The organism is Kitasatospora paranensis (genome assembly GCF_039544005.1).
Classification (GTDB): Bacteria; Actinomycetota; Actinomycetes; order Streptomycetales; family Streptomycetaceae; genus Kitasatospora; species Kitasatospora paranensis.
The window spans coordinates 2,545,927-2,775,942 of record NZ_BAABKV010000001.1 but is presented as its reverse complement, the minus strand read 5'-3'; the positions used below and the strand labels follow the sequence as shown (position 1 = coordinate 2,775,942).

Sequence of the window (230,016 nt, the reverse complement as noted above, 5' to 3'; positions counted from 1 at the left end):
TGGCAGGCATGGACGGACGTGACGTGGAACGAGCCCTCGCCGAAGCCCTGAAGGTCCTCGTCACCCGCGAGGACGAGGACTGGTCGGTGCGTGCCGGACGGCTGACCTGGACGTGCCGCGAGACGGCGGTGCACGTCGCCCACGACCTGGCCGCCTACGCCGGCCAGCTCGCCGCCCGCCCCCGCGACGGCTACCTCCCCTACGACCTCGCCGTCCGTCCCGAGGCGCCGGTCGGCGAGGTGCTGGAGGTCGTCCGGGCCTGCGGCGGCCTGCTCGCCGCCACCCTGGACGCCGCCGGGCCCGAGGCCCGGGCCTGGCACTGGGGGCCCACCGACCCGTCCGGCTTCGCCGCCATGGGCGTCGCCGAGATCCTGCTGCACACCTGGGACATCACCCGCGGCCTCGGCGGCGGCTGGCACCTGCCCGGACCGCCCAGCGCGGCCGTGCTGGCCCGGCTCTTCCCGGAGGCCCCCGGCGGGGACCCGGCCGCCGTCCTGCTCTGGTGCACCGGCCGGGGCGAACTCGCCGGCCGGCCGGTGCGCACCTCCTGGGTCTGGAAGGCCGCCGTCGACTGACCTCGGGGCGGCGGGGCCCGCGGTCAGCCGCGGCGCCACCGGTTGGTGATCGGCAGCCGGCGGTCGCGCCCGAAGCCCTTGCCCGAGATCTTGGGGCCCGGCGGGTACTGGCGGCGCTTGTACTCGGCGGTGTCCACCAGCCGGACGATCCGGTCGACGACCTCCGGCGGGAACCCGGCGGCGACGATCGCGTCCCGGCCCTGGTCGCCCTCCACGTACAGGTCCAGGACGGTGTCCAGCAGGTCGTAGTCGGGCAGCGAGTCGGTGTCGACCTGGTCCGGCCGCAGCTCCGCCGACGGCGGCTTGCTGATCGTGTTCTCCGGGATCGGCGGCGCCTCGCCGCGCTCCGCGGCGGCCTCGTTGCGCCACCGCGCCAGCCGGAAGATCAGCGACTTGTAGACGTCCTTGATCGGCCCGTACGCGCCCACCGAGTCGCCATACAGCGTCGAGTAGCCGACCGCCAGCTCGCTCTTGTTGCCCGGCGCGAGCACGATGTGGCCCTCCTGGTTGGAGATCGCCATCAGCAGGGTGCCGCGCAGCCGGGACTGCAGGTTCTCCTCGGCCAGGCCGGTCAGCCCCAGCGAGCCCATGTACGCGTCGAACATCGGGGCGATCGACACCGTGCGGAAGTTCAGGCCGGTGCGGCGGGCCAGCTCCGCCGCGTCGTCCTTCGAGTGGTCCGAGGAATACCGGCTGGGCATCGACACGCAGTGCACGTTCTCCGCGCCCAGCGCGTCCACCGCGATGGCGGCCACCAGCGCCGAGTCGATGCCGCCGGACAGCCCGATCAGCACCGAGGCGAAGCCGTTCTTGCGGACGTACGCGCGGGTGCCCGCGACCAGGGCGGCGTAGATCTCCGCCTCGTCGTCGAGCCGGGGCGCCTCCTCCTCCCGGGCCCGCTCGGCCGGCGGCGGCAGCGGCGCGCCGCCCAGCTCCGTCCGGACGAGGTGCAGGCCGTCACTGAAGATCAGCCCGTCGGTGTGCTCGCCGGACGCCGCGGGCAGCTCCAGGTCGACCAGCAGCAGCTCCTCCTCGAACTGCGGAGCCCGGGCCAGCACCTCGCCCTCCGCCGACACCACCAGCGAGTCGCCGTCGAAGACCAGCTCGTCCTGCCCGCCCACCATGTTCACGTACGCCAGCGCGCAGCCCGCCTCGGCCGCCCGGCGGCGCACCAGCTCCAGCCGCACGTCGTCCTTGTTCCGCTCGTACGGCGAACCGTTGATCACCAGCAGCAGGCCGGCCCCGGCCTCGCCGGCGGCGGTGGCCCGGCCGCCGTCCTGCCAGATGTCCTCGCAGATCGCCAGGGCCACGTCCACGCCGTGCAGGGTGACCACGGCGAGCTGGTCGCCCGGTACGAAGTAGCGGTACTCGTCGAAGACGCCGTAGTTCGGCAGGTAGTGCTTGGCGAAACGGGTGGCCACCGCGCCGCGGTGCAGCACCGCGGCACAGTTCTGCGGGGAGCCGGCGGGCCGGTGCAGCCGCGGGTGGTCGGCGGCGGAGCGCCCGAGGTAGCCGACCACGACCGGCAGCTCGCCCAGCCCCTCGTCCGCCAGCCGGGCGGCGAGCGCGACCAGTGCGGCGCGGGAGGCCTCGACGAAGGAGGCCCGCAGCGCGAGGTCCTCGACGGGGTAGCCGGTGAGGACCATTTCCGGGAAGGCGACGAGCTGGGCGCCGGCCTCCGCGGCCTGCCTGGTCCAGCGCACCACCTCATCGCTGTTGCGGGCGAGGTCACCGACCCAGGGGTCGATCTGACTCAGGGCGAGACGGAGATTCGGCATGCCCCGAGTGTAATCGTCTAACTGACGCTATGTCGCGGTCGGGGACGCCCGGCACGGAATCCGGGTGTCGGCAAGCGGGCGATGATCCGCCATGATGGGACCAGCCGCCGTTCGGGTCGCCCCGCGCGTGCAACGCGTAACACGAACGTAAAGAGCAGAGGTGAGACTGTCCCCATGGGCAAGCAGCAGGAGTTCGTGCTTCGCACGCTCGAGGAGCGTGACATTCGTTTTGTCCGGCTGTGGTTCACCGACGTGCTCGGGTTCCTGAAGTCGGTCGCGGTCGCACCCGCCGAGCTGGAACAGGCCTTCGAGGAGGGCATCGGCTTCGACGGCTCCGCCATCGAGGGCTTCGCCCGGGTCTACGAGTCCGACATGATCGCCAAGCCGGACCCGACCACCTTCCAGATACTGCCCTGGCGCTCCGAGACCCCCGGCACCGCCCGGATGTTCTGCGACATCCTGATGCCGGACGGCTCGCCGTCGTTCGCGGACCCGCGGTACGTGCTGAAGCGCACCCTGGAGAAGGCCTCCGAGCTGGGCTTCACCTTCTACACCCACCCCGAGATCGAGTTCTTCCTGCTGAAGAACCTCCCGGGCGACGGCACCCCGCCCATCCCCGCCGACCAGTCCGGGTACTTCGACCACACCCCGCGCGGCGTCGGCCACGACTTCCGCCGCCAGGCCATCACCATGCTGGAGTCGATGGGCATCTCGGTGGAGTTCTCCCACCACGAGGGCGCCCCCGGCCAGCAGGAGATCGACCTGCGCTACGCCGACGCGCTCTCCACCGCCGACAACATCATGACCTTCCGCCTGGTCATGAAGGAGGTCGCGCTGGAGCAGGGCGTGCACGCCAGCTTCATGCCCAAGCCGTTCTCCGGCTTCCCCGGCTCCGGCATGCACACCCACCTCTCCCTCTTCGAGGGCGACCGCAACGCCTTCCACGAGTCCGGCGCGGAGTACCAGCTCTCCAAGGTCGGCCGCTCCTTCATCGCGGGCCTGCTGCGGCACGCCGCCGAGACCGCCGCGGTCACCAACCAGTGGGTCAACTCCTACAAGCGCATCTGGGGCGGCTCCCAGCGCACCGCCGGCGCCGGTGGTGAGGCCCCCTCGTACATCTGCTGGGGCCACAACAACCGCTCCGCGCTGATCCGCGTCCCGATGTACAAGCCCGGCAAGCAGGGCTCCACCCGCGTCGAGGTCCGCTCGCTGGACACCGGCTGCAACCCCTACCTCGCCTACGCGGTCACCCTCGCGGCCGGCCTCAAGGGCATCGAGGAGGGCTACGAGCTCCCGCCCGGCGCCGACGACGACGTGTGGGCCCTCTCCGACGCCGAGCGGCGCGCCCTCGGCATCCAGCCCATGCCGCAGAACCTGGGCGAGGCCATCGACCTGATGCAGCGCAGCGAGCTCGTCGCCGAGACCCTCGGTGAGCACGTCTTCGACTTCTTCCTGCGCAACAAGCGCCAGGAGTGGGAGGAGTACCGCTCCGAGGTCACGCCGTTCGAGCTGCGGAAGAACCTCCAGGTGCTGTAGCCGCAGGTCAGGGTAGAACTGAAACACAGGAAGCCCCTCGGGTCGACGGAGTGCATCCGTCGGCCCGAGGGGCTTTTCAGGGCTTTGTCCATCCTGGGCCGCCTGTGGGCCGTCTCGGGGCCGGTCGGGGTCGGTCAGGCCCGGTTGTGGTCGCCGGTCGAGCCGTCGGTGAGCTCGCGCAGGATGTCCACGTGGCCCGCGTGCCGCGCCGTCTCCGTCGTCATGTGGACGAGGACCCAGCGCAGCGACACCGCGTTGCCGCTGTAGGACGTGCCGAGTTCGTCGAGGCCGAGTTCGCCGATCACGGCGTCGGCGGCGGCGCGGGCCCGGCCGTAGAACGCCAGGATGTCCGCGGTCGACTCGTCCGGCTCCACCCGCATGTCCGAGGACTCGTCGACGGCCATGTCGAACGGCAGGGGCCCGGTCTCGCGACCGAACGTCTCGCAGAACCAGCCGAGTTCGGCACCGCCCAGGTGCTTGACCAGGCCCAGCAGGTTCGTCCCCGACGGCGTGATCGGCCGCCGCAGCTGCTCGTCGTCCAGGCCTTCGAGCTTCCACAGCACCGCGTCACGGTGCCGGTCGAGTGCGGCGTGCAGACTGTCCTTCTCGCCACCGGTGAATGGCACATGCTTTCCCATGCGCGGACGGTAGCAGCCGCTGCCGACATCCCCTCCGGCGTATCGTGGCGCCGTCGCCGGCACGGGGTGACGCGGGTTCAGGAGCGCTGCCAGACCGTCACGTGTCCGCGTGTCCGCGGGAAGTGGAACGGGACGCTGCTGTAGGCGGTGTCGCGGAAGGCGAAGGTGCGCACCAGCCGGTATCCGTTCGGGGCGAGCAGGGCGGTCAGCCGCCGGCTCTGTTCCGGGGAACGGGTGGAGTCGAGGACGATCCGGTCGAAGCGGCGGTCCGCGATGGCCTGGCGGAAGGCGGCCTCGCCGGTGAGTCGCCGCCCGGTGGTGGTGGTGTAGGGCAGGGCCGCGGAGGTGCTGAGGATCTCGGCGCGGGCCGCGTCCGGGTACAGGTAGTAGCGGGGGAGCGCCGCCGTCTCGGCGAGGATCCGCTGCCCGGTGCCGCTGCCGGTCCCTCCGGTGTCGGCGGCGGGCCGGAGGTAGGCCATCACGGGCCGGCTGTCCGGCCAGCGGGCGAAGAGCTGCTGGGAGACCCAGGCGGCGCTGGTCGCGGCGAGGGCGAGGGTGGCGACGGCGAGCACGGCAGACCTGGCCCGGCCGTGCGAGAGCCGGGCCAGCAGCCAGCCGGCCATCGGCGCGGCCAGCACGAGGCCGAGGCCGCAGTCGGCCGCCAGCGACGCCGCGCTCCGCAGCCACAGCGCCGTCAGCGGGGCGATCAGGGCGCCGGCGCAGAGGACGGCGCCGAGTGCGGTGCGGACGGGCTTCGAGCGACGGTGGACCGGGTCGTCGGTGAGGGCGTGCAGGACGGCGCCGGCGGCGGCCAGCAGCAGGACGACGCCCGCGCAGTCGACGGACCAGGCGGTGATCTGTGCGGTCGTCTGGCCGCCGCCGGCGTCCCCGGCCGCTCCGAGGATGCCCTTCAGGATGCCGTTCCCGGTGTACCAGGCCGTCAGGAACAGGACGCCGAGGGCGGGTGCGGCCACCCACAGCAGGAAGAGCGCGGCCCGCCGCAGTGCCTCGCGCCGTCCGGAGTCGGCCGCCGTGAGCACGGCTTCGACGGCGATCACCGGCAGGACGAAGGCCCAGGTGGCGTACTTGAGCGCGACGGCGAAGAAGGCGAGGACCGGTGCCCGGGTCGCGGCGCCGCCGTCGCCGTCCGGCCCGCCCGCCGGGCCCGGGGCGCCGTCGCCCGGTTGCACCGCGCAGCACAGCGCCGCGGCGATCAGCGCCGCGGAAGCCGCGTCGAAGGTCGCGAGGTTGCCGGTGAACAGGACCGGCGCGGAGAGTCCGAAGACCGCGGCGGCGAAGAATCCGGCCCGCTCGTCGAAGAGCCGGCGGGCGGTGGCGCCGACGAGCCAGGTGGCGGTCAGCATGCAGAGCAGGCTCAGCGCCCGGACGGCGGCCAGCCCGCCGAGGCCGTCGATCCCCGCGGCGATCACCGGGTAGAGGTAGGGCAGGCCGCCGAAGTAGGTGTCGTAGTTGTCGTCCAGCGGCCGGTGGTCGAGGAAGTCGTCCAGCAGGCGGTGGCCGCCGTACAGGTAGGTCGCCTCGTCGGGCCGGGCCGAGTTGCTGAGTGCGAGAGTGAGGACGGCCTGCAGGAGGAGGACGCCCAGGAGAGGTGCGCGGGAGCGCAGGACCGTCATTGTGTGCCGCCCGTGTTCGCGTGCCGGCCCAGCGCCGAATCCCCGTCAAGATAACGGGTCGGCCGGGCCGGTGGATTCCGCCGCCACACCGGCGTTCGTGTGCAGTCGGGCGGGGTTGGCCTGGCCGGGTGAACTCGGCGGGGCGCGGACGGCAGACCGCCGGAAAGGTCAGATCTGCATCTAATCTCAGAATTGTTCGAATGCTTTCCGCAGCACGCACCGCACCAGTCCACGGCCATGCGATCGGGGCGCCATGAAGGTCCTTTCCGAGCCGGCCCGCTCCGGCGGAGCACCGGTCGACGCGGAACCGGTGATCCTCGCCCTGCTGCCCGCCCACAACGAGGCCCAGCGCATCGGCGCCGCCCTGGCCGCCCTCCGGCAGCAGTCGCCGGCCCCCACCCGCACCGTCGTGGTCTGCGACAACTGCACGGACGACACCGCGGAGATCGCCGCCGGGTACGGCGCCGAGGTGATGGAGACGGTCGACAACCGCGACAAGAAGGCCGGCGCCCTCAACCAGGCCCTGGCACGGTTCGAACCCGAGCTGGCCGACACCGACCTGGTGCTCGTCCAGGACGCGGACACCACGCTCAACCCGGGCTTCCTGCGCGCCGCGGTGGCCGCCTCGACCGAGGCCGTCGGCGGCGTCGGCGGGATCTTCTACGGGGAGGACGGCGGCGGCCTGCTCGGCGAACTCCAGCGCATCGAGTTCCACCGGTACGCCACCGCGATCGCCCGCAAGCGCCACCGCGCCGAGGTCCTCACCGGCACCGCGACCCTCTTCAGGGCCGGGGTGCTGCGCGAGATCCGCCGGGCCCGCCGGTCGGGCCGGATCGGCGGCGGGGACGCCTACTACTCGACGCTGTCGCTGACCGAGGACGACGAGATCACCAAGGCCGTCCGGACGCTCGGCTACCGCACCGTCTCACCGCCCGGCTGCGAGGTGGTGACCGAGGTGATGCCGACCGTGCCGCGGCTGTGGCAGCAGCGGCTGCGCTGGCAGCGCGGCGCCCTGGAGAACCTGCGCGACTACGGCTGGAACCGGGTGACCGCGCCGTACATCCTGCGCCAGGGCCTGATGGGCGTCTCGGTGCTCTTCATGTTCCTGTACCTCGGCTACATGCTCCTCACCACGCTGTACTTCGGATGGCCCCGCCTCTCCGCCTTCTGGGCGTGCATCGGCGCGGTGTTCATCGTGGAGAAGGTCGTCGCCGCCAGAAAGGCCGGCTGGCGCGCCCACCTCCTCATCCTGACGTTGGTCGTGGAACTCGTCTACGACGTCATTCAGCACTGCATCTACGTCCAAGCACTCTGGAGATTCCTGTGGAGAAGGGAACAGCGGTGGTGCGCGACATAGCGGGCGCACCGCCGTGCGAGGGAAATCCTGTTCACCCCATCCCGCCCAAGGGCGGAATCGAGGAGGAAGAAATGTACGGAAAACTGCCCGGCTGGGGCGCGGCCGGCGCCGGTGGGACACTGGCGGCCACCGGCGTCAACTCGATGGGGCTGCTCGTGGCGGCGTTCACGCTCTCCATGGCGGGCCTCGCCCTGATGCGGCTGCTCCCGCGCCGCTGAGCCTGCCCGCGGCCTCCCGCGGCCGTGCCGTGGTCGTCAGCCCTCCCGGCCGTCGACCACGGCCGGCGCGGGCAGTCCGGGCAGTGCCGACGTCAGGACGACCAGCCGGTCGGCCTCCATGGTCGCCGGCCGGCCGTCCTGCGGCGGCGCATGGAAGTTCCCGTCGTCGACGGCCAGGTTGAGTATCGGGTACGCGGCGAAGTCCGGGCCCACCCCGAGCCGGTCGGCGTACGGGCACACCAGATGGTTCAGGTCGGTGCCCACGTACCAGGACACGCTGCCGGCGCCGAACAGCGCGCCGACCCACAGCCAGCGGCCCGCGCCGATCTCCGGCCCCGAGTACAGGTGCCCGGAGCCGGGCGGGAGCACGTGGTTCGCGAACTCGATGGTGTGCGGGTAGTCGGCGTGCCACTCGAACACGTCCATCTCGTTGTGCCCGTCGCGCCAGGTCCACAGGCCGGGCCAGGTCCCGGTGTTCGCCTGCGGCAGCCGGACGTGGGCCAGCAGCATCCCGCCGGTGCGGACCTGCGCGCCGGCCCCGCCGGAGTCGCAGGAGTCGCCGGTGGTCAGCAGGCCGGTGTCCCACAGACCGTCGGAGCGGGGCGAGGCGGTGATGGTCAGGTGCCCGGAGGCCGTACCGAGCGCCGTCGTCGTCAGGTGGTCCAGTTTGTAGTGCCCGGGGTTGCTCGTGCACTGCGCGTACGCCGCACTCTGCCAGGCCCAGGTCTTCCCGGGCCCGAGGTCGAGCCGGCGGAAGGTGTCGTCCAGCGCGGTGGTCGAGCTGCGCCCGGCCGCGTGGTCGGCCGCGCCGGCCGGGGTCGCGACGGCCAGCGGGCACAGCAGGGCCGCGGACGCCAGGACATGAAGGAACATCGAGGTCTCCGATCGCGGCGGTGTCCGACCGCCAGTCCCACGATCGGGCCGACCTCCGGGTGCGACATCCGGACGGGGCCGTGCGGGCCATCACCCCGTCCGGCCCGTAGGCTCGATACGTCTGATGTTCGGGTGCACGCATGCCGTACCGGAGGGGCGATGTCGGTGGAGGAACGGTCCGGTGGGCGCACCAGCCGCCTGGAGATCCGGCTGGTGCGGCGCGGCTTCTCGGATCCGGACGCAGCCGTCCGGCGGCTCGCCGAACCCGCCCTGCACGGGCTGGCCGGCGACCCGGTGCTGCTCGACGCGCTCGGCGGCACCGCCGACCCCGACCTCGCCCTGCTCGGCCTGACCCGGCTGCTGGAGGCCCTCGACGAGGCCGAGCGGCACACCCTGCGCGACACCCTCACTACCTCCAAGCCGCTGCGCGACCGGCTGCTCGGCGTCCTCGGCGCCTCGGCCGCGCTCGGTGACCACCTCGCCCGCCATCCGGCGGACTGGCACGCGCTGGTCACCTTCGAGGTCCGCGACATGCACCCGGACGCCGCCGAGTTCCAGGCCGCCCTGACCGAACGCGTCCGCGCGTCGGCGCCGCCCGCCCGCGCCGACGCCCTGCGCGCCGCCTACCGCCGCTGCCTGCTCGCCATCGCCGCCCGCGACCTCACCGGCACCGCCGACCTGCCGCAGACCTCCGCCGAACTCGCCGACCTGGCCGGTGCCACCCTCCAGACCGCCCTCGACATCGCCGCCGACGAGGACCCGGACGCCGCCGCGGCCTGCCGGCTCGCCGTGATCGGCATGGGCAAGTGCGGCGGCCGGGAGCTCAACTACGTCTCCGACGTCGACGTGATCTTCGTCGCCGAACCGCAGGAGGGCGTCGACGAGCACCGGGCCGTCCAGGCCGCCACCCGGCTCGCCGCGCGGCTGATGCGGCTGTGCTCCGACACCACCGGCGAGGGCGTCATCTGGCCGGTTGACGCCAACCTGCGCCCCGAGGGCCGCAACGGCCCGCTGGTGCGCACCCTCGCCAGCCACCTCGCCTACTACCAGCGCTGGGCCAAGACCTGGGAGTTCCAGGCCCTGCTGAAGGCCCGGCCGGTGGCCGGCGACGGCGACCTCGGCGTCCAGTACGTCGCCGCCATCGCCCCACTGGTCTGGCAGGCCGCGGCCCGCGACAACTTCGTCACCGACGTGCAGCAGATGCGCCGCCGGGTGGTCGACACCATCCCCGCCACCGAGGTCGACCGGCAGCTCAAACTCGGCCCCGGCGGGCTGCGCGACGTGGAGTTCGCCGTCCAGCTGCTGCAGCTGGTGCACGGCCGCACCGACCCCGCGCTGCGCAGCGGCAACACCCTGCAGGCGCTCGGCGCGCTCAGCGCGGGCGGCTACGTCGGCCGCGCGGACGCCGCCTCGCTGGACACCGCCTACCGCTTCCTGCGCTCGCTGGAACACCGCATCCAGCTGCACCGGCTGCGCCGCACCCACCTCGTCCCCACCGGCCAGGCCGACCTGCGCCGGCTCGCCCGCTCGCTCTCCGCACAGATCAACGACGACACCCGGGCCGACCCGGTCGCCGCCCTGGAACGCGAGTGGCGGCGGCACGCCGTGGAGGTCCGCCGGCTCCACGAGCGGCTCTTCTACCGCCCGCTGCTGGACGCCGTCGCCGATCTCCCGGTCGGCACGGCCGGCCTCGCCAGCAGCGGCCTGACCCCCGAGGGCGCCAAAGCCCGACTGGTCGCCCTCGGCTACGTCGACCCGGCCGCCGCCCTGCGGCACCTCTCCGCGCTGGCCTCCGGCGTCAGCCGCAAGGCCGCCATCCAGCGCACCCTGCTGCCGGTGCTGCTCGGCTGGTTCGCCGACTCCGCGGACCCGGACGCCGGCCTGCTCAACTTCCGCCAGGTCTCCGACGCCCTCGGCCGCACCCCCTGGTACCTGCGGCTGCTGCGCGACGAGGGTGCCGCGGCCGAGCAGCTGGCCCGGGTCCTCTCGGCCGGCCGGCTCGCCCCCGACCTGCTGCTGCGGGCACCCGAGGCGGTGGCCATGCTCGGCGACCCGCAGGGGCTCGCCCCGCGCGGCCGCGCCGTCCTCGAACAGGAGATCCTCGCCGCGGTCGGCCGGGCCGGCGACGCCCACGCGGGGGTGGCCGCCGCCCGCGCCGTCCGCCGCCGGGAACTGTTCCGCACCGCCGCCGCGGACGTGCTGGGCCGGTTCGGCGACGACCCCGCCGAGGCCGTGGACACCGCGGGCGAGGCGCTCACCGCGCTCAACGCGGCCACCCTCCAGGGCGCGCTGCGCGCCTGCGTCGCCGGCTGGGAGGCCCGCAACGGCGAGCTGCCGACCCGGATCGCCGTCATCGCCATGGGCCGCTTCGGCGGCCACGAGATGGGCTACGGCTCCGACGCGGACGTCCTGCTCGTCCACGAACCGCTGCTGGAGTCGCTCGACGAGGACGCCGCCCGGGCCGCCCACGCGGTCTGCCACGATCTGCGGACCCTGCTCGCCGCGCCCGGCACCGAACCGCCGCTGCTGGTCGACGCCGACCTGCGCCCCGAGGGCCGCAACGGCCCGCTCGTGCGCACCCTCGCCTCCTACGCGGCCTACTACCGCCGCTGGTCGCACGTCTGGGAGAGCCAGGCACTGCTGCGGGCCGAGCCGGTGGCGGGCGACGCCGAGCTGGGGGAGCGGTTCCGGGCGCTGATCGATCCACTGCGCTACCCGGGCAGCGGGGTGCCCGAGCGGGACCTGATGGAGATCCGCCGGATCAAGGCCAGGATCGAGTCCGAGCGGCTGCCGCGCGGCGCCGACCCGACCACCCACACCAAGATCGGCCGGGGCGGGCTCGCCGACGTCGAGTGGGTCGTCCAACTGCTCCAGCTCCAGCACGGCCACGCCCTGCCGGCGCTGCGCACCACCCGGACGCGGCGGGCGCTCGCCGAGGCCGCCGCCGCGGGCCTCGTCGCGGAGGAGGACGCCGGGGTGCTGGACGCGGCCTGGGTGCTGGCCTCCCGGGTCCGCAGCGCGGTGATGCTCGTCCGCGGGCGGCCCGGCGACACCTTCCCCGGGGACGCCCGGGAGCTCTCCGGGGTGGCCCGCTACCTCGGCTACGGGGCCGGGCACAGCGGTGAGCTGGTCGACGACTACCGGCGGACCACCCGGCGGGCCAGGGCGGTGGTGGAGCGGCTGTTCTACGGACCGTGAACGCGGTGGCCCCCGGGCCCGTCGGGCAGGCCCGGGAAGGCGCGGTCCAGGCGCTAGCGGCGGCCGGCGCTCACCGGGGTCGTCCACTGGACGGGCACCGTCACCGGGGCCGAGGGGGCGCCGCCGGGGTATCTCGGCAGCTGGTAGACCCAGACGTGGTAGATCAGCCGGGCGGCCGCGAAGCCCACCGCGAGGCAGACCATGCCGCCCACCGCGTCCATCCAGAAGTGGTTCGCGGTGGAGATGATCACGGTGAGGGTGGCCACCGGGTAGAGCAGGCCGAGCACCCGCACCCACGTCCGGCGGGCCAGGAAGAAGATCGTCAGGCCGCACCAGAGCGACCAGCCGATGTGCATCGAGGGCATGGCCGCGTACTGGTTGGAGACGTGCGCGGCCGGTCCGGAGGCCATCGAGCCCCAGGTGCCGTGCACCGCCACGGTGTCGATGAAGCCGCGGCCCATCAGCCGGGGCGGGGCCAGCGGGAAGCAGTAGAAGCCCACCAGGGCGATCGCCGTGGTGACGAACAGGACCGTGCGGGCGGCCGCGTACCGGCCGGGATGGCGGCGGTAGAGCCAGATCAGGACGCCGATCGTCACGATGAAGTGCAGCGTCGCGTAGTAGTAGTTCATCCCGACGATCAACCACTCGGCACGGTCGACGGTGTGGTTGACCGCCCGCTCTATGCCCACGCCGAGCGCCCGCTCGAAGCGCCACACCCAGTCGGCGTGGCGCATCGCCACCGAGGCCTGCTCCGGGACGGCGTTGCGGACGATCGAGTAGATCCAGTAGCTGATGCCGATCAGTGCCAGCTCGAAGAGCAGCTTCGGGCGGGCCGGGCGGCTGCGCTGTCGGCGGATGCGGCTGCGGACCGCGGCCGAGCGTGTCCGGGCGGCGACGGTGGCCCCGTCCGGCCTCTGGCCGCTGTCGGCCGGCCCGGCCTGGACGGAACCCGTACGCGTCGCCTCAGCGGCGCGCTCGGCGCCGACTGCCTGCATCTCGGTCGGTTCCCCCATGGACGAGAAGTCTGCCAGACGTCCCGTGACCGCCCGATCATCCTGTGGTCGGGGATTCTTCACCGGCTGTCCCCCTGAAGTCGGAGGGGAGTGGGCCTGGGGGGACGCATGTACTCCATTGTTGCGTGTGCGCATCACCGGGGTCGACCCGGGGTGGCGGGAGAACGTCGATTCCGTGCCGCGGCCCCGCCGCTTCGTATGCGCCTTCCCCGATCCCGCCCCTCCCCTCACGAGACGGAGGAGCGGCGGAGGGCCGGAGCGCCCGGAGGCGCGTGGGGCGAGTGCGGAGAAAGGCTGCCCGCCGGGCTGTCAGGTCGGATCAGCTCCGGTCCCGACGGGCGACCGTCCCCGGTGCGGGCCCGTCGGTCGACGGTGCCCCCACGCCGTGCCCGGCATCCCGCCGGTCGTCGGGCACGGAACGACTCTGCGGGTTCTACAACGGTTCGGTCAAGAGGTTGGTTGCAACAATTTCCGCATCTTGCTGAAACATCTTGCAGCGCGCTAGCGTCCGCCCCACCTCACCTCAATGACGACGAGCCGCACCAAGGGAGCCCGCTGTGGCCGAAGTTCAGCCCCGTCGACGGAGCACCACCCCCTACCGCAGACCCCGCCGCGCGGCCGTGATGCTCGCCGCGTCACTGATCTCCGCCACGCTGGGCTCCGCGCCGCTGGCCGCCTCCGCCGCGCAGGCCCCCGCACCGCCCTCCGACGCCGCTCTCGCCGCCACCGCCGGCCGGCACGACCTCACCAAGGAGCAGTTCTACTTCGTCCTGCCCGACCGGTTCGCCAACGGAAGCACCGGCAACGACACCGGCGGCATCACCGGCGGCCGGATGGACAACGGCTTCGACCCGAGCGACAAGGGCTTTTACCACGGTGGCGACCTCCAGGGCCTGATCGACAAGCTCGACTACATCCAGGACCTCGGGACCACGGCCATCTGGATGGCCCCGATCTTCAAGAACAAGCCCGTGCAGGGCACCGGCGCCGACGCCTCGGCCGGCTACCACGGCTACTGGATCACCGACTTCACCCAGGTCGACCCGCACTTCGGCACCAACGCGCAGCTCAAGGAGCTGATCCGCAAGGCGCACGCCAAGGGCATCAAGGTCTTCTTCGACGTCATCACCAACCACACCGCCGACGTCATCGACTACAGCCAGCAGAAGTACGACTACCGTTCCGAGGGCGCCTACCCGACGCTGGACGCCGACGGCCACCCCGTCGACGAGACCGCCGTCGCGGACGCGGGCACCGTCTGGCCGAAGATCACCTCCGACTCGTTCCCGTACAGCCCGGTGCTGCGCACCCCCGCCGATGCGAACGCCAAGACCCCGTCCTGGCTCAACGACCCGTCGCTGTACCACAACCGTGGCAACTCGACCTTCGTCGGCGAGTCCGCGACCGAGGGCGACTTCTCCGGCCTGGACGACCTGGACACCCAGAACCCCAAGGTCGTCGAGGGTTTCAAGAAGGTCTACGAGCAGTGGGTCCGCGAGACCGGCGTCGACGGCTTCCGGATCGACACCGTCAAGCACGTGAACATGGCCTTCTGGCAGCAGTGGGCCCCCGCGCTCAAGCAGTACGCGGCCCAGCAGGGCAACAAGAACTTCTTCATGTTCGGCGAGGTCTACTCGGCCGACACCACGATCACCTCGCCGTACGTCACCAAGGGCAAGCTCCAGGCGACCCTCGACTTCCCGTTCCAGGACGCGGCGCGCCGCTACGTCTCGCAGAACGGCTCCGCCAAGGCGCTCTCCGACGTCTACGGCCAGGACTACCGCTACACCAGCGCCACCACCGACGCCTACGAGCTGCCGACCTTCCTCGGCAACCACGACATGGGCCGCTTCGGCAGCTTCCTGCAGAGCGACAACCCGGGCGCCGGCCAGGACGTGCTGCTGGCCAAGGACCGGCTCGCCAACGAGCTGCAGTTCCTCACCCGCGGCCAGCCGGTCGTGTACTACGGCGACGAGCAGGGCTTCACCGGCGCGGGCGGCGACAAGGACGCCCGCCAGGACATGTTCGCCTCGAAGACGCCCTCGTACAACACCGACACCGTGATCGGCGGCAGCACCGGCTCCGCCGACCGCTACGGCGAGGGCGGCGCGCTGTACCGCGACGTCTCCGGCCTGGCGCAGCTGCGCAAGGCCAACCCGGCGCTGGCCGACGGCGCCCAGATCGAGCGCTACGCGGCGGACGGCCCCGGCGTCTACGCCTTCTCCCGGATCGACGCCAAGCAGCAGGTCGAGTACCTGGTCGCGGTGAACAACTCCACCGAGGCGAAGACCGTCGCGCTGGACACCTACTCCGCCGGCACGGGCTTCAAGCAGCTCTACCCGTCGGCCGGCGGCAAGGCCGTCACCGGTGCCGACAAGAAGCTCACCGTCACCGTGCCGCCGCTGTCCTCGGTGGTCTGGAAGGCGGACGGCCGGCTCGCGAAGCCCGCCGCGGCCCCGCAGCTCACCCTGCAGACCCCCGCTGAGGGTTCCACCGGCACCGTCACGGTCGGCGCGGAGGTGCCCGGCGGCGGCTTCGACCGGGTCAGCTTCGCCGCGCAGGTCGGCAACGGCCCGTGGCAGGTGCTCGGCACCGCCGACAACGGCACGTACAAGGTCACCCAGGACCTGTCCGCGGTCGCCCCCGGCACCGTCGTCCGCTACAAGGCGGTCGTGCAGGACTCGGCCGGCCGGCTGGCCTCCACCACCGGCTCGTTCACCACCGGCGCGCCCGTCCCGCAGCAGGCGCCGAGCGCCACCTCCCGCCCGTACGCGATCGTGCACTACCAGCGCAAGGACGGGAACTACGACGGCTGGAACCTCTACGCCTGGGGCGACCTCGCCGACGGCGAGTCCACCACCTGGCCGGCCGGCCACGGCTTCACCGGCCGCGACGCCTACGGCGCCTTCGCCTACGTCAAGCTGAAGTCGGGCGCCTCCGACGTCGGCTTCGTGGTGGAGAACAACGGCACCAAGGACGTCGACGCCGACCGCCACATCGACCTGTCGGCGACCGGCGAGGTGTGGATCAAGGAGGGCGACGCCACCGTCCGCACCAGCGACCCCGACCCGGTGGTGCCGGTCAAGGACAACACCGCGGTCATCCACTACCACCGCGCCGACGGCAACTACGACGGCTGGGGCCTGCACGACTGGACGGGCGCCGCCACCCCCACCGACTGGGGCAACCCGCTGCAGCCCGTCCGCAAGGACGCGTACGGCGCGGTCTTCGAGGTGCCGCTCGCCGAGGGCGCCACCAGCCTCAGCTACATCATCCACAACGGCAACGACAAGGACCTCCCGCAGGACCAGTCGCTCAACTTCGCCACCAGCGGCCGGGAGATCTGGGTCGTCGGCGGCCAGGAGGGCTACCTGCTGCCGCAGGCGGCCGGCACCTCCTCGCAGCTCGACCTCACCTCCGCGCGCGCCCAGTGGATCGACGCGCGGACGGTGGTCGTCCCGGCGACCTACGGCGCCGCCGACACCGCGCTGAACGGCGGCACCAGCGCCCAGTTGATCTACGACCCCGCGGGCGGCATCACCGTCGACAAGGGGGTGCTGAGCAAGCCCGGCCAGTGGATCCGGCTCAACCCCGGCACGCTGACCGACGCGCAGAAGGTCAAGTACCCCAACCTGGCCGGCTACCGCGCCTTCACCGTCGACACCCGCGACGCGGGCCGGATCACCCAGGCCCTGCGCAGCCAGGTGGTCTTCACCGAGCACCTGCCGAACGGTGCGGCGCTCGCCGCCACCGGCGTGCAGACCCCCGGCGTCCTCGACGACCTGTACGCGGGGAAGGCCGCCAAGGCCCAGCTCGGCCCGGTCTACAGCGGCCGCAAGGAGGACGGCTGGTTCGGCGACGACCACCGCAGGGTCACCCTGTCGCTGTGGGCGCCGACCGCCACCGAGGTGTCCGTCCAGCTCTTCGACAAGGCCACCGGCGGCACCCCGAAGACCGTGCCGCTCAAGCGCGACGACGCCACCGGCGTCTGGTCGCTCACCGGCAGCCACGACGACCTGGACGGCAAGTACTACCTGTACCAGGTGAAGGTCTGGGCGCCCAGCGTCCAGCAGACGGTCGTCAACACCGTCACCGACCCGTACTCGGTCGCGCTGTCCACCGACTCCAAGCGCAGCCTGGTCGCCGACCTGTCGGCCCAGGAGACCAAGCCCAAGGGCTGGGACCAGCACAGCAACCCGGCGGCGATCCCGGCCACGAAGCAGCAGATCCAGGAGCTGCACGTCCGGGACTTCTCCAGCGCCGACACCACGGTGCCGGCCGACGAGCGCGGCACCTACCTGGCGTTCACCCGGTCGAAGTCGGCCGGCATGCAGCACCTGAAGGCCCTCGCCAAGGCCGGCGTCACCACCGTCCACCTGCTGCCGACGTTCGACATCGCGACCATCCGGGAGAACCGGGCCGACCAGAAGCTGCCCGCCTGCGACCTGACGGCGCTGGCCGCCGACAGCGACAAGCAGCAGGAGTGCGTGGCCGCCGTCCAGGCCGACGACGCCTACAACTGGGGCTACGACCCGCTGCACTACACCGTCCCCGAGGGCTCCTACGCCACCGACCCCAACGGCACCGCGCGCACCGTGCAGTTCCGCGAGATGGTGCAGGCGATGCACGACGCGGGCCTGCGGGTGGTGCTCGACGTGGTCTACAACCACACCGCGGCCGCCGGGCAGGACGACCACTCGGTGCTCGACAAGGTCGTCCCCGGCTACTACCAGCGGCTCAGCGACACCGGCAAGGTCACCACGGACAGCTGCTGCGCGGACACCGCGCCCGAGCACGCCATGATGAACAAGCTGGTCGTCGACTCGGTCGTCACCTGGGCCCGGCAGTACCGGGTGGACGGCTTCCGGTTCGACCTGATGGGCATCGACCCCAAGTCGACCATGCTGGACGTGCAGTCCGCGCTGCGCGGCCTGACGAAGCAGAAGGACGGCATCGACGGGAAGAACATCTTCCTGTACGGCGAGGGCTGGAACTTCGGTGTCGTCGCCAACGACGCCCGGTTCGTCCAGGCGACCCAGACCAACATGGCCGGCACCGGCATCGCCACCTTCAACGACCGCATCCGGGACGCCGCCCGCGGCGGCAACTTCATGCTCTCCTCGGCGCCCCAGCAGGGCTTCGCGTCCGGCCTCTACACCGACCCCAACGGCTCGGCGGACAACGGCACCCAGGCGGAGCAGAAGGCCCGGCTGCTGCACGAGATGGACCAGCTCAAGGTCGGCCTGACGGGCAACCTGGCCGGCTACGCGTTCACCGACAGCGCCGGCAAGGCCGTCACCGGCAAGGCCGTCGACTACAACGGCTCGCCCACCGGCTACGCCGCCCAGCCGGGCGAGGCGGTCGAGTACGTCGACGCCCACGACAACGCCGACCTGTTCGACGCGCTCGCCTACAAGCTCCCGGCCGGCACCTCTCCCGCCGACCGGGCCCGGATGCAGGCGCTCGGGCTGTCGCTCACCGCGCTCAGCCAGGGCCCCGGCTTCGCCGTGGCCGGCAGCGACCTGCTGCGCTCCAAGTCGCTGGACTCCAACGCCTTCGACTCCGGCGACTGGTTCAACTCCATCCACTGGGACTGCACCCAGGGCAACGGCTGGGGCCACGGCCTGCCGATGGCGGCCGACAACCAGTCGATGTGGCCGGCGGCCAAGGCGCTGCTGGACAACCCGAAGCTCACCGTGGGCTGCAACGACATCGACGCGGCGAGCTCGATGTACCAGCAGTTCCTCCGGATCCGGCAGTCCTCGCCGCTGTTCGCGCTGGCCAGCGCCGCCGACGTGCAGAAGCGGCTGTCCTTCCCGCTCTCCGGGACGGCCGCCGAGACCCCCGGCGTGATCGTCATGCACCTCGACGGCACCGGCCTGCCGGGCGCCGAGAAGGGCATCACGGTGGTCTTCAACGCCACGCCGACCGTGCAGAAGCAGGCGGTGGCCGGCCTGGCCGGCACCCGCCAGGCACTGCACCGGGTGCAGGCGCAGGGCGCCGACGCGGTGGTGCGCACCTCCGCGTTCGACACCGCCTCCGGCACCTTCACGGTGCCGGCCCGCACCGTGGCGGTGTTCGTCCAGGGCTGACGAAACGTCCGTAGGAAGAAGGGGTTCCGCGTCCGCGCGGGGCCCCTTCGGCGTTGGCCGGAAACCGCCACCGTACGGCCTGATGGCATGTCATTCCGTTGGGCCGGAAAGAAGTTCGCACACTCACCCGTGCGGGTCCGGGGCCGGTCGGGGCGGTCCGGGCCGTACGCGCGGCGCGGGCCGGCCGCGGCGAGGGTGCGCCGTGTCGATCTAGGCGACTTACCGTCAGCTTGGTGAAGCCATTGGCGTTTGTTGGCCATCTGGTGGCATGCATCTGTCATTGGGCGGTCGTTTGCGCCACGATTCCCTCCGGCTGCAGGCGGGGGTCCCCAACTCCCGGTGCGGCTGAACCAGAGAGGCTCAGCGCCACCGGCAGACCCCTGCACTGCTCCTGATCACCCCGCACCTGATTGCACCGCACCCGTGCCGCGCACCGGCGGCCGGGCCCCCGCTGCGCCGCAACCCCGCGGCCCAGGTTCTCTCCACCGTCCGTGACCCCGCGGTCGGTCGGAAAAGGAGTCCGCATGTCCCGCACCCCTGCCCGGGTGAGCATGGCCGCGCTCGCGGCCACCACCGCTCTGCTGGTCACCGGTTTCCCCGTGGTGGCGAACGCCACCCCCAGCGCCCCGTCGACCGGCGCCGCGGCCTCGCAGGCCGTCGCCGGCCGTGCCCAGCTGATCGCCGACGCCGGCCAGAAGAGCACCGCCCTCGCGCAGTCGCTCGGCCTCGACAGCCAGGAGAAGCTGGTCGTCAAGGACGTCGTCCAGGACGCCAACGGCACCAAGCACTACCGCTACGAGCGCACCTACGCGGGCCTGCCCGTGCTCGGTGGCGACCTGGTGGTGCACCAGACCGCGGGCGGCGTGACCAAGGGTGTGGACCGCGCGAGCACCGCCTCGCTGAACGGACTGGGCACCGCCCCGGCGCTCGCCGCGCCCAAGGCGCAGGCCGCCGCGCTGGCCGCGCAGTCCGGCGCCGCCCTGGAGACCGCCCCGCGGCTGGTCGTCTGGGCCGCCGACAACCACCCCCGGCTCGCCTGGGAGACCGTCGTCTCCGGCATGGAGTCGGACGGCACCCCGAGCAAGATGCACGTGGTGACCGACGCCAAGACCGGTGCCGTCATCCAGAAGTTCGAGGGTGTCGAGACCGGCACGGGCAAGGGCGTCTTCGTCGGCAACGTCACCATCGGCACCTCGCTGTCGGGTTCGACGTACCAGATGAAGGACACCACCCGCGGCGGGATGTACACCACCAACCTGAACAACGGGACGTCCGGCAACGGCACCCTGTTCACCAAGTCCACCGACAGCTGGGGCGACGGCACCGTCTCCAACAAGGAGTCGGCGGCGGTCGACGCCCACTACGGCGTCGCGGCCACCTGGGACTTCTACAAGAACACCTTCGGCCGCAACGGCATCCGCAACGACGGTGTCGGCGCCTACAGCCGCGTGCACTACGGCAGCAACTACGTGAACGCGTTCTGGGACGACACCTGCTTCTGCATGACCTACGGCGACGGCTCGGGCAACACCCACCCGCTGACCGAACTCGACGTCGCGGGCCACGAGATGAGCCACGGTGTCACCTCCAACACCGCCGGCCTGAACTACTCGGGCGAGTCCGGCGGCCTCAACGAGGCCACCTCGGACATCATGGGCACGATGGTGGAGTTCTACGCCAACATCCCGTCCGACAACCCGGACTACCTGATCGGCGAGCTCATCAACATCAACGGGGACGGCACGCCGCTCCGTTACATGGACAAGCCCTCCAAGGACGGCAGCTCCGCCGACTCCTGGTACTCCGGCGTCGGCAACCTGGACGTCCACTACTCGTCCGGCGTCGCCAACCACTTCTTCTACCTGCTCTCCGAGGGCAGCGGCGCCAAGGTCGTCAACGGCGTCAGCTACAACTCGCCCACGGTGAACAGCATCGCGGTCAGCGGCATCGGCCGGGACAAGGCCGCGCAGATCTGGTACCGCGCGCTGAGCGTCTACATGACCTCCACCACCAACTACGCCTCGGCGCGCACCGCCACCCTCAGCGCGGCGACCGATCTGTACGGCGCGAGCAGCGCCGAGTACAACGCGGTCGCCACCGCCTGGGCCGCGGTCAACGTCGGCTCGCTGCCGGCCGGCGGCGTCACCGTCACCAACCCGGGCAACCAGACCACCGCGCTGAACGGGACGGCGAACCTGCAGATCGCGGCGACCGGCGGCACCGCGCCGCTGACGTTCACGGCCACCGGCCTGCCGACCGGCCTGTCGATCAGCTCCAGCGGCAAGATCACCGGCACTGCGACCACGGCCGGCACGTACAACGTGACCGTCACCGCCAAGGACGCCGCCGGCAAGACCGGCGCGACCAGCTTCACCTGGACGGTCAGCTCCGGCGGCGGCGGCACCTGCACCCCGGCGCAGCTGCTCGGCAACGCGGGCTTCGAGACCGGCACCGCCGCGCCGTGGACGACCACCAGCGGCGTGGTGGACAACAGCTCCTCCGAGGCCGCGCACGCGGGCTCCTGGAAGGCCTGGCTGAACGGCTACGGCTCCACGCACACGGACAGCGCCTCGCAGACGGTGACCATCCCGGCCGGCTGCAAGGCGACCCTGAGCTACTGGCTGCACATCGACACCGCCGAGACCGGCTCGACCGCGTACGACAAGCTCACCGTGACCGTCAACGGCACCTCGGTGGCCTCGTACTCGAACGTCAACGCCGCGACCGGCTACGCGCAGAAGACGGTCGACCTGTCCGCCTACGCGGGCCAGTCGGTCACCCTGAAGTTCAACGGCGTCGAGGACTCCTCGCTCCAGACGAGCTTCGTGATCGACGACACCGCCATCCAGACCAGCTGACACCACACACTCGGCACCACCGGCATGGAGGAGGGGCCCGGCATCCGCCGGGCCCCTCCGGCGTGTCCGGGCCGGCCGGTGTGAGGTCTCAGTAACTGAGACGAAACATGAAACACGGGCGAAACACGCCCGTCCGCAACAGGTAACCGGCCCGGGCAAAACTTCCCCGACCGGCGCGTCCCCACCCAGCTGCGCGCCGCACGGGAAGGTTCCGCATGCTCCTCGCTGACTCCACGGCCGGGCTCGACACCGGCGACACCGCCTGGCTGCTGGCCAGCACCGCGCTCGTGCTGCTGATGACGCCCGGGCTCGCACTGTTCTACGGCGGGATGGTCCGCACCAAGAGCGTGCTCAACATGATCATGATGAGCTTCGTCTCGATCGCCGTGGTCACCGTGGTGTGGCTGGTGGCCGGCTACTCGCTGGCGTTCGGCCCGGATGCCGGCGGCTGGGGGCTGATCGGCGGCCTCGACCACCTGGGGATGGCCGGAATCAGCCCCACCAGTCTCACCGGCCACGTGCCGACGCTGCTGTTCGCGACCTTCCAGCTGACCTTCGCGATCATCACCGCCGCGCTGATCAGCGGCGCGGTCGCGGACCGCACCCGGTTCGGCGCCTGGGTGACGTTCATCGCGGTCTGGACCCTGCTGGTCTACGTGCCCGTCGCGCACTGGGTGTTCTCGCCGGGCGGCTGGGTGCTGGCGAAGCTCGGCGCCCTCGACTACGCCGGCGGCACCGTGGTGGAGGTCAACTGCGGGGCGAGCGGCCTGGCGCTCGCCCTGGTGCTCGGCCCGCGGATCGGCTTCCGCAAGGAGGCCATGCGGCCGCACAACCTGCCGCTCGTCCTGCTGGGCGCCGGGCTGCTCTGGTTCGGCTGGTTCGGCTTCAACGCCGGCTCGGCGCTGGGCGCCAACGGCACCGCCGCGGCCGTCCTGCTGAACACCCAGGCGGCCGGCTGCACCGGCCTGCTGGGCTGGCTCCTGGTGGAGAAGCGCCGGGACGGCCACGCCACCACGCTCGGCGCCGCCTCCGGCGCGGTGGCGGGCCTGGTCGCCATCACGCCGTCCTGCGGCAGTGTCTCGCTGCTCGGCGCCCTGGTGATCGGCCTGGCCGCGGGCGTGGTCTGCTCGTACGCGGTGAGCTGGAAGTTCCGGTTCGGCTTCGACGACTCGCTGGACGTGGTGGGCGTCCACTTCGTGGCCGGGGTGATCGGCACCGTGCTGATCGGGGTCTTCGCCACCGCCGTGATGACTGGCGGCCCCGAAGGGCTGCTGAGCGGCGGCGGCCTCGCGCTGGCCGGCAAGCAGCTCGTCGCCGTCCTCGCGGTCGGCGGCTACGCCTTCGGGGCGACCTACGGGATCGGCCTCGTGATCGACCGGCTGATGGGATTCCGGGCGTCGGCCGAGCACGAACTGACCGGCCTCGACCTCGCCGTGCACGCCGAGACCGCGTACGATCACGGCGTCCTGGGCCACGGCACGACGGCCCACGCCACCGTGCTCGCGCACCCGTCCGACAAGGCCGCCACCGCATGAAGCTGATCACCGCCGTCGTCAAGCCGTTCAAGCTGGACGAGGTCAAGACCGCGCTCCAGGAGCGCGGGGTGCACGGGCTCACGGTCACCGAGGCCAGCGGCTACGGACGCCAGCACGGGCACACCGAGGTCTACCGCGGTGCCGAGTACCGGATCGACCTGGTGCCCAAGGTCCGCATCGAGGTCGTCGTCGAGGACGAGGTCGCGGACGAGGTCATGGACACCATCGTGACCGCCGCCCGCACCGGCAAGATCGGCGACGGCAAGGTCTGGTCCGTGCCGGTCGACGGCATCGTCCGCGTCCGGACCGGCGAGCGCGGGCCGGACGCGGTCTGACCCGCCCGGCCCGGCGCTCAGCGCTGGGCCGCGGACGCCCGCTCGGCGCCGTCCTGGGCGATGCGCACCGCGACCCGGGTGTCCCACAGGGGCGAGCGGACGACGTGCTGCCAGAGGTCCGCCGTCCCGGGCGCCCCCGGCCGGGACGCGGTGAACGTCATGCCGGCCCCTTCGCCGCTCATGATGCCGTTGTAGAGCAGCAGTTCGAGGGTGATGCCGTCCGGCCGCTGCAGTACGTAGCGCTCGCCGCCGCTCTGCATCGGCACGACGGCGATCCGGTACCCCTCGGGCGTACGGCTGCAGCGCTCGCGCGGCAGGCCGCCGAAGTTCTCCGTGCTGGGGCAGTTGCCGCCGGTGGGGACGGTGCCGCGCACCATCGAGATGTCGACGCTGCTCGGCAGGTGGTCGCCGAGGTCCACGTCGACCCGGGCCATCAGCAGGCCGCCGTCCTGGGCGGTGCCAGAGCCCGAGTACGCGCTGAACCGGGCCGAGGGGGCAGCAGCGTGGCGAAGATGCCGAGCAGGCCGGCCGGGGTGGTGGCGACCCTGCCGTTCACCGGCGGGTCGGTGGGGCCGAGGACGGACGGGGCCGCGGCGCTCGGCCGGTCGGTCGCGGGTGGCTCGCCGCGCCGCGCGGTGTCGGGGCCGAACGCGGCCACCCCGCCGGTGAGCAGGGCCACGGCGGCGACCGCTCCGACGGCCCGGGTGATCCGCCGGCGGCGGCGCAGCCTGCGGCCGCGGTGCGCGGCCTCGGCGACGATGGTCTGAACGGGAACGTGGATCTGGTCGGCGCCCGCGCCGAGCAGCCTGCTGAGGTCGTCTTCGATGTCCATGGTGCGCACTCCGGGAGCTGGGGAGGGTCGGGGAGGAGTCAGAGCCGGAAGAGGAGTTCGCGGTCCTCGCCGAGGATTTCCCGCAGCCGGGCCAGGGAGCGGGTGTTGAGGCTCTTCACCGCGCCGGCGGAGATGCCCATCATGTCGGCGACCGCCTCGATGCTGTGGTCCTCCAGGTAGCGCAGGACCACCACTGCCCGGTTGCGGGGCGGGAGTTGGCCGAGCGCGGAAGTGAGTGTGAGCCGCAGGTCGCTGCCGTGGCCGTCCTGCTGCGGAGTGTCCGGCAGGTCGGCGAGCACGACCTCCGAGGAGCGGCGCAGCCGCTTCTGCGAGAGGTAGGTGCGCAGCAGCACGGTGCGGGCGTAGGCGTCGAGGCCGGACTCGTCCTCGCGGCGGCGCAGCCGTGGCCAGACGGCGAACATCTTCGCGAGTGTGGTCTGGACGAGGTCCTGTGCCCGGTGCCAGTCCCCGCACATGAGGTAGGCGACCTGGAAGAGCCTGCGCGTGCGGCTGCTCGCGAACTCCTCGAAGTCGAGAGCCTTCTGCATGCCGTCGTTCCCCCGTGTGTACGTGGTCGGTGTGGTGGCGTCCCCTCTTAGACGCGGCGGGCCGCAGGTGAGGTATCACGGGAGTCCGGGGATGTTACCGGCGAGTCCGATTCGTTGCGCCCTTCGCTCTTGACGCTCCGTTCACGCCCGCCGTAAGTTCGGCGCGTTGAAAGTTTCCTGCAAGTTTCAGTGGTCTTGCAGAAACCGGCACGATGGTCCGGCGTCGACGGCGTATCGCGGTCGCGCCCCACTCCTGCACCGCCGCCCGCACCCCCAGCATGCGGGCGACCGGCTCCCCCACCCTGCAGCCCCCAGGAGACACCGTGGTCACCACCGTATCCGCAGGCCGTCGCGGCCGCGTGATCGGCGCTCTCACCGCATCCGCCGCACTGGCCCTCTCGATCGGCGCCGGGCTCACGCTCGCGCCGACCGCCGAGGCCACCCCGCCGAGCAGCAAGGACGTCACCGCCACCCTCTTCGAGTGGAAGTTCGACTCGGTCGCCAAGGCGTGCACCGACACGCTCGGCCCCAAGGGGTACGGCTTCGTCGAGGTCTCGCCGCCCCAGGAGCACATCCAGGGCGCCCAGTGGTGGACCTCCTACCAGCCCGTCAGCTACAAGATCGCCGGCCGGCTCGGCGACCGCACGTCCTTCCAGAACATGGTCGCCACCTGCCACGCGGCGGGCGTCAAGGTGATCGCCGACTCGGTGATCAACCACATGACCGCCGGCTCCGGGACGGGCACCGGCGGGACGAACTACACCAAGTACAACTACCCCGGCTACTACCAGGACCAGGACTTCCACTCCTGCCGCACGGCGATCAGCAACTACGGCGACCGCACCAACGTGCAGACCTGCGAGCTGGTCAACCTGGCCGACCTGGACACCGGTTCGACGTACGTCCAGCAGACCATCGCCAACTACCTCAGCGACCTGCTGACGCTCGGGGTGGACGGCTTCCGGATCGACGCGGCCAAGCACATCGCCGCCTCGGACCTCGCCGGCATCAAGGCGAAGATGAGCAACCCCAACGCCTACTGGGTGCAGGAGGTCATCTACGGTGCGGGCGAGGCCGTCCAGCCCTCCGAGTACACCGGCACGGGCGACGTCGACGAGTTCCGCTCCGGCACCTGGCTGAAGAGCGCCTTCAACGGCGGCAAGATCTCCGACCTCTCCACCTGGGGCAGCGGCCTGCTCGCCAGCGGCCAGGCCCGCACGTTCGTCGACAACTGGGACACCGAGCGCAACGGCTCGACCCTGAACTACAAGTACGGCAACAGCTACACGCTGGCCAACGTCTTCATGCTGGCCTTCCCGTACGGCTCGCCGAACGTGTACTCCGGCTACGCCTTCTCCAACAACGACGACGGCCCGCCGAACGGCGGCACCGTCAACGCCTGCTACAGCGACGGCTGGAACTGCACCCACGCCTGGCGGCAGGTCGCCAACATGGTCGGCTTCCGCAACGCCGTCTCCGGCACCGGCATGACCAACTGGTGGTCCAACGGCAACAACGCGATCGGCTTCGGCCGCGGCAACAAGGGCTACGTCGCGATCAACCACGAGAGCGGCTCGATCACCCAGACCTTCCAGACCTCGCTGCCCGCCGGCACCTACTGCGACGTCCAGCACGGCGACCCGACCACCGGCGGCGGCTGCTCCGGCACCACCTACACCGTCGGTTCGAACGGCACCTTCACCGCGACGATCGCGGCCGGCGACGCCGTCGCCCTCTACGTCGGCGCGGGCGGCAACGCCACCGCCACGGCCACCCCGAGCAGCACCCCCAGCAGCACCCCGACCGGCAGCACCGGCTCGGCGACCGTCTTCTACTCGACGGACAAGAACTGGTCGGCGTACTACCTGCACTACGCGCCCACCGGCGGCACCTGGACCACCGCGCCCGGGGTCGTCATGGACGCCGCCTGCACCGGCTGGGTGAAGAAGACCGTCGACCTCGGCACCGCCGCGGGGCTCGCCGCCACCTTCAACAACGGCTCCGGCACCTGGGACAACAACAACAGCGCCAACTACGCGCTGGGCAGCGGCAACGTCACCGTCAAGGACGGCGTGATCGGCAGCGGCGACCCGTGCGCCGGCGCCACGGCATCGGCATCCCCCTCGCCGACCGCCACGGCGACCTCCACCACCACCGGCGCCTCGTTCGCGGTCAACGCCACCACCGTGACCGGCCAGAACATCTACGTGGTCGGCAACAACGCGACGCTCGGCAACTGGGACACCTCGCAGGCGCTGCTGCTCTCCTCGGCGGCCTACCCGGTGTGGAAGCTGAACGTGACGCTGGGCGCCGGCACCGCGTTCGAGTACAAGTACATCCGCAAGGACGCGAGCGGGGCGGTCACCTGGGAGTCCGGGGCGAACCGGACGGCCACCGTCCCGGCGAGCGGTCTGGTCACCCTGAGCGACACCTGGCGGCCCTGACCCCGCCCGCCGGGGGAGGACACGGGTGACCGGTCCAAACCCCTCGATCGGGTGGTGAAGCTCCGCGGGACCGGTCGTGCCGTCACCCCGATGGCACGATCGGTCGCGTGAGCAACGCCCCCACCGTTCTCGACATCGAGCTCCGCGGCGGCCGTTGGGACGGACACCTGAAGCGTGTCCGTCCCGGCGCGCCGCCGCCCGCGCTCCGGATGATCCTCCGCGCCGACCTGCCCGCCACCGAGGCGGGCGAGTACTGGCCCACGACCAGCGTGTACCGGTTCGACCCCGACGGGCCGGTGCCGCGGTACCGGCACTCGCACGACGAGTGAGAGCGGGCCGCCGCCGCACCGGCAGGGGTGCGGCGGCGGCCCGTCGCCGGTCAGTGGCCGAAGTCGAACCAGTTGAGGTTGAGGAAGTCGGCCGGCTGCCCGCTGCTGAACGTCAGGTAGACGTCGTGGGTGCCGGTCACCGCGCTGATGTTGGCCGGTACGGTCCGCCAGTTCTGCCAGCCCCCGGTGTCGCCGACGGCGAACGAGCCGATCGGGGCGTTGCTCCGGCTGTCCAGGCGGACTTCGACGAGGCCGCTCACCGAGCCGCCCGCGCCGCCGGCCACCCGGGCGAGGAACTGCGTGGCGGGCGTGGAGCCGAAGTTCACCCCGCGGTAGAGCGCCCAGTCGCCGTTGCCGATCCAGCCGACGTCCTGGCCGCCCTCGGAGCAGGTCTCGGTGGCGGTGCCCGACTGGCTGTCGGAGGACTCGGCCTGGATCGCGCTGTAGGCGTCGCGGTTCCCGGGCGGCGGGGTGGTGCCACCGGTCGGGGTGGGCGTCGGGGTCGGCGTGGGCGTGGGCGTCGGAGTGGGCGTCGGGGTCGGCGTGCTGCCGCCGCCGGACTGCAGGACACTCACGTAGTCGACCAGCATGGGCACGCCCGAGACCGTCCCGCTGTCCGGTCCGCCGCCGAACGCGCCGGGGAAGCCACCGCCCATCGCCACGTTGAGAATGACGAAGAAGCCGTGGTTGGTGGCCGCGCTCCAGGTGGCGGCGTCCATCTGGCCGGAGTTCACGCTGTGGAACTGCACGCCGTCCAGGTACCAGCGCAGCTGCTCCGGACTGGTGGAGCGGTCCCACTCCACCGCGTAGGTATGGAAGCCGCTCTGGCAGCTGGGCGTGCAGGCGCTCTGGCCACCGATGCCGGTGGTCTCGTTGCAGGGGCCGCCGGAGGCGGTGCCGCAGTGGAGGGTGCCCCAGACGTTGTTCAGGCCCTGGACGTTCTCCATGACGTCGATCTCGCCGATGCCCGGCCAGTTCCAGTAGTTGCCGCGGAAGGGCGCACCGAGGGCCCAGAACGCCGGCCAGTAGCCCTTGGCGGCGGCGCCGGTCACGTTCGGCATCTGCAGCCGCGACTCGATCCTCAGTTTGCCCCCGGCCGGCGGCTGGAAGTCGGTGCGGTTGGTCTCGATCCGGCCGGAGGTCCAGTTGCCCGCAGCGTCCCGGAGCGGGGTGATCTTCAGGTTGCCGTTGCCGTCGAGCGCGACGTTGGAGGTGCTGGAGGTCATCGTCTCGACCTCGCCGGTGCCGAAGTTCGCCGCTCCTCCCGGGTAGGAAGTGCCGGTCGTGTAGAGCCAGTTGGCGGTGTTGACGCCGGATCCGGCCGGGCCGTTGAAGTCGTCGGTGAACACCTGTGTCCAGCCGGCCGGCGGCGTGGGTGCGCTGGCCTGGGCGCTGAGCTGGCCGGTGAGCCCGGCGGCGAGCAGGCCGGACAGTCCGACGGCGGAGAGCAGAACGCGCAGGCGTGGCCTTCGGTGCCGCATGGGGGTACCTCTCGGTGGGTGGGGGCGTACCAGAAATGAGAGCGCTCTCGGAAGTAGGTACCCAACTGCCGGGCCACTGTCAACAACTGAAGGCAAGTTGGCTGGTGAACCCTAAGGGAGCTTCAAGGCTCGGTGTCGGGCATTGACAGTTCGTCGTCCCGGCGGCCACTCTCCATTCGAGAGCGCTCTCACAGGGGCGCCCCGGCCGGGCGAGGGCTCCCTCGGACCCGCGCGGCCGGGCGCGCCCCGTTCCGTCAGCCGCGGCCGATGTACGGCATCGCCGTCGCCATCACTGTGGCGAACTGCACGTTCGCCTCCAGCGGCAGCTGTGCCATGTGCCGCACCGTCCGTGCCACGTCGGCCACGTCCATGGTCGGCTCGGCGGCGATCCGCCCGTCCGCCTGCCGCACACCGGTGCCCATCGCCGCCGTCATGTCGGTGGCGGCGTTGCCGACGTCGATCTGCCCGCAGGCGATCCGGTACGGGCGGCCGTCCAGCGACAGCGCCTTCGTCAACCCGGTCACGGCGTGCTTGGTCGCGGTGTACGCGACGGAGTGCGGACGCGGCACGTGGGCCGAGATCGACCCGTTGTTGATGATCCGGCCGCCCTGCGGCTCCTGGGCCTTCATCAGCCGGAACGCGGCCTGCGCGCAGAGGAACGCGCCGGTGAGGTTGAGGTCGACCACCGCCCGCCAGTCCGCCACCGACAGGTCCTCGACCGGGGTGGGCGCGCCGAACGTGCCGGCGTTGTTGAACAGCAGGTCGAGCCGGCCGAAGCGCTCCGCCGTCTCCGCGAACAGCGCGTCCACCGCCGCCGGGTCGGTGACGTCGGTCGGCACCACCACCGGCCGACCCGCGGCCCCCTCCGCCCGGGCGGCCGCCTCCGCCGTCGCCCGCAGCGGGTCGGCCCGCCGCCCGGCGAGCACCAGCTGCATCCCGGCCGCCGCGAGCTCCACCGCGACGGCGCGCCCGATCCCGCTGCCGGCCCCGGTGACGACGGCGATCTGCTGCGGCATGGCGCGCTCCTCGATGCGGTGGCCGGACGCTTCCCCCGATGATCGCCGAGCGCCCCGGGGCTGTCACCGGTAGGACCGTCCAACACGCCCGCCCGCCGCGCGGACACCACTCGGCACAAGCTCCGGACCCCGCCGGACGGCGGGGTGCACCCCCGCCATTCGGCTGCTTGCCCGCCCTGTCGCAACCGGTTTCCGCAGGTCCGCGTCATACGATCTCGGACGGCTCCGCATCCGGGGCCACCCGTCCGGCGCCCGTCCGGACGTCCCGGCGTCGGAGAGTCCCCGTGTCCTCGCAGCAGCCCCACCGCACCCGTGCCGCCCGCACCCGCGCCCGTCTGGCCGGTACGGCCGGGGCACTCGCGCTGGCCACGGCGCTCACCGGGTGCGGATCCGCCGCGGCACCGGCCGGCTCGCACGACGCGGCCGGCGCCACCGGCTCCGCCCCGGCGCAGGCGCCGAGCCCCGCGCCGTCCGCGAAGCCCGGCCGCGTCCTGCTGCCGACCGGCCCGGCCGCGACCCTGACCCGCGTCCGCGACACCGGGGCCGGCCCGATCATGCTGACCACCCTGAAGGGCGCCAAGTCGGGGGTCAGCGGCAAGGTCTGGGTCTGGCTGCCGCCGCAGTACCACGACCCCAAGTACGCCACCTACGGGTTCCCGGTGCTCACCCTGTACGCGGGCGGCCAGAGCGCCGGCTACAACACCTGGACGGACAACCAGCTGCCGATCCAGAAGATCGACGCCGACCTCGCCCAGCAGGGCAAGGCGCACCCGTTCATCCTCGTCATGCCCGTGCAGAACCTCGACTCCCGGGAGTCGCAGGCCCTCGAATGCTCCGACATCCCCGGCCAGCCGAAGATCGGCACCTGGATGTCCCAGGACGTCCCGGACTTCGTCCGCGCCAACTTCCGCACCCTCAAGGGGCGTGACGGCTGGGGCCTGATGGGCGCCTCGACCGGCGCGTTCTGCAGCGCGAAGCTCGCCCTGCAACACCCCGACGTCTTCAAGGCCGCCGTCCCGATCGACGGCTACTTCAACCCCGACTCGCCGCTCTGGAAGGGCCACGAGGCCGAGCGGCTGGCCAACAGCCCCGGCGAACTGGTCGCCCAGGGCAAGGCCGACGTGCGGATGCTCGCCACCGCGGGCGGCTCCAACGGCTTCGAGACCGGCCTGGTCAAGGCCTGGGTGAAGAAGGCCGCGCCGCCGCTCACCGTCGACTACTACGAGCAGCCCGGCGGCAAGCACCTCACCGCCGACTTCAAGAAGATGATCCCGACCACCCTGGAGTGGCTGACCCGGAACCTCGCCGGGCCGTCCGGCGACTGACGCGCCGTCGTACCGCCCGCACCCCGCCGCCGCACCGCCGGCCCGCCGCGAATCGGCGAGTCGGCCGGACAGCGCTGCCCGGGAAGCGGGATACTCCAATCCGCCGGCGGTTGCGCCGCCCGGCGCGTGCCGTCTTCCGCTGCAGCGCCCCCGGGCCGCCGGGCACCCCGGCGTGCGGGGGCACCCCGATCACCCTCCGATCACCGTCCTGACCTGCGCGTCAATCGGTCATTGATTCGACTCTGATGGGCTGGCACCACTCTGGAGCCCTGGCCGAGCACCGTCGCGGTGCCGGAGACGATCCAGCCCCAGTCAGCCGCGAAGAGAGCGTCATGCCCTGCCACCTGCTCCCCGTCGACTCGCCACAGATTCCTGCCCAGCCGTACGCGGAGCAGCGGATGCCCGAGGCCCAGCCGATCCCGTTCGCCGCCCTGCACCTCGTCCACGCCGCCATGCGCCGCGACCTGGCCCGGCTGCCCAACGCCCTGCGCCTGCTCCAGCCCGAGGACGAGGCCGGCGCCCGCGCGCTCCAGGGCCACTGGGACTTCATGACCGCCATGCTCACCTGCCACCACGAGCAGCAGGACACCCGGCTGTGGCCGATGCTGCGCCGCTTCGCGCCGGAGCTGCGCCTGCTGCTCAACTGGCTGGAGGCCGACCACCACAACCTCGACCACTCCTTCACCCGGGTGACCACGCTCGTCCGGATCGCCACCCGTGACCCCGCCAGCGCCTGGCCGGTCGCGTACGCGGTGGAGGAGCTCGCGGCCCGGGTGGAGACCCACCTGCGGATCGAGGAGCGGCAGCTGCTGCCGCGGATGGCGGGCGTCTTCCCGGCCGGATCCCGGATCGGCACCCTGCCCGAACTGCTCGACCTGCTGCGCGCCGCGGACGGCCCCGCCTCCTCCGACGCCCTGGTCTGGCTGCTCGACGGCGTCGACGAGGCCCACGTCGAGCTCCTGCTGGCGGACTGCGACGACACCGTGGCCCGGCACTGGCCGCACTGGCGGGACACCTACGCCCGCTGCTCGGCCCAGCTGTGGGGGCCGGGCCGCAGCTGAGCCGGACGGCCGGGCCCCGGCCGGGCCCGCGGGCCGTCCGGGTGTCGCCCTGCTAAGGTCCGCCGGATGACCTCGATGTTCGAACCGGCCCTGCTCGCGCGGCTCATGACGGCCGACCGGATCCTCGTCGCCGGGGCCGGGGGCGGGTTCGACGTCTACGCCGGCCTGCCGATCGCGCTCGCGCTGCGGGCGGCCGGCAAGGAGGTGCACCTGGCCAACCTGTCGTTCAGCAACCTGTACGGGCTCGATCTCGACGTGTGGCTCGCGCCGGACGTCGCCGAGATCCGTCCCGACACCCGCGGTGCGAAGGAGTACTTCCCCGAGCGCACCCTCGCCCGCTGGCTGCGGCTGCACGGCATGCCGGACACGGTGTGGGCGTTCAACCCGGTCGGCGTGGAACTGCTGCGGGACGCGTACCGGGCGCTGACCGGCCACCTCGGGGTGGACGCGGTGCTGCTGGTGGACGGCGGCACCGACATCCTGCTGCGCGGGGACGAGGCCGGGCTCGGCACCCCGGAGGAGGACATGGCGTCGCTCGCGGCGGTGGCCGGCCTGTCGCACATCCCCGAACGGCTCGTCGCCAGCCTCGGGTTCGGCATCGACGCGTACCACGGCGTCAACCACGCCCACGTGCTGGAGAACCTCGCCGCGATCGACCGGGCGGGCGGCTACCTCGGTGCGTTCTCGCTGCCGCGCGACAGCAGGGAGGGCGTGCTCTACCTGGACGCGGTCGAGCACGCGCGGGCCGCCTTCCCCGCCTACCCGAGCATCGTGCACGGCTCGGTCGCGGCCGCCCTGCGCGGCGAGTTCGGCGACGTCCGCTTCACCGATCGCACAGGCGCCTTGTTCGTCAACCCGTTGATGACACTCTACTTCGGTGTGACGGTCGAAGCACTGGCCGCCCGGAACCTCTACCTCGACCGGCTCGAACGGACCGTTCTGATGCGGCAGATCAGTTCGATCATCGAGGAGTTCCGGGATGCGCTCCCCGCACAGCGCCCACCTCGGGTTTTTCCGCACTGAGCGGCCGCGCGCCGGATCGACCCCCGGTGGGAGCCCCCGCACGGGGCGCGCACGGCCCGTCGTGCGCCGGGCGTGTGCGCCGCCGTGCGGGCGCGCAACCGTCGACCGGTCCTCCGCGGACGCTCCGCCGTCGGTGTGTTCCCCGCCGCCGGGGGCAGGCTCCGCGCGATCATGACCGTCGGCCCGGACGCGCCTCGTCCGGGGCTCCAAGACGGCCGAGGAAAGGTGGCACGGCAGTGCCTCAACCCTTCGAGCTGCCGGACTTCTACGTCCCGCATCCGGCGACGCTCAACCCGCACCTGGACCACGCCCGCGTCCACACCAAACAGTGGGCCCGAGGCATGGGGATGGTGGAGGGATCGGGCGTCTGGGACGAGCACGACCTCGACTCCCACGACTACGCCCTGCTGTGCGCCTACACCCACCCCGACTGCTCGGCCGAGGAGTTGGCGCTGGTCACCGACTGGTACGTGTGGGTGTTCTTCTTCGACGACCACTTCCTGGAGCTGTTCAAGCGCACCCAGGACCGCAAGGGCGGCAAGGCCTACCTCGACCGGCTGCCGGCCTTCATGCCGCTGGACCTCTCCGAGGGCACGCCCGAGCCCACCAACCCGGTCGAGGCGGGCCTCGCCGATCTGTGGCTGCGCACCGTGCCGAGCATGTCGCAGGCCTGGCGCGAGCGGTTCCGGGAAAGTACCGAGCACCTGCTCAACGAGTCGATGTGGGAGCTCTCCAACATCAACGCGGGCCGGATCTCCAACCCGGTCGAGTACATCGAGATGCGCCGCAAGGTCGGCGGCGCCCCTGGTCGGCCGGCCTGGTCGAGCACGCCGTCGGCGCCGAGGTGCCCGCGGTGATCGCCGCCTCCCGGCCGATGCGGGTGCTGCGCGACGCCTTCTCCGACGGCGTCCACCTGCGCAACGACCTGTTCTCCTACCAGCGTGAGGTCGAGGACGAGGGCGAACTCTCCAACGGCGTTCTCGTCCTGGAGACCTTCCTCGGCTGCTCCACCCAGGAGGCGGCCGAGCGCGTCAACGACCTCCTCACCTCCCGGCTGCACCAGTTCGAGAACACCGTCTTCGCCGAACTCCCCGGCCTGTTCGCCGAGCACGGCCTCGACCCGGCCGCCTGCGCCGGGGTGATGGCCTACGTCAAGGGCCTGCAGGACTGGCAGTCCGGCGGCCACGAGTGGCACATGCGCTCCAGCCGCTACATGAACGGCGGCGGTGCGGCCGCCGAGCGCATCCCCGACCTGCCCGGGCCGACCGGCGTGGGAACCGGCGCGGCCGACGTGCTCAAGGCGCTGCGCGGCCTGGTCGGGCCGGGCCGCGCCCGCAGTCTCGGCCACGTCCCGTTCCGCGCCGTCGGCCCCTCGGTCCTGCCGGAGTTCGAACTCCCGTACCGCACCCGGCTCAACCCGCACCTCGACACGGCCCGGCGCAACCTCCTCGGGTGGGCCGACCGGGTGCGGATGATGGACGCCGTGCCCGGGGTCTGGAACGCGGAGAAGCTGGCCGACTACGACCTCGCGCTGTGCGCCGCCGGCATCCACCCGGACGGTACGCCGGAGGAACTCGACCTCGCCGCCGCGTGGTTGGCCTGGGGTACCTACGGCGACGACTACTACCCCGTCGTCCACGGCGCCACCCGCGACCTGGCCGGCGCCAAGGGCTGCAACGACCGGCTGCTGGAGTTCATGCCGCTGGACGGGGCGGCCACCGCCGTCCCGCTGACCGGTCTGGAACGCGGCCTCGCGGACCTCTGGGAGCGCACCACCGCGACGATGGACGACATCGGGCGGCGACGCTTTCGCGCGTCCGTCGAGAAGATGCTCGAAAGCTGGCTCTGGGAGCTGCTCAACCAGGCCCAGAACCGCATCCCCGACCCGGTCGACTACCTGGAGATGCGGCGGTTCACCTTCGGCTCGGACCTCACCATGGGCCTGAGCCGGATCGGCCACGGCCGGCGCGTCCCCGACGAGGTCCACCGCAGCGGCCCGGTGCAGGCCCTGGAGAACTCCGCGTCGGACTACGCGATGCTGATGAACGACGTCTTCTCGTACCAGAAGGAGGTCGAGTACGAGGGCGAGGTGCACAACCTCGTCCTGGTGGTGCAGAGCTTCTTCGACTGCGACCACCCGACCGCGCTCGGCATCGTGCACGACCTGATGAACTCCCGGCTCAGCCAGTTCCAGCACGTCGCGGCGAACGAACTTCCCCTGCTCTACGACGACTTCGAGCTGGACGCGGAGGCCAGGGCGACCCTCGACGGCTACGTCGTCGAACTGCAGGACTGGATGGCGGGCATCCTGACCTGGCACCGGGGCTGCAGGCGCTACGCGGAGCCCGACCTCGTCCGGCACCACCGGCCGGCGCTGCCGCAGCCGCCGGCCGGCAGTGCCGTGCCGGTGCCGGGGGCCGTCCCGCTCCCGGCTGCCGCGACGCGCGTCGAGGCACCGCCGTCCCGCCCGGCCGCGCCGCCCGTCCCGCTCGGCCCGACCGGCCTCGGCACCTCAGGCGTCCGGCCGCCCGTCCCCGTCCTGCGGTAGCGCGGTGCCCGGTGCCGCCGCGATGTCCAGCACCCCGGCGGCACCGGCCCGCAGCCGGACGAACCCCTCGCCCGGCACGGCCGTCAGGTCGGCGGTGAACGCCCCGGGCCGCAGGACGAGATCGCCGACTCCTCCGCGTCGTCGACGGCCAGGCCCCAGGGCGCGCCCGAGCCGTCCGCCGGCGGGCAGGCCAGGTGCACCACGGCCCGCGCCGGGCGCGGCGGGAAGTCCCGCATCCCCGCGGTCGACCAGGACACCAGCCGCAGCCGCACGCCGCCGCCGGGGACGGGCACGGGAGGCAACGCGTCACCCGGCGGCAGCAGAGCGCGCAGGGGCGCGGTGTCACCGATCGCGTAGGCGTCCGCCAGCATCCGCCGGACCGCCGCCGGGTCACCCCGGCGCACCCACTGCCCGGGCAGCGCCGCGAGCGCGGCCCGGCCGCGGCCGGCCGCGGCCGACAGGTCGCTGCCCGCGCCGGCCAGCATCGGGGCCAGCCCCACGACCTCGGCGCGGTCCACGCAGTGAGCGGACCGGCCTCTCCGCAGGACCAGCATGGTCTGGTAGAGCAGTCCGCCGATCTGCCGGCCGACCGGCCCCTGCAGGGCCGACGGGTGCCGGGGTGCCCCGTCCCGCTCGTGCGGGACCTGCCCCAGCGCGGCGTCCGCGGCCCGGCCGGCCGGTGACCGGTGCCATCGGCCGTCGTCGATCCACAGCTCGGCCCCGCGCCCGGTGATCGCGCCCGCGGCCCCGAGCCCGACCTCGACCAGGTCCCTGTCCGCCCCGAGCCCGACCTTGATCCCGGCGCCGAACACCGCGGCCCGGCTGTCGACCGCGGCCGCGGTCACCTCGTCGAACGAGAGGACGAGGCGGGCCTCCTCGGCGGCCGGTTCCCCGGGGTCGAACCGACGCCGCGCCGTCAGCCGCAGGACACCGCCCAGGCGGGTGCCGACGCGTTCCAGTCGCAGCTGCTCCACGGTGCACACCGACAGGTCGTAGTCGGCCACCGCGGCCGGCGTCGCCGGCACCGGGACGGGCTGCACGCGTCCGGCGAAGTCCCGCCAGTGGCCGCCGCGATCCTCCTCCGGCGGCAGCAGCCCGTCCAGGTCGAAGCCTGCCGCGGCCGCCTCCTCGACCGCCCACGCCCGTCTGCCGGGGCGCAGGTGCAGACCCCACCGCAGGCCGGCCCGGGCATGGAACTCCCGGGTGAGCCGGGTGCGGGCGGTGGCCGCCGTGGCCAGCGCGAACGACGCGTTGTTCCAGAAGTCGGCCAGGTCGCCGATCCGCTCGCGATCGTAGCTCCGGGCGTCGCGGGCCGCCTCGGCGATCTGCTCGACCGTGCGGTCCAGCAGGTGGCAGTACGCACGGAAGGCCGACCCCCGCGGCCGGGTCACGCGGCCACCGCCGGGCGTCGGTCGGGACGGGCGCCGGTCGGCGGCTCGGGCTGCGTCATACCGCCAGTCTGTCAGCGCCCGCTGCCAGACTGGGCGGTATGACGACCTGGCAGGATTTCGAGCACGAGGCCCCCGATCTCGCGCCGCTGGTGCGCGCCCGGTTCGAGGCCAACAAGCACCATGTGCTGGGCACCCTTCGGCGTGACGGAGCGCCCCGGGTCAGCGGCACGGAGGTGCAGTTCATCGGCGCGGACCTCACGATCGGCTCGATGTGGGGGGCCGTGAAGGCACGGGATCTCCAGCGGGACGGGCGCTTCGCGCTGCACAGCAACCCCGCGGACGAGACGATGGCGGCCGGCGACGCCAAGGTGTCCGGCACCGCCGTCGAGATCAGCGACCCGGTCGACCTGGCCGCCTACGAGTCGGACCTGCCGCAGCCGGCGCCGCCCGGGCCGTTCCACGCCTTCCGGCTGGAGCCCGCCGAGGTGGTGCTCACCACCGTCGAGGGGGACGAGCTGCTGATCCGCTCCTGGCGGCCCGGCGAGGACGTCCGCGAGGTCCGCCGCTCCTGAGCGGTCCGGCTCAGGAGGGCAGGACGGACCGCAGGGCCTCGGGGGTGCGGGCCACCACGGCGTGCCCGTCCTCGGCGGTGATGATCGGGCGCTGGATCAGGATCGGCCGCTCGGCCAGCGCGGCGATCCAGCGTGCCCGGTCGGCCTGCTCGCGCGGCCACTCCCGCATGCCGAGCTCCTTGGCGGCCGGCTCGTCGAGCCGGGTGATGTGCCACGGGTCCAGGTCGAGCCGGCCGAGCACGGCCTCCAGTTCGGCGACGGTCGGCGGCTCGTCGAGGTAGCGGCGGACGGTGTACTCGACCCCGGCCGCGTCGAGTTCACCGACGGCCGTCCGGCACTTGCTGCAGGCCGGGTTGATCCAGATCTCCATCCCGTCACCCTATCGGGCGGTCCTCGGACGCCGGGGAACTCCGTCCCGGGCCCGGCGGTTGTCAGGGCAGGACCAGGTCAGGACCAGGGTGGGGGCACGGGTGGACGGCGAGGCCATCATCGAGCAGCTGATGACGCCGGCGGGGCGGGCGGATCCGTACGCCCTGTACGAGCTGGCGCGCGGGCTGGGCCCGGTCGCGTCCTGCGGGCCCGACCTGGTGCTGGTCACCGGCCATCGCGAGGCCGACCAGGTGCTCCGCACGCCCGCCTTCCGGGTGGCCGACACCGAGCTGCGCGAGCAGTGGGAGCCGGAGTTCGCCGACCACCCCGCCAAGGTGCTGCTCTCCCGCTCGATCCTGGAGAGCAACGCGCCGCACCACGGCCGGATGCGCTCGCTGATCGCCTCGGTCTTCACCGCGCGCCGGGTCGCCGCGCTGGAGCCGGCCGTCACGGCCGCCGTGCACGCCCTGCTGGACGAGACGGCCGCGCAGGGCGCCGACGGCTCGCCGGTCGACGTCATGGACACCTTTGCCTTCCGGCTGCCGGTCGGGGTGATCTGCGAACTCCTCGGCGTGCCGGCCGAGGACAGGTACCGCTTCCGCGGCCTCGCCTCCGACCTGACGGCCGCCCTGGAGCTGGTCGCCGACGACAACGAGCTCGCCGCGGCCGACGCGGCCGCCGACGAGCTGTCCGGCTACTTCACCGAGCTCGCCGCCCGGCGCCGCGCCCACCCGCAGGACGACCTGGTCAGCGCGCTGGTCCAGGTCGCGGCGGCGGAGCCCGGCCGGCTCTCCGGCCACGAGCTGCTGGCCAACCTGGTGCTGCTGCTCGTGGCGGGCTTCGAGACCACCACCAACCTGCTCGGCAACGCCCTGGCGCTGCTCTTCGAGCATCCGGGGGCCGCCGCGGCGCTGCGGGCCGGCACCTTCGACCCGCAGGGCCTGACCGACGAGGTGCTGCGGTTCGACTCGCCCGTGCAGCTGACCTCGCGGATCGCCCTGGCCGACGGCCTGGAGGCCGGCGGCGTCCCCGTCCCGCGCGGCACCGGCGTCTTCCTGCTGATCGGCGCCGCCAACCGCGACCCCCGCCGCTACACGCACCCCGACCGGTTCGACCCGACGCGCCGCGACAGCCATCCGCTCAGCTTCGGCGGCGGCCCGCACTACTGCCTGGGTGCCCAGCTGGCCCGGCTGGAGGCCGCGGTGGCGCTGCCCGCGCTGCTGGCCCGCTTCCCCGGGCTGGCCCCGGCCGGCGCCCCCGAGCGCCGCGACCGCCTGGTCCTGCGCGGCTACGGCACCCTGCCGGTCACCCTCGGCTGACGGTCCCGGTCGCCCGCCCCGGCCGACGGCCCGGGACGCTGCGGCGGCCGGTCCGGCCCCCGCGCGCGATCGTCCGGGCTCGGCGACGATGGACGGGATGTCCACCCGCGCACCCGTCCCGCCCACCCCCGCCCGGAGGAGCATCCGGCGACGGCAGCAGATCGCCGAGGCCACCCGCCCTCCGCGCTGGGTGCTGCTGCTGCCGGTGCTGCTCATCGTCGTCGAGCTGTTCTTCGACGTGACCTGGCCGCACACCACGGCCGCGGGCTTCCTGCTCAGCGTGCTGCCGGTGGTCGTCGCCTTCGGCTTCGGCCCGGTCGCCGTCGCCCTCTCCACCGTGCTGGCGATCGGCCTCCAGCTCCTGCTCGCCGCCGGGGTCGGCCACCTCACCGAGCAGCACCACGTCTGGGCGTACGTCTCCACCGGCCTGGCCGGAGTCATGGGGACGGCGCTGTCCTGGCAGCGGGGGCGGCAGGCCCGCGACCTCGTCCGGGTACGCAGCATCGCGGACGAACTCCAGCACGCGGTGCTGCGCCCGGTGCCGGTCCGGGCGGGCGGCCTGCGGACCGCCGGCCGCTACCGGGCGGCGCAGGCCGACATGGGCATCGGCGGCGACCTGTACGAGGTCTGCGAGACCCGCTTCGGCACCCGGATCCTGCTGGGGGACGTCCGGGGCAAGGGGCTGGACGCCGTCCGGACGGTCGCGGACGTGCTCGGCGCCTTCCGGGTCACCGCGCACGAGACCGCGGACCTCGGCGAACTCGCCTCGCAGCTCGACCGGCACGTGCTGCGCGACGCGACGGACGGCGGCGACGACGAGCTGTTCGTCACCGCGGTGCTCGTCCAGCACTGCGCCCCGGGCACCCGCGTCGACCTGGTCAACCGCGGCCACCTGACGCCGCTGCTGCTCGGGCCGGACGGGGTGCGGCCGGTGCGCGGGCCGGCGTACCTGCCGCTGGGGCTGGGCCACCTCGCCGACGGCGGCCACCGGCCGACCGGCGTGGACCTGCCGCACGGCCACACCCTGCTGCTGCACACCGACGGCGTCAGCGAGGCACGGGACTCCTCCGGTGCCTTCTACCCGCTGAAGGCGCGCCTGGCCGCCCTCGGCAGCACCGACCCGGCGGTGGTGGTCGACTTCCTCGACCGCGACGTCCGGCTGCACTCCGGCCGGCTCGCGGACGACCTCGCCGTGCTCGCCCTCACCCCCGCGCCGCCCGGCACGAGCGCCTGACTCGCGCACCCCCGCCGTCCGGCGCGCCCCACCGTCCGGCGCGCCTCGGCGGCCGTCGGTGCCCAGGGCCGCGTCGGGCAACTTTCGCCCGTCGAGGAGCGGTCCGAGGCGCCCGGCTGGGCGTGCCGGCGGAGCGTCCTCGCACTGGACGTACTCGGACGCGCCGCCGGTGCGTCCAGTCGGGGTGCATCGGCCGCGACAGGGCGAAGGTTGCCCGACGCGGTACTAGGGTCGGGAACGTCCGGCCGCCGGCGGGGCGGCCGCGAGGAGAGGACCGGTCCGTGTTCGGAAGCAGCAAGGCGTTCAGCGGGTTCGCCGTCGACGACATCGACCGGGCCAGGGGCTTCTACGGCGAGACGCTCGGACTGGACGTCACCGCGGACGAGGGCATGCTGCGCCTGCACCTCGGCAGCGGCGCCGATGTCCTCGTCTACCCGAAGGACAACCACGTCCCGGCGACCTTCACCGTGCTGAACTTCCCGGTCGAGGACATCGAGCAGGCCGTGGACGAGCTCGTCCGGCGCGGCATCGACATCCAGCGCTACCCGGGCTTCGACGCCGACGAGAAGGGCATCGTCCGGGGGCCCGGCCCGCTGGTCGCCTGGTTCACCGACCCCGCGGGCAACGTGCTGTCCGTCGTGCAGATCGGCTGACCGGCAGACCCGACGGGATCGGCGGCGGGTACGGGGCTCCACCCCGGAGGTACTCCCCGGTGGGCCCCTGCGCCGGGGAGAATCGGGGCATGCCGGAACCCGCCCTGATCCCGCCGATCCCGCCGCGCCTCCCGGAGCGCGTCACCTGCCGGCGCTGCGGCCGCCCGCTCCACGATCCGGTGTCACGGATGCTGCGGCTGGGGCGCGAGTGCCGCGGCCCCGAGGAGCCCGTCCGGGTCCTCGCGGGCGAGCAGGACGTGCTGCCGGGCCTCCCCGGGAGCGGTACGGCACCGGCCGTCCCGCCGGGCCGCGGGCGGGAACCGGACGGCACCGTGCCGGACCGGTCCCCGTGACCGGACCGCAGGCCGCCGCCCCGTGCGCCCCGCCCACCCCGCACGCCGTCGTCCGGCCCACCCCGCACCGATCCCCGAGCGAAGGCAGCCCGCCGATGACCGACGACCTCCGTACCCGGCTGGACAGCCTCGCCACCGAGGCGCACCGCCCCGAACTGGCCGGGCTCGACCGGCTGCCGACCGCCGAGATCGCCGCCCTGATGAACGCCGAGGACGCCGGTGTCCCGGCCGCGGTCGCCCGCCGGCTGCCGGAGATCACCGCGGCCGTCGACGCGATCACCGAGCAGCTCGCCAAGGGCGGCCGGCTGGTCTACGCGGGGGCCGGCACCGCCGGCCGGCTCGGGGTGCTGGACGCGGCCGAGTGCCCGCCCACCTTCGGCACCGACCCCGGGCAGGTGGTCGCGCTCATCGCGGGCGGCTCCGATGCCGTGCTGAACGCCGTCGAGGGCGCCGAGGACAGCCGCCGGGCCGCAGTCGCCGACCTGACCGCCATCGGGCTGTCCGCCGACGACGCGGTGGTGGGCATCGCCGCCTCGGGCCGCACCCCGTACGCGGTGGCCGCCGTCGAGCACGCCCGCGCGCTGGGCGCCCTCACGGTGGGGCTGGCCTGCACCGCGGACTCCGAACTCGGCGCCGCCGCCGAGCACGCGATCGAGGTGGTGGTCGGCCCCGAACTGCTCACCGGCTCCACCCGGCTGAAGGCGGGCACCGCCCAGAAGCTGGTGCTCAACATGCTCTCCACGATCACGATGGTCCGGCTCGGCCGGACCTACGGGAACCTCATGGTCGACCTGCGGGCCACCAACGAGAAGCTCCGGGCCCGTTGCCACCGGATCGTCACCCTCGCCACCGGCGCCGACCGGGAGGCGGTCGACCGCGCGCTGGCGGCCGCCGGCGGCGAGGTGAAGCCCGCGATCCTCGCGCTGCTCACCGGCCTCGCCCCCGAGCCGGCCGCCCGCCTCCTCGCGGAGCACGGCGGCCGGCTGCGCGACGCGGTGGACGCGGCGCCGGGCACGAACCGCACGCCCTGAGCCCGCCGGGGGCCGGCGTCAGGACCCGCCCAGCGTGCTCGGGCCGCCCTTCAGTGTGATCGTCAGACCGGTTGGCAGGGTCCGTACGGAGGTGGCCGTCAGGCCGAGCGGGTAGGGCCGCTGCGGTCCGGGCAGGGCCCCCAGGCCGCCGCCCAGGCCGCCCGGCCCGCCGAGCGCGTCGGCGGCGACGGGGCGGCCGAGCACGGTCAGGCTCGCCACGGTGAGCGTGACCCGGCCGCCGGTGACCGCCGGACGCAGGGTCAGCAGGCCGACCCCGCCCGGGCCGAGCGCGACGGTGACCGTCCCCGCGGCCGGGTCGGTGTCGACCGAGGCGACCGGCATCGACGGGTGGGTGGCCCGGACGACGGCCTCGACCGCCGCACCGATCGACCCCGTCGGCACGGTGACCTCGGCCCGGGTGCCGGCGACGCTGCCGCGGCCGGGCCCGCCGAGGCGGACATCGTCCAGGTGCGCGCGGAACGAGACGTCCGGCAGCGGCCCGAGGCCCGCGTGGTCGCTGCCGACGTCGAGCCGCGGGATGTGCCGCGTCATCAGGTCCCAGAGCACCGAACCGCCCGCCCCGCCGACCGTGACATCGCCGCCGAGGGCCGGGGCGGCCCCGGCGATGCGGTCACGGAGCAGGTCACGGGCGGTGAGTTCGCCCGCACCGGCCGCGCACAGCACGGCCAGGGCGACGCCCGCGGCGGTGGCGACGCGGTGCCGTCGCACCGCGGCGCGGACCCGGGAGAGCCGCCGCGTCACCGCCGGTCACCCCCGGCCGGGGCGGCCGCGCCCGGCCCGTCGGCCCGCCCGGCGCCGGGGCGGGCGTCCGGCACCCCGTCCGGCGCGCCGCGGCCGGGCGGCTGCGGCACACGGCTGCCCGGCCCCTCCGGATCGAGGTGCGGCAGCACGGCGTCCAGCCACCGCGGGAGCCACCAGTTGGCACGGCCGAACAGGTACATGGTGGCGGGCACCAGCAGCAGCCGGACGACCGTGGCGTCGATGACCACGCTGACGCCCAGGCCCAGGGCCAGCATCTTGACCACCACGTCCGGGGAGAGCAGGAAGGCCAGGAACACGCTCGTCATGATCATCGCCGCGCAGGTGATGACCCGCGCCGTGGCGGCGAGCCCGCCGGCCACGGCCAGGTGGTTGTCCCCGCGGTGCAGCCAGATCTCCCGGATCCGGGAGAGCAGGAACACCTCGTAGTCCATGGAGAGTCCGAAGACGATGGCGAACATCATCATCGGCACGTACGACTCGACCGGGACCCTCTCGCCGACGCCCAGCAGCGGGCCGCCCCAGCCCCACTGGAAGACCGCCACCACGACGCCGTACGCGGCGCCGATGGAGAACAGGTTCAGCACGGCGGCCTTGACCGCCACCAGCAGGCTGCGGAACACCGTGAGCAGCAGCAGGAACGCGGCCGCGACGACGACGCCGACGACCACCGGCAGGCGGTCGGCGAGCCGGTCGGTGAAGGTCAGCCCGGCGGCGGTGGCGCCGGTGACGTAGCCGGTGGCGCCCGTCCCCGCGAGCGCCCGCTGCAGGGTGTCGCGCTGCAGGGTGTGGAACAGCTCGGCGGTGGACCTCTCCTGCGGGCCGCCGGCCGGCGTCACCGTGGCGACCAGCAGGTCCTGGTCCGGGCTCGGGGCCGGGGCGGTCACCGAGGCCACGTCGGGCACCGCCGCCAGGTCCCGCCGGAGGGAGTCCGCGAGCCCGGCCCGCAGCCGCTGGTCGGCGACCTGCCGGCTGTCGAGCTGGACGACCACCGTCAGCGGGCCGTTGGCGCCGGGGCCGAATCCCGCGCGGACCAGGTCGTAGGCGCGGCGGTCGGTGGCCGTGGCGGGCTGCGCCCCCGCGTCGACGTGCCCGAGCCGCAGGCCGGCCAACGGCACGGACAGGACGCCGAGCAGCAGCAGGCCGCCGATCAGGAACAGCCACGGACGGCGGCCGACCGTGCCGGCCCAGCGGTGCCACAGGTCGCCGTCGCCGGTGGGCTCGGCGACCGGGGTGCGGACCCGGAGCCGGTCGATGCGCCGGCCCAGCAGGCCGAGCAGCGCGGGGGTGAGCGTCAGCGAGGCGGCCGCGGCCACCAGGACGGTCAGCCCGGCGGCCACGCCGAGCGTGCCGATGAACGCGACACCGGAGGCGTACAGCCCGGCCAGCGCCATCGCGACGGTGGCGGCGGCGACCAGCACCGCCCGGCCGCTCGTGGCGACCGTCCGGCCGGCCGCCTCGGCCGGGTCCGCTCCCTCGCGCAGCAGCGCCCGGTGCCGGGTGGTGAGGAACAGCGCGTAGTCGACGCCGACGCCCAGGCCCATCATCGCGGCGAGGTCGGCGCGGCCCGGGCGAAGTCGACGTGAGCGGCGAGCAGGCCGAGGCCGCCGAGTCCCACGGCCAGGCCGAGCACCGCGGTCAGCAGCGGCAGCCCGGCGGCCGCGACGCTGCCGAAGCCGACGAGCAGCACCAGGACGGCGACGCCGACGCCGATCGCCTCCGAGGCGCGGTCGGCCGCCTTCGGCGCCGCGAGCTGCCCGAGCGGATCGCCGTACTCCACGGTGAGGCGGTCCTCGCGCAGCGGCCGGACGGCGGCGTCGACCCCGGTGAGGTAGGAGGACCCGAAGCCGGCCGGGCCGGCGTCGAAGCGGACGGTGATCAGGGCGGTGCCGCCGTCCGCGGACACCGCACCGGGGGTGGCCAGCGGGTCGGCCACCGCGAGGACGTGCGGCAGCCGGCCGAGCGCGGTGACCGCCGACGCGATCGCGGCCCGGTGGTCCGTCAGCGCCCCATCGTCGGAGCGGATCACGACCGGCGCGGTGATCCCGCCGACGCCGGCGCTGCCGTGCGCCTTGAGCAGGTCGGTGCCGGTCTGGGTGCCGGTGCCGGGCAGCGAGAAGCTGTCCGCGTAGGTGCCGCCCCACCGCGCGTCGGCCACGCCGACGGCGACCAGCAGGAGGACCCAGGCGGCGACGGTGCGCCAGGCGTGCCGGGCGCACCAGCGGCCCGTCCGGTGCAGCAGTCCGGGGCGTTCGCCCGATTCGGATTTCATGGCCCCACCCTGGGCGAGGCCTGTAAGGGCCAGGTTGGCGCAGTGTTCGGGGAGTGTACGGACGCCCGGCCCGCGCCCCGGGCACCGCGTCGGACCTGGTTAGCATCGGCCGTGCGCCGACGCGCGGCGCACCCGGCGTACGGCGCGGCGGCGCGGGAGGAGAGGCGGCCATGACGGAATCCAGGGGTCTCGTGCTGGTCGTCGAGGACGAGGCCCACATCGCCGACGTCCAGCGGCTCTACCTGGCCCGTGAGGGCTTCGGCGTGCACGTGGAGACGGACGGGCTCGCCGGGCTGGCCGCGGCCCGGCGGATGCATCCGGTGGCGATCGTGCTGGACATCGGCCTGCCGGGCCTGGACGGCATCGCGTTCTGCCGGGCGCTGCGCGACGCCGGTGACTGGACGCCGGTCCTGCTGGTGACCGCGCGCGGCGAGGAGGCCGACCGGATCCTCGGCCTGGAGCTGGGGGCCGACGACTACCTGACCAAACCGTTCTCGCCGCGGGAGCTGGTGGCCCGGGTCAGGACGGTGCTGCGCCGGTCCGCCGGCCCGCCCGGTGCGCCGGCGGCCGCGGTGGGCCGGATCGGCGTCGACCCGGTCAGCCGCACCGTGCGGCGGGACGGCGTGCCGGTGGAGCTCACCGCCACCGAGTTCAACCTGATCGCGCACCTGCTGCGCCACCCCGGGCAGGTCTTCACCCGCGAGCAGCTGCTCGCCCAGGTGTGGGGCTACCCGCGGTACCGCGACACCCGGATGGTCGACGTCTTCGTCTCCCAGTTGCGCGCCAAACTCGGGGACGCCAGCCCGATCCGTACCGTCCGCGGGGTCGGCTACAGCGCCGCGGACACCGACGCATGACCGAGCGGCACCCGGCGGCAGAGGGGCGTCCGGTCTCCGAGGGGCGCCCGGCTCCGCACCGCCGCGGGTCGCTGGCCCGCAACATCGTGCTGCTGACCACGGCCGTGGCGGCGCTCGCGGTGGCGCTGACCGGGCTGATCGCCTGGCAGACCGCCGCGCACGGCACCGAGCAGCGCGAGCGCGACCGGCTGGGGCGGCAGGCCACGCTGCTCAGCCGGATGCCCGACCTGTCGCAGCCGCTCTTCGACGGCGCCCAGGCGCTGGGCGGCCCGAACGGCGAGCGGCTGGCCGTCCTCGGCGCGGACGGCGCGATCGCCGGGGCCGCGACCCCGGCCGTCGACCTGGCGTCCAGGGCCGACCTGCTGGCCGGGCGGCCGGTCGACACCCGGGGCGTGCTGGGCGGCGAGGAGGTGCTGCTGGTGGGGCGGCCGGGACCGCGCGGCGGCGCCGTGGTGCTCACCGAGCCGTACGCGGTCGTCGCGCGGGACACCGACCGGATCCGCCGCAACACGCTGCTGCCGCTGGTCGTGGGCATGGTGGGCGCGGCCCTGGCCGGGGGCTGCTGGCCCGCCGGATCGCCCGCCCGCTGGTCGCGGCGGCGCGGGTCGCGCACCGGCTCGCCGACGGCGAACGCGGCGTACGGGCCGGGGTGGACGGGCCGCGCGAGGCCGCGGAGATCGGCCATGCGCTCAACGTCCTGGACGGCTCGCTGGTGCACAGCGAGAACCGCCAGCGCGAGTTCCTGCTGTCGGTCTCGCACGAGCTGCGCACGCCGCTGACGGCGTTGCGCGGTTACGCCGAGGCGCTCGCGGACGGCATGATCGAGCCCGAACGGCTCCCCGAGGTCGGGCGGATCCTGGCCGGCGAGACCCAGCGGCTGGACCGCTTCCTCGGCGACCTGCTGGACCTGGCGCGGCTGGAGGCCGACGACTTCCGGCTGGAGACCGCCGCCACCGACCTCACCGCCCTGGTCGCCGAGGCGGCCGCGTTCTGGGCCGAGCCCGCGGCCCGCCACGGCGTCGGGCTGCGGTGCGAGCCGCCGCGGCCGTCCGGGGCGCCGCAGGAGCCGGAGCAGGAGCCGGAGGCGGTGGTCGTGGCCACGGACGCCTTCCGGGTCAGGCAGCTGATCGACGGGCTGGTGCAGAACGCGCTGCGGGTCACGCCCGCCGGGCGGCCGGTGGTGCTGGCCGTCCGTCCGGCCGACGGCGGCGGAGCCCGGCTGGAGGTCCGCGACGGCGGCCCCGGCCTCACCGACGACGACGTCCGGGTCGCCTTCGACAGCGGTGCGCTGCACGAGCGCTACCGGTCCGTCCGCCCGGTCGGCAGCGGCCTGGGCCTGGCCATCGCCCACCGCCTGGCCGGCCTGCTCGGCGGCTCGGTCGCGGTGCGGGGCCACGGCCCGGAGGGCGGCGCCGCGTTCACCGTCACCCTGCCGCCCGCGCCCCCGCCCCGCTGAGGACGGCCCCGCAGCCGGTGTGTTCCTCCTGGGCGGCGGCGGTTCAGGCGTTCGCGGGGGAGACGGGTTCGATCTCGCCGGGGCGCCAGGACTTGTCGAAGCAGGCGGGCAGCGGGTTGTAGAAGCGCAGGAGGGCGAACCAGTTGCGGCCGGGCAGGGTCTGCACCCAGTTGCCCTCGGGCACGCCGTCCGGGCGGGAGGGGGCGAAGCACAGGCTGGTGGAGCCGTCCTTGTCGGGGACGGCCGCCGGGGTCGGGCAGGACTGCGAACCGGCGCGGGGGAAGCGCTGGTCGGTGGCGAGCATGGAGCGCGTCCGGGTGTCGTACAGGGTGATCGACCAGAATTTCTCGGCGGGGATGTCCGGCGGCAGCACCAGCCGGTAGGTCCGGTCGCCGTCCAGCGGGGCTCCGGTGGCGTCCAGGGTGGTCCCGACGTACTGCGAGCCGATCCGGGGAGGTTCATGCACATCGCCGGGGTGATGCCGGTGGCCAGGTAGAAGAAGGCGGCCCGGGCGTTGAGGTGCTTGGCACCGCGGTCGGGGAACGGCTGGAGGCCGTCGCGGGTGACCAGCGGCGGCGCCGCCTGGAAGTCGAAGCCGCCGCTGAAGAGCGGCGAGGTCCAGCGGGAGCCGCTGCCCGGGTAGAAGTCGAAGCCCTCGGCGGCGCGCGGGCGCATCGCCACCGTGCGCACATAGGCGTTGGCGGTCGCGGCGGCGTCCGCCAGGACCTCCTGCCGGGCGGCGTCCGGCTCGAAGGGGCGGCCGTGGACGATGCCGACGGCCGCGATCGGTGCGGCCACCTCGGGATCGAGGGCACCGGCGCTCTCGGCCTGAAGGGCCTCGTCGAGCAGGGTGAAGAAGGAGGCGTCCACCGGCGCGACGGTGTTGATCACCAGGCCGCTGCCCTCGACGAACCGGGGCGGGCGCGGCCCGGTGGGCTCGGCGAGCGCGGCCCGGCCGAGCAGGAAGGAGGCGACGGAGGTGCCGTGGCCGCCGGGGGTGCAGGGCGTGATCCTCAGCTGTTCGCGGATCCGGCGGGCGGCCGGGGCCGGGTCGCCGTCCTCCAGGAAGCAACGGCCCAGCAGCCACACCCGGCTCGTGCGGACCCGGTGCACGGACACGCCGCCCTCGGGCAGCGGGCCCTCGTACCCGGGGCCGGCGAACAGGTACCGGCCGCCCTGGCCGCGGTCCGGTCCGGGGACGTCGACCACCAGCGGCCCGGCGGAGAGGTCGAGGAAGGTGAAGAAGTAGACGGTGTCCGCGTTGGCGGTCAGGAAAAGCGACCGGCTGTCCATCAGCTCGGAGAAGAGCGGGACGTCCCCGTCGGCCACCCCGGCCGCCAGCATCGCCCTGCGCATCGCCCACAGCGACACCGCCGGCAGCCCGGCCCGGTAGGCCTCGATGCCGTGCATCCGGTCCAGCTGCGCGTACACCGCCGCCGCGGTCTCCTCGGTCGGCAGCCCGTCGGCGAACTCGAAGGTGCCGGCGGTGGTCTTCACGGTGTCGGGGGTGACGAGGGAGGCGGGCGCGGACTCGATCTCGGGCACGCGGTCCCCTTGTGCTGCAGGCCGGTGGTGATCCGACCCTGGGCCGACGCCGCCGGGGGTGCATGTCGTCGCCCGGACACGCCTCCGCAGGCCGGCAGTTCGCCGGCCTGCGGAGGCAGCAGCCTTTCGACCTGCGTCCCCGCAGGCCGGAGGGGTCCTACAGGTCGAAGTACAGCTCGAACTCGTGCGGGTGCGGCCGCAGCGAGATCGGGGCGATCTCGTTGGTGCGCTTGAAGTCGATCCAGGTCTCGATCAGGTCGGGGGTGAACACGCCGCCGGCGAGCAGGTACTCGTGGTCGGCCTCCAGCGCCTCCAGCACGGCCGGCAGCGAGGACGGCACCTGCGGCACCGCGGAGTGCTCGTCGGGCGCGAGCTCGTACAGGTCCTTGTCGACCGGCTCCAGCGGCTCGATCTTGTTCTTGATGCCGTCCAGGCCGGCCATCAGCATGGCCGAGAAGGCCAGGTACGGGTTGGAGGACGGGTCGGGCGCGCGGAACTCGATGCGCTTGGCCTTGGCGTTGGAGCCGGTGATCGGGATGCGGATCGCGGCCGAGCGGTTGCGCTGCGAGTAGACCAGGTTGACCGGTGCCTCGAAGCCGGGGACGAGGCGGTGGTACGAGTTCACCGACGGGTTGGTGAAGGCGAGCAGCGAGGGTGCGTGCCGCAGCAGGCCGCCGATGTAGTAGCGGGCGGTGTCGGACAGACCCGCGTAGCCCTGCTCGTCGTAGAAGAGCGGCGAGCCGCTCGTCCACAGCGACTGGTGCACGTGCATGCCGGAGCCGTTGTCGCCGAAGATCGGCTTGGGCATGAAGGTCGCGGTCTTGCCGTTCCGCCAGGCGACGTTCTTGATGATGTACTTGAACAGCATCAGGTCGTCGGCGGCGTGCAGCAGGGTGTTGAACTTGTAGTTGATCTCCGCCTGGCCGGCCGTGCCGACCTCGTGGTGCTGGCGCTCCACCTGGAGGCCGCCGGCGGCGAGCTCCAGCGACATCTCGGCGCGCAGGTCGGCGAAGTGGTCGACCGGCGGGACGGGGAAGTAGCCGCCCTTGTACTTGACCTTGTAGCCGCGGTTGCCGCCCTCCTCCACCCGGCCGGTGTTCCAGGCGCCCGCGATCGAGTCGATGTGGTAGTACGAGGCGTTCGCGCTGGTCTCGTAGCGGACCTCGTCGAACACGTAGAACTCGGCCTCGGGGCCGAAGTACGCGGTGTCGGCGATGCCGGACGAGGCGAGGTAGGCCTCGGCCTTCCGGGCGACGTTGCGCGGGTCGCGGCTGTAGGCCTCACCCGTGATCGGGTCCTGGATGAAGAAGTTGATGTTCAGGTGCTTCTCGGTGCGGAACGGGTCGAGCCGCGCGGTCGCCAGGTCCGGGACGAGCGCCATGTCGGACTCGTGGATGGCCTGGAAGCCGCGGATCGACGAGCCGTCGAACATCAGCGTCTCGGACGGATCGAAGGTCGATGCGGGCACGGCGAAGTGCTGCAGGACGCCCGGCAGGTCGCAGAACCGGACATCGACGAACTTGATGTCGTTGTCGGCGATGTACTGCTTGACCTCGTCGGCGTTGGTGAACATCGATCCTCCTCAGCGAGCGGGTATCGGCCTCACGGTAGGAGCCGCCCGTTTCCGATTGGTGACTCGTTCGTTTCCTGCATGTTAACCGGGCGCGCCGACGGGGGCGGCAAACACGTACGGTTTCGGGCAAATCGCCCCGCCCTGGCCGGGGGTGGGCGGCGAGTGGTCTGGACCACTTGTCCCTCTCGTGGCGACACGGTTCACCCCGTCGGGGGAGGCCGCCGAAGATCGCCCGGAACGCCCGGATACTGTGGATTTCGTGGATACCAGAGAAGCGTTGGGATCGTGGATCGACGGCCCGAAGGCGGCCGCCGAGAAGATGGGTGCCGACTTCGGCCACCGCGGCGAGCGCCTCGGCCTCCCGAAGGAGGGCTCCGGTTCCCTCGCGGGCCCGGGCCGCCGGCTGGGCGCCCTGTTCGTCGACGGCTGGCTGTGCAGCCTCGTCGCGTACGGCCTGCTCTCCCACGGCGACCGGGCCGGGGCCAACCTGTGGACCACCCCGCTCTTCTACGTGGTCACCGTGCTGCTGCTCGCCACCGCCGGCACGACCGTCGGCAAGCGGCTGTTCGGCCTGCGGATCGTCCGCCTGGACGGCCGCCGCGCCACCATCCCCCAGGTGCTGCTCCGCACCCTGCTGCTGTGCCTGGTCGTCCCCGCCGCCGTCTGGGACCGCGACGGCCGCGGCCTGCACGACAAGGCGGTCGGCACGGTCGAGATCCGCATCTGACCCGCCCCGGGCCCGGACGTCGAACGGCCCCGCCGCGAGAGGATCGCGGCGGGGCCGTGGTGTGTCGTGAGGGAAGGCCGCCCGGGGGCGGGGTCAGCGGACCTGGCCGCCCTTGGGCATCCGGGCACCCTTGGGCATCGGGCCCTTGGGGATCGGCGCCTTCGAGAGCAGGTCGCCCAGCGCCCGCAGCCGGTCGTTGGTCTCGGTGACCTGGGCGGGCGTGATCGAGCGCGGCAGGCGCATCAGGTGCACCTGGAGCTTCTTCAGCGGGACCTCGCCCTGGCCGTCGCCGACCATGATGTCGTGCACCGGGACGTCGCCGACCACGCGCGCCATCTTCTTCTTCTCGGCCGCCAGCAGCGGGCGCACCCGGTTCGGGTTGCCCTCGCCGATCAGGGCGATGCCCGGCCGGCCCACGGCGCGGTAGACCGCGTCCTGGTTGCGGGTGACCGCCACCGGCGTCGGGTTGGCGTTCCAGCCGCGCCGGATGTTGTTCAGCACCGCCGCGACCGCGCCCGGCTGGCCCTCCATCTGCCCGAAGGCGGCCCGCTCGGCCCGGCGTCCGAAGACCACGGCCATCGCCAGGAAGCCCACGACGAAGCCGAGGATCCCCAGGTAGATGGGGTGGCCGATCGCAAAGCCGATGGCGAGGAACACGCCGAAGGTGATGAGGCCGACGCCTGCGATGATCAGGCCGATCTTGGTGTCGACCTTCTTGGTCATGGTGTATGCCAGACGGATCTGCTTCAGCCGTCCGGGGTTCTCGGATGTTTCCCTCGCCATGACGCTCATGGTACGTGGCGGGGGGCGGTATATCCAAGGGCGGTGGCCCCGACACCGCCGGTGCGGCCGCTCAGGCGTGCCGGCGGCCGACCACCGCAGGGTCCGGGGCCCCGCCGTGAGCCCCGTCACCGCTGCCGTCGAGCTCGCGCTCGGCCGCGTGCCGGCGGTTCTCGCAGACCGCCGCCCAGGCGTTCCTGCGGGCCTGCCGCTGGCCGCCGGCCAGCAGCACGCTCTCGGCGTACCGCAGCGCACCGCCCACCGACCGCATCCGGGTCGGGACCAGGCCGCGCGGTACTCCGCTCACTGCCCCCATGCTCAACAGCTCCCCTCATGACCGGGTGGACGCCGACTCCGTCAGCATCCCCCGGTGGTGTTACCGATCGGTGACCTGCCCGTCAAAGTCGCATGAAAGCCGCGCAACGGCAAGGCGGAACGCCGGAAGGCGGCGGTCCGGGACCGCCGCCTTCCTCCGCACTGCCGAACGGCCTCAGACCGCCGTGCGCTCCCGGTGCTCCAGCGCCTGCCGGTACAGCCGGCCGGCCCGGTACGACGAGCGGACCAGCGGCCCGGACATCACACCGGCGAAGCCGAGCTCCTCGGCCTCCTGCTGCAGCTCCACGAACTCGTGCGGCTTCACCCAGCGCTCGACCGGGTGGTGGCGCAGCGACGGCCGCAGGTACTGGGTGATGGTGATCAGCTCGCAGCCGGCGCCCACCAGGTCGGCCAGCGCCTGGCTGACCTCCTCGCGGGTCTCGCCCATGCCCAGGATCAGGTTCGACTTGGTGACCAGGCCGGCCGCACGGGCCTGGGTGATGACGTCCAGCGACCGCTCGTAGCGGAACGCCGGGCGGATCCGCTTGAAGATCCGCGGCACCGTCTCGACGTTGTGCGCCAGCACCTCGGGGCGCGAGGAGAAGACCTCGGCGAGCTGCTCGGGCACCGCGTTGAAGTCCGGGATCAGCAGCTCGACGCCCGTCCGCCCGGCCTGGCGGTCGGCGGTCAGCGCGTGCACCTGGCGCACCGTCTCGGCGTACAGCCAGGCGCCGCCGTCCGGCAGGTCGTCACGGGCGACACCGGTGATGGTGGCGTAGTTCAGGTCCATGGTCACGATGGACTCGGCGACCCGGCGCGGCTCGTCGCGGTCGAACTCGGCGGGCTTGCCGGTGTCGATCTGACAGAAGTCGCAGCGGCGGGTGCACTGGTCGCCGCCGATGAGGAACGTCGCCTCACGGTCCTCCCAGCACTCGAAGATGTTCGGGCAGCCGGCCTCCTGGCAGACCGTGTGCAGCCCTTCCTTCTTCACCAGCGACTGGAGCGCGTTGTACTCGGGCCCCATCTTCGCCCGGGTCTTGATCCACTCGGGCTTCCGCTCGATGGGGGTCTCGCTGTTGCGGACCTCCAGGCGGAGCAGCTTCCTGCCGTCGGGCGCGACAGCGGACACGGGCACTCCTAGAACTAGACGGGGTACCCCCAGGGTACGCCTGTGCTTTCCGGGTCTTCGCCGGACCTCCGCCCGGCATTCGCAGGGCAACAGAGGTACCGGCCGGTAGATTCCCGCCTCAGCGGGCCAACGCGGGCTCCGGGAGCTCCGCGAGGACGTCCGCCAGGTGCCGCCGGACGACCGGCAGCGCCTCACCGACCGGGAACGGCCGGCCCAGCTCCGAGGCGAGCGAACCCACCCCGGCGTCGCGGATCCCGCACGGCACGATCCGGTCGAACCAGGTCATGTCCGGGTCGCAGTTCAGCGCGAAGCCGTGCATCGTCACACCGCGCGCCACCCGCACCCCGATCGCCGCCAGCTTGCGGTCGTCGCCGCGCTGCCCGGCGTTGGACGCGGCGTACTCGGGGCCCGCCAGCCGGGGGTCGATGCCCAGCGGCAGACCCATCCGCAGCGTCAGCTTGCCGATCTCCAGCACCTCGGCCGGGTCCACCACGGCGTCCGGGATCTCCTCGCCGAGCACCCACACCCCGCTGCGGCCCTCGACCCGCGAGGTGGCCACCCCGAGCTCGGCACAGGCGCGGATCAGGGCCTCCTCCAGCCGTCGCACGTACGCCACCACGTCGATCGGGTCGGGCAGCTTCACGATCGGGTAGCCCACCAGCTGGCCGGGGCCGTGCCAGGTGATCTCCCCGCCGCGGTTCACCTGCACCACGGGGGTGCCGTCCAGCGGGTAGTCCTCCGGGTTGGTCCGCTTGCCCGCCGTGTACACCGGCGGGTGCTCCAGCAGCAGCACGGTGTCCGGGATCTCGTCCGCCACCCGCAGCGCGTGCAGGCGCTGCTGCTCCTCCCACGCCGCCTCGTAGGACACCGCCGCCTCGCCGATGCCCATCGTCACGAACCGTACGTCCTCGCTCACCGCTGCTCCTTGCCAGGCGTTCGAGACCAACCTCGCCACTGTACGCCCTGCGGTTGCGCCGTTCGGGTGGCCCGGTCAGCCGTCCGCGAGCAGCTGCAGCCGCAGCGCCAGCTGGAGCTCCAGCGAGCGCTCCGGACCGCTCCAGTCGCGGCCGAGCAGCACCTCGATCCGGTCCAGGCGTTGGACGACGGTGTTCACGTGGACGTGCAGGTCGTCCTTGGCCCGGGTCAGGCTGCCGCCGCAGTCGAAGTACGCGCGCAGTGTCCGCACCAGCTCGGTGCCGCGCCGGGCGTCGTACTCGACCAGCGGGCCGAGCGCCGCCGTGACGAAGCCCTCCACGTCGTGCCCGTCGCCCAGCAGCACGCCGAGGAAGCCGAGACCGGCCGACGAGGCGCCGTCGCCGTCCCGGCCCAGCACCCGCAGGGCGCGGACGCAGCGCAGCCCCTCGGCGTGCGCGGCGGCCAGCGCGGCCGGACCGGCGGCCGGCCGCCCGGTGCCGACCGTGACCGGGCAGCCGACCAGCCGGGCGAGCCGGTCGGCGGCCTCGGCGGCCGCCCGGTCGGGGTCGGTGCCGTCGTCGGGCAGCAGCACCACCACGGCCTCGCCGTGCTCGGCGCTGATGCCCCGGGTGCCGAACAGGTAGCGGGCGGCGGCGCCGGCCAGCCGGGCCCGGCCCTCGGGCTCGCTCGCGGCCACCAGCACCAGGTGCGGCCGGGCCAGGTCCACGCCGAGCCGGCGGCCGCGGGCGGCGAGCCCGGCCGGGTCCCGGTCGGGGGCGGTGAGCAGGTCGGCGAGCAGCTCGCCGCGGACCCGGTTCTCCGTCTCGGCGACCGAGCGGCGCAGCAGCAGGAGCAGGGCGGTGACCACACCGGCCCGTTCGAAGATCCGGCGGTCCGGGTCGTCCAGGTCGGGGCGGCCGCGCAGCACCAGGCCGCCGAGCGGGTCCTGCCCGGCGAGGACGGCGCAGACCCAGTCGCGGCCGTGCCGGACGGCCCGGCCCTCGGTGCGGGAGGCGGCGAGCGCCTCGGCGAGGTCCCCGACGTCGCCGGGCCGGCCCGACAGCGGGTGGCCCTCGGTGTCGTACACGGCGACCTCGCCGTCCAGCAGGGTGGCCACCTCGGCCGCCACCGCCCCGACCTCGGCGCCGCGCAGCACCAGGTCGGTGAGCCGGTCGTGGGCCTGCTCGGCGCGCTGCACGGCCGCCGAGTGCGCCTGGATGACGTGGTTGGCGGCCGCCAGGTCGGCCAGCGCGGCGCGGGTGTCGGCCAGTGCCTTGGCGGTGTCCAGGGCGATCGCGGCGTGCGCCGCCAGCGTGCAGAGCAGGGCCACCTCGTCGGGGGAGAACGCCCGCGGCGAGCGGTCGGCGGCGAACAGCACGCCGATGACCCGGCCGCCCAGCAGCAGCGGCACGCCGATGATGGCGACCAGCCCCTCGTCGAGCACGCCGGCGTCGATGGTGCCGGTGTGGTGGAACCGCTCGTCGGTGCGGTAGTCCGGGGTGGCGTAGGGGCGGGCGGTCTGCGCGACCAGGCCGCCGAGCCCGTCGCCGAGGCTGAGCCGCAGGGTCTGGAACAGCTGCGACACCGAGCCGTCGGTGACCCGCATGTAGGTGTCGCCGGCGTCTTCGTCCGGGAGGGTCAGGTAGGCGGTGTCGGTGCCGAGCAGCATCCGGCCGCGGCGCACGATGGCCTGCAGCACGGCGTCCAGGTCGCGGGAGGCGGCGAGGTCGCCCGCGGTGTCGAACAGGGCCGTCAGCTCGGTCTCCCGGCGGCGGTGCTGACGCATCGTGCGGTGCACCCGCAGCGCCTGCCAGGTGGCCGCGTCGATCTCGGCGAGCACCTGCGGGGGCGCACCGAGCCGCCGGGCGTCGGCGAGCACGTCGGCGAAGTCCTCGGTGGCCGCGCCGGAGGCGAGCAGGTCGAGCAGCCGCCGCAGTGCCGGGGCCGAGCTGTCGTGGGGGTCGTTCATGGTGCGGGCCATCGTGCCATTCCTGCGGGACGGGCGGAACAACGGCGGGGCGCGGGGCCGGGGAACGGCGCGGGCCCCGTGCCCGCGCCGCGCGCCCGGCCCCGCGCCCCGCGGGGGCGGTTCAGCCCACCGGCACGGCCGCCGGGGCCGGCTCGGCCTCGGCGAGGTCGCTGCCGCGGGTCTCCCGGGCGCAGAGCACCGCCACGATCGTGATCGCGGCCGCGATCGCGACGTACACCGCGATCGGGGTGGCGCTGCCGTAGTCCTTGAGCAGGGCGGTGGCGATCAGCGGGGCCGGGGCGCCCGCCGCCACCGAGGAGAACTGGGCGCCGATGGACGCGCCGGAGTACCGCATCCGGGTGGCGAACAGCTCCGAGAAGAAGGCGGCCTGCGGCGCGTACATCGCGCTGTGGAAGATCAGCCCCACGGTGATCGCGGCGACCATGGTGCCGAACGACCGGCTGTCGACCATGCCGAAGAAGACGAACGCCCAGATGCCGACGCCCACCGCGCCGACCAGGTAGACGGGCTTGCGGCCGACCCGGTCGGAGAGCGCGCCGAACACCGGGATGAGCGCGAACTGGACGGCGGAGGCGATCAGGACGGCGTTCAGCGCGGTCTGCTTGGGCAGGTGGACGTGGCCCACCGCGTACGCCAGCACGAAGGTGGTCATCACGTAGTACGAGATGTTCTCCGCCATCCGGGCGCCCATGGCGATCAGCACGTCCCGCCAGTGGTGGCGCAGCACCGCGATCAGCGGCGGCTGCTCGACGCTCCGGCGGGCCTCGGCCGCGGCCAGCGCCTGCCGGAACAGCGGCGACTCGTCCACCGACAGCCGGATCCACAGACCGACCATCACCAGCAGCGCGGAGAGCAGGAACGGCACCCGCCAGCCCCACGCCAGGAAGGCGCTGTCGGACTGCACGCCGGTCATCAGCGACAGGACGCCGGCCGCCAGCAGGTTGCCCGCCGGGGCGCCGCCCTGCGGCCAGGACGCCCAGAAGCCGCGCCGCCGGCTGTCGCCGTGCTCGGAGACCAGCAGCACCGCGCCGCCCCACTCGCCGCCGAGCGCGAAGCCCTGCACCAGCCGCAGCGCGGTCAGCAGCACCGGTGCGGCCACGCCGACCTGGCGGTACGTCGGCAGACAGCCGATCAGGGCGGTCGCGCCGCCCATCAGCAGCAGGCTCAGCACCAGCAGCCGCTTGCGGCCGATCCGGTCGCCGAAGTGGCCGAAGACCAGCGCGCCCAGCGGGCGGGCGGCGAAGCCGATCGCGTAGGTCAGGAAGGAGAGCAGCGTGCCGGTCAGCGGGTCGGTGTTCGGGAAGAACACCTTGCCGAAGACGAGGGCCGCGGCGGTGCCGTAGAGGAAGTAGTCGTACCACTCGATCGTGGTGCCGATGAGGCTGGCACCGACGACCTTCCAGAGCTTCGAGCCTGATCTCGCGTCGTCGGGAGAGTGGGCCATGGGGTCACCTGTTCTCGGGGGTCGGGAGGCGGTCCGGGGGAGGGCGGTCCGGGGGAGGGCGGGGCGGGCGAAGGGCAGGGGCGGGGGTCAGTGCGCGGTCCAGCCGCCGTCCACGGGGAGGCTGGCACCGGTGATGCAGGACGCGGACGGCGAGCAGAGCCAGAGCGCGAGCTGGGCGACCTCGTCCGGCTCGATCAGCCGCTTCACGGCGGTGCGGTCGAGCATGATCTGCTCGACCACCTCGTCCTCGCGGATGCCGTGCGCCAGTGCCTGGGCGGCGATCTGCTTCTCCACCAGGGCGGTGCGGACGTAGCCGGGGTTGATGCAGTTGCTGGTCACGCCGTACGGCGCGCCCTCCAGGGCGGCGGTCTTGCTGAGCCCCTCCAGCGCGTGCTTGGCGGTCACGTACGCGGACTTGAAGGCGCTGGCGCGCAGGCCGTGCACCGAGGAGATGTTGACGATCCGTCCCCACTCCCGCTCGTACATGTGCGGCAGGGTGCGGCGGATGATCCGGAACGGTGCCTCGACCATCACCCGCTGGATCTGGGTGAACCGCTCGGTCGGGAACTCGTGCAGCGGCGCGACGTGCTGCAGGCCGGCGTTGTTGACCACGATGTCGGCGTCGTCCGGCAGGTCCTCCACCGCCCGTGGGTCGGAGAGGTCGGCGACGGCGGCGACGCCGCCGATCCGCGCGGCGAGCTCCTCGGCCGGGCCGGCGGCCAGGTCGACGACGTAGACCCGGGCGCCGGCGGCGGCGAAGGCCTCCGCACAGGCCCGTCCGATCCCGGAGGCCGCGCCGGTGACCAGTGCCGTCCGGCCGGCGAGCGGTCCCGCCGGGGCCGCGGCTGAAGTGGTGTCCATGGCCGAGAACGGTAGGAAGCGCGGGCCCGCGCTCCTATGTGTCCGGCTGCCACAGACCCGCACCCGGACGTGTGTTCCACCGCCATGGGGGCGATCGGGCGCCCGCGCCCGCACCAGTCAAACACCGGCGGCGCCGGCTTCCTCAGAACGAGGGCGCTTGCGTCACCCGTTCGGAGGATTGCCCGTCCGATTAGGCCCATAGCGCCCGAATGCTCGCTACATTCACGCCGATTCCCGACAGGGGGTGCCGCCCCGAACACCGGGGGACCGGTGCGGCGCCCGAGAGGTGTTGACTGATATGCCCCAACGGCCTGCAACCGACAGCCCTGCGTACGGACCGCTCGACGCGCTCGACCCGCACGACGTGCAGGCCGCGGTGCCTCCGCACGCGCCCGACGACCACCAGGCGGACGCCGCGTCGGGCGCCCACCGCACCCAGAACCCGCACCTGGCCTCCCTCATCGAGGAGTCCGGCTTCTCGCACGCCGGTCTCGCCAGACGCGTCGACCAGCTCGGCCTGGAACACGGCCTCGACCTCCGCTACGACAAGACCTCCGTGACCCGCTGGCTCCGCGGCCAGCAGCCCCGCGGAGCCACCCCGGCGCTGATCGCCGAGGTGTTCACCCGGCGCCTCGGCCGCCGGCTCACCGCCCAGGACGTCGGCCTCGACGCCTGCGCCCCGGTGTACGCCGGACTGGAGTTCGCCGAGACCCCGCAGGAGGCCGTCGACATCGTCGCCTCCATGTGGCGCAAGGACAACGGCCCCTACGCCGAGCTCCGCAAGATCGCCTTCACCCCGGCCGGGCTGGTCGTCCCCAGTCGGGACTGGCTGATCGGCCGCACCGACGAACGGGTCGCCCGGGACGCCACCACCCTGCCGCCCGAGGAGCTCGGCGCCGTCCGGCCCGGCCTCACCGTCGGCCGGCCCACCGGGCCGAGGGTCCCGCAGCAGGCGCGCCGCCCGCTGCCCTCCGGCCCCGAGGGCCCGGAGACGGCCGCCGGGGGCCGCGAGTCGCGGCCCGCCGTCCGGGTCGGCCGCGGCGACATCGCCGCCATCCGCGCCGTCGGCGACCTGTTCCGCGCCCTGGACCAGGCCTACGGCGGCGGCCACGCCCGCCAGGCACTGGTGCGCTACCTGGAGAGCGAGGCGGAGCCGATGCTCCGCGGCCGCTACGGCGAGCAGATCGGCCGCGCCCTGTTCGGTGCCGTCTCCGACCTCACCCGGCTCGCCGGGTGGACGTCCTTCGACATCGCCGCGCACGGCCTGGCCCAGCGGTACTTCGTCCAGTCGCTGCGCCTGTCCCAGGCGGCGGGCGACCGGGTCCTCGGCGGATTCATCCTCACCACCATGAGCCAGCAGGCCGTCCACCTCGGCCACGGCCGGGAGGCCATCCAGCTGGCCCGGGTCGCCCAGCAGGGCGTCGGCACCGCCGCGGCCCCGATCGTCCAGGCGCTGATGCACGGCGCGGAGGCCCGCGGCCACGCCCTGCTCGGCGACGTCCGGGCGTGCACCGCCGCCCTGGTGCGCTGCGAACGGGCGCTGGCCGCCGCCCGGCCCGGCGACGAGACCCCGTCCTGGGCGCGCTACTTCGACGAGGCGCAGCTCGCCGACGAGTTCGCCCACTCCTACCGGGATCTCCAGCAGTGGCGGCCGGCCGCGCAGCACGCGGAGAAGTCGCTGCGGCTGCGCGCCCCGGCGTACGCGCGCAGCCGGATCCTGTGCCGGCTGGTGCTGGCCACCGCCCGGCTCGGGATGGGCGAGCTGGAGGAGTCCTGCACGATGGCGACCGAGTCGCTGCGGGCGGCGGGCGAGATGCGCTCCGCCCGCACCGTCGAGTACCTGCGCGACTTCCACCGCCGCCTCGCGCCGTACCGGGCCACCCCGCGGTGCGCGCGTTCGAGGAGGCGGCCCGGCAGGCGGGGGTGATCTGAGCGGGGGTGGTGAGTCCGAGCGGGCGGGGCACCCGGGCCGGCCGGCCCGGGTGCCTCCGGGCCGGGCCGGCCCCTCCCGGCGCCGGACGAGCCCTAGGCCGCCACGTCCGCCGAGCGGCTCGCGGTGTCCAGCCCGAGGTCGCGCAGCACCGCCTGCGCGGCCCTGCGACCGGACACCAGCGCGCCCTGCACGCTGCTGGTGTCCCGGTGGTCCCCGCAGACGTACAGCCCGGCGAGCAGCCGGACCGACCGCCGCAGATGGTGCGGGGCGGGCATCGCCGGTATCGCGTCCGGGAGGTGCCGCACACTCAGGAACTCCCACCCCTCGGTGGGCGTCCCGTAGAGCTCGGCAAGCCGGCGGCGCACCGCCGGCTCGAACCCGGCCGGCCCGCCCGCCCCGAACCCGCGGCGGCCGAGCACCGTGGTGGCGATCAGCGCCCGGCCGGCCGGCGCGTACGAGGGGTGCACGTCGCTCAGCACCAAGGTGTGCGCGACCCCCGAGGCGTCGGCGTCCAGCAGCAGGGACGGCTCACCGAGCGGCGAACGGTCGGCCGCGTGGTAATAGGTGGTCACCGGGTGGAAGCTCGGCACCCGCAGGCCCGGCAGCAGCACGGCCGCGGACCGGGCGTCGCACGCCAGCACCACGGCCGACGCCGCGATCCGGCCGTGCCGGGCGGTCTCCACGCCGTCCGTCGCCACCGCGGTCACCTCCACGCCCAGCCGGACGGTGCCCGCCGGCAGCCCGTCGGCGAGCTGCGCCGGAAGTGCCCCGGTGCCGTGCGCGGGCAGGCAGAGGCGCCCGCGCGCGTACGAGCGCAGCACCAGGTCGGCGACCCGGCTGCTGGTGGTGAGCGAGGGGTCGCCGAGCAGTGCGCCGAGCAGCGGCTTCAGGAAGCCGTCCACGGTGCGTGGGCCGAGGCCGCGGTCGGCCAGCGCCCGGGCGGCGCTGGTCTCCGGCCTGGCGAGCAGCCGGGGGCGGGGGTGGCCGCGAGCCGGCCGAGGGTGGCGGCCAGCCGGGCCTTGTCGAGCGGGCTGCCGAGCGGGCCGCGGGTCGCGGCCTGCCGGGCGGGCGTCTGCTGGGGGTCGCCCACCCGGTAGCGGCGGCCGGCGCTGTGCACCAGGACCCCGGGGGACAGCGGCCGCAGGTCCAGCCGGTCGAGGTCGAGGCGGCGGCCCGGCTCGGGGTGGTCGGTGTTGAGCAGGTGGACGCCCTGGTCGAGCCGGAAGCCGTCCAGTTCGTGGGTGGCCGTGCGGCCGCCGAGGTGCGCCTGGGCCTCCAGGACCTGGACGGTGAGGCCCTGCCCGGTCAGCGCGCGGGCGGCGGCCAGGCCCGACAGGCCGGCGCCGACCACGACGACGTCCGGGTCCGACGGGTGGCGGGTACGGCGGGTGAAGTCGTAAGCGGGCACGCGAGTGCTCCCTCCCTGACGGCGGCCTCCGGGGCCCGCGCGCGTGGCCGGGCCCGTGGAGCTCCGGCCGAGGCGGGCAGCGGGGTGCCGGGATACGGTCCGACCTTGTGATGCCCAGTCAGTACGTCGATCAGACCGATCGATGGCACCGAATCGAGGTGTGGCCGGTATCCGGCAAGGCGGGGCACCGATTCGGTCACGCGGGGTGACGAGAGTCGGGCGGGGCGGCGGCGCCGGGCGCGCACGGTCACCGGCGGCGCGCGACGCGCCCTCTGCCTGCCACCGTGCGCCCCCTGTTCGCGCCGTCCGCCGGCTGTCGGAGCGCCACCACTGCCCCTCCTGCAGCTGCCTTCTGACGGTTCGTCAGCCGGCCAGGGCCGCATGCACCGCCGCGTCCACGTCCGGGTGCCGGAACCGGAAGCCCGCCGCCAGCAGCCGGTCCGGGACCACCCGGTGGCTGCCCACCACCTCGATCGCCATGTCGCCCAGCACCGCCTTCAGCACCGGCTCCGGGACGGCGAACACGGTCGGCCGTCCGAGCACGCGGCCGAAGGCGGCCGTCAGCTCCGCGTTCGTCACCGGCCGGGGCCCGGTCAGGTTTACCGGCCCGGACATCTCCTTCCGGTCGATCAGGAAGCGCAGCGCGGCGACCTCGTCCGCCAGCGAGATGATGCTCCAGAACTGCTCGCCCGAGCCCAGCCGGCCGCCCAGGCCCAGCCGGAACAACGGCACCATGCGGCCCGCCGCCCCGCCCGCCGCGGACAGCACCAGCCCCGTCCGCGGGTGCACCACCCGGATGCCGGCGTCCGCCGCGGGGCGGGCGGCCTCCTCCCACTCCACGCAGACCCGGGCCAGGAAGTCGTCCCCGGCCGGGGCGTCCTCGTCGATCACCCGGTCGCCGGTCTGCCCGTAGTAGCCGACCGCTGACGCGCTCACCAGCACCCGCGGCGGCTGCTTCAGCCGGGCCAGCGCACCCGCCACCGTCTCGGTGCCCAGCACCCGGCTGTCCCGGATCTCCTGCCGGTAGGACGCGGTCCACCGGCGGTCGGCGACCCCGGCGCCGGCCAGGTGGACGACCGCGTCCACGCCCTCCAGTCCGGCCGAGTCCACCTGCATCAGGTGCGGATTCCAGCCGATCCCGATGGTGCCGTCCGGCTGCACGCCCGTCCGGCTGCGCCGCCTCACCAGCCGCCGTACCTCGTGCCCGTCGGCGAGCAGCGAACGGACGAGGGCAGAACCGATCAGACCCGTGGAACCTGTCACCGCAATACGCATACCGGCATCCTCGCATCCGCCCCCTCGCCGACGGCCGCTCTTGATCCGGTGTCGACGGTCGTCGCTGCTGTGTTCTCGCCCGCTCGCCGACGGCCGCTCTTGATCCGGTGTCGACGGTCGTCGCTGCTGTGTTCTCGCCCGCTCGCCTCCGGGCGCTCGAACCCGGCGCCGACCGTCGTTGCTCCGTCGCTCCTGCGTCGCTCCCTCGCGCCTCCCTTTCGACACCGGCGCGCCCTTCGGCTCGGGGCGGGAGCTTCCTGTGGCGGGTTCACCACCAGGGGCGCGGGGAACTGCGCGCGGCGGAAGGGCAGCTGCCCTGCCCCTCCCGCCCGCCCGGTCCCCGCTCCGCCCGGTCGTCCCAGGCCTTCGGCTCAGGGGGTGTGTTCTCGCCCGCTCGCCTGCGGGTGGGTGTGCGGGTGCGGCCTAGGATGGCGGGCATGCCTTCCGACGAACCGACCATCCGTGCGGCGTGCGCCGGGGACGGCCAGGTGCTCGCCGATCTCGACCGGGCGGCCTGGTCGCCGGTCAGTGATGTCGCGCCCCGCCGGGCCGAGGACGACCACGACTTCTTCGGCGGGCGGAGCCCGGCCGACGGCTACCTCGTGGCCGAACTCGCCGGACGGGTCGTCGGTTACGTCCGGCACGCGGCACCGACACCGCTTGCCGGCAACCGGCACGTGCGGCAGATCCAGGGCCTCGCGGTCGCGGCGGAGGCCCGCGGCCGCGGCGTCGGCCGGGCCCTGGTGGAGGCGGCCTGCGCGGCCGCCCACGGGACCGGCGCCCGCCGGGTCACCCTCCGCGTGCTGGGCGGCAACACCGCCGCCCGCCGCCTCTACGAGCGGTGCGGCTTCCGGACGGAGGGCGTGCTGCCGGAGGAGTTCCTGATCGACGGTGCGTATGTGGACGACGTCCTGATGGGGCGCTGGGTGTCGGCCGGCTGACGCCGCGTCGGCACCGGTGTGCGCCGGGCACGTCCAAGTCGTGACCCCGACGCCCCTGCCCGGCACGGCCGGGGACCGGTACGGTACGGCGCGTGAGCACATCCACTCCTCCCGGGTGGTACCCGGTCACCGGTCCGGACGGCACCGCGCAGGAGCGGTGGTGGGACGGCAGCGCCTGGACGGCCGAGGTCCGCCCGGCCGCGGGGGCCGCAGGAATCGCCGAGGCCCCCACCCAGGCCTGGACGGCCCCGGCGGCCCCCGCGCCGGCGGCCCACCCCGGCTACGGATACCCGCAGCAGCCCGCCGCCGGGTACGGCTACCCGCCCCAGGCCCCGGCGTACGCCTACCCCTCCGCCGTGCCGGCCTCGAAGAACCGCAACGGCGTGATCATCGGCATCGCGGCGGGTGTGCTGGTGGTGGCCGCGGTGGTCGGCGCGGTGTTCGTGCTCGGCAGCGGGAAGAAGGACCCGGCGGTGATCGGCCCGCTGCCGAGCATCTCCGTCCCCTCGTTCGACCTGCCCAGCGCGGACCCGAGCACGCCGCTCCCGGCGCCCAGCGACGACACCGCCACGCCTGCCGCGGCCGGCGCCCTGCCCGACCTGCTGCACGGCTGGCGCGTGCCGCGGCCCGCCGCCTGGACGCTGCACACCGGCAGCTCCGCGACTTCCCTCTACGAGACCACCGGCCCGTACGACTGCGGGATGACCTCGCAGTGCATCCGCGGGCAGTTCTCCATCGAGGCGGTCTCCGTCCCCGGTACGGACGCGGCCACGGTCGCCCGCGCGGCCATGGCGAACTACGCGCCGCGGATCTTCGGCGAGCTCGACGGCCACGAGGAGCTGACCTCCGGCCCGATCGCGGTGGCGGGTGCCACCGGATACGCCGTCCGCTGGTACGCCACGCCGAAGCAGGGTGCCAAGGGCTACATCCTGATGATCGCCGTGCCGGACGCGCAGGGCAGCGGGTTCGTGCTCCTGCACGGCGGTGTGGACGACGACCCGAAGGCGCCCCGGCCGACCGTGCTCGACCAGATCGCCGGCGGGATCCGCTCCACCTCGGGCAGCGGCACCTGACGGTGCCCGGGGCGGGCGAAAGCCGCGGTGGCCGGCCGGCTCAGGGCCGGCCGGCCACCCGCTCCTCGACGCAGGCCAGCTCCACGGCCGTCAGTTCGGCGATCAGCAGCCGGTAGAGCCGCTCCACCAGGTCGGCCGGCAGGCCGTGGCCGTCGGCCAGGGCCCGGACCTTGGCGACCACCTGCTCGACCCGGTCCGGGGCCTTCACCGACGCCTCGTCCGTCTTGTACCGCGACACCTCGCGCACCACCGCGACCCGCTCGGCCAGGACGGCCACCAACTGCTCGTCCAGAGCGTCGATCCGCTGCCGCAGGTCGGTGATGCGAGGGTCCACAGTGGTCATGCGCGGCGCTCCCGGAGGTGACGACAGGTCAGACCGGGAGCCCCCGGCGGGAGATCCGCTCGTTGCGGTCGTACGACGGCAACGGGTCGTCCGGGCATTCTCCCCTACTGCGCCGCAGCAGCAGGCACATGTCCAGCATCCGGTGCACCATCCGCTCCAGCGCGTCCACGCCCTCCGGGTCGTTCAGACCCGGGTCCGGCGCCGTGTTGCGCAGCAGTGCCGGGAAGCCGCTGCCGACCAGGATCATCCGGTTCAGCAGCAGGTTGTCCACCAGCTGGTTGTGGACCGACGCCTCGCTGTAGCGGCGGCCGGTGACGATCACCCCACCGACCTTGTTGGCCAGCGGCCGCTCGAAGCGCAGGTAGCCCACGCCGGCCCGCTCGATGAAGATCTGCATCAGGTGGGCCAGCCCGAAGCCGTGCACCGGGGTGGCGTAGATCAGGCCGTCGGCCGCCGCCATCCGCGCCACGATCGACGGCATGTCGTCGCGCAGTTCGCAGGTGACCGGTCGGCTGTTGCAGTCCCCGCACGGGCTGCACGGGCTGATCCGGTGGTCCCGCAGGTGCAGCACCTCGAAACGGGCGCCGCGCTCGCGCAGCAGCCGGCCCGCGTACCCGAGCGCGAGATCGGTGTTGCCGCCCTCCCGTTCGGACCCGCAGATCGCGAGGATGCTCACTGGTCTTTCGTCCATGGTGCGCTGACTCCCGGTCGGATCGGTCGGTCGGGGGCGGGTCAGTCGGCGGAGACGCCGGCGGGAGCCGGTGCCGCCGCCGGTGCGGGCGCCGGCGCGGCCGGGGCCGGAAGCCGGGTGGCGACCAGGGCGACCAGCAGCGAGAGGCCGATGATCGCGCCGCCGAACAGGCCCAGCCGGTCCAGGCCCTGGTCGGCGCCGTCCGCGGACCGCAGCACCTGCTGGCCGAGCCAGCCGCCGAGGGCGATCCCGGCGAACGTGGCCGCGGAGTTCAGCGAGATCAGCAGCGGCCCGGACTGCGGGGCGATGCCGAACAGCCGGTGCTGCTGCGGCGGCTGGGTGGCCATCCCGGCGAATCCCCAGACCGCCAGGGCGACGGCCGCCGTGGCCAGGTGGCCCCGGGTCAGCGGCAGCGTCGCCACGGCCGCGCCCAGCAGCAGCACGGAGACGAGCAGCACCGGCGACGGGCTCCACCGGTCGACCGCGCGGCCGGCCAGTGTCGTCCCCGCCACCGCGGTGACGCCGAAGGCGAGCAGCAGCAGTGCCAGCGTGCTGCCGTTGCCGCCGGTGGCCGGGGCGAGCACGGCGCCGATGTAGGTGAGCGCGAGGTAGCCGCCGGTCATGAACAGCAGGGTGGTGGCCACCGTGGCCGCAACCCGCGGGTCGCGGGCCGGGGCGAGCCGGGCGGCCAGGCCGGGGAGGCCGGCAGCCGCAGCGACGGCAGGCCGAAGGCCACCGCGGCGGCGCACAGCACGCCGAGGCCGGCCAGCAGCCAGAAGGTCGCGCGCCAGTTCAGGTCGGCGGCCAGCCAGGTGCCGAAGGGCACCCCGGCGACGGTCGCCGCGGACAGGCCCCCGAGCACCACCGCCATGGCGCGGGCCCGGCGTTCGGGGGCGGAGAGCGCCGCGGCGCCGGCGGAGGCCGCCGGGATGTACAGGGCGGCGCTCGCCGCGGTGACCACGCGGGCCGCGAGCAGCAGGCCGAGCCCGGGTGCCAGCGCGGAGAGCGCGTTGCCGAGGGCGAAGCCGAGCAGCGAGACCAGCAGGATCGTCCGGCGGTCTATGCGGCCGGTGAGGGCGCCCAGCACCGGGGCCATCACCGCGTAGGTCAGCGCGAAGGCGGTGCTGATCCAGCCCGCCTCGTCGATTCCGACCGACAGCGAGCGGGCGACCTCGGGCAGCACTCCGGCCACCACGAAGGTGTCGGTGCCGATGGCGAACGCGCCGACGGCCAGTACGGGCAGGAAGGGCAGGCCCCGGGGGCGGTGGCGGTCATCGGGCGGCTCCGGTCAGGGTGCGGGCGGGGAGAGGGTGCCGGCGACCACGCGGCCGCCGAGCAGGGTGGCCTCGATGCCGCCCGGGCGGGACAGCACGGTGATCGACTCGGCCGGGTCCTCGGCGGTGACCACCAGGTCGGCCAGCCGGCCGGGCTGCACCGTGCCGGCCTCGTCGCCGCGGCCGGCCAGCGCCGCGCCGTTCGCGGTCGCCCAGCGCAGCACCTCGCGGGCCGGGATGCCGGCCATGGTCACGTACGTCTCGAGCTCCTCGGCGTAACTGCCGTGCGGAGTCCAGGCGAAGCCGAAGTCGTCGCCGGCCACCACCGGGATGCCCATCTCGACCATCAGTGGCAGGATCCGCAGGGTGTTCTCCACCTCGGCGGTGAACTCCAGCGACTCCAGGTAGTCGGTGGTCTTCCCGTGCTGCTCGCCGGTGGTGAGCAGCCGGTGCGGCTGGTGCAGGCTCGGCACGACGAAGATGCCGCGCTCGGCGATCGCCTCCAGGGCGGCGTCGTCCGCGTAGCTGGCGTGGTCGATCACGTCCACGCCGGCGGCGATCGCGTTGCGGATGCCCTGCAGGCCGCGGGAGTGCGCCCGGATCCGGGCGCCGTGCTCGTGCGCGGTGCGTGCGGCGACGACCAGTTCCTCGGCGGTGAAAAGGAGTTCGTGCGAACGGCCGTTGGGGAAGGTGTCGTCGCCGGAGGAGAAGACCTTGACGATCTCGGCGCCCTCGGCGATCTCCCCGGCGACGTACTCGGCCATCTCCTCCGGGGTGTCGGCGAGCCGCATCAGGTCGGTCGGGATGCGCTTCTTCACCTCGCCGTTGCGCCGCTCCGGCGGGCCGGACACCATCAGGTCCCGGCTGCACGGGGTGATCCGCGGGCCGAGCAGCCGGCCGGAGTCCACCGCGCGGCGCAGCGCCATGTCGATGCCGGAGACCGATCCGGCGCCGACGAACGCGGTGTAGCCGCAGCCCAGCAGCGCGGTGGTGTTGGCGGCGGCCCGCAGGGTCAGCTCCGGGACGGAGTACTTGAAGAGCATCTCCCGGGCGTCGTGCACGTCCAGGTAGGCGATGTGGGTGTGGCCGAGTGTCATGCCCGGCATGACGGTGCGGCCGGTCAGGTCGACGGTCTCGATGCCGGGGGTGTCGACCGGGGCCTCGCCGGCCGGCAGGACGGCCTCGATCCGGTCGCCGTCGAGCAGGACGCTCCGGGCGGGCACGGTGGCCCGGCCGAGGCCCTCCTGCACGCCGACGTTGTGCAGCAGCAGTCTGGGTGCCATGGCGGTGTTCACTCCAAAGGTGCGGAAGGGGCGAGGGGCTGGGTGCGGGGGCCGAAGACCGTCCAGAGGATCTCCGCGCCCGGCCGGGCGGCGATCCAGCGCAGGTGGTGCGCCCGCACGCCGGGGCCGTTGGTGACCGCGAGGTCGCTGCCGCCGGCGGCGAGGATCTCGGCGGCCTGCTGGGTGGACTCGGCGTCGACCCAGGTGATCGGGCGTTCGCGCAGGTCGTCCGGCACCACCTCGTCGTAGATCCGGCGGACCTCCCACATCGCCGACACCCGCAGCTCCGGCTTGTCGCCGAACCCGTCGGTGCGGGAGGCGATCCCGTAGTCGGGGGTGGCCCGCGGGAAGAAGCCGAGCAGTTCGAGCTCGCGGTGCCAGTGGAAGCTGGTCAGCCCGGAGTAGGCGCTGGGGACGAGGACGATGTCGACCTCGCCCTGCAGCAGGGCGTTCAGCACCTCGTCGAAGGCGGGGTAGAGCCGCACCGCGATCGGGTAGCGCTCGGCCAGGAAGTCGGCGGCCAGGTGGCTGGAGGTGCCGCTCGGGCCGAGCGTGCCGAGCACGGTGCCGGGTCTGGCCGCCCAGCGCTCGGTCAGGTCCGTCCATCGGGTCGCGAACTCGTCCACCAGCCGGTCGACCAGATCCGTCACGGCGGGCCGGGCGTCAGTCGGTGAAGCCACGGTTCGCCGCCATCTTCTGGGCCACCCGGGTCTCGTGGTCGGGCTCGGTGCGGCGGTCGACGATCCGGGCGGCCTTCCAGCTGACGAAGGCGCCGGTGCTGACGATCGGGTCGAGGCCGTCGCTGAGCTCGACCGTGACGGGGACGCCGAGCGCCCCGGTGGCGCGGGCGGCGATCGCCGCGGTGTCGACGCTCTCGCCGCGCAGCAGTTCCAGCCGGACGGTGAGCCGGTCGCGGCCGGCCTCGTCGGCCTCGATGACCACCTGGTAGCCGGCCGAGCCGGTCACGCCGCCGAGCACGGCCGTCTCGATCTGCCCGGCGGTGAAACGCTGTTCGCCGAGGCTGATCCGGTCGAGGGTGCGGCCGACGATCCGGACGAGGTCGCCGGGCATGTCGCAGTCGCAGTCCGACTCCTCCACCACGACGGTGTCGCCCGTCCGGTAGCGCACCAGCGGCTTCACCCCGTCGACCAGCATGGTGACGGTCAGTTCGCCGGTGCCGCGGGGCCCGTGCGAGGTGCCGTCGTCCGGATCGACCACCTCGAAGAGGTAATTGGTCTGCGAGAGGTGCATCCGCTTGTTGCGGCAGGCGGTGGCGATGACGAACGCCTCCTGCGAGCCGTACAGGATGTTGTAGACGTCCGCGCCCCAGACCGACTCCAGGTTGGCGGCCAGCGCCGGGGTGCACATCTCGCCGGTGACGAAGAGCAGCTTGACGCCGAAGTCGTTCTTGAGGTCGTAGCCGTAGTGCTCGGCGGCCTTGGCCAGGGTGAGGGCCACGCCGGGGTGCAGCAGATCACCTCCAGGCCGAGGTCCTTCATCAGCTGGAGCGCCTTGGGGAAGCCGATCACCGGGGAGTACGGCCAGATCTTGGCGTTCATCGAGCCGGTGTTGCGGGCCACGTCGCCCAGGGTGTCGCCGAAGGAGTGCACCTCGGTCGGGCCCATCAGGCCGATCCGCGGCCTGCGGTCGCCGAAGTGGTGCCGGAAGATCGACGCCCAGCTCTCGGTGACGTGCGCGTTGCTCGCCAGGACCTCGCGGCCGTCGCGCGGGCAGGGGGTGGCGCGGCCGGTGGTGCCGGTGGTCTCGTAGAAGAACACCGCCTCGTGCAGCGGCCGGCTGAGCACGTCGAGCATCTCGCGCCGCAGGTCGTCCTTGGTGGTGAAGGGCAGGTCGGTGAGGTCGTCCGGCCCGACCGCGGCCAGGTCGACCCCGGCCAGGTGCTTGCCGTAGAACGGTGATCCGGCGACCACCTGGTCCAGCACCCGGGCGAGCTGGGCGGTGCGCCACCCGGTCAGCGCCTCGTCGCTCAACTCACGTGCGTAGAAGGCTCGGTGGAGTGGGAGGTAGTCGGCGGCGAACTCCGCCGCGGGGCCCTCGCTGGGCAGCCACATGTGCGGTGTGTCCTCTCTGGGTGTTCGGTGGGTGGACATGGCGGCTCGGGGCCCGGTGTCGGCGGGCCCGGATCGCGGCCGGGGTCAGGCCGCGGCGCGTACGGCGGCGCCGTCCAGGAAGGCCGCGAAGAGCCGCTCACCGCCCTGGGTGGTGACGCTCTCGGGATGGAACTGCACTCCCTCGATCGGGAGTTCGTGATGCCGCAGGCCCATCGCCTGGTGGTCGTCGAGGGAGCGCGCGGTCAGCCGGAGGTCGGCGGGCAGCGGCTCCTCGACGACCAGCGAGTGGTAGCGGGTGACGGTCAGCGGGCCGGGCGGGGCCGAGGCGAAGACGCCGGCGCCGTCGTGGTCGACCGCGCTGGTCTTGCCGTGCATGGGGCGGGGGCCACCGACACCCGGCCGCCGAACGCCAGCGCGATCGCCTGGTGGCCGAGGCAGACGCCGAGCATCGGCACCCGCTCCGCGGCGAAGGCGTGCACGAGTTCGACGTGGCCGCTGTCGGCCGGGTGCCCCGGGCCGGGGCCCAGCACCACGACGTCCGGCGCCAGGCCGACCAGCTGCGCCGGCGTCCGGGTGTGCGAGCGGACGACGGTCGTCCGGGCGCCGAGAGCCCGCAGGTACTGGTCGATGATGTGGCTGAAGCTGTCGTAGGCGTCCACCAGCAGGACGTTCATGCGGTCGACTCCTCACCGGTCAGCGCCCAGTAGGCGGCGCTCAGCTTGGTGTTGGTCTCCTGCCACTCCTCGCGAGGGTCGGAGTCGGCGACCACCCCGGCCGAGGCCTGGATGGAGTAGACGCCCCGGTGGTGCACGGCGGTGCGGATGCAGAGCGCGAACACCGCGAAGCCCCGGACGTCGACCAGGCCGACCGCGCCCGCGTACAGGCCGCGCGGCTCGCGCTCGATCTCCTCGATCAGCTCCATCGCCCGGATCTTGGGCGCGCCGGTCATCGTCCCGGCCGGGAAGGTCGCCTTCACCACGTCCCAGACGTCGACGCCGGCCTCCGTCCGCCCGGAGACGGTGGACACCAGGTGGTGGACGTAGCCGAACGGCTCCGCCCGCATCATCGAGTCGACGCCCAGCGTGCCGGGGCGGCAGACCCGCCCGACGTCGTTGCGGCAGAGGTCGACCAGCATCACGTGCTCGGCGCGCTGCTTGGCGCTGCCGCTCAGCGAGGCCGCCCGGGAGGCGTCGGCCTCCTCGCCGTCCGGCCCCGCGGCCACCGTGCCGGCGATCGGCCGCATGGTCAGCACCCCGTCGTCCAGCCGGACGTACAGCTCGGGGCTGGCCCCGACCACCGTCCGGCCGGCCCACGGCAGCAGGTACATGTACGGCGCCGGGCTGCGGTGCCGCAGGCGCCGGTACGCGTCGAGCGGGGCGAGTGCCGTCCGTACGTCGATCCGGTGGCCGATCTGGATCTGGTAGACGTCGCCGATCCCGATGTGGCGCAGACAGCGCTCGGTGCGCGCCAGGAACTCCCGTTCCGTGACGCTGTCGTGGACGGCGTCCGGGGCCGGCGCCGGCGGCGGCTCGTGGCCGGCCGGGGGCCCGCGGGAGGCAGCGGTGCCGGTTCGGGGAGCAGCGGCCCGGTGGCGGTCAGCAGCCGGGCGGTGCCGGTGGCCAGGTCGTACCAGGCGGTGTGCTGGAAGAGGGTGAGCGTCTGCCGCGGGGTGTCGTCGGCGCGTTCGGGCGACGGCAGGTCCTCGATGTCCCAGGCGGCCCGGTAGCCGAGGGTGGTCAGGAAGCCGAAGGCGAAGGCGGCGGGACGGTCGGTGCGGACGGTGAAGACCGCCTGCGCGGCCCGGATCGCGTCGAACACCCGGCCGGGGCCGGCGAGCCGGCGCTCCGGTCCGAGCACCGCGTCCAGTGCGGCGCCCAGTGCGTCGCCGACCGGCCCTCGGCGTCGAGCTCCACCCGGTCCTCGTGGAAGCGCAGTTCGGCGAGCCGACCCCAGCCGACGACGGCGCAGCGCAGGTCGTCGGCCGGTCCGGCCAGGCTCTCGAAGAGGTAGCAGTCCTCGGTGACGGTACGGACGTCCTGGTAGAGCGTCAGCGGATCGCGGTGGAGCAGCGGCTCCGAAGTGACGCTGACGGTCAGGGTGTCCGTGGCCGACGAGGTGGTGAGTGTGGTCATCAATCCCCCGGTAGGGCCTGGACCGCGGGCGGGCGGGCGGCGCCGGCCGCTCCGCTCCGTCGGTCTCTGGGATCACTCCACCATCTCGGCCGGTCGCGGACCCAAACCACTTCGCACCGGTGTGCACGGACCAGTTCGGGCCTGCGGAAAGGTGCGTGTGCCGTACGAACTCGGGGGTGCGGCGCCGTGGCGCCGCACCCCGAGCCGTGCCGGAACGGTCAACCGCGCCCGGTGACCAGGGCGGCGGCGCGGACGAGCGAGTCGGCCACCGACTGCGGGTCGATGCCCGGGACGACGCAGCCGAGCAGCAGGACCCGGCGGCTGGCCGCGGTGACGGACTGGTGCACGCCGTCGCGGTGGGCGAACAGCGAGAGCACCCGGGCGTCGTCGGCGAGCACGAGGCGGCCCGCGTCGAGCTCGGCGGAGTGGTCCGCACCCAGGGCGAGGAAGGACTCGCCGCCGCGGCTCACCGTCAGCCGCACCGCGCCGGTCACCTTGTCGGCGTCGAAGACGCCGAGCGCGGCCAGGTCGGTGACGGCCGCCGCGTTGACCGCGTCGACCACCGGGTTGATCCGGGGCCAGGCGCCGGCCGGCTTGCCGCGCAGCCCGCGGTCGATCAGTGCCTGGATCGACGGCGGCTGGCGGTCGGGGTCGGTGCCGATCAGCTTGGACAGCTGCCGGTAGGCGGCCACCCGCGGGTGGTTGCGGATCTCCGCCCGGGAGTGACCCTGCCAGAGGGCGTGCTGGGCCAGCCAGAGCTCCTCGGCGGCCTCCGCGAGGCCCTCGTCCCGGACGTCCGCGACGGTGCCGAGCACCTCGACGCCGGGGAAGGCGTCCGCGGCGGCGGCGTCCACGGTGATGGGGGCCGGGGTCGCGGCGGTGGTGGTGTCCGTCATGCGTGCTCCTTGAAGACGACCCGGTCGCCCGCCCGCAGGTCGAGGTCCTCCGCGCTGAGCAGCCGGTCGGTGTGGATCAGGACGTTGTAGTGGTTCGGCGCATGGCATTCGTCGAAGCCGGCCACCACACCCACCAGCCTCTCACCCAGCCACAGTTGATCGCCCTTTCCGAGCACCGTGGCGTCGCGGAACTCGGCGAATCCGAGGAATCCGACGGCGTCGACCCGGCCGCCCGCCGCGGCGGGCCGGTCGGTGGTGGTGACCAGCTCGTGCACGTCGCCGGCCCGTACGCAGCGGGTGTCCCACGGGGACAGTTCCATCCCGCGGTCCGTCCGGCGGTGGAAGAGCAGCTTGACCAGGGCGGCCTCGACCGGCCGCTTGGCGGGCATCCGCAGCCGCCGCTCCTTGCGCCGGCCGATCCGGTAGGCCTCCTCGACCAGGTCGACCACCACCGGGCCGTCGTCGACCCGCTCCGGCCCGGCCTCGACCGCGGCGCGGAAGTCCGCCATGATGCCCCGGTACTCGTGGTCCAGCGAGGACTTGAAGCCCTCGTAGCCGGCCAGCATGTCAGCGTCCAGCGTGCTGCCGTCCCGGAGGTGGACGGTGATGTCCTTGGTCTCGCCGGTGGGCAGTGCCCAGTCCAGCTCGACCGCGACCGGGATGCCGTCCTCGGTGCGCAGTTCGAGTTCGGCGTAGAACTCCACGCCGCCGCGGACGTCGCCGAGGGTGGCGTCGGTGAGGGTCAGCTCGCCGAGCACCTGGCGCAGCGCGTCCAGGGCGTTGGGCCCGTTGTCGATGACGCAGCCGCCGCCGCACCGGTCGCGGTCCAGGTACCAGTGGTCGTCGCCGGTGTGCTCCTCGATCCGCTCGTGGTAGCGGGCGACCACCCGGACGATCTCGCTCCGGTCGGGCAACTCCGCCGCCAGGCGCTGCACATGGCTGTTGTAGCGGCGGTGGAAGGCGGTGAAGAGCGTGCTGCCGGTGCGCTGCGAGACGGCCGCGAGCTCGCGGGCGTCGGCGCCGGCCACGGTGAGCGGCTTCTCGCAGCAGACGTGCACGCCCGCGGTGAGGGCGGCCGTCACCACCGGTGCGTGCAGGTGGTTGGGCAGGGTGACGACGACGCCGTCGACCAGCCCGGAGGCGAGCAGCTCGCGGTGGTCGGTGAAACGGGCCACCCCCTCCGGCAGGGCGTCCAGCTTCGCCCGGTCGAGGTCGCAGGCCGCGGTCAGCTTCAGCCGGTCGTCCTGCTCGATCGCCCGCAGGAAGTACGGGGCGATCACCCCGAGGCCGATCACACCGATCCTCATCGCGCTGCCTCCGCGGCCTGCAGCTCGGCGGGGAGCGGGAGTTCGAGGCGCTCGGCCATGGCGGCGAGCTGGGCCGCGACGTGGCCGGGCAGGGCCACGCCCGCGCTGCGGGACTCGGCGGCGCGGACGGCCTCCGGCGCACCCGGGTAGGTGACCCGGCCGCCGGGGACGGCCGGCGGGCAGGCGCTCACGGTGTCCAGCAGCTCGCGGGCGCCGCGGCCGAAGGACTCGGCGGCGCCGAACGCGGCCGGGTCGATGGCTATCACGGTGTGGCCGATGTCGGTGTCCGGCCGCTCGTCGCCGTTCACCAGCAGGTCCGGGGTGGGCCCCCAGGAGGCTCCGGCCAGCGGCCCGCAGAGCAGGTCGACCAGGATCGCCAGGCCGTAGCCCTTGGCGCCGCCGGTGGCGGCAGAGCCGCCCAGCCAGGTGACGTCCGCCTTGCCCTCGAAGTACGCGTCGGGGTCGGTGACCGGGCTGCCGTCCGGGGTGGTCAGCCAGCCCTCGGGCACCTGCCGGCCCTCGCGCTGGGCGGCCCGGATCTTGCCGGTGGCGACCGTGGTGGCGCTCATGTCGAGGACGAACGGGGCGCCGCCGGGGCCGGCGCGGCCACCGCGAGCGGGTTCGTGCCGAGCATCCGGGTCAGCCCGCCGAGCGGCGGGGCGACGCCCTGGGCGCCGCAGTTGGTCATTGCGATGGCGATCAGGCCGGCCTCGGTGGCGCGGTGCGCGTAGTAGCCCGCGCTCCCGAAGTGGCTGCTGTTGCGGACGGCGACCATGGCGATGCCGGTCTGCCGGGCCTTGGCGACCGCGAGGTCGGTGGCGAGGAGGTCGTGACCAGGCCGAGCCCGCCGTCGCCGTCGAGGACGGCGGAGGACGCGCTCTCGTGGACGGTGCGGGGCTGCGCGGCCGGGTTGATCCGGCCGTCGAGCAGGCGCGGGGAGTAGATGCCGGCGAGCGCGTTGCTGCCGTGCGTGGTGAAGCCGTGCTCGTCGGCGTACACCACCACCTCGGCGGCGGTGGCGGCGTCCTGCTCGCCGAGGCCGGAGCGGTGCAGCGCCTCGCGGGCGAATGCGCGCAGGGTCTCCAGCGGGATCCGGACGGTCATCGGTCTGCCTCCAGTGCTGCCGTGTGGGTGCCGAAGCGCACCACGAGTTCCTTGATCTGCCGCGCGTAGCGGGCCAGAAGGTCGAGTTCGACGAACTCGCCGGGGGTGTGGGCGCCGTGCGTGTCGAGTCCGCCGGGCCCGCAGACCGCGACGTACCGGTCGGGGCCGCCGGCCCAGATCGCGTCGCAGGTGAACGCCGAGCCGTCGGCCCGGCCGTCGTGCCGGGGGAGGCCGGCGGCGGCCAGCAGCCCCTCCATCGCCGCGTCCCGGTTGTCGAGCACGGGCAGGCCGCGCTTGAGCCAGTCGAGGCGGACGACCTCGTCCCAGTCGGCGACCAGCCGGGCGGTCAGCGGGTTGCCCGCGTGAGCCACCGCGAACTCCTCCCGGGCCCGCGGCAGCAGGGCGGTGAGTTCGCGTTCGGCCGCGGCGGCCTGCCGCGCGTCCTGGTAGGCGATGTTCATCCGGAGCTCGCCGGTGCCGTAGACCCGGTTGTGGGAGGTGCCGGTGTGCAGGCCCGCGACGCAGAGCTTGGCGCCGAGGGTGTGCACGACGGGCCCGAGCCGGCGCGCCAGGAAGTCCGCCAGGAAGCCGAGCGCGACGGTGGCGTTGTGGCCCGCGGCGGGGTGGTCGTCGGTGGTGTCCGCGCCGGTCACCCGCAGGCGCGGGGTCATGGCGGCGGTGCAGGCGTCCATGACCCGTCCGCCGGTCGGTTCGGCGAAGAGCATCAGCCGCCCGGTGAGGCCCTGTTCGACCAGCCAGCGGGTGCCGTAGGTGCCCATGGCGCCGCCCTCCTCGCCCGGCACGGAGGCGAGCTGCACCTCGATCGTGTCGGCGAGCCACGGCTCGTCGCGGAACGCGGCGGCGATGCCGGCCGCCGCCGCGATGCCCGGGCCCTTGTCGTCGACCGCGCCGCGGCCGTGCAGCACCCCGTCGACGAGCCGCGGTTCGACGTGCGGGCCCACCGTGTCGACGTGGAAGTTGACGACCAGGCGCCGCCGGTGGTCGGCGGGCCGGCCCATCCGCACCACCGCGCTCGCCTGGGTGGCGAGCAGGCCCGGGTCCGCCTGGACGGCCTCGCGGACGGGCGCGGGCACGTCGGCGCGCTCCAGCACGGCCGCCGGCGGGGCGGCGTGCAGGACGTCGGCCCAGCCGCGCTCGCGCGCACCGGCCAGGAAGACCTGCTGGGCGTCCAGGGTGAGTTCGGGCTTGCCGCCCTCGAACGGGGAGACCGAGGCGACGGCCATCAGGTCGAGCAGCCACTCCAGCTCGTCCGGGCCGAACGGCTCGGCGCCGGCGCGTCGTTCAGTCACGGCCGGTCTCCCAGATCGCCCGGAACGCCTCCGCGCACGCCCGGTAGCCGGCCGCCAGCTCGGCGGCCCCGGCGGTCGCCGCCAGGTGCGGGATGTGCGCGACGTGCGGCTCCAGGCTGTAGCGGCCGCGGTACCCGTATGCCTCCAACTGCTTCACGCAGCCCGCGACGTCGACCTCGCCGCGGCCCGGCTCGGTGAACACGGCGCCGTCGGCGGTGCGCAGGCCGTCCTTGACGTGCACGTGGTCCACCCAGGGCAGCACCCGCTCCAGGAACTCGCCCGCCTCGTAGCCGTAGGCGAGCCCGTTGCCGAGGTCGAAGACCAGGCGCAGCGCGGGGCTGTCGACCTCGGCCAGCAGCCGCAGCGTCTGCTCCGGCCCCTGGCCGGCCCAGCCCTGGCAGTTCTCGTGCAGCAGTACCACGCCCAGCCGTTCGGCCTCGCGGGCCAGCGCCGTCAGGCGGCGGATCGACTCGGCGGCCCACTCGGGCTCGGGGCGGCCGTCGTTGGGGTAGGACATCACCCGCAGCCGGGCCGCGCCCAGGGCGTGGGCCGCGCGCGCCGAGCCGGCCAGCACGGCGAGTTCGCCGTCCGGGTCGGTGGCGACGGTGGTGGCCCAGTTGCCGATCGGGGTGTCCACCACCGGCACGGTCAGCCCGGCGGCGGTCAGCGCCTCGGCCGCCCCGGCCAGCGCGGCCTCGTCCAGCTCGTGCAGACCGAGGCCGTCGATGGTGCGCAACTCGATCGAGCCGATGCCGAGTTCGGTGTGGACGGCGATCTGCCCGGCGAGGTCGGGGGCCGCCTCGTCGCCGATTCCGCAGGAGCGTTCCCGCCAGCTCACCGGCTCCTCCGGTAGAAGCGCTCGACGGCCGCGGCCACCCGGGCCACGTCCCCGGGCCGCATGTCGGGGTGGAGCGGCAGGGCCAGCGCCTCCCGGGAGATCCGTTCGGCGACCGGGAAGTCGCCCTCCTGGTGCCCGAGGTGGGCGAAGGCGGGCTGCAGGTGCAGCGGCTTCGGGTAGTACACCACCGTCTCGATGCCCTCGCCGGCCAGGAACTCCTTGAGCTCGTCCCGGCGCCGGGCCCGCACGACGTAGGTGTAGACGGCCCGGTCGCGGTACCCGTCGGGCGGCGTGAGGACGTCCGGCGCCAGGTGGGCGAGCCGCTCCTGGTACTCCTCGGCGATCCGGCGCCGGGCGTTCAGGAACTCGTCCAGGTGCGGCAGCCGCTGCAGCAGGAAGGCGGCGGTGATCTCGTCCATCCGGCAGTTGAAGCCCACCGTGTGGTGCAGGAAGCGCACCCCGAGGTCCTGGCCGTGGTTGCGGAGCATCCGCATGTCGCGGGCCAGGTCGTCGTCGTCGGTGACGATCATGCCGGCGTCGCCGGCGCCGCCGATCGGCTTGGCCGGGAAGAACGAGTACACCCCGGCGCGGCCGAAGCGCCCGGCGGGCCGCCCGTCGACCGTCGCGCCCAGGCCGACGGCGCTGTCCTCGACCAGGGCGATGCCGTGGCGCCGGGCCAGCTCGGCCAGGCCGGTCATGTCCGGGTGGGTGGTGAACAGGTAGGCGGGCAGCACGGCCCGGGTGTGCCGGGTGACGGCGGCCTCCGCGGCCGCCAGGTCCAGGCACGCGGTGTCGGGGTCGACGTCGGCGAAGACCGGCCGGGCGCCGCGCAGCGCGACGGTGCTGGCGGTGGAGATGAACGAGAAGGCCGGGGTGACCACCTCGTCGCCCTCGCCGAGGCCCAGCGCCGCCAGGATGACGGTCAGCGCGCCGGTGCCGCTGGCCACCGCGACGGCGTGCCGGGCACCCGTCCGCTCCCGCACCGCCGTCTCCAGTGCGGCCACCCGGGACTTCAGGATGAACTCGTCCGACTCTGCCACCTCGCGGACGGCGGCGACCACCTGCTCGGTCCAGTCCGGGTAGCGGTTGTCCCAGTCGAAGTACGGGACGGGGGCAGGCTCGTGGTCACGGCGTCTCCTTGTGGAACCGGGCGATCAGCTCGCAGACCCGGTCGACCTGGTCGTCCGTCAGATCGGGGTACAGTGGCAGGCCCACCGCGCGGCGGCTGGCCGCGACGGCGACCGGCACCGGGTGCCGGGCGCCCGCCAGCGCGGCGAGGGCGGGCTGTTCGGTGAGCGCGCGCGGGTAGTACACCTCGGTGCCCACGCCGTGCTCGGTCAGGTACTCCACCAGCGCGTCCCGGCGGTCGCTCTCGATCAGGTAGACGTAGAACACCGGGTTGCCGGGCTCGGCCGTCTCCGGGAACCACGGGGTGCGCACCGCGGGGGCCAGCGCGGCCAGCTGCCGGTCGTAGCGGGCCGCGATCTCGGCCCGCCGCTCGATCTCGGCACCGAGGGTCTCCAGCCTGGTCAGCAGTACCGCCGACTGGATCTCGTCCAGGCGGCTGTTGTAGCCCAGTTCGAGATACTCGTAGGAGCCGTCGACCTCCTGGCCGTGGCTGCGCAGCCGGCGGGCACGGGCGGCGACCTCGTCGTCGTCGGTGAGCACCATGCCCGCGTCGCCGAGCGAGCCCAGGGTCTTGGTGGGGAAGAACGAGAGCACCCCGCCCTTGCCCCACAGGCCGGCGTGCACGCCGCCCATCACCATGTCGATGCCCTCGGCGCTGTCCTCCAGCAGCAGCAGGCCGTGCTCGTCCGCGAGGTCGCGCAGCCGGCGCATGTCGGCCATCTGCGAGAACAGGTGGACCGGCATGATCGCCCGGGTGCGCTCGGTGATCGCGGCGCGGGCCGCCTCCGGGTCCATCGCGTACGAGCCCGGCAGGATGTCCACCAGCACCGGTTCGGCGCCGACGTGGAGCACCGAGGAGGCCGTCGCGAAGAAGGTGTACGCCGGGACGATGACCTCGTCGCCGGGGCCGATGCCGGCCGCCCGCAGCAGGATCACCAGGGCGTCGGTGCCGTTGCCCACGGCCACCGCGTGCCGGGCGCCGGTGCGTTCGGCGATCGCCTGCTCCAGCTCGCGTCCGAGCGGGCCGTAGGTGAAGCGGCCGCTGCGCGCCACGGTGCGCAGCCGCGCCTCCAGGCCGGCCCAGCCGGCCCGCAGCGAGGCGGCGCCGGTGAAGAACGGGATCTCCTCCCGGGGGCGCTCACCGGCAGGCCTCCTTCAGCTCGCCGACCAGCCGGGAGGCGGCCAGGATGCGGCCGGCGGGGGTGTCCGCGTCGCCGATGGCGCGCAGCAGCGCGCTGCCGACGATGACGCCCGCGGCCCGGCCGCGCAGCGCCCGCACGTGCTCGGGCCGGGAGATGCCGAAGCCGACGCAGACCGGCAGCGTGCCGGCCGCGTCCCCGACCCGCTCCAGGTAGGCGTCGATGCCCGGGTCGAGCTCCTCGCGGACACCGGTAACGCCGTTGGCGGCCAGCGAGTAGAGGAAGCCGCGGGAGCGTGCCGCGGTGTTGCGCAGCCGCTCCTCGCTGCTGCCCGGCGCGGAGAAGAACACCTGGGCCATGTCGTGGGTGCGGGCGGCGGCGAGCCACTCGTCGGCCTCGTGCGCGGGCAGGTCGGGGACGATGAAGCCGTCCGCGCCGGCCGCCTTGGCGTCGGCGTACAGCTGCTCCAGGCCGTAGCGCAGGAACGGGTTGCAGTACCCCATCAGCATGATGGGGGTCTGCACGCCGTTCTCCCGGGCACCGGCCACGATGTCCAGCACGGCGGCGGCGGTCGCGCCGCCGTCCAGGGCGGCCTGGGTGGTCGCCTGGATGACCGGGCCGTCGCCGAGCGGGTCGGAGAACGCCACCCCGAGCTCGATGATGTCGGCGCCGGCCGAGCTGACCGCCTCGATCAGCGGGCCGGTCTCGGCCAGGCTCGGGTAGCCGCCCGTCAGGTACGCCACGAGCGCGGTCTCGCCGCGCTCGGCGAGCCGGGCGAAGGTCTTCTCAAGCCGTTCCACCGCTGTGCTCCCTTCGCTGTCCGATGGCCGCGATGGCCGAGGTGAGGTCCTTGTCGCCGCGGCCCGAGAGGTTGACCAGGAGCTGGCTGCCGCGGGGGAAGGTGGGGGCCAGCCGCAGGGCCGCGGCGACCGCGTGCGAGGACTCCAGGGCGGGCACGATGCCCTCGGCCCGGGCCAGCAGCTGGAAGGCCGCCAGCGCCTCGTCGTCGGAGGCCGTCAGGTACTCGACCCGGCCGCTGTCCTTGAGGTGGCTGTGCTCGGGGCCGGCGCCCGGGTAGTCGAGGCCGGGCGCGATGCTGTGGGTGAGCAGGACCTGGCCGTCGTCGTCCTGCAGCAGGTACGTCCGCATGCCCTGCAGCACGCCGGGCTCGCCGTAGAGCAGCGGCGCCGCGTGGTGGCCGAGCCGGCCGCTGCCGTCCCCGGCGGCCTGGACGCCGACCAGCCGCACGTCGTTGTCGAGGAAGCCGCTGAAGACGCCGATCGAGTTGGAGCCGCCGCCGACGCAGGCGATCACCGCGTCCGGCAGCTGCCCGGCCACGGCCAGGAACTGCTCGCGCGCCTCGCGGCCGATCACCGACTGGAAGTCGCGGACGATGCTCGGGAAGGGGTGCGGACCGACCACCGAGCCGAGCAGGTAGTGGGTGTCGTCGGGGTGCGTGATCCAGTCGCGGATCGCCTCGTTGACGGCGTCCTTGAGGGTCGCGGTGCCCAGGTCGACCAGCCGGACCTCGGCGCCGAGCAGCTTCATCCGCTGGAGGTTGGGCTCCTGCCGGGCGGCGTCCACCCGGCCCATGTAGATGGTGGCGTCCAGGCCGAGGTACGCGCAGGCGGCGGCGACGGCGACGCCGTGCTGGCCCGCCCCGGTCTCGGCGATGATCCGGCGCTTGCCCAGGCGGTGGGCCAGCAGGGCCTGCCCGATGGCATTGTTGATCTTGTGGGCGCCGGTGTGCGTGAGGTCCTCGCGCTTGAGCCAGATGGTCACCCCGTGATCGGCGCCCAGCCGGCGCAGCCGGGTGAGCGGCGTGGGCCGCCCCACGAAGGTGGCCAGCAGGTTGTCCAGCTCCGCCTCGAAGGTCGGGTCCTGGCGGGCCGCCAGGTAGGTGTCCCACAGCTCCTCCAGCGGGCCGACCAGGGTCTCCGCGACGAACTGCCCACCGTAGTTGCCGAACCGGCCGCTCATGCCGTCCCCCGACCGTGACGCCCAGCAGGGCGGAGAGGGCCTGGGCGGTGTCGGCCGCGCCGAGCAGGTTCTCGCCGATCAGCGCGGCGTCGAAGCCGTGGCCGGCGACCCGCTCCAGGTCGGCCCGCCCGCCGATGCCGCTCTCGCTCACCGTCAGCACCCCCGCGGGGATGCCGGCCCGCAGCCGCGCGGAGTTCTCCAGATCCACCGAGAACGTCTGCAGGTCGCGATTGTTGATGCCGACGATGGTCGCGCCGGCCGCCAGGGCCCGCTCGATCTCCTGTGCGGTGAAGGTCTCCACGAGGGCGTCCAGGCCCAGCCCGGCCGCGGTCTGCAGCAGGTCCTTCAGCAGCGCGTCGTCGACCGCGCGGACGATCAGCAGCACGGCGTCGGCGCCGGTGCGGTGGGCGAGTTCGACCTGCCGCACGTCCACCAGGAAGTCCTTGTACAGCACCGGCACGGTGACCTGCGGGTCCGCCGCGATCTCGGCCACCAGCTCCGGCGACCCGCCGAAGTACGGGGTGTCGGCCAGCACCGAGACCGCGGACGCACCGGCCGCGGCGTAGGTGCGGGCCTGCCCGGCCGCACGCTCTGGGGCGAGCAGCTGCCCCTTGGACGGCGACTTGGGCTTGACCTCCGCGATCACCGACACCTCCGCGCCGCGCAGCGCGGCCGCGAAGGTGCCGGGCACGGCGGGTGCGGGGCGTGCGGCGCCCAGGGACGGGACACCGGTGATCCGGCTCCAGTCCTCGCGCTTGCGCGCGACGATCTCGTCGAGGTGCACGGGAACGGCTCTCCTTCGGTAGCGGTGGTGCGTCAGATCGGTGAGGGGGTGGCGGCCAGGCCGGCGAGCAGGTCCCGGGCGGCGCCGGAGGCGATCGCACCGCGGGCGAGGTCGAGCCCGGCCGGCAGGTCGGCGGCGAGGCCGGCCAGCTGCAGCACGGCGGCCGCGTTGAGCAGGCAGGTGTCCACCACCGGGGCCGGTGCGGTGCCGTCCAGGACGGCCCGGGCGGCGGCGGCGTTGGCGGCGGTGTCCCCGCCGCGCAGGTCCTCCGCCCCGGCCGGCCGCAGACCGAGGCCCGCCGGGTCGAAGTCGCTCTCGCTGATGAGACCCTCGTCCACGGTCAGCACCCGGTTGGCCCCGGAGGTGGTCAGCTCGTCCAGGCCGCCGTGGCCGTGCACGACCCACGTCCGCCGCAGGCCGAGCTCGGCCGCGGCCTCGGCCATCACGTCCTGGTCGCGGGGGTCGGCGGCGCCGATCAGCCGGCCGCTCAACCGGACGGGGTTGGCCAGCGGGCCGGCCAGGTTGAACAGCGTGCGGAACCCCAGCCGCCGCCGGACGGGCGTGAGCCGCCCGATCAGCGGGTGCACGGCCGGCGAGAACAGGAAGGCGAACCGGTGCTCCGCGAGCAGGGCCGGCACGCGCCCGACGGAGTCGATCGGCACGCCCAGCGCCTCCAGCACGTCGGCGCTGCCGCAGCGGCTGGTGGCGGCGCGGTTGCCGGCCTTGGCGACCGTCGCCCCGGCGGCCGCGGCGAGCAGGCCCGCCACGGTGGAGACGTTCACCGAGTCGCTGCCGTCGCCGCCGCTGCCGACCACGTCGACGGCCGGGCCGTCCCAGGCCACCGGGCGGGCCGCGGCCAGGATCACCCGGACGGTGGCGGCCAGTTCGGTCGAGGAGGGGCGCTTGGCGGACATCGCCGTCAGGAAGGCGGCCGCGTCGACCGGGTCGGTCGCCCCGTCCAGCAGCGTCGAGACGGCCTCGAAGGCGGTGTCCGCATCCAGCGCCCGGCCCAGGACCAGCTGCCGGGTCGAGGCGGTGAGCACCGCGGCGGGAGCCATCACAGCACCTCGACGTTGTCGGCCGGCGCCAGCTCGTTGCGGGTGTCCAGCACCAGCCGGGCCGCCGACCAGGCCGGGTCGCCGGCCAGCCGGCCGTGCGGGGTGATCAGCACCGCGCAGTCCGCGGCGGCGAGCGTCTCGCGGCTCCAGGCGGCCACCTTGACGGCGGTGCCGTCGACCTCCAGGTCGGGCACCATCGGGTCGAAGTAGGAGACCTCGGCGCCCAGTTCGCGCAGGCCGCGGATGACGTCCAGGGCCGGGGCGTTGCGCAGGTCGGCCACGCCGGGCTTGTAGCTCACGCCGACCAGCAGGACCTCGGCGCCCGCGGTGGCGACACCGCGGGCCGCCAGCAGGTCGGCCACCCGGGCGACGACCTGGCGCGGGCGCTCGGACACCCGCCGGTGGGCGGTGTCCACCAGCTCCAGGGCGACGCCCTCGCGCCGGGCGCGCTCGCTCAGGAACAGCGGGTCCACCGGGATGCACTCGCCGCCCACCCCGGGGCCGGGGTAGTGCGCCAGGAAGCCGAACGGCTTGGTGGCGGCCGCGTCGACGACCTCCCGCACGGGCAGGCCGAGCGATCGGCAGAGGTCCGAGAGCTCCAGCGACAGTGCGATGTTGACCAGCCGGAAGGTGTTCTCGTACACCTTCGACAGTTCGGCGACAGCGGGGTCGGAGACCGGGACGACGGTGCGGCAGATCTGCTCGAACAGCAGCTGCGCCCGCCGGGTGGACTCCGGGCCGACGCCGCCGACCAGCTTCGGCGTGTTCAGCAGCGTCCAGCCGTTGGTGTTGGCCGGGTCGACCCGCTCCGGGGCCATCGCCAGGAAGAGGTCCTCGCCCGGCCGAAGGCCGGTACGGTCCGCGATGGTGCGGGCGATGCCCGCGGTGGTGCCCGCGGGCACGGTGGACTGCAGGACGACCAGGCTGCCGGCCCGCAGGTACGGCAGCACGCTCGCCACCGCGGCGTCCACGAAGCTCAGGTCGGCGGTCTGCTCGGGGGTGACCGGCGTGGGGACGCAGATCACCACGGCGTCCGCGCCGCGCAGCGCGGCCGGGTCGGCCACGGCCGTCAACTTCTCGGCGACGTCCTGCAGTTCGATGTCGGTCAGGTCGGGCAGGTAGGACTCGGACCGGTTGACCGCCGCGACCTTGGCGGTGTCGAGGTCGACGCCCACCACGCCGAATCCGGCGGTGGCGAACCCGATCGCCAACGGGAGCCCGGTGTAGCCGAGTCCGACGATTCCCACCGTCAGGGTGCGGTCGGCGACCCGGGCGTCGAAGCCCTCGGCGGTGGTCTGGATCGGCTCGTGGGCCGTTGTCACGTCCGTCCTCGCGACGGTGAGAGCGTGACCGGACAAGCTCGTCATGTCTTCGTTCCCTCAGTCCTGCTAGCGGCTCGGTGTGCAGTGCCCTCAGTCGACCAGCTGGAGTTGACGGGCACCCAGACCACTCGGGCGCTCCCGGAACAGACCAGCCGGCCCGGTGCGGACGGCGCCGGAGGGGCCCGATTTGCGCGCGGATATGCCGGACTGGGCGAATGGTCCGGGAGCCGCGGGATTTGAAAATTTGCAAGCTGTGGCTATGTAATGTGGAGAGTTCGTGTGGCAGGCTGGCCACGGCTCTTGGGGAGGGGCGCGGTATGACATGGCACATCTCGATCGAGGTGGATCGTGAATCCAGCGAGTCGCTGACAAAGCAAATCCAGGAAGCCGTCAAATGTCGGATCGCCGAACGGATCCTGCATCCCGGCACCCGCCTCCCGTCCACCCGCCAACTCGCCAGTGACCTGGGCATATCGCGGAGCGTGGCGGTCGAGGCATACGAGCAGCTGACCGCCGAGGGATATCTCATATGCCTCCAGGGATCCGGGACGCGGGTCGCCGAACGGCCGTACGGTGAAACATCAACGAATTCCACGCCGCTGGTGGAGCGGGAGCCGGCGTTACCCGTCTCCTGGGACCTTCGCACCGGCCGTGCAAATGTGACCAATTTTCCGCGCATCGAGTGGCTGGCCTGTTATCGGACGGTCCTCGCGGCAGCCGGCCGCGACGAACTCGACTATCCGCCCGTCGCCGGTCTGGCGGCGCTGCGCGATGCGCTCGCCGGCTATCTCGGCCGGGTGCGCGGGGTACGCGGCAGCACCGACACGGTGATGGTGACGGCGGGCTTCGCCCAGGGGCTCTCCCTGCTCTGCGAGGCACTGCCCCGGCTCGGGGTCCGGACGCTGGCGATCGAGGACCCGGGCCACAGCGGCCAGCGCCGGTTCATCGACGACAGCGGCATGCACACCGTGCCCGTCCCGGTGGACGCCGACGGGATCGACGTCGAGTACCTCGCCTCGACCGGGGTCCGGGCCGTCCTGGTGACACCCGCCCACCAGTTCCCGACCGGCGTCACCATGTCCGCGCAGCGCCGCCGCGACCTCGTCCGCTGGGCCGAGGAGGTGGACGGGCTCATCATCGAGGACGACTACGACGGCGAGTTCTGGTTCGACCGCCACAGCCGCCCCTCCGCGCTCCAGTCCATGGCACCCGACCACGTGGTCTACGCCGGCACCGCCAGCAAGGCCCTGGTGCCGGGGCTGCGGCTCGGCTGGATGGTCATCCCGCCGCACCTCGCCGCGATGATCGGCCGGATCAGATCCCGGCACGACCTCGGCTCCGACGGCATCACCCAGCGGGCCTTCGCCGAACTCATCACCAGCGGCATGCTGGACCGCCACCTGCGCCGCGTCCGCTCCCGCTACCGCTCGCGCCGGGAGGCCTTCACCCAGGCCGTGGACCTGCACCTGCCGTTCGCCCGGGTCGCCGGATCCTCGGCCGGGCTGCACGCCTACCTCGAACTCCCCCGGACATCGACGAGTCGGTGCTGGTGGAGGCCGCCCTGGCACGGTCCGTCCTGGTGCACGGCGGCCGGCGCCACCGGTTCGGCCCGGGCGAGCACCCGGCCGCCCTCGTGATCGGCTACTCGACCCTGCCGCTCGCCGGCATCGCCGAGTCGATGTACGCCATCCGCGACGCCGTCGACGAGCAGCGCGCCGGCCGCCGCCGCCCGCCCGCCGCCCCCGTGCACCGCAGGGTGGCCCGGCCCGCCCCGGCCGGGCGCTGCTGACCGCCCCGCCCACGCGCGAGGGCCGCCGCCCGGACACCCGGACGACGGCCCTCGCGGTGCACCACCGACGGTGCCGGCTCAGCCCGTCGGGGCGAGCCGCGCCCGCCGGACGAACTCCTCGATCAGCTCGGGGCTCTTGACGCCGCGCCGCACCTCGACCCCGCTGGAGACGTCCACCCCCCACGGGCGGGCCGCGGCGACGGCCTCCGCCACGTTGCCCGGGCCGAGCCCGCCCGCGAGCATCCACGATCCGCTCGGCCGGTTCGCGCCCAGGTCCGACCAGTTCCACGGCTCACCGGAGCCCGGGCTCGGCGAATCCAGGATCATCAGGTCCTCACCGAAGTCCCCGACCGACGCGCCGGCCGCCAGCGCCGCCGTGGTGGCCCGCACCAGGGTCAGCCCCAGATCCGCCAACTCGGCGAAGGCGGAAGCCGGGTGGCCGCCGTGCAGCTGCACCGCGCCGACCCCGGCCGCCAGCGCCGCCCGGCGCACCTCGGCCGACGGCTCCTCCCGGAACACCGCCACCGTGAGCACCCCGTCGGGCACCTCCTCGACCAGGCCGCGCACCACCTCGGGGAGACCCGGCGCGGGCTCTCGGTGAGCACGAAGCCCACCGCGTCCGCCCCGGCCCCGACGGCTGCGGCGACGTCCCGCGCGGTGCTCAGACCGCAGATCTTGACGAACACGTTGCTGGTGTCTCCCCACTGACGGGCCCCGCCGGGCGCGCACCGCACCCGGCAGGGCAATTGGTTCGGTGAACCGGACCGGAAGTGGCCCGGCTCAACGGCCGACGGAGTGCCCTACGTTCTTCCGTATGCCGATTGACGCAAACACGCTACGCGGGAGCCTGTGCGCCGCCGCCGCCATGGTGGCCGTCGGGAGCTCCGCCGCGGTCAGCCCGGTCCTCACCGGCTATCCGCTGCTGTCCGGCCAGGCCTGGCGCTACCTGGTGGCCGGCCTGATCCTCCTGCTGGCCCACCGGGCCGGTGCACCGGCCGCCCGGCCGACACCCGCCCAGTGGACCAGAATCCTGCTCCTCGCCGCCACCGGGATGGCCGGCTTCAACGTCTGCCTGCTCAAGGCCGTCCAGCACGCTGACCCGTCCACGGTCGGAGCGGTGGTCGGCGCGGCGCCCGTGGTGCTCGCCCTGGCCGGCCCGCTCGGCGCAGCCCGCCGGCCCTCCACCCGGGTCGCGGTCTGCGCCCTGGTCACCACGGCCGGCGTCTGCGTCATCCAGACCTTCGGCGCCGGCTCGGCCACCGGCCTGCTGTACGCGCTCGGCGCACTGGCCTGCGAATGCTGCTTCTCCCTGCTCGCCGTCGGCCTGCTGCCCGCGCTCGGTCCGCGCCGGCTGTCCGGGCTGGCCTGCCTCGCCGCGGCGCCGCTGCTCGGCCTGGCCGCCGCGCTGACCGAGGGGCGGCCGCGCTGCGCCTGCCCACCCGCACCGAGGGCCTGGCCCTGGTGTACCTGACGCTGGTGGTCACCGCCCTCGCCTTCTTCCTCTGGTACCGGGGCATCGGCCTGCTCGGCGTCGACCGGGCGGGGCTGTTCGCCGGGATCGTCCCGCTCACCGCCGTCCTCCTCGGGCCGGTGCTCGGCACCGGCCGACTGGCGCCGAGCGCCCTGCTCGGCGCCGCCATGGTCGGTGCGGCGGTGCTCTACGGGGTCGGATCGGGGCCGGCCGCCCGGGCCGAGGGCTGACCCGCCCGGGCCGTGTTCACCCGGCGGGCACCAGGGCCGGCGCTGCCTCCGCGGCCGGATTCGGCGCGCCGGCCCGCCGGACGACCCGCGAGGCGTAGAAGACGACCGCCCCCAGCACCAGGCCGACCACCGCGATCAGCAGCGCCGGTCGCGGCCCCAGCCATCCCGCGAGCTGCCCGCCGGCGAAGCCGCCGACCGGGATCACCGCGAACGCCGCGAACCGGAAGGTGGCGCTCACCCGGCCGGTCAGCTCGGTCGGCACCAGGGCCTGCCGCAGCGCCACCGAGTGCACGTTGAAGACCGTCATGCCGAACCCGTTCAGGACGTAGCCCGCGGTCAGCACGGCCACCGCCACCGGCGTCGGCCCGCCCGCGGCCGGGAGCAGCAGGAGCGCCGCGCAGGCCAGCAGCATCCCGGCCGCCATCGCCCGGCCGGTGCCCACCTGGGTGCCGAACCGGCGGGCCACCAGCGAGCCGCCGAACGCGCCGATGCTGCCGGCCGCGATCACCAGCCCCAGCCCGGCCGCACCGAGGTGCAGCGAACGGACGCCGAAGATCGGCACCACCACCAGCACCACGTCCCACAGCAGGTTGAACCAGGCCGACTCGACCATCACCACGCGCAGCACGGGGTGCGCCATGGTGACCCGGAACCCCTCGGCGATCTCCGCCCGGACACTGCGCCGGGGCCCGTCGTGCACGGGCTCCGGCGTGCGGATGGCCAGCAGCGACACCACCGACAGCAGATAGCCGGCCGAGTTGACCACGACGGCGACCGGCGCCGTCAGCAGCTGGATCAGCACACCGCTGAGCCCCTGCCCGGCGGTCTGCGCCACCGACTGGCTGGACTGCAGCTTGCTGTTGCCCTCCACCAGCAGCCGCCGCTCGATCAGGGTCGGCAGGAAGGCCTGGTACGCGACGTCGAACTGGGCGGTGAACAGCCCGGTGGCGAAGGCGACCGCGTACAGCAGGCCCATCGACAGGTGCCCGGCCCAGGCGAACGCCGGGACGAGGGCCAGCACCAGCGCCCGTCCCACGTTCGCGGTGATCAGCAGCGGCCGGCGGCGCACCCGGTCCGCCAGCACACCGGCGAGCAGGGTGACGCAGGCGACCGGCAGGTACTCCATCGCGTTCAGCAGGCCGAGCTGGCCGGGTGCGGCGTCCAGCACCTGCATGGCGGTCAGCGGCAGCGCGAGCAGGGTGACCTGCGCGCCGAACAGCGCCACCGTCTGGCCCGCCCACAGCCGCAGGAAGTCCGCATGCCGCCAGAGCGTCCCGCCGGCGGCCGGCCGGAGCTCAGACACCGGTCGCCTCCGCGGGTGACCAGTCGATCTCGTACAGCTTCACAGCGGTCTCGATCGCGCTCTGCACCTGCGCCGAGGTGCCGGCCCGGAAGCGGAAGGCGCCGGCCGTGTGCACCGCCCCGCCGTTGCCGTCCAGCACGGTCCCGGCCGGCGGCAGCGCCTCGGCGTAGATCTCCGGGACGGCCCCGCCGAGCGGGGCCACCCGGTGCACCACGGCGGGCCGCACCGGCGGCTCGGGCATCATCAGGTACCCGGCGACCTCGCCGCCGACGTCGGCCCGCGGGTACTCCCGTTCCACGCCGAGCTGGACGTGCACCGAGGCCTCGATGAGGTCCAGGCCGTACACCTCCTCCCAGACGAACCGGACCTGGCCGCCGCCCGCCCGGGCGCCGATCTCCAGGAAGACCAGTTCGTCGGTGCCGGCCGTCCGGAAGATCTCCAGGTGGAAGACCTCGTCGGTGAGCTGCAGCGCGGCCAGCACGCCCTCGGTGAACTCCACCACCCGGGCCTCGAAGGCCGGGTCGTCGTTGGCCACCGAACCGAACGGCGAGCCGACCGCGAAGTCCAGGCACGAGCCCAGGCAGCGCCAGCTGCGCACCGTCCGCAGCACCCCGCCGCTGACCACGCCGTCCACCTGGTACAGCGTCCCGTCGACGAACTCCTCGCACTGCTGGTCCGTCAGGGTGCCGTCGTCCGCCGCCTCCCGGGCCAGCACCGCGTCGAGCGCCGCCGCGTCCGCCGGGATGTGCACGCCCTGGCTGTCGGCGCCCGCCCGCGGCTTGAGCACGAACGGGAAGCCGTGCTCGGTGGCGAAGGCGCGGACCTCGTCGGCGGACGCGACCGCGCGGTTCGCCGGGACGCGCAGGCCGGCGGCGGCCACCGCCGCCTTCATGACGACCTTGTCGCGCACCAGCCGGACTTCCGCGCTGCCCTTGCCGGGCACGCCGAGCGCCTCGCGCAGCTCCGCGCCGAGCTCCAGATCGAACTCGGACAGCGCCAGCACATGGGTGAACGGCCCGTGCGCGGCGACGAGTTCGGCGGCCGCCGCGATCACCTCGGCCCGGTCGGCCAGGTCGGCCACCTCCCGGATCTCCTCGGCCAGCGCCGCGTCCAGCGGGCCGCGCCCGGCCGCGGTGGTCAGGTAGCTCACCCGGTCGACCCGGTGGTCCAGGTAGCGGTGGTACTCGGCGAACCGGTTGTTCCAGCGGTTGAGGATCAGGACGTGCCGTCCCATGGGGGCTCCGTTCGGGGTGCGGTGGTCGTGGCGGGGGAGGACGGCGGCGTGAAGCGCACGCCGCGCTCGGCGGCGTCCAGGGCCGCCGCGGTCTCGTCGCGGCCGGGCCCCGCGGCGATGGCGTAGCCGAGCCGGCTCGACGAGCTGCCCCGCGGCGGGATCGGCGCACCGGGCTCGATCAGCACGCCGATCTCGCGGATCCGCGCGTCCGCCCGCAGGACCGGGTCGACCACCATCGCGCGGTAGCGGTCGAGGTCGGGACGGAGCAGGAAGCGGATCCCGGCATGCCCGGTACCGCCCGCCGGCGGCCGCGGCGCCGCCGGCAGGCCGAGGTGGCAGCGCAGCGTGATCTCGTACAGGTCGATGCCGTGGGCCAGCCGCAGCAGGTCGGGGATGCGGTCCCCGGGGAGCCGGGCGGCCACCTCCATCAGCAGCGGGCCGCGCGCGGAGAGCCTCAGCTCGGCGTGGAAGGGCCCGAGTTCGAGGCCGAGGGCGGTCACGGTGCGCCGGGTGTACTCCTCGACGCCGGCGGCGACGGACGGCTCCAGCCGGGCCGGCACCAGGTGTCCGACCTCGACGAACCACGGCTCCGGCCCGAGCTGCTTCTCGGTGATGCCGAGCACCGTCACCCGGCCGTCCTCGACGTACCCCTCGACGCTGAACTCCGGTCCGGCGACGTACTCCTCGACCAGCACCAGCGGCAGGCCGGCCCGGTCCAGGTACCCGGCGCCGTAGCCGCGGATCCGGCGGAACGCCGCGAGCGCCTCGGCGGCCGTGGCGGCCTTGCAGACGTGCAGACTGCCCGACTGGTCGACCGGCTTCACCACGCACGGCAGGCCCACGGCCGCGACGGCGGAGGCGAGTTGCTCCTCCTCGGCGACCAGGACGTGGCCCGGCTGGTCGATGCCGTGCGCCCGCAGCACCTCGCGCATCACGTGCTTGTGCCGCAGCGCCACCGCCGTACGGGCCGTCAGCCCCGGCAGGCCGAGCTCGGCGGCGGCCGCGGCGGCCAGCGGCACGTAGTGCTCGAACCCGGGCACGACGGCCGCCAGCGGCGCGCGGGCGTGCAGGCCGCGCAGCAGGGCGAGGGTCGCCGCGTCGTCGTTGGTGTCCACCGTCTCGACCAGGGCCGCGTGGGCGAGGTGGGCGTCCGGCACCCGCCGCTCACCGTGTCCGGCGGTCACCACCACCACCTCGTGGCCGAGTTCGGCCCCCGGTCGATCAGCCGGTGGCCCGCCGAGCGCGGCTCGACGATCGCGATCCTCACCATGTCGCCAGCTCCTCCAGCTCGGTGGGGACGGCCCGGGCCTGCGCCTCTTCGAGCAGTTCGATGGTGCGGTGGTGCAGCAGCAGGTCGGCCGGCGGCAGCGGCCCTCACCCGTGAGGTGGGCGTACGCGCTCTCGATGAAGGCGGTCAGCGGCGCGTCCTCGATCACCGCGCGGCCGGGCCGCCCGGCGATCCGGATCTGCCCGAACGCGTCGTCCGTGCTGACCGGGAAGTCGGCCAGGATCTCGCCCCGGGTGCCGGTCAGCCGCAGGTGGCGGCGGCGCGAGGGCGAGGTGAGGTCGCTCAGCAGCGTGCTGACCATCCCGCCGACGTGTTCCAGCCGCAGCAGGGCGCCGCCCATGGCGGGCACCGAGCGGTCGGGCAGCGGCATCGACCAGGTCGGCGAGGAGAGGATCCGGGCCGCGTCGCCCGCCAGGTGGAGGGCGAGCAGGACCTGGTGCGGGAGTTCCACCTGGAAGGCCGTGCGGTGCGAGTCGGACGAGCCGGTGCGCCCGAAGCGGGGCTTGCTCTGCTCCATGTACAGCGCGACCGGCTCGCCGACCTCGCCGTCCGCGACGATCTGCCGCAGCCGCTCGGTCACCTTGCTGTTGGGCCAGACGCTGACCGGCAGGATGGTGGCCTCGCCGGCCAGCTCGCAGAGCTTGCGGCTCTCCGCCGAGGTCGGCGCGATCGGCTTCTCCAGGATGATCCGGCGCGCGCCGAGCGCCACCAGCTCCTCGACGCAGCCCAGGTGGTCGCGGGGCGGGGTCGCGACGTGGAAGATCGTCTCCTCGACCGGGCCGGCCTCGGCGGCGGCGCGCAGCGAGGGCAGCAGCCGGGTGCCGGGAGGCGCTTCGGTCAGGGCCGGGTCGACCACGAGGACCTCGAAGTCGGCCCCGTGGAGGGACCGCAGCGCCTGGTGGTGCAGATCCCGGCCTGCGTGGCCGTATCCGACGATCACCGAGGGCGGACGTTCCCGTCCGTCCTCGGTGCTGGTGCGCAACCCGGTCACAGCGTCCCCCGCCTCGGCACTCCCCGAGTCCGCGCACCGATGCGGCGGACTTCGAACGGATATGCCACCAGTCTGCGAAGGTGTCAGGTCCGGCTCCAGACCACTAGCGGGGGAACCGCCCGGTCCACTTGTCCCCGGGGGCCGGCCGGTCAGCCGCCGTAGCGCTCCCAGAGGCGGGGATACTGCTTGGCCATGATGTCCGGGTCCTCGAAGTCGAAGGGGGCGCCCTCCGGTCCGTCCGGCTGCTCCAGGCCCAGCTCGGGCAGCGGCAGGCCGGTCAGCTGCTCGTGCGCCTCGTCGGCGGCGTAGCCGAGGTCCTCCGCGTCGCCGTCCTCGTCCTCGTCGAAGTCGGGCACCAGGTCGGCCAGTTCGTCGGGGTGGTGCACCGCGCCCTCGTACACCTCACGGCCCTGGCCGATCAGCCAGCACCGGAAGAAGTCGAAGTCCTCCTCGGAGGCGCCGCCGAGCAGCAGGTGCGCGGCGCCCCAGAGGTCGACGGTGAAGGCGCGCTGGAAGCGCGCCTCGAAGAGCCGGGCGAAGTCCACGACGTCGTCCGGGGTGAGCTGCGCCAGCCGGTCCACCAGCGCGTCCGCCTGCTCGTCCGGATCCCCGTCGGCGGCCTCGCGGGTCGCGTCGATCAGCTGCCAGAAGTCCGTCTCGTACATCACTGCTCCAGCATCCTCGCTCGCCCCGGCGATCGCATGCGACACACGGGTTCGAAGGCGCGGACCCTGTCACGGGCGCCCCGCCCGGGGCACGGGCGCGGCGCTGCGGGGAAACGGCGGGCCCCCGCCCCGGAAACCCGGGACGGGGGCCGATCTGCCGTGGGGACTCACAGACCGAGCTCGACCTCGAACTCGCCGGCCTCGAGGATCTCCTTGACGGCCACCAGGTAGCGGGCGGCGTCGGCGCCGTCCACCAGGCGGTGGTCGTAGGAGAGCGACAGGTAGGTCATGTCGCGGATGCCGATGGCGGTGCCGCCGTCGGCCTCGATGACGACCGGGCGCTTCACGGTGGCGCCGATGCCCAGGATGGCGACCTGGTTCGGCGGCACGATGACGGTGTCGAACAGCGCACCGCGCGAGCCGGTGTTGCTGATGGTGAAGGTCGCACCGGACAGCTCGTCCGGGGTGATCTTGTTGCCGCGGACCTTGCCGGCCAGCTCCGCGGTCTTCTTGGAGACACCGGCGATGTTGAGGTCGCCCGCACCCTTGATGACCGGGGTCATCAGACCCTTCTCGGAGTCCACCGCGATACCGATGTTCTCGGTGTCGAAGTAGGTGATGGTGCCCTCGGCCTCGTTGATCCGGGCGTTGATGACCGGGTGGGCCTTCAGCGCCTGGGCGGCGGCCTTCACGAAGAACGGCATCGGGGACAGCTTCACGCCCTCGCGGGCGAGGAAGGAGTCCTTGGCCTTGCCGCGCAGCGCCATGATCTTGGTGACGTCCACCTCGACCACGCTGGTCAGCTGGGCCTGCTCGTGCAGGGCCTTCAGCATGTTGTCGCCGATGACCTTGCGCATGCGGCTCATCTTGACCGTCTGGCCGCGCAGCGGGGACGGGGCGGCGGCGGCCTTGGGCGCGGCGGCCGGGGCGGCGGCGGGCGCCGGCGCGGCCTTGGCGGCCTCGGCGGCGGCCAGCACGTCCTGCTTGCGGATGCGACCGCCGACACCGCTGCCGGTGACGGAGGCCAGCGCGACGCCGTGCTCGGCGGCGAGCTTGCGCACCAGCGGGGTGACGTAGGCGTCACCGCTGTCGGCCGCGGCGGCCGGGGCGGCGGGGGCGGCCGGAGCCACCGGGGCCGGCGCGGCCACGGGGGCCGGAGCGGCGACCGGGGCGGGGGCGGCTGCCACCGGAGCGGGCGCGGCCGGGGCGGCCGGAGCAGCCGGGGCGGCGGGAGCCACCGGGGCCGGGGCGGCGGCCACGGGGGCCGGCGCGGCCGGAGCAGCGGGGGCGGCCGGAGCGGCCGGGGCGGCGGCGACGGCACCGGCGGCACCGATCAGCGCCAGCTGGGCACCGACCTCGGCCGTCTCGTCCTCGCCGACCAGGATCTTCACCAGGGTGCCGGCGACCGGCGACGGGATCTCGGTGTCGACCTTGTCGGTGGAGACCTCGAGCAGCGGCTCGTCGACCTCGACGGTGTCGCCCTCGGCCTTCAGCCAGCGGGTGACGGTGCCCTCGGTGACGGACTCGCCGAGCGCGGGGAGCAGCACCGGGGTGGCGTCGGCCGCCGGGGCGGCGGCAGCGGGAGCCGGAGCGGCGGGGGCGGCCGGGGCCGCGGCGGGGGCCTCGGCCACCGGGGCCGGGGCGGCGGCGGGAGCGGCCTCGGCGGCCGGGGCCGGCGCGGCAGCCGGGGCGCCGGAGCCGTCGTCGATGATGGCCAGCTCGGCGCCGACCTCCACCGTCTCGTCCTCGCCGACCTTGATCGAGGCCAGGATGCCGGACGCGGGCGCCGGGATCTCGGTGTCGACCTTGTCGGTGGACACCTCGAGCAGGGGCTCGTCGACCTCCACGCGCTCACCCTCGGCCTTCAGCCAGCGGGTGACGGTGCCCTCGGTCACGCTCTCGCCCAGTGCGGGCAGTGTTACTGAGACCGCCATGGTTCCAGCGACTCCTATCAAGTCTTGCGTACAGGAATGGGTGAACTAAGGGGGTGCCGCGGATCAGTCGTGCGCGTGCAGCGGCTTCCCGGCCAGCGCCAGGTGCGCCTCGCCGAGGGCCTCGGACTGGCTGGGGTGCGCGTGGATGAGCTGCGCGACCTCGGAGGGCAGGGCCTCCCAGTTGTAGATCAGCTGGGCCTCGCCGACCTGCTCGCCCATCCGGGCGCCGACCATGTGGACACCCACCACGGCGCCGTCCTTGACCTGGACGAGCTTGATCTCGCCGGCGGTCTTCAGGATCTTGCTCTTGCCGTTGCCGGCCAGGTTGTACTTCAGGGTGACGATCTTGTCCTTGCCGTACTGCTCGACGGCCTTGGCCTCGGACAGGCCCACCGAGGCGACCTCGGGGTTGGAGTACGTCACCCGCGGGATGCCGTCGTAGTCGATCGGCACGGTCTTGAGACCCGCCAGGCGCTCGGCGACGAGCATGCCCTCGGCGAAGCCGACGTGGGCGAGCTGCAGGGTCGGGACGAGGTCGCCGACGGCCGAGATCGTGGGCACGTTGGTGCGCAGGTACTCGTCGACCAGGACGTAGCCGCGGTCCATCGCGACGCCCTGCTCCTCGTAGCCCAGGCCGGCCGAGACCGGGCCGCGGCCGATGGCGACGAGCAGCAGGTCGGCGTCGATCTGCTTGCCGTTCTCGGTCGAGACGCGGACGCCGTTCTCGGTGTACTCGACACCGGAGAAGCGGGCCTTCAGCTCGAACTTGATGCCGCGCTTGCGGAACGCGCGCTCCAGCAGCTTGGAGGAGTTGTCGTCCTCCAGCGGCACGAGGTGCGGCAGGGCCTCGACGATGGTGACGTCGACGCCGAAGGACTTCCAGACCGACGCGAACTCGACGCCGATGACGCCGCCGCCGAGGATGACCGCCGACTTCGGGATGGAGTCGAGCTTGAGGGCGTGGTCCGAGGAGATGATCCGGTCGCCGTCGATGGTGAGGCCCGGGATCGACTTCGGGACGGAGCCGGTGGCGAGGACGATGTGGCGGCCCTCGACGCGCTGGCCGTTCACGTCCACCGAGGTCTGCGAGGACAGCCGGCCCTCACCCTGGATGAAGGTGACCTTGCGGGAGGCGACCAGGCCCTGCAGGCCCTTGTACAGGCCGCTGACCACGTCGTCCTTGTACTTGTGGACGCCCTTGATGTCGATGCCCTGGAAGGTCGCGAGCACGCCGAACTCGGCGGCCTCGCGGGTCTCGTCCGCGACCTCGGCCGCGTGCAGCAGGGCCTTGGTCGGGATGCAGCCGCGGTGCAGGCAGGTCCCGCCGAGTTCGCCCTTCTCGATCAGTGCGACGCTCAGGCCCAGCTGGGCGGCGCGGAGCGCCGCGGCGTAACCGCCGCTTCCGCCTCCGAGAATGACTACGTCGAAAACGGTGCTGGCGTCGTTCGCCACGTCACGTCCTCCATGCAAAGGTGTGCGGTTCGCCGGGCCGGTCGCGGTCCGGTGGTGCGGGAAGCCTTTGTAAGGCGCCCAGTCGTGCCGGAAATACATCTTTGCACTTGTTCGAGGCGACTGGTGTCCGGGGCCGCTCCGGCGGGCGGGCCACGCCGCTCACGCGGTGCTCGAATGCCCCGTACGGGTGGGTATCACCGCAGCTCACAGCGGTGCTGTCGGGGCGGGGAGGCGCGGCGGGCGGGCCGCGGGGCCGATGCTCTTCCGCAGTGCGGAACAGAGTTTCGCCCGCGGCGAACACGATCTTTTCCGATGGCCGCGGCCGGTCCGTGGTATTACCCGCTGGTAAGTAAAATGCGACGAAGGGCCCGGTGCCCCGCGGCACCGGACCCTTCGGGAGCACGACCGGTCAGCCGGCCGCGACGTCCTCGGCGTACCGCACCAGGGTGCGCACCGCGCTCGCGGTGCCGCCCTTGGGGGTGTAGCCGAACGGGCCGGCCTCGTTGAACGCCGGGCCCGCGATGTCCAGGTGCGCCCAGTCGATGCCCTCGGCCACGAACTCCTTGAGGAACAGGCCGGCCACCAGGCCGCCGCCCATCCGCTCGCCCATGTTGGCGAGGTCGGCGATGGTCGACTCCACCATGCCCTTGCGCAGGTCGGCCGGGAGCGGCATCGGCCAGGACTGCTCGCCGACCGCCTCCGCGGTCTCGTGCAGCCTGGTGCGCAGCGCGTCGTCGTTGGCCATCACGCCGAAGGTGCGGTTGCCGAGCGCCAGCACCATCGCGCCGGTCAGGGTGGCGACGTCCACGATGACGTCCGGGTTCTCCTCGCCGGCCCGCACGATCGCGTCGGCGAGCACCAGGCGGCCCTCGGCGTCGGTGTTCAGGACCTCGACGGTCTTGCCGCCGTACATCCGCAGCACGTCGCCGGGGCGGGTCGCCGAGCCGGACGGCATGTTCTCGGCCAGCGCCAGCCAGGCGGTGACGTTGACCTGCAGGCCCAGACGCTTGGCGGCGACCACGGCGGCGAACACCGCGGCGGCGCCGGCCATGTCGCACTTCATGGTCTCGTTGTGGCCGGCCGGCTTCAGCGAGATGCCGCCCGAGTCGTAGGTGATGCCCTTGCCGACGAACGCCAGCGAGGCCTTCGCCTTCGGGTGGGTGTAGGCCACCTTCACCAGCCGGGGCGGGTTGGCGGAGCCGACGCCGACGCCCAGGATGCCGCCGAAGCCGCCCTTCAGCAGCGCCTTCTCGTCCAGCACCTCGACCTTGAGGCCGTGCTCCTTGCCGGCCGCCTGCGCGATCGCCGCGAACGACTTCGGGTTGAGGTCGTTCGGGGCGGTGTTGACCAGGTCGCGGGCCCGGTTCATCTCCTCGCCCAGCGCGGTGGCGCGCTCGACCGCGGCCTTGGCCTCCTTGCCGCCCTTGCGGGTGGTCACCACGGTCAGCTCGCCGACCGGGGCCTTGCCGCCCTCGCCCTTGTACGCGCCGAACGCGTACGCGCCGAGCAGACCGCCCAGCGCGACGGCCTCGACCTGCTCGGCGGAGTCCGCGGGCAGCGCAAGCGCGGCCTTCTTCACGCCTGCCAGGGTGCGCGCCGCGACGCCGGCGGCCCGGCGCAGCGCCTCGGCCGCCCAGCCGTTCTCCGCGGCCTCGCCGAGACCCACGGCGAGCACGAGCGGGGCCTTCAGACCTGCCGCGGCGGGGACCTTGACCGCCTCACCCTCGGCGCCGGTGGCGCCCAGGGTGGCGAGGACCTCCGCCAGCGTGCCGTCGAACGCCTCGGCCACCGCCTCGGCGCCGGGGGCGAGCAGCAGGCCCTTGGGGCCCTTCGCCACGCCGATCACCACGGCGTCCGCGCGCAGGCTTGCGGCGGAGGAGGTGCTCACAGACAGTGCAGTCACGTCAATGCGTCCTGTTCTTTCGCGGTCCACGGCCGGTACGGCTCGGGGTGCCCCACCGGCATAACCCCGGCGTACTCCGCGGGGAAACGGGGCGCAGGGCTACGGTGCTCCAGGCATGGTAGTCCGCATAGTGGGATTGCGCGGCTCCGGCCCCGGGCACCGCGGCGGTGCCGCACCGTCACCGCCCGTCCCCGCCGGGCCGGTCCGCGCAGGTCGGCCGGGTGGGCGCGGAGATGATCGGCCGTCAGCGAACGGCCCGGGCGGGCCGGTTCAGCGCGGGACGATCAGTGCCACGGCGACCAGGGTGCCGGTCGCCGCGGTCTCCGCCATCGCGCCCAGCACGTCCCCGGTGATCCCGTCGAAGCGCCGGACGCAGCGGCGCAGCAGCAGCCCCGCGCAGAGCAGCCCGGCCACGAGGGCGGCCGGGTACGCCGCGGCCCGGGCGCCCCAGGGCAGGCCGGCCAGGCCCAGCAGCACCGCCGACCCGGCCGACACCGCCACCGCTCCGAGGCCGGGGACGGTGCCGGCGACCATCGCGCCGAGCCCGCCCGGCCGGGCGGCCGGAACCCCGGCCCGGCAGCCCCAGGCCAGGGCGCAGCGCGCGGTCACCGCGCAGGCCAGCACGGCCAGCGCGCCGCGTCCGGGGAGCGGTCGAACTGTCCGGCCAGCGCGGCGCACTGGGCGAGCAGCGCCAGGACGAGGGTGAGCACGCCGAACGGCCCGATGTCGGACTGCTTCATGATCCGTAGCGCGTCCTCGGCCGGCTTGCCGCTGCCCAGCCCGTCGGCCACGTCGGCCAGTCCGTCCAGGTGGAGTCCGCGGGTGAGGGCGGCCAGCACCGCCACCGCGGTCACGGCCGCGAGCAGCCCGCCGCCGCGGGCGGCCACCAGCGCGCCCGCGCCGGCCGCGGCCGCCCCGAGCACCAGCCCGACCAGCGGCGCAGCCAGCATGGCCCGCCCGGCGGTCGGCCGGTCCCAGCGTTCGACGTGCACCCGCAGGACGGACAGCGTCCCGAAGGCGAACCGCAGCCCGGGCAGGCGTCCCCGGAACACCTCAGCCCAGGCCCAGCAGCTCCGCCGCACTCGGCAGCCTGGCCGGCGGCGGGGGCTCGACCGGGGCGGCGGCCGGGACGGCGGACGGCTCGGCGAGCGCGTCCGAGGCGGCCTGGACGAGCGGCAGCGCCAGCAGCGCACCGACCCCGCCGCCGGCCCGGACGCCGATCTGCTGGAGCGGGGTCAGGGTCAGCCGGTCGTACGCCTTGGCCTGGGCGGGCTCGCCGCTGTCCTGGCCGGCCCGCCACCACTCCGGGGCGCGGAAGGCGACCCGCTGCGCGACCAGCGCGCACGCGGCGGACACCACGCCGTCCAGCACCACGGGCAGCCGGCGGACGGCGGCCTGCAGCAGGAAGCCGGTGATCGCGGCGAAGTCGGCGCCGCCGGTTGCGGCGAGCAGGGCGAGCTGGTCGCCGAGCACGGGCCTGGCGCGGCGCAGGGCGTCCCGCACGGTCGCGCACTTGACCATCCACACCCGGTCGTCGATGCCGGAGCCGCGGCCGGTGACGGCCGCCGCGTCGGTGCCGCACAGCGCGCCGACCAGGACGGCGGCGACGGTGGTCGAGCCGGCCCCGAGGTCGCCGAGCAGCACCAGGTCGGTGCCGAGGTCGGCCTCCTCGTCGGCGACGGCCATGCCGGCGCGGAAGGCCCGGACGGCCTCGTCGGCGGTCAGCGCGTCCTCGACGTCGATCCGGCCGGAGCCGCGCCGCACCCGGTGCCGCGAGACCTCCTCGGGGAACTCCAGGGGGTCGGCGTCGACCGCGATGTCCACCACCCGCACGGCCGCGCCGTAGCGGCGGGCCAGCACGGCGACCGGGGCGGTGCCGTCGAGGACGGCGTGCACCCGGCGGACGGTGCTCGCCGCCGGGGTGCTGCCCAGGCCCGCGATCGGGCTGGGGACGGGCTCGGAGGCCGGGTCGGGGCGGGAGACGCCGAGCGCGGCGACCCCGTGGTCGCCGGCGAACAGCAGCACCTTCGCGGCGGTCACCGGCCGCGCGGGTGCGGTGCCCTGCACGGACGCCAGCCAGGCGCCGAGCTCCTCCAGCGCGCCGAGTCCGCCCGGCGGCAGGTCGAGCTGCTGCCGGTGTTCCTCGGCGGCTCGGCGGGCGCTCTCGTCGGGGCGCTCGACCAGCGAGGAGAAGGTATCGAGATCCACGGTCGTGTCCATCGCTCGGAAGGCTACACGGCGGCGGCTTTGATGGTCAGCACCTGTCCGGCGACCACCAGCAGGACCTGCTCGGAGGCCTCGGCGACGGCCATGTTCAGCCGTCCGAGGGTGTCCCGGAAGCGCCGCCCGGAGGCGGTGGCGGGCACCACGCCCATGCCGACCTCGTTGGAGACCGCGACGAGCTGCCGTCCGCTCGCCCGCCAGGCGGCGGCGAGGGCGTCGCAGCGGGCCTGCACGGCCCGCTCGCCGCCGCCGAGCCAGGTGTCGTCGTCCCAGGCGCCGCACGCGTCCATGACGGAGGTGAGCCAGAGCGCCAGGCAGTCGACCAGCACCGGGGCGGTGTCCGCCCGGTCGGCGAGCACCGCCTCCAGGTCGCAGGTCTCCGCCGTCCGCCAGCTGCCGGGCCGCCGCTCGCGGTGCAGCCGGACGCGGTCCGCCCACTCCGGGTCGCCGTCGCGGGTGCCGCCGGTCGCGACGTACAGGACGTCGTCGAAGGACCCGAGCAGCTGCTCGGCCCGGGTGGACTTGCCGGAGCGGGCGCCGCCGAGGATCAGGGTGCGGGGGAGTGCCATGCGGGCCATCCTGCCCCAGGCCGATCGGCGGTTCAGGCTTGGGGAGCCGCCGGGCGGGCACGCTAGTGTGCGCACGACAGCGAGGTCACGGAGCGGGAGGAGTCCGGCACATGGTGTGGACGTGGCGGTTGGAGCGGGAGGACGGCACCCAGGTCGAGCAGCCCGGCGGCCGGGAGGAGTTCCCCGGCCAGGGGGACGCGGAGTCGTGGATCGGCGAGAGCTGGAAGCAGCTGCTGGCGGACGGGGCGGACCGCGCGGTCCTGCTCGACGACGACCGTGAGATCTACACGATGAGCCTGCACGCCGAGTAGGTCCGGACGGAGCGGGGCTACTTCGCCCCGACGACGTGGAGCAGCGCCGCGACCTGCCGGTACGGATCCCGGCGGCCGGCCTGCTCCTCGGCGTCCAGCAGCTGGGCCAGCTGGCGTCCGTCCACCGGGACCGCCCCGTCCGCGGCGGCGTCGGTGAAGACCCGTACGCCGTACCAGGTGCGCATCGGCACCGACAGCCCGGAGAGGGTGGTGGCGAGGTCCGCGAGGCGTTCGGCCCGGGCCGGGACGCCGTACCGGTCGGTGTAGCGGCGGGTGTCGAAGGACGCCAGCGCGGTGCGCCAGTCGCCGCCCAGGGCGGGCCGCATGGCCAGCGCCTCGGCGTTGCGCACCAGTAGGAGAGCACCCCGCCGACGTCCAGCACCCGGGCCAGCGAGGCCAGCAGGGCGTCAGGGTCGGGCAGGTACTGCAGGACGCCGTGGCAGAGCACGGCGTCGAAGGAGCGCGGCTCGAACCAGCGCCCGCAGGCGTGGCCGTCGCCGCCGAGCAGCCGGATCCGCTGCCGCACCTCGGCCGGTTCGGCCGCGACGGCGGCCTGGGCGGCGCCCAGGGTGACCGGATCGGGGTCGACGCCGGTGACCAGGTGCCCGGCCCGGGCCAGGCGCACCGTCTGGGTGGCTGGGCCGCAGCCGACGTCCAGCACCCGCAGGGCCGTCCGTCCGGCCAGCTGCTCGGCGAGCTGCCGGGTGACCAGTTCGTCGCGGACGAGCCGGTGCAGGCCCCCTGCCGCTCGGGCCACGGTCCGGCGGCGTGCCGTCCGCCGCCGCGGGCCGGCAGCCGGTCGTGGTCGCCCGCGCCCTGCCAGGGGAGCGCGTAGAGCCCCGGGCCCTCCGGCTGCACCGGCTGGGCCCAGGGCGGCGGGACCGGCTCCGCGGTCAGGGTCGCTCGCCCCGCTTCACCTGCGGCTTGGGCAGCCGCAGCCGGCGCATCTGCAGGGTGCGCATCAGCGCGTAGGGGACGGCCCCGCGGGTGTTGTCGTTCGGGAAGCGCACCCGCAGCGCCTTGCGCAGGCCGAGGCCGAAGCGGGCGAAGTCGAGGATCACCAGCACGAAGAAGACCAGGAACAGCAGGGTCGACAGCAGCTGGAGCGAGGGCACCTTGAGGATGCTGAGCACCAGCACGACCACCGCGTACGGCAGGAAGAACTCGGCCAGCGACCAGCGGGAGTCCACGTAGTCGCGGGCGAAGCGCCGCACCGGGCCCTTGTCGCGGGCCGGCAGGTAGCGCTCGTCGCCCTCGAGCAGCGCGGTGCGCTGCTTCTCGCGGGCGGCGCGCAGCCGGTCGCGGGACTGGCGGGAGGCCTCCTTGCGGTCCTTGGGGACGGTCACCCGGGTGCGCCGGTTGGCCTCGGCCTCGCTGCGCTTGGGGGTGGGCCGGCCCTTCTTGGCCTGGGGGTCACGGGTCTTCTCGTCCTCCTTGGTCAGCAGGACCGTGGCGGAGGAGGAGGCTTCATCTGAGCGGCGTCGGAACACACTCCCAGCGTACGTGGTGGCCGGGGGCTTTCCGCAGTGCCGTCGGCACCGAACAGATATCGATGGTCCGGCGGGTCCGCCGGACGGCGTGTCCCCGTACGGGAGGCGCCCACCGGGACGGATCATGGTCTCAGGGTCGGATCCACCCCAGGAACGATGCCGGACAGTGTGCCGCTGTAGCAGTCTTGTTGCAGCTCGTGCACTGCGGCGACCAGCTCGCTGCACATACACTCAACGTGTTACGAGACGGAATCCGCAGGCCCGTAGAAGGGGGCACCCGAGGCCCATGAGCGACGGAATCATGAAGCGTATGGGGCTGATCTTCCGCTCCAAGGCGAACAAGGCCCTGGACCGTGCGGAGGACCCGCGAGAGACGCTCGACTACTCCTACCAGAAGCAGCTGGAGCTGCTGCAGAAGGTACGCAGGGGTGTCGCCGACGTGGCCACCTCCCGCAAGCGCCTGGAACTCCAGCTGACCCAGCTCCAGCAGCAGTCCTCCAAGTACGAGGAGCAGGGCCGCAAGGCCCTCGCGCTCGGCCGCGAGGACCTCGCCCGCGAGGCGCTGACCCGCAAGTCCAACCTGCAGTCCCAGATCACCGACCTGGAGACGCAGTACCAGCAGCTCCAGGCCGAGGAGGAGAAGCTCACGCTCGCCTCCCAGCGCCTGCAGGCCAAGGTGGACGCCTTCCGTACCAAGAAGGAGACCATCAAGGCCACCTACACCGCCGCCCAGGCGCAGACCCGGATCGCGGAGTCCTTCTCCGGCATCTCGGAGGAGATGGGCGACGTCGGCCTGGCCATCCAGCGGGCCGAGGACAAGACCGCGCAGATGCAGGCCCGGGCCGGGGCGATCGACGAGCTGCTCGCCTCCGGCGCGCTCGACGACTCCAGCGGCCTCGGCCGCAAGGACGACATCGAGGCCGAGCTGGAGCGCGTGGCCGGGGGCAGCGACGTCGAGCTGGAGCTCGCCCGGATGAAGGCCGAGCTGACCGGCGGTACCCCGCAGTCGGCGCCGCAGGCGATCGAGCAGGGCCAGCAGGACTCGCCGAAGATCAACTACAACAAGTAACCCGGACAGGGAGACGCGTCGGCATGATCATGAGGGTCATGGGTGAGGGGCAGTTCCAGGTCGGCGACGCCCACCTGAACCGGCTCAACGAGCTCGACGACGAGCTCCTCAAGGCACTGGACTCGGGGGACGACGGGAGGTTCCGGGCCGCCCTCGAAGGCCTGCTCGGCGCGGTCAAGGAGTTCGGCACGCCGCTGCCGGACGACTCCCTGGAGCCCTCCGACCTGATCCTCCCGGACTGCGAGGCGACGATCGACGAAGTCCGCGAGATGCTGCGGACGGAGGGCGACGGCCTCATCCCCGGCCTGCCGGAGTAGGCGCGCGACGCGTCGAGGGCGGGCATCCCGTACGGGATGCCCGCCCTCGGGCGTTCGTGCGGCCCGGCTGCCCGGGGCGGCCGCTACGGCAGCGCCAGCATCCGGTCCAGCGCGGCCTTCGCGTACTTCTCGGTCTCCGGGTCGACGGTGATCACGTTCGGCACCCGGCCCTCGACCAGCGACTCCAGCGCCCAGACCAGGTGCGGCAGGTCGATGCGGTTCATCGTCGAGCAGAAGCAGACCGTGCGGTCGAGGAAGACGATCTCCTTGTCCGGGTGGGCCTTGGCGAGGCGGCGCACCAGGTTCAGCTCCGTGCCGATCGCCCACTTCGAACCGGGCTCGGCCGCGTCCAGCGCCTTGATGATGTACTCCGTCGAGCCGACCAGGTCGGCCGCGGTGACGACCTCGTGCCGGCACTCGGGGTGCACCAGCACGGTGACGCCGGGGATCCGCTCGCGGACCTCGTTCACCGACTCCGCGGTGAAGCGGCCGTGCACCGAGCAGTGGCCGCGCCACAGGATCATCTTCGCGTTCCGCAGCTCCTCGGCGGTCAGGCCGCCGTTCGGCTTGTGCGGGTTGTAGAGCACGCACTCGTCGAGCGTGATGCCCATCTCCAGCACGGCGGTGTTGCGGCCGAGGTGCTGGTCCGGCAGGAACAGCACCTTCTGCCCCTGCTCGAAGGCCCAGTCCAGCGCCCGCTTCGCGTTGGAGGAGGTGCAGATGGTGCCGCCGTGCCGGCCGGTGAAGGCCTTGATGTCGGCGGAGGAGTTCATGTACGCGACCGGCACGGTCGCGTCGGCGACGCCCGCCTCGGTGAGCACGTCCCAGCACTCGGCGACCTGCTCCGCGGTGGCCATGTCGGCCATCGAGCAGCCGGCGGCGAGGTCGGGCAGCACGACCTGCTGGGCGGCGGAGGTCAGGATGTCCGCCGACTCCGCCATGAAGTGCACGCCGCAGAAGACGATGAACTCGGCCTCCGGGCGGGCCGCGGCGTCCCGGGCCAGCTTGAAGGAGTCGCCGGTGACGTCGGCGAACTCGATGACCTCGTCGCGCTGGTAGTGGTGGCCGAGGATGAACACCCGGTCGCCCAGGGCTGCCTTGGCGGCGCGGGCCCGCGCCACCAGGTCCGGGTCGGACGCGGCGGGCAGGTCCCCGGGGCACTCGACGCCGCGCTCGCTGTTCGGGTCGGCCTCGCGCCCGAGCAGCAGCAGCGCCAGGGGCGACGGGGTGGGGTCGACGCCGTAGGTCTCGGTGGTCGTGGTCACGGGCGGGTGCCCTCCTGTGAGGCCGATCTCGTGCGGCCCCTGCCGGTCGGCGGCTTCGCCGGGGCCTTCTCGTCTATCTGACACTATCTATGATAACCCGTTAGCGTCAGGTTGACGATGTCCGTCCTGTCGATGTGACGAGAACCGCTCGCCGGATCGGCGCCTTCCCGGCGTGGCCGAATCGATATCACCCGCCGATCGCGTTGGCTTGCCCCATGAAAGCCATCGTCATCAGGGAGTACGGCGGCCCCGAGGTCGTCGAGTACACCGAGGTGCCCGACCCGAAGGTCGGCCCCGACTCCGTGCTCGTCCGGGTCCGCGCTGCCGGCGTCAACCCCGTCGACTGGCAGGTCCGCGAGGGCCGGCTCGACGGCATGCTCGACGTCCGCTTCCCGCTCGTCATGGGCTGGGACCTGGCCGGCGAGGTCCAGGCCGTCGGCGGCGCCGTCACCGAGTTCGCCCCCGGCGACGAGGTCATCGGCCTCGTCCGCCGGGACTCCGTCGAACACGGCACCTACGCCGAACTGGTCGCCGCCCCCGTCCGCACCCTCGCCCGCAAGCCCGCCGCGCTCGACTGGGCCCAGGCCGGCGGCCTCCCGCTCGCCGGGCTCACCGCCTACCAGGCCCTGCGCGCCCTCGACCCCGCCGAGGGGGAGACCCTGCTCGTGCACGCCGCCGCGGGCGGCGTCGGGAGCCTCGCCGTCCAGCTCGCGGTCGCCCGCGGCGCCCGGGTGATCGGCACCGCGGGGAGCGCAACCACGCCTGGCTGCGCACCCTCGGCGCCGAACCGGTCGCCCACGGCCCCGGGCTGGCCGACCGCGTCCGCGCCCTCGCCCCCGACGGCGTGCACGCCGCGCTCGACCTGGTCGGCGGCGACGCGGTCGAGACCTCCGTGCAGCTGGTCGCCGACCCCGCCCGGATCGCCTCCGTCGTCGACTTCGCCGTCACCGCCCGCGGCGGCCGCTACATCTGGGCGCGCCCCGACGCCGCCGACCTCGCGGCGCTGGCCGGCCTCGCCGACCGCGGCCTGCTCACCGTCCCGGTCGCCTCCACCTTCCCGCTCGCCCAGGCCGCCTCCGCCCAGGCGTTGAACGCCGAGGGAAGAACACGAGGCAAGATCGTGCTGCTGGTGGGCTGAGATCGACCGGCACGCGAGAATGGGGCGGTGCGCCCGTCCCACCCCCGACGCCGCACCGCCCGACGGACGACAACCCAGTGGAGCAGCACGATGAGCACGCACCGAGCGCCCGACCAGGGCGGCGCGGCGCTGGACGAGACCGACCGCCTGCTGCTGGAGCACCTCAGCAAGGACGGCCGGGCCTCGTACGCCGAGATCGGGCTGCTCGCCAACCTCTCCGCCACCGCCGTCCGCCGCCGCATCGACCGGCTGCGGGCCCGCGGCGTCGTCCGCGGCTTCACCGTGGTGCTCGACCCCGCCCTGCTGGACTGGCACACCGAGGCCTTCGTCGAGGTGTACTGCCGCGAGCGCACCAGCCCCGAGGAACTGCTCGCCAGCCTGCGCAAGTTCCCGGAGGTCGCCGCCGCCTGGACGGTCACCGGCGACCCGGACGCCCTGGTGCACCTGCGGGCCACCGACACCCGCCACCTGGAGGCCGTCATCGAGCGGATCCGCAAGGAGCCCGGGGTCCAGCGCAGCCGCAGCTCCGTGGTGCTCTCCCGGCTGATCGGCTGACCGTCCGCCGCCGCCCGGCCCGCCACGCAGGAAACCTGCGCCGACCCCCGCGAAGACGCCCGAAACCTGCTCGCGCGGCCCCGTTCCGACGCGCGCCGGATCGGCGCCGCTGCCTACGCTGAACGTGCCCGGTACGCCCCGTACGCCCCACCGGTACCGGCCTTCACGCCCGCAGCCCGAACGAGAGGGACCCCGGTGTCCGCAGCCCCCGACCGCATGCACAAGCCCGACAACCAGCTGGTCGAGCTCGTCTTCGACTACATGCGCGAGCGGCTGCAGTACGACCCCGTCCCGCTCGACCACCCCGGCGACGGCGAGCACCTGCGCGGCCGGCTGGCCGGCCTGCTGAACGAGCACGGCAACGCCCCCGCCGACGTGCTCAAGCTCTACGACCACGAGCTGTCCCGGGCCGTCATCTCGGCCGACAGCCCGCGCTACCTCTCCTTCATCCCCTGCGCCCCCACCAAGGCCGCGCTGCTCTTCGACATGGTGGTCTCCTGCGCCTCGCTGCAGGGCATCTCCTGGCTGGAGGCGGCCGGCGCGATCGCCGCCGAGAACCAGGTCCTGCGGCTGATAGCGGACCGCGCGGGCCTGCCGCAGAGCGCGGGCGGCACCTTCGTCTCCGGTGGCTCGGCCGGCAACCTCTCCGCGCTGGTCGTCGCCCGCGACACCGCCCGCCGCAGGCTCGGCGTCGGCCCGGAGACCCGGCTGCGGATCGCCGTCGCCGACCAGGTGCACTCCTCGGTCAAGAACACCTTCAACATCATCGGCGTCGAGGCGTTCAAGGTCCCGACCGTCGACCGCCGCTTCACCGGCGAGGCCCTGCGCGCCGCACTCGCCGCCGACCCGAACCCGGAGACCGTCATCGCGGTCGTCGGCACGGCCGGCACCACCAACGAGGGCATCGTCGACGACCTCCAGGGCCTCTCCGAGGTCACCCGCGAGCGCGGTCTGTGGTTCCACGTCGACGGCGCGTACGGCGGCGCCGGACTGTTCGCCCCCTCGGTGCGCGAGCGCTACAACGGCATCGAGCACGCCGACTCGTTCGTCGTCGACCCGCACAAGTGGCTGTTCGCCCCGTTCGACTGCGCCGCGCTGATCTACCGCAACCCGCAGCTCGCCCGCGCCGTGCACACCCAGGACGCGTCCTACCTGGACGTCCTGCACACCGAGGGCGACGAGTGGAACCCCACCGACTACGCCTACCACCTCACCCGGCGCGCCCGCGGCCTGCCGCTGTGGTTCTCGCTCGCGGTGCACGGCACCCAGGCGTACACCGACGCCATCGAGACCGGCCTCACGCTCGCCCGGGACACCGCCCAGGTCATCCGCGACACCGAGCACCTGGAACTGCTGCACGACCCGCAGCTGTCCGCGGTCTGCTTCCGCCGCACCGGCTGGACCAACGACGACTACTACCGCTGGTCGCAGCAGCTGCTGGCCGACCAGATCGGCTTCGTCACGCCCACCGGCTGGGACGGCGAGACGGTCGCCCGGTTCGCTTTCCTGCACCCCGGCACCACCATGGAGATGGTCCACGAGATCCTCGCCACGATGGCCTGACCGGCCGCCTGCCCGCCCGGCCCCCGGGCCTCCCTCACAGGAAGCCCGGGTGCGGGACGTACGGCGCCGGCGGACGCATCCCGCGCACCGCCAGGTAGCCGCGCGTCCCCAGCGCCAGGCCGACCTCCAGGCCGACGTCCACCGCCCACTCCTGCTCGGCGGTGAGGAACTCCACCAGGGCCTCCTCGCCGTCGGGCACCCGGGCCAGCGCCTCCCGCAGCAGCCGGGCCGCGATCCGCTTGGACGTCGCCGCCAGCAGCTTCACCTCGCCGCCCGTCCGGTAGCAGTAGCCGCTGCCCGCGAGCGAGTCCACGATCAGCAGTTCGTCGCAGTGCGCCAGCAGGAAGGCGTGGTCCGGCCCGTGCGCCGCCCCGCGCAGCCGGCGGTCCACCGAGTCCAGCAGGTGGAACTGGGCCGCGCCGCCCGGATGGACCGGGATGTCGCCCGGATCGAGCAGCCCGGCCCGGTCCACCCGGCCGGTCAGCCGCATCGTCGGGTGCAGGGTGAACCCCGCCTGCCGGTAGCGCCGGGCGGCCGCCGGCGACGGCGAGGCGCACAGCATGCCGCGCAGGCAGCCGCGCCCGTGCGCGGCCGCCCGCTCCAGCAGCAGCCGGCCCACCCCGCGGCCCTGCAGCCCGGGCTCGACCGCGAACAGCGCGAGGATCCAGACGCCCTCGCGGCGCATCGACAGCGCCGCCCCGACCACCCGGCCGCCGTCCTCGGCCAGCCAGCAGCCCTCCGGGTCCGTCCGCGCCAGGTGCCTTGTCCGGGCCAGGCGGGCGACCGCGTGCGGACCGCCCCCGGCGGGGGCGGCGGGTGCAGGGGCTCCCCGACGGACGTCGCGAGAGCCCGGAACGCCGCCCTGGAGACCTCGTGCACCGCCTCGGCGTCCGCCGCGGTGTCCTGGACCTGACGGATGATCACGCCGTCCATCCTGGCCCGGGACGGTCCCGGCCGTCACCGGAATCGGGAACATCGGACGCCGACCATGCCCCGCCGGTGTGCGAGCATGGGTGGAGCAGGGGAACGGGCGGTGGTGAAATCGCCCCCGGGACCCACCACCGACCGGAAATGAATCCGGGAGGCCGCTGGTTTGCACTGGCGGCACACAGTCGTCACAGACCGGGAGTAAGCATGACCGTCCAGGACGAGACCACCGTCGAGAGTGGCATCCTCCTCACCGATGCCGCCGCAGGCAAGGTCAAGGGCCTGCTCGAGCAGGAAGGCCGCGACGACCTCGCGCTGCGCGTCGCCGTGCAGCCCGGCGGCTGCTCCGGCCTGCGCTACCAGCTGTTCTTCGACGAGCGCTCGCTGGACGGCGACGTCGTCAAGGACTTCGGCGGCGTCAAGGTCGTCACCGACCGCATGAGCGCCCCGTACCTCGGCGGCGCCACCGTCGACTTCGTCGACACCATCGAGAAGCAGGGCTTCACGATCGACAACCCCAACGCGACGGGCTCCTGCGCCTGCGGCGACTCGTTCAGCTAGGACGTACGGCGGAGGGCGGCCCCGGGGATCCCCGCGGCCGCCCTCCGGCGTTCCCGGTCAGCGGCGCTGCCGGCCCGGCCTCAGCGCGGACCGCCCGGCATGTCACCCGTCACCCCGAGCGTCGTCCCCGAGCCCAGGTCGACCACCTTGCGGCCGTCCAGCGGCCTGGCCAGCTGGGTGGAGACCGACTCCTGCTTCACCAGCTGCGGGCACGCCTTGCCCGGCCCCGCCGGCTTGGTGATCACGACCTGGACCCGGACCTGCCCGGTCACCGACTCGTCCGCCCGCAGCCCGTACTGGTCGCACACCCCGCCGAAGAAGTACACGGTCAGGTGGGTGCCGTCCTGCAGCGAGTAGCCGGTCGCCGGCATCCGGCGCGCCGTCGGCGCGGGCTCACCCACGGCTATCCCGGGGCCGGTCGGCGAGCCCGGCTCGGGGCTCGCCGTCGGGGAGGCGGACGGGCTCGGCGAGCCCGGCGACGCCGGTGCCGACGCACTGGCACTGGGGGACGGGCCGCCCGACGGTGCGCCGTCCGCCGCGGGGAGGCCGTGGGCCCGCACGCGGCCACCGCGCCGGCGGCGACCACCAGCCCGGCGAAGCCGACGGCCCGGCGCCGGAACACGGTCCTGAACGGTACGACTGCGGTCCTTGCGTCCATGGTGCGACTTCCTCCCGAGGGTTCAGCGCCGCCACCGGTGGCGGCGCTGCGTCCCTTGGACGTGGCGCGGAGGAATCCGGTTCCCGCCGGGCTCAGCCGCCGTACTCGGCCATCGCGGCCACCAGCCGCTGCGCTCCCGAGGGCACCGACACCCCGGCGGGCGCGGCCGCGGCCGGCTGCGGACCGGCGGCGATCAGCGGCCAGAACCGGCCGAGCCGGCGCGAGGAGCTGACCAGCGCGTCGAGGGTGTCCGGGTCGGCGTCGCCCACCAGGTGGCTCGGGATCCGGACGGAGGGCTGCAAGGGCATCATCGGTTCATCGCTCCGATCACCGGCCGCGGCGGCGTCGCCGCGGCGCCTGGGCGGGCCCGGCACACCGGCCCCGTGTCTGCGACCCTAGGCCGCCGGGAGGGCCCCACCAGGGCTACCGCGGGGTAGTACCTGTTCGGGTCGGGCCCGTCCCGACCGGCCCGGGCCTGTACCGTGGGTGGGTCCACCGCCGCTTCCGGCCGCCATCAGGCCACCCGAGGAGACCTCCGTGCGTATCGCCGTCGCCGGCTCGATCGCCACCGACCACCTGACGACCTTCCCGGGCCGCTTCGCCGACCAGCTGGTCGCCGAGCAGCTGCACACCGTCTCGCTCTCGTTCCTGGTCGACACCCTCGACATCCGCCGCGGCGGCGTCGCCCCGAACATCGCCTTCGGCATGGGCGTCCTCGGCCTGCGGCCGATCCTGGTCGGCGCGGCCGGCGCCGACTTCGACGAGTACCGCAGCTGGCTGGAGCGCAACGGCGTGGACGCCGCCTCGGTGCACATCTCCGAGACCCGGCACACCGCCCGCTTCATGTGCACCACCGACCTGGACCACAACCAGATCGCGTCCTTCTACACCGGCGCCATGGCCGAGGCCCGCAACATCGAGCTCAAGCCGATCGCCGACCGGGTCGGCGGCCTGGACCTCGTCCTCATCGGCGCCGACGACCCGCAGGCGATGGTCCGGCACACCCAGGAGTGCCGCACCCGCGGCTACGCCTTCGCCGCCGACCCCTCCCAGCAGCTCGCCCGCCTGGAGGGCGACGACATCCGCGAGATCGTCGACGGCGCCGCGTACCTCTTCACCAACGAGTACGAGGCCGCCCTCATCGAGTCCAAGACCGGCTGGGCCGCCGAGGAGCTGCTGGAGCGCGTCGGCACCCGGGTCACCACGCTCGGTGCCAAGGGCGTGCGGATCGAGCGCAAGGGCGAGCCCGCGATCACCGTCGGCTGCCCCGCCGAGGAGCGCAAGGCCGACCCGACCGGCGTCGGCGACGGCTTCCGCGCCGGCTTCCTCGCCGGCCTGTCCTGGGACCTCGGCCTGGAGCGCGCCGCCCAGCTGGGCTGCATGCTCGCCACCCTGGTGATCGAGACCGTCGGCACCCAGGAGTACGAGCTGCGCCGCGGCCACTTCTGCGACCGGTTCGCGGCCGCCTACGGCGAGGAGGCCGCGGCCGAGGTCCGCGCCAAGCTCAGCTGACCCGGCGCACCAGGTAGGCGGTGCCCCGGTCGTGCCCGTACGCGGCGGCCGGGGCCTCGCCCAGGTACTCCTGCTCGCGCATCCCGCACCAGGCGGGGATGTCGAGCCGGGCCGCCTCGTCGTCGGCCAGCACGGCGACCGTCCCGCCCGGCGCCACCTCGCCGATCCGCCGGGCCAGCTCGATCACCGGCAGCGGGCACCGCTTGCCGAGCGCGTCGACGACCAGGGCCGGCACCTCGTCCGGGGCGGCCGGCTCCGCCGCCGCGGGTGCCCGCAGGTCGAGCCCGAGCGGCGCCCGCACCCCCGCGACCAGCTCCGGCAGCACGGTCAGGAACCGCGTCACGTCGGCCTCGTCCGTGCCGTACGGCAGCGAGACCCGGACGTTGCCCTCGGTCAGCACCCCCATCGCCGCCAGCACATGGCTCGGCGTCAGGGTGGAGGAGGTGCACGAGGAGCCGGAGGAGACCGCGAAGCCGGCCCGGTCGAGCTCGCCGAGCAGCACCTCGCCGTCCACGTAGAGGCAGGAGAAGGTGACCAGGTGCGGCAGCCGGTGCACCGGGTCGCCGACCACCTCCACCTCGGGCACCAGTTGCGGCACGGTGGCGCGGATCCGCTCCACCAGGGCGTGCAGCCGGGCGTTCTCCTGCTCGGCCTCGGCCCGGACGGCCCGCAGCGAGGCCGCGGCCGCCACGATCGCCGGCACGTTGACGTACCCGGGCACCCGGCCGCGCTCGCGTTCGTCGGCGGGCAGCGGCGAGGCGTACCGCACGCCCTTGCGGACGGCGAGCACGCCGACCCCGGCCGGCCCGCCCCACTTGTGCGCGGAGGCGGTCAGCAGCGACCAGCCGCCGGGCACCGGCAGCCGCCCGGCGCTCTGCGCGGCGTCCACCAGCAGCGGGATGCCGACACTGCCGCACAGGTCGGCGACCTCCGCCACCGGCTGCACGGTGCCCACTTCGTGATTGGCGGTCTGCAGCACGGCGAGCGCGGTGCCGTCCCCGAACCGCTCGGCGAACCGGGTGGGCTTCACCCGGCCGAGCCGGTCGACCGGCACGACCGACACCTCGCCGCCGGCGGCCTCGTGCTGTTCGGCGACGTGCAGCACGCTGGAGTGCTCGACCGCCGAATGGACGAGGTGCCCGCCGCGCCGCCGGTTGCCCTTGAGCGCGCCGAGCATGCCGAGCTGCACCGCCTGGGTGCCGCTGGCGGTGAACGCGATCTCGTCGGCCCGGGCGCCGAGGACCTCGGCGACCGTCTCGCGAGCCGCGTCCAGCAGCATCCGGGCCTGCCGCCCCGAGCGGTACAGCCGGGCCGGGTCGGCCCAGCCCTCGTCGAGCGCCGCGGTCAGCGCCTGTCGGGCGACGGGGTGCAGGGGTGCGGTGGAGGCCACATCGAAGTACGACACGCTCCCACGCTATCCCCGTACCGTGCCGAGCCCGGCGAGTCGTCCGATTTCGCCGTATTCGTCCGTCCCGACGATCCGTCACCCGCGTGTCGTAGTGAGGTCCCCCGATCGGGCGTGCGACCCTCGAATGCCTGGCATGACCTGCGGCGAAGTCCCCACCGGGGCTGATCGGGTAGCCGGGCGGCGCGTTAGCGGGGGCTGCTCGTGAGTGGCGCATAAGGATGGAGTAGCGTTTGGCCCGCATAAGCATTCAAACCGTGCCCGTGGCCGGGTCGCCGGGGAGGCGTAGAGCACTCCCGGGGGTGACGCGATCGCGGGCGAGACTTCGGGAAGGCGCTACGTGAGTCCCAACGGCTCCGACCGCTCGCCGCGGCGCACGATGCGGCGGAAGCTGCCTCAGGCGCTGGCACTGGGCCTCGTCATCGCGACCGCCACCGGCTGCTCGGCCAACGACCTCCCCAGGCTTGGCCTCCCCACCCCCGTCACCACGGGAGGCCCGCTGGTCCTCCACATGTGGCAGGGCTCGTGGATCGCGGCGCTGGCAGTGGGCGCACTGATGTGGGGTCTGATCCTCTGGAGCGTGATCTTCCACCGGCGTAGCCGCACCAAGGTGGAGGTCCCGGCTCAGACCCGGTACAACGTGCCCATCGAGGCGCTGTACACCGCGGTCCCCCTCGTCATCGTCTCGGTCCTCTTCTACTTCGTCGCCCGCGACGAGGCCAAGCTGACCGCCGTCAGCGCGAAGCCGCAGCACGTGGTCAACGTGGTCGGCTTCCAGTGGAGCTGGGCGTTCAACTACGAGAACACCGAGAAGCCGGACCCGGCGAGCAGCACCGCCGCCTACGAGGTCGGCACCACGGCGAACCCGCCGACGCTGTACCTGCCGATCAACGAGTCGGTGGAGTTCGTCCTCACCTCGAACGACGTCATCCACGACTTCTGGCCCGTCAACTTCATGATGAAGATGGACGTCGTGCCGGGCGTGGTGAACAAGTTCCAGGTCACCCCGACCGCCTTCGGCACCTTTGCCGGCAAGTGCGCCGAGCTCTGCGGACAGGACCACTCCCGGATGCTCTTCAACGTCAAGGTCGTGACGCACGACGAGTACGAGCAGCACCTCAAGGAGCTGCGCGCCAAGGGCCAGTCCGGCGCCGTGCCTTCCGGCATCATTCCGAGCACGGGAAGTGAAGAGAAGTGACCATCCTCAACGAGCCCGCCGCGGCCGGCGGGGGCGCCGGGGCCGTCACGGTCGGCAGCAGTGCCCGCCGGGCCAAGCGGGGCAGCCAGATCATCAAGTGGTTGACCACCACCGACCACAAGACGATCGGCACCATGTACCTGGCGACGTCGTTCGCCTTCTTCCTGATCGGTGGCATCCTCGCCCTGGTCATGCGCGCCGAGCTGGCCCGTCCGGGGACGCAGATCCTCTCGAACGAGCAGTTCAACCAGGCGTTCACCATGCACGGCACGATCATGCTGCTGATGTTCGCCACCCCGCTCTTCGCGGGCTTCGCGAACTGGATCATGCCGCTCCAGATCGGCGCTCCCGACGTGGCGTTCCCGCGTCTGAACATGTTCGCCTACTGGCTGTACCTGTTCGGCTCGGTCATCGCGGTGTGCGGCTTCCTCACCCCGCAGGGCGCCGCCGACTTCGGCTGGTTCGCCTACTCGCCGCTCTCCGACGCCGTCCGCTCGCCGGGCGTCGGCGCCGACATGTGGATCATGGGTCTGGCCCTCTCCGGCTTCGGCACGATCCTCGGTGCGGTCAACTTCATCACCACCATCATCTGCATGCGCGCGCCCGGCATGACGATGTTCCGGATGTCGATCTTCGTCTGGAACGTCCTGCTGACCGCCGTGCTGGTCCTGCTGGCCTTCCCGGTGCTGGCCGCCGCGCTGCTCGCCCTGGAGGCGGACCGCAAGTTCGGCGCCCACGTCTTCGACCCCGCCAACGGCGGAGCGATGCTGTGGCAGCACCTGTTCTGGTTCTTCGGCCATCCCGAGGTCTACATCATCGCGCTGCCGTTCTTCGGCATCGTGTCGGAGATCATCCCGGTCTTCAGCCGCAAGCCGATGTTCGGCTACTCCGGCCTCATCGCGGCCACCATCGCGATCGCCGGTCTGTCCGTGACGGTGTGGGCGCACCACATGTACGTCACCGGCCAGGTGCTGCTGCCGTTCTTCTCCTTCATGACCTTCCTGATCGCCGTCCCGACCGGTGTGAAGTTCTTCAACTGGGTCGGCACCATGTGGAAGGGCTCGCTCAGCTTCGAGACCCCGATGCTGTGGACGGTCGGCTTCCTGGTCACCTTCCTCTTCGGTGGCCTCACCGGCGTGCTGCTGGCCTCCCCGCCGATCGACTTCCACGTCTCCGACTCGTACTTCGTCGTCGCCCACTTCCACTACGTGGTCTTCGGCACCGTCGTCTTCGCGATGTTCGCCGGCTTCCACTTCTGGTGGCCGAAGATGACCGGCAAGATGCTCGACGAGCGGCTCGGCAAGATCACCTTCTGGACGCTGTTCTTCGGCTTCCACGCCACCTTCCTCGTCCAGCACTGGCTCGGCGCCGAGGGCATGCCCCGCCGCTACGCCGACTACCTGGCCTCGGACGGCTTCACCACCCTGAACACCGTCTCCACCATCGGCTCCTTCGTGCTCGGCCTGTCGATCCTGCCGTTCCTCTACAACGTCTGGAAGACCGCCAAGTACGGCGAGAAGGTCGAGGTCGACGACCCGTGGGGCTACGGCCGCTCGCTGGAGTGGGCGACCTCCTGCCCGCCGCCGCGGCACAACTTCCTCACCCTGCCGCGCATCCGCTCCGAATCCCCGGCGTTCGACCTCCACTACCCGGAGATCGCCGCCCTGGACTACCTGGAGAACCACGGCGAGCAGGCGAAGCACTTCGAGGGCGTCACGCCCGCGCAGTACGACCGTCCGTCGCTGGGCAAGTCCAAGAAGGAGGGCGACGCCTGATGAAGGAACAGGGCAAGATCTTCGGCGGGTTCGCCGTCTTCATCCTGATCATGGCCGTCGTGTACGGCCTGTGGACGACGCACAGCAGCCACGGCACGGAGGCGGCCGGCACCACGGCCCTCTTCCTGGCCTTCGGCCTGTGCGCCTTCATCGGGTACTACCTCGCATTCACCGCCCGCCGGGTGGACAGCGGCGCGGGTGACAACCCCGAGGCCGAGGTCGCCGACGACGCCGGCGAGGTGGGCTTCTTCGCCCCGCACAGCTGGCAGCCGCTCGCGCTCGCCGTCGGCGGCGCGATCGCCTTCCTCGGTGTGATCTTCGGCTGGTGGCTGCTCTGGTGGGGCCTGCCGATCATCCTCATCGGCCTGTACGGCTGGGTCTTCGAGTTCTACCGCGGCGAGGACCAGAACCAGTAGGTTCCGGACCACCGCAGCCGAGGCCGGGGCTCCCGCAAGGGGGCCCCGGCCTCGTCGTGTCACCCGCCCGGCCCTGCCGCCGCCGACGATGACCTTCCGTGAGCGGCCCCGGGCGCTCACCCGGCCGGTCCAACCGGCGGCCCTCCCGGCGTGCCGACGCGTCCCCGCCGTTCCTAGGCTCTGGTACATCGTCGGGAGATCCCGGAGGCACCGGTGAACGGACGTCGCAGGCTCATACACGGCAGGGCAGGCATAGCGGCCCTCATCATCCTGGCGCCGGTCGCCGCCTGTTCGTCCGGAGGTCCGGACGCGGCGGTCGCGCAGCCCCACACCGTCGACGCGGCGCCCCTGGTGCACACGTCGGCAGCCGGACAGGTCGATCCGGGCAAGCCCTTCACGGTGACCGCGGTGGCGGGCAGCCGGCTCACCGACGTCACGGTGAGCGGCCCGGACGGCAAGCAGGTGGCCGGCCGCCTCGCGGACGACCAGCGCAGCTGGCAGACCACCGGGCGGCTGCGGGCCGGCACCGCCTACACCGCCCGAATAGCCGCGGACGACGGCAAGGGCGGCCGCGGCCAGACCACCGCCTCGTTCCGCACGGTGGCCGCGCAGAACCTGCTGACCGCGCAGCTCGGCCCGGACTCCTCCGGCAGCGGCGTGTACGGCGTGGGCCAGCCGCTCACCGTCAAGCTCTCCGCCCCGGTGAAGGACGCGGCCGCCCGGCAGGAGGTGGAGCGCGGACTCACCGTCACCTCCTCGCCCGCCGTCACCGGCGCCTGGTACTGGGTGGACGACAGCAACCTGCACTTCCGCCCGAAGGACTACTGGCCGGCGAACGCCACGGTGAAGCTCTCCTTCGACCTCACCGGCTCCCGGATATCCGACGGCCTGTACGGCGGCGACCCGGCGACCCTGGCGCTGAAGACCGGCGACCGGGTGGAGGCCGTGGTGGACGCCGCCGCCCACCAGCTCACCTTCCGCCGCAACGGCGAGCTGATCAAGACCATCCCGGTGACCACCGGCAAGCCCGGGTTCGACACCCGCAACGGCATCAAGGTGGTGCTCGGCCAGGAGGCCGACGTCCGGATGCGCGGCGAGACGGTCGGCATCGCCGCCGGCAGCGCCGACTCGTACGACCTGGACGTGCAGTGGGCCACCCGGGTCACCTGGAGCGGCGAGTACGTGCACGCGGCCCCCTGGTCGGTGGGCTCGCAGGGTGTCGCCAACGTCAGCCACGGCTGCACCGGCATGAGCACCGAGAACGCCAAGTGGTTCTTCGACAACACCCGGGTCGGCGACATCGTCCAGGTGGTCAACAGCCTCGGCCACGAGATGGAGCCGTTCGGCAACGGCTTCGGCGACTGGAACGTCACCTGGACGGACTGGGTGAAGCACTCCTCGGTCGGCGGCCAGGTCTCGACCGCGGGTACCGCGGACGCCGCCGCGCAGAACGCCGGGTACCTCCAGCCGGAGCTGTGAGCCCCACCCGCGGCCCGGCCCCGCGACGGGGGAACCCGCACGGGGCCGGGCGCGTTCGACCGACGGACGGCCGCCGCAGTGGCGGTCGCGGAGCACGGGGGTGGCTCGGTGTCCGGTGACGAGAAGGTCGTCGCGGAGTGGATCGCACTGACGGGGGCGACGGCCCGGAGGGCTGGCTTGCCCTCCCGGCCGGCCGGGAGCCGCGCGGCGCGGTGGTGGTGACGGGGGAGATGTTCGGGGTCACCGGCCATCTGAAGGACGTCTGCGCCCGGCTCGCGGAGGCCGGGTACGCGGCCCTCGCCCCGGACGTGTACTGGCGGCAGGGCCGTCGCACCGGGCTCGACGCCGACGAGGCCGGCCGGGCCCGCGGTCGCGAGCTCATGACCGCGCTGCGGCGCGACGAGGCGCTGGCCGACCTGGCCGCGGCCCGGACGGCGGCCCTGCGGCACGCCGGTACGGGCGGTGTGGCGGCGCTCGGGTTCAGCCTCGGCGGCCACCTCGCGGTGCTCGCCGCGACCGGGCTCCGCTTCGACCTGGTGGTCAGCTACTACGGCGGCTGGCTGCTGGACGGCGGCCTGCCGGTCGCCGAGCCCGTCGCCCCGGTCGGGTACGCCGACGGGATCGCCGCCAACACCGGCTTCCTGCTCGGGTTCTTCGGCGCGGACGACTTCGTGATGCCGATCGACGAGTGGCAGCGGGTCGGGCGGCGGCTGGCCGAGGCGGGCGCCGCGTACGAGCAGGTGACGTACCAGGGCGTGGGGCACGGCTTCTTCTGCGACGAGCGCCCGGCGACCTACGACGCCGAGGCCGCCGCCGACGCCTGGGGGCGCACCCTGGCCGCCCTGGAGCGGTACGTCGACCCGGCGGGCCGTCAGGCGCCGTAGGCGACCTGCAGGGCGGTGCGCAGGGCCGCCACGGCCTCCTCCCGGGTGACGCCGAGCCGGTGGGCCCGCTCGGCGTACTCGGCGGCGGCCGCGGCGAGCAGCCGGTGGGCGCTGTCGCCGACGGCGGCGATCAGCGTGCCGCGCCGGCCGTGGGTCTCCACCACGCCGTCCGACTCCAGCTCCCGGTAGGCCCGGGCGACGGTGTTCGCGGCCAGGCCGAGCTCCTCGGCGAGGGCCCGGACGGTCGGCAGCTTCAGCCCGACCGGCAGGGCGCCGCTGCGGGCGCCCTCGGCGATCTGGGACCGGACCTGCTCGTACGGGGGAGTGGCGGCGGTGTGATCGATGGTCAGCTGCACAGGGCCATTGTGGCAAAGCCCGAGGGCCCCTGCCGGTGCGGCAGGGGCCCTCGGGCCGTGGCGGTTCAGCTGCGGATCAGTGGTGGCCGTGGCCGCTGGTGATCTCGTGGTGCTCCTCGGCGGTCGGCTTGGCGATCTGGCCGCCCTCGCCGAAGTACGCCTCGGACAGCTTGGCGCGGGTCCGCTCGATCGGTCCGACCTTGCGGGCCACACCGTTCTCGTCGACCTCGGCCGGCAGCTCGGCCGGAGCGTGCTGCTCGTGCGCCGTGAGCTTGTACAGCTTGTCCTGCGGCAGCTGCTCGTGGACCTCGATGAACTCACCGTGCGGCAGGCGCTTGATGATGCCGCTCTCGCGGCCGTGCAGCACCTTGTCCTTGTCGCGGCGCTGGAGGCCGAGGCACCAGCGCTTGGTCACGAAGAAGACGATGACCGGCAGGACGAAGAAGCCGACCCGGACGGTGTAGGTGATCGTGTTGATCGACAGGTGCAGGTGGGTGGCGATCAGGTCGTTGCCACCACCGATCAGCAGGATCACGTACTCGCTGATCCAGGCCGCACCGAAGGCGGTGCGGACCGGGGCGTTGCGCGGGCGGTCGGCGATGTGGTGCTCGCGCTTGTCGCCGGTGACCCACGCCTCGATGAACGGGTACACCCAGATCGCGGTCAGGACGAGCGGGAAGACCATCAGCGGGACGAACACGCCCATGTTCAGGGTGTGGCCCCAGGCGCGGATCTCCCAGCCCGGCATGATGCGGATCAGGCCCTCGGAGAAGCCCATGTACCAGTCCGGCTGGGCGTCGGTGGACACCTGGTCGGGTCGGTACGGGCCGTACGCCCAGATCGGGTTGACGGTCGCGATCGCCGAGGCGGCCGAGATGACGCCGAACACCAGGAAGAAGAAGCCGCCGGCCTTGGCCATGTAGACCGGCATGAGCGGCATGCCCACGACGTTCTGCTCGGTGCGGCCGGGGCCCGCGAACTGGGTGTGCTTGTGGTAGAAGACCAGGATCAGGTGGGCCACCAGCAGGCCCAGCATGATGCCCGGGATCAGCAGCACGTGGATGGTGAAGAACCGCGGCACGATGTCGGTGCCGGGGAACTGACCGCCGAACAGGAAGAACTGGATGTACGTGCCGACCAGCGGCACGGCCAGGATCGCGCCCTCCATGAACCGGATGCCGGTGCCCGACAGCAGGTCGTCGGGGAGGAGTAGCCCATGAACCCGTCGAACATGCCGAGGAACAGCAGCAGGGCGCCGAAGATCCAGTTGATCTCGCGGGGCTTGCGGAAGGCGCCGGTGAAGAAGACGCGCATCATGTGCACCAGCATCGCGGCCACGAAGACGATCGCGGCCCAGTGGTGGATCTGGCGGATCAGCAGACCGCCGCGCACCTCGAAGCTGATGTCCATGGTCGAGGCGTAGGCCTCGGACATCCGGATGCCGTCGAGCGGGGCGTAGGGGCCGTGGTAGACGACCTCCGCCATGCTCGGCTTGAAGAACAGCGTCAGGTAGACGCCGGTCAGGATGATGATGATGAAGGTGTAGAGGCAGATCTCGCCCAGCATGAAGGACCAGTGGTCCGGGAAGATCTTGCGCAGGTTGGACTTGGCGAGGGAGTAGATCCCCAGCCGTCCGTCCGTCCAGTCAGCCGCCGCCTCGAACTTGTTCGCGGGCTTGGCACGGGTGCTGGCCGGCTTGGAGGCACCAGTGGTGGCGCTCTTCGCGGTACTCACGCGCGCTCCCAGAAGCTCGGGCCGACGGGCTCCGCGAAGTCGCCGGTGGCGACCAGGAAGCCCTTCTCGTCAGTGGTGATCTTCAGCTGCGGCAGGGGGTGCCCGGCCGGGCCGAAGATGACGCGCGCGCCGTCCGACAGGTCGAAGGTCGACTGGTGACAGGGGCAGAGCGCGTGGTGGGTCTGCTGCTCGTACAGGCTGATCGGGCAGCCGACGTGGGTGCAGATCTTCGAGTAGGCGAGGATGCCCTCGAAGCCGAGGCCCGCGGAGGTCTTGTCCTTGAGGTCCTCCGGAGCGATCCGGACGATCATCAGGGCGTCCTTCGCGATCTGCTCCTGGAAGCCCTCCTCGGACTCCTCCAGACCCTCGGGCTTGGCGAACGTCAGCGAGCCGGTGACGATGTCCTCGGGCTTCATCGGCTCGTTGGTGTTCATGTTGATCAGCTGGATCGGCTTGGCCGGGGTGGCCGCGATCCAGCCGGTGTGCTGCAGCTTGTCCTCGGGCAGCGGGCCCAGGTCGCGCAGCAGCACGACGCCGGAGAGCGGCACCAGGGCCATCGAGCCGATCAGCGTGTTGCGGAGCATCTTGCGGCGGCCGAAGCCGGACTCCGCGGCGCCCGTCCTGAACTGCTCGATGACGTCCGCGCGGACCTCGTCGTCGGCCTCGATCGGGTGGCGCTCGGCCGGGATCTCGTGGTCCGACATCAGGGTGCGCGCCCAGTGGACGGCGCCCGCGCCGATGCAGAACAGCGCCACGCCCAGGGTCAGACCCAGGGAGAAGTTCAGCGCGCTGATGTGGCCCAGCGGGAAGACGTAGATGATCTTGTCGATGTCGAAGATCACGTACGACGCGATGAACCCGATGGTCGCGAGCATCGAGACGATGAACAGCAGGGAGACCTGCCGCTCGGCGCGCTTGGCGGCGCGCTCGTCGATGTCGGTGCGGCGGGGCTCGTGGGCGGGGAGCCCGGGGTCGGCGAACGGGTCGCCGTGAACGGCGACCTCGTGCCCTTCGGAGCCGTGCGACTCCGGAAGCTTCTCGTCAGACATCTCGTGGCTCATGACTTCTTGGCCTTGGTGGTGTGGGCGGCGACCCAGATCGCGGTCACGATGAGCGCACCGAGGGCGAAGATCCAGCCGAACAGACCCTCGGTCACCGGACCGAGGCTGCCCAGGGCCAGGCCGCCGGGGTTGGGCTCGTCGTTGGTGTGGCGGACGAAGGCCACGATCTGCTTCTTCTGCTCCTCCGGCATGGTGGTGTCGGGGAACGAGGGCATGTTCTGCGGGCCGGTCTGCATGGCCTCGTAGATGTGCTTCGCGGAGGTGCCCTCCAGCGACGGGGCGTACTTGCCCTGCGTCAGGGCACCGCCCTTGCCGGCGAAGTTGTGGCACTGGGCGCAGTTGGTGCGGAACAGCTGACCGCCCGCGGACACGTCGTTCGGGTCCGTGGAGGTGTACTGCTTCGCGTCCGGGGCGACCGGGCCGGGGCCGAGCGAGGCCACGAAGGCGGCCAGCTGGTCGATCTGGGCCTGGGAGTAGATGACCTTCTTCGCCGGCACCTGGGCACCGCTCTGCTGGGCGGGCATCCGGCCGGTGCCGACCTGGAAGTCGACCGCGGCGGAGCCGACGCCGACCAGGCTCGGGCCGTCACTGCCGCCCTGGCCGTTCAGGCCGTGGCAGGAGGAGCAGCCGACGGCGAAGAGCTTCCTGCCCTCGTCGATGGCCAGCGACTGCGAGGAGGTGTCGGCCTGCGCCTTCTCGGCGGGCGCGAACGCGGCGTACAGCCCCCGGTGGCCGCCAGGGCGAGAAGTAGGACGACCAGCGCCGCCAGTGGGTGGCGCCGTCGTGCGGAGAGCTTTTTCACGGATTAACCCCGGTGTCAGGATCTGGTCGTCGGCTGGTGGCTGCGCCCGAGGGGCCGGTCTGCTCGGGCCGGTACCCGGGTGAGGCGCGGACTGGTCGGCCGGGTGTCCGCCGGTGGGCGGGTGTGCTCCCGGTCGGCGGCCAGCGACCTGATCAGCCTTTACTTGATCAGGTAGATGGTCGCGAACAGGCCGATCCACACGACGTCGACGAAGTGCCAGTAGTACGACACGACGATCGCTGCGGTGGCCTGCTCGTGCGTGAACCGCTTGGCGGCGTACGTCCGCCCCAGGACCAGCAGGAAGGCGATCAGACCACCCGTCACGTGCATGCCGTGGAAGCCGGTGGTCAGGTAGAACACCGTGCCGTACGGGTCCGAGGAGAGCGAGAGGCCGTCGTTCTTGACCAGCTCGGTGTACTCGAAGATCTGGCCGCCGATGAAGATCGAGCCCATCACGAAGGTGATCGTGAACCACGAGCGGAGCTTCTTCACGTCACCGCGCTCGGCGGCGAAGACGCCGAGCTGGCAGGTGAGGGAGGAGAGCACCAGGATCGTGGTGTTCACCGAGGAGAACGGCACGTTGAGGGCGTCCGCCTTCTCGGTCCAGAACGCCGATCCCTTGACCGAGCGGAGCGTGAAGTACATCGCGAACAGGGCCGCGAAGAACATCAGCTCCGAGCTCAGCCAGACGATGGTTCCGACGCTGACCAGGTTCGGCCTGTTGACCGCTCCGTGCGCGTGTCCGGTTTCTGTTGCTGTTGCTGTCGCCACGACGGACATTATGTCGGTCCCTTATTCCGTCTTCACGCCGGGGGTACTCCTCGGAGTGTCCGGTGCGTGCGGTATGCCCGGCTGCCCCCGGAGCTGCGCCGCCCCGACCAGGGGGCCGACCGGGTGTCCGTTTTCTGACGGTTGTTCGGTATGGGTCAGGCAAGGTCCCCCGGGAGGGTGAGATTCGGGCGCGGCGGCTTGAGGGAGATCGCGTCAGGGGCTCACCGCGGCGGGTGTCCGGGAGTAGCATCCGAAGGTGAACGTGGTCCGGATCACACTGGGCCGTTCGGAGCGGCACCTTTCGGTGCGGCACATATATGAGGACGAGCACCCGGGAGCAGGGCCCATGGCGCACACGACCGACGAGAAGCTCACCGTTCTCGTCTACAGCGACGACCGCAACACCCGCGAGCAGGTCACCCTGGCGCTCGGGCGCCGGCCCGCCGCCGACCTCCCGGAGATCGAGTACCTCGAGTGCGCCACCACCCCGGCGGTGCTCCGCGCCCTGGAGAAGGGCGGCGTCGACCTCTGCGTCCTGGACGGCGAGGCCGTCCCGGCCGGCGGCCTCGGCCTCACCCGCCAGCTCAAGGACGAGATCTACGGCTGCCCGCCCGTCCTGGTGCTGATCGGCCGGCCGCAGGACTCCTGGCTCGCCGCCTGGAGCCGCGCGGACGCCGCCATCGCGCAGCCCGTCGACCCGGTGGCGCTGGCCGAGGCCGCGGCCACCCTGCTGCGCGCCCGGGTGGCCCGGCGGACACCCGTCCACCACTGACCGCCGGGGCCGCCCCGGCGGGGCGTCTCAGCAGGAGAGAAGCGGCGGCGGGACGGGCGCGTACGCCCCCGCCGCTCGCTAGGCTGACTCCGTTCCTTTTTCGGCGTACTACCGATGAGAGCTGGAGTCGGCCATGGTGAACGTGAACCCTGCGAACGGCGGCAAGGACCCCGTGCAGGTGGTCCGCACCTGGCCGGACGTCCTGACCGCGCTGCTGAACGGCGAGGACCTCGGGCAGGCCGACACCGCCTGGGCGATGGACCGCATCATGGCGGGCGAGGCCACCCCCGTGCAGGTGGCCGGCTTCATGATCGCGCTGCGGGCCAAGGGCGAGACGGTCGACGAGATCAGCGGCCTGGTCGACGCGATGTACGCGCACGCCGAGCCGCTGCACATCCCCGGGCCCGCGGTGGACATCGTCGGCACCGGCGGCGACCGCGCCAAGACCGTCAACATCTCCACCATGTCGGCGATCGTGGCGGCCGCCGCGGGGGCGAAGGTGGTCAAGCACGGCAACCGGGCCGCCTCCTCCGCCAGCGGCTCCTCCGACGTCCTGGAGAAGCTCGGCATCCGGCTCGACCTCAGCGCCCGCAGGGTCGCCGAGGTCGCCGAGGAGACCGGCCTGACCTTCTGCTTCGCGGCCAAGTTCCACCCCGCGATGCGTCACGCCGCCGAGGCCCGCCGGGACCTCGGCGTGCCGACCGCCTTCAACATCCTCGGCCCGCTCACCAACCCGGCCAGGGTCACCGCCCACGCGATCGGCTGCTTCGACACCCGGCTGGCCGGCCTGATCGCCGGCGTGCTCGCCCGGCGCGGCGCGAGTGCCCTGGTCTTCCGCGGCGACGACGGCCTCGACGAACTCACCATCTCCACCACCTCGCACGTCTGGATCGTCCGGGACGGCGGGGTCACCGAGACGGTCTTCGACCCCCGCGAGGTCGGCATCGACCTGGTCGGCATCGAGGCGCTGCGCGGCGCCGACGCCGAGCACAACGCCGGGGTCGCCCGCCGGCTGCTGGCCGGCGAGCGCGGCCCGGTGCGGGACGCCGTCCTGCTCAACACCGCCTCCGCGCTGGCGGCCCTCGACCCGACCGACGCACCGCTGGCCGAGCAGCTCGCAGCCGGCATCGAGCGGGCCGCCGCCGCGATCGACTCCGGCGCCGGTGAGGCCACCCTCAAGCGCTGGGCCGAGGCCACGGCCCGCGCCTGACACCCGCGTTGCCCCGTGCCCCGTGCCCCGGCGGTCCGCCGACCGCCGGGGCACGGGTGCGTCCGGATGGCGGGACGCGGGCTTGACCCGCCGTCGGCTCGCCACGTAGCTTCTGAGCCAGGTCATGAGTGACAGCGCGAAGCCCCAGCTTGCTGTCCGGCAACCCTCCGTCCGTGGCGGGGTGCCCTGGGTGAGGACCGGGCCGCGCGGCAGACCGTCCGCGAGGCAAGCGCGGACTTCCGGCGACGTACTCCCGGGGTCCTCACCCGTGAAGGAGTGCACCCCCATGTCCCTCGCCACCGCTCTCTACGCCCCGCTCGCCGTCCTCGGCCACGACGTCAAGGTCCCGCTCGCCTCCGGCGAGAAGGTCGGCTACGCCGCCCTCGACTACGCGGCCAGCGCCCCCGCCCTGCAGCGGGTCTGGGACGACATCGCCGCCTACGCCCCCTACTACGGCAGCGTGCACCGCGGCGCCGGCTACCTCTCGCAGCTCTCCACCGATCTGTTCGAGCAGAGCCGCCGCACCGTCGCCGACTTCCTCGACCTGCGCGAGGACGACCAGGTGGTGTTCACCCGCGCCACCACCGACTCGCTCAACCTGCTCGCCGGCGCCGTCCCCGCCGGCACCCGGGTCCTCGCCTTCGAGACCGAGCACCACGCCTCGCTGCTGCCCTGGCGGCACGCCGGCCTGACCGTCGAGTACCTGCGCGCCCCCGCTCGCGGGCCGAGGCCGTCGCCGCCCTGGAGGCCGCACTCGCCGCCGGCGGGGCCGACGGCCCGCGCCTGCTCTGCGTCACCGGCGCCTCCAACGTCACCGGCGAGCTCTGGCCGATCGCCGAGCTCACCGAGGTCGCCCACCGGCACGGCGCCCGGGTGGTGCTGGACGCCGCCCAGCTCGCCCCGCACCACCGGCTGTCGGTGCGCGACCTGGGCGTCGACTGGGTGGCCTTCTCCGGGCACAAGCTGTACGCGCCGTTCGGCGCCGGCGTGCTGGCCGGCCGCAGCGACTGGCTGGACGAGGCCGAGCCGTACCTGGCCGGCGGTGGCGCCAGCCGCACCGTCGCCCGCGAGGCGGACGGCTCGGTCGCCGTCGAGTGGCACCGCGGCCCGGCCCGGCACGAGGCCGGCTCGCCCAACGTCATCGGCGCCTACGCCATCGCCTCGGCCTGCCGGGCGCTCACCGAGGCCGGCTTCGACGTGCTGGAGGCCCGTGAGCAGGCCCTGATCGAGCGGCTGACCACCGGCCTCGCGGAGATCCCCGAGGTCAAGGTCCTCAACCTGTTCGGCGAGGGCTCGGCCCGGGTCGGCGTCCTCTCCTTCGTCGTCCGGGGCTGGAACAGCTCGCACTTCTCCGCGGCGCTCTCCGCCGAGTACGGCATCGGCGTGCGCGACGGGCTGTTCTGCGCCCACCCGCTGGTGCGCACCCTGCTCGGCGGCGAGGAGTCGGCGCCCTCCGCGTGCGGCGCGCCGGAGCCGTCCCTGCCGGGCGAGCGCAGCCTGAACGCGATCCGGGTCAGCTTCGGCGCCGGCACCCCCGAGGAGCACGTCGACCGCTTCCTGGCGGCCGTCCGCGCCCTGGTCACCGACGGCGCCCGCTGGACGTACCGCAACGAGGGCGGCCGCTGCGTCGTCGACACCCGCGCGCACGCGGCCTGACGGGCCGGACGGCCGGGCGCAGAACGCCCGGCCGAGGCGCCGCTACTCGTCCAGGCCCAGCGCGAACGCGGCCTCCAGGTCGTGCTGCGAGTAGGTGCGGAAGGCGATCTGGGTCTCGGTCTGCGCCACCCCCGGCACCTTGTTCAGCCGGCCCGGGATTACCTCGGCGAGGTCCTCGTGCCGCCGCACCCGCACCATCGCCACCAGGTCGTAGCTGCCGGTCACCGAGTAGACCTCGCTGACGCCCTCGATCGCGGCGATCGCCTCGGCGATCTCGGGGATCCGGTCGACGCTGGTCTTGATGAGGACGATCGAGGTGATCACTCTTCGGCTCCTGTGTGTGGGGTTGGGGCCAGCGTATCCGCCGCCGCCGGGCCCGGCCGATCCCGTCGGCGGAGCCCGGCCGCCCACACCGCGAGCCAGCCCGCACTGAACCCGATCACGTGCGCGACGTACGCGACGCCGGGCACGGCCGAGCCCACCGACCACCACTGAAGGCCGAACCACAGCCCCAGCACCAGCCAGGCCGGGAACCGCAGCGGCAGGAACAGCAGCATCGGCACCAGCGCCGTCACCCGGGCCCGCGGGTACAGCCGCAGGTAGCCGCCGAGCACCCCGGCGATCGCCCCCGAGGCGCCCACCAGCGCCCGGACGGACTCCGCCGACTCGGACTGGGTCAGCGCGTACCCGTACGTCGCCAGGTAGCCGATGCCCAGGTAGAAGAAGAGAAAGCGGATCCGGCCCAGCCGCTGCTCGACGGCCGGCCCGAAGACGTAGAGGAAGAGCATGTTGCCCGCCAGGTGCAGCCAGCCGGCGTGCACGAAGAGCGAGGTCAGCACCGAGAGCACCGGGACCTTGCCCGGGGTCGGCGCCAGCGTGCAGCCCGCCACCGCGGGCGGCAGCGCGGCCAGTTGGAGGGCGTCCAGCGGCCGGTGCGCCAGCAGCTCGACCGGCACCGCGCCCCAGCGCTGCTCGAACCGCTGCTCCGCGCAGACGCGGTCGCCGCCCGACCCGTACCGCGGGTTGAGGCCGAAGCTCGGCCCGGCCAGCAGCACCACCGCGCTCACCGCGATCAGCACGTAGGTGACCAGCGGTGCGGCGGCGGCCGCCGGCGGGGCGGCCGCCGCGGGCTCGTCGCGTGCGGGGGCGGGGGCGGGAGCGGGGACGGCCATGACAGCGAGCATTCCTCCGCTCCGGCCCGGCGACACCGTGCCGTGCTGCAAGCGGGTGACCGTTCCACCTGCCGGGACCGGTACCCGCCGCCGCACGCGCACGCCCTAGGCTGGACGTCCCACCAGGGACCCGTCGAGAGGACCACCGATGACCGTCGTCGCCCCCACTGCCGAGACCCGCTGGCGCTGCACCCTGTGCGGCAACCTGACCCGTTTCGACGTGACGCGCTCGGCCCGGGTGGTGGAGTACCTGCACTTCGACCTCGGCGGCGAGTCCAAGGTGGAGGAGACCGAGGTGCTCAGCGAGACCCTCGAGTCGGTGCGCTGCCGCTGGTGCAACGCCGTCGACCAGGTCGAGCTCGTCGCCCGGCCGGGCGCCGAGGACGAGGCCGCCGCGGAGGAGCCGAAGGCCTGACGCCGCGCGCCGCCCGCACCCCGGCACGGCCGGGGTGTGTGGCGTGGTGTCCGGCGGGGCACGGTACACGGGACAATTGCACAGAGGTGCATCGGAGGGCGGCGGCAACAGGCCGCACGGGCCCGGGAGCAGGATCGGAGCCGAGGACGTGGTGGACGCAGCGAGGGAGCCGTCCGAGCCGCAGGGGCAGCAGCCCGCCGCGGACCCGGGGCTGCCGGACGCGGCCGTGGCCGGGCAGGCAGCCGAGGCAGCCGAGGCCGAGCACCTGGACCGCCCGCTGCCCGAGGGCGTCCGCCGCCGGGTGGTCGGCATCGCCGCCGACGCGCTCGGCGCCATCCCGCTCGGCGATCTGCCGTCGGGGCTGCGCCCGTACGCCAAGTTCACCCCGGCCCGGCGGGCCAAGTACGCGGCGACCGCGCTGGCCGCGGCGCTGGACGCCGAGCCGGTGTTCCGGGTCCGGATAGCGGACCGCCTCCGCCTGGGCCAGCCCGATCTCGTCAAGGCGCTGGAGAGCGGGACGGTCCCCGCCGCGGCCGATCCGCTGGACGTCGCGGCCGCCGCCTACCTGCTGCGCCCGGTGGGCTGGAGCCGACTGGTCGCGGAGGCCGGCGACGAGGTCGAGCGGGCCGACGCGGAGGGCGCCGCCGCCGAGGCCGCCCGGGTGGTGGAGAAGCTGCAGGCCGAACTGGCCGAGGTGCGCGCCGCGGCCCGGGCCGACCTGGACCGCCAGCGGGCCGACTCCGAGGGGCTCCGCAAGGAGGCCGAGTCGCTGCGCAAGCGGGTCCGCGGCCTGGAGAGCGACACCCGGCGGGCCCAGGCAGAAGTCCGCAAGGTGCAGGCAGAGCTGGAGGCGGCCCGCGCGGCCGCGCTGGCCGAGCGCAGCGCCGCGGACGGCGAGGCCCGCCGGCTGCGGCACCGGGTCACCGAGCTGGAGGCCGCCTCCGAGGCGGGCCGGCGCTCGGCCCGGGAGGGCCGCAGTGTGGAGGACATGCGGCTGCGCCTCCTGCTGGACACGGTGCTGCAGTCGGCCCAGGGCCTCCAGCGCGAGCTGGCGCTGCCGGTGGCCCAGCTGCGGCCGGCCGACCTGGTCGAGGCGGTGGAGCCGTCGTCGGCGTCGCCGCACGACGTGGCGCGGCGGGGTCTGGCGGAGGACGACCCGGCGCTGCTCGACCAGCTGCTGGCGATTCCTCAGGTCCACCTGGTGGTGGACGGCTACAACGTGACCAAGAGCGGCTATCCGACGCTGCCGCTGGAGCAGCAGCGGCTGCGCCTGCTGGGCGGTCTCGCGATGCTGGCGCAGCGCACCCAGGCCGAGGTGACCTGTGTCTTCGACGGGCAGGACCTGGACGTGCCGGTGATCATGGCGCCGCCGCGCGGGTGCGGGTGCGGTTCAGCCGCACCGGGGAGACCGCGGACGAGCTGATCCGGCGTCTGGTGCGGGCCGAGCCGCAGGGCCGGCCGGTGGTCGTGGTGTCCACGGACCGCGAGGTCGCGGACGGTGTCCGCAAGGCCGGGGCGCGCCCGGTGGCCTCGATTCTGCTGCTGAACCGGCTCGCCCGGCCCTGACGCGCGGGCGGGCCGGGTGGCCCCGATGTGTCGAGGTCGTGAAATCCCGCTCGGGGGTGCGGATCGAGGGGTTCCGGGAGTGGCGTAGCGGGCGGATCTTCACTAGGGTCTGGCGTCAAACCTATTTTCCGGACATCCACTCGTTCGGGTGAGTCCAGCAGGAAGAAGGAGCTAGACCCTTGGCCTCCCACCGCCGTCCCAAGCAGCCGAGCCGCGCACGCGTGTCCGTGCTCACCGCTGCCGCAGCGACCGCGGTCGCCCTGTCGGCCCAGGCGAGCGCCCACGCGGCGCCGGCGAAGCCCTCCGTGGACGAGGTCAAGGTCCAGGTGGACCAGCTGCAGCAGGAGCAGGAGCAGGCCACCGAGAAGTACGACGGTGCCAAGGAGCGCGGCGACCAGCTGAAGAAGCAGGCGACCGAGCTGCAGGACCAGATAGCCCGGACCCAGGCGCAGCTGAACGAGGTCGCCTCCGGGCTGTCGGCGGTGGCCGCCGACGAGTACCGCACCGGCGGGATCGACCCGACCGTGGCGCTGATGCTCTCCTCGAACCCGGACAACTACCTCGACAAGGCGTCCAGCAACGAGCAGGCCACCGACACCCAGGCCTCCACGCTGAAGTCGCTGCGCGACCAGCAGCGCCGGCTGGACCAGCAGAAGGCGGAGGCCGCGGCCATCCTCGCCGAGCTGGACCAGACCACGCAGACCCTGAACGACACCAAGGCCCAGGTGCAGCAGAAGCTCGCCGAGACCCAGCGGCTGCTGAACACCCTGACGGCCAGCCAGCGGGCGGCCGTCCTGGGTGGCGACCGCGCCTCGCGCGGCGGTAGCCGGGTCGACCCCTCCACGCTGCCCCCGGCGTCCGGCTACGCCGGTGCGGCCGTCCGTGCGGCGCTGACCCGCCAGGGCGACCCGTACGTCTGGGGTGCGACCGGCCCCTCGACCTTCGACTGCTCGGGCCTCATGGTGTGGGCGTACGCCCAGGCCGGCGTCTCGCTGCCGCGGACTTCGCAGTCCCAGGCGAGCGTGGGCGTCAACGTGGGCACCAACATCGCCAACGCGCAGCCGGGCGACCTGGTGATCTACTACTCGGACGCGCACCACGTCGGCATGTACATCGGCAACGGCCTGGTCGTGCACGCCCCGCACACCGGCGACGTGGTCAAGACCATGCAGGCCGACCTGCTGCCGATCAAGACCATCCGCCGGATCTGACCCTTCGGGGCAAAAGCGGACATTCCCTCCCGACCGCGGTTCTGACGCCGCGTGACACGCCCGGACGCGCCGAGATCCTTCTGTGATCTGCGACACGTTCCGGGCGTTCTCTTTTGTGCTCGTATGATGAGAAACCGTCAGCTGACGGTGGATTTCCCGTCACGGACGGTCGCGACCGCACAGAAAATCGGCCATGGATCCGAGATTTTTCCGACAAGGATTTGAACGGATCACGGATCGGTTACTAGGGTCATCCCACTGACCACCGCACAGAAGATCGCCCAACCCGGGTGACGGCGGGGGTCGCCGCCGAGTCCGCGACACAGCTGGGCAGTCCCACTGCCTACGGGGAGGCCCCTGCCGGGGGTGCTGTCGAACGGAGCCGGGGAACCACGTTCCCCCGGGGTGAATCGGCGTCAGGTCGGCCGCGCCGGCCGGTGTGCGGCCAGCCGCGCACCGCAGGGGCGGGCGGTGAGACGTCGTAGGGCATGCTTCCGGCCCGAACCCGTCAGCTCACCCGGTAGGCGGTGTGAGGAAGAAGGAGTCCGCCTTCGTGGCGTCCCATCGTCGTCCCAAGCCCGTCGGCCGCACGCGCGCCTCGATCCTGACTGCCGCCGCCGCCACCGCCGTCGCCATCTCCTCCCAGGCGGGTGCCGCGCACGCCGCCCCGGCGCCGACCAAGGACCAGGTCAAGGCCCAGGTCGACCAGCTGAACCAGCAGGCCGAGGTCGCGACCGAAGCGTTCAACGCCTCCACCGAGAAGCAGCAGGACCTGCAGAAGCAGGTCACCCAGCTGCAGGACCAGGTGGCGCGCCAGCAGGGCGAGGTGAACGGCGTTCAGAGCCGGCTCGCGGAGGTCGCCGCCCAGCAGTACCGCGACGGCGGCATCTCGCCCACCGTGCAGCTGATGCTCTCCAGCAACCCGGGCGACTTCCTGGACAAGGCCGGGTCGGCGAGCCGGATGAGCGCCACCCAGGCCGACACGCTGAAGACCTTCAAGTCGGAGCAGGCCAAGCTCGACGCGCAGAAGGCCGACACCGAGCACAAGCTCGCCGAGCTCGACACCACCACCCGGAACCTGAAGGCGCAGAAGGAGGAGATCCAGGGCAAGCTCGCCCAGGCGACCGCCCTCCTCAACACGCTGACCCAGAAGGAGAAGGACGAGCTCGCGGCGGCCGCCGCCAAGGCGGACGCGGATGCCCGCAACGCCGCCGACAAGGCGTCCCGCGACACCGTCCGCGCCCCGCTCGACCTGCCGTCCGGCTCGGCCGCCGTGAAGGCGCTCGCCGCCGCCGAGACCAGGATCGGCGCCACCTACGTGTACGGCGCCGCCGGCCCGAGCACCTTCGACTGCTCCGGCCTGGTGCAGTGGGCCTACCGCCAGGCGGGCGTCTCGCTGCCGCGCACCGCCGACGAGCAGTGGCACGCCGGCACCAGCGTCGGCACGAACGTCGCCAACGCCCGCCCCGGCGACCTGGTCGTCTACGAGGGCGGCGGGCACATCGCGATCTACGTGGGCGGCGGGCAGGTCATCCACGCGCCGCACACCGGCACCGTGGTGAAGTACGCCTCGGCCACGATGATGCCGATCACGGCCATCGTGCGGATCTGACGCACCGGCTCGGCCTGTCGCGGGTCCGGTCCCCTCCAGGGGGCCGGACCCGTCCGCGTTGCGTCCGGCCTGCGACGTCGGCCCCGGTCCGGCCGAATGTCCGATTGGTGGTCAGATATTCGGTGATGGAGGGGTTTGGACTAGATCGGTGCGACTCGCTAACGTCTGCCCCCGGACGTTCGCGAGGACGCCGTCCGTCCCGGGCGGCGCCTCCGTCCGGCCGCCCGAACGGAGTCGCCGCCGCATGACCGCGCACCTCCGCGCCCACCTGCCGGGCGCTCACACCATCGCCAGGGCCCTGGTGCTCACGGCGGCGGCCACCACCGCCCTGGGCGTCACCGTCGGGGGCAGCGCGTACGGCGCCCCCGCGGCCCCCGCGGACCCGGCCCTGCGGACGGCCGACGTGCAGGCCCGGGTCGACCGGCTGTACGACGAGGCGGAGCAGTCCTCCGAGCGGGCCGACGCCGCGCAGGCGCAGCAGCAGCGCCTGCAGGCCGAGGCGGACGCCCTCCAGGACCAGCTGGCCCGCGGCCAGGACGAGATCAACCGGCTGACGGCCGACCTGGCGCTCACCGCCGCCGCCCAGTACCGCGCGGGCGGCCTCGACCCGGGTGTCCGGCTGATGCTCGACTCCGACCCGGCCGGCTACCTCACCCGGGCCCGCGCCCTCGACCAGGCGGCCGCCCGGCAGAGCGACACCCTGCGCGAGGTCGCCGACCGCCGCCGCAGGCTCGACCAGCGCCGCGCCGAGGCCACCGCCAAGCTGGCCGCCCTGGAGGAGGTCCGCCGCTCGCTGGCCGACAGCAAGGAGCAGATCCGGCAGCGGCTGGCCGCGGCCCAGAAGCTGCTGGGCGGCCTGAGCGCCGGTGAACGGGCCCGGCTGGTCGCCGACGACGCGCGCGCCGCCGAGTTGCGGGCCACCCGCGGTACCGACCGGCTCGACCTCGGTGACCAGCCGCCGTCCTCGGACCGGGCGGCGGCCGCGCTGGCCGCCGCGATCAGCCGGATCGGCTCGCCCTACGTGTACGGATCGACCGGGCCCGACGCCTTCGACTGCTCCGGTCTGATGTACTGGAGCTGGCGGCAGGCCGGAGTCACCCTGCCGCGCACCTCGCAGGCGCAGGCGTTCGCGGGGCGTCGAGTGAGCCTGTCCGAGGCGCGACCGGGAGACCTGGTGATCTTCTTCAAGGACATGCACCACGTCGGGATGTACGCCGGCGGCGGTGTCGTCGTGCACGCCCCGCACCCGGGCGCCCCCGTCCGCTTCGAGAGCGTCAGCGCCATGCCCGTCAGCGGGGTGGTGCGGGTCTGAGCGGCGTCTACGGGCACCCCGGCGCGTCCGCGGGGAGGCCGAACCCCTGGTCACCGACCTCCCCCGGCGTTTCGGGGCAGGTCTGGGCGTGCTGCCCGCGGGCCGCCTCTCGCGGCGGGGCGCCCTGCTGCTCGCGGCGGGCGGGCTCGTCCAGCTCTCGGTGCCGAGGGCCACCGGGGCGCCGCGCACCGGCCCGGCGGCCGTGCCGCCGCAGGCCGTCCCCGCGAACGGCGTCCGGAGCCGGATCGAGGGGCTGCTGGCCGACCGTGCCCGCGCCGTGCTGCGCCGCGACGGGGCGGCTCTGCTGGCCGGGGTCGCGGACAGTGCCCGCCCGGCCCAGCAGCAGACCGCCGCGTGGACGGCCCGGGTGCCGTTCGCCGCCGTCGAGTACCGCATCAGCGCCGTCACCGGGCCCGGGCCGGACGGCCTGCTCACGGTCACCGCGGGCTTCGCGCACCGGCTGCGCGGCATCGACGAGCACCCCGCCGTCCTGCCGCGGCGGCTCACCTTCACCAGCACCCCGGGCGGCTGGCTGCTGGCCTCCGACGAGCCGGACGGCTCCGCCGCACTCTGGGACCTCGGCGACGTCCGGGTCGCCCAGGGCCGCTCCTCGCTGGTGCTCGGCCTCGGCGAGCAGGCCGAGCTGGACGGCCTGGCGGCGGTCGCCGACCGCGCCGCGCCGGCCGTCTCCGCCCTCTGGGGCGACGGCTGGCCGGGCCGGCTGCTGCTGCAGACCCCGGCGACCGAGCCCCAGTTCGCCCGGATGCTGGACGTAGCGGCCGGCTCGTACCAGGGCATCGCGGCCGTCACGGTGGCGGCCGGCGGGGCCCCGCGGTCACCCCGGCGGACCGGGTGCTGGTCAATCCGGAGGCCTTCCGCGGGCTGAGCGACCTCGGCCGGCAGGTGGTGGTCACCCACGAGGCCACCCATGTCGCGACCCGGGCCGCCACCCACGCGTGGACCCCGCTCTGGCTCTCCGAAGGGGTCGCGGACTACACCGGCTACCGCACCGCGGGCCGGACGGCCCGGCAGATCGCGCCGGAGCTCGGCCGGGACGTCGCCGCCGGCCGGGTGCCGACCGCGCTGCCCGCCGACGCGGACTTCGCGGCCGGCTCCCCGGGCATCGCCCAGGCCTACGAGCAGGCCTGGCTGGCCTGCGACCTGGTCGCCCGCGAGTTCGGGCCGACCCGGCTGGTCTCGCTCTACCGCGCGGTGGGCGCCTCGGGTGCCACCGGCCGGCTGGACGCCGTGCTCCGCGCCGAGCTCGGCATGGACCTCGCGGCCTTCACCAAGCACTGGATCGCCGACACCGTCCGCCAGCTGCGCCGCTGAGGTCAGCGGGCCGCGGCGAGGCCCGCGGCCAGCCCGTCGGCGTCGATCAGGTCGGTGTGGGTGCCGGCGGAGGTGCAGGTGTACGCCCCGGCGACGGCGCCGGCCAGCATGCTCCCGGTGGCCGGGCGGCCGTCGAGCCAGGACGCGAGGAAGGCGCTGACGAAGGCGTCGCCGGCGCCGTTGCTGTCCACCACCGGGCGCCCCGGGTCCACTGCGGGCTGGTGCCTGACCTCCCGCTCGCCGCGTTCGAGCAGGTAGCTGCCGTCCGCGCCGGCGGTGGCGACGACCAGGCGGGCCCGGCCGTCGGCGAGGATCGCCCGCATCAGCTCCTCGGGACGGTTGCCGCAGCCCGCCGCGGAGAGGAACACCAGGTCCGCGCGGAGGGCGTAGTGCCGGTGGTGCTCGGCGACGCCGTCCCAGGCGTGCAGGTCGGTGGAGCTGGTGCGGCCGAGCCGCTCGATGTCGGGGTGCAGGTCGCGGTTGATCCCGGTGATCGACAGGTGGACGTGCCGGGCCTGCTCCAGGAAGGGCAGGTAGAACTCCCGCGGCAGTCGCAGGTCGGCCGGGTGGCGGCCGTCGTAGAAGGAGAACCGGCGGCCCTGCGCGTCCACCAGGTTGACCCCGCGCGGGGTGCCGGCGGGGGAGGTGAGGTGGGAGAAGTCCAGGCCGTGCCTGCGGTAGGCGTCGAGGACCATCGCGCCCTGCGGGTCGTCGCCGAGGAAGTCGATGAACTTGGTGCGCAGCCCCAGCCGGTGGCAGCCCAGGGCGACGCCGTTGCCGGTGTGCCCGACGTAGTCGCGGACGGGGGCACGAACACGGAGTCGGAGGAGGGGATCTCCAGGCGGTCGACCCGCACGATGGTGTCGACGCCGGCACCGCCGACCACCAGGACGTCGTACGTGGACATGCGGGTACCCCCAGGCGGCTGCGGCTCCGTTGACGGGGCACGATGCTGCCAGGGGCCGGGGGTGCCTGCAATGGCTTGCAGAAAGTTTCAGGCCGTGGGGGCGGTGCGGCCCACCGACGGGTCCAGGTCGTCCAGCAGCGCCTGCTCGTAGGCGATGCCCGGCCGCACCGGGTAGCTCGGTGCCGCGGGCTCGGCCGGCAGGACGAGGGTCGGAGCCGCGTCCGGCCCCCGGGTGGAGCGCCACAGCCGCCGGCAGGAGACGATCGCCGCCGCCAGCAGCAGCAGGTTGCGGGCGGCCAGCACCGCCACCCCCACGGCTGGCTGTGCTGCACCGCACCGAACAGCAGCGGGAACTCCACCGTGGTCAGCACCGTCGCCGGCAGGATCAGCAGTGCCACCGGCTTCTGGCTGGTGCCGCGCACGGTCAGGCAGACCGCCGCCAGCCCGACCAGCCAGACCAGGTACTGCGGGCTGATCACCCGGCTGGTCACGGTGAACACCAGCAGCGCCGCCAGCGCCGCGTCGAAGGTCGTGGACGGCTGCCAGCGGGCCGCGCGCAGCCGCCACAGCAGCAGCCAGCCGAAGCCCAGCAGGGTGCCCGCCACGCTCACGTCGGAGATCACCGGCACCCAGGGGCCGAGCATCTCCAGCGAGCCGTAGTTCATCGTGACCTGGCCGTCCCAGGCGCCGGCCAGCTTGGCGAAGTGCAGGGGCAGCGCGCCCAGCGACTCCACCTCGATGCCGCGCTCCTTCTGGAACTTCAGGAACTCGAAGGCGCCGTTCATCCCCGCGGTGAGCAGGAAGCCCAGTGACCCGGCCGTCGCCGCCGCCGCCGTCCAGGACCTGCGGGTGCGGCGGCCCCGCGGCGTGCCCGCCAGCGCCAGCACCGGCCAGACCTTCACCAGCCCGCCGAAGCCCAGCAGCACCCCGCCCAGCGCGGGCCTGCGCGCGATCACCAGCAGGCCCGCCACGGCGATCGCGGTCACCATGATGTCGTACCGGCAGTAGACCGTCGGCCCCAGCAGCGGCACGCCCACCGCCCACGTCCAGGCGCCCGTGAAGCTCCGCCCGCGGCGGCCGCCCACCCGCATCAGCAGGCCCATCGCCAACGCGTCGAAGACCCCGCACAGCACGAAGAACGACACCAGGTACGACCAGGGCAGCAACCCCGGTAGCATGATCACCAGCGCCGCGCCGGGCGGGTACTGCCAGGTCACGTCGTCCAGCGGGAACGTGCCGGTCTGCAGCACCTCGTACCAGCCGTGGTAGATCACCGAGACGTCGGAACTCACGTCCGTCCCGGAGATCCGCAGCACCCCGACGGCCATCAGCAGGACCAGGACCCGGGTGGCCAGCCAGGACGCCCCGAGCGCCCAGAGCGCGCCGCCGGCCGGCGACGGAGCCGGTGAGCCGGTCAGGGCGAGGCGCTCGGCGCTGCTGGTGCTGCCGGTGCGCCCGGTCGGGGCCAACTCCACTGCGCTCCCTCGTTCGTCTCGCTTCCTGCGCCGCGGACACCCGCGGGCCGGGCCGTCCACGACATAGGACCGGCCCGGAGCGGAAACGGTTGCGCTGCGATGCTTCGTTCCCGGCGGGCCGTGGCGTTGACCTATGGTACGGATCACCGACCCGACCACCGAGCACCCCCCGATCGAGCGAGCCGCGGCATGCACAAGACCCTCATCGTCACCAACGACTTCCCGCCCAGGCCGGGCGGTATTCAGGCGTTCGTCCACAACATGGCCGTCCGCCAGCCGGCCGGGTCGATCGTCGTCTACGCCTCCACCTGGCGGGACGGCGCCGAGGTCGCCCGGTTCGACGCCCGGCAGCCGTTCCCGGTCATCCGGGACCGCACGACGATGATGGTGCCGACCGCCCGGGTGAACCGCCGGGCCGCCGAGATCCTCCGGGCGGAGGGCTGCAGCTCGGTCTGGTTCGGGGCCGCCGCCCCGCTGGGCCTGATGGCGCCCGTCCTGCGCCGGGCCGGCGCCGAGCGGCTGCTCGGCATGACCCACGGCCACGAGGCCGCCTGGGCCCAGCTGCCGGGCTCGCGGCAGCTGCTGCGCCGGATCGGGGCCGGCACCGACACCCTCACCTACCTGGGCGAGTACACCCGCTCGCGGATCGCGGCCGCGGTCGGGGAGCAGGCGGCCGCCCGCATGGTGCAGCTGCCGCCCGGCGTCGACGAGCGGACCTTCCACCCGGCCTCCGGCGGCGCGGAGGTCCGGGCCCGGCTCGGGCTCAGCGACCGCCCGGTGGTCGTCTGCGTCTCCCGGCTGGTGCCCCGCAAGGGCCAGGACACCCTGATCGAGGCGATGCCGCAGATCCTCGCCGCGGTGCCCGACGCCGTGCTGCTGATCGTCGGCGGCGGGCCCTACCGCGCGGACCTGGAGAAGCTCGCGGACGCCCGCGGGGTGCGGGCCTCGGTGCGGTTCACCGGCTCCGTGCCCTGGGAGGAGCTGCCCGCCCACTACGGCGCCGGCGACGTGTTCGCGATGCCGTGCCGCACCCGGCGCGGCGGCCTGGACGTGGAGGGGCTCGGCATCGTCTACCTGGAGGCCTCCGCGACCGGCCTGCCGGTCGTCGCCGGGGACTCCGGCGGCGCCCCGGACGCCGTCCTGGAGGGCGAGACGGGCTTCGTCGTCCCCGGCCGCTCCGCCGAGGCGGCCGCGGAGCGGATCGTCCGGCTGCTCCACGACGAGTCGCTGCGCCGCCGGATGGGCGAGGCGGGCCGCCGCTGGGTCGAGCGCTCGTGGCGCTGGGACATGCTGGCGCAGCGGCTGACCTCGCTGCTGGCCTGAGGGCCCCGCGGACGCGCGGAAGGGGGTCCCACCCGGCGGGTGGGACCCCTTCGCGCGCGCGGCCCGTCAGCGGCGGTACAGCGCCTCGACGTCGTCGGCGTAGTCCTTCAGCACGACGTTGCGCTTGAGCTTCAGCGACGGCGTGAGGTGACCGCTGGCCTCGGAGAACTCGGTGTCCAGCAGACGGAACTTCTTGACCGCCTCGGCGTGCGAGACGGCCTGGTTGCCGTCGTCCACCGCGGACTGCAGCGCGGCCAGCAGGTCGGCGTCCTCGCGCAGGTCGGCCAGGGTGGCGTCGGCGGGCTTGCCGTTGAGCTCCTTCCACTTGGGGAAGAAGTCCGGGTCGACGGTGAGCAGGCAGGCGATGAACGGGCGGCGGTCGCCGACCACCATGACCTCGCCGACCAGGGCGTGCGCGCGGATGCGGTCCTCGATCACCGCCGGGGCGACGTTCTTGCCGCCCGCGGTGACGATGATCTCCTTCTTGCGGCCGGTGATGGTGAGGTAGCCCTCGTCGTCCAGCGAGCCCAGGTCGCCGGTGGCGAACCAGCCGTCGGCCAGCGCGTCGGCGGTGGCCTGCGGGTTGTTCCAGTAGCCGGTGAACACCTGCGGGCCCTTGAGCAGCACCTCGCCGTCCTCGGCGATCCGCACCGAGGAGCCCGGCAGCGGCTGGCCGACGGTGCCGATCTTCGGCTTGTCGTGCGGGTTGAAGGCGGTGGCGGCGCAGGTCTCGGTCAGGCCGTAGCCCTCCAGGACGGTGAAGCCGATGCCGCGGTAGAAGTGGCCGAGCCGCTCGCCCAGCGGGGCGCCGCCGGAGATCGCGTGGGTGGCCCGGCCGCCGAGCGCGGCCCGCAGCTTGCCGTACACCAGCTTGTCGAAGACCGCGTGCTTCACTCTCAGGACGGGCCCGGCGCCGCCGGCGTCCAGGGCCCGGCTGTAGGCGATCGCGGTGTCGGCGGCCTTGTCGAAGATCTTGCCCTTGCCGTCGGCCTGGGCCTTGGCGCGTGCGGTGTTGTAGACCTTCTCGAAGACCCGCGGCACACCGAGGATCAGGGTCGGCCGGAACGAGCCGAGTTCGGCGGTGACGTCCTTGATGTCCGAGACGTGGCCCAGCTTGATCGGGGCGATCGCGGCCGCGATCTCGGCGATCCGGCCCAGCACGTGGGCCAGCGGCAGGAACAGCAGGACGGAGCTGTCGCCGGTGCGGAACAGCGGCTCCAGCCGGGCGGTGACGTTGCCCAGTTCGGCCAGGAAGTTGCCGTGGGTGAGCTGACAGCCCTTGGGGCGCCCGGTGGTGCCGGAGGTGTAGACGATGGTGGCGATCGAGTCGGCGGTCGGCACCTTGCGGCGCTCGGCCACCGTCGCGTCGGAGACCTCGGCGCCGGCCTCGGCGAGCGCCGCGAGGGCGCCGCGCTCGATCTGCCACGTCCGGGTCAGCAGCGGGAGTTCCTCGCTGACGGCGGCGACCACCGCGGCGTGCGCGTCGGTCTCGGTCACCACGGCGACGGCGCCGGAGTCGCCGAGGATCCACTGCACCTGCTCGGCGGAGGAGGTCTCGTACACCGGCACGGTGATCGCGCCCGCGCACCAGATCGCGAAGTCGAGGAGCGTCCACTCGTAGCGGGTGCGGGACATCACCGCGACCCGGTCGCCGGGCTGCACGCCGGAGGCGATCAGGCCCTTGGCGGCAGCGTGCACCTCGGCGAGGAACTGCGCCGCCCCGAGGTCCTGCCACTCGCCGGCCACCTTGCGGCCGATCACGGCGACGCCGGGGTGCTGCTCGGCGTTCTGGTGGACCAGGTCGGAGAGGTTTCCGCCGCTGGGCACCTGGTAGCGGGCCGGAAGGCTGAACTCGAGCAAGACTGCTCCTCGTCTGCGACGCTGCGGGACGGCAGGACGTTACTGCCCGGTAGGTGGATTCGGCCAGAGGGGTCGGCTCCGGTGTTCGAAGCGTCACACCAGGTCGTCCGGGTCCGGGCCGTTCCGATCCGCAGCCGTGGGCGGCCCGGCGGAGCGCGTTCGACTCGCACCTTACGGCAGCCGCGTGGCGACCCGCCGGTAGCCCCGGCCCCTCCCGGCGGCCCGGGCGCGCAGGGCGCCGCCCGGAGGGCGGCCCCCGGCGCGGTAGCCTGCCCTGGGCGCACATCTGAACAGACGCGGAGGGCCGTCATGGCGGAGCACACCAGGTCGAGCATCATCATCGACGCGACCCCGGCCGAGGTGATGGCCGTGATCGCGGACTTCGCCGCCTACCCGGACTGGACGGGCGAGGTCAAGGAGATCGAGGTGCTCTCCACCGCCGACAACGGTCGCGCCGCCGAAGTCCGCCTCCTCCTCGACGCCGGTGCCATCCGCGACGAGCACGTCCTCGCCTACACCTGGGAGGGCGACCACGAGGTCTCCTGGACCCTCGTCAAGAGCCAGATGCTGCGCGCCCTCGACGGCTCCTACAGCCTCGCCGCCCTGAAGAGCGGCTCGACCGAGGTGACCTACCAGCTCGCCGTCGACGTCAAGATCCCGATGCTCGGCATGATCAAGCGCAAGGCGGAGAAGGTCATCATCGACCGGGCCCTGGCCGGTCTCAAGAAGCGCGTCGAGGGCTGACGGCCGTGCCGGCGCGCACCGTCCTCGTCACCGGCGACGGCTCGGCGGCCGTGGCCGCCGCGACCGCCCTGCACAGCGCCCGGCAGGGCCGGCGCACGCTGCTGCTCGCCGCGGACGACCCGCACCGCACCGTCGACGACCTGCTCGACACCCGGCTCACCGCCGAGCCGGTGCCGTACGGGGACACCGGCGGCCTGCTCGCCGTCCTCCGGATCGACGAGCAGGCCGCGCTGCGCTCGGCCCTCGACCACCTCGGCGGCCGGCTCGCGCCCGCCCTCGACCTGCTCGGCGCCGAACCGCTGGACGCCGAGGAGCTCACCCCGCTGCCCGGCGTCCGCCAGTTCGCGCTGCTGCGGGCCCTGCGCGCCGCCGACGCCGACACCGTCGTGGTGGCCGCGCCCGCCCCCGCCGAACTCCTCGCCGTCCTCGCCCTCCCCGAGCAGCTGGAGCGCTACCTCGCCCGGCTGCTGCCCGAACAGCGCCAGGCCGCCCGGGCGCTGCGCCCGCTGCTGGCGGCCGTCGCCGGGGTGCCGATGCCCGCGGACTGGCTGTTCGAGGCCCGGACGGCCGCGTCCGGCGCGCTCGCCGACGCGCGTGCGGTCATCGACGCGCCCGGCACCTCCGTCCGGCTGGTCGTCGACGCGGACGCGCACGGCACCGGCGAGCTCCGCCGGATCCGCGCCGGGCTCGCCCTGTACGGGCGCCGGCTCGACGCGGTGGTCGTGCACCGGGCGCTGCCCGCGGCCGCGGCCGGCTCGGCCGACCCCTGGCTCGCCGCCCGCGCGGGCCGCCAGCAGGAGCAGCTCGCCGCGCTGGCCGCCGAGCTCGGCGGCGTCCCGCTGCTCACCGCCCCCTGGCCGGAGGTCGCGCTGGAGGACGTCGCCGACGCGCTCTACCGCGACGGCGAGCCGGGCCCCGGCGCCGCGCCCGAGCCGTGGGTGGAGGACCGGCTCGCCGAGGAAGGGCTGCTGGTGTGGCACCTCGCGCTGCCCGGTGCGGACCGCGCCGGCCTCGAACTCGTCCGCCGCGGTGACGAGCTGGTCGTCGGCACCGGGGCGTACCGGCGGATCCTGGCCCTGCCCGCCGCGCTGCGCCGCTGCACCGTCAGCGGCGCCGGTCTGGCCGGCGGGGTGCTGTCGGTGCGCTTCGCGCCCGATCCGGCCCTCTGGCCCGCGCCCCGCGCCTGAGCAGCCCCGCGCCTGGGCCGCCCCGCCTCCGTGCCGCCCCCGCGCCCGCGCGGCCCGGGGTGCGGCGTCCGGTAGCGTTCCCCGTCCGGACGCGGTGCGGCCGGATGGGGAACGACCGGGGCGAGCGGCCCCGACGAGGGAGGCGCCGGATGGCGGACGAGAAGAGCGAGCACCCGTTCGGGGCGGAGCTCGGCCCCCTGGTGGACGAGGTCCGCAGGTTCGCGCTCGCCCTGGGCGGCCGGGCCCTGGAGTACGGCGTCCGGCTGCAGGAGCGCAACCCCGAGGTGTACGGACATCTCACCGCCGCGGGCGGCGAACTGGCCGCCGCGTACCGGGCGGCCGTCTCGGGTCATGAACGGCGCTGGGCCGGTGCCGGACACGCCGACGCCGAGCGCATCGACCTCGACGAGGCGTCCGACAAGTAGTGAACTCGCAGGTCAGGGTAGGTGACCCAGGCGCTCTTGGGCATCACTCAAAGGCATGAAGCCTACGACTTCTGAACGCATTCGTCGGCCCAATCCGAAAATTGTCTTCGGTTAATGTAGGCCGCGGTGTGTACGGGAGCACTGCTCAGCGGGTACCGTTCCGCTCAGCGGGAACGAGTGAATAGCTGAGGGACACATGGCTCTGACCATCGGCGTCGACGTCGGCGGGACGAAGATCGCAGCAGGTGTGGTCGACGAGACCGGCGAGATCCTTGCCCGGACCCGGGTACCCACCCCGGCCGACCCCCAGTGGGCGGTCGACGCGATCGCGCAGGCGGTCCGGGAGCTCAAGGAGCAGTACCCGGACGTCGCCGCGGTCGGTGTCGGGGCCCCCGGGTTCGTCGACCGGGACCGCTCCACGGTGATCTTCGCCCCGAACATCGCCTGGGAGAACGAGCCGCTCAAGCAGCGCGTCGAGGAGCTCACCGGGCTGACGACCGTCGTCGAGAACGACGCCAACTGCGCGGCCTGGGCGGAGTTCAAGTTCGGCGCCGCGGCCGAGCACGAGGACATGGTCCTGATCACCGTCGGCACCGGCATCGGCGGCGGCATCGTGCTGGACGGCCGGATGCACCGCGGCCGCTTCGGCGTCGCCGGCGAGATCGGCCACCTCAACATGGTCCCCGACGGCCTGCTCTGCGGCTGCGGCGGCAAGGGCTGCTGGGAGCAGTACGCCTCCGGCCGCGCGCTGCGCCGCTACGGCCGTGAGAAGGCCGCGGCCGACCCGATCGCCGGCAAGCGCATGCTGGAGCTCAACGACGGTGTCGCCGACACCATCCGCGGCATCCACATCACCGAGGCAGCCGCCGAGGGCGACCCGCTCGCCCTGGAGTGCTACGACGAGCTCGCCGACTGGCTCGGCCGCGGCATGGCCGACCTGGCCGCGCTCTTCGACCCGGGTGTCTTCGTGCTCGGCGGCGGGGTCTCCGACTCCGGCAGCCTGCTGCTCGACCCGGTCGCCGCCGCCTTCGACAAGTACCTCACCGGCGGATCGCACCGGCCGCGCGCCGAGGTCCTGCTCGCCACCACCGGATCGGCCGCCGGCATCTCCGGCGCCGCCGACCTGGCCCGGGTCTGACCGGCCCCGCAGCACCCGTACCCGCCCGACGGCGAGGCCGGAGCACCCGCTCCGGCCTCGCCGTCGGCATGTCCGGCCGGCCGGGCGGGGCTCGCGATGCCGGTCGCCCGACGCCGCGGGCCGTTCCCACGACACCGGCCGGGCAGGCCCTAGCATGTCCGGCATGGCCGCCGCGAGCCCGCTGACCGGGCCCACTCCAGCACCGCTCGCCGACCTGCCCGCCTCCGGCACCGAGCCGGACGGTGCCCGGCGCGTCCGCCTGCTCAGCTACAACATCCGGTCCCTGCGCGACGACCGGGAGGCACTCGTCCGGGTGATTCGGGCCTGCCGGCCGGACATCGTCTGCCTGCAGGAGGCCCCGCGCTACTGGAAGCCCCTCAAGCAGGCGGCCTGGCTGGCCCACCGCACCGGCACCGTGATCCTCTCCGGCGGCGGACGCATCGCGGCCGGCCCGCTGATCATCGGCCGCCTCGGCTGCGAGGTGCTCGCCACCCGGGACCGGCTGCTCCCCAAGACCCGCGGCCTGCACGCCCGGGGCTTCGCCACCGCGGTGCTGCGGATCGGCGGCTCGGCCCCCTTCACCGTCACCAGTTGCCACCTGTCGCTCGACCCCGCAGAGCGGCTGCGCCAGTTCGACCTGCTGCCCGGTCAGCTCGAAGGTGTCGAACTCGGCCTGATCGCCGGCGACTTCAACGAGCACCCCGAGGATCCGGGCTGGCGCCGGCTGGCCGCCCGGTACCAGGACGCGCACCCCGCCGCGCCCTGGGGCGGCACCTTCACCTCCGTCCCCGACCGCCCGCACCAGCGGATCGACGCGGTCTTCGCGACCCCGGGATCGAGGTGCTCGGCTGTGGCGTCCCGGTCGGGCTGCCCGGCGTGCAGCAGGCCGACCTGTCGGCCGCCACCGACCACCTTCCGGTGCTGGCGGCCGTGCGCGTCCCGGCCGCTACCTGAGCGAGGCCGCGACGATCACACCGCCCCGGACGGTGTAGCTGCCGGTGTAGAAGCGGTGCGAGCCGTCGGTGCCGAGGGCGTCCAGCACCACGTCCACCGTGTCGCCGCGGGCCCCCGTCACCGTCAGGGTGTCGGCCGCAGTGCCGGCGAACCCGGCCACGAAGGCCCGGTAGCTCGGCGAGAGATTGCGGCCGCCCAGGTCCCAGGCGCGCCGGTAGTCCCGGGCGTCGATCGCCGCGTAGTACTCCTCGACCACCTGCCGGGCGCCGGGCGCGGTGGTCGCCGCCGGGGCGGTCCGCGTGACGGTCGTGGTCGGCCCGGCCGGCGTCGCGGGGCCGCCGGTCGTGGGCGTGGCGGGCACGCTCCACTGACCGGTCCGGTCGGCGAGGCCCGAATCGAGGGTGAACTGCACCCGGGCCGGGCGGGAGGTCACCGGCAGGTCGAACACGACGAAGCCGAGCGCGCTGTCCCCCGGCGCCAGGTGCACACCGGCGGGGAAGGCCTGCCCGGAGGTCACGGTCGTGGTCACCGTCGCGTTGAAGCCCTGGCCCTGGTCGTCGACCACCTCGGCGCCGTTCGACGGCGCGTCCGAGTAGGTGGTGGAACCGGTGTTCCGCAGCCGGAACTGCACCGCGACGAGCTTGCGGCCCGGGCTCGGCGAGCCGATGTCGTTCGCGGGGTTCGCCGGATCCACCACCGAGGTCACCGTCACCGCCATCCGGGCGCCCTGGGCCGTGCCCCGCAACTCCACCGTGTCGCCGACCTGCGCCCGGGCGGGACCGCTCGGTGCGGCCGAGGAGCCGCCGCCCGACGGACTCCCCGTCACCGGACGGGTCACCACCGAGGGTGAGCCGCAGCCCGCCGCCGCCACGAGGACGGCGAGCACCGCCGCCGCGGAGCCCAGCAGGGCGCGGAGCGCGCTCGTCCGGCGCATGGGAACCACCTCCCAGGGGGTCGCCGGAGCAGGCGATCGCCGCGCTCCCCACACTACGAGCCGCCCGTCACGCCCGCCCGCCGGGCGCCGCAGCGCCCGGCACTCCCTAGAGTTGACGGGTGGACACGCAGCGGGAGGCGCCGCAGGAACCGCAGGAGCAGCGGGCCGGCTGGTACGAGCTCTTCTTCGACCTGGTCTTCGTGGTCATGGTGAGCGTGCTGGCCACCGATCTGCACGGGGATCCCGGGCCCGGTGACTTCGGCACCTTCCTGGTGCTCTTCTTCCCGGCCTGGTGGGCCTGGGCCAACCTGATGGTCACCGTCGACGTGTTCGGCCCGGAGAACCCGCACGCGCAGGCCGTGCTGCTCGGGGCGATGCCGGGTCTGGGCCTGATGGCCGCCGCCGCACCCGACGGCCTCGGCAGCCGGGCCTGGGCGTACGCGCTGGGCGCGGCCTGGGTGCGGCTGGCCGCCTTCGTCCTCTGGTACCGGCGGGCCCGGCTGCCCGGCAGTCGCCTCCCGGCCTGGCGGCCGCTGCTGTACTGCCTGCTGCCGGCCGTGCTGTGGGGAGTCTCCGCCGCCGTCCCCGGGCCCGGCCGGTTCGTGCTGTGGGGTGTGGCCATGGCGACCGAGGTGGTGCTGCTGGCCGTCCGCCGCGGGATGGACACCGGCTTCTACGACCGGCTGTCGGTCGAGCACCTGGTGGAGCGGATCAGCCTGTTCGTGGTGATCGTGCTCGGCGAGAGCGTCTTCACCGTGGTCGCCACGTTCGCCGGCCACTTCACCGGGCCCTCCGGCGCGGCCGCGCTGCTCGGCTTCGTGGTGGTCGCCGAACTCGCCGTGATCTTCTTCCTGTGGGGGACGGAGGGCGCCGCCCGCGGCCTGACCCGCGCCCAGCTGGGCGGCTCCACCCGGGCCATCCGCGACACCGTGATGTACCTGCCGTTCGTCCTGGTCTCCGGGATCACCGTGATCGCGGCGGCGCTCGGCACCGCCGTCGGCGACCCCGACCACCCCTTCCGCCCGGCGGCCGCTGGGCGCTGTGCGGCGGGGTGCTGGCCTTCTACACCGCCAACGCCGCGATCTCGCTGCGCTACGGCGACGGGCTGCGCACCGTGGCCCTCTGGTACCTGCCCTGCCCGGTGCTCACCCTCGGCCTGCTGCTGCCCGCCGCGGTCCTGCTGCCGGCCTGGGCCGCGGTGGGCTGCGCCGCGCTGCTGGTGCTGCTGATGACCACCCTGGCCAAGCGCCGGCGCAGGCTGGCGGGGCTGTCACCGACCGGGCCGCCCGCCGCCTGAGCGGCCAGGCGGCCCGGTCGGTCAGACGACGGCGCCGCCCATCGGGTCGTCGGGCTCGTCGTCGTCGCGGTCCTTCATCCGGGCGACCAGCGTGACGAAGCCGCCGAGGAAGGCGCTGACGCCGACCCAGGCCGGCCAGCCCGCCACCTCGTGCCAGAACAGCGCGTCGAACAGCAGCAGCGTCGGGCCGCCGAGGACGGCGAGCCAGGCGAACTTGGCCGTGGTGTCGGCGGGCGGCAGCGGCGGCGGCTCGGGCGGGACGAAGTGGCCCTCGTCCGGGTCCTCGGCGGCCGCGTAGTCGCGCGGTCCGGCGACCGGCTCGGGCACGGCCGGGCGCGGACGCGGACGAGGCTTGGGGGCGAAGTCGCCGAAGGCGTCGAGCGAGTTGACCGTCGGCCCCGGATCCTTGGCCCGCAGGTTCTCGATCTCCGGCCAGTCCGGGTTCGTGAGGTCGACCGGGTCGTCGAACCGGTCGACCAGCTCGGCGAAGATCGCGTCCTGTTCCGCCTGGCTGCGGGGCACCTGCCGGGCGGGCGCGGTGCCGTCCTGTCCGGTCCCGCCGTCCGCGGGCCCGTCGGGGGTGTGTTCGGCCGTGCCGTCCTCGGGCAGCTCCTCGTCGCCGCCCGCCCTGCTGGTCTCGTTCACTGCCGGCCTTTCAGCCCAGGTGGTGCTCGGCATCGGACTTCGCCGCCGGGGCCAGCCGCCGGATGAAGTCGAGGCTCGACTCGAAGATCATCCCGGCGTCGTGGTCCAGCGTCGCGACGTGGAAGCTGCGCTCGCACAGTTTCTCGGTCACGTCCGTCGAGGATATCCGGGCGAGCACCAGTTCCGAGTTGGCCGGTGAGACCACGTGGTCCTGGGGGCTGTGCAGCAGCAGGACGGGCTGGCGGACGTCCGGCAGCTCGGCCTGGACGGTCCGCCACAGCCGAGACAGCGACCACGCGGCGTGCAGCGGGGTGCGGTCGTAGCCGAGCTCGGTGGACCCTTCGAGGGCGATGTCGTTCGCCACCCCGGGCAGGCTCGGCACCAGGTGGCGCAGCACCGGCAGCAGCACCGTCGCCGGGTTGTCCGAGCGCACCGACGGGTTGACCAGCACCAGGCCGGACACCGCGTCCCCGTGCCGGGCGGCCAGCCGCAGGGCCAGCCCGCCGCCCATCGACAGGGCGCAGACGAAGACCTGCTCGCACCGCTCGGTCAGCACCCGCAGCTCGCGGTCCACCTCGGCGTACCAGTCCTCCCACCGGGTGGCCTGCATGTCCTGCCAGCGGGTGCCGTGGCCGGGCAGCAGGGGGAGTGCGACGGTGAGGCCGGCGGCGGCCAAGTAGTCGGCCCACGGGCGCATCGACTGCGGGGAGCCGGTGAAGCCGTGCACGAGCAGCACGCCGACCGGCCCGCCCTCGTGGTGGAACGGTTCCGCACCAGGCAGCGGTGGCATCGGCAGGCTCCTTCGCGTCCACGCCCGGGCAGGCCTACTCGCCGGTACCCGGGGCGGCATCGTCCCACGGGCACGCCGCTCCCGTACAGGGCCCGGCGGGCCCGGCAGCGGACCCGCCGGTGCACGCGGCGGGGCCCCTGGGCATTAGGATCGACCGGTCCGCACAACAGGAGGCCCGGGTTGTTCTACCGCATCATGAAGATGATCGTCGCGCCATTGCTGCGGATCTTCTTCCGGCCGTGGATGGAGGGCGAGGAGAACATCCCCGACGAGGGGGCCGCGATCATCGCGAGCAACCACCTCTCCTTCTCGGACTCCTTCTTCTTCCCCGCGCTCATCAAGCGCCGCGTCACCTTCATCGCCAAGGCCGAGTACTTCAACACGCCCGGCCTCAAGGGCAAGTTGACCGCGGCCTTCTTCAAGGGCGTCGGCCAGCTGCCGGTCGACCGCTCCGGCGCGCGCGGCGCGGGCGAGGCGGCGATCCGCAGCGCGATCGCGGTCATCGAGCGCGGCGAGCTCTTCGGCGTCTATCCCGAGGGCACCCGTTCGCCCGACGGCAAGCTCTACCGCGGCAAGGTCGGCGGCCTGGCCCGCGTCGCCCTGCAGACCGGCGCCCCGGTCATCCCGGTCGCCATGATCGACACCGAGAAGGTGCAGCCGCCCGGCCAGGTCGTGCCCAACTTCGGCATCCGCCCCGGCATCCGGATCGGCCGCCCGCTCGACTTCTCCCGCTACCAGGGCATGGAGAACGACCGCTTCATCCTCCGGTCGGTCACCGACGAGGTGATGTACGAGATCATGCGGCTCTCCGGCCAGGAGTACGTCGACATCTACGCGACCGCCGCCAAGCGCCAGATCACCGAGGACAAGAAGCGGGCCGACGCCGAGCGCCGGGCCGAGCAGAAGGCCGAGAAGGCCGCCCAGAAGGAGGCCGAGCGCGCCGCCCAGAAGGAGGCCGAGGAGGCCGAGGGCGGACCGCGGGGCGAGAGCGCCGAGCCCACGGCCGGCGACGACAAGGCCACCGGGGACGAGTAGCCCGGCGGGCGCAGGGGGGACACGGGGATGGCGGAGGACCACAGAACCGGGCTCGCCCGGATCGGCGGCACGGTGGCGCTGCGCGGCGGCGCCCTCACGGCCGGCGGCATGTCGGTCGAGATGCCGCTGTGGCGCGCCATCGGCTACTTCAGGGTCCTCGCCCTCGCCTACGCCGTCCTGCGCTACTTCGACTCCTACCTGGAGTTCCGCCACCCCGTCACCGGCTGGATCTACCTCGGCGCGCTCACCCTGTGGACCCTCGCCTCCACCCGGGCCTTCGCCGGCCCGCAGCGCTGCACCTGGTACGTCCTCGGGTTCGACCTGGCGGCGGCCGTCACCGGCATCGTGATGAGCGGCGCCATCGACGCCCCCGCCCGGATCCACGGCGGCGCCCCCACCCTGCCGACCATCTGGGCCGCCGGCACCGTGCTCGGCTTCGCCGGAAAGGGCGGCTGGAAGCCCGCGGCCCTCGCCGCCACCGTCATCGGGCTCGCCAACATCCTCGGCCACGGCGGCATCACCCCCGACAACCTGCACAACATCGTGCTGCTCATGGTGGCCGGCTGCGCCATCGGCTACGTCGTCGAACTCGCCCGCGCCAGCGAGGCGGTGCTCACCCGGGCCCTGCAGGTGGAGGCCGCGACCCGGGAGCGGGAGCGGCTGTCCCGGGACATCCACGACGGCGTGCTGCAGGTGCTCGCCCTCGTCCAGCGCCGGGACGGCGACCCGGCCGGCCCCGGCGAGCTCGGCCGGCTCGCCGCCGAACAGGAACGCCTGCTGCGCGCCCTGATGACCACCGGCCCGGTGCTCGCGGTGCCCGCCGGTGCGGCCGACGGCGACGGCGCCGACCAGGACCTCGCGCAGCTGGTCCGCGCCCACGCGGACGAGCGGATCACCGTCTCCGCCCCCGGCACCCCGGTGCTGCTCCCGGCCCGGGCCGCCGCCGAGGTCGCCGCCGCGGTCGGCGCCGCCGTCGACAACGTCCGCCGGCACGCCGGGGAGGGCGCCCGGGCGTGGATCCTCGTCGAGGACGAGCCGGACGCCGTCACGGTGTCGATCCGCGACGACGGCGCCGGCTTCCCGGCCGACCGCCTCGGCGAGGCGGAGCAGGCTGGCCGGCTCGGCGTCTCCCAGTCCATCCGCGGCCGGCTGCGCGACCTCGGCGGCACCGCGGAGCTGTACTCGGCCCCGGGCGAGGGCGTCGAGGTGGAGCTGCGCGTGCCCAGGAAGGGGAACTGATGCCGGATCAGGTACGGGTGATGGTGGTCGACGACCACCCGATGTGGCGCGACGCCGTCTCGCGGGACCTCGCGGAGGCCGGGTTCGCGGTCGTCGCCACCGCCGGGGACGGCGAGGAGGCGGTGCGCCGCGCCCAGGCCGTCACCCCGCAGGTCGTCGTCCTCGACCTCAACCTGCCCGCCCTGCCCGGCGTCGAGGCCTGCCGCCGGATCGTGGCGCACGACCCCGCCACCCGGGTGCTGGTGCTGTCGGCGAGTGGCGAGCACGCGGACGTCCTGGAGGCGGTGAAGTCCGGCGCCACCGGGTACCTGGTGAAGTCCGCCGGGCGGGAGGAGCTGATCGACGCCGTACGCCGCACCGCGCTCGGCGACCCCGTCTTCACCCCCGGCCTGGCCGGCCTCGTCCTCGGCGAGTTCCGCCGGCTGGCGGCCGAACCCACCGCCCCGGCCGCCCCTGCCGCGCCGCAGCTGACGGCCCGGGAGACCGAGGTGCTGCGGCTGGTCGCCAAGGGCCTGTCGTACCGGCAGATCGCCGACCGGCTGGTGCTGTCCCACCGCACCGTGCAGAACCACGTGCAGAACACCCTGGGCAAACTCCAGCTGCACAACCGCGTCGAACTCGTCCGCTACGCCATCGAACAGGGCCTGGACGACGAGTTGTAGGCGGCTATGTTGTCGCCCGCTCGGCTGTGTTGTCGCCCGCTCGCCTCCGGGCGCTCGAACCCGGCGTCGACGGTCGTTGCTCCGTCGCTCCTGCGTCGCTCCCTCGCGCCTCCCTTTCGGCACCGGCGCGCCCTTCGGCTCGGGGCGCGAGCTTCCCGTGGGGGGCTCACCACCAGGGGCGCGGGGAACTGCGCGCGGCGGCAGGGCGGCTGCCCTGCCTCTCCCGTCCGCCCGGTTCCCCCGCTCCGCCCGGTCGTCCCGGGCTTTCGACACCGGCGCGCCCTCCGGCCCGGTGGGGGCCTGGCCGGAGGGCGGGGTCGGTCAGCCGTGCAGGGCGGCCGGGGTCTGGAGGAGGCCGGACACGATGCCGATGCCGTCGCGGGTCAGCACCGACTCGGGGTGGAACTGGAGCGCCGCGAAGCCGGGCCCGCGCAGGGCGTGGACGTCGCCGGTCAGCGGGTCGCGGGACACCTCGACGCCCTCGGCGGCCAGCCGTTCGGCGGCCGCGTCGTCGCAGCGCGCCGTGAACGTGTTGTAGAAGCCGACGGTGTGCCGCTCGCCGAACAGGTCGATCTGCTCCTGCGCGCCCTGGTACGGGACGGCCTTGCGGGCCAGCGGCAGCCCGAGCTGGGCCGAGAGCAGCTGGTGGCTGAGGCAGACCGCGAGCAGCGGGGCGGTGCGGGTGCCCGAGCGGACGCCGGCCAGCGCGTCGGCCACGATCGGCCGCAGCACCGCCATCTTGGCGTCGTCCGGGTCGGCCGGGTCGCCCGGGCCGGGGCCCAGCACCAGCGGGCCGGTGTGCGCCGCGACCCTCTCCCGCAGCCCGGGGGTGTCGTAGCGGAGCACGGTGACCCGGTGGCCGAGCGAGGTCAGCAGGTGGGCCAGCATCGAGGTGAAGGTGTCCTCGCCGTCGACGACCAGGCTCTCCGGGCCGGGGCCGGCGGCCGCCGGCTGCTGCATCCGCAGCCAGAACGGCGCCAGGTTCGCCCGGCGGGCGTCCAGCGCCGCCTGCACCCGGTGGTCGTCGGCGAGGCGCGGGCCCTCGCCCCGGTCGGAGGTGCGGGCGGGGGCGTCCAGGGCGCCGATCGCGGTGAGCACCCCGGCCGCCTTGGCGTGCGTCTCGGCGACCTCGGAGTGCGGGTCGGAGTGCCGGACGAGGGTGGCGCCGACCCGGACGACCAGCTCGCCGGTGGCCGGGGCGATGTCCGCGGCCCGGATGCAGATGGGGGAGTCGAGCTGCTGGCCGCCGCTGGCGGAGCGGCCGATCAGTGCGAGGGCGCCGGAGTAGTAGCCGCGCCCGGAGCCCTCGTAGCGGTGGATGACGCGGGTGGCGTTCTGCACCGGGCTGCCGGTGACGGTGGCCGCGAACATGGTCTCCTTCAGCACCTCCCGGACGTCCAGCGAGGTCCGGCCGCGCAGCTCGTACTCGGTGTGGGCGAGGTGGGCCATCTCCTTGAGGCGGGGGCCCAGCACCTGGCCGCCGAGGTCGCCGACGGTGCACATCATCTTGAGTTCCTCGTCGACCACCATGGTGAGCTCCTCCAGCTCCTTGGGGTCGTGCAGGAACTCCAGCAGCGAGTCGAGGGTCGGGCCGCCGGCCGGGTGCCGGTAGGTGCCGGAGATCGGGTTCATCACCACGGTGCCGCCGGACTGCCGGACGTGCACCTCCGGGGAGGCGCCGACCAGCACCCGCTCGCCGGTGTGCACCAGGAAGGTCCAGTACGCGCCGCGCTCCTGCTCCAGCAGTCGGCGGAACAGGGTCAGGGCCAGGCCGGTGTCGAAGCCGTCCAGGCGGCCGCGGAAGTCGCGGCGGATCACGAAGTTGGCGCCCTCGCCGCGTCCGATCTCGTCCTCGATCACCCGGCGGACGATCCCCGCATAGCGTTCGTCGTCGATGTCGAAGGTGCCGCCGTCCAGGGCCACCCGCCGCTGCGGCAGCGCGGGCAGCACCTCGGCGAGCGGGAAGGCGTACTGCTCGTCGATCTCCAGCGCCTGCAGCGGCGTCCCGTCGTCGTGGGCGTCGAAGCCCCGCTCGCGGATCTGCCGGTACGGGACGAGGGCGAGCAGGTCGTGCCGGGGGCCGCCGGCCGGCAGGCCGCTGCGCACCGGCAGCTCGGCGAGGGTGTCGTACGCACCGACCGTCCCGACCAGGACCTCGACGGTGTCGGTGGCGAGCCGGGGGCGCGGCGGTGCAGCAGGGCGAAGGCCGGGGCGCCGGGGGCGGCGAGGCGGGCGAGCAGATCGGCGGGGGTGGTCACGGTACGGCGGTCCTTCCGGGTCGGCGTGCGAGGAGGAGGTCGCTGTGCCCGGGGAGGTCGTCCGTTGTCCGAAAACACCGACGGCCGCCCCGAGGGGCGGCCGTCGTGTCGTCTACTGGGGACGCGCGAACTGTGGGCCGCCCATCGGGCTGGCCCACCACCAGGAGAAGGTGTGCGGCGCGGTCATGGGACCACCGTAGCGCATGGCCCGGGGGTGTGAAGTCGCTCACCGAAATGTCCACGGACCGTCTCACCCATCGGGCGGCGGGCACAATTCGCTTGTGACACCCCGTAGCCTTGGCTGCGTGACCGTGACAACTGAGACCAACGGGACAGGCCACTCCTGGCAGTCCCTGCCCGCGGCGCAGCAGCCCGAATGGCCGGACCAAGAGGCACTGCGCAAGACCCTTGCGGACCTCGCCTCGTATCCGCCGCTCGTCTTCGCCGGCGAGTGCGACCAGCTGCGCGCCCGGCTCGGTGCCGTCGCCCGCGGTGAGGCCTTCCTGCTCCAGGGCGGTGACTGTGCCGAGGCCTTCGACGGCGTGTCCGCCGAGCAGATCCGCAACAAGCTGAAGACCCTGCTGCAGATGGCGGCCGTGCTCACGTACGCCGCCTCGGTGCCGGTGGTCAAGGTCGGGCGGATCGCCGGCCAGTACTCCAAGCCGCGCTCCAAGTCGACCGAGACCCGCGACGGTGTGACCCTTCCGGTCTACCGCGGCGACTCGGTGAACGGCTTCGAGTTCACGCCGGAGTCCCGGATCCCGGACCCGGAGCGCCTGAAGCGGATGTACAACGCGTCCGCCGCGACGCTCAACCTGGTGCGGGCCTTCACCACCGGTGGCTACGCCGACCTGCGGCAGGTGCACGCCTGGAACCAGGACTTCGTGCGCAACTCGCCCTCCGGCCAGCGGTACGAGAAGCTGGCCCGGGAGATCGACAACGCGCTGGCCTTCATGAACGCCTGCGGGGTCGCCCCGGAGGAGTTCCGGACGGTGGAGTTCTACTCCTCGCACGAGGCGCTGATCCTGGACTACGAGACGGCGCTGACCCGCACCGACTCGCGGACGGGCGACCTGTACGACGTCTCCGGCCACATGGTCTGGATCGGCGAGCGCACCCGGCAGCTGGACCACGCGCACATCGAGTTCGCCTCGAAGGTCCGCAACCCGATCGGCGTGAAGCTCGGCCCGACCACCACGGTCGACGAGGCGCTCACCCTGATCGACCGCCTCGACCCGGACCGCGAGCCCGGCCGGCTCACCTTCATCACCCGGATGGGTGCGGGCAAGATCCGCGAGCACCTGCCCAACCTGGTGGAGAAGGTCACCGCCTCCGGTGCCCAGGTCGTGTGGATCTGCGACCCGATGCACGGCAACACCTTCGAGGCCTCCAGCGGCCACAAGACCCGCAGCTTCGACGACGTCCTGGACGAGGTCAAGGGCTTCTTCGAGGTGCACCGCGGCCTGGGCACCCACCCGGGCGGCATCCACGTGGAGCTGACCGGCGACGACGTCACCGAGTGCGTCGGCGGCGGCGACGAGGTGCTGGTCGACGACCTGCACCAGCGCTACGAGACGGCCTGCGACCCGCGCCTCAACCGCAGCCAGTCGCTGGACCTGGCGTTCCTGGTCGCGGAGATGTACCGCAGCCACTGACCGGCCCGGCCCCCGGGCCGTGTCCGGACCGATTGTGACGAAGGCCCCTCCGCCGTCCGGCGGAGGGGCCTTCTGCATGCGTGGATGTCCAGGTAAGGTAAGGCTCAGTAGACCGCGCGACCTCAGGAGACACTGCAATGTACGTCTGCATGTGCCATGCGGTCACCGAGGCCCAGGTGAAGCAGGAGATCGACGGCGGCGCCTCGACGCCCCGGCAGATAGCCCAGGGCTGCAAGGCCGGCACGGACTGCGGGTCGTGCGTCCGCCGGATCCAGGCCCTGCTCGGGGAGCACGGGGCCCGCCCGTGCCCGACACACCGCCTGGCCGCGAAGCTCGGGCTGGCCGAGCCCGCGGCGGAGCAGGCCAGGGCCGCGTAGCGGCCGCAGCCGCGGTCAGGACTCCGGCTGCTCGATGAGCTGGGCGAGGTACAGCGGCTCCCCGAGCTTCTCCAGCAGTTCCAGCTGGGTGTCGAGGTAGTCGATGTGGTGCTCCTCGTCGGCCAGGATCGCCTCGAAGATGTTGGCCGAGGTGACGTCGTTCTTGGCGCGCATCACCACGATGCCGCGGCGCAGCCGGTCGATGGCCTCGACCTCGACCTGCCGGTCGGCCTCGAACATCTCCTTGACCGTCTGGCCGATGCGGACGTGGAAGAGCCGCTGGTAGTTGGGCAGGCCGTCCAGGAACAGGATCCGGTCGGTCAGCACCTCGGCGTGCTTCATCTCGTCGAAGGACTCGTGCCGGGTGTACTTCGCGAGCTTCGTCCACCCGAAGTTCTCCTGCATCTTGGCGTGCAGGAAGTACTGGTTGATGGCCGTGAGCTCGGCGGTGAGCTGCTCGTTGAGGAATTCGATGACCTCGGGGTCGCCCTGCATGGTGCGCCTTCCTGTCCGTCCTTCGCCTGACGGCATCGTGGCACCGGAACGGCGCAATTTTCCAGTAAGTTCACGCTTACCCGCACATATGGCGGATTGTCCGATTTGCCGATGTATCCGAGCTGTGAAGGGGGCGTGCGCGAGGGGCGCGCATCGCGTGGCGGCCGCCGTCTGCGACCATGGGGACATGGGTCAGCACGAAACGGAACCGCCGCAGCCGCCCGACCCTCGGCTCCCGCCGGGCCAGCGCACCCAGCGCGGCTGGCCGGTGCTGCACTACGGCCCGGTGCCCCGCTTCAAGCCGCAGAGCTGGGACTTCCAGGTGTTCGGCGCCACCGCCGACGCGGAGAAGCACAGCTGGGACTTCGAGGCGTTCCACACCCTGCCCCGGGTCACCGTCCGCGGCGACCTGCACTGCGTCACCAGGTTCTCGATGCTCGGCAACGAGTGGGGCGGCGTCGCCGCCAAGACCGTCCTCGACCTCGTCCCGCCGGCCCCCGGCGTCACCCACGTCATGGTCTGGGCCGAGTACGGCTACAGCGCCAACCTGCGGCTCACCGACTTCGCCGACCCGCAGACGGTGTTCGCCACCCACCGCAACGGCGCGCCCCTCACCGTCGAGCACGGCTTCCCGGTGCGCCTGGTCGTCCCGCACCTGTACGCCTGGAAGGGCCCCAAGTGGGTCCGCGCGGTCGAGTACATGCGGGCCGACCGGCGCGGTTTCTGGGAGGAGCGCGGCTACCACAACCTCGCCGACCCGTGGGCCGAGCAGCGCTACTCCTACCAGGAGGCGCCCGGCGACGGGCCGCTGCGCTGACCCGCCCGCCGGTACCGCCGGAGCCGGAGCGGCGCTAGAACAGCCCGAAGCTGATCACCACGAGGGTGCCCTGCGGCTGCGGGGTGCCCGCCTTCGGGGTCTGCCCCACGACCTTGCCGCCGAAGAGGTTCAGCCCGCTGCTCTGGACGGTGAAGCCCGCGTCGGTCAGTGCCTTGGTGGCGTCGTCCTTCGTCAGGCCGACCACGTCCGGCACCGGAGCCATGCCCTTGCTGACCACCAGCGAGACCGGCGCGTTCGGGCTCAGCGAGGTGCCGACCGCCGGATCGGCCGAGATCACCGCGCCCTCGGGCACGGTGTCGCTGAAGGCCGTGCTGGTCGTCCCCGGCGTCAGCCGGGCCGCCGTCAGCGCCTGGCGCGCCGCGTCCGCGGTCATCCCGGCCACGTTCGGCACCGGGACCCGGTCGGGCCCCTTGGAGAGCACCACCTTGACCGGCTCGCTCTTGCGTGCCCGCGCGCCGACCCCCGGATCGGTGGACATCACCTGCCCGGCCTGCACGGTCTCGCTGAACTGCTGGGTGAAGGTGCCCCGCAGCCCCGCCGTGTCCAGGGTGGCCACCGCCTGCGCCTCGGTCTGCCCGAGCACGCTCGGCACCGTCGTGTACAGCCCGCTGGAGAGCACGTACGTGGCGCCGCCGACCAGTGCCAGCACCACCGCGATCACCGCCGCCCAGATCAGCGGCGCCCGCGAGCGCCGACGCCGGGCGGGCCGCTGCGGGGTGAGGGTCAGCGTCTCGTCGCCGCGCCGCGAGGGCGGCGTGAGCAGCTCCGACGGCACGTCCAGCACGCTGGTGCGCTCCACCGGGCGGTCGACGACCGCGGTGACCTCGCCCGTCGGGTACTGCGGGGTGGGCCGGGTGGAGGCCGGCGGTTCGGCGTCCAACTGGGCGGGGAGAGCGTGCGGCGCACCCGCTGGAGCGCGGCCAGCAGCTCGACGGCGTCCCACGGGCGGGCCTGCGGGTCACGGGCGGTCGCGGTGGCCACTATGGCGTCCAGCTCGCGGCCCACGCCCGGCGCGGCCAGCGAGGGCGGCGGCACGTCCTCGTTCAGGTGCCGGTAGATCACCTGCATGGCGTTCTCGCCGGTGTGCGGCTTGGCGCCGGTGAGCATCTCGTACAGCAGGATGCCGGCCGCGTAGACGTCGACCCGCTGGTCGGTCGGGGCGCCCTGGTGGATCTGCTCGGGCGCGAGGTAGGAGACCGTGCCGAGCACCGTGCCGGTGGAGGTGGTGCTGGTGATCGCGTCGCCCGCCCCCTCCGTCCCGGTGAGCAGCCGGACGAGGCCGAAGTCGGCGACCTTCACCATGCCGTTGTCGGTGATCAGCACGTTCTCGGGCTTGATGTCCCGGTGCACCAGGCCGGCCCGGTGCGCGGCGCCGAGCGCGGCCAGCACCGGCTCCAGGATGTCGAGCGCGGCCCGCACGGACAGGGCGCCGCGGTCGCGCAGCAGGTCGCGCAGGGTCCGCCCGGGCACGTACTCCATGGCCAGGAACACCGCCCGGCCGTCCGCGCCCTGGTCGAAGACGTTGACCACGTTGGGGTGCGAGAGGCGGGCGACCGCCTTGGCCTCACGGATGAACCGGCCGGTGAAGTCCGTGTCGGCGGCCAGCGACGGGTGCATCACCTTGAGGGCGACCACCCGGTCGAGACGGGTGTCGTTGCCCCGGTACACGGTGGCCATGCCGCCGACGGCGATGCGCTGCTCCACCCGGTACCGGCCGTCGAGCAGGGCACCGATCAGAGGGTCGTCGAGCGTCTTGTCCACCCGAGGAGTGTAGGCCGCGGGGGTGGGCCCGAGCCCCGGACGGCGCCGTCCGGGGACCGGTTGTGCCGATGTTGAGACATGCCGTCCGCGAACGGCCTCAGAACGCCGGGAGTTCGCGGGTGTCGAGGTCGGCGCGCCCCGCCATCTGCGACGACGCCTCCGCGTGGAAGCGGCGCGGGATCCGGCCGGCCCGGTACGCCAGGCGCCCGGCCTCGGTCGCGCGCCGCATCGCGTCCGCCATCAGCACCGGGTCCTGGGCCCGGGTGACGGCCGAGGCCAGCATCACCGCGGAGCAGCCGAGCTCCATCGCCAGCGCCACGTCCGAGGCGGTGCCGGCGCCCGCGTCGAGCACCACCGGGACGCCCGCGCCCTCCACGATCAGCTGGAAGTTGTGCGGGTTGCGGATGCCGAGGCCGGAGCCGATCGGCGAGCCCAGCGGCATGATCGCCGCGCAGCCCACGTCCTCCAGCTTGCGGGCGAGCACCGGGTCGTCGTTGGTGTACGGCAGCACCGTGAAGCCGTCGTCGACCAGGGTCTCGGCCGCGTCCAGCAGCTCGATCGGGTCCGGCAGCAGGGTCCGCTCGTCCGCGATGACCTCCAGCTTCACCCAGTCGGTGCCCAGCGCCTCGCGGGCCAGCCGGGCGGTGAGCACCGCCTCCCCGGCGGTGAAGCAGCCCGCCGTGTTGGGCAGCACCCGGATGCCGTTGCGGGTCAGCACGTCCAGCACCGAGCCCTGGGTGGCGGTGTCGACCCGGCGCATCGCGACGGTGGTCAGCTCCGTCCCGGAGACGAGCAGCGCCTGCTCCAGCACCTCCAGGCTGGGGGCGCCGCCGGTGCCCATGATCAGCCGTGAGCCGAAGGTCGTCCCGGCGATGGTCAGCAGGTCGTCGGCCATGGCTCAGCCCCCTGCACGGCGGTGAGGATCTCCACCCGGTCGCCGGTGCCGAGCACGGTGGCCGGCCAGGCGCTGCGCGGCACCACGGCCTCGTTCAGCGCCGCCGCGACCCCGGTGGGCGCGGCCGACACCGCGGCCACCACCTGGGCCAGCGTGGTGGTGGCGGGCAGCTCGCGCGGCTCGCCGTTGACGGTCAGTGAGATCTGGTTCATGCGAGGGCCTTCAGGTGGAAACGGCTGGGGGAGAACGGTTCGGCGAGCTCCGGCACGCTGCCGGTCGCGAGGTACGCGGCGACCAGGTCGGCGGTGACCGGGGTGAGCAGCACGCCGTTGCGGTAGTGCCCGGTCGCGGCGACCAGGCCGGGCAGGGCGGTCGGGCCGAGCAGCGGGGCGTTGTCCGGCGAGCCGGGCCGTAGCCCGGCGCCGGTCTCCACCAGCGGCAACTCGGTGATCCCGGGGACGAGTTCGTGGGCGTCGCGGAGCAGCTCGTACACCCCGCCGGCGGTCACCGTGGTGTCGTGGCCCTGCTCCTCGGTGGTCGCGCCGACGACCAGTTCGCCGTCGGCGCGCGGCACCAGGTAGATGTGCTGCCCGCGCACCACCGCACGGACGTTGCGGGCCAGGAACGGCCGGTACGCGGACGGCACGTGCAGCCGCAGCACCTGCCCCTTCACCGGCCGGATCGCCGGCAGTACGCCCGGGGGCAGGCCGTTCAGCAGATGGCTGTACGACCCGGCCGCGAGCACCACCTGGCCGGCCGTCAGCACCTCGCCGCCGTCCAGCCGCACCCCGGTCGCCCGGCCGTCGTCCACCAGCAGTTCGGCGGCCCTCTCCCGGTGCAGCACCGCCCCGGCCCGGCGGCACGCCTCGACCAGCGCGGTGGCCAGCCGGCGGCCGTCCACCTGGTGGTCGTCGGTGACGTGCAGGCCGCCGCGGACCCCGGGCGCGAGCATCGGCTCCAGCCGGCGGCACTCGCGGCCGGTCAGCCAGTGCGAGGTCAGGCCGAGGCGCCCGTGGAAGGCGTGCAGCTCGCGCAGTTCCTCGCGGTCGTCGGAGTCCAGGGCGACAGCCAGGGTGCCGGTCCGCCGGTAGCCGGTGTCCAGCCCGGTCGCGTCGGTGAGCTCGGCGGCGAACGCCGCGTACCGCTCGTTGGAGGCCATGCCCAGGCGCAGCAGCGGCTCCTCGCCGTACTGCAGCTCGGTGACCGGGGCGAGCATGCCGGCCGCGACCCGGGCCGCGCCGCCGCCCGGCGCCGGGTCCAGCACGGTGACCGCCAGCCCGCGCTGGGCGGCCCGCCAGGCCACGCCGAGGCCGATGATGCCGCCGCCGACCACGAGGACGTCGGGGCGGGGCCCGTCGGAGGGTGAACGTGCCACGTCGCTTCTGCTCCCTTCGCCGGCATGACCCGGATCAGGTTCGGACGGTCGCGGGCCGCCGCAGCCCGCCTCTCAGCCCGGTGCACCGGGCTCCCGTGTGAGGTGTGCACCCACCCTAACGCCGGGTGTCGCCGTCGCCGAAAGCGCGTGCGCAGGGTGGACACACCGGCCGATAGGGTGGCCGCCGTGGCTGAGCTGAGCGGTACGGAGAGCGTTCTCGTCGTCGGCACCGGGATGGCGGGCGCACAGTGCGCCCTCGGGCTGCGGCAGGGCGGCTGGCGGGGGCGGATCGCGCTGGTCGGCGAAGAACCGCACCGCCCCTACGACCGGCCGCCGCTCTCCAAGGACGTGCTGCTGGGCGGCAGCGACTCCACCGCCTTCGACATCGACTGGGAGCAGCTCGGCGTCGAGCTGCTGCTCGGCCGCCGCGCCACCGGCCTGGAGCCCGGCGTGCTGCACACCGACGCGGGCCCGCTCACCCACGACCACCTGGTGATCGCCACCGGCGCCGAGGCGGTCGCCCTGCCGGGCGCCGCAGGCGCCCGGGTGCTGCGCACCGTCGACGACGCGCTGGCGCTGCGCAAGGCGCTCACCCCCGGGACGAGGCTGGCCCTGGTCGGTGCCGGCTGGATCGGCGCCGAGACCGCCACCGCCGCCCGCGCGCTGGGCTGCGAGGTCACCGTGGTGGAGGCCGGGGCGCAGCCGCTGCCCGGTGTGCTGCCGGCCGCCCTGGGCGCCGAGATGGCCCGCTGGTACGCCGAGGCCGGGGTCGTGCTGCACTGCGACGCCGCGGTGAGCGCCGTCGACGAGGGCGGGCTGCTGCTCGCGGGCGGCGGCCGCGTCGACGCCGACCTGGTGGTGGTCGGGGTGGGCGCCCGTCCGGCGACCGGCTGGCTGGCCGGCTCGGCGGTCGAACGGGACGCGACGGGCGCGGTGCTGGCCGACGAGCGGCTGCGGACGACCGCCCCGGGCGTGTGGGCGGCCGGCGACTGCGTCTCGTACCCCTCGGCCCGGGCCGGCGGCCGGCTCACCGTGCAGCACTGGGACCACGCGCTGCGGTCGGGCGGCGCGGCCGCGGCCTCGCTGCTCGGCGCGGACACCCCGTACGACCCGGTGCCGTACTTCTGGTCGGAGCAGTTCGGGCGGATGGTGCAGTACGCGGGCCGGCACGCCGACGGCGACGAGCCGGTGCACCGCGGCGCGCCCGGCGACGCCGACCGGTCCGTGCTGTGGCTGCGCGACGGTGTGCTCACGGCACTGCTCGCGATCGACCGGCCGCGCGACGTCAACCAGGCCAGGCGGCTGATCGAACGCGGCGCCGTGCTGGACGTGGCGCTCGCCGCGGACCCGGCGGTGCCGCTGAAGGCGGCCGCCGGATAGCCCGCGGGCGGTCACGATCGGTCATCGGTCGGCCGGGCCGGGGCGGGCCGGGTGCATCGGGGGCGCCGCAGGTGGCAGTCTGGTGCCGTGAGTAGTGAGATCGATCCCAAGACCGACGCCCTCGTCCCCGCCTGGCTGTACCTGCCCGACATCTCCGAGCGCTGGGGTGTGCAGGTCACCGAGATCCGCAACATGGTGAAGGCGAACACCCTGCTCGCCGTGCGGCGCGGCCCCAACAAGTCGCTGCAGGTGCCGGCGGCCTTCATCGAGGACGACGGCCCGGTGAAGCACCTGATCGGCCTGTTGACCGTGCTGCGGGACTCCGGCTTCAGCGACGAGGAGATCCTCGTGTGGATGTTCACCGAGGACCCGTCGCTGCCCGGCAGCCCGATCCAGGCCCTGCAGGAGAACCGCGCCACCGAGGTCAAGCGCCGCGCCCAGGCGATGGCCCTCTGATGCCGCCGGCCCGCGCCCTGCTCGGCGACGCCCGCCTCTACCTGTGCACCGACGCCCGGCGCGAGCAGGGCGACCTGCCGGAGTTCCTGGACGCGGTGCTGGCCGGTGGCGTGGACATCGTGCAGCTCCGCGACAAGGGCCTGGAGGCGCGTCAGGAGCTGGAGGCCCTGGAGGTCTTCGCCGACGCGGCCCGGCGCCACGGGAAGCTCTTCTCGGTCAACGACCGGGCGGACGTGGCGCACGCCGCCCGCCCGCAGGTGCTGCACCTCGGCCAGGACGACCTGCCGGTGCCGGCCGCCCGCGCGATCCTCGGCGACGCCGTGGTGATCGGCCGGTCCTGCCACGCGGAGTCCGAGGTGGACGCGGCCCTGGTCGAGCCGGGGGTGGACTACTTCTGCACCGGCCCGGTCTGGCCGACCCCGACCAAGCCCGGCCGCCACGCCCCCGGCCTCGGCCTGGTCTCGTACGCGGCGAAGGCGGTCACCGACCGGCCGTGGTTCGCGATCGGCGGCATCGACCTCGGCAACCTGGACGAGGTGCTGGCGGCCGGTGCGACCCGGGTGGTGGTGGTCCGGGCGATCACGGCCGCCGACGACCCGGGCGCGGCCGCCGCGGAGTTCGCCCGCCGGCTGCGCACGGCCTGACCGTCGGGCGGCCACCGCCGCCGGATGCTCAGTACTTCCGGACGGTGGCCGCCTCGGCGAGGGCCAGCAGGGTCGCCCGGGCCGGGCCGGCCGCCAGCGGCGCCCGGTCCAGGGCGTCGAGGGCCTGGGCCATCAGCTCCTCGATCCGCTGTTCGACGAGTTCCGCGGCGCCGCTGCGCTCGACGAGCGCGCGCAGCCGCCCGATCTCCTCGGGGGCCAGGTCCGGTGCGCCGAGCCGCTCGTCGAGCAGCCGGGCGTCGGCGGCCGGCAGCCCGCGCATCGCGTGGGCGACCAGCAGGGTCCGCTTGCCCTCGCGCAGGTCGTCGCCGGCCGGCTTCCCGGTGACCTCCGGGTCCCCGAACACGCCGAGCAGGTCGTCGCGGAGCTGGAACGCCTCGCCGAGCGGCAGCCCGAACGCGCCGTAGGCGTCCACCAGTGCGCCGTCGGCGCCGGCGAGCAGCGCGCCGACCTGGAGCGGGCGCTCGATGGTGTACTTCGCCGACTTGTAGTGCAGGACGGTCTGCGCCCGCTCCAGGGCGTCCTGGTCGGCGGAGTCCCCGGCGACGGGCTCCAGCACGTCCAGGTACTGGCCGAGCATCACCTCGGTGCGCATCCGGTCGAAGGCGGGCTTGGCGGCCCGGACGGACCCGTCGGGCAGGCCGCTGCGCTGGAACAGCTCGTCGCACCAGATCAGCAGCAGGTCGCCGAGGAGCACCGCGGCGCTGGCGCCGTACTGCTCGCGGTCGCCGCGCCAGCCGCGGTCGCGGTGCATGGCCTCGAAGCGGCGGTGGACGGAGGGCAGGCCGCGGCGGGTGTCGCTGCGGTCCATCAGGTCGTCGTGGACGAGCGCGCTGGCCTGGAGCAGTTCCAGGGCGGCCGCGGCCCGGGCGATCCCCGGGTCCTCGCTGCCGCCGCCGGCGCCGCGCCAGCCCCAGTAGCAGAAGGCCGGGCGCAGCCGCTTGCCGCCGTCGAGCAGGAAGTCGCGCAGGGCCTCGGAGACCGGCCCCAGCTGCGGCGAGATGCCGGCGAGCAGGCCGGTCTGCTCGGCCATGAACGCGGCCAGAGCGGCGTTGACGCGCTCGCGCAGGTCCTCCCGGTCGATCGGGTTGGCCGGAAGGCTGGTGGACGTGGGCACGGTGGGACTCCGGATCGCTGGGCTGACAATCAGACTATCCGGAGGGCGGCGGACCGCTCTCATCGGCGGCGCCCGGGCCGCGCCACGTGCACATCTCATTCAGTGGACCATGTTTGGTCGCCCTCCGTGCGGGACCGATAGCCTGCCAGCATGGCACTCGGCATCCCCTCCACCAGAACCGACCGCGCACAGACCGTGCGCGACCTGCTGGCGGCCGGGGACCGTTCCTTCTCCTTCGAGTTCATGCCGCCGCGCAACGAGGCCGCCGAGCGCAGGCTCTGGGATGCCATCCGCCGCGTCGAGGCACTCGACCCCAACTTCGTCTGCATGACGTACGGCGCCGGCGGCTCCTCGCGCGGCCGCACCGTCGACCTGGTCGGCCGGATCGCCACCGAGACGACGCTGACCCCCGTCGCCCACCTCACCGCCGTCGAGCACTCGGTCGCGGAGCTGCGCAACATCATCGGCCAGTACGCCGACCAGGGCGTGCGCAACGTCCTCGCGGTGCGCGGCGACCCGCCCGGCGACCCGATGGGCGAGTGGGTCCGCCACCCCGAGGGCGTCACCTACGCCTACGAGCTGGTCGAGCTGATCAAGGGGATCGGCGACTTCTGCGTCGGCGTGGCCGCCTTCCCGCAGATGCACCCGCGCTCCGACAACTGGGACGACGACATCCGGCACTTCGTCGCCAAGTGCCGCGCCGGCGCCGACTACGCGATCACCCAGATGTTCTTCGAGGTCGAGGACTACCTGCGGCTGCGCGACCGGCTCGCCGCGGCCGGCTGCGGGACGCCGGTCATCCCGGAGATCATGCCGGTCACCAACATCCGCCAGCTGGAGCGCTTCCCGCAGCTGTCCGGCTCGGACTTCCCGCCCGACCTGGTGGACCGCTTCCGCGCGGTCGCCGAGGACCCGGACGCGGTGCGCGCCGTCGGCATCGACCACGCCACCGCGATGGCCGAGCGACTGCTCGCCGAGGGCGCTCCCGGCCTGCACTTCATCACCCTCAACCACTCCACCGCGACCCTGGAGATCTACCAGAACCTCGGCCTCCACCAGCGCTGAGGCACCGGCCGCGCAGGGCCGGCCGCAGCCGGCCGCGAGCGATGCGGTGCTGTCCGCCGCAAGCCTGTACAGTCGCCCGCACACGCGGCCGCGCCACTGGAGGTAGCAGGGATGGGCATCGGACACCTGCTGCTGGACACCGCGTTGGCGGTCGTCGCCCTCTGGCTGGCCGCCGAACTCCTGCTGCAGAACCGCGCCCCGGTGGTCTGGCGCGCCGCGGCCCTGGCCGGCTTCCTCACCGTCGTCGCCGGCATGCAACTGCAGTCGGTGCTGGTCATAGGCGTCGGTGCGGCCGCCTTCGCGCTCGGCCAGGCCTTCGTCACCCTCTCCGTCAAGCGGGGCGCCGTCGCCGGCTGGTCGCTGCGCACGGCCGACGGCGGCCTGCCCGGCCCGCTCGCCCGGGTTCCGCTGCTCAGCGCGGCCACCGGCAGTACCGGCGCACCGGCCCCGGCCGCCCCCGCCGCGACCGTCGGCGTCGTCGGACCGGTCGAGCCCGAGGAGCCCGGCGCCGGCTTCGAGGAGGTCGAGGAGATCGCCGCGGACGGTGTCTACACCGATGACCCGCTCACCGCCTCCTACGGGGACGAGCCGTGGGCCCGGCAGCCCGAGCCCGGCCACCAGGACGCCTACGCCCAGCAGCAGTACACCCAGCAGCAGTACGCCCAGGCCCCGTACGGGCAGGACGCCTACGCCCAGCAGTACACCCAGCAGCAGTACACCCAGCAGCAGTACACGCAGCAGCAGTACGCCCAGGCCCAGTACGGGCAGCCGGAGTACGACCAGCAGCAGTACGCGCAGGCCCAGTACGCGCAGCAGCAGTACGCGCAGGCCCCCTACGCGCAGGACCCGTACGCGGCCTACGGCCAGTACCAGGACCCGTACGCCGCCCAGCAGCAGGCGCACCAGCAGGCCGCCGACCAGCAGCAGGCGTACCAGCAGGCCGCCGACCAGCAGTGGGCCCAGCAGCAGGCCTACCAGCAGCCGCAGCCGGTGGTGCCGCAGCAGGCCGTCCACCAGCAGCCGGCCTGGGACTACCAGCAGCAGGGCTGACCCGGCGCGTCAGGCCGGGCCGATCAGGCCCGCCGTGATCGAGGCCGACATGCCGACCCGGGCGAGCCCGCCGCCCGGGTGGGCGCCGCCGCCGATCCGGTACAGACCCGGGGTACCGGTCGCGTTCGGCGGGTTGAGCGTGCCGCCCGCCAGCGACGGGACGGGCACCCGCCCGGTCGCCCGCACCTCGCGCCACAGCACCCGCTCCCGCAGGTCGATCCCGGCCGCGGCCACGTGGTCGAGCAACTGCCCGGCGTAGGCGTCCAGGTCGTCCTCGGGGCGGACGGCGCAGGTGACGGTGAGGCTGACCGCCTCGTGGTCGGCGTCCGGCACCAGCGCCGGGTCGTCGGGCCGCAGCACCTGCACGGTCGGGCCGTCCGGGACGCTCTCCCCGTGGATCAGAGCCTCCGCCTCCCACGCCGGGTCGGCGGCGTGCACGACCGTGCGGTGCACGGTGCCGGCCGGCCGCGCTCCGCGCAGCGCCAGCAGCACCGTGACCCGTCCCGGCCCGCCGGGCCGGCCGCTCCCGCCGAGCCCCGGATCGGCGGAGGAGGACAGCACCGCGTCCGCGTCGATCCGCCCGCCGTCCGCGGTCGCCACCCCGCACGCCCGGCCCTCCTCGGTCAGCACCCGCGTCACCCGGGTGCCGAAGCGGAACTCCACCCGGCGCTGCTCGCAGCGCCGGTGCACCGCATCGGCCAGCGCCCGCATGCCGCCCTGCACGTACCAGACCCCGAAGGACTGCTCCATGTACGGCAGCACGGTCGCGCCCGCCGGTGCGTCCGGCGCCAGCCCGTGCCGGGTGGCGTACTCGGTGAGCAGCGCGGTCGGGCCCGGACGCCCGCCGAGCTCGCGGCGGGCGACATCGGCCAGGGTGTAGCCGCCCTGCGGCAGCCACTTCCCGAGGCCGCGCCGGGCCGGCCGCGGGTACGGGTCGGCGAGCCGGCCCTCGGGCAGCGGCTCCTCCAGCAGCGGCCGGCGGGTGGCCTCCCAGACCGCCCGGCCGCGGTTGACGACCTCGCCCCACCGCTCACCGGACCCGGCGCCGAACGCCTCGTCCAGGGCCCGTGCGACACCGCCCCGGGAGGCGTTCGGCAGCACCAGGGACGTGCCGTCCGGGAACACGTGCCGGCTCTCCGGGTCGACCGGTGCGAGGTCGACCAGCTCCTCCAGCGGCTCCCGGCCGGTCTTCAGTGCCAGATCCCGGTAGACGGCGGGCAGCGTCAGCAGACCCGGGCCGGTGTCGAACGCGAAGCCGTCCCGCTCGTACCGCCCGACCATGCCGCCGTACGTCGGCCCGGCCTCGCACACCGTCACCGAGTGCCCGAGGGTGCCGAGCCGAGCCGCGGCCGCGAGCCCGCCCATACCTGCGCCGATGATGACGATCCGTGCCATGGGGGCTGATCCTACGGGCCGCCCCGCCGCCCTCAGAACTGCGGCTGGACCGCCCCCGCCGTGCGGGCCGCCCGGCGCTCGCGCCGCCGCTGCAGGAAGCGCCGGATCCTCGACACCGCGAACCAGACCAGCAGCACCCCGGCCGCCAGCAGCACCGCGGCACCCGACGCGGCCAGCCACGGGTGGAAGATCGCCAGGGTGACCAGGCCGGCCACCGAGAAGTCCTCCAGCAGGCTGATCACGATGTTCGAGGCGGGCTCCGGCGAGGTGTTCACGGCCATCCGCAACGAGGCCTTGATCCCGTGGCTGACCAGCGCGGTCGAGCCGCCCAGCGCGCCGGCCGCGACCTCGCCGAGCGAACCCGGGTCGTGCGAGGCCAGCAGCGCGCCGACCACCGCGCCCGCCGCCGGACGGATCGCCGTGTGGATCGCGTCCCAGACGGTGTCCACGTACGGGATCTTGTCGGCCACCGCCTCGCACAGGAACAGCACCGTGGCGGCGATCAGCACGTCCGTCCGCTCCAGCACCGGCGGTACCGTGTCCGCCCCGCCGAAGCGCCCGAACAGGCCGAGCAGCATCACCACCGCGTAGGCGTTGACACCGCTCGCCCATCCGCTGGTGAAGATCAACGGGATGACGTTCAACTCTGCTCCCCTCCGGCCGTGCCCGCCCGTGCTCCGGGCGACCGGACGTACCGTTCCGGCGCTGTCAGGACGCGGGGCGCGGCCGGACGGTTCCATGGTCCGGCATCGGAGGGCAAACCTGAGTACGGATACTCAGATCCACGGATGAGTAGCCCGACGGATGGCCCTCGACCTGCGGGATTCGGCAGAGTGGGGGATGCCGGGAGGAGCGTTTGCGAGGGCGCTCCCCGGCGAGCGACCGGGTCCGCCCGCCGCCCCTGGGGGAGCGGCGGCACGGCCCCGGTCACCGCACGGGCCGACACGGGCCGCGCACCGCCGACACGGGGCGGCGGAGCGCGGCGCGGGGGGACGGCCCGACGGGGAGACCGGTGCCCCGCGGCACCGGTGGACGTGCGGGGCGGCAGCGCCCGGCCGGACGGCGACGGGGGTGTCGCACCGGCCCGGGGCGGCCGCCCCCGCTGCGTCCGCACCCGCGACCACCCGGGATTGTCAGTGCCGGTTGCCACGCTGGAGGGGCACGGGTCGTCCGGCCCGGGCACCCGCATCGGACCGGGGGACACCATGACCATCAGCCGTCCCGAGCGCGTCACCCGCCACCCTGTCGCCGACACCCTGCCCACCGCCGACCGCAGCGGGGGCCACGGGGCCCCCGAGCAGCGCACCGGGCCCGCCTCGGACGTCCACCCCGTGCTGCGCCGCGTCGGCGCCCCGCCCGGCGCCCTCGACCTGCTCCGCCAGGCGCACCGCACCCTCACCGCGGCCCGCAGCAGCCCCGACCCGCTGGAGCGGTACGCCACCGCCCACCTGGCCGCGCTCCGCACCACCGCTGCGGTGCTGGCCGTCCGAGGCCGGGCCGAGCGCAACCCGCGCCGCCGCCAGGCCATCCGCAGCGCCTGGGAACTGCTGCCCGAGGTGGCCCCCGAGCTCGCCGAGTGGGCCGTCTACTTCGCCGCCGGGGCCCGCCGCCGGGCCGCCGCCGAGGCCGGCATCCAAGGTGCCGCCGGCGCACGGGACGCCGACGACCTGATCCGCAACACCGGCCTGTACCTGCGGATCGTCGAGCGCCTGCTCGGCCTCGCCCCGGCCGTCCCGCAGCAGCCGTTACCCCTGGAGGGGACTGACCGCGGCCGGGCGCGCTGTCGCGGCCCGCGTTCCCGCTTGCCGGTCGGTCTAAGGTGGTGCCGTTCGGTGATCGACCCTGACGAGGAGCCCCGCCGTGTACCCGACGCGCCCCCGCAGTGCCCTGCGTACCGCCGTGGTCTGGGAGGTGGTGCGGGCCGCGCTGGAGCAGCGCGCCGCGGAGCTGGACCAGCCGGTCCTGGACGTCCTCGACACCGGTGGCGGCACCGGCAACTTCGCCGTACCGGTGGCCCGGCTCGGCCACCGCGTCACCGTGGTCGACCCGAGCCCCGACGCACTGTTCGCCCTGGAGCGCCGGGCCGCCGAGGCCGGCGTCACCGACCTGGTGCGGGCCGTCCAGGGCGACACCCAGACGCTGCCCGACCTCGTCCCGGCCGGCTCCGTCGACGCCGTGCTCTGCCACGGTGTCCTGGAGGTCGTCGACGACCCCGCCGAGGCCCTCGGCAGCCTTGCCGGCACCCTGCGCAAGGGTGGCCTGGTCAGCCTGCTCGCCGCCAACCGCAACGGCGCCGTGCTGGCCCGCGCGCTGGCCGGACACTTCGCCGAGGCCCGCACCGTGCTGGACGCCCCCGAGGGGCGCTGGGGTGCGGGCGACCCGATGCCGCGCCGCTTCACCGGCGAGGAGCTCGGCCGGCTGGCCGCCGACGCCGGCCTGCGGGTGCAGTCCGTGCACGGCGTACGGGTCTTCGCCGACCTCGTCCCCGGCGTGCTGGTGGACACCGAGCCCGGCGCCCAGGAGGCGCTGCTCCAGCTGGAGCGCGCCGCCTCCGAGCAGCCCGCCTTCCACGCCGTGGCCACCCAGCTCCACGTCCTCGCCGCCCTGCTCTGACACCCGCCGACCCCGGGGCGGGGACACCCCGCCCCGAGCCGAAGGCCCGGGACGACCGAGCGGAGTGGGGAACCGGGCGGGTGGGAGAGGCTGGGCTGCTGCCCTGCCGCCGCGCGCAGTTCCCCGCGCCCTTGGTGGTGGACCCGCCACAGGAGGCTCCCGCTCCGAGCCGAAGGGCGCGCCGGTGCCGAAAGGGAGGCGCGAGGGAGCGACGCAGGAGCGAGGGAGAAACGACCGTCGGCGCCGGGTTCGAGCGCCCGGAGGCGAGCGGGCGACAGGACAGCAGCAACGACCGTCGGCACCGGGCCAGAGCGCCCGGAGGCGAGCGGGCGACAGTACAGCCTGCGGTGATTCCGAACTCCCGGGCACTTGTGCGGCCGGCGGAGCGTTGCAGGGATGCGGGAGCGCCGGGACGTGGCCCACGGCACGTGCCGTTGACCATCCCGAACGCGGCCCGCGGACCGTATGATCTGGGTAAAGCCGGAAAGCATGACACCCGAGCGCTTGGGGCATATTGGCCACACAGGGCCGGGCCGGGGGTTGGCGGACCGGTCGCCCCGCGACCGACGAGTAGGAGGACTCCGTGCCGCTCTCGGAGCACGAGCAGCGACTGCTCGAGCAGATGGAGCGAGCGCTGTACGCCGAAGATCCCAAATTCGCGTCGGCGCTTGAGGGAACCGGGCTGCGCACCTACACCCGCCGGCGGGTCTATCTGGCCGTCGCGGGGTTCGTGGTCGGGATCGGCCTCCTCATGGGAGGCATGGTCGCCCAGCTGATCTGGCTGAGCGTGATCGGGTTCCTGGTGATGCTGGGCTGCGCCGTCCTTGCCGTCACCGGCTGGAGGCGCGGCGCACTGGGCCAGGGTGCCGGGCCGAAACCGGCCCCGGCGCCACGCCGTAAGGCCAACGTCATGGATCGTATGGAACAGCGGTGGCAGCGCCGCAGGGACGAGCACGACGGCATGTAGCGGTCGTCGCAGAGCGGGGCCCGGGGCGGGCGGTTCACACGAACCGCCCGCCCCGGGCCGTTCCCGGCCGTCAGTCCTTCGGGCCCCGCCGCAGCACCCGCCGCGTCGCCCCGGCCACCGCGTCGCCCACCCGGCCGGCGCGCTCGCGCAGCCCGTCGCGCACCGCCGCGACCCGGTCCGCAGCCCGCCACCACAGCCGCGCCGTGGACGGCGGCAGCACGACGGACCGCAGCCGCCCGTAGCGCCCCGCGGAGGCCAGCAGGCCCTGCCGGGCCGCCCGCACGTCCGCACCCAGCGGCGCCTGCGGTCCCAGCTCGCGGGCGTACAGCACCTGCTCGGTGGCGAGCGCGACCCGGCCGGCCGCGGCCCGGGCCGTGTCGTCCAGCCCGCCGAGCTCGGCGAGCCGGGCGACCGCCCGGCGCGGGCTGCTCGCCTCGTCCGGCGGGATGCCGAGGTCCCACGCGGAGTCCACCAGCTCCTGCCAGGCGGCCAGCACCTGCGCCTCGGTCAGCTCGACCCGTTCGGCACCGGCCAGGTGCCGTCCCGCGCCCAGCCGCCGGCGGCGCAGCCGCGCCCGCCAGAGCGCCGGTACGGCGAGGACCAGCAGGGCCAGGCCGACCAGCGCGTACGCCGCCAGTGCCCGCCACGACAGCCACCAGGCGTCCTGGTGGCTCACCGGGGCCGCGGCGGCCTGCTGGTCGCCGCAGTCCCCGAGCCGGCGGCCCTGCGCCCCGCAGCTGCTGCCGGCGCTCGGACCACCGGACGCGTCGTCGGTCGGGGCGCTGCTGGGGGCGGCCGTGGTCTGCCCGGGAGCCGGGGTGTCCTGCCCGTGCGTGTAGCTGGGCGCCACCGCGCCCTGCCCGGCGGACGGGGTCGGCTCGAAGCGCACCCAGCCCACGCCGCCGAAGTACAGCTCCGGCCAGGCGTGGTAGTTGGTCGACCGCACCACGTACCCGCCGCCGGACGCGGCGCTGCCCGGGGTGAACCCGATCGCCACCCGGGCCGGGATGCCCAGGCTGCGCGACATCGCGGCCATGGTGGCGGCGAAGTGCACGCAGAAGCCCGTCCGGTCGTGCAGGAACTTCACGATCGCGTTGGACCCGGTGCCCGCCTCGACGGTGGTGCTGTAGTGGAACTCCGAGGAGGTGAACCAGCTCTGGAGCGCGACCGCCCGGTCGAAGGCGTTGTCCTTCCCGGCGGTGACCTGGGCGGCCGTCCGGGCGACCTCCTGGGGCAGCGTGTCCGGCAGCGCGAGGTACCGGGTGGCGATGTCCTGCGGGGCAGGGGCGGCCGAGCGCAGCTGTTCGGCGGTGGGCTGCACCTCCAGGCTGGTCACCTGGTACTTCAGGCCGTTGGTCTTCTGGCCCTTGGCACCGACCAGGGAGCGGGTGTCCGGCTCGTAGCTCCAGGCGCCGCCCACCGACACCCGCTGCGCCGGGTACGGCATCGGCAGCCAGTCCGTCCGCAGGTTGTCGGAGATGTCGATGTCGGTGCGGGCCTGCGCGGACGCGACGGCGGCGGACAGCTCGGCGTCCTCGGGCAGCGGGTCCGTCCGGGGCTGGAGGTGCTGCTGGGAGGCGCGCCACTCGACGCCGTCGAAGTCGTCCAGCGCGCCGATCCGCAGGTACATCTCGGGGGCGCCGCTCGCGTCCGTCCGGTAGTGCAGCAGGTCGACCGGTTCGGTGCGGTGCAGGCTGTCGGTCAGCGCCACCACCGGGTTGAGCGAGGTGACCCGGCCGCCCGATCCGCTGCCGACGCCGCTGCCCCCGCCGATGCCGCCGACCAGGCCGAGGCCGGCCTGCGGCAGGAACGCGGGCACGGCCAGCGCGAGCACCAGGGCGATCAGCCCCACCCGGTGGCCGCTGTGCACCGGGGCGTTGGTGGAGGAGCGGCCGGTGCCGCTGAACACCCGCCCCCAGCGCGACAGCCGGTCCTGGCCCTCCGCGCGCAGCAGCAGCAGGTAGCCGGCGGCGGCCGGCACGAACCAGATCCAGGCCGTCCCGGCCGCCCCGGCGAGCCCGCAGCCGACGGAGTACAGGGCGAGCAGCGGCAGCCCGGCCGCGGCGGCCCGCCGGTGGGTCACCGCCAGCGCGTCCACCAAAACGGCGATCAGCCCGACCGAGGCGCTCAGCACCAGCCGCAGCCCGGGGGTGGCCGGGGCGGGCACGGCGTACTGCGACAGGTCGGTGCCGGCCGAGACCAGCAGGCTGTTGACCGCGTCCAGGGCCCGGCTGCCGGGCACAACGCCCCAGGCCAGTGCGGTGTTCACCGAGGTGAACAGCACCGCGTAGACCAGCACGAGCACCTGGAGCGGGGTGACGCACCAGCTCGGCAGGGCCAGCCGGCGCAGCGCGGCGCCCGCTCCGGCCACCACCGCGATCAGCAGGAAGGCCTGCGCCAGCCAGCCGTTCGTGGTCAGCAGGGGGGTCAGGCACAGGGTGGTGAGCGCGGTGGCGGCGGCCGCGCAGAGCGTCAACTTGGCCCGGGTGGTCACGCGCCGACCTCGTCTCGGTAGGGGCTGGACTGGTCGGTGGGGTCGGCCGAGCGCCACAGCTCGGGCAGCGAGTCGCCGGCCCGGGCGGCCAGCACCGTCCATCCGGCCCGGCGCAGCACCCGCTGCTGCTCGGCGAAGGCCTCGTCCGGCTCGTTCGGCAGGATGTGCCGCAGGCCGGCCCAGGTGGCGGTGTCCAGCAGCACGACGACCGCGCCGGCGGCCCGCCGCCGCAGCCGGGTCAGCCGCTCCAACTGCTCGTCGTCGAGCGCGCCGACGACGGCCACCAGCAGGCCCTCGCCGCCGCGCAGCACCTCCTCGGCGCGGCCCAGGCCGCCGCCGTCGGAGTGCTCGACGACGGCGAGCTCGTCGAGCAGCAGCCCGCTCGCCTCGGCGGGGGTGGCGCCGACGGTGCTGCCCGGCGCGGGCGCGGTCAGGCCGGTGTCGGTGATCAGCCGGGTGCGGTAGCCGCGCCCGACCAGATGGGTGCCGACGGAGGCGGCGCAGCCGACCGCCCACTCGAAGGAGGACGCCGGACCGCTGCCGCGGTGCGCGGTCTCCCGGGTGTCGAGCAGCACCGCGGCGCGCGCCTTCAGCGGCTGCTCCTCGCGGCGGACCATCAGCTCGCCGTAGCGGGCGGTCGACTTCCAGTGCACCCGGCGCAGGTCGTCGCCGTGGCGGTACTCGCGCGGGATGACGTCGTCGTCGCCGGCCAGGGCCAGCGCCCGGGCGCTGGTGTCACCGTGCCCCGCCCGCTCGCCGGGCAGCCGGACGGGCGGCAGCACCTGCACCTGGGGCACGACGGTGAGCACGTCCGAGGCGGCGAACGAGCGGTGCAGCTCGCACATCCCGAACGGGTCGGACAGCCGCAGCTGGAGCGGCCCGAGCGGGTAGCGCCCGCGCAGGTCGGAGCGGACCCGGTAGGAGACCTCGCGGTGCCCGCGGGCCTCCACCCGGTCCAGCACGAAGCGGGGCCGCGGTCCGAGCACGTAGGGGACCTTGTCCTCCAGCAGCAGCACGCCGGTGGGCACCCGGGACACGTTGTCGAGCCGCAGGTGGACCCGGGCCTCCTGGCCGGCCGGCGCGCGGTGCGGGCTCAGCCGCCGTCCGCCCGCCACCCGGTACCGGGTGCGCACCATCAGCAGGGCGGCCGCCACCGGCAGCGCCGCCAGCAGCACCCCGACCCGCAGCAGCGCGTCCTGCCCGAAGACGTACGCGCACAGCGACGCGGTGAGCCCGGCGGCCAGGAAGGACCTGCCGCGGGTGGTGAGGCCGCGCAGGCCCGCCCGAAGTCCGGAGGGGTTCTCGCCCGGGGCCACGTCAGCCGCGCCCCTGCGGACGGGGGATCGGCAGCCGCGCGACGAGGTCGAGGACGACCTGCTCGGCGGTGCGGCGGCTCAGCTGGGTCTCGGCGGTCGGCAGCAGCCGGTGCGCCAGGACGGGGACGGCCAGCGCCTGGATGTCGTCGGGCAGCACGTACTCGCGGCCGTCGAGGGCGGCCGCGGCGCGGGCGGCCCGCACCAGGTGCAGGGTGGCCCGGGGGAGGCGCCGAGCCGCAGTTCCGGGTGGTTGCGGGTGGCGGCGACCAGGTCGACCGCGTACCGGCGGACGGCGTCGGCGACGTGCACGGTGCGGACCAGCTCGATCAGCTTGAGGATGTCGGCGGCGTGCGCGACCGGCTGCAGGTCGTCCAGCGGGTTGGCGCCGGCGTGCACGTCGAGCATGGCGAACTCGGCGTCCGCGCTGGGGTAGCCGATCGAGACCCGGGCCATGAAGCGGTCGCGCTGGGCCTCCGGCAGCGGGTAGGTGCCCTCCATCTCGACCGGGTTCTGGGTGGCCACCACCATGAACGGGGACGGCAGCTCGTAGCTGGTGCCGTCGATGGTGACCTGGCGCTCCTCCATCGACTCCAGCAGCGCCGACTGGGTCTTCGGCGAGGCCCGGTTGATCTCGTCGCCGACCACGATCTGCGCGAAGATCGCGCCCGGCCGGAACTCGAAGTCGCGCTGGTGCTGGTCGAAGACGTTGGTGCCGGTCACGTCGGACGGCAGCAGGTCGGGGGTGAACTGGATCCGGCGCACCGTGCAGTCCACGGACTTCGCCAGGGCCTTGGCCAGCATCGTCTTGCCGACGCCGGGCACGTCCTCCAGCAGCAGGTGGCCCTCGGCGAGCAGGACGGTCAGGGCGATCCGGACGGCCTCGGGCTTGCCCTCGATGACGCTCTCCACCGAGGCGCGGATCCGCTCGGCCACGGTGCCGAGCTCCGCCAGCCCCGCGGGCCGTCTGGCCCCGAAGCCTTCGGAGGGCTTGGCAGCCCCCACCGCGCCCTGCGTGTTGTAGGTCGTCACCCGTTCGCTCCCATGTGGACCACTCGTACCGGCTCCTGGCCGGCCGGCTCCGATGCCGCGACGCCGGCCGGGCGTGCGGCTCCGGGAGGAGCGGCGCGGGCGGCGGGCGTTCGGCCAGGCTGCCGCGTGTGGTGCGGGGCCGGGCCGGCACCCGCATTCTTCCCTGTCGGGAGGCAGGAAGTCACTCGACCGGGCGACACGCGTGCAGTGTCCCGGTTCGTCCCCGCAGCGTCGGGGGTCGGGCGGGGCGGCCGGCGGAGGGAGGACCCGGACGGCGTCGGCCGGGTCCGGGACGGCGGACGGACGGGGTCAGACGACTTCCCTGAGCAGACCGGTGTGGACGTCGAAGACGAATCCGCGGACGTCCTCGGTGTGCGGCAGGAAGGGCGAGGTCCGCACCCGCTGGATCGACTGCCGGACGTCGCCGTCCAGGTCGACGAACGACTCCACCGCCCACTGCGGGCGCTGGCCGACCTCCAGCTCCAGCTCGCGGCGGAAGTCCTCGGTGAGACCGAGCAGCCCGCAGCCGGTGTGGTGGATCAGCGCGACCGAGCGGGTGCCCAGCGCGCGCTGGCTGATGGTCAGGGAGCGGATGGTGTCGTCGGTGACGACGCCGCCCGCGTTCCGGATGATGTGGGCGTCGCCGAGTTCGAGGCCGAGGGCGGCGAACAGGTCGAGGCGGGCGTCCATGCACGCCACCACGGCGACCTTCTGCACGGGGCGGGCGTCCATGCCGCCGTCGCGGAAGTCGACCGCGTACGCGCGGTTGGCCGCGACGAAGCGGTCGATGATGCCGGAGTCGGAGGTGGCAGCGGCGTTCGGCACGGGCCGGTCGGGAGTCACTGTCATGGTGATGAAGGTAATCGGATTTCCGCTGGTGCGGTGCGGCCCCGTGCCCGGCTGTGATCGAGTGCATACCGGCCCGCGTCCGGTCGGCGTGCCGATTGCCCCGTTCGTCCTGCTGTGTCCGGCGCGGGGCGCCGCACCGCGCGCCGCCCGGGTGCGACCCCGGCCCGCGCCCGCGACCTGCGGCGATCCATACCTCCGCCCGGGTGGTGAGCGGCCGGGGAACGTTGACTGGACGGGCCCGGGCGCTAGGCTGGCGACGCAGTGGAGCACAGCCCGTACGCACCGTCACCGCGCACCCCGCGGGCCGGCGGTGGGCCTGCGGACATCCGCAGCCTCCCGGTACGCAGCCCGCGGCCTCCACCCGCTCCCGTGCCTCCTGGCGCACCTTCCCCGGTGCCGGGCGGCCACTCCTTCCCCAGGCGAGCGGGCGGGGACCACGGGCTGCCGTGCTCCCCGGGCCCGGCCCGGTGCCGACGGGACGGGCCGGTGGGCGAGAATGGGCGCAGCCGCCCCGGTCAGGGCGGACGCACCGACGAAGGGCGCCACCGCGCGATGAGCAACGACACCCCGGCACCCAGGCACGTCCCGGTGATGCTCCAGCGCTGTGTGGACGCGCTGGCCCCGGCGATCTCGGCCCCCGGCGCGGTCGTGGTGGACGCCACCCTCGGCCTCGGCGGGCACAGCGAGGCGCTGCTGACGCAGTTCCCCGGGATCCGGCTGGTCGCGGTGGACCGCGACCCCGCCGCGCTGAAGCTCTCCGCCGAGCGGCTCGCCCCGTTCGGCGAGCGGGCCACCCTGGTGCACGCCGTGTACGACGAGATCCCGCAGGTCCTCGCCGACCTCGGGATCCCCGAGGTGCAGGGCGTGCTGTTCGACCTCGGCGTCTCCTCGATGCAGCTGGACGAGGCCGACCGCGGCTTCGCCTACGCCCAGGACGCGCCGCTCGACATGCGGATGGACCAGACCCGCGGGCTGAGCGCCGCCGAGGTGCTCAACACCTACAGCCACGGCGATCTCGCCCGGATCCTCAAGGTGTACGGCGAGGAGCGGTTCGCCGGGAAGATCGCCTCGGTGATCCTCCGCGAACGCGCCAAGGAACCGTTCACCACCAGCGCGCGTCTCGTGGAGTTGGTACGCAACGCCATCCCGGCGGCGACCAGGCGCACCGGCGGCAACCCGGCCAAGCGCACCTTCCAGGCCCTGCGGATCGAGGTCAACGGGGAGCTGGAGGTGCTCGACCGGGCCATCCCCGGCGCCCTGGACGCCCTCGCGGTCGGCGGGCGGATCGTGGTGATGTCCTACCAGTCCCTGGAGGACCGGCTGGTGAAGCAGTACCTTCAGGCCGGAGCGACCACCACCGCCCCGCCCGGGCTGCCGTTCGTACCCGAGGAGCTCCAGCCCTGGCTGAAGCTCCACACCCGCGGGGCCGAGCTGGCGACCGAGGAGGAGATCGAGGAGAACCGGCGCGCCGCACCTGTCCGGTTGCGCGTGGCGGAGAGGATCAGGGCGACCCGGGGCTGAGCCGGGCGGACGACACGAGGGAGAGTGCGGTGCCGGTGGCCGGCGGTGGGCCCCTCCTGCCCGTGGGCGGGCGGAGCGGGCGGGCCAGGGGAGCGGAGCTCTCCCCGGCCGGGGGGCGGAGCACGGATCACGGTACGGCCGAAGGCCCGTTCGGCACGGGGGCGGACGCCCTTCGCGGTGCTGATGGTGGTGCTCCTCTCGGCCGGACTGCTCGGCCTGCTGATGCTGAACACCGCGCTCAACGAGGGCTCCTTCGAGCTGTCCCGGCTGAAGAAGCAGACCACCGACCTCACCGACGAGCGCCAGGGCCTGCAGCGCCAGATCGACCGCAACGCCGCCCCCGACGCACTGGCCGAGCGGGCCCGGCAGCTCGGCATGCTGCCGGGCGGCGACCCGGTCTTCCTCCAGGACGACGGTTCGGTGCTCGGCCGGCCCGGGCCCGCCCCGTCCGGCCCGCCCGTCCGCCGGCCGGGCGGCGACCCGTCGCCGCAGCCGGCTCCCGCCCCGACGGACCCGGGCGGCACGCCCGCTCCGGACCCGTCCGCGGGCGGCGACGGCGGCGTGCAGATCGCCCCGGCCCCGCCGGCCACCACGCCGGGCGGTGCCCGGTGAGCACTCCCCGCAGGCCCCCGCACGGCTCCGGCGACCGGCGCCCGCAGCGCCCCGTCCGTCCGGGCGACGCGGCCCGGTCCGGCGCCGACCGGCCGCGCGCCCCCGTCCGCGCGGCGGCGAGACGCCGCGCCGGACGCAGGACCCGCGCCGCGCCGGCGGCCAGGCCCGGAACGCCGGCCCGGCCCGCCGCCCGCAGCGGCCGCCGGCCCGTCCGCAGCCGCGCATGATCGCGCTGGCCGATCCGCGCCGCCGCCTGCGGGTGGCCGGGATCGCCCTGGTGGTGGTGTTCGCGGTGTTCGCCGGCCGGCTCTTCCAGCTCCAGCTGCTGGACTCGCACGCGCTCGCCGCCGAGGCCGGCGCCAACCAGTACGTGCCCGTGGTGCTCTCCGCCGAGCGCGGCTCGATAACGGCCGCCGACGGCACCGTGCTCGCCACCACCGTGGACGCGTACGACATCACCGCCGACCCGACACTGTTCACCCCCGAGGCCACCAAGGTCCCGGACGCACCGGAGCAGGCCGCCGCGCTGCTCGCGCCGATGCTCGGCGTAGCCAAGGAGAAGCTCGCCGGCCTGCTGCACCTCAACCCGAAGAACCCGAAGAGCCGCTACGTGCTGCTCTCCGCCCGGCAGACCCCGGAGGTCAAGAACCAGATCTCGGACCTGCGGGCGGGCCTGGCCAAGCAGGCCGACAGCAAGGCCTGCCGCGCCCAGCGCCTGCTCCTCGCCAAGCCCGCCGACCAGGGCGGGCGCAGCTCGCTGGACGCGTCCTGCGCCAATCCGCTGGCCGGTGTGGTGTACGCGCCGAGCAAGCGGCGGGTCTACCCGGCCGCCGACCTGGCGGGCAACCTGGTGGGCTTCGTCAACTCCGAGGGCACCGGCACCGGCGGCCTGGAGCTCCAGTACGAGAAGGAGCTCGCGGGCAAGGACGGCCGTTCCACCTACGCCTCGGTGGGCGGCCGGATCGTGCCGAGCTCCGGCGGCAGCCAGCAGGACCCGGTACCCGGCGTCGACCTGCGGCTGACCCTCGACAAGGACATCCAGTGGGCGGCCCAGCGGGCGATCGGCGACCAGGTCGCCAACGCCGGCGCGGAGAAGGGCTACGTCGTCGTCCAGGACGTGCAGAGCGGGCGGATCCTGGCGATGGCCACCTCGCCCGGCCTGGACCCGAACAACCTGGCGTCGGCCCGGCCGGACCAGCTCGGCAACGCGGCCGTCCAGGACGCCTACGAGCCCGGCTCCACGGCCAAGCTGATGACCATGGCCGCCGTGCTGGACACCGGTTCGGCGCAGTGGGACACCCACGTCACGGTGCCGAACACCCTCCAGCGCTCGGACCGGGTGTTCCACGACGACGTCGACCACGAGACCTGGTACCTGACCCTGGCCGGCGTGCTGGCCAAGTCGTCCAACATCGGCACCATCGAGGCCGCCGAGCACCTCGGGAAGACCCAGGCCGAGTCCAACCAGGTGCTCGGCGGGTACCTGCAGAAGTTCGGCATCGGGCAGCCCAGCGGGCTGGGCTTCCCCGGCGAGACCCGGGGCATCCTGGCCAAGCCGCAGGACTGGAAGGGCTCGCAGCAGTACACCATCCCGTTCGGCCAGGGCCTGTCGGTGAACGCGCTGCAGGCCACCTCGGTCTTCTCCACCATCGCCAACGGCGGGGTGCGGGTGACGCCCAGCCTGGTGATGGGCACCACGGGGGCGGACGGCCGCTACACGCCCGCCGAGCCGGCCGCGCAGAGCCGGGTGGTGACGCCGGAGACGGCGAAGACGCTGACCGAGATGCTGGAGTCCGTCGTCACCGACGAGCAGGGCACCGGCAACGCGGCGAAGATCCCGGGCTACCGGGTGGCCGGCAAGACCGGCACCGCCAACCGGGTGGACCCGAGGACCGGCCGGTACTCCGGGTACACCGCCTCCTTCATCGGCTTCGCGCCGGCCGACAAGCCCCGGGTGACGGTGTCCTGCGTCATCCAGAACCCGGTCAACGGCCACTTCGGCGGCCAGCTGTGCGGCCCGGTGTTCAAGCAGGTGATGGAGTTCGCCCTCAAGACCCTGCGGGTCGCGCCGAGCGGAAGCGAGGCACCGAACCTGCCCGTCGACTGGAAGCCCTGATGAGCGAGACCCCCGACCGTCCGGACCGCCGCGGCAGCGGGCGGGCCCGCAGCAGCCCGGCGGCGGAGCCGATCCGACCCGGTTTGGCCCTGGGGCCCTTCGGCCGATACCCTGCCCGCCGTGCCGAAACCCGATCAAATCTCCGCGAGCCCGCCCCGCCCGACCCGCCCGGCGGCGCTGCCGCTCGGCGAGGTCGCCCGCCAGCTGGGCGTCGAGCCCGTCGAGGGCGGCGCGGTGACCGGCGTCACCCACGACTCCCGGGCCGTGCGCCCCGGCGACGTGTACGTGGCCTTCCCGGGCGCGAACCACCACGGTGCGGCGTTCGCCGGCCAGGCCGTACTGGCCGGGGCCGTCGCCGTCCTCACCGACCCGGCCGGCGCCGAACTGGCCGCCGACGCGGGCGTGCCGCTGCTGGTGGTGGACAACGTGCGCGGCGCGATGGGCCACCTCGCGGCCGCCGTCTACGGCCGGCCCAGCGAGCAGCTGCTGATGATCGGGCTGACCGGCACCAACGGCAAGACCACCACCTCCTACCTGGTCGAGGCCGGGCTGCGCGGCGCCGAGCTGCTGCCGGGCGTGATCGGCACCGTGGAGATGCGGGTCGGCGACGAGCGGATCAAGAGCGAGCGCACCACCCCCGAGTCCACCGACCTGCACGCCGTCCTCGCGGTGATGCGCGAGCGGGGCGCGGACGCGGTGGTCATGGAGGTCTCCAGCCACGCGCTGGTCTTCGGCCGGGTCGACGGCGTGCTGTACGACGTCGCGCTGTTCAACAACCTGACCCCCGAGCACCTCGACTTCCACCCCGACATGGAGGACTACTACCGGGCCAAGGCCCGGCTCTTCCAGACCGACAAGGCCCGCCGCGGGGTGGCGAACCTCGACGACGCGTACGGCCGCCGGCTGGCCGGCGAGGCGCCGATCCCGATGGTCACCTTCTCCGCCGCGGGCGACGCCGACGCCGACTGGCGGGCGGTCGACGTGCAGCTCGGCCCGGCCGGCTCGGTGTTCCGGGTGGTCGGCCCGGACGGTGCGAGCGCCGACGCCGCGGTCCCGCTGCCCGGCCCCTTCAACGTCGCCAACGCGCTCGGCGCGATCACCGCGCTGGTCACCGCGGGCATCCCGCTGGCCGCCGCGGTCGCCGGGGTGGCCTCCTCGCCCGGGGTCCCCGGCCGCCTGGAGCGGGTCGACGCCGGGCAGCCGTACGTCGCCGTGGTCGACTACGCGCACAAGCCGGACGCCCTGAAGGCCGTCCTGGAGTCGCTGCGCGAGGTCACCAAGGGCCGGCTGCACGTGGTGGTGGGCTGCGGCGGCGACCGCGACCCGTTCAAGCGCGGCCCGATGGGCGCCATCGCCGCCCGGATCGCCGACACCGCGGTGCTGACCAGTGACAACCCGCGCTCCGAGGACCCGCTGGCGATCCTCGCCACGATGCTCGCCGGGGCCGCCGAGGTGCCCGAGGCCGAGCGCGGCGAGGTGCTGGTCGTCCCCGACCGCGCCGACGCGATCCGCAGGGCCGTCGCCCGGGCCCACGCCGGCGACACCGTGCTGGTGGCCGGCAAGGGCCACGAGGTCGGCCAGTACGCCAAGGGCGAGGTACGCCCGTTCGACGACCGCGAGGTGCTGCGCGAGGCCATCGTGCACAGCACCCCCGCGACCCACGAAGGAGCGCAGCCGTGATCGCACTGACCCTGGCCGAGGCCGCCGCGGCGGTCGGCGGCACCCTCGACGGCGGCGCGGACCCGGCGGCCCGGGTGACCGGCCCCGTGGTGGTGGACTCCCGGCAGGTGACGCCCGGCGGCCTGTTCGTCGCGGTGGTCGGCGAGCGGGTGGACGGCCACGACTACGCGGCCGGGGCGATCGCCGACGGCGCCGTCGCCGTCCTCGCCTCCCGTCCGGTCGGCGTGCCCGCGATCCTGGTCGACGACGTGGTCGCCGCGCTCGGCCGGCTCGCCCGCGCGGTGGTCGAACACGCCCACGCGACCCGGGTGGTGGCCCTCACCGGCTCCTCCGGCAAGACCAGCACCAAGGACCTGATCGCCCAGGTGCTGCAGCGCCACGGCGAGACCGTCTACCCGCCCGGCAACCTCAACAACGAGATCGGGCACCCGATGACCGCGCTGCGGGTCGAGGAGACGACCCGTCACCTGGTGCTGGAGATGGGCGCCCGGCACAAGGGCGACATCGAGTACCTGACCGGCATCACCCCGCCGAACATCTCCGTGGTGCTCAACGTGGGCAGCGCGCACGTCGGCGAGTTCGGCTCCAAGGAGGGCATCGCCCAGGCCAAGGGCGAGATCGTCGAGGCCCTCACCACCGAGGGCGTTGCCGTGCTCAACGCCGACGACCCCCTGGTACGGGCCATGGAGAGCCGCACCAAGGGCCGGGTCGTGCTGTTCGGCGAGAGCCGGGACGCCCACGTCCGTGCGGCCGATGTTCGCCTGGACGACACCGGGCGGCCGTCCTTCACGCTGATCACCCCGGCCGGTTCCGCACCGGTGAACCTGCGCCTGTACGGTGAGCACCACGTCTCGAACGCCCTCGCCGCCGCAGCGGTGGCGGTGGAGCTCGGGATGCCCGTCGACGACACCGCCGAAGCGCTCAGCGAGGCGGGTGCGCTGTCCCGCTGGCGCATGGAGGTCGTCGACCGGGCCGATGGTGTCACCGTCGTCAACGACGCCTACAACGCGAACCCGGACTCGATGCGGGCCGCGCTGCGGGCGCTCGTGTCGATGGCCGGCCGCGGCCCGGAGCGCCGCCGCACCTGGGCGGTGCTCGGGGAGATGCGGGAGCTCGGCGAGGAGAGCCTCGACGAGCACGACGCCATCGGACGGCTCGCCGTCCGGCTCGACGTCACCAAACTGGTGGCGGTCGGCGGACGCGAGGCGGCCTGCATGGAACTCGGCGCGAGGAACGAAGGTTCGTGGGGTGAGGAGTCGGTGCTGGTGTCCGACGCGGACGCGGCGATCGAGCTGCTGCGCAGTCAGCTGCAGCCTGGGGACGTGGTGCTGGTGAAGGCCTCCCGTTCGGCCGGCCTGGAGAAGGTGGCCGAGGCCCTGCTCGCCGATGGGGCCGCCCGATGATGAAGCAGATCCTCTTCGCCGGCGGCATCGGCCTGGTGCTGTCCCTGCTCGGCACGCCCGCGCTGATCAAGCTGCTGGCCCGGCACGGCTACGGCCAGTACATCCGGGACGACGGCCCGAAGGCGCACCACAGCAAGCGCGGCACCCCCACCATGGGCGGCATCGCGTTCATCCTGGCGACGCTGATCGCCTACTTCGCCACCAAGGCGATAACGGGCGAGTCGCCCACGGCTTCCGGCCTGCTCGTGCTGTTCCTGACGGTGGGTCTCGGCCTGGTCGGCTTCCTGGACGACTACATCAAGGTCGTCAAGCGCCGCTCGCTCGGCCTGCGCGCCAAGGCGAAGCTCTTCGGCCAGTCCTTCGTGGGTCTCGCCTTCGCCATCCTGGCCCTGCAGTTCCACGACAGCCGCAACCTCACCCCGGCCTCCACCAGCATCTCGTTCGTCCGCGACTTCAGCTGGTCGATCGGCCCGGTGCTGTTCGTGATCTGGGCCTACTTCATGATCGCCGCGATGTCGAACGGCGTGAACCTCACCGACGGCCTCGACGGTCTGGCCACCGGCGCCTCGGTGATGGTCTTCGGCGCCTACACCTTCATCGGCGTCTGGCAGTACGGCCAGACCTGCGCCCACATGATCACCGCCACCGCCAACTGCTACGACGTCCGCGACCCGCTGGACCTCGCCGTGGTGGCCTCCGCCCTGATGGGCTCCTGCTTCGGCTTCCTGTGGTGGAACACCTCGCCCGCCAAGATCTTCATGGGTGACACCGGCTCGCTCGCCCTCGGCGGCGCGCTGGCCGGCCTCGCGATCTGCTCCCACACCGAGATCCTGCTCGCCCTGGTCGGCGGCCTCTTCGTGATCATCACCCTGTCGGTGATCATCCAGGTCGGCTCGTTCCGGATGACCGGCAAGCGGGTCTTCAAGATGGCCCCGCTCCAGCACCACTTCGAACTCAAGGGCTGGAGCGAGGTGCTGATCGTCGTCCGGTTCTGGATCATCCAGGGCCTGTGCGTCGCGGTCGGCCTCGGACTCTTCTACGCGGGATGGGTGACCGGATGACGGACAACCCCGACTGGGCGGGCCTCAAGGTCGTCGTCGCGGGCCTCGGCCTGTCCGGCCTGAGCGCCGCCCGGGTGCTCGCCGGCCTCGGCGCCGAGGTCACCGCGGTCGACGGCGGCGACGGCCCGGCCCTGCGGGCCAAGGCCGAGCAGCTGGCGGGCGTGGCCGTCCGGCTCGGGGACGGGGACACCCTCCCCGAGGGCACCGAACTCGTCGTCACCTCGCCCGGCTGGCCGCCGAGCAGCCCGCTGTTCCTCGCCGCCGAGAAGGCGGGCGTCCCGGTCTGGGGCGACGTCGAACTCGCCTGGCGGCTGCGCCGCCCGCTCGCCGCCACCGGCGAGCCCGCCCCTGGCTGGCCGTCACCGGCACCAACGGCAAGACCACCACCGTCCAGATGCTCGCCTCGATCCTCACCGCGGCCGGCCGGCGCACCGCCGCCGTCGGCAACGTCGGGGTCTCGGTCCTGGACGCCGTCCTCGCCGACGAGCCGTACGACGTGCTGGCCGTCGAGCTCTCCAGCTACCAGCTGCACTGGGCGCCCTCGCTGCGCCCGCACTCCGCGGCCGTCCTCAACCTCGCGCCCGACCACCTCGACTGGCACGGCTCGATGGAGGCGTACGCCGCCGACAAGGGCCGGATCTACGAGGGCAACCGGGTCGCCTGCGTCTACAACCTGGCGGACCCGGCCACCGAGGCGCTGGTCCGCGAGGCGGACGTCGAGGAGGGCTGCCGCGCGGTCGGCTTCGGACTCGGGGCCCCGAGCCTGTCGAACCTCGGCGTCGTCGACGGCCTGCTGGTCGACCGCGCCTTCGTCGAGGACCGGGCCAACAGCGCGGCCGAGATCGGCGCCGTCTCCGACATCGTGCCGCCCGCCCCGCACAACATCGCCAACGCGCTCGCCGCGGCCGCGCTGGCCCGCGCCTACGGCGTGGACGCCAAGGCCGTCCGGGACGGCCTGCGGGCCTTCCGCCCGGACGCGCACCGGATCGCCGAGGTGGCCGTCGTCGACGAGGTCACCTGGATCGACGACTCCAAGGCGACCAACACGCACGCCGCCGCCGCCTCCCTCGCCGCCTACGAACCGGTGGTCTGGATCGCCGGCGGACTCGCCAAGGGGGCCACCTTCGACGAGCTCGCGGCGGGCGCCGCGGGCCGGCTCCGGGCCGCCGTGCTGATCGGCGAGGACCGTGCGCTGATCCGCGAGGCGCTGGCGCGACACGCTCCCGATGTGCCCGTGATCGAGGCGGCCGCGGGCCAGACTGGCGCGGTGGCGATGGCCGAGGTGGTCCGGACGGCGGCCTCGCTCGCCGCACCGGGGGACACCGTCCTGCTGGCGCCCGCCTGCGCCTCGATGGACATGTTCACCAACTACGGCGAGCGCGGCGACCTGTTCGCCGCCGCGGTACGGGACCTGGCCAAGTAGGAGGCACAACGATGGGGGAGTCGCGTGTCCGGTGAGGGCAAGGCGGGGACGACCGCCCCACCGGAGCGCGGACCTTCGCGCCTCCAGCTGATCTCGGCGACCACCACCACCTTCAAGTCGGCGACGCCGGTCACCCGGCTGCGGGCGCTGCGGGACCGCGTCCGGTGGACGCTGGACCGCCCGCTCACCCCGTACTACCTGCTGCTCGGCTCCACCATGCTGCTCGTGGTGCTCGGCCTGGTCATGGTGTTCTCCTCGTCGCAGATCCTGGTGATGGAGCATCACCTGCCGATCACCTTCTTCTTCCGCAAACAGCTGGTCGCCGTGCTGCTGGGCACCGTGATGGGGGTGCTGCTGGCCCGCACGCCGGTGAAGGCGCTGCGGCTGCTCGCCTACCCGATGCTGCTGGCGGTGGTCGGGGCACTGCTGCTGGTCGCCGTCCCGGGCATCGGCATGATGGTCAACGGCAACCGGAACTGGCTCAACTTCGGCTTCTTCCAGGTCCAGCCGTCGGAGTTCGCCAAGCTCGCGGTGGTGCTCTGGGGCGCCGACCTGCTGGCCCGCAAGCACCGCACGCACACCCTGGACCAGTGGAAGCACCTGCTGGTGCCGCTGGTGCCCGGCACCGTGCTGCTGATGATGCTGATCATGCTCGGCGGCGACATGGGCACCACGATGGTCCTGGTCGCGATGCTTTTCGGCCTGCTCTGGATGGTCGGCGCACCGCTGCGGCTGTTCGGCGCCACCCTGGGCATCGCGGTGATCGCCTGCACCGCACTGATCATCACCGTGCCGCACCGCCTCGACCGGCTGGCCTGCATCGGCGTCACCAAGCCGGACCCGAACCTGAACTGCTTCCAGGCCCTGCACGGCCTCTACGCCTTCGCCGCCGGAGGCCCGTTCGGCTCCGGACTCGGCGCCGGCGTCGAGAAGTGGGGCCAGCTCCCGGAGGCGCACACCGACTTCATCTTCGCCGCCACCGGCGAGGAACTCGGACTGGTGGGGACGCTGTCAGTCCTCGCCCTCTTCGCGGCACTAGGCTACGCGGGTATCCGAGTGGCCATCGGCACGAAGGACCCCTTCGTCAGGTACGCCGCGGGAGCCGCCACCACGTGGATCATGGCCCAGGCCATGGTCAACCTGGGGTCGGCGCTGGGACTGCTGCCCATCGCGGGCGTGCCCCTCCCGCTGTTCTCCTACGGAGGGTCCGCCATGCTGTCGGCCATGTGCGCCATCGGGGTGCTGATCAGCTTCGCGCGCAGCTCCCCGGGGGCCAAGGCGGCGCTCGCCGCCCGGAACCAGACCCGGCCCGGGGCATTCCTGGCCCGGGTGCTGCCACGACGACGAACCACAGCGCGCAAGGCCGTACGGCCGACGCGCAGGGAGCGGTGAATTTCGGTGCATGTCGTACTCGCCGGCGGCGGGACCGCCGGTCACATCGAGCCGGCCATGGCGCTCGCGGACGCGCTCCGCAGGCACGACCCGTCCGTGGGGATCACCGCCCTCGGCACCGAACGGGGTCTGGAGACCCGGCTGGTCCCCGAACGCGGCTACGAACTCGCGCTCATCCCGGCCGTGCCGCTGCCCCGCAAGCCCACCCCCGAGCTGATCACCGTGCCGGGCCGGCTGCGGGGCACCGTCCGGGCGGCCCAGGACGTCATCGAGCGGGTCAAGGCCGACGTCGTGGTCGGCTTCGGCGGCTACGTCGCGATGCCCGCCTACTTCGCCGCCAAGCGCGCGGGCGTCCCGATCGTGGTCCACGAGGCGAACGCCCGGCCGGGCCTCGCCAACAAGATCGGTGCCCGCTACACCGACTTCGTGGCCGTCTCCACCCCGGACTCCAAGCTGCGGGACTCCCGCTACATCGGCATCCCGCTGCGCCGCACCATCGCGACCCTGGACCGCAACGCGGTCCGCCCGGAGGCCCGGCACTACTTCGGCCTCGACCAGCGGCTGCCCACCCTGCTGGTGTCCGGCGGCTCGCAGGGCGCCCGCCGGCTGAACGAGACCGTCCAGGCGATCGCGCCGCGGCTCCAGCAGTACGGCGTGCAGATCCTGCACGCGGTCGGCCCGAAGAACGAGCTGCCGGTGGTCGACGACATCCCGGGGATGCCGCCGTACCGCGCGGTGCCGTACGTGGACCGGATGGACCTCGCCTATGCCGCGGCCGACCTGATGCTCTGCCGGGCCGGCGCGATGACCGTCGCCGAGCTGGCCGCCGTCGGGCTGCCCGCCGCGTTCGTGCCGCTGCCGATCGGCAACGGCGAGCAGCGGCTGAACGCCCAGCCGATGGTGAAGGCGGGCGGCGGCCTGCTGGTCGACGACGCCGACCTCACCTCGGACTGGGTGCTGCAGAACGTGCTGCCTGTGCTCACCGACCCGGCCCGGCTGTGGGACATGAGCCGGGCCGCCGCCGAGTTCGGCCGCCGCGACGCGGACGAGCTGCTGGTGCGCATGGTGTACGAGGCGATCGAGGCATCCCGGGGCGGCCGCCGTCGTGGCTGACCCCGCCGCCCCCGCCGCCCCGTCGGGGGAGCCGCCCGCACCGCGGGTCCGGCTCTCCCGGCGGGGCGTGCTGGTGCTCTGCCTCCTCGGCGCGCTGATCGCCGGCTCGCTGGGGTGGCTGGTCTTCGTCTCCTCGGCCCTGGACGTGCGCAGTGTCGCCGTCCAGGGGCTGGACAGCGGCCGGCTGAGCCAGGACGAGGTGGCGCGGGCGCTCGGCGGCCTCCGGCACGGGCCGCTGGCCCGGGTCGACCTGGCGGAGGCGCAGCGCCGGGTGCAGTCCGTTCCCCGGGTGGCGAAGGCGGAGGTCTGGCGCGGCTGGCCGCACACGCTTCGGGTGAAGGTGACCGAGCGTCGGGCGGTGGCCTCCGTGCGGACGGACGACGGGAGGTTCGCCCAGGTGGACGCGGGCGGCTTCACCTTCGCCACCGAGGCGGCGGCCCCGGCGGGGGTGCCGGTGGTGGACCTGCAACTCGGTCAGCAGGCGAACGATGCGCTGGCGGTGTTCGACCGCCAGGCCCTGGTGCAGGCGGCGATCACGGTGGCCGCGGGCCTCCCGCCGGAGGTCGCGAAGCAGGCCGGGGCCGTCCAGGTGCACAGCTACGACGATGTCCGGCTGCAGTTGGCGGGCGGGGTGACGGTGCGCTGGGGAGTCCGGAGCGGACCCCGCGCAAGGCCGTGGTGCTGACCGCGCTGCTCGGCCGGAAAGCGGCGAATTACGACGTGAGTGCGCCGGATGCTCCGGCCGTGTCGGGATGATCCGGTAAGTTCTTCCTCCGGGGGCGGTATTGACGGGGCCGAGGCTCCGGTCCGACCCTTGGTGGTCACCCCGGTTTCACCGGGGGATCGATGATCACATAGGCTCAAAAGAAAAAACGGGGAGCTCGGCGTGTTCGTTGAACACGGGGCCGGATGCGACCTACTGTCCTGTGTCACCGGGCTGTGTCCTGCAGTGATGTGACAGAGGTACAGCCTCAACCCTAAACCTCAAGTTTAGGGTTCGGGTCGGCGGTCGGCATTTCGGGACATACACCACCGAAAGCGCGTGCTCCCCACCCATCGACATCCGTCGGCCTTCGCGACATGGGGAGCCGACCCGGAAATTCGAGGCGAGAGGCCTTCGACGTGGCAGCACCCCAGAACTACCTCGCAGTCATCAAGGTCGTCGGTATCGGCGGCGGTGGTGTCAACGCCATCAACAGGATGATCGAGGTCGGGCTCAAGGGCGTCGAGTTCATCGCGATCAACACCGATGCGCAGGCCCTCCTGATGAGCGACGCCGACGTGAAGCTCGATGTGGGCCGTGAACTCACCCGGGGCCTCGGCGCCGGCGCCAACCCCGAGGTCGGCCGCAAGGCGGCGGAGGACCACCGCGAGGAGATCGAGGAGGTCCTCAAGGGGGCCGACATGGTCTTCGTCACCGCCGGCGAGGGCGGCGGCACCGGCACCGGCGGCGCGCCCGTCGTGGCCAACATCGCCCGCTCGCTGGGCGCACTGACCATCGGCGTGGTCACCCGCCCGTTCACCTTCGAGGGCGCCGCCGGGCCAACCAGGCCGAGGACGGCATCGCCTCCCTGCGCGAGCAGGTCGATACCCTCATCGTCATCCCCAACGACCGCCTGCTGTCCATCTCGGACCGCCAGGTCAGCGTGCTGGACGCGTTCCGCTCCGCCGACCAGGTGCTGCTGTCCGGTGTCCAGGGCATCACCGACCTGATCACCACGCCGGGCCTGATCAACCTCGACTTCGCCGACGTCAAGTCCGTGATGTCGGACGCCGGCTCGGCGCTCATGGGCATCGGCTCCGCCCGCGGCGAGGACCGCGCCAAGGCGGCCGCCGTGATGGCCATCTCCTCCCCGCTGCTGGAGGCGTCCATCGACGGCGCCCGCGGCGTGCTGCTCTCCATCTCCGGCGGCTCGGACCTCGGCCTGTTCGAGATCAACGAGGCCGCCCAGCTGGTCAGCGAGGCCGCCCACCCCGAGGCCAACATCATCTTCGGCGCCGTCATCGACGACGCCCTGGGCGACGAGGTCCGGGTCACCGTCATCGCGGCCGGCTTCGACGGCGGGCAGCCGCCGGCGATCGTCCGCGACCCGGTGGTGAAGGCCAGCACGCCGGCCTCCGCCGCCCCCGAGCGTCCGGCCACCCGCCCCTCCTACGGGATCGGTTCCGTGACGGCCCGTCCGGACGACTCCTCCCGCGGCTCCGACAGCCCGGCCACGGTCTCCGCGACCACGGCCGCGCCCGTCCCGCCGCAGGTCCAGCCCGTCCGCCAGCCGTACGTCGAGAGCCCCGCCGAGGAGCTCGACGTGCCGGACTTCCTGAAGTAGACGCCTCGCACGTGATTCCTCACATCAGTCGACACGGTGCTCACTTCGCCTCCACCACCCGGTGGGGCGGGGTGAGCACCTCGCCGTACGGGGAGCTCAACCTCGGCGGGGCGGTCGGGGACGACCCGGCCGCCGTCCGGCGCAACCGCGCGGTGGCCGCCGGCGCGCTGGGGCTCGACCCGGCGGACGTGGTCTGGATGCACCAGGTGCACGGGGCCGACGTCGCCGTGGTGACGGAGCGGCAGCCGGACGGGCAGGCCCCGACGGTGGACGCGGTGGTCACCGACCGCCCGCTCGCCCTCGCGGTGCTGACCGCCGACTGCACGCCGGTGCTGCTCGCCGACCCCGTCGCCGGGGTCGTCGGCGCCGCGCACGCCGGCCGCCCGGGCCTGGCCGCCGGGGTCGTCCCGGCCGCCGTCCGGGCGATGGCCCGACTCGGCGCCGACCCCGGCCGGATCACCGCCGTCCTCGGCCCCGCGGTCTGCGGCCGCTGCTACGAAGTGCCCGCCGAACTGCGCGCCGAGGTCGCCGACGTGGTGCCCGCCGCCTGGGCCGAGACCTCCTGGGGCACCCCGGCGCTCGACGTCGCCGCCGGGGTCGCCGCCCAGCTCGCCGAAGCGGGCGTGGCCGAGGTGGTGCCCTCCACCGTGTGCACCCTCGAATCGGCCGACCACTACTCCTACCGCCGCGAGCAGCGCACGGGCCGCCTCGCGAGTTACGTCTGGTTGGGCTCCGATCTTTCATGACGAACGACATCTACGGACCGTTCCCGGGCCGCCCGGATTTCCCGTCCCTGCTCGACCCGCGGCAGCGCGCCCGCTACGAGCAGCTCGGCGCCAACCTCGACGTGGTCGAGAAGCGGATCGTCGACGCCTGCGCCGCCGCCGGCCGGTCCCGCGACGAGGTCACCCTGGTCGTGGTCACCAAGACCTACCCGGCCGAGGACACCGCACTGCTGGCCGCGCTCGGGGTGACCGACGTGGCCGAGAACCGCGACCAGGACGCCGCGCCCAAGGCGGAGACGTGCGGGAACCTGCCGCTCACCTGGCACTTCGTCGGACAGTTGCAGACCAACAAGGTGCGCTCGGTGGTGCGCTACGCCGACCGCGTGCACTCCGTGGACCGCGCGCGACTGGTCGATTCGCTCTCCGCGGCGGTGCAGTCGGCGGGCCGCGCGCCCCTGGGCTGCCTGGTGCAGGTGGCGCTCGACAAGGCGGACGGCGAGGGCGCGGGCCGGGCCGGCGTCGCCCCGGCCGACGTGCCGGCGCTCGCCGACCTGATCGCCGCCGCCCCGGGGCTCCGCCTGGACGGCGTCATGACGGTGGCTCCGCTCGCCGGTCCGCTGGCCGGGGATCCGGCCGCCGCCTTCGCGCGGCTGGCGGAAATCGCAAGCGGGGTACGGGCGGGCCATCCTGCTGCCACGATGGTCTCGGCGGGCATGAGCGGCGATCTGGAGCAGGCCGTGGCAGCCGGGGCGACACATGTACGCGTCGGTACGGCGGTACTCGGTGTGCGGTCACCGCTCGGGTAACGTCACCGGGTAGTAGATCAGACTGCAGGACAAAACAGGACAGAACCTAGCAGCCGTTCAGCGCGCTAGCGAACACTTCGTGGATCGCATCTCCGCAACATCCTCACGGCCTGACGGCCCGTCGGTCCCGCGAGGCGTGGGGTGGGTGCGGGGACCGCAGGCCGAGGCCGCAGCCGGAGTCGATCCACCACAGAGCGGAGGAGACAGGAGCATGGCCGGCGCAATGCGCAAGATGGCGGTCTACCTCGGCCTCGTGGAGGACGAGACGTACGACGGCCAGGGGTACGACCCCGACGACGACTACGACGCCGACCCGGAGCCGATCCGCACCGGGCGCACCGAGGACCTGCGCCCGGCCGCGGCGGCGCAGTCCGCCCCGGCTCCCGTCGCCCACATCGCCCCGCAGCCCGTGCCGGCCGCCGTGCCGATCCGGCAGGAGGCTCCGCGGATGGCCCCAGTGTCGTCCATCACACCCGACCGCCGCCAGAACGTGGAGAAGAGCGCCCCGGTGATCATGCCCAAGGTAGTGAACGAACGAGAGCCCTACCGCATCACCACGCTGCACCCGAGGACGTACAACGAGGCCCGTACCATCGGGGAACAGTTCCGCGACGGCACTCCTGTGATCATGAATTTGACCGAGATGGACGACACGGACGCCAAGCGACTCGTAGACTTCGCCGCTGGACTCGTCTTCGGTCTGCACGGCAGTATCGAGCGCGTGACACAGAAGGTGTTCCTCCTGTCTCCTGCTAACGTCGATGTCACGGCGGAGGACAAGGCTCGGATCGCCGAGGGTGGGTTCTTCAACCAGAGCTGACCCGGCCACGACTGTATGTGTGGATCGATCGACAGTGCGTCATTGACGGAACAGTTGGCCAGGGAGAGGGAGACGAGATGGGGATCGTCGGGGCGGTGCTCTACTACGCGCTGACCGTCTTCCTGTTGATCCTCCTCTTCCGTCTCGTGATGGACTGGGTCTTCCAGTTCGCGCGGTCGTGGCAACCGGGAAGGGCCATGGTCCTGGTCCTGGAGGCCACGTACACTGTCACGGATCCGCCACTCAAGCTTCTTCGGCGTTTCATTCCGCCGTTGCGTCTCGGGGGCGTGGCGCTCGACCTGTCCTTCTTCGTACTGATGATCATTGTGTATGTCCTGATCTCGCTCGTGCGGTCCCTGTCGTTGTGAGCGATGCGACAGGATTCCGGAGTGCCGACGATCACGTTGAGGTGAAGAGATGCCATTGACCCCCGAGGACGTTCGGAACAAGCAGTTCACGACCGTCCGGCTGCGCGAAGGCTATGACGAGGACGAGGTCGATGCCTTCCTCGACGAGGTCGAAGCCGAGCTGACCCGCCTGCTGCGCGAGAACGAGGACCTGCGCGCCAAGCTGGCGGCCGCCACGCGTGCCGCCGCGCAGAACCAGGCCAACATGCGCAAGGAGCAGCCGCAGGACGGCCGCCCCGCCGGTGCCCCGGTGCCCGCCGCCATATCCGGCCCGCCGGTGCCCGGCCAGCAGCAGGGCCCCGGTCCGCAGATGGGCCAGCCCATGGGCCAGCAGCAGCAGATGGGCCAGCAGCAGCAGATGGGCAACCAGCCCCTCGGCCTGCCGTCCGGTGCCCCGGCGCTCCCGCCCGGCAACGGCGGCCAGATGGGCCAGCCCATGGGCCAGCCGCAGCAGATGGGCCAGACCATGGGCGGCCAGCAGCAGCTGGTGCAGCCGATGGGCGGTCAGATGCTGCAGCCGATGGGCAACCCCATGGGCGGCCCGATGGGCCAGCCGCAGCAGATGGGCCAGCCCATGGGCCAGCAGCAGCAGATGGGCCAGACCATGGGCGGCCAGCAGCAGCTCGCCCCGATGGGTGGCCCGATGGGCCAGCCGATGGGCCAGCAGCAGCTCGCGCCGATGGGTGGCCCGATGGGTCAGCCGATGGGCCAGCCCCAGCAGCAGCCCGGTGGCGACAGCGCCGCCCGCGTCCTCGCCCTCGCCCAGCAGACCGCCGACCAGGCGATCTCCGAGGCCCGGTCCGAGGCCAACAAGATCGTCGGCGAGGCCCGCAGCCGCGCCGAGGGCCTGGAGCGGGACGCCCGTGCCAAGGCCGACGCCCTGGAGCGGGACGCGCAGGAGAAGCACCGCGTCGCGATGGGCTCCCTGGAGTCCGCCCGCGCCACGCTGGAGCGCAAGGTCGAGGACCTGCGCGCCTTCGAGCGCGAGTACCGCACCCGCCTGAAGTCCTACCTGGAGACCCAGCTGCGCCAGCTGGAGTCGCAGGCGGACGACTCGCTGGCGCCGCCGCGGATCCCGGCCACCGCTTCGCTGCCCCCGGCTGCGTCGTCGATGGCCCCGGCCACCAGCTCCTCGGTGAGCAGCGGCGCCCCGAGCTTCGGCAGCCAGCCGTCCTTCGGCGGGAACCAGTCGTTCGGCGGCCAGTCGTTCGGCGGGAACTCCTTCGGTGGCGGCAACCCGAGCTTCGGCGGTCAGCCGGGCGGCGGGACGGGTGCCGCGCAGATGGCCCCGGCCGGCATGACCCAGCCGATGGCGGCCGTCCGCCCGCAGCCTCCGCAGCCGATGCAGCAGGCACCGGCGCCGATGCGCGGCTTCCTCATCGACGAGGACGGCGACAACTAGCACGGCAGAACGAGGGCGCCCCCACTGTGACGATCGTCACGGCGGGGGCGCCCTCGTGTGTTTGGGGGAACGCCCTGCGGGTGCGGGCAGGGACGGAACAGGGGCGCGTGGGGGCACCTCCCGGCCGAAGGCCGGGGAGAACTGCGCAATTCGGAGGTGGGATTCCTCCGAATCGCGCAGTTCTCCGTGCCCCTGGGGCCCGGGGCTCAGGCCTTGCGGAGCCGGAAGGTGAGACCGAGCGACTCGTCGGTGAAGGCCTCGGACTCCCAGTCGGCCGGGCCGGCGGCGAAGTCGACGGCCAGCACCTCGTCGGCGACCAGGCCGCCGTGTTCGGTGACGGCCGCGGTGGTCTCCTCGCCGTCGGCCTCCCAGCGCAGGACGATCCGGTCGGCGACGTCCAGGCCGGAGTTCTTGCGGGCCTCCTGGATCTGGCGGATGGCGTCGCGGGCGATGCCGAGCCGCTTCAGCTCCGGGGTGATCGCCAGGTCGAGCGCCACGGTGGCACCGGCCTCGTTGGCGACGGCCCAGCCCTCGCGCGGCGTCTCGGTGATGACGACCTCGTCGGGGAGAGGGCGATCCGCTCGCCGTTCAGCTCGACGCCGGTGGCGCCGGTGGCCCGCAGTTCGGCGGCGAGCACGGCGGCGTCGGCCGCGGCGACCGCCTTGGCGACGTCCTGCACCCCCTTGCCGAAGCGCTTGCCGAGGGCCCGGAAGTTGGCCTTCGCGGAGGTGTCGACCAGCGAGCCGCCGACCCCGGCCAGCGACTCCAGGACGGAGACGTTGAGCTCCTCGGCGATCTGCGCCCGCAGGTCGGCCGGCAGCTCGTCCCAGCCCTGGGCGGCGATCAGCGCCCGGGACAGCGGCTGACGGGTCTTCACCCCGGACTCGGCCCGGGTGGCCCGGCCGAGCTCGACCAGCCGGCGGACGAGCGCCATGTTCCGGGAGAGCGTCTCGTCGACCAGGGTCTCGTCGGCGACCGGCCAGGTCGCCAGGTGGACGGAGGACGGGGCGTCCGCGACGACCGGCACCACGAGGTCCTGCCAGACCCGCTCGGTGATGAACGGGGTCAGCGGGGCCATCAGCCGGGTGACGGTCTCCAGCGCCTCGTGCAGGGTGGCGAGCGCCGCGGCGTCGCCCTGCCAGAAGCGGCGGCGCCCGCGGCGCACGTACCAGTTGGAGAGGTCGTCGACGAAGCCGGAGAGCAGCTTCCCGGCGCGCTGGGTGTCGTACGCCTCCAGCGCCGTGTCGACCTCGCGGACGAGGGTGTTCAGCTCGGAGAGCACCCAGCGGTCGAGCTGCGGGCGGTCGGCGGGGCGCGGGTCGGCGGCGGACGGCGCCCAGCCGGCGGTGCGCGCGTACAGGGCCTGGAAGGCGACGGTGTTCCAGTACGTCAGCAGGGTCTTGCGGACGACCTCCTGGATGGTGCCGTGGCCGACCCGGCGGGCGGACCAGGGCGAGCCGCCGGCCGCCATGAACCACCGCACCGCGTCGGCGCCGTGCTGGTCCATCAGCGGGATCGGCTGCAGGATGTTGCCCAGGTGCTTGGACATCTTGCGGCCGTCCTCGGCGAGGATGTGGCCCAGGCAGACCACGTTCTCGTACGCGTTCCGGTCGAAGACGAGGGTGCCGACCGCCATCAGCGTGTAGAACCAGCCGCGGGTCTGGTCGATCGCCTCGGAGATGAACTGCGCGGGGTAGCGGCTCTCGAACAGCTCCTTGTTCTGGTACGGGTACCCGTACTGCGCGAACGGCATCGAGCCCGAGTCGTACCAGGCGTCGATCACCTCGGGCACCCGCACCGCGGTGCCGGAGCACTGCGGGCACCCGAAGGTGACGTCGTCGATGTACGGACGGTGCGGGTCGAGCGCGCTCTGGTCGGTGCCGGTCAGCTCGGTGAGCTCGGCCCGCGAGCCGACGCAGGTGAGGTGGCCCTCCTCGCAGCGCCAGATCGGCAGCGGCGTGCCCCAGTAGCGGTTGCGGGACAGCGCCCAGTCGATGTTGTTGTTCAGCCAGTCGCCGAAGCGGCCGTGCTTGACGTTCTCGGGGAACCAGTTGGTGGCCTCGTTCTCCCGGATCAGGGCGTCCTTGACCGCCGTGGTGCGGATGTACCAGGACGGCTGCGCGTAGTAGAGCAGCGCGGTGTGGCAGCGCCAGCAGTGCGGGTAGCTGTGCTCGTACGGCAGGTGACGGAAGAGCAGGCCGCGGGCCTGCAGGTCGGCGACCAGGGTCTCGTCGGCCTTCTTGAAGAAGACCCCGCCGACCAGCGGGACGTCCGCGGCGAAGGTGCCGTCCGCCTCGACCGGGTTGACCACCGGCAGGCCGTAGCGGCGGCAGACCGCGAGGTCGTCCGCGCCGAAGGCGGGCGACTGGTGGACGATGCCGGTGCCGTCCTCGGTGGTGACGTAGTCGGCGTTCACCACGTAGTGCGCGTTCTCGATCTCGACCAGCTCGAACGGCCGGTCGTACGTCCAGCGCTCCATCTCGGCACCGGTGAAGCTCTGCCCGGTGGTCTCCCAGCCTTCGCCGAGCGCCTTGCCGACCAGCGGCTCGGCGACGACCAGCTTCTCGTTGCCGTCGGTGGCCACCACGTAGGTGACCTCCGGGTGGACGGCCGCGGCCGTGTTCGAGACCAGGGTCCACGGGGTGGTCGTCCAGACCAGCAGCGTGGCCTCGCCGGCGAGCGGGCCGGAGGTCAGCGGGAAGCGCACGTAGACGGACGGGTCGACGACGGTCTCGTAGCCCTGCGCGAGCTCGTGGTCCGACAGGCCGGTGCCGCAGCGCGGGCACCACGGCGCGACCCGGTGGTCCTGCACCAGCAGGCCCTTGTCGAAGATCTGCTTGAGCGACCACCAGACCGACTCGATGTAGGACGGGTCCATCGTCCGGTACGCCTCGTCGAGGTCGACCCAGTAGCCCATCCGCTCGGTGAGCCGGGTGAACTCACCGGTGTGCCGGGTCACCGACTCGCGGCACTTGGCGTTGAACTCGGCGATGCCGTAGGCCTCGATGTCCTGCTTGCCGGAGAAGCCGAGCTCCTTCTCGACGGCCAGCTCGACCGGCAGGCCGTGGCAGTCCCAGCCGGCCTTCCGGGCGACGTGGTAGCCCTTCATCGTCCGGTAGCGCGGGAAGACGTCCTTGAAGACGCGGGCCTCGATGTGGTGGGCGCCGGGCATGCCGTTGGCGGTCGGCGGGCCCTCGTAGAACACCCACTCGGGACGGCCCTCGGACTGCTCCAGGCTGCGCTGGAAGACCTTGTTGTCCTGCCAGAAGGACAGGATGCCGTGCTCCAGGGCGGGCAGGTCGACCTGCGCCGGCACGGGGTTGTAGGTGCTGCTCATCGCGGGCGTCTACCTCCGACGGATGCGTGGACTGGATCCGACGGAGGGACGAGACGGCGAGCCGTCCCGCGGTACCACCCTCCTTGGCCGCGGCCGACCGGCCCGCGACCCTCTTGTTTGGGTCTGCTGCCGGTTCTACTGGGCCGCGGGGGCCGTTCTTCCGGCGGCTCCGGGGTGATCTTCCCGTAGCGCACACCCCCGGGCTCGCACCGTCCCCGGGTCGCTCATGGCTGCGTACTGCGGTACTCGTCCCATCTGCGCCTTGCAGGCCCAGTGTATCGGCCCCGGCAAGCCGATTCCCGCAGCCGCCTCGACGGTCACGCAAGGTGAGGTTAGCCGGTGGCGATCTGGGCACAACCTGGACAGTACCCAGGCTCGGGTCGAGGCCGACCGCTGCCCGGGTGGGATCGGATATGACATCGGTATGTCCCGTTGTGACCGGATTCGAAGGGGCTTATCGTTCCGGCACCGGAGGCCGCCGGGAACCGGCGGTCCGCATCATTCGTGAATGAGGTCGAAGCCATGGCTGAGAGAGCAACTGCTGCGGGTACCGCCGCCAAGCGGGCACGCAAGGCCGTGGCAACCGACCCAGGGGAGGGGACCGTGAGCACTGCGCGGCGCAAGACGAGTACCAGCACCGGCCGGACGGCGGCCACCAGTCGGCACCACGTGCCCGCGGCCACCGGTGCCCGCGCGGGCGGGGCCGAGTCGGTGGACCCGGCCGAGCTGCCCGTCCGGGCCGGCGAGGACCCGTGGACGTCCGAGGAGGTCGCCGAGCTGCACGCCGAGCTCGACGCCGACCTGCAGCGACTGCGCACCGAGATCGAGAACTCCGAGGCCGCGATCACCGGGCTGATGCGGGACTCCAACGACGGCGCCGGGGACGACCAGGTCGACGCCGGCACCAAGAACATCAACCGGGAGAGCGAGCTCGCCCTCGCCAACAACGCCCGCGACGGCCTCGCCCAGACCGAGCGCGCGCTCGCCCGCCTGGAGGGCGTCGGCTTCGGCGTCTGCGAGTCCTGCGGCCAGGCCATCGGCAAGGCCCGCCTCCAGGCGTTCCCCCGGGCCACCCTCTGCGTGAGCTGCAAGGCCAAGCAGGAACGCCGCTAGGGCCCGTCCGGCACCTCGCGTGACCTGGGCCCGGTGCCCACCGACGGGGACGGGAGGCGGGCGTCCGCACCTGCGAGTGCCGTACGCTCGTCCCCGTAACGTCGGCCCCTCGGTCGGTCCACTGCGGCCGGCCGGGATCGCACACGGCAGCGGAGCGGATCATCAGCACCCCAGGTTCCCCCCAGACCCAGGACGACGCCGTCCCCACCGCGCACGTGCCGCACGAGCCGGAGAGTGCCGTGGACGAACCCGCCGGGGCGCAGGCCGACCCCGCCGGCGCCACCGCCGCCTCCGGGGCGGCCGCCGCGGTGCGCCGCCGCCGCATCGGCGTCCTGCTGGCCGTCGCCCTCTTCGCCTACCTGATCGACCTCGGCAGCAAGCTGCTGGTCGTCGCCCGGCTGGAGGGCCGCCCGCCGATCCAGGTCATCGGCGACGTCATGACCTTCCAGGTGATCCGCAACCCCGGCGCCGCCTTCGGCATGGGCCAGGCGATGACCGTGGTCTTCACCGCCATCGCCGCCGCCGTCATCGTCGTCATCTGGCGGATCGCCCGCCGGCTCCACAGCCTGCCGTGGGCCGTCGCCCTCGGCCTGCTGCTCGGCGGCGCGCTGGGCAACCTCACCGACCGGCTGTTCCGTGCCCCCGGCATCTTCCGCGGCCACGTGGTGGACTTCATCTCCGTCCAGCACTTCGCGGTCTTCAACCTCGCCGACTCCGCGATCGTCTGCGGCGGCATCCTGGTGGTGCTGCTCTCGTTCCGCGGCTCCAACCCGGACGGCTCCGTCCACCACAGCCACCACAGCGCCCGCGCGGGCAAGGACGACGACACCACCGCCGAGTGAGCGGACCCCACCGCCGAGTGAGCACGGGGCGGGCCGGTCCGGCCGCCCCGTCCGGTCGGGCATACTCGTACGGGTGAGTATTGCAGCGCAGACCCGCAGCCTTCCCGTTCCCGACGGCCTGGAGGGCGAGCGACTCGACGCCGCCCTCGCCCGGATGTTCGGCTTCTCCCGGACGAAGGCCGCCGAGCTGGCCGCCGACGGCAAGGTGACGCTCGACGGCGCCGCCGCCGGCAAGTCGGACCGGGTGACGGCGGGCTCCTGGCTGGAGGTCGAGATCCCGGCCCCCGCCGCCCCGGTGCGGATCGTCGCCGAGCACGTCGAGGGCATGCGGATCGTCCACGACGACGACGACCTCGTGCTGATCGACAAGCCGGTCGGCGTCGCCGCCCACCCCAGCCCCGGCTGGACGGGTCCCACCGTGATCGGCGGCCTCGCCGCCGCCGGCTACCGCATCTCCACCTCCGGCGCCGCCGAGCGCCAGGGCGTCGTGCACCGCCTCGACGTCGGCACCTCCGGCCTGATGGTCGTCGCCAAGTCGGAGCGCGCCTACACCGACCTCAAGCGGCAGTTCCACGACCGCGTGGTCGAGAAGAAGTACAACGCCCTCGTCCAGGGCCACCCCGACCCGATGTCCGGCACCGTCGACGCCCCGATCGGCCGCCACCCCAGCAGCGACTGGAAGTGGGCGGTCACCCGCGACGGCAAGCCCTCGGTCACCCACTACGACCTCATCGAGGCCTACCGCGCCGCCTCCCTGCTCGACATCAAGCTGGAGACCGGCCGCACCCACCAGATCCGGGTGCACATGTCGGCGCTGCGCCACCCCTGCGTCGGCGACCTCACCTACGGCGCCGACCCCACGCTGGCCAAGCGGCTCGGCCTGACCCGCCAGTGGCTGCACGCCGTCCAGCTCGGCTTCGAGCACCCCTCGGACGGTCAGTGGGTCGAGTTCCGCAGCGACTACCCGGCCGACCTGCAGAAGGCCCTCGACGTGATCGCGTCGGAGAGCTGACATGGCCGACATCACGGTGGCGGTCACCGAGGATCAGCTCGCGCAGGTGCGCGCGGTGCGCCGCGAGGTCTTCGTCGAGGAGCAGAACGTCCCCGAGGAGCTGGAGTACGACGCGCTGGACGCGACCTCGCTCCACGTGCTCGCCCTCGGCGAGGACGGCGTCGCGCTCGGCACCGGCCGGCTGATCCACGGGTCGCACGCGTTCGGGATCACCGGCATCGAGGGCCGGGTGCTGCTGGGCCGGCTCGCCGTCCGCAAGCCCGCCCGCGGCACCGGCCTCGGCGTCGGCCTCGTCCGCGCCATCGAGCAGGCCGGCCGGGAGCACGGCGCCCGCGAGCTGGAGCTGCACGCCCAGGTCCAGGCCCTCGGCTTCTACGAGCGGCTCGGCTACACCGCGGAGGGCCCGGTCTACGACGACGCCGGCATTCCGCACCGCACCATGACCCGGGTGCTCTGACCCTGCTGCCCTGACCCGGGTGCCCTGACTCCGGTCCGCCGGTTGGCACTAGGCTCCTGCCCGTGAACGATCTTCGGGCGGGAGCCGCGGGTGTTCCGGGGGCCGTCGACCGCGACGGGACGGGCCCGTGCTGACCGCGCGCCGGTCCATGACGCTGCTGTGGGCCGCCGTGCCGGCCGTGCCGGTCCTCGCCGCCGTGTGCCTGGCCCCCGACCTGCTGTTCGGCGGCTGCTCCGCCGCCGACCGCAGCCTTCGGGAGCCGCTCGCCGCGGAGACGCTGGCCCTCGGCACACCGGACGGCGCGCGGACGGAGGGCGACGCCTACGGCGGGTGCGACGAGGACGACCGCTTCGCCTACGCGGGCCGGGGCTACGCCGAACCCGCAAGCCGCTCGGAGACGGTGGCGTACTACCGGGCCGCCGCCGCCCGGCACGGATGGCAGCCGGCGCCGCCGGACCGGGACGAGCCCGCGTGGCGGCGCGATCCGTCCGGCGAGCGGATCGGCCTGTGCTTCACCAAGCCGCTCCGCGGCACCACCGCCCACCTCGCGATGAGCTGGGACCTCGGCGGCGGCCCCGGCTGGACGTTGGAGGCCCGGGCGAGCCGTACCGGCGGCGCCTGGTGCTGAGCGCCCCGGCCCGGCCGGGGCATCCGGCCCGGAGCCGGCCGCGCCGCATCCGCTCGACCGCCGCCTGCCACCGGGAACGCCCGCGGGTCGATCGTGTCCGCCCCTCGAAATCCGGTGGCAGCCCTTCCGGCGGCCCCGCCAGGATGGCCGGATGGACGACACTCCGACCCATCTGCCGCCTGCCGTAAGCGTGTTGCGCGCGGCTGCGGCCGCCCACGGCTTCACCCTGTCGTGCGAGGACCGGACGGGCAGCCTGCTCGCCGTCCTCGCGGCTGCCCGGCCCGGCGGCCGGATCCTCGAACTCGGCACCGGCGCGGGCGAGGGCGCCGCCTGGCTGCTGAGCGGCATGGACGCCGGCGCCCGGCTGGTGAGCGTGGAGTTGGACGCCGACGTCCAGGCACTCGCCCGCACCGCACTGGCCACCGACCCGCGGGCCGAGTTCGTGACCGCGGACGGCGGGGCCTGGCTGGAGGCGTACGACGGGCCGCCGTTCGACCTGGTCTTCGCCGACACCTGGCCCGGCAAGTTCACCCACCTGGAACGGGCCCTGGAACTGGTCGCCCCCGGCGGCACGTACCTGATCGACGACCTGCTGCCGCAGCCCGGCTGGCCGGACGGGCACCTGGCGTCCGTCCAGGAGCTGATCGCCGACCTGACCGGCCGACCGGATCTGCGGACCGTCCGTCTGACGTGGGCCTCCGGCCTGCTGATGGCCGTTCGGACGGAGTGAGGCACCCTGCCGCCGCGCCGACGCGATCGTGACCGAACCGCCTTTACGGCGCCCCTACGCCGATCGCCGTTAGGGTCGGTGTCCATGGGGTTCGGTAGGGCCTGGCGCAGCCGGCTGAAGAGCGGCGCGCGCTGGTGGCGTTGCTGGTGGTGGCGGTGCTGGTCGTCGTGGGGGCGGTCGGTACCGCCACCGGCGCGTCCGGGCCGGGAGTCCGGCAGGAGGACCGCTTCCTGACCATGCCGGAGACCCCGGGCAGCTCCGCCACCGTGCGGATCGACACTTCCTTCTTCACCACCGGCTCCACGCCGCGCCCGGCGATCCTGCTCGCCCACGGCTTCGGCGGCTCGAAGGACGGCGAACGGGACCGCGCCCGGCAGCTCGCCCGGGCCGGCTACGCGGTGCTGACCTGGTCCGCCCGCGGCTTCGGCCACTCCACCGGCAAGATCGGTCTGGACGCCCCCGACCGCGAGATCCAGGACGTCCGGCACCTCGTCGACTGGCTCGCGAAGCGGCCCGAAGTCCGGCTCGACGCGCCGGGCGACCCCGGGTGGGCATCACCGGCGCCTCGTACGGCGGCGGCGCCGCCCTGCTCGGCGCCGCGTACGACCCGCGGATCGACGCCGTCGCCTCCGGCATCACCTGGTGGAACCTCGCCGACGCGCTCTTCCCGCAGGGTGTGCAGGGCGGCGCCGCCGCCGACGGCGTCTTCAAGAAGCTGTGGGCCGGGATCTTCTTCACCACCGGCTCGGCCGGCGACCTGACGGCCCGGCCGGGCGCCCCGGCCGCCGCCGGCCCGGTCGGCTGCGGCAGGTTCCTGGACTCGCTCTGCGCGATGTACAACCGGGTCGCCACGGCCGGCCGGCCGGACGCCGACGCGGTCACGGTGCTGGAGAAGTCCAGCCCGTCCTCGGTCGCCGACCGGATCAAGGTCCCGACCCTGGTCGTCCAGGGCCAGCAGGACTCGCTGTTCCCGCTCGACCAGGGCGACGCCATCGCGAAGGCGGTCGCCGCGAACGGCGCGCCCGTCGCCGTGGACTGGTTCGCCGGCGGGCACGACGGCGGCACCGAGGGCAGCGAACGCACCGACGCCCGCGTCACCGCCTGGTTCGACCACTACCTGGCGGGCAGGCCCACCGACACCGGCCCCGCCTTCCGGGTCACCCGCACCGGCGGCGTGGACTCCACCGGCTTCCAGGCGGTGCTGCGCGGCGCGGACGCGGACACCTACCCGGGCCTCGGCGGTACCGCCACCCGCAGCGTCGAACTCGCCGGCCGCGAGCAGGAGATCGCCAACCCGCCGGGCGGCGCCCCGCCGAACATCTCCTCCGTGCCCGGGATCGGCGCGCTCTCGCAGGCCGCCTCGCTCGGGGCCGGCCTCGCCCTCGACTTCCCCGGCCAGTACGCAGGCTTCGACTCGGCGCCGCTCGCCGCGGCCGTCGACCTCACCGGCCGTCCCACCGTCCGGGTCACCGTGCACGCCGACCGGCCCGACGCGGTGCTCTTCGCCAAGCTCTACGACGTCGCGCCGGACGGCAGGCAGACCCTGCCGCAGCAGCTCGTCGCCCCGCTGCGGGTCACCGGCGCAGACGCGCCCGGCGGACGCACCGTCACGATCGCCCTGCCCGCCGTCGACCACTCCTTCCCGGCCGGTCACCGGCTGCGTGTGGTGCTGGCCTCCACCGACCTGGCGTACGCCTCGCCGGCCGCGCCCGCCACCTACCGGATCGCGGTGGCCGGGCCGCTCGCCGTGCCCACCGTGACCGGGCTGCACACCGAGTCCGCGCCGCTGCCCGCCCGGGTCTGGGTGCTGCCGCTGCTCGCGATCGCCGCCGCGGCCGCCCTCGTCCTCGGCCGCCGCCGGCGGCGCCCGCAGCTGCCGACCGACCCGGCGCTCGCCGACGTGCCGCTGGAGATCACCGGCCTGAGCAAGCGGTACAAGGGCGCGGCCGACCGGTACGCGGTGCGCGACCTGTCGTTCCGCGTCGAGCAGGGCCAGGTGCTCGGCCTGCTCGGCCCCAACGGGGCCGGCAAGACCACCACGCTGCGGATGCTGATGGGCCTGATCGGGCCCGACGCCGGCGAGATCCGGATCTTCGGCCATGCCGTCCGGCCGGGCGCACCCGTCCTCTCCCGGGTCGGTGCCTTCGTCGAGGGCGCCGGCTTCCTGCCGCACCTCACCGGGCGGGCCAACCTGCGGCTGTACTGGCAGGCCACCGGCCGTCCCGAGGAGGACGCCCACCTGGAGGAGGCGCTGGCCATCGCCGACCTCGGCGAGGCCCTCGACCGGGCGGTGCGCACCTACTCGCAGGGCATGCGCCAGCGCCTGGCCATCGCCCAGGCCATGCTGGGCCTGCCCGATCTGCTGATCCTCGACGAGCCCACCAACGGCCTCGACCCGCCGCAGATCCGCGAGATGCGCCAGGTGATGATCCGCTACGCGGCCGCCGGGCGCACCGTCATCGTCTCCAGCCACCTGCTGTCCGAGGTCGAGCAGAGCTGCACCCACCTGGTGGTCATGGACCGCGGCCGGCTGATCACCGCAGGCGCCGTCGCCGACGTCGTGGGCGGGGGCGAGGAGGTGCTGGTGGCGACCGCCGAGGGCTACGGCCCGGCCGAGCTGGCGGTCGCCGCGGAGAAGGTCGCGGCCTTCGACGGTGTCGACTCCGCCGCCGTGGTCGACGGCGGGCTGCTGGTGCGCCTGGACGGCGCCACCCCGGCCCGGCTGATCGCCGAACTCGTCCGGCTCGACGTCCCCGTCGCCGGGGTCGGGCCGCACCGCCGCCTGGAGGACGCGTTCCTCTCCCTGATCGGAGGCACGGCATGAGCGCCAGCACGGCAGCGACGGGCTACAGCGCCCGCCGCACGCTGCCCCTGAGGGTCGAGGCCGTCCGGCAGCTGCGCCGCCGCCGCACCCTGGTGGTCGGCGGGGTGCTGGTCGCGCTGCCGTTCATCGTGCTGCTCGCCTTCCAGATCGGCGGCACCCTCCCGGCCGGACCGCACCACCTTCATCGAGCTCGCCACCGCCTCCGGGCCCAACTTCGCCGCCACCATGCTGTTCATGGGCACCGGCTTCCTGCTGGTCATCCCGGTGGCGCTGTTCTGCGGCGACACCGTGGCCTCCGAGGCCAGCTGGTCCTCCCTGCGCTACCTGCTGGCCGCACCGGTGCCCCGGGCCCGGCTGCTGGCCCGCAAGTTCACCGTCGGGGTGGCGTTCTCCGCGGCGGCCGTGCTGCTGCTCCCGCTGGTCGGGCTGGCCGTCGGCACCGCCGCGTACGGCTGGGGCGACCTGCGGCTGCCCACCGGCGCCACGCTGCCCGCCGCCGAGGCGCTGCCCCGGCTCGGCCTGGCCGTCGCGTTCATCCTGCTCGGCGAACTCGTCATCGGCGCCCTGGCGTTCTGGCTGTCGACCGCGACGGACGCCCCGCTGGGCGCGGTCGGCGGCGCGGTCTTCCTGGCCATCATCAGCAGCGTCCTGGACTCCATCACCGCCCTCGGCGGCCTGCGCGAGTGGCTGCCCGCGCACTGGCAGTACGCCTGGGCCGACGCCCTCCAGCCGCAACTGGAGTGGGGCGGCATGATCCAGGGCGTCTCGCTGTCGCTCTCGTACACGATCGTGCTGCTGGCCGTCGCCTTCCGCGGCTTCGCGCGCAAGGACATCGTGTCCTGACACCCCGCCGAAAAAGCAGTGGGCGTCCGGCGGCGGCTTCGCTAGGGTCCTCGCTGCGGGCGGCTCCGCGGCGTGCTTCCTTCTCCACCCTTCCGAAACCAGCCAGTGCGCCCCCTCTCCGCCCGCCTCTCTCTTTTCCCGTACGCCTTCTCGGGGGATCCCGCGTATGACCCGAGTCGCCTCGACCGATGTCGACCTCGACTCCTTCCTGCTCCGCCGCCGCGGCGTCGTCTGCGTGCCGACCGGCGACCTGCTCCCCGCCACCGACCCCTGGAGCGCCGACGGCCTGGTGGCCCTGGACGCCGACCTCGCCCAGCGCGGCTACCTGCTGACCGGCGGACTGCGCACCGCACTGGCCCGCTCCACCCCCACCGCGCTGGCCGCGACGGGCGGCGGGCTGCTCGCCCGGATCGACCACCTGCTCGGCGCGGACCGCCGGCACCTCGCGCTCTTCCACCGCTTCCCCGACGCGGTGCCCGATCACGCGCACATCCTCTACTCGCGCAGCATCCGGGCGTTCCTGCTCAACCAGCCGCGCCAGCCGTGCGCGCACTGCGGCCGCACCGGCGCCGAGGCCGGGATCGGCGCCCTCGCCCCCTGCGCCCACCTGCTGTGCGCGGGCTGCCACGCCGGGCTGGTGGCCGAGCGACGGGCCGACCGCTGCCCGCTCTGCGGGACGGGCCTGGCCGCAGGCACGTACCTCGGCGCGGACAACCCGGCCGGGCACCGGGCCGCGCAGGACTTCGGCGGGCAGCAGACCCTGCGCCCGCTGCGGCTCGCCGAGGGCGATGCGGTCACCGTCGCCCTCGCCGACCTCAGGCGGCTGCTCGCCCGCCGGACGCCTCTCAACCCGCAGGACCGCGAGGACCTCGCCGCACTCCTCACGCTCGCCCCCGCCGACCTGCCCGAGCGGCTGCCGGAGCAGATCCCCGTCCGGGAGACCAAGGCGACGGTGCTCGCCGCGCTGCTCCGCCGCGACCGGGCCCTGGCCCTGCCGGTGCTCGCCGCGCGGATCGACACCGCGACCGACGTGCTGCGGGTGCTCTGGGCCTGGTCGGGCGCCGAGCCCGACCTGCTGCCCGCCACCGCCCGCCGACTGCGGCTGCGCAACCTGCCGCGCCCGCTCCGCCGCGACCTGCTGGCGATCCTGGACGGCCTGGGGCCGGGCCCGCTCGCCGAGGACCTGCGGCGGCACCGCTCCGCCTGGCTGCGGGCCGGCGAACTGCTCCACCCGTTCGAGTACCGCGAGCGGTACCCGGCCGTGGCGGCGGCGTTCGCCCTGCTGCGCGGCACGGACCTGCGCGACCACCCGGTCGGTGCCGCCTTCGCCGAACCACCCGCCCCGCTGCGGGTGGTGGAGTCCGGCGGCCGGACCCGCCTGGGCTTCACCGGCTTCGCCGGGCGGGTGGAGATCCTACTGGCGGCCGGCGACGCACCGGGCGCCGCCCGGGTGCTGGCCCGCCGCCCCGGCGAGCTCGCCCGCCGGCTCCACCACCTGCTGCGGGTGCACGAGAACGCGGTCCCGGGCGCGCCGTTGCCGCAGGAGACCCTGCGCACCGTCGCCGGGGCGCTCCGCGGCGCCGCCCCCGGCCCGCTGCTCGGGGCCTACGGCCGGCTGCGCGGCGCCCGGGAGCACGGCGAGCGGCGGCTGTACTTCCCCCGGGGCACGGTGTCCCTGGCGCACGCCCGCCGGGACGAGGGCACGGTCGTGCCCGCGGCCCTCGGCGCACCGGTCTGCTCGGTGATCGAGACGGAGCTGCTGCGGCGGGCGGGCGGTGAGCGCCTCGACCTCGCCGTGCTGGACGAGGCGCTTTCCGACCTGATGGTGCCGTCCGCCGAGCGGGCGGCGGCCCGCACGCTGGTCGCGGTGCCGCGGGGCAGTCGCCAGCGGCTCCCGGGCGGCGACCGGCTGCGGCTCTTCCTGCACTGGATGCAGCCGGAGCACCTGCGGGTGGACCTCGACCTGTCGGTGGCGCTGTACGACGACGACTGGCATTTCACCGGGATGTGCGACTACACCGAGCTGGTGCACGGCGACCGTGCGGCCGTGCACTCCGGCGACCTCGTCTCCGCGCCGCCGCCGGACGGCGCCACCGAGTTCGTCGACCTCGACCTCGCGCGGCTGGCCGCCGGCGGCGCCCGCTGGGCGGTGGTGGTGGTGTTCAGCTACAACGACGTCCCCTTCGAGGAACTCACCGATGCGTTCGCGGGGTTCATCCAGCTCGACGCGGCGGACGGGGCGGTCGGGCACTTCGACCCGAAGGCCGTCCGGCAGCGGCTGGACCTGATGGGAGACGCGAAGGTCTGCGTCCCGATGATCGTCGACCTGGCGGACCGCCGGTACACCTGGACGGATCTCAACACCGGTGCGGACGGCGGCTTCCACAGCATCCGCCGGTACCACGACGAGGTGGGCGGGCTCTGCCGGGACGTCCTGGCGCACTTCGCGCCCGGCGGCCGCGCCACGCTCTGGGACCTGGCCTGCGCGGTGGCCGCCGCGGGGACGGACGAGGTGCTCGTCCGCGACCGGGACGGCGGGGGCGTGCGGGCGTGGCTGCGCGGCACGGACGAACCGGTGGAGCGGTTCGCCGACCGGCTGCGCGCACGGCGCGCCCCCGATCGGCCGGAGCCCCGGTCGCTGACCGAACGGCTCACCGGGGCAAAGGCGTTCGCTGCGCTGGTCGACGGTGACGTACCCGCTCCCGAGCAGGTCTCCGGAGCGGTGTACCGGCTGTACCCGGGGCCGCTGGACGCTGCTCCCGAGGCATGGGAGCGGCTCACCGCCGGAGACCTGGCGGCCCGGTTCGCACCCCGGACGCACTGACGGCCCGGGCCGCCCGCGGGGTGCGCGGGCGGCCCGGCGGTGTCACTTCACGGGCGCCCAGGCGCGCTCGACCTGCTGGCTGCCCGTCCTGGTCCGGTAGGAGCGGGTCCACTTGGTGGTGGCGTCCTTGCGGGTGCGGTCGGAGAGGACGTAGTAGTCCATCTGGACGGCCTGCGGGGTGATGTCGAGGACGCCGTAGCCGTGCGAGTCGAGGTCGACCCACTTGATGTGGCGGTTGGCGGCCTCGATCGCGGCCACGCCCACCAGCGAGAGGGTCTGCGGGGCGACGTGCAGGAAGTCGTCGACGTTGTCCGAACTGACCGAGGTGACCACGAACTCGGTGGCGACGCTGCCCGAGCCCGGGTAGGTGGCGGCCTCGTACGGGACGTCCGCGGCCCAGGCCGAGTGGATGTCGCCGGTCAGGAAGACGGTGTTGCCGATCCCGTGGTCCTTGAGGTGGCCGAGGAGTTCGCGCCGGTCGTGGGTGTAGCCGTCCCACTGGTCGGGGTTGACCGCCAGGCCCTCGCCGGGCAGGCCGAGCATCTTGGCGAGCGGGCGGAGCAGGAAGTCGGGCAGCGAGAAGAACGCCACGGGGGAGATCATCACCTCGTTCCCGATCAGCCGCCAGGTGGTGTCGGAGGCGGACAACCCGGACTTCAGCCAGTCGAGTTGTGCCCGGCCGGTGATGGTGCGGTCCGCCGAGTCGATGTCGCCGCTGCCGACCTTGGCCTGCGCGGAGCGGAACGAGCGCAGGTCGAGGAGGTGCAGGTCGGCCAACTTGCCGTAGCGCAGCCGGCGGTAGGTGGTGCCGGCGACGGACGGCCGGACGGGCATCCACTCGAAGTAGGCCTGCTTGGCCGCGGCCATCCGGGCCGACCAGTCGCCCTCGGTGGCCGGGGTGTGGTTCTCGGCGCCGCCGGACCACGCGTCGTTGGCGAACTCGTGGTCGTCCCAGATGGCGACGGTCGGGACGAGCGCGTGCAGCGACTGGAGGTCGGTGTCGGTCTTGTACTTCCCGTGCCGGGTGCGGTAGTCGGCCAGCGTGAGGATCTCGTGGGCGGGCTCGTGCGGGCGCACCACGGTGCCGGCGGCGCAGAACTCGCCGCTCTTGTATTCGTAGATGTAGTCGCCGAGGAAGAGGAAGACGTCGAGGTCGCCGCGGGCCGCGAGGTGCCGGTACGCGGAGAAGTACCCCGCCTCCCAGTTGGCGCAGGAGGCGACGCCGAGCCGCAGCCGGTCGAGGGCGGCGTCGGCCTTCGGCGCGGTGCGGGTCCGGCCGACCGGCGAGGTGGTGCCGCCCGCGGTGAAGCGGTACCAGTACGGGGTGTCGGCGTCGAGGCCGCGGACGTCCACCTTGACGGTGTGGTCCGAGGCCGCGCTGCTGGTCACCGTGCCGCTGGCGCGGATCGAGGTGAACGCCCGGTCGCCGGCGAGCTGCCAGACGACGTCGGTGTCCGGCCCGGCCCCGGAGCCGGGGACGGCGTCGGGGGTGGGTGTCACTCTCGTCCACAGCACGAGGCCGTCGGGGAGCGGGTCGCCGGAGGCGATGCCGTGCAGGAACTGCGGGGCGGTGGCGGCGGTGGCCGTCGATCCGCCCGCGGCGAGGGGAAGGACGGCCGCGCCCGCGGTCAGGGCGGCGGCCTTCAGCACCCGGCGGCGGCGCGGCCGGGGGTGGCGGGGGACACGGAGTCGGTGGGCTCTGTCACGCCCCCAGAGCCTACTGATGAGTAATCAGATGTCCAGACTTCGGGACGACTGTTCGTTCGGTCTTCACCGCGACGCCCTCTCCCGGGGGCCCAACTCGGCGGCCGTGGCACCGATGTGACGATGCAGGAGGGTTCCGCCTGCCATGTGACGTGTGCAATGGTACATGTCACACCTTCAAGGGCGGGGTCCTCCGCAGCCCCACTGCGCAGCCCTGCCCGCAACCCCAACCGCCGCTCCCCATGCGGCGGTCGACCGGCCCGGAGGCCCCCACGTGCGCTACTTCCGGATATCCGTGCGGCACGTGACGCGAGGACTCACCCTCGCCGTCGCCTGCTGCCTCGCCCTCTCGCTCTTCTCGGCCCACACCCGGGCGGCCGCCGCGAGCCGGCCCGCCCCCGCCGCGGCCCCCGCCCACCGGGGCACCGCCCCGCAGGCCGCCGCCGCAACCGACTCCCTGGTGCACCAAGGGAGTTCGGACCTCGCGGCACGCGCCCCGCACACCCCCGTCGACCACCCGGCCCGACCCGCCGCGGCCCTGGCCCGCCCGGCCGCCGCAGCGGCCTGCGCCGTCGGCGACTTCACCGGCCGCACCGGCAGCGCCCTCGTCCAGCAGATCAGGGCCGCGAGCGTCGACTGCGTCAACTCGCTCTTCACGCTGACCGGCACCGACGGCTACGGCGCGTTCCGCGAGGCACAGATGGTCACCGTCGCCGACGCCCTGCGCGACGTCTCCGCCGCCTACCCGGGCGACGACAGCACCTCGGCCACCCAGCTGGTGCTCTACCTGCGGGCCGGCTACTACGTGCAGTGGTACCACCCGGCCGACGTCGGCACCTACGGCAGCACCCTGCAGAGCGCGATCCGCGGCGCCCTCGACGCCTTCTACGCCGCCCCGCACTCCCGCGACGTCACCGAGGCCAACGGCCGCACCCTCGCCGAGGCCGTCACCCTGATCGACAGCGCCGCCGAGAACGCCCGCTACCTGTCGGTCGTCATCCGGCTGCTGTCCGGCTACAGCAGCGCCTACGACGCGTCCGGGTCCATGGTCGCCGCCGTCAACAACACCTACACCGTGCTCTGGCGCGGCCACCAGTCCGCCGACTTCGTCACCGCCGTCCGGGCCGACCACAGCGTCCTGGACGCCCTGTCGAACTTCGCGATCACCAACGACGCCCTGCTCGGCACCGCCCAGGGCTACCTCACCTCCAACGCCGGCCGCGAACTCGCCCGCTTCCTCCAGTACGCCGACCTCCAGCCCGTCGTCCGGCCGCTGGTGCAGAACCTCCTCGGCCGCAGCGCCATGACCGGCCGCACCGCCCAACTCTGGATGGGCATGGCCGAGATGGCGGACGGCTACGACCAGGCCGACTGCGCCGGCTACGGCACCTGCGACCTCGCCGCCCGGGTCAAGGCCGCCGTCCTCACCACCACCTCCACCTGCTCGCCGAGCATCCGCATCCTCGCCCAGCAGATGTCCGCCGCCGAACTCGCCGCCACCTGCACCAGCCTGACCGGCCAGGACGCCTACGTGCACGGCATCGTCCGGGACAGCGGCCCGGTCGCCGACGACCGGAACACCACCATCGAGGTCTGCGTCTTCGACTCCAGCACCGACTACCAGACCTACGCCGGCGTGATCTACGGCATCGACACCAACAACGGCGGCATCTACCTGGAGGGCGACCCCTCCACGGCCGGCAACCAGCCCCGGTTCGTCGCCTACGAGGCCGAGTGGCTGCGCCCGGCCTTCCAGATCTGGAACCTCAACCACGAGTACACCCACTACCTCGACGGCCGGTTCGACATGGCGGGCGACTTCTCCGCCGGCCAGACCACCCCGACCGTCTGGTGGGTCGAGGGCTTCGCCGAGTACGTCTCCTACTCCTACCGCGGCGTCGACTACACCGACGCGATGACCCAGGCCGGCCGGCACACCTACGCGCTGAGCACGCTGTTCGACACCACCTACGACAACGCCGACCAGACCCGGGTCTACAACTGGGGCTACCTGGCCGTGCGCTACATGCTCCAGTCGCACCGCGGCGACATGGACGCGGTGCTCGCCAAGTACCGCACCGGCGACTGGAACGGCGCCCGCAGCTACCTGAAGACCACCATCGGCACCCGCTACGACGCCGACTTCGCCACCTGGCTGACCGCCTGCAGCGGCGGCACCTGCGGCAGCCTCCCGCCCGCCGACGAGTGCACCGCCGCCGACACCCGCCGGCTCGACAACGGCTGCCGCCGCTCCGGCCTGGCCGCCACCACCGGCAACTACAGCTACCTCTACCTGTGGGTGCCGGCCGGCACCGCCCGGCTGACCGTCACCAGCAGCGGCGGCACCGGCAACGCCGACCTGTACTGGAGCGGCACCGGCTGGGCCACCACCGGCTCCTACGGGGCCCGCTCCACGGCGGCCGGCAACACCGAGTCGCTGACCGTCGCCAACCCGCCCGCCGGCTGGAACTACGTCAGCCTCTACGCCCAGCAGGGCTTCACCGGCGCGGCCGTCACCACCTCGTTCTGACCCCTCCGCCCCGCACCCACCGGGCCCGGCTCGCCCCGCGAGCCGGGCCCCGCGGCACCGATGGGGGATCATGGACGGGTCGACGCCCACGAAGCGAAGGAACACCCGGTGGCCCAGATCGTCCTCTTCCACTCCGCCTTCGGCCTGCGCCCCGCCGTGCACGCCGCCGCCGACCGGCTGCGCGCCGCCGGCCACCAGGTCCACACCCCCGACCTGTACGACGGTCGCACCTTCGACACCGTCGAGGAGGGCATGGCGTACAAGGACGAGATCACCCACGACGAGCTGCTGCGCCGCGCGATCGCCGCCGCCGCGCCGCTGATCTCCCCGGACGGCCCCGGCCTGGTCTACGCGGGCTTCTCGCTCGGCGGCGCGCTGGCCCAGAACCTCGCGCTCGCCGACGAGCGGGCCGCCGGCCTGCTGCTCCTGCACGGCACCTCGGACATCCGCGACGACGCGGCGACCTCGGTGGCCGTCCAGCTGCACGTCGCCGAGCCCGACCCGTTCGAGCCGGAGGACTGGCTGAACGCCTGGTACCTGCGGATGACCAAGGCCGGTGCCGACGTCGAGGTCCACCGCTACCGCGGGGCCGGCCACCTCTACACCGACCCCGAGCTGCCGGACTGGGACGAGGAGGCCACCGAACGGACCTGGGCGGCCGCGCTGGACTTCCTCGCCGACCTGGAGGGCTGACCGTGCCGGCCGCCGGCTACTCGGGCATTCCGCTCCACCGCAAGCTCGGCATCGCGCCGGGCGCGGTGCTGCTGATCGCCGGCGCACCGCCCGGCTTCGCCGTGCCCGACCTGCCGGACGGCCTCACCCGCCAGAGCCGGCCCGACCCGGCCGAGCCGTTCGACGTGGCCCTCTGGTTCCCCGCCGACCGGGCGGAGCTGGCCGGGCGGCTCGCCGAGCTGCGGGCCGCCATGCGCCCGGCCGCCGGCCTCTGGGTCGCCTGGCCCAAGAAGTCCTCCCGGGTGGCCACCGACCTCACCGAGGACGTCCTGCGGGAGGTCGCCCTGCCCACCGGCCTGGTCGACAACAAGGTCTGCGCGGTGGACGCCACGTACTCGGGCCTGCGGTTCGTGATCCGGAAGGAACTGCGGACGGGGGAGTGACGGAGCCGGCCGTACCTCGCGTCAGTCCTCCAGGTCGTACCAGATGTTGAGGCTCCCGTCGGTGACGACGAGTTCGTTGTAGCCGAGGCTTCGACCGATCCGCTGATACCTGTCCAGGCGCCCCGGGCCGATCGGTACGAGGTACACCTTCATGGCCCGGAGGAAGAGCCGGAATCCGAGATCGGGCCCGAGCTCGGTGACGGCCTCCTCCAATGATGGAACGAGGGCTGGCAGCGGTGGCGCGTAGAGACTGGTGACAGCCTTCTGCGCCAGCGCGGGCCCGATGTCGCGAAGCTCCGCCAGGACCGCGTCCCGGATCTCCGGATGACCGGCCGGACCGGGCATCGCGGGGTCGAAGGACGGCTCCACCTCGCGGATGCAGGCGACGCAGGTGTCCGCGATCCGGAGCAGCCACGCACGGATGCCGAGACCGGCGGCCACCGGATCGAAGCGGGCCTCCGTTGCCGCCAGCCACAGGGTGGACAGCACGTCGTCGGAGAGTGAGGACTGCGTCAGACGGCGGACGTCCTCCACCACCTCCTCCGCGAAGGGTTGTCCCTCCACTTCGAGCACGTTCCGGGCGGTGCAGAGACAGCCGGCCTCGGTCCGGGGTACGAACCGGGACTGGACGACCCTGGTCAGTCCGCTGAGCCCGAAGTCCTCGTGGAAGTCGGCGCGCGGTTGCACGGAGGCAGCTCCCTTGGTGCCAAGCCCTGATCACGACGAATGGAACGTGGGTCCGGGCGTACCTACAGCCCCGGGATGCGCCCGTTGCGGAAGAGGTCGACGAAGATCTGGTGGTCGCGGCGGGCCCGGTCGCCGTAGGCGTGGGCGAAGTCCACCAGCATGGCGGTGAAGCCGTCCTCGTCGGCGGAGATCGCCGCGTCGATGGCGTGCTCGGTGGAGAACGGCACCAGGCTGTGGCCGCTGGCGGACTCCGCGGCGGCCGCGTGCATCACCGCGGTCGCCCGGCCCAGGTAGGCGGTGACCGCCAGCAGGTCGGCCGGCTCGTTGACGTCCGTCCAGTCCAGGTCGGCGGCGTACGGGGAGACCTCGGCGACCAGCTGCCCGCGGCCGTGCAGGGTGGTGTAGCCGAGCCACGGGTCGCTGTGCGCCTGCAGGGCGCGCTGCGAGATGACCGTGCGGTGCCCTTCGTGCTCGAAGTAGCCGCGGATCGCCGGGTCGGTGACGTGCCGGGCCACCGCCGGGGTCTGGCCCTGCTTCAGGTAGATGATCACGTCGTTCTCGAGGGCGTCGGTGTGCCCCTCCAGCAGCAGGTTGTACGACGGCAGGCCGGCGCTGCCGATGCCGATCCCGCGGCGGCCGACCACGTCCTTGACCCGCAGCGCGTCCGGGCGGGTCCGGGACGCCGGGGGCAGCGTATCCAGGTACCCGGCGAAGGCGGTCAGCACCTCGGCCCGGGTGTCGGCGTCCAGCTCGAAGGCGCCGCCGCCGATCCGGAACCGGCGGTCCCAGCCGTCGACCACGGTCTCCTCCTCCAGCAGCGCCACCCGGGTCTGCAGCCGGGCGCTGCGCAGCGTGTCGAGGATCGGGCCGTCCGCGGTGTCCAGGGTGTACCGGGCCGCGTCGCCGGAGCCCACCAGGGCGGCGATCTGCCCCCGGTAGGCCGCGGCGAAGGTGCGCACCAGGTCGGTGATGGTGTCGTCGGACAGCGCCTTGGCGTAGCCGATCAGGGCGAGGCTGGCGGCCAGCCGCTGGACGTCCCAGGTGAACGCGCCGACATAGGCCTCGTCGAAGTCGTTGACGTTGAAGACCAGCCGGCCCTCGGCGTTCAGGTAGGTGCCGAAGTTCTCCGCATGCAGGTCGCCGTGGATCCAGACCCGGCCGGTGTGCTCGTCGAGGAAGCGCTCGCCGTACGCGGCGAAGGGCCCGTCGGTGAGGTCCGCGTAGAAGAGCGCGGCGGTGCCGCGGTAGAACGCGAACGCGGAGGCCGCCATCTTGCGGAACTTGACCCGGAACGCCGCCGGGTCCTGGGCCAGCAGCTCGCCGAAGGCGGAGTCGAAGACCCGCAGGACGGTCTCGGCGCGGTCCGGTTCGCGGTCGGCGACGGTGGGCTGGTCGGGCATGTCGATCCTCACGTGCGTGCGGTGGTGCTGTGCGGTCCGGTGGCAGGGACGCCCGCCCGGGCCGCGGCGGTTCGTCAGGGGGACGGCGGGCCCTGCGGCGGACCCTGCGGCGGGGGCGGCGGGGTGTGCGGGCCGGGGGTGGTCGGCGGTATCGGCGGGTGCCCCTGGCGCTGCTGGGGCACGTACGGCGGGTACGGCAGGGCGGGCGGCGCCGGGGCCGCGGCCGGGGCGGGCGCGCGGGTGGCCAGCACGATCACCGCGACGGCGATCGCCAGCGCCACGGAGAGCACCAGGGTCAGGTTCAGCCACAGGTGGCCGATCGGCTGGGCGAACGCCTGCCGGGAGGTGGCCGAGAACAGCTGGTTGAGCAGGGACGCCGCGGACTGGTAGGCGCCGACCCCGAGCAGCGCGACGGCGGCCGGGCGCACCCAGCGCCCCTTGGTGAAGGCGCCGACCGCCAGGACCAGCAGCGCGACGCTGAAGGCGGCGTCCCAGCCGAAGAAGCCCACCGGTGCGTCGACGAAGTGGTCGTAGGTCAGCCCGAGCGCGTCCAGCAGGTAGACCGGGCCCTTCTGCGCGACGTCGTAGCCGAGCACCCCGAGTTCCGCGACCAGCTGCACCAGCAGCAGCACGCCGATGGCGACCAGCCCGCCGCCGCTCTGTTCGCGCTCGCGTACCACCGGACCGTACGCCAGCGGGCCGTAGGCCATGGGGAATCCTCCTCGTTCGTCGTGGGCCAGAGGCTAGCGGCGCCGATGACCGGGCGGGAACCCCGGGTGGTCATCCGTGACCGGGCGGGGGGCGAATGTGAGAGGCCGGAGGGCATCCGTGGCGGTCCCGTGACACCTGGGGCAGGGGACTAGACTCGGTCCCGCGAACCCGGAAGCCGTGGTCCGAGCCCCGGTGGTGGCTCGGGCCTCACGTGTTCCCGCCCGAACCCGGACCCCGGAGGCCCCGCCTTGAGCGACCAGCCGTACGCGCACCTGCACGTCCACACCGAGTACTCGATGCTGGACGGCGCCGCCCGGCTGAAGCAGCTGTTCAAGGAGGTCGAGCGGCTCGGCCAGACGCATGTCGCGATGACCGACCACGGCAACATGTACGGCGCCGCGGAGTTCCACAAGCAGGCGACGGCCGCCGGCATCACCCCGGTGATCGGCATCGAGGCGTACGTCGCCCCGGAGTCCCGGTCCAACACCAAGCGCATCCTGTGGGGCCAGCCGCACCAGAAGCGCGACGACGTCTCCGCGTCCGGCGCCTACACCCACAAGACCATCTGGGCCCGGGACAGGCAGGGCCTGCACAACCTCTTCAAGCTGACCTCGCGCTCCTACGCCGAGGGCTGGCTGGTGAAGTGGCCCCGGATGGACAAGGAGATCATCGCCGAGCACGCGGCCGGCCTGATGGCCACCACCGGCTGCCCCTCCGGCGAGGTGCAGACCCGCCTGAGGCTCGGCCAGTTCGACGAGGCCGTCCGGTCGGCCGCCGACTACCAGGACATCTTCGGCCGGGAGAACTACTTCCTGGAGCTGATGGACCACGGCCTCGACATCGAGCAGCGGGTCCGCGACGGCCTGCTGGAGATCGGCCGGAAGCTGAACATCCCGCCGGTGGTCACCAACGACTCGCACTACACCACCGAGTCCGACGCCGGCGCCCACGACCTGCTGCTCTGCGTGCAGACCGGCAAGAACCTCTCCGACCCGGACCGCTTCCGGTTCGACGGCACCGGCTACTACATCAAGTCGGCCGCCGAGATGTACGGCCTCGACTCCTCCGACGCCTGGCAGGAGGGCTGCCGCAACAGCCAGCTGCTGGTCGCCGAGCGGGTCGACACCACCGGCATGTTCGAATTCAAGAACCTGATGCCGCGCTTCCCGATCCCGGAGGGCTTCACCTCCGAGGCGGAGTTCTTCCGGGCCAAGGTCTGGGAGGGCATGGACTGGCGCTTCCCGGGCGGCTACGACGAGGAGCACAAGAAGCTCGCCGAGTACGAGATGGACACCATCGTCCAGATGGGGTTCCCGGCCTACTTCCTCGTGGTCGCCGACTTCATCATGTGGGCCAAGCAGCAGGGCATCGCGGTGGGCCCCGGCCGTGGCTCCGCGGCCGGCTCGCTGGTCGCCTACGCCATGGGCATCACCGACCTCGACCCGATCCCGCACGGCCTGATCTTCGAGCGCTTCCTCAACCCCGAGCGCATCTCCATGCCCGACGTCGACATCGACTTCGACGAGCGCCGGCGCGGTGACGTGATCCGCTACGTGACCGAGAAGTGGGGCTCCGACAAGGTCGCCATGATCGTCACGTACGGCACCATCAAGGCCAAGGCCGCCATCAAGGACTCCTCGCGCGTCCTCGGCTACCCGTACGCAATGGGCGACCGGATCACCAAGGCGATGCCGCCGGACGTCATGGGCAAGGGCATCCCGCTCTCCGGCATCACCGACTCCTCGCACCCCCGCTACGGCGAGGCCGGCGAGATCCGCGGCCTGTACGAGAACGACCCGGACGTCCGCAAGGTCATCGACACCGCGCGCGGCATCGAGGGCCTGATCCGCCAGCCCGGCGTGCACGCCGCCGGCGTCATCATGTCCGCCGAGCCGCTGACCGACCACATCCCGGTCTGGACCCGGCACACCGACGGCGTCACCATCACCCAGTTCGACTACCCCACCTGCGAGGGCCTCGGCCTTCTCAAGATGGACTTCCTCGGCCTGCGCAACCTCACGATCATGGACGACGCCGTCAAGGCGATCCAGAAGAACAAGGGCGTCAAGATCGAGCTGCTGGACCTGCCGCTCGACGACAAGCCCACGTACGAACTCCTCGCCCGCGGCGACACGCTCGGCGTCTTCCAGCTCGACGGCGGCCCGATGCGCTCGCTGCTGCGCCTGATGAAGCCCGACAACTTCGAGGACATCTCCGCCGTCCTGGCGCTGTACCGGCCGGGCCCGATGGGCGTCAACTCGCACACCAACTACGCCCTGCGCAAGAACGGCCAGCAGGAGATCACCCCGATCCACCCGGAGCTGGAGGAGCCGCTCAAGGAGATCCTGGAGCCCACCTACGGCCTGATCGTCTACCAGGAGCAGGTCCAGAAGGCCGCCCAGATCCTCGCCGGCTACTCGCTCGGCCAGGCCGACCTGCTGCGCCGCGCGATGGGCAAGAAGAAGAAGGAGATCCTGGAGGCGGAGTTCGTCCCCTTCCAGCGGGGCTGCCGCGAGCACGGCTACTCGGACGCCGCCATCCAGGCGGTGTGGGACGTCCTCGTCCCGTTCTCCGGCTACGCGTTCAACAAGGCGCACACCGCCGGTTACGGGCTGGTCTCCTACTGGACGGCGTACCTCAAGGCCAACTACCCGGCCGAGTACATGTCCGGCCTGCTCACCTCGGTCAAGGACGACAAGGACAAGTCCGCGGTCTACCTCAACGAGGCCCGCAAGATGGGCATCAGCGTCCTGCCGCCGGACGTCAACGAGTCGGACGCCGACTTCACGCCGCACGGCGACGACACCGTCCGCTTCGGCCTCACCGCCATCCGCAACGTCGGCGGCCCGGTCGTCGAGTCGATGATCCGCACCCGCAGGGCCAAGGGGAAGTTCTCCGCCTTCCCCGACTTCCTGGACAAGGTCGAGTCGGTGGTCTGCAACAAGCGCACCGTCGAATCCCTCATCAAGGCGGGTGCGTTCGACTCGCTCGGGCACACCCGCAAGGGCCTCACCGCGCAGTTCGAGCCGATGATCGACAACGTGGTCGGCGTCAAGCGCAAGGAGGCCGAGGGCCAGTTCGACCTCTTCGGCGGCGACACCGTCTCCGACGAGCCGAGCTTCGGCCTCGACGTGGTCTTCTCCGAGGACGAGTGGGACAAGGCGTTCCTGCTCACCCAGGAGCGCGAGATGCTCGGCCTGTACGTCTCCTCGCACCCGCTGCACGGCCTGGAGCACGTCCTCGCCGACAAGGCGGACTGCGCGGTCGCCGACCTCGCCGAGCGCCCGGACGGGTCGATCCTCCAGATCGGCGGCATCATCTCCGGCCTCCAGCGCAAGATGACCAAGCAGGGCAACGCCTGGGCGATCGCCACCGTGGAGGATCTCGCCGGCTCCATCGACTGCATGTTCTTCCCCGCCAGCTACCAGCTGGTCTCCTCCCAACTCGTCGAGGACGCCGTGGTGTTCGTCCGCGGCAAGCTCGACAAGCGGGAGGACGTGCCGCGGCTGATGGGCATGGAGCTGACCGTCCCCGACCTCTCCAACGCGCACGCCGAGCCGCCGATCGTGATCAACATCCCGAGCGGCCGGATCACTCCGCCGCTGGTCGCCCGGCTCGGCGAGGTCCTCACCCACCACAAGGGCTCGACCGAGGTCCGGCTGCGCCTGGAGGGCCCCAGCAGGACGACCGTGCTCCGGCTGGACCGGCACCGGGTCAAGTCCGACCCGGCGCTCTTCGGCGACCTCAAGCAGCTGCTCGGCCCGAGCTGTCTGGCGGTCTGAGCCTCCGGCACCGGCGGCCGCGCCGCCGCAACGCCGCAGGGGCCCGCCGAGCAGCGCTCGGCGGGCCCCTGCGGCGCGGTGGGGGCGTCAGCCCTCCTTGACCACCAGGGTCTTGGCGCCCTTGTCGTGCAGGCACTGCTGGAGCGGCTTGTCCCACAGCAGCCACAGGCAGTTGAGCAGCTGGAACAGCGAGCCGAGGCAGTACACGGCGCCGGGCAGGCCGTAGACCGCCGCGCGGATCCAGAACGCGTTGTCGGCCGGCCGGCCGCCGTTCGCGACGTCCACCACCCGGAGCTTCATGACCTTCTTGCCGACCGTCTGGCCGTGCTGGGTGAGCAGCATGGCCGCCTCGTAGCCGAAGACCAGCAGCCCGATGAAGACGTCGCCGATGATCGAGAACCCGATGATCGAGGAGACCACGATCACCGGGATGAACAGCACGGCGGCGTCGATCAGGCGGGCCAGGAAGCGGTCACCGGCCGAGGCGAGGATGCGCGTCCCCGGCGCCGGCGGCCCGCTGTACTGCCCGGGCGGGGTCAGCCAGAGCGGCCAGGCCTGCTGGCCGGCCGGCGGCGGGCCGTAGCCGGGCGCTCCGGGCGCGGTGCCGTAGCCGGCCTGGCCGTACGGCGGGGGAGTCCCGTAGCCCGGGGCCGGCGGCTGCTGCTGGCCGTACGGGTTCTGCTGGGGATCCGTCGGATAGCCGTAGCCTGACGGGTCGTTGCTGCTCATGCTCCGGGCTCCCGGTGACGTGGTGATGGTGCAGTGGTGATGGTGCAGCTGTTCTACCCGGCCGGGGCGGAAAACGGCGGATGATCGGTGAATCGTTATCAGCGGAAGCGGGGCGGACGCGGCCGGCCGGCCCCGCCCGCCCCACGGCGGACGGTCAGCTCCAGCGGTAGCGGCGGCGCAGGCTGTCCACCACCACGTTGAACCGGGCCCGGTCCAGGGCGCAGGCCTCGCGGCGCATGCCGCCGTCCCGGACCCGCATCACCCGGTCCAGCGCGACCCAGGAGTCGCGGCCCGACTTGTCCCACGGGCCGGCACCGATCGGCACCCAGTCCCGGTCGTGGTCGTGCCCCTTGCTGGACAGCATGACGGCCAGCAGGCTGCCGTCCTCCTCGCGCGCCACCACCAGCACCGGGCGGTCCTTGCCGCGGCCGTCCCGCTCCTCGTAGGGGACCCACGTCCAGACGATCTCGCCCGGGTCCGGGTCGCCGTCGTGCTTGGGGGAGTACTCGGTGCGGACGGCGCCCACCTCGTACGCCTCGACCTCGACCGTCGCGTCGGGGCCGTAGCGGCCGGGGACGTCCTCGTTGATCAGCTCTGCCATGGCCCGAAGGGTAGCGGCTGCCCACCGGCGGACGGGAGGTCGGTTCGTGGGGAAATCGAGTGGATCGCGTCGCCCGGCCGGGAGATGATCGGTCCATGGCACGCACCTTCGACGACCTGGTGGCCGAGGCCGACGCCGCCCCGATGGACGGCTGGGACTTCTCCTGGCTCGACGGCCGGGCCACCGAGCAGCGGCCCTCCTGGGGCTACCAGCGCCTGCTGGGCGGCCGGTTGGCCGGTGCGGCGGCGGCTCTGGACATCCAGACCGGTGGCGGCGAGGTGCTGGCGGGCGCCGGCCCGCTGCCCCCGCTGACGGTCGCCACCGAGTCCTGGCCGCCCAACGTCGCCAAGGCCACCCGGCTGCTGCACCCGCTCGGCGCGGTGGTCGTCGCCGACCCGGACGAGCCGCCGCTGCCCTTCGCCGACGAGGCGTTCGACCTGGTGAGCAGCCGTCACCCCGCGACCGTCCACTGGACGGAGATCGCCCGGGTGCTGCGGCCCGGCGGCAGCTACGTCGCCCAGCACGTCGGCCACTCCAGCGTCTTCGAACTCGTCGAGTTCTTCCTCGGGCCGCTGCCCGAGGCCGTCCGGCGCGGTCGCCACCCCGACGGCGAGCGCGCCGCCGCCGAGGCCGCCGGCCTGTCCGTCGCCGACCTGCGCTTCGAGCGGCTGCGGGTCGAGTTCCACGACATCGGCGCGGTCGTCTGGTTCCTGCGCAAGGTGATCTGGATGGTCCCCGGCTTCACCGTCGACGCGTACCGCGACCGACTGCGCGACCTGCACAGCCTGATCACCTCGCAGGGCCCCTTCGTCGCCCACTCCAGCCGCACCCTGTTCGACCTCCGCAAGCCCGCCTGAGGCTGCCCGCGGCAGCGCTCAGAGCGGGCCGGGCGGGCCGCCGAGCTCCGGCGGGACGGCGGTGTGGAGGGCGGCGGTGAAGGCGGCGACCGCGGGGTGCGCGGCCGCGCCGGCGCGGAATGCGGTGCGGGTGCGGCGGTGCATCGGCAGTCGGGTCAG

The 230,016-nt window shown here is 73.7% G+C and carries 187 protein-coding genes, 26 pseudogenes and 3 riboswitches (2 of these 216 cut by a window edge); of the genes and pseudogenes, 108 read left to right on the top strand and 105 right to left on the bottom strand.

Features of this window, described 5'->3' with window-relative positions:
- Window positions 1–8: 8 nt before the first annotated feature.
- Entirely contained in the window at window positions 9–575 is a 567-nt protein-coding gene (locus ABEB13_RS13600) for a maleylpyruvate isomerase N-terminal domain-containing protein (RefSeq protein ID WP_345705728.1), read from the top strand.
- A 23-nt stretch (window positions 576–598) separates the two neighbouring features.
- On the opposite strand, the gene ABEB13_RS13595 is transcribed toward ABEB13_RS13600, so the two are convergent.
- The gene (locus ABEB13_RS13595) at window positions 599–2,353 is read right to left on the bottom strand and encodes an NAD+ synthase (protein WP_345705727.1); all 1,755 of its coding nucleotides are present in this window, start codon (window positions 2,351–2,353) and stop codon (window positions 599–601) included.
- A gap of 174 nt (window positions 2,354–2,527) precedes the next feature.
- Between ABEB13_RS13595 and glnA (ABEB13_RS13590) the strand changes: the two genes are divergently transcribed.
- The gene (gene glnA / locus ABEB13_RS13590; RefSeq protein ID WP_345705726.1) at window positions 2,528–3,889 is read left to right on the top strand and encodes a type I glutamate--ammonia ligase; all 1,362 of its coding nucleotides are present in this window, start codon (window positions 2,528–2,530) and stop codon (window positions 3,887–3,889) included.
- A gap of 134 nt (window positions 3,890–4,023) precedes the next feature.
- Here the strand turns inward: glnA (ABEB13_RS13590) and ABEB13_RS13585 are convergent, their stop codons facing one another.
- Together ABEB13_RS13585 and ABEB13_RS13580 are read right to left on the bottom strand one after the other, a co-directional pair.
- A complete protein-coding gene (locus ABEB13_RS13585; protein WP_345705725.1) occupies window positions 4,024–4,527 on the bottom strand; it encodes a DinB family protein in 504 nt (167 codons plus the stop codon).
- 77 nt (window positions 4,528–4,604) lie between these two features.
- The gene (locus ABEB13_RS13580; protein WP_345705724.1) at window positions 4,605–6,161 is read right to left on the bottom strand and encodes a glycosyltransferase family 39 protein; all 1,557 of its coding nucleotides are present in this window, start codon (window positions 6,159–6,161) and stop codon (window positions 4,605–4,607) included.
- 253 nt (window positions 6,162–6,414) lie between these two features.
- Here ABEB13_RS13580 and ABEB13_RS13575 point away from each other — a divergent pair, with 253 nt between their 5' ends.
- Together ABEB13_RS13575 and ABEB13_RS13570 are read left to right on the top strand one after the other, a co-directional pair.
- Window positions 6,415–7,518, top strand: a complete 1,104-nt coding sequence (locus ABEB13_RS13575) for a glycosyltransferase family 2 protein (RefSeq protein ID WP_345705723.1) — start codon at window positions 6,415–6,417, stop codon at window positions 7,516–7,518.
- Between the two features lie 71 nt (window positions 7,519–7,589).
- On the top strand, window positions 7,590–7,736 hold the full coding sequence (locus ABEB13_RS13570) for a hypothetical protein (protein WP_345705722.1): 147 nt from the start codon (window positions 7,590–7,592) through the stop codon (window positions 7,734–7,736).
- A 36-nt stretch (window positions 7,737–7,772) separates the two neighbouring features.
- Here ABEB13_RS13570 and ABEB13_RS13565 read toward each other — a convergent pair whose 3' ends face one another.
- On the bottom strand, window positions 7,773–8,609 hold the full coding sequence (locus ABEB13_RS13565) for a LamG domain-containing protein (protein ID WP_345705721.1): 837 nt from the start codon (window positions 8,607–8,609) through the stop codon (window positions 7,773–7,775).
- A 159-nt stretch (window positions 8,610–8,768) separates the two neighbouring features.
- On the opposite strand from ABEB13_RS13565, the gene ABEB13_RS13560 reads away from it, so the two are divergent.
- Window positions 8,769–11,807, top strand: a complete 3,039-nt coding sequence (locus ABEB13_RS13560; protein ID WP_345705720.1) for a bifunctional [glutamine synthetase] adenylyltransferase/[glutamine synthetase]-adenylyl-L-tyrosine phosphorylase — start codon at window positions 8,769–8,771, stop codon at window positions 11,805–11,807.
- A gap of 53 nt (window positions 11,808–11,860) precedes the next feature.
- On the opposite strand, the gene ABEB13_RS13555 is transcribed toward ABEB13_RS13560, so the two are convergent.
- A complete protein-coding gene (locus ABEB13_RS13555) occupies window positions 11,861–12,820 on the bottom strand; it encodes a phosphatase PAP2 family protein (RefSeq protein WP_345705719.1) in 960 nt (319 codons plus the stop codon).
- 623 nt (window positions 12,821–13,443) lie between these two features.
- On the opposite strand from ABEB13_RS13555, the gene pulA reads away from it, so the two are divergent.
- From pulA to ABEB13_RS13535, 4 genes are all read left to right on the top strand, one after another.
- Complete coding sequence (pulA, locus tag ABEB13_RS13550) at window positions 13,444–18,912, top strand: pullulanase-type alpha-1,6-glucosidase (RefSeq protein WP_345709660.1); 5,469 nt, start codon at window positions 13,444–13,446, stop codon at window positions 18,910–18,912.
- 524 nt (window positions 18,913–19,436) lie between these two features.
- On the top strand, window positions 19,437–21,770 hold the full coding sequence (locus ABEB13_RS13545; RefSeq protein ID WP_345705718.1) for a M4 family metallopeptidase: 2,334 nt from the start codon (window positions 19,437–19,439) through the stop codon (window positions 21,768–21,770).
- A 215-nt stretch (window positions 21,771–21,985) separates the two neighbouring features.
- Window positions 21,986–23,305 carry an ammonium transporter gene (locus tag ABEB13_RS13540; RefSeq protein ID WP_345705717.1) on the top strand — a complete coding sequence of 440 codons (1,320 nt, stop codon included), beginning with the start codon at window positions 21,986–21,988 and terminating at the stop codon, window positions 23,303–23,305.
- The gene (locus ABEB13_RS13535; protein WP_345705716.1) at window positions 23,302–23,640 is read left to right on the top strand and encodes a P-II family nitrogen regulator; all 339 of its coding nucleotides are present in this window, start codon (window positions 23,302–23,304) and stop codon (window positions 23,638–23,640) included. The genes ABEB13_RS13540 and ABEB13_RS13535 overlap by 4 nt, the downstream gene beginning before the upstream one ends.
- Before the next feature lie 17 nt (window positions 23,641–23,657).
- Here ABEB13_RS13535 and ABEB13_RS13530 read toward each other — a convergent pair whose 3' ends face one another.
- Genes ABEB13_RS13530 through ABEB13_RS13520 form a run of 3 tightly spaced genes read right to left on the bottom strand, consistent with a single transcriptional unit; the run spans window position 23,658 to window position 25,020 of the window.
- Window positions 23,658–24,074, bottom strand: coding sequence for a hypothetical protein (locus ABEB13_RS13530; RefSeq protein WP_345705715.1), 417 nt, complete (start codon window positions 24,072–24,074; stop codon window positions 23,658–23,660).
- Window positions 24,074–24,472: a hypothetical protein gene (locus ABEB13_RS13525; protein ID WP_345705714.1), complete on the bottom strand. Its 399-nt coding sequence runs from the start codon at window positions 24,470–24,472 to the stop codon at window positions 24,074–24,076. Before ABEB13_RS13525 ends, ABEB13_RS13530 begins: the two co-directional genes overlap by 1 nt.
- 38 nt (window positions 24,473–24,510) lie before the next feature.
- Window positions 24,511–25,020 (bottom strand): SigE family RNA polymerase sigma factor, encoded by a 510-nt coding sequence (locus ABEB13_RS13520; RefSeq protein ID WP_345705713.1) that lies wholly within the window; start codon window positions 25,018–25,020, stop codon window positions 24,511–24,513.
- A gap of 362 nt (window positions 25,021–25,382) precedes the next feature.
- Here ABEB13_RS13520 and ABEB13_RS13515 point away from each other — a divergent pair, with 362 nt between their 5' ends.
- Both ABEB13_RS13515 and ABEB13_RS13510 read left to right on the top strand, forming a co-directional pair.
- Complete coding sequence (locus ABEB13_RS13515) at window positions 25,383–27,464, top strand: carbohydrate-binding module family 20 domain-containing protein (RefSeq protein ID WP_380232855.1); 2,082 nt, start codon at window positions 25,383–25,385, stop codon at window positions 27,462–27,464.
- A gap of 107 nt (window positions 27,465–27,571) precedes the next feature.
- Complete coding sequence (locus ABEB13_RS13510; RefSeq protein ID WP_345705712.1) at window positions 27,572–27,793, top strand: hypothetical protein; 222 nt, start codon at window positions 27,572–27,574, stop codon at window positions 27,791–27,793.
- Window positions 27,794–27,843: 50 nt separating this feature from the next.
- Here the strand turns inward: ABEB13_RS13510 and ABEB13_RS13505 are convergent, their stop codons facing one another.
- Window positions 27,844–29,274 carry a carbohydrate-binding protein gene (locus tag ABEB13_RS13505; RefSeq protein WP_345705711.1) on the bottom strand — a complete coding sequence of 477 codons (1,431 nt, stop codon included), beginning with the start codon at window positions 29,272–29,274 and terminating at the stop codon, window positions 27,844–27,846.
- Window positions 29,275–29,528: 254 nt separating this feature from the next.
- Window positions 29,529–30,290, bottom strand: a complete 762-nt coding sequence (locus ABEB13_RS13500; protein WP_345705710.1) for an SDR family oxidoreductase — start codon at window positions 30,288–30,290, stop codon at window positions 29,529–29,531.
- A gap of 284 nt (window positions 30,291–30,574) precedes the next feature.
- Here ABEB13_RS13500 and ABEB13_RS13495 point away from each other — a divergent pair, with 284 nt between their 5' ends.
- From ABEB13_RS13495 to ABEB13_RS13480, 4 genes and pseudogenes are all read left to right on the top strand, one after another.
- Window positions 30,575–31,615, top strand: coding sequence for an alpha/beta hydrolase (locus ABEB13_RS13495; protein ID WP_345705709.1), 1,041 nt, complete (start codon window positions 30,575–30,577; stop codon window positions 31,613–31,615).
- Between the two features lie 332 nt (window positions 31,616–31,947).
- Window positions 31,948–32,676: a hemerythrin domain-containing protein gene (locus tag ABEB13_RS13490; RefSeq protein ID WP_345705708.1), complete on the top strand. Its 729-nt coding sequence runs from the start codon at window positions 31,948–31,950 to the stop codon at window positions 32,674–32,676.
- 66 nt (window positions 32,677–32,742) lie between these two features.
- Window positions 32,743–33,699 (top strand): DUF1152 domain-containing protein, encoded by a 957-nt coding sequence (locus ABEB13_RS13485; RefSeq protein ID WP_345705707.1) that lies wholly within the window; start codon window positions 32,743–32,745, stop codon window positions 33,697–33,699.
- A 236-nt stretch (window positions 33,700–33,935) separates the two neighbouring features.
- Window positions 33,936–36,247 (top strand): annotated as a pseudogene (locus ABEB13_RS13480) (terpene synthase family protein).
- An 83-nt stretch (window positions 36,248–36,330) separates the two neighbouring features.
- Here ABEB13_RS13480 and ABEB13_RS13475 read toward each other — a convergent pair.
- Entirely contained in the window at window positions 36,331–37,638 is a 1,308-nt protein-coding gene (locus tag ABEB13_RS13475) for a hypothetical protein (protein WP_345705706.1), read from the bottom strand.
- A 98-nt stretch (window positions 37,639–37,736) separates the two neighbouring features.
- Between ABEB13_RS13475 and ABEB13_RS13470 the strand changes: the two genes are divergently transcribed.
- Window positions 37,737–38,210, top strand: a complete 474-nt coding sequence (locus tag ABEB13_RS13470) for a pyridoxamine 5'-phosphate oxidase family protein (protein WP_345705705.1) — start codon at window positions 37,737–37,739, stop codon at window positions 38,208–38,210.
- Between the two features lie 10 nt (window positions 38,211–38,220).
- On the opposite strand, the gene ABEB13_RS13465 is transcribed toward ABEB13_RS13470, so the two are convergent.
- Window positions 38,221–38,580, bottom strand: a complete 360-nt coding sequence (locus ABEB13_RS13465; RefSeq protein ID WP_345705704.1) for an ArsC/Spx/MgsR family protein — start codon at window positions 38,578–38,580, stop codon at window positions 38,221–38,223.
- Between the two features lie 100 nt (window positions 38,581–38,680).
- Between ABEB13_RS13465 and ABEB13_RS13460 the strand changes: the two genes are divergently transcribed.
- The 5 genes from ABEB13_RS13460 (at window position 38,681) to murQ (ending at window position 43,169) form a co-directional block, all read left to right on the top strand.
- Complete coding sequence (locus ABEB13_RS13460; RefSeq protein WP_345705703.1) at window positions 38,681–39,898, top strand: cytochrome P450; 1,218 nt, start codon at window positions 38,681–38,683, stop codon at window positions 39,896–39,898.
- A 97-nt stretch (window positions 39,899–39,995) separates the two neighbouring features.
- Window positions 39,996–41,132 carry a PP2C family protein-serine/threonine phosphatase gene (locus tag ABEB13_RS13455; protein ID WP_345705702.1) on the top strand — a complete coding sequence of 379 codons (1,137 nt, stop codon included), beginning with the start codon at window positions 39,996–39,998 and terminating at the stop codon, window positions 41,130–41,132.
- Window positions 41,133–41,413: 281 nt separating this feature from the next.
- Window positions 41,414–41,785: a VOC family protein gene (locus ABEB13_RS13450; RefSeq protein ID WP_345705701.1), complete on the top strand. Its 372-nt coding sequence runs from the start codon at window positions 41,414–41,416 to the stop codon at window positions 41,783–41,785.
- A gap of 89 nt (window positions 41,786–41,874) precedes the next feature.
- Window positions 41,875–42,138, top strand: a complete 264-nt coding sequence (locus ABEB13_RS13445) for a DUF6011 domain-containing protein (protein WP_345705700.1) — start codon at window positions 41,875–41,877, stop codon at window positions 42,136–42,138.
- A 95-nt stretch (window positions 42,139–42,233) separates the two neighbouring features.
- Entirely contained in the window at window positions 42,234–43,169 is a 936-nt protein-coding gene (murQ, locus tag ABEB13_RS13440; protein ID WP_345705699.1) for an N-acetylmuramic acid 6-phosphate etherase, read from the top strand.
- Between the two features lie 18 nt (window positions 43,170–43,187).
- On the opposite strand, the gene ABEB13_RS13435 is transcribed toward murQ, so the two are convergent.
- The 3 genes from ABEB13_RS13435 to ABEB13_RS13425 are packed head-to-tail and all read right to left on the bottom strand — an operon-like array spanning window position 43,188 to window position 46,221.
- Entirely contained in the window at window positions 43,188–43,931 is a 744-nt protein-coding gene (locus ABEB13_RS13435; protein ID WP_345705698.1) for an LmeA family phospholipid-binding protein, read from the bottom strand.
- Entirely contained in the window at window positions 43,928–45,496 is a 1,569-nt protein-coding gene (locus ABEB13_RS13430; RefSeq protein ID WP_345705697.1) for an MMPL family transporter, read from the bottom strand. Before ABEB13_RS13430 ends, ABEB13_RS13435 begins: the two co-directional genes overlap by 4 nt.
- On the bottom strand, window positions 45,493–46,221 hold the full coding sequence (locus ABEB13_RS13425) for an MMPL family transporter (protein WP_345705696.1): 729 nt from the start codon (window positions 46,219–46,221) through the stop codon (window positions 45,493–45,495). The genes ABEB13_RS13430 and ABEB13_RS13425 overlap by 4 nt, the downstream gene beginning before the upstream one ends.
- 170 nt (window positions 46,222–46,391) lie before the next feature.
- Here ABEB13_RS13425 and ABEB13_RS13420 point away from each other — a divergent pair, with 170 nt between their 5' ends.
- The 3 genes and pseudogenes from ABEB13_RS13420 to ABEB13_RS13410 all read left to right on the top strand — a co-directional run bounded on the left by ABEB13_RS13420 (window position 46,392) and on the right by ABEB13_RS13410 (window position 48,534).
- Window positions 46,392–47,078: a response regulator transcription factor gene (locus tag ABEB13_RS13420; protein WP_345705695.1), complete on the top strand. Its 687-nt coding sequence runs from the start codon at window positions 46,392–46,394 to the stop codon at window positions 47,076–47,078.
- Between the two features lie 142 nt (window positions 47,079–47,220).
- Window positions 47,221–47,715, top strand: a pseudogene (locus tag ABEB13_RS13415) (hypothetical protein); the annotation flags it as partial.
- Between the two features lie 75 nt (window positions 47,716–47,790).
- Window positions 47,791–48,534, top strand: coding sequence for a sensor histidine kinase (locus ABEB13_RS13410; RefSeq protein WP_345705694.1), 744 nt, complete (start codon window positions 47,791–47,793; stop codon window positions 48,532–48,534).
- 43 nt (window positions 48,535–48,577) lie between these two features.
- On the opposite strand, the gene ABEB13_RS13405 is transcribed toward ABEB13_RS13410, so the two are convergent.
- On the bottom strand, window positions 48,578–49,000 hold the full coding sequence (locus ABEB13_RS13405; RefSeq protein ID WP_345705693.1) for a DUF1214 domain-containing protein: 423 nt from the start codon (window positions 48,998–49,000) through the stop codon (window positions 48,578–48,580).
- Between the two features lie 596 nt (window positions 49,001–49,596).
- Window positions 49,597–49,827: pseudogene (locus ABEB13_RS40530) on the bottom strand (DUF1254 domain-containing protein); the annotation flags it as partial.
- Between ABEB13_RS40530 and ABEB13_RS13400 the strand changes: the two are divergent.
- A complete protein-coding gene (locus ABEB13_RS13400; protein WP_345705692.1) occupies window positions 49,796–49,927 on the top strand; it encodes a hypothetical protein in 132 nt (43 codons plus the stop codon). The pseudogene ABEB13_RS40530 and the gene ABEB13_RS13400 overlap by 32 nt on opposite strands.
- 309 nt (window positions 49,928–50,236) lie before the next feature.
- On the opposite strand, the gene glnA (ABEB13_RS13395) is transcribed toward ABEB13_RS13400, so the two are convergent.
- Window positions 50,237–51,652, bottom strand: coding sequence for a type I glutamate--ammonia ligase (gene glnA, locus ABEB13_RS13395; protein WP_345705691.1), 1,416 nt, complete (start codon window positions 51,650–51,652; stop codon window positions 50,237–50,239).
- A 259-nt stretch (window positions 51,653–51,911) separates the two neighbouring features.
- Between glnA (ABEB13_RS13395) and ABEB13_RS13390 the strand changes: the two genes are divergently transcribed.
- Window positions 51,912–52,379, top strand: coding sequence for an RDD family protein (locus ABEB13_RS13390; protein ID WP_345705690.1), 468 nt, complete (start codon window positions 51,912–51,914; stop codon window positions 52,377–52,379).
- Between the two features lie 93 nt (window positions 52,380–52,472).
- Here ABEB13_RS13390 and ABEB13_RS13385 read toward each other — a convergent pair whose 3' ends face one another.
- From ABEB13_RS13385 to ABEB13_RS13355, 7 genes are all read right to left on the bottom strand, one after another.
- Window positions 52,473–53,171 carry a DUF4191 domain-containing protein gene (locus ABEB13_RS13385; RefSeq protein WP_380232154.1) on the bottom strand — a complete coding sequence of 233 codons (699 nt, stop codon included), beginning with the start codon at window positions 53,169–53,171 and terminating at the stop codon, window positions 52,473–52,475.
- 61 nt (window positions 53,172–53,232) lie between these two features.
- Window positions 53,233–53,466, bottom strand: coding sequence for a hypothetical protein (locus ABEB13_RS13380; RefSeq protein WP_380232153.1), 234 nt, complete (start codon window positions 53,464–53,466; stop codon window positions 53,233–53,235).
- A gap of 183 nt (window positions 53,467–53,649) precedes the next feature.
- The gene (gene lipA / locus ABEB13_RS13375) at window positions 53,650–54,603 is read right to left on the bottom strand and encodes a lipoyl synthase (RefSeq protein ID WP_345705689.1); all 954 of its coding nucleotides are present in this window, start codon (window positions 54,601–54,603) and stop codon (window positions 53,650–53,652) included.
- Window positions 54,604–54,721: 118 nt separating this feature from the next.
- On the bottom strand, window positions 54,722–55,492 hold the full coding sequence (gene lipB / locus ABEB13_RS13370) for a lipoyl(octanoyl) transferase LipB (protein ID WP_380232159.1): 771 nt from the start codon (window positions 55,490–55,492) through the stop codon (window positions 54,722–54,724).
- A 102-nt stretch (window positions 55,493–55,594) separates the two neighbouring features.
- Window positions 55,595–57,487 carry a helix-turn-helix domain-containing protein gene (locus ABEB13_RS13365; protein WP_345709657.1) on the bottom strand — a complete coding sequence of 631 codons (1,893 nt, stop codon included), beginning with the start codon at window positions 57,485–57,487 and terminating at the stop codon, window positions 55,595–55,597.
- A 121-nt stretch (window positions 57,488–57,608) separates the two neighbouring features.
- Entirely contained in the window at window positions 57,609–58,952 is a 1,344-nt protein-coding gene (locus tag ABEB13_RS13360) for an MFS transporter (protein WP_345705687.1), read from the bottom strand.
- Between the two features lie 87 nt (window positions 58,953–59,039).
- The gene (locus ABEB13_RS13355) at window positions 59,040–59,813 is read right to left on the bottom strand and encodes a 3-hydroxybutyrate dehydrogenase (RefSeq protein ID WP_345705686.1); all 774 of its coding nucleotides are present in this window, start codon (window positions 59,811–59,813) and stop codon (window positions 59,040–59,042) included.
- Window positions 59,814–60,111: 298 nt separating this feature from the next.
- On the opposite strand from ABEB13_RS13355, the gene ABEB13_RS13350 reads away from it, so the two are divergent.
- Window positions 60,112–61,740, top strand: a complete 1,629-nt coding sequence (locus tag ABEB13_RS13350; protein ID WP_345705685.1) for an NsdA family TPR-like regulatory protein — start codon at window positions 60,112–60,114, stop codon at window positions 61,738–61,740.
- 98 nt (window positions 61,741–61,838) lie between these two features.
- On the opposite strand, the pseudogene ABEB13_RS13345 reads toward ABEB13_RS13350, so the two are convergent.
- Together ABEB13_RS13345 and ABEB13_RS13340 are read right to left on the bottom strand one after the other, a co-directional pair.
- Window positions 61,839–63,154, bottom strand: a pseudogene (locus tag ABEB13_RS13345) (NAD(P)/FAD-dependent oxidoreductase).
- Window positions 63,155–63,517: 363 nt separating this feature from the next.
- Entirely contained in the window at window positions 63,518–64,429 is a 912-nt protein-coding gene (locus ABEB13_RS13340; protein ID WP_345705684.1) for a TIGR01777 family oxidoreductase, read from the bottom strand.
- Between the two features lie 428 nt (window positions 64,430–64,857).
- Here ABEB13_RS13340 and ABEB13_RS13335 point away from each other — a divergent pair, with 428 nt between their 5' ends.
- Complete coding sequence (locus tag ABEB13_RS13335; RefSeq protein WP_345705683.1) at window positions 64,858–65,370, top strand: GNAT family N-acetyltransferase; 513 nt, start codon at window positions 64,858–64,860, stop codon at window positions 65,368–65,370.
- Window positions 65,371–65,462: 92 nt separating this feature from the next.
- The gene (locus tag ABEB13_RS13330) at window positions 65,463–66,443 is read left to right on the top strand and encodes a DUF2510 domain-containing protein (RefSeq protein WP_345705682.1); all 981 of its coding nucleotides are present in this window, start codon (window positions 65,463–65,465) and stop codon (window positions 66,441–66,443) included.
- A gap of 40 nt (window positions 66,444–66,483) precedes the next feature.
- On the opposite strand, the gene ABEB13_RS13325 is transcribed toward ABEB13_RS13330, so the two are convergent.
- Genes ABEB13_RS13325 through ABEB13_RS13295 form a run of 7 tightly spaced genes read right to left on the bottom strand, consistent with a single transcriptional unit; the run spans window position 66,484 to window position 71,492 of the window.
- On the bottom strand, window positions 66,484–66,786 hold the full coding sequence (locus ABEB13_RS13325; protein ID WP_345705681.1) for a chorismate mutase: 303 nt from the start codon (window positions 66,784–66,786) through the stop codon (window positions 66,484–66,486).
- A 28-nt stretch (window positions 66,787–66,814) separates the two neighbouring features.
- On the bottom strand, window positions 66,815–67,477 hold the full coding sequence (locus ABEB13_RS13320) for a flavodoxin family protein (RefSeq protein WP_345705680.1): 663 nt from the start codon (window positions 67,475–67,477) through the stop codon (window positions 66,815–66,817).
- Between the two features lie 41 nt (window positions 67,478–67,518).
- Entirely contained in the window at window positions 67,519–68,121 is a 603-nt protein-coding gene (locus ABEB13_RS13315) for an MFS transporter (protein WP_345705679.1), read from the bottom strand.
- On the bottom strand, window positions 68,097–68,711 hold the full coding sequence (locus ABEB13_RS13310) for an MFS transporter (RefSeq protein WP_345709656.1): 615 nt from the start codon (window positions 68,709–68,711) through the stop codon (window positions 68,097–68,099). The genes ABEB13_RS13315 and ABEB13_RS13310 overlap by 25 nt, the downstream gene beginning before the upstream one ends.
- 54 nt (window positions 68,712–68,765) lie before the next feature.
- Entirely contained in the window at window positions 68,766–70,034 is a 1,269-nt protein-coding gene (locus ABEB13_RS13305) for an amidohydrolase family protein (RefSeq protein WP_345705678.1), read from the bottom strand.
- Window positions 70,035–70,042: 8 nt separating this feature from the next.
- Window positions 70,043–70,714, bottom strand: coding sequence for a type 2 periplasmic-binding domain-containing protein (locus ABEB13_RS13300; protein ID WP_345705677.1), 672 nt, complete (start codon window positions 70,712–70,714; stop codon window positions 70,043–70,045).
- Window positions 70,698–71,492, bottom strand: a complete 795-nt coding sequence (locus ABEB13_RS13295) for a phenylacetate--CoA ligase family protein (protein ID WP_345705676.1) — start codon at window positions 71,490–71,492, stop codon at window positions 70,698–70,700. Before ABEB13_RS13295 ends, ABEB13_RS13300 begins: the two co-directional genes overlap by 17 nt.
- A 6-nt stretch (window positions 71,493–71,498) precedes the next feature.
- On the opposite strand from ABEB13_RS13295, the gene ABEB13_RS13290 reads away from it, so the two are divergent.
- Window positions 71,499–71,804 (top strand): hypothetical protein, encoded by a 306-nt coding sequence (locus tag ABEB13_RS13290; RefSeq protein ID WP_345705675.1) that lies wholly within the window; start codon window positions 71,499–71,501, stop codon window positions 71,802–71,804.
- Between the two features lie 386 nt (window positions 71,805–72,190).
- Here the strand turns inward: ABEB13_RS13290 and ABEB13_RS13285 are convergent.
- The 16 genes and pseudogenes from ABEB13_RS13285 to ABEB13_RS13210 all read right to left on the bottom strand — a co-directional run bounded on the left by ABEB13_RS13285 (window position 72,191) and on the right by ABEB13_RS13210 (window position 87,104).
- A pseudogene (locus tag ABEB13_RS13285) lies at window positions 72,191–72,780 on the bottom strand (anthranilate synthase component II).
- On the bottom strand, window positions 72,777–73,541 hold the full coding sequence (locus tag ABEB13_RS13280) for an anthranilate synthase component I family protein (protein ID WP_345709655.1): 765 nt from the start codon (window positions 73,539–73,541) through the stop codon (window positions 72,777–72,779). Before ABEB13_RS13280 ends, ABEB13_RS13285 begins: the two are co-directional and overlap by 4 nt.
- A gap of 301 nt (window positions 73,542–73,842) precedes the next feature.
- Complete coding sequence (locus tag ABEB13_RS13275; protein ID WP_345705674.1) at window positions 73,843–74,238, bottom strand: hypothetical protein; 396 nt, start codon at window positions 74,236–74,238, stop codon at window positions 73,843–73,845.
- Window positions 74,239–74,456: 218 nt separating this feature from the next.
- Window positions 74,457–75,134, bottom strand: a complete 678-nt coding sequence (locus ABEB13_RS13270; RefSeq protein ID WP_345705673.1) for a phenylalanine--tRNA ligase beta subunit-related protein — start codon at window positions 75,132–75,134, stop codon at window positions 74,457–74,459.
- Window positions 75,131–76,441 (bottom strand): Gfo/Idh/MocA family protein, encoded by a 1,311-nt coding sequence (locus ABEB13_RS13265; RefSeq protein WP_345705672.1) that lies wholly within the window; start codon window positions 76,439–76,441, stop codon window positions 75,131–75,133. Before ABEB13_RS13265 ends, ABEB13_RS13270 begins: the two co-directional genes overlap by 4 nt.
- Window positions 76,438–77,216: pseudogene (locus tag ABEB13_RS13260) on the bottom strand (Ldh family oxidoreductase). Before ABEB13_RS13260 ends, ABEB13_RS13265 begins: the two are co-directional and overlap by 4 nt.
- Complete coding sequence (locus tag ABEB13_RS13255) at window positions 77,141–77,545, bottom strand: Ldh family oxidoreductase (RefSeq protein WP_345705671.1); 405 nt, start codon at window positions 77,543–77,545, stop codon at window positions 77,141–77,143. The pseudogene ABEB13_RS13260 and the gene ABEB13_RS13255 overlap by 76 nt, the downstream one beginning before the upstream one ends.
- On the bottom strand, window positions 77,542–78,855 hold the full coding sequence (locus ABEB13_RS13250; RefSeq protein ID WP_345705670.1) for a M20/M25/M40 family metallo-hydrolase: 1,314 nt from the start codon (window positions 78,853–78,855) through the stop codon (window positions 77,542–77,544). Before ABEB13_RS13250 ends, ABEB13_RS13255 begins: the two co-directional genes overlap by 4 nt.
- Window positions 78,848–79,693, bottom strand: coding sequence for a sugar phosphate isomerase/epimerase family protein (locus tag ABEB13_RS13245; RefSeq protein WP_345705669.1), 846 nt, complete (start codon window positions 79,691–79,693; stop codon window positions 78,848–78,850). Before ABEB13_RS13245 ends, ABEB13_RS13250 begins: the two co-directional genes overlap by 8 nt.
- Window positions 79,690–80,754 (bottom strand): DegT/DnrJ/EryC1/StrS family aminotransferase, encoded by a 1,065-nt coding sequence (locus ABEB13_RS13240; protein WP_345705668.1) that lies wholly within the window; start codon window positions 80,752–80,754, stop codon window positions 79,690–79,692. The genes ABEB13_RS13245 and ABEB13_RS13240 overlap by 4 nt, the downstream gene beginning before the upstream one ends.
- 64 nt (window positions 80,755–80,818) lie before the next feature.
- Window positions 80,819–81,895 (bottom strand): DegT/DnrJ/EryC1/StrS family aminotransferase, encoded by a 1,077-nt coding sequence (locus ABEB13_RS13235; protein ID WP_425559963.1) that lies wholly within the window; start codon window positions 81,893–81,895, stop codon window positions 80,819–80,821.
- A gap of 64 nt (window positions 81,896–81,959) precedes the next feature.
- Entirely contained in the window at window positions 81,960–82,760 is an 801-nt protein-coding gene (gene trpA, locus ABEB13_RS13230) for a tryptophan synthase subunit alpha (RefSeq protein ID WP_345705667.1), read from the bottom strand.
- Complete coding sequence (trpB, locus tag ABEB13_RS13225; RefSeq protein ID WP_345705666.1) at window positions 82,747–83,940, bottom strand: tryptophan synthase subunit beta; 1,194 nt, start codon at window positions 83,938–83,940, stop codon at window positions 82,747–82,749. The genes trpA and trpB overlap by 14 nt, the downstream gene beginning before the upstream one ends.
- Before the next feature lie 85 nt (window positions 83,941–84,025).
- A pseudogene (locus ABEB13_RS40525) lies at window positions 84,026–84,724 on the bottom strand (indole-3-glycerol phosphate synthase TrpC); the annotation flags it as partial.
- A 32-nt stretch (window positions 84,725–84,756) separates the two neighbouring features.
- Window positions 84,757–85,782, bottom strand: coding sequence for an anthranilate phosphoribosyltransferase (gene trpD / locus ABEB13_RS13215; RefSeq protein ID WP_345705664.1), 1,026 nt, complete (start codon window positions 85,780–85,782; stop codon window positions 84,757–84,759).
- The gene (locus tag ABEB13_RS13210) at window positions 85,782–87,104 is read right to left on the bottom strand and encodes a nucleotide sugar dehydrogenase (protein ID WP_345705663.1); all 1,323 of its coding nucleotides are present in this window, start codon (window positions 87,102–87,104) and stop codon (window positions 85,782–85,784) included. Before ABEB13_RS13210 ends, trpD (ABEB13_RS13215) begins: the two co-directional genes overlap by 1 nt.
- Window positions 87,105–87,319: 215 nt before the next feature.
- Between ABEB13_RS13210 and pdxR the strand changes: the two genes are divergently transcribed.
- Window positions 87,320–88,741, top strand: coding sequence for a MocR-like pyridoxine biosynthesis transcription factor PdxR (pdxR, locus tag ABEB13_RS13200; RefSeq protein WP_486335363.1), 1,422 nt, complete (start codon window positions 87,320–87,322; stop codon window positions 88,739–88,741).
- Window positions 88,738–88,893, top strand: coding sequence for a hypothetical protein (locus ABEB13_RS13195; RefSeq protein WP_345705662.1), 156 nt, complete (start codon window positions 88,738–88,740; stop codon window positions 88,891–88,893). Before pdxR ends, ABEB13_RS13195 begins: the two co-directional genes overlap by 4 nt.
- Before the next feature lie 78 nt (window positions 88,894–88,971).
- On the opposite strand, the gene ABEB13_RS13190 is transcribed toward ABEB13_RS13195, so the two are convergent.
- A complete protein-coding gene (locus tag ABEB13_RS13190; RefSeq protein WP_345705661.1) occupies window positions 88,972–89,460 on the bottom strand; it encodes a phosphoribosylanthranilate isomerase in 489 nt (162 codons plus the stop codon).
- Between the two features lie 247 nt (window positions 89,461–89,707).
- On the opposite strand from ABEB13_RS13190, the gene ABEB13_RS13185 reads away from it, so the two are divergent.
- Together ABEB13_RS13185 and ABEB13_RS13180 are read left to right on the top strand one after the other, a co-directional pair.
- Window positions 89,708–90,364: a DMT family transporter gene (locus tag ABEB13_RS13185; protein WP_345705660.1), complete on the top strand. Its 657-nt coding sequence runs from the start codon at window positions 89,708–89,710 to the stop codon at window positions 90,362–90,364.
- A complete protein-coding gene (locus ABEB13_RS13180) occupies window positions 90,355–90,594 on the top strand; it encodes an EamA/DMT transporter family protein (RefSeq protein ID WP_345705659.1) in 240 nt (79 codons plus the stop codon). The genes ABEB13_RS13185 and ABEB13_RS13180 overlap by 10 nt, the downstream gene beginning before the upstream one ends.
- 16 nt (window positions 90,595–90,610) lie before the next feature.
- Here ABEB13_RS13180 and ABEB13_RS13175 read toward each other — a convergent pair whose 3' ends face one another.
- From ABEB13_RS13175 to cobU, 10 genes and pseudogenes are all read right to left on the bottom strand, one after another.
- The gene (locus ABEB13_RS13175; protein WP_345705658.1) at window positions 90,611–91,897 is read right to left on the bottom strand and encodes an MFS transporter; all 1,287 of its coding nucleotides are present in this window, start codon (window positions 91,895–91,897) and stop codon (window positions 90,611–90,613) included.
- Window positions 91,890–93,131, bottom strand: coding sequence for an ATP-grasp domain-containing protein (locus ABEB13_RS13170; protein ID WP_345705657.1), 1,242 nt, complete (start codon window positions 93,129–93,131; stop codon window positions 91,890–91,892). The genes ABEB13_RS13175 and ABEB13_RS13170 overlap by 8 nt, the downstream gene beginning before the upstream one ends.
- The gene (locus ABEB13_RS13165) at window positions 93,113–95,410 is read right to left on the bottom strand and encodes an ATP-grasp domain-containing protein (RefSeq protein ID WP_345705656.1); all 2,298 of its coding nucleotides are present in this window, start codon (window positions 95,408–95,410) and stop codon (window positions 93,113–93,115) included. Before ABEB13_RS13165 ends, ABEB13_RS13170 begins: the two co-directional genes overlap by 19 nt.
- Before the next feature lie 149 nt (window positions 95,411–95,559).
- Window positions 95,560–96,075: a DUF4240 domain-containing protein gene (locus ABEB13_RS13160; protein WP_345709652.1), complete on the bottom strand. Its 516-nt coding sequence runs from the start codon at window positions 96,073–96,075 to the stop codon at window positions 95,560–95,562.
- Between the two features lie 167 nt (window positions 96,076–96,242).
- Window positions 96,243–98,009 carry a 2-oxoglutarate dehydrogenase, E2 component, dihydrolipoamide succinyltransferase gene (sucB, locus tag ABEB13_RS13155; protein WP_345705655.1) on the bottom strand — a complete coding sequence of 589 codons (1,767 nt, stop codon included), beginning with the start codon at window positions 98,007–98,009 and terminating at the stop codon, window positions 96,243–96,245.
- A gap of 63 nt (window positions 98,010–98,072) precedes the next feature.
- Window positions 98,073–99,461 carry a dihydrolipoyl dehydrogenase gene (gene lpdA / locus ABEB13_RS13150; protein WP_345705654.1) on the bottom strand — a complete coding sequence of 463 codons (1,389 nt, stop codon included), beginning with the start codon at window positions 99,459–99,461 and terminating at the stop codon, window positions 98,073–98,075.
- 409 nt (window positions 99,462–99,870) lie between these two features.
- Window positions 99,871–101,364, bottom strand: coding sequence for a leucyl aminopeptidase (locus ABEB13_RS13145; RefSeq protein ID WP_345705653.1), 1,494 nt, complete (start codon window positions 101,362–101,364; stop codon window positions 99,871–99,873).
- Between the two features lie 270 nt (window positions 101,365–101,634).
- Window positions 101,635–102,446: pseudogene (locus ABEB13_RS13140) on the bottom strand (adenosylcobinamide-GDP ribazoletransferase).
- Entirely contained in the window at window positions 102,418–103,584 is a 1,167-nt protein-coding gene (locus ABEB13_RS13135; RefSeq protein ID WP_345705652.1) for a nicotinate-nucleotide--dimethylbenzimidazole phosphoribosyltransferase, read from the bottom strand. The pseudogene ABEB13_RS13140 and the gene ABEB13_RS13135 overlap by 29 nt, the downstream one beginning before the upstream one ends.
- Before the next feature lie 11 nt (window positions 103,585–103,595).
- Window positions 103,596–104,144: pseudogene (gene cobU / locus ABEB13_RS13130) on the bottom strand (bifunctional adenosylcobinamide kinase/adenosylcobinamide-phosphate guanylyltransferase); the annotation flags it as partial.
- A gap of 122 nt (window positions 104,145–104,266) precedes the next feature.
- On the opposite strand from cobU, the gene ABEB13_RS13125 reads away from it, so the two are divergent.
- Window positions 104,267–104,467, top strand: a complete 201-nt coding sequence (locus ABEB13_RS13125; protein ID WP_100890592.1) for a hypothetical protein — start codon at window positions 104,267–104,269, stop codon at window positions 104,465–104,467.
- Between the two features lie 17 nt (window positions 104,468–104,484).
- Here the strand turns inward: ABEB13_RS13125 and ABEB13_RS13120 are convergent, their stop codons facing one another.
- The 3 genes and pseudogenes from ABEB13_RS13120 to ABEB13_RS13110 all read right to left on the bottom strand — a co-directional run bounded on the left by ABEB13_RS13120 (window position 104,485) and on the right by ABEB13_RS13110 (window position 105,957).
- A complete protein-coding gene (locus ABEB13_RS13120) occupies window positions 104,485–104,817 on the bottom strand; it encodes a hypothetical protein (RefSeq protein WP_345705651.1) in 333 nt (110 codons plus the stop codon).
- A 62-nt stretch (window positions 104,818–104,879) separates the two neighbouring features.
- A pseudogene (locus ABEB13_RS13115) lies at window positions 104,880–105,224 on the bottom strand (class I SAM-dependent methyltransferase); the annotation flags it as partial.
- 136 nt (window positions 105,225–105,360) lie between these two features.
- Complete coding sequence (locus tag ABEB13_RS13110) at window positions 105,361–105,957, bottom strand: DUF3043 domain-containing protein (protein ID WP_345705650.1); 597 nt, start codon at window positions 105,955–105,957, stop codon at window positions 105,361–105,363.
- A gap of 286 nt (window positions 105,958–106,243) precedes the next feature.
- On the opposite strand from ABEB13_RS13110, the gene ABEB13_RS13105 reads away from it, so the two are divergent.
- Window positions 106,244–107,026, top strand: a complete 783-nt coding sequence (locus ABEB13_RS13105) for a PspA/IM30 family protein (protein WP_100890594.1) — start codon at window positions 106,244–106,246, stop codon at window positions 107,024–107,026.
- 23 nt (window positions 107,027–107,049) lie between these two features.
- The gene (pspAA, locus tag ABEB13_RS13100) at window positions 107,050–107,343 is read left to right on the top strand and encodes a PspA-associated protein PspAA (protein ID WP_100890595.1); all 294 of its coding nucleotides are present in this window, start codon (window positions 107,050–107,052) and stop codon (window positions 107,341–107,343) included.
- A gap of 83 nt (window positions 107,344–107,426) precedes the next feature.
- On the opposite strand, the gene nadA is transcribed toward pspAA, so the two are convergent.
- Window positions 107,427–108,608, bottom strand: a complete 1,182-nt coding sequence (gene nadA / locus ABEB13_RS13095) for a quinolinate synthase NadA (RefSeq protein ID WP_345705649.1) — start codon at window positions 108,606–108,608, stop codon at window positions 107,427–107,429.
- A gap of 215 nt (window positions 108,609–108,823) precedes the next feature.
- On the opposite strand from nadA, the pseudogene ABEB13_RS13090 reads away from it, so the two are divergent.
- The 3 genes and pseudogenes from ABEB13_RS13090 (at window position 108,824) to ABEB13_RS13080 (ending at window position 111,864) form a co-directional block, all read left to right on the top strand.
- Window positions 108,824–109,746: pseudogene (locus ABEB13_RS13090) on the top strand (NADP-dependent oxidoreductase).
- 90 nt (window positions 109,747–109,836) lie between these two features.
- Window positions 109,837–110,301, top strand: coding sequence for an Lrp/AsnC family transcriptional regulator (locus ABEB13_RS13085; RefSeq protein ID WP_100890597.1), 465 nt, complete (start codon window positions 109,837–109,839; stop codon window positions 110,299–110,301).
- Between the two features lie 195 nt (window positions 110,302–110,496).
- Window positions 110,497–111,864: a pyridoxal phosphate-dependent decarboxylase family protein gene (locus ABEB13_RS13080; protein WP_345705648.1), complete on the top strand. Its 1,368-nt coding sequence runs from the start codon at window positions 110,497–110,499 to the stop codon at window positions 111,862–111,864.
- Between the two features lie 34 nt (window positions 111,865–111,898).
- Here the strand turns inward: ABEB13_RS13080 and ABEB13_RS13075 are convergent, their stop codons facing one another.
- Window positions 111,899–112,840 (bottom strand): GNAT family N-acetyltransferase, encoded by a 942-nt coding sequence (locus ABEB13_RS13075; RefSeq protein WP_345705647.1) that lies wholly within the window; start codon window positions 112,838–112,840, stop codon window positions 111,899–111,901.
- A 158-nt stretch (window positions 112,841–112,998) separates the two neighbouring features.
- On the opposite strand from ABEB13_RS13075, the gene ABEB13_RS13070 reads away from it, so the two are divergent.
- Entirely contained in the window at window positions 112,999–113,352 is a 354-nt protein-coding gene (locus tag ABEB13_RS13070) for a HesB/IscA family protein (protein WP_100890599.1), read from the top strand.
- 80 nt (window positions 113,353–113,432) lie between these two features.
- Here the strand turns inward: ABEB13_RS13070 and ABEB13_RS13065 are convergent, their stop codons facing one another.
- Both ABEB13_RS13065 and ABEB13_RS13060 read right to left on the bottom strand, forming a co-directional pair.
- Complete coding sequence (locus tag ABEB13_RS13065) at window positions 113,433–113,753, bottom strand: hypothetical protein (RefSeq protein ID WP_345705646.1); 321 nt, start codon at window positions 113,751–113,753, stop codon at window positions 113,433–113,435.
- 349 nt (window positions 113,754–114,102) lie between these two features.
- Window positions 114,103–114,321: a hypothetical protein gene (locus ABEB13_RS13060; RefSeq protein ID WP_345705645.1), complete on the bottom strand. Its 219-nt coding sequence runs from the start codon at window positions 114,319–114,321 to the stop codon at window positions 114,103–114,105.
- 226 nt (window positions 114,322–114,547) lie between these two features.
- Here ABEB13_RS13060 and ABEB13_RS13055 point away from each other — a divergent pair, with 226 nt between their 5' ends.
- On the top strand, window positions 114,548–115,522 hold the full coding sequence (locus ABEB13_RS13055) for a carbohydrate kinase family protein (RefSeq protein WP_100890602.1): 975 nt from the start codon (window positions 114,548–114,550) through the stop codon (window positions 115,520–115,522).
- Here the strand turns inward: ABEB13_RS13055 and ABEB13_RS13050 are convergent.
- On the bottom strand, window positions 115,515–116,927 hold the full coding sequence (locus ABEB13_RS13050) for a cysteine desulfurase/sulfurtransferase TusA family protein (RefSeq protein ID WP_345705644.1): 1,413 nt from the start codon (window positions 116,925–116,927) through the stop codon (window positions 115,515–115,517). The two genes, ABEB13_RS13055 and ABEB13_RS13050, sit on opposite strands and share 8 nt — an antisense overlap.
- Before the next feature lie 340 nt (window positions 116,928–117,267).
- Between ABEB13_RS13050 and ctaC the strand changes: the two genes are divergently transcribed.
- From ctaC to ABEB13_RS13025, 5 genes are all read left to right on the top strand, one after another.
- Complete coding sequence (gene ctaC / locus ABEB13_RS13045) at window positions 117,268–118,125, top strand: aa3-type cytochrome oxidase subunit II (RefSeq protein ID WP_345705643.1); 858 nt, start codon at window positions 117,268–117,270, stop codon at window positions 118,123–118,125.
- Window positions 118,122–119,900 carry an aa3-type cytochrome oxidase subunit I gene (ctaD, locus tag ABEB13_RS13040; RefSeq protein ID WP_345705642.1) on the top strand — a complete coding sequence of 593 codons (1,779 nt, stop codon included), beginning with the start codon at window positions 118,122–118,124 and terminating at the stop codon, window positions 119,898–119,900. Before ctaC ends, ctaD begins: the two co-directional genes overlap by 4 nt.
- A complete protein-coding gene (locus ABEB13_RS13035; protein WP_345705641.1) occupies window positions 119,900–120,316 on the top strand; it encodes a cytochrome c oxidase subunit 4 in 417 nt (138 codons plus the stop codon). Before ctaD ends, ABEB13_RS13035 begins: the two co-directional genes overlap by 1 nt.
- Before the next feature lie 213 nt (window positions 120,317–120,529).
- Window positions 120,530–121,795, top strand: coding sequence for a L,D-transpeptidase (locus tag ABEB13_RS13030; protein WP_345705640.1), 1,266 nt, complete (start codon window positions 120,530–120,532; stop codon window positions 121,793–121,795).
- Window positions 121,796–121,932: 137 nt separating this feature from the next.
- On the top strand, window positions 121,933–122,679 hold the full coding sequence (locus tag ABEB13_RS13025) for a dienelactone hydrolase family protein (protein WP_345705639.1): 747 nt from the start codon (window positions 121,933–121,935) through the stop codon (window positions 122,677–122,679).
- Here ABEB13_RS13025 and ABEB13_RS13020 read toward each other — a convergent pair.
- From ABEB13_RS13020 to ctaE, 5 genes and pseudogenes are all read right to left on the bottom strand, one after another.
- A complete protein-coding gene (locus tag ABEB13_RS13020; protein ID WP_345705638.1) occupies window positions 122,667–123,035 on the bottom strand; it encodes a GntR family transcriptional regulator in 369 nt (122 codons plus the stop codon). The two genes, ABEB13_RS13025 and ABEB13_RS13020, sit on opposite strands and share 13 nt — an antisense overlap.
- Before the next feature lie 76 nt (window positions 123,036–123,111).
- Window positions 123,112–124,769: pseudogene (gene qcrB, locus ABEB13_RS13015) on the bottom strand (cytochrome bc1 complex cytochrome b subunit).
- On the bottom strand, window positions 124,766–125,818 hold the full coding sequence (qcrA, locus tag ABEB13_RS13010; RefSeq protein WP_345705637.1) for a cytochrome bc1 complex Rieske iron-sulfur subunit: 1,053 nt from the start codon (window positions 125,816–125,818) through the stop codon (window positions 124,766–124,768). The pseudogene qcrB and the gene qcrA overlap by 4 nt, the downstream one beginning before the upstream one ends.
- 8 nt (window positions 125,819–125,826) lie before the next feature.
- Window positions 125,827–126,632: pseudogene (gene qcrC / locus ABEB13_RS13005) on the bottom strand (cytochrome bc1 complex diheme cytochrome c subunit).
- A 159-nt stretch (window positions 126,633–126,791) separates the two neighbouring features.
- Window positions 126,792–127,412: an aa3-type cytochrome oxidase subunit III gene (gene ctaE, locus ABEB13_RS13000; protein WP_100890613.1), complete on the bottom strand. Its 621-nt coding sequence runs from the start codon at window positions 127,410–127,412 to the stop codon at window positions 126,792–126,794.
- A gap of 337 nt (window positions 127,413–127,749) precedes the next feature.
- Between ctaE and ABEB13_RS12995 the strand changes: the two genes are divergently transcribed.
- From ABEB13_RS12995 to ABEB13_RS12985, 3 genes and pseudogenes are all read left to right on the top strand, one after another.
- A complete protein-coding gene (locus ABEB13_RS12995) occupies window positions 127,750–128,175 on the top strand; it encodes a response regulator (protein WP_345705636.1) in 426 nt (141 codons plus the stop codon).
- Window positions 128,176–128,308: 133 nt separating this feature from the next.
- The gene (gene trpD / locus ABEB13_RS12990) at window positions 128,309–129,385 is read left to right on the top strand and encodes an anthranilate phosphoribosyltransferase (protein WP_345705635.1); all 1,077 of its coding nucleotides are present in this window, start codon (window positions 128,309–128,311) and stop codon (window positions 129,383–129,385) included.
- Between the two features lie 120 nt (window positions 129,386–129,505).
- A riboswitch (SAM riboswitch) is annotated at window positions 129,506–129,623 on the top strand.
- Between the two features lie 48 nt (window positions 129,624–129,671).
- Window positions 129,672–131,041: pseudogene (locus ABEB13_RS12985) on the top strand (aminotransferase class V-fold PLP-dependent enzyme).
- A gap of 42 nt (window positions 131,042–131,083) precedes the next feature.
- Here ABEB13_RS12985 and ABEB13_RS12980 read toward each other — a convergent pair.
- Both ABEB13_RS12980 and ABEB13_RS12975 read right to left on the bottom strand, forming a co-directional pair.
- Window positions 131,084–131,365: an Lrp/AsnC ligand binding domain-containing protein gene (locus tag ABEB13_RS12980; RefSeq protein ID WP_100890617.1), complete on the bottom strand. Its 282-nt coding sequence runs from the start codon at window positions 131,363–131,365 to the stop codon at window positions 131,084–131,086.
- Window positions 131,362–132,225 carry a rhomboid family intramembrane serine protease gene (locus ABEB13_RS12975; protein WP_345705634.1) on the bottom strand — a complete coding sequence of 288 codons (864 nt, stop codon included), beginning with the start codon at window positions 132,223–132,225 and terminating at the stop codon, window positions 131,362–131,364. The genes ABEB13_RS12980 and ABEB13_RS12975 overlap by 4 nt, the downstream gene beginning before the upstream one ends.
- Before the next feature lie 136 nt (window positions 132,226–132,361).
- Here ABEB13_RS12975 and ABEB13_RS12970 point away from each other — a divergent pair, with 136 nt between their 5' ends.
- From ABEB13_RS12970 to ABEB13_RS12940, 7 genes and pseudogenes are all read left to right on the top strand, one after another.
- Window positions 132,362–132,628: a hypothetical protein gene (locus ABEB13_RS12970; RefSeq protein WP_345705633.1), complete on the top strand. Its 267-nt coding sequence runs from the start codon at window positions 132,362–132,364 to the stop codon at window positions 132,626–132,628.
- A gap of 211 nt (window positions 132,629–132,839) precedes the next feature.
- Window positions 132,840–134,194: pseudogene (locus ABEB13_RS12965) on the top strand (NYN domain-containing protein).
- Between the two features lie 179 nt (window positions 134,195–134,373).
- A complete protein-coding gene (locus ABEB13_RS12960) occupies window positions 134,374–135,405 on the top strand; it encodes a C40 family peptidase (RefSeq protein ID WP_345705632.1) in 1,032 nt (343 codons plus the stop codon).
- A 357-nt stretch (window positions 135,406–135,762) separates the two neighbouring features.
- Window positions 135,763–135,948: riboswitch (cyclic di-AMP (ydaO/yuaA leader) on the top strand.
- Window positions 135,949–135,958: 10 nt separating this feature from the next.
- Entirely contained in the window at window positions 135,959–137,017 is a 1,059-nt protein-coding gene (locus ABEB13_RS12955) for a C40 family peptidase (RefSeq protein ID WP_345705631.1), read from the top strand.
- A 244-nt stretch (window positions 137,018–137,261) separates the two neighbouring features.
- Window positions 137,262–138,329 (top strand): C40 family peptidase, encoded by a 1,068-nt coding sequence (locus ABEB13_RS12950; protein WP_345705630.1) that lies wholly within the window; start codon window positions 137,262–137,264, stop codon window positions 138,327–138,329.
- Window positions 138,330–138,417: 88 nt separating this feature from the next.
- Complete coding sequence (locus ABEB13_RS12945) at window positions 138,418–139,215, top strand: hypothetical protein (protein WP_345705629.1); 798 nt, start codon at window positions 138,418–138,420, stop codon at window positions 139,213–139,215.
- Window positions 139,182–139,661: a gluzincin family metallopeptidase gene (locus tag ABEB13_RS12940; protein ID WP_345705628.1), complete on the top strand. Its 480-nt coding sequence runs from the start codon at window positions 139,182–139,184 to the stop codon at window positions 139,659–139,661. The genes ABEB13_RS12945 and ABEB13_RS12940 overlap by 34 nt, the downstream gene beginning before the upstream one ends.
- 2 nt (window positions 139,662–139,663) lie before the next feature.
- Here the strand turns inward: ABEB13_RS12940 and ABEB13_RS12935 are convergent, their stop codons facing one another.
- The 3 genes and pseudogenes from ABEB13_RS12935 to ABEB13_RS12925 form a co-directional block, all read right to left on the bottom strand.
- Window positions 139,664–140,389, bottom strand: coding sequence for a carbohydrate kinase family protein (locus tag ABEB13_RS12935; protein WP_345709651.1), 726 nt, complete (start codon window positions 140,387–140,389; stop codon window positions 139,664–139,666).
- Between the two features lie 266 nt (window positions 140,390–140,655).
- Window positions 140,656–140,883 (bottom strand): hypothetical protein, encoded by a 228-nt coding sequence (locus tag ABEB13_RS12930; RefSeq protein ID WP_345705627.1) that lies wholly within the window; start codon window positions 140,881–140,883, stop codon window positions 140,656–140,658.
- A 215-nt stretch (window positions 140,884–141,098) separates the two neighbouring features.
- Window positions 141,099–141,746 (bottom strand): annotated as a pseudogene (locus tag ABEB13_RS12925) (glycosyltransferase 87 family protein); the annotation flags it as partial.
- A 486-nt stretch (window positions 141,747–142,232) separates the two neighbouring features.
- Here ABEB13_RS12925 and ABEB13_RS12920 point away from each other — a divergent pair.
- Window positions 142,233–143,366, top strand: a complete 1,134-nt coding sequence (locus ABEB13_RS12920) for a glycosyltransferase family 4 protein (protein WP_345705626.1) — start codon at window positions 142,233–142,235, stop codon at window positions 143,364–143,366.
- A 66-nt stretch (window positions 143,367–143,432) separates the two neighbouring features.
- On the opposite strand, the gene ABEB13_RS12915 is transcribed toward ABEB13_RS12920, so the two are convergent.
- Complete coding sequence (locus ABEB13_RS12915) at window positions 143,433–145,226, bottom strand: AMP-dependent synthetase/ligase (RefSeq protein WP_345705625.1); 1,794 nt, start codon at window positions 145,224–145,226, stop codon at window positions 143,433–143,435.
- A gap of 309 nt (window positions 145,227–145,535) precedes the next feature.
- Between ABEB13_RS12915 and ABEB13_RS12910 the strand changes: the two genes are divergently transcribed.
- From ABEB13_RS12910 to ABEB13_RS12890, 5 genes and pseudogenes are all read left to right on the top strand, one after another.
- Window positions 145,536–145,970, top strand: a complete 435-nt coding sequence (locus ABEB13_RS12910; protein WP_345705624.1) for an SRPBCC family protein — start codon at window positions 145,536–145,538, stop codon at window positions 145,968–145,970.
- A 5-nt stretch (window positions 145,971–145,975) separates the two neighbouring features.
- Window positions 145,976–147,157, top strand: coding sequence for an ArsA family ATPase (locus ABEB13_RS12905; protein ID WP_345705623.1), 1,182 nt, complete (start codon window positions 145,976–145,978; stop codon window positions 147,155–147,157).
- Window positions 147,158–147,306: 149 nt separating this feature from the next.
- Window positions 147,307–147,582, top strand: coding sequence for a DUF5304 family protein (locus tag ABEB13_RS40520; protein WP_380231857.1), 276 nt, complete (start codon window positions 147,307–147,309; stop codon window positions 147,580–147,582).
- 196 nt (window positions 147,583–147,778) lie between these two features.
- Entirely contained in the window at window positions 147,779–148,720 is a 942-nt protein-coding gene (locus tag ABEB13_RS12895; RefSeq protein ID WP_100890629.1) for an ROK family glucokinase, read from the top strand.
- Between the two features lie 163 nt (window positions 148,721–148,883).
- Window positions 148,884–149,674: pseudogene (locus ABEB13_RS12890) on the top strand (endonuclease/exonuclease/phosphatase family protein).
- Here the strand turns inward: ABEB13_RS12890 and ABEB13_RS12885 are convergent.
- Window positions 149,667–150,608 (bottom strand): DUF4352 domain-containing protein, encoded by a 942-nt coding sequence (locus ABEB13_RS12885; protein ID WP_345705622.1) that lies wholly within the window; start codon window positions 150,606–150,608, stop codon window positions 149,667–149,669. The pseudogene ABEB13_RS12890 and the gene ABEB13_RS12885 sit on opposite strands and share 8 nt — an antisense overlap.
- Window positions 150,609–150,727: 119 nt before the next feature.
- Between ABEB13_RS12885 and ABEB13_RS12880 the strand changes: the two genes are divergently transcribed.
- Window positions 150,728–151,837, top strand: a complete 1,110-nt coding sequence (locus ABEB13_RS12880; protein ID WP_345705621.1) for a low temperature requirement protein A — start codon at window positions 150,728–150,730, stop codon at window positions 151,835–151,837.
- Between the two features lie 89 nt (window positions 151,838–151,926).
- Here ABEB13_RS12880 and ABEB13_RS12875 read toward each other — a convergent pair whose 3' ends face one another.
- Window positions 151,927–152,550 carry a hypothetical protein gene (locus ABEB13_RS12875; protein ID WP_345705620.1) on the bottom strand — a complete coding sequence of 208 codons (624 nt, stop codon included), beginning with the start codon at window positions 152,548–152,550 and terminating at the stop codon, window positions 151,927–151,929.
- A 10-nt stretch (window positions 152,551–152,560) separates the two neighbouring features.
- Complete coding sequence (locus ABEB13_RS12870; protein ID WP_345705619.1) at window positions 152,561–153,340, bottom strand: alpha/beta hydrolase; 780 nt, start codon at window positions 153,338–153,340, stop codon at window positions 152,561–152,563.
- A gap of 195 nt (window positions 153,341–153,535) precedes the next feature.
- Here ABEB13_RS12870 and ABEB13_RS12865 point away from each other — a divergent pair, with 195 nt between their 5' ends.
- The 3 genes from ABEB13_RS12865 (at window position 153,536) to ABEB13_RS12855 (ending at window position 156,276) form a co-directional block, all read left to right on the top strand.
- A complete protein-coding gene (locus tag ABEB13_RS12865) occupies window positions 153,536–154,375 on the top strand; it encodes a lysophospholipid acyltransferase family protein (RefSeq protein WP_345709650.1) in 840 nt (279 codons plus the stop codon).
- A gap of 108 nt (window positions 154,376–154,483) precedes the next feature.
- Window positions 154,484–155,614 (top strand): MacS family sensor histidine kinase, encoded by a 1,131-nt coding sequence (gene macS, locus ABEB13_RS12860; RefSeq protein ID WP_345709649.1) that lies wholly within the window; start codon window positions 154,484–154,486, stop codon window positions 155,612–155,614.
- Entirely contained in the window at window positions 155,614–156,276 is a 663-nt protein-coding gene (locus ABEB13_RS12855; RefSeq protein WP_345705618.1) for a response regulator, read from the top strand. The genes macS and ABEB13_RS12855 overlap by 1 nt, the downstream gene beginning before the upstream one ends.
- 321 nt (window positions 156,277–156,597) lie before the next feature.
- Here the strand turns inward: ABEB13_RS12855 and ABEB13_RS12850 are convergent.
- Window positions 156,598–158,534: pseudogene (locus tag ABEB13_RS12850) on the bottom strand (anthranilate synthase family protein).
- 305 nt (window positions 158,535–158,839) lie between these two features.
- Here ABEB13_RS12850 and ABEB13_RS12845 point away from each other — a divergent pair.
- Both ABEB13_RS12845 and ABEB13_RS12840 read left to right on the top strand, forming a co-directional pair.
- Window positions 158,840–160,189 carry a class II 3-deoxy-7-phosphoheptulonate synthase gene (locus tag ABEB13_RS12845; protein WP_100890636.1) on the top strand — a complete coding sequence of 450 codons (1,350 nt, stop codon included), beginning with the start codon at window positions 158,840–158,842 and terminating at the stop codon, window positions 160,187–160,189.
- 137 nt (window positions 160,190–160,326) lie between these two features.
- The gene (locus tag ABEB13_RS12840; RefSeq protein ID WP_345705617.1) at window positions 160,327–160,566 is read left to right on the top strand and encodes a (2Fe-2S)-binding protein; all 240 of its coding nucleotides are present in this window, start codon (window positions 160,327–160,329) and stop codon (window positions 160,564–160,566) included.
- Window positions 160,567–160,581: 15 nt separating this feature from the next.
- Here the strand turns inward: ABEB13_RS12840 and bfr are convergent, their stop codons facing one another.
- A complete protein-coding gene (gene bfr / locus ABEB13_RS12835; protein ID WP_100890638.1) occupies window positions 160,582–161,061 on the bottom strand; it encodes a bacterioferritin in 480 nt (159 codons plus the stop codon).
- 187 nt (window positions 161,062–161,248) lie between these two features.
- Here bfr and ABEB13_RS12830 point away from each other — a divergent pair, with 187 nt between their 5' ends.
- Window positions 161,249–161,878, top strand: coding sequence for a molybdopterin-dependent oxidoreductase (locus tag ABEB13_RS12830; RefSeq protein WP_345705616.1), 630 nt, complete (start codon window positions 161,249–161,251; stop codon window positions 161,876–161,878).
- A 34-nt stretch (window positions 161,879–161,912) separates the two neighbouring features.
- Here the strand turns inward: ABEB13_RS12830 and pknB are convergent.
- The 4 genes and pseudogenes from pknB to thiO form a co-directional block, all read right to left on the bottom strand.
- Window positions 161,913–163,660 (bottom strand): annotated as a pseudogene (gene pknB / locus ABEB13_RS12825) (Stk1 family PASTA domain-containing Ser/Thr kinase).
- A gap of 97 nt (window positions 163,661–163,757) precedes the next feature.
- Complete coding sequence (locus ABEB13_RS12820; protein WP_345705615.1) at window positions 163,758–164,555, bottom strand: thiazole synthase; 798 nt, start codon at window positions 164,553–164,555, stop codon at window positions 163,758–163,760.
- Window positions 164,537–164,767 (bottom strand): sulfur carrier protein ThiS, encoded by a 231-nt coding sequence (gene thiS / locus ABEB13_RS12815; RefSeq protein WP_345705614.1) that lies wholly within the window; start codon window positions 164,765–164,767, stop codon window positions 164,537–164,539. The genes ABEB13_RS12820 and thiS overlap by 19 nt, the downstream gene beginning before the upstream one ends.
- Entirely contained in the window at window positions 164,764–165,930 is a 1,167-nt protein-coding gene (gene thiO / locus ABEB13_RS12810) for a glycine oxidase ThiO (protein ID WP_345705613.1), read from the bottom strand. The genes thiS and thiO overlap by 4 nt, the downstream gene beginning before the upstream one ends.
- Window positions 165,925–166,037: riboswitch (TPP riboswitch) on the bottom strand. (Overlaps the previous gene by 6 nt.)
- 70 nt (window positions 166,038–166,107) lie before the next feature.
- On the opposite strand from thiO, the gene ABEB13_RS12805 reads away from it, so the two are divergent.
- The 3 genes from ABEB13_RS12805 (at window position 166,108) to thiE (ending at window position 168,410) form a co-directional block, all read left to right on the top strand.
- Entirely contained in the window at window positions 166,108–167,310 is a 1,203-nt protein-coding gene (locus ABEB13_RS12805; protein ID WP_345705612.1) for an NAD(P)/FAD-dependent oxidoreductase, read from the top strand.
- Between the two features lie 87 nt (window positions 167,311–167,397).
- A complete protein-coding gene (locus tag ABEB13_RS12800; protein WP_345705611.1) occupies window positions 167,398–167,766 on the top strand; it encodes an Rv2175c family DNA-binding protein in 369 nt (122 codons plus the stop codon).
- Window positions 167,766–168,410, top strand: a complete 645-nt coding sequence (gene thiE, locus ABEB13_RS12795; RefSeq protein ID WP_345705610.1) for a thiamine phosphate synthase — start codon at window positions 167,766–167,768, stop codon at window positions 168,408–168,410. Before ABEB13_RS12800 ends, thiE begins: the two co-directional genes overlap by 1 nt.
- A 28-nt stretch (window positions 168,411–168,438) precedes the next feature.
- Here thiE and ABEB13_RS12790 read toward each other — a convergent pair whose 3' ends face one another.
- Window positions 168,439–169,545: a polyprenyl synthetase family protein gene (locus ABEB13_RS12790; RefSeq protein ID WP_345705609.1), complete on the bottom strand. Its 1,107-nt coding sequence runs from the start codon at window positions 169,543–169,545 to the stop codon at window positions 168,439–168,441.
- A gap of 150 nt (window positions 169,546–169,695) precedes the next feature.
- On the opposite strand from ABEB13_RS12790, the gene metF reads away from it, so the two are divergent.
- Window positions 169,696–170,610 (top strand): methylenetetrahydrofolate reductase [NAD(P)H], encoded by a 915-nt coding sequence (metF, locus tag ABEB13_RS12785; RefSeq protein WP_345705608.1) that lies wholly within the window; start codon window positions 169,696–169,698, stop codon window positions 170,608–170,610.
- 111 nt (window positions 170,611–170,721) lie between these two features.
- Complete coding sequence (locus ABEB13_RS12780) at window positions 170,722–171,660, top strand: hypothetical protein (protein ID WP_345705607.1); 939 nt, start codon at window positions 170,722–170,724, stop codon at window positions 171,658–171,660.
- Window positions 171,661–171,669: 9 nt separating this feature from the next.
- Here the strand turns inward: ABEB13_RS12780 and ABEB13_RS12775 are convergent, their stop codons facing one another.
- The gene (locus tag ABEB13_RS12775) at window positions 171,670–173,055 is read right to left on the bottom strand and encodes a phytoene desaturase family protein (RefSeq protein ID WP_345705606.1); all 1,386 of its coding nucleotides are present in this window, start codon (window positions 173,053–173,055) and stop codon (window positions 171,670–171,672) included.
- A gap of 32 nt (window positions 173,056–173,087) precedes the next feature.
- Window positions 173,088–173,699: a DUF4126 domain-containing protein gene (locus ABEB13_RS12770; RefSeq protein WP_345705605.1), complete on the bottom strand. Its 612-nt coding sequence runs from the start codon at window positions 173,697–173,699 to the stop codon at window positions 173,088–173,090.
- Window positions 173,700–174,260: 561 nt separating this feature from the next.
- On the opposite strand from ABEB13_RS12770, the pseudogene ABEB13_RS12765 reads away from it, so the two are divergent.
- The 3 genes and pseudogenes from ABEB13_RS12765 to ABEB13_RS12755 all read left to right on the top strand — a co-directional run.
- Window positions 174,261–174,827 (top strand): annotated as a pseudogene (locus ABEB13_RS12765) (SAV_6107 family HEPN domain-containing protein); the annotation flags it as partial.
- A gap of 88 nt (window positions 174,828–174,915) precedes the next feature.
- Window positions 174,916–175,668, top strand: coding sequence for a methyltransferase domain-containing protein (locus ABEB13_RS12760; RefSeq protein WP_345705604.1), 753 nt, complete (start codon window positions 174,916–174,918; stop codon window positions 175,666–175,668).
- Between the two features lie 583 nt (window positions 175,669–176,251).
- Window positions 176,252–176,635: a DUF3040 domain-containing protein gene (locus tag ABEB13_RS12755; RefSeq protein ID WP_100890652.1), complete on the top strand. Its 384-nt coding sequence runs from the start codon at window positions 176,252–176,254 to the stop codon at window positions 176,633–176,635.
- Window positions 176,636–176,705: 70 nt separating this feature from the next.
- Here ABEB13_RS12755 and ABEB13_RS12750 read toward each other — a convergent pair whose 3' ends face one another.
- The 4 genes and pseudogenes from ABEB13_RS12750 to ABEB13_RS12735 all read right to left on the bottom strand — a co-directional run bounded on the left by ABEB13_RS12750 (window position 176,706) and on the right by ABEB13_RS12735 (window position 182,323).
- Window positions 176,706–179,129, bottom strand: a complete 2,424-nt coding sequence (locus tag ABEB13_RS12750; protein ID WP_345705603.1) for a transglutaminase TgpA family protein — start codon at window positions 179,127–179,129, stop codon at window positions 176,706–176,708.
- Entirely contained in the window at window positions 179,126–180,445 is a 1,320-nt protein-coding gene (locus tag ABEB13_RS12745; RefSeq protein WP_345705602.1) for a DUF58 domain-containing protein, read from the bottom strand. Before ABEB13_RS12745 ends, ABEB13_RS12750 begins: the two co-directional genes overlap by 4 nt.
- A gap of 1 nt (window position 180,446) precedes the next feature.
- Window positions 180,447–181,396: pseudogene (locus tag ABEB13_RS12740) on the bottom strand (AAA family ATPase).
- Window positions 181,397–181,783: 387 nt separating this feature from the next.
- Complete coding sequence (locus tag ABEB13_RS12735) at window positions 181,784–182,323, bottom strand: beta-class carbonic anhydrase (RefSeq protein ID WP_345705601.1); 540 nt, start codon at window positions 182,321–182,323, stop codon at window positions 181,784–181,786.
- Between the two features lie 552 nt (window positions 182,324–182,875).
- Here ABEB13_RS12735 and rsmH point away from each other — a divergent pair.
- The 16 genes and pseudogenes from rsmH (at window position 182,876) to ABEB13_RS12655 (ending at window position 201,131) form a co-directional block, all read left to right on the top strand.
- Entirely contained in the window at window positions 182,876–183,844 is a 969-nt protein-coding gene (rsmH, locus tag ABEB13_RS12730) for a 16S rRNA (cytosine(1402)-N(4))-methyltransferase RsmH (RefSeq protein WP_345705600.1), read from the top strand.
- 183 nt (window positions 183,845–184,027) lie between these two features.
- On the top strand, window positions 184,028–184,456 hold the full coding sequence (ftsL, locus tag ABEB13_RS12725; RefSeq protein ID WP_345705599.1) for a cell division protein FtsL: 429 nt from the start codon (window positions 184,028–184,030) through the stop codon (window positions 184,454–184,456).
- 223 nt (window positions 184,457–184,679) lie between these two features.
- Window positions 184,680–186,572, top strand: coding sequence for a peptidoglycan D,D-transpeptidase FtsI family protein (locus tag ABEB13_RS12720; RefSeq protein WP_380233424.1), 1,893 nt, complete (start codon window positions 184,680–184,682; stop codon window positions 186,570–186,572).
- Window positions 186,573–186,692: 120 nt separating this feature from the next.
- A complete protein-coding gene (locus tag ABEB13_RS12715; protein ID WP_345705597.1) occupies window positions 186,693–188,252 on the top strand; it encodes a UDP-N-acetylmuramoyl-L-alanyl-D-glutamate--2,6-diaminopimelate ligase in 1,560 nt (519 codons plus the stop codon).
- Complete coding sequence (locus tag ABEB13_RS12710; protein ID WP_345705596.1) at window positions 188,249–189,655, top strand: UDP-N-acetylmuramoyl-tripeptide--D-alanyl-D-alanine ligase; 1,407 nt, start codon at window positions 188,249–188,251, stop codon at window positions 189,653–189,655. Before ABEB13_RS12715 ends, ABEB13_RS12710 begins: the two co-directional genes overlap by 4 nt.
- A complete protein-coding gene (gene mraY, locus ABEB13_RS12705) occupies window positions 189,652–190,716 on the top strand; it encodes a phospho-N-acetylmuramoyl-pentapeptide-transferase (protein WP_345705595.1) in 1,065 nt (354 codons plus the stop codon). Before ABEB13_RS12710 ends, mraY begins: the two co-directional genes overlap by 4 nt.
- Window positions 190,713–192,139, top strand: a pseudogene (gene murD, locus ABEB13_RS12700) (UDP-N-acetylmuramoyl-L-alanine--D-glutamate ligase). The gene mraY and the pseudogene murD overlap by 4 nt, the downstream one beginning before the upstream one ends.
- A gap of 24 nt (window positions 192,140–192,163) precedes the next feature.
- Window positions 192,164–193,531, top strand: a complete 1,368-nt coding sequence (gene ftsW, locus ABEB13_RS12695; protein WP_380231623.1) for a putative lipid II flippase FtsW — start codon at window positions 192,164–192,166, stop codon at window positions 193,529–193,531.
- A gap of 6 nt (window positions 193,532–193,537) precedes the next feature.
- Entirely contained in the window at window positions 193,538–194,644 is a 1,107-nt protein-coding gene (murG, locus tag ABEB13_RS12690) for an undecaprenyldiphospho-muramoylpentapeptide beta-N-acetylglucosaminyltransferase (protein WP_100890661.1), read from the top strand.
- Complete coding sequence (locus ABEB13_RS12685; protein WP_345705594.1) at window positions 194,637–195,329, top strand: cell division protein FtsQ/DivIB; 693 nt, start codon at window positions 194,637–194,639, stop codon at window positions 195,327–195,329. Before murG ends, ABEB13_RS12685 begins: the two co-directional genes overlap by 8 nt.
- A 437-nt stretch (window positions 195,330–195,766) precedes the next feature.
- Window positions 195,767–196,971 (top strand): annotated as a pseudogene (gene ftsZ, locus ABEB13_RS12680) (cell division protein FtsZ).
- 11 nt (window positions 196,972–196,982) lie between these two features.
- On the top strand, window positions 196,983–197,717 hold the full coding sequence (gene pgeF / locus ABEB13_RS12675) for a peptidoglycan editing factor PgeF (RefSeq protein WP_345705593.1): 735 nt from the start codon (window positions 196,983–196,985) through the stop codon (window positions 197,715–197,717).
- Window positions 197,714–198,502 (top strand): YggS family pyridoxal phosphate-dependent enzyme, encoded by a 789-nt coding sequence (locus ABEB13_RS12670; protein ID WP_345705592.1) that lies wholly within the window; start codon window positions 197,714–197,716, stop codon window positions 198,500–198,502. The genes pgeF and ABEB13_RS12670 overlap by 4 nt, the downstream gene beginning before the upstream one ends.
- A 211-nt stretch (window positions 198,503–198,713) precedes the next feature.
- Window positions 198,714–199,322 carry a cell division protein SepF gene (locus ABEB13_RS12665; RefSeq protein ID WP_100890666.1) on the top strand — a complete coding sequence of 203 codons (609 nt, stop codon included), beginning with the start codon at window positions 198,714–198,716 and terminating at the stop codon, window positions 199,320–199,322.
- A 77-nt stretch (window positions 199,323–199,399) separates the two neighbouring features.
- Complete coding sequence (locus ABEB13_RS12660) at window positions 199,400–199,690, top strand: YggT family protein (protein WP_100890667.1); 291 nt, start codon at window positions 199,400–199,402, stop codon at window positions 199,688–199,690.
- A gap of 49 nt (window positions 199,691–199,739) precedes the next feature.
- The gene (locus tag ABEB13_RS12655) at window positions 199,740–201,131 is read left to right on the top strand and encodes a DivIVA domain-containing protein (RefSeq protein WP_345705591.1); all 1,392 of its coding nucleotides are present in this window, start codon (window positions 199,740–199,742) and stop codon (window positions 201,129–201,131) included.
- A gap of 206 nt (window positions 201,132–201,337) precedes the next feature.
- Here the strand turns inward: ABEB13_RS12655 and ileS are convergent.
- Window positions 201,338–204,468: pseudogene (gene ileS, locus ABEB13_RS12650) on the bottom strand (isoleucine--tRNA ligase).
- A gap of 603 nt (window positions 204,469–205,071) precedes the next feature.
- Here ileS and ABEB13_RS12645 point away from each other — a divergent pair.
- From ABEB13_RS12645 to ABEB13_RS12605, 9 genes and pseudogenes are all read left to right on the top strand, one after another.
- On the top strand, window positions 205,072–205,581 hold the full coding sequence (locus tag ABEB13_RS12645) for a TraR/DksA family transcriptional regulator (protein ID WP_345705590.1): 510 nt from the start codon (window positions 205,072–205,074) through the stop codon (window positions 205,579–205,581).
- A 239-nt stretch (window positions 205,582–205,820) separates the two neighbouring features.
- The gene (lspA, locus tag ABEB13_RS12640; protein WP_345705589.1) at window positions 205,821–206,423 is read left to right on the top strand and encodes a signal peptidase II; all 603 of its coding nucleotides are present in this window, start codon (window positions 205,821–205,823) and stop codon (window positions 206,421–206,423) included.
- Window positions 206,424–206,496: 73 nt separating this feature from the next.
- Window positions 206,497–207,435, top strand: coding sequence for an RluA family pseudouridine synthase (locus ABEB13_RS12635; RefSeq protein ID WP_345705588.1), 939 nt, complete (start codon window positions 206,497–206,499; stop codon window positions 207,433–207,435).
- A 1-nt stretch (window position 207,436) separates the two neighbouring features.
- A complete protein-coding gene (locus ABEB13_RS12630; RefSeq protein WP_345705587.1) occupies window positions 207,437–207,892 on the top strand; it encodes a GNAT family N-acetyltransferase in 456 nt (151 codons plus the stop codon).
- A gap of 127 nt (window positions 207,893–208,019) precedes the next feature.
- Window positions 208,020–208,520: a hypothetical protein gene (locus ABEB13_RS12625; protein ID WP_345705586.1), complete on the top strand. Its 501-nt coding sequence runs from the start codon at window positions 208,020–208,022 to the stop codon at window positions 208,518–208,520.
- Window positions 208,521–208,671: 151 nt separating this feature from the next.
- The gene (locus ABEB13_RS12620; protein ID WP_345705585.1) at window positions 208,672–209,250 is read left to right on the top strand and encodes an O-methyltransferase; all 579 of its coding nucleotides are present in this window, start codon (window positions 208,672–208,674) and stop codon (window positions 209,248–209,250) included.
- Window positions 209,251–209,351: 101 nt separating this feature from the next.
- Window positions 209,352–212,074, top strand: a pseudogene (locus tag ABEB13_RS12615) (alpha/beta fold hydrolase).
- Window positions 212,071–212,917 (top strand): annotated as a pseudogene (locus tag ABEB13_RS12610) (ABC transporter permease). Before ABEB13_RS12615 ends, ABEB13_RS12610 begins: the two co-directional pseudogenes overlap by 4 nt.
- Window positions 212,918–213,083: 166 nt before the next feature.
- Window positions 213,084–215,741: an MXAN_6230/SCO0854 family RING domain-containing protein gene (locus ABEB13_RS12605; RefSeq protein WP_345705584.1), complete on the top strand. Its 2,658-nt coding sequence runs from the start codon at window positions 213,084–213,086 to the stop codon at window positions 215,739–215,741.
- Window positions 215,742–215,783: 42 nt separating this feature from the next.
- Here the strand turns inward: ABEB13_RS12605 and ABEB13_RS12600 are convergent, their stop codons facing one another.
- Window positions 215,784–217,391 (bottom strand): alkaline phosphatase D family protein, encoded by a 1,608-nt coding sequence (locus ABEB13_RS12600; RefSeq protein WP_345705583.1) that lies wholly within the window; start codon window positions 217,389–217,391, stop codon window positions 215,784–215,786.
- Between the two features lie 358 nt (window positions 217,392–217,749).
- Here ABEB13_RS12600 and ABEB13_RS12595 point away from each other — a divergent pair, with 358 nt between their 5' ends.
- From ABEB13_RS12595 to ABEB13_RS12585, 3 genes are read left to right on the top strand one after another with little or no spacing between them, the layout of a single operon-like run.
- Window positions 217,750–219,975: a M9 family metallopeptidase gene (locus ABEB13_RS12595; protein ID WP_345705582.1), complete on the top strand. Its 2,226-nt coding sequence runs from the start codon at window positions 217,750–217,752 to the stop codon at window positions 219,973–219,975.
- Window positions 219,976–220,035: 60 nt separating this feature from the next.
- Window positions 220,036–220,668 carry a dienelactone hydrolase family protein gene (locus ABEB13_RS12590; RefSeq protein ID WP_345705581.1) on the top strand — a complete coding sequence of 211 codons (633 nt, stop codon included), beginning with the start codon at window positions 220,036–220,038 and terminating at the stop codon, window positions 220,666–220,668.
- 2 nt (window positions 220,669–220,670) lie between these two features.
- Window positions 220,671–221,090 (top strand): DUF3052 domain-containing protein, encoded by a 420-nt coding sequence (locus tag ABEB13_RS12585; RefSeq protein ID WP_345705580.1) that lies wholly within the window; start codon window positions 220,671–220,673, stop codon window positions 221,088–221,090.
- Window positions 221,091–221,111: 21 nt separating this feature from the next.
- Here ABEB13_RS12585 and ABEB13_RS12580 read toward each other — a convergent pair whose 3' ends face one another.
- The 3 genes from ABEB13_RS12580 to ABEB13_RS12570 form a co-directional block, all read right to left on the bottom strand.
- A complete protein-coding gene (locus tag ABEB13_RS12580) occupies window positions 221,112–221,777 on the bottom strand; it encodes a hypothetical protein (RefSeq protein WP_345705579.1) in 666 nt (221 codons plus the stop codon).
- A gap of 62 nt (window positions 221,778–221,839) precedes the next feature.
- Window positions 221,840–223,177 carry a DUF2252 domain-containing protein gene (locus ABEB13_RS12575; protein ID WP_345705578.1) on the bottom strand — a complete coding sequence of 446 codons (1,338 nt, stop codon included), beginning with the start codon at window positions 223,175–223,177 and terminating at the stop codon, window positions 221,840–221,842.
- Window positions 223,178–223,251: 74 nt separating this feature from the next.
- Window positions 223,252–223,887 carry a hypothetical protein gene (locus ABEB13_RS12570; RefSeq protein ID WP_345705577.1) on the bottom strand — a complete coding sequence of 212 codons (636 nt, stop codon included), beginning with the start codon at window positions 223,885–223,887 and terminating at the stop codon, window positions 223,252–223,254.
- A 249-nt stretch (window positions 223,888–224,136) separates the two neighbouring features.
- Between ABEB13_RS12570 and dnaE the strand changes: the two genes are divergently transcribed.
- Window positions 224,137–227,670, top strand: coding sequence for a DNA polymerase III subunit alpha (gene dnaE / locus ABEB13_RS12565; RefSeq protein WP_345705576.1), 3,534 nt, complete (start codon window positions 224,137–224,139; stop codon window positions 227,668–227,670).
- 87 nt (window positions 227,671–227,757) lie between these two features.
- On the opposite strand, the gene ABEB13_RS12560 is transcribed toward dnaE, so the two are convergent.
- Together ABEB13_RS12560 and ABEB13_RS12555 are read right to left on the bottom strand one after the other, a co-directional pair.
- Window positions 227,758–228,399 (bottom strand): RDD family protein, encoded by a 642-nt coding sequence (locus ABEB13_RS12560; protein ID WP_345705575.1) that lies wholly within the window; start codon window positions 228,397–228,399, stop codon window positions 227,758–227,760.
- A gap of 154 nt (window positions 228,400–228,553) precedes the next feature.
- Entirely contained in the window at window positions 228,554–229,000 is a 447-nt protein-coding gene (locus ABEB13_RS12555; protein ID WP_345705574.1) for a type II toxin-antitoxin system PemK/MazF family toxin, read from the bottom strand.
- 95 nt (window positions 229,001–229,095) lie between these two features.
- Here ABEB13_RS12555 and ABEB13_RS12550 point away from each other — a divergent pair, with 95 nt between their 5' ends.
- The gene (locus ABEB13_RS12550; protein WP_345705573.1) at window positions 229,096–229,857 is read left to right on the top strand and encodes a class I SAM-dependent methyltransferase; all 762 of its coding nucleotides are present in this window, start codon (window positions 229,096–229,098) and stop codon (window positions 229,855–229,857) included.
- Window positions 229,858–229,875: 18 nt separating this feature from the next.
- Here ABEB13_RS12550 and ABEB13_RS12545 read toward each other — a convergent pair whose 3' ends face one another.
- Window positions 229,876–230,016 carry the 3' portion of a hypothetical protein gene (locus tag ABEB13_RS12545; protein WP_345705572.1) on the bottom strand. Its footprint extends 6 nt past the window's final position, so only the last 141 of its 147 coding nucleotides appear in the window; its start codon lies beyond the right edge, outside the window; it ends in the stop codon at window positions 229,876–229,878.
- Window positions 230,013–230,016: the 3' end of a LysR family transcriptional regulator gene (locus ABEB13_RS12540; RefSeq protein ID WP_345705571.1), read on the bottom strand. The gene runs 755 nt beyond the window's last position; 4 of the gene's 759 nt are visible here — the last part of the coding sequence; its start codon lies beyond the right edge, outside the window; its stop codon occupies window positions 230,013–230,015. Before ABEB13_RS12540 ends, ABEB13_RS12545 begins: the two co-directional genes overlap by 10 nt.

Bases quoted from the DNA above. Each gene is read 5' to 3' on its own strand.
- ABEB13_RS13600 (WP_345705728.1), top strand. From the start codon at position 9: ATGGACGGACGTGACGTGGAACGAGCCCTCGCCGAAGCCCTGAAGGTC.
- ABEB13_RS13595 (WP_345705727.1), bottom strand. From the start codon at position 2,353: ATGCCGAATCTCCGTCTCGCCCTGAGTCAGATCGACCCCTGGGTCGGT.
- glnA (WP_345705726.1), top strand. From the start codon at position 2,528: ATGGGCAAGCAGCAGGAGTTCGTGCTTCGCACGCTCGAGGAGCGTGAC.
- ABEB13_RS13585 (WP_345705725.1), bottom strand. From the start codon at position 4,527: ATGGGAAAGCATGTGCCATTCACCGGTGGCGAGAAGGACAGTCTGCAC.
- ABEB13_RS13580 (WP_345705724.1), bottom strand. From the start codon at position 6,161: ATGACGGTCCTGCGCTCCCGCGCACCTCTCCTGGGCGTCCTCCTCCTG.
- ABEB13_RS13575 (WP_345705723.1), top strand. From the start codon at position 6,415: ATGAAGGTCCTTTCCGAGCCGGCCCGCTCCGGCGGAGCACCGGTCGAC.
- ABEB13_RS13570 (WP_345705722.1), top strand. From the start codon at position 7,590: ATGTACGGAAAACTGCCCGGCTGGGGCGCGGCCGGCGCCGGTGGGACA.
- ABEB13_RS13565 (WP_345705721.1), bottom strand. From the start codon at position 8,609: ATGTTCCTTCATGTCCTGGCGTCCGCGGCCCTGCTGTGCCCGCTGGCC.
- ABEB13_RS13560 (WP_345705720.1), top strand. From the start codon at position 8,769: ATGTCGGTGGAGGAACGGTCCGGTGGGCGCACCAGCCGCCTGGAGATC.
- ABEB13_RS13555 (WP_345705719.1), bottom strand. From the start codon at position 12,820: ATGGGGGAACCGACCGAGATGCAGGCAGTCGGCGCCGAGCGCGCCGCT.
- pulA (WP_345709660.1), top strand. From the start codon at position 13,444: ATGCTCGCCGCGTCACTGATCTCCGCCACGCTGGGCTCCGCGCCGCTG.
- ABEB13_RS13545 (WP_345705718.1), top strand. From the start codon at position 19,437: ATGTCCCGCACCCCTGCCCGGGTGAGCATGGCCGCGCTCGCGGCCACC.
- ABEB13_RS13540 (WP_345705717.1), top strand. From the start codon at position 21,986: ATGCTCCTCGCTGACTCCACGGCCGGGCTCGACACCGGCGACACCGCC.
- ABEB13_RS13535 (WP_345705716.1), top strand. From the start codon at position 23,302: ATGAAGCTGATCACCGCCGTCGTCAAGCCGTTCAAGCTGGACGAGGTC.
- ABEB13_RS13530 (WP_345705715.1), bottom strand. From the start codon at position 24,074: ATGGCCCGGGTCGACGTGGACCTCGGCGACCACCTGCCGAGCAGCGTC.
- ABEB13_RS13525 (WP_345705714.1), bottom strand. From the start codon at position 24,472: ATGGACATCGAAGACGACCTCAGCAGGCTGCTCGGCGCGGGCGCCGAC.
- ABEB13_RS13520 (WP_345705713.1), bottom strand. From the start codon at position 25,020: ATGCAGAAGGCTCTCGACTTCGAGGAGTTCGCGAGCAGCCGCACGCGC.
- ABEB13_RS13505 (WP_345705711.1), bottom strand. From the start codon at position 29,274: ATGCGGCACCGAAGGCCACGCCTGCGCGTTCTGCTCTCCGCCGTCGGA.
- ABEB13_RS13500 (WP_345705710.1), bottom strand. From the start codon at position 30,290: ATGCCGCAGCAGATCGCCGTCGTCACCGGGGCCGGCAGCGGGATCGGG.
- ABEB13_RS13490 (WP_345705708.1), top strand. From the start codon at position 31,948: ATGCCCTGCCACCTGCTCCCCGTCGACTCGCCACAGATTCCTGCCCAG.
- ABEB13_RS13485 (WP_345705707.1), top strand. From the start codon at position 32,743: ATGACCTCGATGTTCGAACCGGCCCTGCTCGCGCGGCTCATGACGGCC.
- ABEB13_RS13470 (WP_345705705.1), top strand. From the start codon at position 37,737: ATGACGACCTGGCAGGATTTCGAGCACGAGGCCCCCGATCTCGCGCCG.
- ABEB13_RS13465 (WP_345705704.1), bottom strand. From the start codon at position 38,580: ATGGAGATCTGGATCAACCCGGCCTGCAGCAAGTGCCGGACGGCCGTC.
- ABEB13_RS13455 (WP_345705702.1), top strand. From the start codon at position 39,996: ATGTCCACCCGCGCACCCGTCCCGCCCACCCCCGCCCGGAGGAGCATC.
- ABEB13_RS13445 (WP_345705700.1), top strand. From the start codon at position 41,875: ATGCCGGAACCCGCCCTGATCCCGCCGATCCCGCCGCGCCTCCCGGAG.
- murQ (WP_345705699.1), top strand. From the start codon at position 42,234: ATGACCGACGACCTCCGTACCCGGCTGGACAGCCTCGCCACCGAGGCG.
- ABEB13_RS13430 (WP_345705697.1), bottom strand. From the start codon at position 45,496: ATGATGGGCCTGGGCGTCGGCGTCGACTACGCGCTGTTCCTCACCACC.
- ABEB13_RS13425 (WP_345705696.1), bottom strand. From the start codon at position 46,221: ATGAAATCCGAATCGGGCGAACGCCCCGGACTGCTGCACCGGACGGGC.
- ABEB13_RS13420 (WP_345705695.1), top strand. From the start codon at position 46,392: ATGACGGAATCCAGGGGTCTCGTGCTGGTCGTCGAGGACGAGGCCCAC.
- glnA (WP_345705691.1), bottom strand. From the start codon at position 51,652: ATGTTCACCAACGCCGACGAGGTCAAGCAGTACATCGCCGACAACGAC.
- ABEB13_RS13385 (WP_380232154.1), bottom strand. From the start codon at position 53,171: ATGAGCGTCATGGCGAGGGAAACATCCGAGAACCCCGGACGGCTGAAG.
- lipB (WP_380232159.1), bottom strand. From the start codon at position 55,492: ATGGGCATCGGCGAGGCGGCGGTGTCCTACGAGGCGGCGTGGGAGGAG.
- ABEB13_RS13365 (WP_345709657.1), bottom strand. From the start codon at position 57,487: ATGAACGACCCCCACGACAGCTCGGCCCCGGCACTGCGGCGGCTGCTC.
- ABEB13_RS13360 (WP_345705687.1), bottom strand. From the start codon at position 58,952: ATGGCCCACTCTCCCGACGACGCGAGATCAGGCTCGAAGCTCTGGAAG.
- ABEB13_RS13355 (WP_345705686.1), bottom strand. From the start codon at position 59,813: ATGGACACCACTTCAGCCGCGGCCCCGGCGGGACCGCTCGCCGGCCGG.
- ABEB13_RS13350 (WP_345705685.1), top strand. From the start codon at position 60,112: ATGCCCCAACGGCCTGCAACCGACAGCCCTGCGTACGGACCGCTCGAC.
- ABEB13_RS13340 (WP_345705684.1), bottom strand. From the start codon at position 64,429: ATGCGTATTGCGGTGACAGGTTCCACGGGTCTGATCGGTTCTGCCCTC.
- ABEB13_RS13335 (WP_345705683.1), top strand. From the start codon at position 64,858: ATGGCGGGCATGCCTTCCGACGAACCGACCATCCGTGCGGCGTGCGCC.
- ABEB13_RS13325 (WP_345705681.1), bottom strand. From the start codon at position 66,786: ATGACCACTGTGGACCCTCGCATCACCGACCTGCGGCAGCGGATCGAC.
- ABEB13_RS13320 (WP_345705680.1), bottom strand. From the start codon at position 67,477: ATGGACGAAAGACCAGTGAGCATCCTCGCGATCTGCGGGTCCGAACGG.
- ABEB13_RS13305 (WP_345705678.1), bottom strand. From the start codon at position 70,034: ATGGCACCCAGACTGCTGCTGCACAACGTCGGCGTGCAGGAGGGCCTC.
- ABEB13_RS13275 (WP_345705674.1), bottom strand. From the start codon at position 74,238: ATGACCACACTCACCACCTCGTCGGCCACGGACACCCTGACCGTCAGC.
- ABEB13_RS13270 (WP_345705673.1), bottom strand. From the start codon at position 75,134: ATGACGGACACCACCACCGCCGCGACCCCGGCCCCCATCACCGTGGAC.
- ABEB13_RS13265 (WP_345705672.1), bottom strand. From the start codon at position 76,441: ATGAGGATCGGTGTGATCGGCCTCGGGGTGATCGCCCCGTACTTCCTG.
- ABEB13_RS13255 (WP_345705671.1), bottom strand. From the start codon at position 77,545: ATGACCGTCCGGATCCCGCTGGAGACCCTGCGCGCATTCGCCCGCGAG.
- trpB (WP_345705666.1), bottom strand. From the start codon at position 83,940: ATGAGCGGCCGGTTCGGCAACTACGGTGGGCAGTTCGTCGCGGAGACC.
- trpD (WP_345705664.1), bottom strand. From the start codon at position 85,782: ATGGCTCCCGCCGCGGTGCTCACCGCCTCGACCCGGCAGCTGGTCCTG.
- pdxR (WP_486335363.1), top strand. From the start codon at position 87,320: ATGGTCCGGGAGCCGCGGGATTTGAAAATTTGCAAGCTGTGGCTATGT.
- ABEB13_RS13185 (WP_345705660.1), top strand. From the start codon at position 89,708: ATGCCGATTGACGCAAACACGCTACGCGGGAGCCTGTGCGCCGCCGCC.
- ABEB13_RS13170 (WP_345705657.1), bottom strand. From the start codon at position 93,131: ATGGGACGGCACGTCCTGATCCTCAACCGCTGGAACAACCGGTTCGCC.
- ABEB13_RS13160 (WP_345709652.1), bottom strand. From the start codon at position 96,075: ATGTACGAGACGGACTTCTGGCAGCTGATCGACGCGACCCGCGAGGCC.
- sucB (WP_345705655.1), bottom strand. From the start codon at position 98,009: ATGGCGGTCTCAGTAACACTGCCCGCACTGGGCGAGAGCGTGACCGAG.
- ABEB13_RS13135 (WP_345705652.1), bottom strand. From the start codon at position 103,584: ATGGACACGACCGTGGATCTCGATACCTTCTCCTCGCTGGTCGAGCGC.
- ABEB13_RS13125 (WP_100890592.1), top strand. From the start codon at position 104,267: ATGGTGTGGACGTGGCGGTTGGAGCGGGAGGACGGCACCCAGGTCGAG.
- ABEB13_RS13105 (WP_100890594.1), top strand. From the start codon at position 106,244: ATGAGCGACGGAATCATGAAGCGTATGGGGCTGATCTTCCGCTCCAAG.
- pspAA (WP_100890595.1), top strand. From the start codon at position 107,050: ATGATCATGAGGGTCATGGGTGAGGGGCAGTTCCAGGTCGGCGACGCC.
- ABEB13_RS13085 (WP_100890597.1), top strand. From the start codon at position 109,837: ATGAGCACGCACCGAGCGCCCGACCAGGGCGGCGCGGCGCTGGACGAG.
- ABEB13_RS13075 (WP_345705647.1), bottom strand. From the start codon at position 112,840: ATGTTCCCGATTCCGGTGACGGCCGGGACCGTCCCGGGCCAGGATGGA.
- ABEB13_RS13070 (WP_100890599.1), top strand. From the start codon at position 112,999: ATGACCGTCCAGGACGAGACCACCGTCGAGAGTGGCATCCTCCTCACC.
- ABEB13_RS13060 (WP_345705645.1), bottom strand. From the start codon at position 114,321: ATGATGCCCTTGCAGCCCTCCGTCCGGATCCCGAGCCACCTGGTGGGC.
- ABEB13_RS13035 (WP_345705641.1), top strand. From the start codon at position 119,900: ATGAAGGAACAGGGCAAGATCTTCGGCGGGTTCGCCGTCTTCATCCTG.
- qcrA (WP_345705637.1), bottom strand. From the start codon at position 125,818: ATGTCTGACGAGAAGCTTCCGGAGTCGCACGGCTCCGAAGGGCACGAG.
- ctaE (WP_100890613.1), bottom strand. From the start codon at position 127,412: ATGTCCGTCGTGGCGACAGCAACAGCAACAGAAACCGGACACGCGCAC.
- ABEB13_RS12995 (WP_345705636.1), top strand. From the start codon at position 127,750: ATGGCGCACACGACCGACGAGAAGCTCACCGTTCTCGTCTACAGCGAC.
- trpD (WP_345705635.1), top strand. From the start codon at position 128,309: ATGGTGAACGTGAACCCTGCGAACGGCGGCAAGGACCCCGTGCAGGTG.
- ABEB13_RS12975 (WP_345705634.1), bottom strand. From the start codon at position 132,225: ATGCTCGCTGTCATGGCCGTCCCCGCTCCCGCCCCCGCCCCCGCACGC.
- ABEB13_RS12970 (WP_345705633.1), top strand. From the start codon at position 132,362: ATGACCGTCGTCGCCCCCACTGCCGAGACCCGCTGGCGCTGCACCCTG.
- ABEB13_RS12950 (WP_345705630.1), top strand. From the start codon at position 137,262: ATGACCGCGCACCTCCGCGCCCACCTGCCGGGCGCTCACACCATCGCC.
- ABEB13_RS12920 (WP_345705626.1), top strand. From the start codon at position 142,233: ATGCACAAGACCCTCATCGTCACCAACGACTTCCCGCCCAGGCCGGGC.
- ABEB13_RS12910 (WP_345705624.1), top strand. From the start codon at position 145,536: ATGGCGGAGCACACCAGGTCGAGCATCATCATCGACGCGACCCCGGCC.
- ABEB13_RS40520 (WP_380231857.1), top strand. From the start codon at position 147,307: ATGGCGGACGAGAAGAGCGAGCACCCGTTCGGGGCGGAGCTCGGCCCC.
- ABEB13_RS12895 (WP_100890629.1), top strand. From the start codon at position 147,779: ATGGCTCTGACCATCGGCGTCGACGTCGGCGGGACGAAGATCGCAGCA.
- ABEB13_RS12885 (WP_345705622.1), bottom strand. From the start codon at position 150,608: ATGCGCCGGACGAGCGCGCTCCGCGCCCTGCTGGGCTCCGCGGCGGCG.
- ABEB13_RS12870 (WP_345705619.1), bottom strand. From the start codon at position 153,340: ATGCCACCGCTGCCTGGTGCGGAACCGTTCCACCACGAGGGCGGGCCG.
- ABEB13_RS12865 (WP_345709650.1), top strand. From the start codon at position 153,536: ATGAAGATGATCGTCGCGCCATTGCTGCGGATCTTCTTCCGGCCGTGG.
- macS (WP_345709649.1), top strand. From the start codon at position 154,484: ATGTCGGTCGAGATGCCGCTGTGGCGCGCCATCGGCTACTTCAGGGTC.
- ABEB13_RS12855 (WP_345705618.1), top strand. From the start codon at position 155,614: ATGCCGGATCAGGTACGGGTGATGGTGGTCGACGACCACCCGATGTGG.
- ABEB13_RS12840 (WP_345705617.1), top strand. From the start codon at position 160,327: ATGTACGTCTGCATGTGCCATGCGGTCACCGAGGCCCAGGTGAAGCAG.
- bfr (WP_100890638.1), bottom strand. From the start codon at position 161,061: ATGCAGGGCGACCCCGAGGTCATCGAATTCCTCAACGAGCAGCTCACC.
- ABEB13_RS12830 (WP_345705616.1), top strand. From the start codon at position 161,249: ATGGGTCAGCACGAAACGGAACCGCCGCAGCCGCCCGACCCTCGGCTC.
- ABEB13_RS12820 (WP_345705615.1), bottom strand. From the start codon at position 164,555: ATGGCCGACGACCTGCTGACCATCGCCGGGACGACCTTCGGCTCACGG.
- thiS (WP_345705614.1), bottom strand. From the start codon at position 164,767: ATGAACCAGATCTCACTGACCGTCAACGGCGAGCCGCGCGAGCTGCCC.
- thiE (WP_345705610.1), top strand. From the start codon at position 167,766: ATGCCGCCGGCCCGCGCCCTGCTCGGCGACGCCCGCCTCTACCTGTGC.
- metF (WP_345705608.1), top strand. From the start codon at position 169,696: ATGGCACTCGGCATCCCCTCCACCAGAACCGACCGCGCACAGACCGTG.
- ABEB13_RS12780 (WP_345705607.1), top strand. From the start codon at position 170,722: ATGGGCATCGGACACCTGCTGCTGGACACCGCGTTGGCGGTCGTCGCC.
- ABEB13_RS12775 (WP_345705606.1), bottom strand. From the start codon at position 173,055: ATGGCACGGATCGTCATCATCGGCGCAGGTATGGGCGGGCTCGCGGCC.
- ABEB13_RS12735 (WP_345705601.1), bottom strand. From the start codon at position 182,323: ATGACAGTGACTCCCGACCGGCCCGTGCCGAACGCCGCTGCCACCTCC.
- rsmH (WP_345705600.1), top strand. From the start codon at position 182,876: ATGAGCAACGACACCCCGGCACCCAGGCACGTCCCGGTGATGCTCCAG.
- ftsL (WP_345705599.1), top strand. From the start codon at position 184,028: ATGGTGGTGCTCCTCTCGGCCGGACTGCTCGGCCTGCTGATGCTGAAC.
- ABEB13_RS12720 (WP_380233424.1), top strand. From the start codon at position 184,680: ATGATCGCGCTGGCCGATCCGCGCCGCCGCCTGCGGGTGGCCGGGATC.
- mraY (WP_345705595.1), top strand. From the start codon at position 189,652: ATGATGAAGCAGATCCTCTTCGCCGGCGGCATCGGCCTGGTGCTGTCC.
- ABEB13_RS12670 (WP_345705592.1), top strand. From the start codon at position 197,714: ATGACGAACGACATCTACGGACCGTTCCCGGGCCGCCCGGATTTCCCG.
- ABEB13_RS12665 (WP_100890666.1), top strand. From the start codon at position 198,714: ATGGCCGGCGCAATGCGCAAGATGGCGGTCTACCTCGGCCTCGTGGAG.
- ABEB13_RS12660 (WP_100890667.1), top strand. From the start codon at position 199,400: ATGGGGATCGTCGGGGCGGTGCTCTACTACGCGCTGACCGTCTTCCTG.
- ABEB13_RS12655 (WP_345705591.1), top strand. From the start codon at position 199,740: ATGCCATTGACCCCCGAGGACGTTCGGAACAAGCAGTTCACGACCGTC.
- ABEB13_RS12630 (WP_345705587.1), top strand. From the start codon at position 207,437: ATGGCCGACATCACGGTGGCGGTCACCGAGGATCAGCTCGCGCAGGTG.
- ABEB13_RS12620 (WP_345705585.1), top strand. From the start codon at position 208,672: ATGGACGACACTCCGACCCATCTGCCGCCTGCCGTAAGCGTGTTGCGC.
- ABEB13_RS12605 (WP_345705584.1), top strand. From the start codon at position 213,084: ATGACCCGAGTCGCCTCGACCGATGTCGACCTCGACTCCTTCCTGCTC.
- ABEB13_RS12590 (WP_345705581.1), top strand. From the start codon at position 220,036: ATGGGGGATCATGGACGGGTCGACGCCCACGAAGCGAAGGAACACCCG.
- ABEB13_RS12575 (WP_345705578.1), bottom strand. From the start codon at position 223,177: ATGCCCGACCAGCCCACCGTCGCCGACCGCGAACCGGACCGCGCCGAG.
- ABEB13_RS12570 (WP_345705577.1), bottom strand. From the start codon at position 223,887: ATGGCCTACGGCCCGCTGGCGTACGGTCCGGTGGTACGCGAGCGCGAA.
- ABEB13_RS12560 (WP_345705575.1), bottom strand. From the start codon at position 228,399: ATGAGCAGCAACGACCCGTCAGGCTACGGCTATCCGACGGATCCCCAG.
- ABEB13_RS12555 (WP_345705574.1), bottom strand. From the start codon at position 229,000: ATGGCAGAGCTGATCAACGAGGACGTCCCCGGCCGCTACGGCCCCGAC.
- ABEB13_RS12550 (WP_345705573.1), top strand. From the start codon at position 229,096: ATGGCACGCACCTTCGACGACCTGGTGGCCGAGGCCGACGCCGCCCCG.